General features: G+C 34.5%; 187 protein-coding genes and 1 riboswitch (2 of these 188 cut by a window edge). Of the genes, 60 read left to right on the plus strand and 127 right to left on the minus strand.

All coding sequences use genetic code 11. The features are described from left to right. The 17 genes from DMB68_RS08220 to DMB68_RS08300 all read right to left on the minus strand — a co-directional run. Positions 1 to 2,826, minus strand: partial view of a hybrid sensor histidine kinase/response regulator transcription factor gene (locus tag DMB68_RS08220; protein WP_110346120.1) — the 5' portion only. Its footprint begins 1,209 nt before the window's first position; the window shows 2,826 of its 4,035 coding nt (coding positions 1-2,826); the start codon lies at positions 2,824 to 2,826; its stop codon lies beyond the left edge, outside the window. Between the two features lie 208 nt (positions 2,827 to 3,034). Then, complete coding sequence (locus tag DMB68_RS08225) at positions 3,035 to 3,976, minus strand: DUF4465 domain-containing protein (RefSeq protein ID WP_110346121.1); 942 nt, start codon at positions 3,974 to 3,976, stop codon at positions 3,035 to 3,037. An 81-nt stretch (positions 3,977 to 4,057) separates the two neighbouring features. After that, positions 4,058 to 5,257 (minus strand): hypothetical protein, encoded by a 1,200-nt coding sequence (locus DMB68_RS08230; protein ID WP_110346122.1) that lies wholly within the window; start codon positions 5,255 to 5,257, stop codon positions 4,058 to 4,060. 7 nt (positions 5,258 to 5,264) lie between these two features. After that, positions 5,265 to 6,491 carry a PKD domain-containing protein gene (locus tag DMB68_RS08235; protein WP_110346123.1) on the minus strand — a complete coding sequence of 409 codons (1,227 nt, stop codon included), beginning with the start codon at positions 6,489 to 6,491 and terminating at the stop codon, positions 5,265 to 5,267. A gap of 38 nt (positions 6,492 to 6,529) precedes the next feature. Next, positions 6,530 to 7,813 carry a PKD domain-containing protein gene (locus DMB68_RS08240; protein ID WP_110346124.1) on the minus strand — a complete coding sequence of 428 codons (1,284 nt, stop codon included), beginning with the start codon at positions 7,811 to 7,813 and terminating at the stop codon, positions 6,530 to 6,532. 4 nt (positions 7,814 to 7,817) lie between these two features. Further along, the gene (locus tag DMB68_RS08245; RefSeq protein WP_110346125.1) at positions 7,818 to 8,963 is read right to left on the minus strand and encodes a DUF5074 domain-containing protein; all 1,146 of its coding nucleotides are present in this window, start codon (positions 8,961 to 8,963) and stop codon (positions 7,818 to 7,820) included. After that, positions 8,960 to 11,005 (minus strand): TonB-dependent receptor, encoded by a 2,046-nt coding sequence (locus DMB68_RS08250; protein WP_110346126.1) that lies wholly within the window; start codon positions 11,003 to 11,005, stop codon positions 8,960 to 8,962. The genes DMB68_RS08245 and DMB68_RS08250 overlap by 4 nt, the downstream gene beginning before the upstream one ends. A 115-nt stretch (positions 11,006 to 11,120) precedes the next feature. Beyond that, positions 11,121 to 11,324: riboswitch (cobalamin riboswitch) on the minus strand. 158 nt (positions 11,325 to 11,482) lie between these two features. After that, on the minus strand, positions 11,483 to 12,133 hold the full coding sequence (locus DMB68_RS08255; protein WP_110346127.1) for a response regulator: 651 nt from the start codon (positions 12,131 to 12,133) through the stop codon (positions 11,483 to 11,485). 218 nt (positions 12,134 to 12,351) lie between these two features. Further along, on the minus strand, positions 12,352 to 15,108 hold the full coding sequence (locus tag DMB68_RS08260; RefSeq protein WP_110346128.1) for a T9SS type A sorting domain-containing protein: 2,757 nt from the start codon (positions 15,106 to 15,108) through the stop codon (positions 12,352 to 12,354). A gap of 98 nt (positions 15,109 to 15,206) precedes the next feature. After that, positions 15,207 to 17,123 (minus strand): tetratricopeptide repeat-containing sensor histidine kinase, encoded by a 1,917-nt coding sequence (locus DMB68_RS08265; protein ID WP_110346129.1) that lies wholly within the window; start codon positions 17,121 to 17,123, stop codon positions 15,207 to 15,209. A gap of 6 nt (positions 17,124 to 17,129) precedes the next feature. Continuing rightward, positions 17,130 to 19,043 carry a tetratricopeptide repeat-containing sensor histidine kinase gene (locus DMB68_RS08270; RefSeq protein ID WP_110346130.1) on the minus strand — a complete coding sequence of 638 codons (1,914 nt, stop codon included), beginning with the start codon at positions 19,041 to 19,043 and terminating at the stop codon, positions 17,130 to 17,132. Between the two features lie 46 nt (positions 19,044 to 19,089). Next, on the minus strand, positions 19,090 to 19,371 hold the full coding sequence (locus DMB68_RS08275) for a hypothetical protein (RefSeq protein WP_110346131.1): 282 nt from the start codon (positions 19,369 to 19,371) through the stop codon (positions 19,090 to 19,092). Between the two features lie 13 nt (positions 19,372 to 19,384). Next, entirely contained in the window at positions 19,385 to 21,076 is a 1,692-nt protein-coding gene (locus tag DMB68_RS08280; RefSeq protein WP_124019407.1) for a T9SS type A sorting domain-containing protein, read from the minus strand. A gap of 103 nt (positions 21,077 to 21,179) precedes the next feature. Then, positions 21,180 to 22,109 carry an MORN repeat-containing protein gene (locus tag DMB68_RS08285; protein WP_110346133.1) on the minus strand — a complete coding sequence of 310 codons (930 nt, stop codon included), beginning with the start codon at positions 22,107 to 22,109 and terminating at the stop codon, positions 21,180 to 21,182. A gap of 7 nt (positions 22,110 to 22,116) precedes the next feature. Continuing rightward, complete coding sequence (locus DMB68_RS08290; RefSeq protein ID WP_110346134.1) at positions 22,117 to 23,994, minus strand: WG repeat-containing protein; 1,878 nt, start codon at positions 23,992 to 23,994, stop codon at positions 22,117 to 22,119. A 7-nt stretch (positions 23,995 to 24,001) separates the two neighbouring features. Then, complete coding sequence (locus DMB68_RS08295) at positions 24,002 to 24,481, minus strand: hypothetical protein (protein WP_124019408.1); 480 nt, start codon at positions 24,479 to 24,481, stop codon at positions 24,002 to 24,004. 16 nt (positions 24,482 to 24,497) lie between these two features. After that, positions 24,498 to 25,484, minus strand: coding sequence for a tetratricopeptide repeat protein (locus DMB68_RS08300; protein WP_110346136.1), 987 nt, complete (start codon positions 25,482 to 25,484; stop codon positions 24,498 to 24,500). Positions 25,485 to 25,657: 173 nt separating this feature from the next. On the opposite strand from DMB68_RS08300, the gene DMB68_RS08305 reads away from it, so the two are divergent. Continuing rightward, complete coding sequence (locus DMB68_RS08305) at positions 25,658 to 26,017, plus strand: hypothetical protein (RefSeq protein WP_110346137.1); 360 nt, start codon at positions 25,658 to 25,660, stop codon at positions 26,015 to 26,017. Between the two features lie 67 nt (positions 26,018 to 26,084). Here DMB68_RS08305 and DMB68_RS08310 read toward each other — a convergent pair whose 3' ends face one another. The 5 genes from DMB68_RS08310 to DMB68_RS08330 all read right to left on the minus strand — a co-directional run bounded on the left by DMB68_RS08310 (position 26,085) and on the right by DMB68_RS08330 (position 32,403). Continuing rightward, positions 26,085 to 27,521, minus strand: coding sequence for a TolC family protein (locus DMB68_RS08310; RefSeq protein ID WP_231131612.1), 1,437 nt, complete (start codon positions 27,519 to 27,521; stop codon positions 26,085 to 26,087). Beyond that, positions 27,484 to 28,839 carry an HlyD family secretion protein gene (locus tag DMB68_RS08315; protein ID WP_110346139.1) on the minus strand — a complete coding sequence of 452 codons (1,356 nt, stop codon included), beginning with the start codon at positions 28,837 to 28,839 and terminating at the stop codon, positions 27,484 to 27,486. Before DMB68_RS08315 ends, DMB68_RS08310 begins: the two co-directional genes overlap by 38 nt. A gap of 2 nt (positions 28,840 to 28,841) precedes the next feature. Further along, positions 28,842 to 30,497: a peptidase domain-containing ABC transporter gene (locus DMB68_RS08320; protein WP_110346140.1), complete on the minus strand. Its 1,656-nt coding sequence runs from the start codon at positions 30,495 to 30,497 to the stop codon at positions 28,842 to 28,844. 105 nt (positions 30,498 to 30,602) lie between these two features. Then, positions 30,603 to 31,007, minus strand: coding sequence for a hypothetical protein (locus DMB68_RS08325; protein WP_110346141.1), 405 nt, complete (start codon positions 31,005 to 31,007; stop codon positions 30,603 to 30,605). A gap of 169 nt (positions 31,008 to 31,176) precedes the next feature. Then, positions 31,177 to 32,403, minus strand: a complete 1,227-nt coding sequence (locus DMB68_RS08330) for a PQQ-dependent sugar dehydrogenase (RefSeq protein ID WP_110346142.1) — start codon at positions 32,401 to 32,403, stop codon at positions 31,177 to 31,179. Positions 32,404 to 32,752: 349 nt separating this feature from the next. Here DMB68_RS08330 and DMB68_RS08335 point away from each other — a divergent pair, with 349 nt between their 5' ends. From DMB68_RS08335 to DMB68_RS08350, 4 genes are read left to right on the plus strand one after another with little or no spacing between them, the layout of a single operon-like run. After that, positions 32,753 to 34,258: an ankyrin repeat domain-containing protein gene (locus tag DMB68_RS08335; RefSeq protein ID WP_110346143.1), complete on the plus strand. Its 1,506-nt coding sequence runs from the start codon at positions 32,753 to 32,755 to the stop codon at positions 34,256 to 34,258. Positions 34,259 to 34,315: 57 nt separating this feature from the next. Continuing rightward, positions 34,316 to 34,798 (plus strand): DUF2271 domain-containing protein, encoded by a 483-nt coding sequence (locus DMB68_RS08340; protein ID WP_110346144.1) that lies wholly within the window; start codon positions 34,316 to 34,318, stop codon positions 34,796 to 34,798. 27 nt (positions 34,799 to 34,825) lie between these two features. Beyond that, on the plus strand, positions 34,826 to 37,009 hold the full coding sequence (locus tag DMB68_RS08345) for a PepSY domain-containing protein (protein ID WP_110346145.1): 2,184 nt from the start codon (positions 34,826 to 34,828) through the stop codon (positions 37,007 to 37,009). A gap of 14 nt (positions 37,010 to 37,023) precedes the next feature. Beyond that, the gene (locus tag DMB68_RS08350; RefSeq protein ID WP_110346146.1) at positions 37,024 to 38,028 is read left to right on the plus strand and encodes an FAD:protein FMN transferase; all 1,005 of its coding nucleotides are present in this window, start codon (positions 37,024 to 37,026) and stop codon (positions 38,026 to 38,028) included. Positions 38,029 to 38,096: 68 nt separating this feature from the next. Here the strand turns inward: DMB68_RS08350 and DMB68_RS08355 are convergent, their stop codons facing one another. Next, positions 38,097 to 38,570, minus strand: a complete 474-nt coding sequence (locus DMB68_RS08355) for a hypothetical protein (RefSeq protein ID WP_110346147.1) — start codon at positions 38,568 to 38,570, stop codon at positions 38,097 to 38,099. 36 nt (positions 38,571 to 38,606) lie between these two features. Continuing rightward, positions 38,607 to 39,641 (minus strand): LacI family DNA-binding transcriptional regulator, encoded by a 1,035-nt coding sequence (locus DMB68_RS08360; protein ID WP_110346148.1) that lies wholly within the window; start codon positions 39,639 to 39,641, stop codon positions 38,607 to 38,609. Between the two features lie 159 nt (positions 39,642 to 39,800). Between DMB68_RS08360 and DMB68_RS08365 the strand changes: the two genes are divergently transcribed. Further along, the gene (locus DMB68_RS08365) at positions 39,801 to 40,628 is read left to right on the plus strand and encodes a polysaccharide deacetylase family protein (protein ID WP_110346149.1); all 828 of its coding nucleotides are present in this window, start codon (positions 39,801 to 39,803) and stop codon (positions 40,626 to 40,628) included. Here DMB68_RS08365 and DMB68_RS08370 read toward each other — a convergent pair whose 3' ends face one another. Then, positions 40,629 to 41,117: a TlpA family protein disulfide reductase gene (locus DMB68_RS08370; RefSeq protein WP_110346150.1), complete on the minus strand. Its 489-nt coding sequence runs from the start codon at positions 41,115 to 41,117 to the stop codon at positions 40,629 to 40,631. 265 nt (positions 41,118 to 41,382) lie between these two features. Here DMB68_RS08370 and DMB68_RS08375 point away from each other — a divergent pair, with 265 nt between their 5' ends. Further along, entirely contained in the window at positions 41,383 to 41,835 is a 453-nt protein-coding gene (locus tag DMB68_RS08375) for a hypothetical protein (RefSeq protein ID WP_110346396.1), read from the plus strand. Positions 41,836 to 41,934: 99 nt separating this feature from the next. On the opposite strand, the gene DMB68_RS08380 is transcribed toward DMB68_RS08375, so the two are convergent. From DMB68_RS08380 to dnaK, 18 genes are all read right to left on the minus strand, one after another. Beyond that, positions 41,935 to 42,978, minus strand: a complete 1,044-nt coding sequence (locus DMB68_RS08380; RefSeq protein ID WP_110346151.1) for a hypothetical protein — start codon at positions 42,976 to 42,978, stop codon at positions 41,935 to 41,937. A 139-nt stretch (positions 42,979 to 43,117) separates the two neighbouring features. After that, positions 43,118 to 43,600, minus strand: a complete 483-nt coding sequence (locus DMB68_RS08385; protein WP_124019409.1) for a hypothetical protein — start codon at positions 43,598 to 43,600, stop codon at positions 43,118 to 43,120. A 4-nt stretch (positions 43,601 to 43,604) separates the two neighbouring features. Next, positions 43,605 to 45,248, minus strand: a complete 1,644-nt coding sequence (locus DMB68_RS08390) for a hypothetical protein (protein WP_110346153.1) — start codon at positions 45,246 to 45,248, stop codon at positions 43,605 to 43,607. Positions 45,249 to 45,656: 408 nt separating this feature from the next. Continuing rightward, complete coding sequence (locus DMB68_RS08400) at positions 45,657 to 47,045, minus strand: M20/M25/M40 family metallo-hydrolase (RefSeq protein WP_110346155.1); 1,389 nt, start codon at positions 47,043 to 47,045, stop codon at positions 45,657 to 45,659. Positions 47,046 to 47,393: 348 nt separating this feature from the next. Then, positions 47,394 to 49,319, minus strand: a complete 1,926-nt coding sequence (locus DMB68_RS08410; RefSeq protein WP_110346157.1) for a family 43 glycosylhydrolase — start codon at positions 49,317 to 49,319, stop codon at positions 47,394 to 47,396. Positions 49,320 to 49,350: 31 nt separating this feature from the next. Continuing rightward, a complete protein-coding gene (locus tag DMB68_RS08415) occupies positions 49,351 to 50,136 on the minus strand; it encodes a glycerophosphodiester phosphodiesterase family protein (protein WP_110346158.1) in 786 nt (261 codons plus the stop codon). 188 nt (positions 50,137 to 50,324) lie between these two features. Beyond that, positions 50,325 to 52,625, minus strand: coding sequence for a beta-glucosidase BglX (gene bglX / locus DMB68_RS08420; protein WP_110346159.1), 2,301 nt, complete (start codon positions 52,623 to 52,625; stop codon positions 50,325 to 50,327). Between the two features lie 118 nt (positions 52,626 to 52,743). Continuing rightward, positions 52,744 to 54,132 (minus strand): glucoamylase family protein, encoded by a 1,389-nt coding sequence (locus DMB68_RS08425; RefSeq protein ID WP_110346160.1) that lies wholly within the window; start codon positions 54,130 to 54,132, stop codon positions 52,744 to 52,746. Positions 54,133 to 54,206: 74 nt separating this feature from the next. Next, the gene (locus DMB68_RS08430; protein WP_110346161.1) at positions 54,207 to 55,184 is read right to left on the minus strand and encodes a LamG-like jellyroll fold domain-containing protein; all 978 of its coding nucleotides are present in this window, start codon (positions 55,182 to 55,184) and stop codon (positions 54,207 to 54,209) included. A 19-nt stretch (positions 55,185 to 55,203) separates the two neighbouring features. After that, complete coding sequence (locus DMB68_RS08435) at positions 55,204 to 56,670, minus strand: RagB/SusD family nutrient uptake outer membrane protein (RefSeq protein WP_110346162.1); 1,467 nt, start codon at positions 56,668 to 56,670, stop codon at positions 55,204 to 55,206. Between the two features lie 4 nt (positions 56,671 to 56,674). Continuing rightward, the gene (locus DMB68_RS08440; protein ID WP_110346163.1) at positions 56,675 to 59,689 is read right to left on the minus strand and encodes a SusC/RagA family TonB-linked outer membrane protein; all 3,015 of its coding nucleotides are present in this window, start codon (positions 59,687 to 59,689) and stop codon (positions 56,675 to 56,677) included. A 243-nt stretch (positions 59,690 to 59,932) separates the two neighbouring features. After that, complete coding sequence (locus tag DMB68_RS08445; RefSeq protein ID WP_110346397.1) at positions 59,933 to 62,677, minus strand: helix-turn-helix and ligand-binding sensor domain-containing protein; 2,745 nt, start codon at positions 62,675 to 62,677, stop codon at positions 59,933 to 59,935. A gap of 99 nt (positions 62,678 to 62,776) precedes the next feature. Then, positions 62,777 to 63,202 (minus strand): DUF3995 domain-containing protein, encoded by a 426-nt coding sequence (locus DMB68_RS08450; protein ID WP_110346164.1) that lies wholly within the window; start codon positions 63,200 to 63,202, stop codon positions 62,777 to 62,779. Between the two features lie 32 nt (positions 63,203 to 63,234). Next, positions 63,235 to 64,419 carry an acetate/propionate family kinase gene (locus DMB68_RS08455; RefSeq protein ID WP_110346165.1) on the minus strand — a complete coding sequence of 395 codons (1,185 nt, stop codon included), beginning with the start codon at positions 64,417 to 64,419 and terminating at the stop codon, positions 63,235 to 63,237. Between the two features lie 86 nt (positions 64,420 to 64,505). Next, complete coding sequence (gene pta, locus DMB68_RS08460; protein ID WP_110346166.1) at positions 64,506 to 66,599, minus strand: phosphate acetyltransferase; 2,094 nt, start codon at positions 66,597 to 66,599, stop codon at positions 64,506 to 64,508. 50 nt (positions 66,600 to 66,649) lie between these two features. Beyond that, positions 66,650 to 67,720, minus strand: a complete 1,071-nt coding sequence (corA, locus tag DMB68_RS08465) for a magnesium/cobalt transporter CorA (protein WP_110346167.1) — start codon at positions 67,718 to 67,720, stop codon at positions 66,650 to 66,652. Between the two features lie 196 nt (positions 67,721 to 67,916). Further along, positions 67,917 to 68,465 (minus strand): DUF6252 family protein, encoded by a 549-nt coding sequence (locus DMB68_RS08470; protein ID WP_110346168.1) that lies wholly within the window; start codon positions 68,463 to 68,465, stop codon positions 67,917 to 67,919. A 224-nt stretch (positions 68,466 to 68,689) separates the two neighbouring features. Beyond that, positions 68,690 to 70,570, minus strand: a complete 1,881-nt coding sequence (gene dnaK, locus DMB68_RS08475; RefSeq protein ID WP_110346169.1) for a molecular chaperone DnaK — start codon at positions 70,568 to 70,570, stop codon at positions 68,690 to 68,692. 391 nt (positions 70,571 to 70,961) lie between these two features. Here dnaK and DMB68_RS08480 point away from each other — a divergent pair, with 391 nt between their 5' ends. From DMB68_RS08480 to DMB68_RS08510, 7 genes are all read left to right on the plus strand, one after another. Next, positions 70,962 to 72,455, plus strand: coding sequence for a TlpA family protein disulfide reductase (locus DMB68_RS08480; RefSeq protein ID WP_110346170.1), 1,494 nt, complete (start codon positions 70,962 to 70,964; stop codon positions 72,453 to 72,455). Continuing rightward, positions 72,455 to 72,733 carry a cation:proton antiporter domain-containing protein gene (locus DMB68_RS08485; protein ID WP_110346171.1) on the plus strand — a complete coding sequence of 93 codons (279 nt, stop codon included), beginning with the start codon at positions 72,455 to 72,457 and terminating at the stop codon, positions 72,731 to 72,733. Before DMB68_RS08480 ends, DMB68_RS08485 begins: the two co-directional genes overlap by 1 nt. 119 nt (positions 72,734 to 72,852) lie before the next feature. Continuing rightward, the gene (locus tag DMB68_RS08490; RefSeq protein ID WP_110346172.1) at positions 72,853 to 73,305 is read left to right on the plus strand and encodes a carboxymuconolactone decarboxylase family protein; all 453 of its coding nucleotides are present in this window, start codon (positions 72,853 to 72,855) and stop codon (positions 73,303 to 73,305) included. 31 nt (positions 73,306 to 73,336) lie between these two features. Further along, on the plus strand, positions 73,337 to 73,687 hold the full coding sequence (locus DMB68_RS08495; protein WP_110346173.1) for a YciI family protein: 351 nt from the start codon (positions 73,337 to 73,339) through the stop codon (positions 73,685 to 73,687). Positions 73,688 to 73,722: 35 nt separating this feature from the next. Then, positions 73,723 to 74,952: an RNA polymerase sigma factor gene (locus tag DMB68_RS08500; protein WP_110346174.1), complete on the plus strand. Its 1,230-nt coding sequence runs from the start codon at positions 73,723 to 73,725 to the stop codon at positions 74,950 to 74,952. 33 nt (positions 74,953 to 74,985) lie between these two features. Further along, positions 74,986 to 75,372 (plus strand): RDD family protein, encoded by a 387-nt coding sequence (locus DMB68_RS08505; RefSeq protein WP_110346175.1) that lies wholly within the window; start codon positions 74,986 to 74,988, stop codon positions 75,370 to 75,372. A 216-nt stretch (positions 75,373 to 75,588) separates the two neighbouring features. Continuing rightward, entirely contained in the window at positions 75,589 to 76,026 is a 438-nt protein-coding gene (locus tag DMB68_RS08510; protein ID WP_110346176.1) for an acyl-CoA thioesterase, read from the plus strand. A 79-nt stretch (positions 76,027 to 76,105) separates the two neighbouring features. On the opposite strand, the gene DMB68_RS08515 is transcribed toward DMB68_RS08510, so the two are convergent. After that, positions 76,106 to 79,111 (minus strand): LamG-like jellyroll fold domain-containing protein, encoded by a 3,006-nt coding sequence (locus DMB68_RS08515; protein ID WP_231131613.1) that lies wholly within the window; start codon positions 79,109 to 79,111, stop codon positions 76,106 to 76,108. A 231-nt stretch (positions 79,112 to 79,342) separates the two neighbouring features. Here DMB68_RS08515 and DMB68_RS08520 point away from each other — a divergent pair, with 231 nt between their 5' ends. Genes DMB68_RS08520 through DMB68_RS08535 form a run of 4 tightly spaced genes read left to right on the plus strand, consistent with a single transcriptional unit; the run spans position 79,343 to position 82,871 of the window. Further along, the gene (locus DMB68_RS08520) at positions 79,343 to 80,335 is read left to right on the plus strand and encodes an alpha/beta fold hydrolase (protein WP_110346399.1); all 993 of its coding nucleotides are present in this window, start codon (positions 79,343 to 79,345) and stop codon (positions 80,333 to 80,335) included. A 22-nt stretch (positions 80,336 to 80,357) separates the two neighbouring features. After that, positions 80,358 to 80,747 carry a DUF1398 domain-containing protein gene (locus DMB68_RS08525; protein ID WP_110346177.1) on the plus strand — a complete coding sequence of 130 codons (390 nt, stop codon included), beginning with the start codon at positions 80,358 to 80,360 and terminating at the stop codon, positions 80,745 to 80,747. An 18-nt stretch (positions 80,748 to 80,765) separates the two neighbouring features. Continuing rightward, complete coding sequence (locus tag DMB68_RS08530; RefSeq protein ID WP_110346178.1) at positions 80,766 to 81,617, plus strand: sulfurtransferase; 852 nt, start codon at positions 80,766 to 80,768, stop codon at positions 81,615 to 81,617. Positions 81,618 to 81,638: 21 nt separating this feature from the next. Continuing rightward, complete coding sequence (locus DMB68_RS08535; protein WP_110346179.1) at positions 81,639 to 82,871, plus strand: ATP-binding cassette domain-containing protein; 1,233 nt, start codon at positions 81,639 to 81,641, stop codon at positions 82,869 to 82,871. Positions 82,872 to 83,029: 158 nt separating this feature from the next. On the opposite strand, the gene DMB68_RS08540 is transcribed toward DMB68_RS08535, so the two are convergent. Continuing rightward, positions 83,030 to 83,671: a protein-L-isoaspartate(D-aspartate) O-methyltransferase gene (locus tag DMB68_RS08540; protein ID WP_110346180.1), complete on the minus strand. Its 642-nt coding sequence runs from the start codon at positions 83,669 to 83,671 to the stop codon at positions 83,030 to 83,032. A 197-nt stretch (positions 83,672 to 83,868) separates the two neighbouring features. Here DMB68_RS08540 and DMB68_RS08545 point away from each other — a divergent pair, with 197 nt between their 5' ends. The 9 genes from DMB68_RS08545 to DMB68_RS08585 all read left to right on the plus strand — a co-directional run bounded on the left by DMB68_RS08545 (position 83,869) and on the right by DMB68_RS08585 (position 91,731). Next, positions 83,869 to 84,834: a Gfo/Idh/MocA family protein gene (locus tag DMB68_RS08545; RefSeq protein WP_110346181.1), complete on the plus strand. Its 966-nt coding sequence runs from the start codon at positions 83,869 to 83,871 to the stop codon at positions 84,832 to 84,834. 86 nt (positions 84,835 to 84,920) lie between these two features. After that, a complete protein-coding gene (locus tag DMB68_RS08550) occupies positions 84,921 to 85,808 on the plus strand; it encodes a 3-hydroxyacyl-CoA dehydrogenase family protein (protein ID WP_110346182.1) in 888 nt (295 codons plus the stop codon). Between the two features lie 6 nt (positions 85,809 to 85,814). Then, positions 85,815 to 86,372, plus strand: a complete 558-nt coding sequence (locus tag DMB68_RS08555) for a hypothetical protein (protein ID WP_110346183.1) — start codon at positions 85,815 to 85,817, stop codon at positions 86,370 to 86,372. After that, positions 86,369 to 87,058 (plus strand): YggS family pyridoxal phosphate-dependent enzyme, encoded by a 690-nt coding sequence (locus DMB68_RS08560; protein WP_110346184.1) that lies wholly within the window; start codon positions 86,369 to 86,371, stop codon positions 87,056 to 87,058. The genes DMB68_RS08555 and DMB68_RS08560 overlap by 4 nt, the downstream gene beginning before the upstream one ends. A gap of 103 nt (positions 87,059 to 87,161) precedes the next feature. Beyond that, positions 87,162 to 87,368 carry a four helix bundle protein gene (locus DMB68_RS23635; protein ID WP_231131614.1) on the plus strand — a complete coding sequence of 69 codons (207 nt, stop codon included), beginning with the start codon at positions 87,162 to 87,164 and terminating at the stop codon, positions 87,366 to 87,368. Positions 87,369 to 87,597: 229 nt separating this feature from the next. Beyond that, on the plus strand, positions 87,598 to 88,959 hold the full coding sequence (locus DMB68_RS08570) for an exonuclease domain-containing protein (RefSeq protein WP_110346185.1): 1,362 nt from the start codon (positions 87,598 to 87,600) through the stop codon (positions 88,957 to 88,959). 30 nt (positions 88,960 to 88,989) lie between these two features. Continuing rightward, on the plus strand, positions 88,990 to 89,826 hold the full coding sequence (locus tag DMB68_RS08575) for an ion transporter (protein WP_110346186.1): 837 nt from the start codon (positions 88,990 to 88,992) through the stop codon (positions 89,824 to 89,826). A gap of 154 nt (positions 89,827 to 89,980) precedes the next feature. Continuing rightward, on the plus strand, positions 89,981 to 90,901 hold the full coding sequence (gene miaA / locus DMB68_RS08580; RefSeq protein ID WP_110346187.1) for a tRNA (adenosine(37)-N6)-dimethylallyltransferase MiaA: 921 nt from the start codon (positions 89,981 to 89,983) through the stop codon (positions 90,899 to 90,901). Positions 90,902 to 90,981: 80 nt separating this feature from the next. Further along, positions 90,982 to 91,731, plus strand: coding sequence for an acyl-[acyl-carrier-protein] thioesterase (locus DMB68_RS08585; RefSeq protein ID WP_110346188.1), 750 nt, complete (start codon positions 90,982 to 90,984; stop codon positions 91,729 to 91,731). A gap of 110 nt (positions 91,732 to 91,841) precedes the next feature. Here DMB68_RS08585 and DMB68_RS08590 read toward each other — a convergent pair whose 3' ends face one another. The 3 genes from DMB68_RS08590 to hutH are packed head-to-tail and all read right to left on the minus strand — an operon-like array spanning position 91,842 to position 95,411. Beyond that, positions 91,842 to 93,173 (minus strand): inorganic phosphate transporter, encoded by a 1,332-nt coding sequence (locus DMB68_RS08590; RefSeq protein WP_110346189.1) that lies wholly within the window; start codon positions 93,171 to 93,173, stop codon positions 91,842 to 91,844. 30 nt (positions 93,174 to 93,203) lie between these two features. Then, positions 93,204 to 93,848, minus strand: coding sequence for a DUF47 domain-containing protein (locus tag DMB68_RS08595; RefSeq protein ID WP_110346190.1), 645 nt, complete (start codon positions 93,846 to 93,848; stop codon positions 93,204 to 93,206). Positions 93,849 to 93,896: 48 nt separating this feature from the next. Further along, positions 93,897 to 95,411 (minus strand): histidine ammonia-lyase, encoded by a 1,515-nt coding sequence (hutH, locus tag DMB68_RS08600; RefSeq protein ID WP_110346191.1) that lies wholly within the window; start codon positions 95,409 to 95,411, stop codon positions 93,897 to 93,899. 548 nt (positions 95,412 to 95,959) lie between these two features. Between hutH and thrA the strand changes: the two genes are divergently transcribed. From thrA to DMB68_RS08620, 4 genes are all read left to right on the plus strand, one after another. Continuing rightward, positions 95,960 to 98,407, plus strand: a complete 2,448-nt coding sequence (thrA, locus tag DMB68_RS08605) for a bifunctional aspartate kinase/homoserine dehydrogenase I (RefSeq protein ID WP_110346192.1) — start codon at positions 95,960 to 95,962, stop codon at positions 98,405 to 98,407. 94 nt (positions 98,408 to 98,501) lie between these two features. Beyond that, positions 98,502 to 99,425, plus strand: a complete 924-nt coding sequence (locus DMB68_RS08610; protein WP_110346193.1) for a homoserine kinase — start codon at positions 98,502 to 98,504, stop codon at positions 99,423 to 99,425. 342 nt (positions 99,426 to 99,767) lie between these two features. Next, positions 99,768 to 101,057 (plus strand): threonine synthase, encoded by a 1,290-nt coding sequence (gene thrC / locus DMB68_RS08615; protein WP_110346194.1) that lies wholly within the window; start codon positions 99,768 to 99,770, stop codon positions 101,055 to 101,057. Between the two features lie 159 nt (positions 101,058 to 101,216). Then, the gene (locus tag DMB68_RS08620; protein ID WP_110346195.1) at positions 101,217 to 101,762 is read left to right on the plus strand and encodes a hypothetical protein; all 546 of its coding nucleotides are present in this window, start codon (positions 101,217 to 101,219) and stop codon (positions 101,760 to 101,762) included. Positions 101,763 to 101,811: 49 nt separating this feature from the next. On the opposite strand, the gene DMB68_RS08625 is transcribed toward DMB68_RS08620, so the two are convergent. Further along, complete coding sequence (locus DMB68_RS08625; RefSeq protein WP_110346196.1) at positions 101,812 to 102,582, minus strand: hypothetical protein; 771 nt, start codon at positions 102,580 to 102,582, stop codon at positions 101,812 to 101,814. A 166-nt stretch (positions 102,583 to 102,748) separates the two neighbouring features. On the opposite strand from DMB68_RS08625, the gene DMB68_RS08630 reads away from it, so the two are divergent. After that, the gene (locus tag DMB68_RS08630) at positions 102,749 to 103,255 is read left to right on the plus strand and encodes a GNAT family N-acetyltransferase (protein ID WP_110346197.1); all 507 of its coding nucleotides are present in this window, start codon (positions 102,749 to 102,751) and stop codon (positions 103,253 to 103,255) included. Between the two features lie 305 nt (positions 103,256 to 103,560). Here DMB68_RS08630 and DMB68_RS08635 read toward each other — a convergent pair whose 3' ends face one another. The 5 genes from DMB68_RS08635 to DMB68_RS08655 all read right to left on the minus strand — a co-directional run bounded on the left by DMB68_RS08635 (position 103,561) and on the right by DMB68_RS08655 (position 107,784). Then, on the minus strand, positions 103,561 to 104,394 hold the full coding sequence (locus DMB68_RS08635; RefSeq protein WP_110346198.1) for a phospholipase A: 834 nt from the start codon (positions 104,392 to 104,394) through the stop codon (positions 103,561 to 103,563). A gap of 371 nt (positions 104,395 to 104,765) precedes the next feature. Next, positions 104,766 to 105,149 carry a DUF3037 domain-containing protein gene (locus DMB68_RS08640; RefSeq protein ID WP_110346199.1) on the minus strand — a complete coding sequence of 128 codons (384 nt, stop codon included), beginning with the start codon at positions 105,147 to 105,149 and terminating at the stop codon, positions 104,766 to 104,768. Then, positions 105,139 to 105,921 (minus strand): HipA family kinase, encoded by a 783-nt coding sequence (locus DMB68_RS08645; RefSeq protein ID WP_110346200.1) that lies wholly within the window; start codon positions 105,919 to 105,921, stop codon positions 105,139 to 105,141. Before DMB68_RS08645 ends, DMB68_RS08640 begins: the two co-directional genes overlap by 11 nt. Before the next feature lie 203 nt (positions 105,922 to 106,124). Beyond that, complete coding sequence (locus DMB68_RS08650) at positions 106,125 to 107,171, minus strand: RluA family pseudouridine synthase (protein WP_110346201.1); 1,047 nt, start codon at positions 107,169 to 107,171, stop codon at positions 106,125 to 106,127. Then, positions 107,161 to 107,784, minus strand: a complete 624-nt coding sequence (locus tag DMB68_RS08655) for a PASTA domain-containing protein (RefSeq protein ID WP_110346202.1) — start codon at positions 107,782 to 107,784, stop codon at positions 107,161 to 107,163. The genes DMB68_RS08650 and DMB68_RS08655 overlap by 11 nt, the downstream gene beginning before the upstream one ends. A 292-nt stretch (positions 107,785 to 108,076) precedes the next feature. On the opposite strand from DMB68_RS08655, the gene DMB68_RS08660 reads away from it, so the two are divergent. From DMB68_RS08660 to DMB68_RS08680, 5 genes are all read left to right on the plus strand, one after another. Continuing rightward, a complete protein-coding gene (locus DMB68_RS08660) occupies positions 108,077 to 109,048 on the plus strand; it encodes a D-alanine--D-alanine ligase (RefSeq protein ID WP_110346203.1) in 972 nt (323 codons plus the stop codon). Between the two features lie 79 nt (positions 109,049 to 109,127). Continuing rightward, complete coding sequence (locus tag DMB68_RS08665; RefSeq protein ID WP_110346204.1) at positions 109,128 to 109,730, plus strand: zinc ribbon domain-containing protein; 603 nt, start codon at positions 109,128 to 109,130, stop codon at positions 109,728 to 109,730. A gap of 62 nt (positions 109,731 to 109,792) precedes the next feature. Next, a complete protein-coding gene (locus DMB68_RS08670; protein WP_110346205.1) occupies positions 109,793 to 110,485 on the plus strand; it encodes a DUF421 domain-containing protein in 693 nt (230 codons plus the stop codon). A 90-nt stretch (positions 110,486 to 110,575) separates the two neighbouring features. Next, positions 110,576 to 111,034, plus strand: a complete 459-nt coding sequence (gene coaD, locus DMB68_RS08675) for a pantetheine-phosphate adenylyltransferase (protein WP_110346206.1) — start codon at positions 110,576 to 110,578, stop codon at positions 111,032 to 111,034. A 246-nt stretch (positions 111,035 to 111,280) separates the two neighbouring features. Beyond that, positions 111,281 to 111,859 carry a PhnA domain-containing protein gene (locus DMB68_RS08680; RefSeq protein ID WP_110346207.1) on the plus strand — a complete coding sequence of 193 codons (579 nt, stop codon included), beginning with the start codon at positions 111,281 to 111,283 and terminating at the stop codon, positions 111,857 to 111,859. Between the two features lie 83 nt (positions 111,860 to 111,942). On the opposite strand, the gene DMB68_RS08685 is transcribed toward DMB68_RS08680, so the two are convergent. The 18 genes from DMB68_RS08685 to DMB68_RS08770 form a co-directional block, all read right to left on the minus strand. After that, positions 111,943 to 112,497 carry a fasciclin domain-containing protein gene (locus DMB68_RS08685; protein WP_110346208.1) on the minus strand — a complete coding sequence of 185 codons (555 nt, stop codon included), beginning with the start codon at positions 112,495 to 112,497 and terminating at the stop codon, positions 111,943 to 111,945. 206 nt (positions 112,498 to 112,703) lie between these two features. Further along, the gene (locus DMB68_RS08690) at positions 112,704 to 115,949 is read right to left on the minus strand and encodes a TIM-barrel domain-containing protein (protein WP_110346209.1); all 3,246 of its coding nucleotides are present in this window, start codon (positions 115,947 to 115,949) and stop codon (positions 112,704 to 112,706) included. 108 nt (positions 115,950 to 116,057) lie between these two features. Then, positions 116,058 to 118,610: a family 43 glycosylhydrolase gene (locus DMB68_RS08695; RefSeq protein WP_110346210.1), complete on the minus strand. Its 2,553-nt coding sequence runs from the start codon at positions 118,608 to 118,610 to the stop codon at positions 116,058 to 116,060. A 117-nt stretch (positions 118,611 to 118,727) separates the two neighbouring features. Then, positions 118,728 to 120,845, minus strand: coding sequence for an RICIN domain-containing protein (locus DMB68_RS08700; RefSeq protein ID WP_110346211.1), 2,118 nt, complete (start codon positions 120,843 to 120,845; stop codon positions 118,728 to 118,730). 18 nt (positions 120,846 to 120,863) lie between these two features. Further along, positions 120,864 to 123,185: an RICIN domain-containing protein gene (locus DMB68_RS08705; RefSeq protein WP_110346212.1), complete on the minus strand. Its 2,322-nt coding sequence runs from the start codon at positions 123,183 to 123,185 to the stop codon at positions 120,864 to 120,866. Between the two features lie 97 nt (positions 123,186 to 123,282). After that, entirely contained in the window at positions 123,283 to 127,407 is a 4,125-nt protein-coding gene (locus DMB68_RS08710; protein ID WP_110346213.1) for a TIM-barrel domain-containing protein, read from the minus strand. Between the two features lie 55 nt (positions 127,408 to 127,462). Then, positions 127,463 to 129,787: an RICIN domain-containing protein gene (locus DMB68_RS08715; protein ID WP_110346214.1), complete on the minus strand. Its 2,325-nt coding sequence runs from the start codon at positions 129,785 to 129,787 to the stop codon at positions 127,463 to 127,465. Between the two features lie 447 nt (positions 129,788 to 130,234). Beyond that, positions 130,235 to 131,434, minus strand: a complete 1,200-nt coding sequence (locus DMB68_RS08720; RefSeq protein WP_110346215.1) for a SusE domain-containing protein — start codon at positions 131,432 to 131,434, stop codon at positions 130,235 to 130,237. Positions 131,435 to 131,451: 17 nt separating this feature from the next. After that, entirely contained in the window at positions 131,452 to 133,347 is a 1,896-nt protein-coding gene (locus tag DMB68_RS08725; protein ID WP_196783692.1) for a RagB/SusD family nutrient uptake outer membrane protein, read from the minus strand. Between the two features lie 16 nt (positions 133,348 to 133,363). Further along, a complete protein-coding gene (locus DMB68_RS08730; protein WP_231131615.1) occupies positions 133,364 to 136,507 on the minus strand; it encodes a SusC/RagA family TonB-linked outer membrane protein in 3,144 nt (1,047 codons plus the stop codon). Between the two features lie 758 nt (positions 136,508 to 137,265). Beyond that, on the minus strand, positions 137,266 to 138,249 hold the full coding sequence (locus DMB68_RS08735) for a glycoside hydrolase family 43 protein (RefSeq protein WP_110346218.1): 984 nt from the start codon (positions 138,247 to 138,249) through the stop codon (positions 137,266 to 137,268). A gap of 346 nt (positions 138,250 to 138,595) precedes the next feature. Continuing rightward, positions 138,596 to 142,183, minus strand: a complete 3,588-nt coding sequence (locus DMB68_RS08740; RefSeq protein ID WP_110346219.1) for a GDSL-type esterase/lipase family protein — start codon at positions 142,181 to 142,183, stop codon at positions 138,596 to 138,598. Between the two features lie 101 nt (positions 142,184 to 142,284). Further along, positions 142,285 to 143,055, minus strand: coding sequence for a basic secretory protein-like protein (locus tag DMB68_RS08745; protein ID WP_110346220.1), 771 nt, complete (start codon positions 143,053 to 143,055; stop codon positions 142,285 to 142,287). A 70-nt stretch (positions 143,056 to 143,125) separates the two neighbouring features. Continuing rightward, positions 143,126 to 145,291, minus strand: a complete 2,166-nt coding sequence (locus DMB68_RS08750; protein WP_110346221.1) for a TIM-barrel domain-containing protein — start codon at positions 145,289 to 145,291, stop codon at positions 143,126 to 143,128. Positions 145,292 to 145,466: 175 nt separating this feature from the next. After that, on the minus strand, positions 145,467 to 146,651 hold the full coding sequence (locus tag DMB68_RS08755; protein ID WP_110346222.1) for an aldose epimerase family protein: 1,185 nt from the start codon (positions 146,649 to 146,651) through the stop codon (positions 145,467 to 145,469). A gap of 18 nt (positions 146,652 to 146,669) precedes the next feature. Continuing rightward, on the minus strand, positions 146,670 to 147,722 hold the full coding sequence (locus DMB68_RS08760) for a glycoside hydrolase family 43 protein (protein ID WP_110346223.1): 1,053 nt from the start codon (positions 147,720 to 147,722) through the stop codon (positions 146,670 to 146,672). Between the two features lie 166 nt (positions 147,723 to 147,888). Then, positions 147,889 to 149,055: a cellulase family glycosylhydrolase gene (locus tag DMB68_RS08765; RefSeq protein WP_110346400.1), complete on the minus strand. Its 1,167-nt coding sequence runs from the start codon at positions 149,053 to 149,055 to the stop codon at positions 147,889 to 147,891. A gap of 93 nt (positions 149,056 to 149,148) precedes the next feature. Further along, positions 149,149 to 149,952 (minus strand): hypothetical protein, encoded by an 804-nt coding sequence (locus DMB68_RS08770; RefSeq protein ID WP_124019410.1) that lies wholly within the window; start codon positions 149,950 to 149,952, stop codon positions 149,149 to 149,151. Between the two features lie 446 nt (positions 149,953 to 150,398). Here DMB68_RS08770 and DMB68_RS08775 point away from each other — a divergent pair, with 446 nt between their 5' ends. Further along, complete coding sequence (locus tag DMB68_RS08775; protein ID WP_110346225.1) at positions 150,399 to 154,349, plus strand: hybrid sensor histidine kinase/response regulator transcription factor; 3,951 nt, start codon at positions 150,399 to 150,401, stop codon at positions 154,347 to 154,349. Between the two features lie 70 nt (positions 154,350 to 154,419). Further along, entirely contained in the window at positions 154,420 to 154,947 is a 528-nt protein-coding gene (locus DMB68_RS08780) for an ExbD/TolR family protein (protein ID WP_110346401.1), read from the plus strand. A gap of 79 nt (positions 154,948 to 155,026) precedes the next feature. On the opposite strand, the gene DMB68_RS08785 is transcribed toward DMB68_RS08780, so the two are convergent. Next, the gene (locus DMB68_RS08785) at positions 155,027 to 157,351 is read right to left on the minus strand and encodes a DUF7619 domain-containing protein (protein WP_110346226.1); all 2,325 of its coding nucleotides are present in this window, start codon (positions 157,349 to 157,351) and stop codon (positions 155,027 to 155,029) included. A gap of 130 nt (positions 157,352 to 157,481) precedes the next feature. Then, entirely contained in the window at positions 157,482 to 159,260 is a 1,779-nt protein-coding gene (gene rpsA / locus DMB68_RS08790) for a 30S ribosomal protein S1 (RefSeq protein ID WP_110346227.1), read from the minus strand. A gap of 371 nt (positions 159,261 to 159,631) precedes the next feature. Between rpsA and DMB68_RS08795 the strand changes: the two genes are divergently transcribed. After that, on the plus strand, positions 159,632 to 160,132 hold the full coding sequence (locus DMB68_RS08795) for a hypothetical protein (RefSeq protein ID WP_124019411.1): 501 nt from the start codon (positions 159,632 to 159,634) through the stop codon (positions 160,130 to 160,132). Between the two features lie 69 nt (positions 160,133 to 160,201). On the opposite strand, the gene DMB68_RS08800 is transcribed toward DMB68_RS08795, so the two are convergent. Then, on the minus strand, positions 160,202 to 161,695 hold the full coding sequence (locus DMB68_RS08800) for an aminotransferase class V-fold PLP-dependent enzyme (protein WP_110346229.1): 1,494 nt from the start codon (positions 161,693 to 161,695) through the stop codon (positions 160,202 to 160,204). A gap of 182 nt (positions 161,696 to 161,877) precedes the next feature. On the opposite strand from DMB68_RS08800, the gene msrA reads away from it, so the two are divergent. Both msrA and DMB68_RS08810 read left to right on the plus strand, forming a co-directional pair. Beyond that, positions 161,878 to 162,411 carry a peptide-methionine (S)-S-oxide reductase MsrA gene (msrA, locus tag DMB68_RS08805; protein ID WP_110346230.1) on the plus strand — a complete coding sequence of 178 codons (534 nt, stop codon included), beginning with the start codon at positions 161,878 to 161,880 and terminating at the stop codon, positions 162,409 to 162,411. Positions 162,412 to 162,419: 8 nt separating this feature from the next. Continuing rightward, positions 162,420 to 163,988: a protein adenylyltransferase SelO gene (locus DMB68_RS08810; RefSeq protein WP_110346231.1), complete on the plus strand. Its 1,569-nt coding sequence runs from the start codon at positions 162,420 to 162,422 to the stop codon at positions 163,986 to 163,988. A 212-nt stretch (positions 163,989 to 164,200) separates the two neighbouring features. Here the strand turns inward: DMB68_RS08810 and DMB68_RS08815 are convergent, their stop codons facing one another. From DMB68_RS08815 to DMB68_RS08840, 6 genes are all read right to left on the minus strand, one after another. After that, the gene (locus DMB68_RS08815; RefSeq protein WP_110346232.1) at positions 164,201 to 165,169 is read right to left on the minus strand and encodes a YpdA family putative bacillithiol disulfide reductase; all 969 of its coding nucleotides are present in this window, start codon (positions 165,167 to 165,169) and stop codon (positions 164,201 to 164,203) included. A 7-nt stretch (positions 165,170 to 165,176) separates the two neighbouring features. Further along, positions 165,177 to 165,650 carry a CYTH domain-containing protein gene (locus tag DMB68_RS08820; protein WP_110346233.1) on the minus strand — a complete coding sequence of 158 codons (474 nt, stop codon included), beginning with the start codon at positions 165,648 to 165,650 and terminating at the stop codon, positions 165,177 to 165,179. 94 nt (positions 165,651 to 165,744) lie between these two features. Then, positions 165,745 to 166,791, minus strand: a complete 1,047-nt coding sequence (locus DMB68_RS08825) for an o-succinylbenzoate synthase (RefSeq protein WP_110346234.1) — start codon at positions 166,789 to 166,791, stop codon at positions 165,745 to 165,747. A gap of 105 nt (positions 166,792 to 166,896) precedes the next feature. Continuing rightward, complete coding sequence (locus tag DMB68_RS08830) at positions 166,897 to 168,099, minus strand: tetratricopeptide repeat protein (protein ID WP_110346235.1); 1,203 nt, start codon at positions 168,097 to 168,099, stop codon at positions 166,897 to 166,899. Positions 168,100 to 168,231: 132 nt separating this feature from the next. Next, positions 168,232 to 169,770, minus strand: a complete 1,539-nt coding sequence (locus tag DMB68_RS08835) for a DEAD/DEAH box helicase (RefSeq protein WP_110346236.1) — start codon at positions 169,768 to 169,770, stop codon at positions 168,232 to 168,234. A 108-nt stretch (positions 169,771 to 169,878) separates the two neighbouring features. Next, the gene (locus DMB68_RS08840) at positions 169,879 to 170,412 is read right to left on the minus strand and encodes a DUF6155 family protein (RefSeq protein ID WP_110346237.1); all 534 of its coding nucleotides are present in this window, start codon (positions 170,410 to 170,412) and stop codon (positions 169,879 to 169,881) included. 103 nt (positions 170,413 to 170,515) lie between these two features. Between DMB68_RS08840 and DMB68_RS08845 the strand changes: the two genes are divergently transcribed. Together DMB68_RS08845 and DMB68_RS08850 are read left to right on the plus strand one after the other, a co-directional pair. After that, positions 170,516 to 170,803 carry a DUF3817 domain-containing protein gene (locus tag DMB68_RS08845; protein WP_110346238.1) on the plus strand — a complete coding sequence of 96 codons (288 nt, stop codon included), beginning with the start codon at positions 170,516 to 170,518 and terminating at the stop codon, positions 170,801 to 170,803. Then, on the plus strand, positions 170,796 to 172,055 hold the full coding sequence (locus DMB68_RS08850) for a mechanosensitive ion channel family protein (protein WP_110346239.1): 1,260 nt from the start codon (positions 170,796 to 170,798) through the stop codon (positions 172,053 to 172,055). Before DMB68_RS08845 ends, DMB68_RS08850 begins: the two co-directional genes overlap by 8 nt. Positions 172,056 to 172,106: 51 nt before the next feature. Here DMB68_RS08850 and DMB68_RS08855 read toward each other — a convergent pair whose 3' ends face one another. The 3 genes from DMB68_RS08855 to DMB68_RS08865 are packed head-to-tail and all read right to left on the minus strand — an operon-like array spanning position 172,107 to position 173,838. Beyond that, entirely contained in the window at positions 172,107 to 172,541 is a 435-nt protein-coding gene (locus tag DMB68_RS08855) for a hypothetical protein (RefSeq protein WP_110346240.1), read from the minus strand. After that, positions 172,542 to 173,438, minus strand: coding sequence for a hypothetical protein (locus DMB68_RS08860; protein ID WP_110346241.1), 897 nt, complete (start codon positions 173,436 to 173,438; stop codon positions 172,542 to 172,544). 16 nt (positions 173,439 to 173,454) lie between these two features. Then, entirely contained in the window at positions 173,455 to 173,838 is a 384-nt protein-coding gene (locus DMB68_RS08865; RefSeq protein WP_110346242.1) for an acyl-CoA thioesterase, read from the minus strand. Positions 173,839 to 174,096: 258 nt separating this feature from the next. Between DMB68_RS08865 and DMB68_RS08870 the strand changes: the two genes are divergently transcribed. The 4 genes from DMB68_RS08870 (at position 174,097) to DMB68_RS08885 (ending at position 176,615) form a co-directional block, all read left to right on the plus strand. Next, positions 174,097 to 174,504, plus strand: a complete 408-nt coding sequence (locus tag DMB68_RS08870) for a glyoxalase (protein WP_110346243.1) — start codon at positions 174,097 to 174,099, stop codon at positions 174,502 to 174,504. Positions 174,505 to 174,510: 6 nt separating this feature from the next. Then, complete coding sequence (locus DMB68_RS08875; RefSeq protein ID WP_110346244.1) at positions 174,511 to 174,972, plus strand: hypothetical protein; 462 nt, start codon at positions 174,511 to 174,513, stop codon at positions 174,970 to 174,972. A gap of 20 nt (positions 174,973 to 174,992) precedes the next feature. Beyond that, positions 174,993 to 175,568, plus strand: coding sequence for a Crp/Fnr family transcriptional regulator (locus tag DMB68_RS08880; RefSeq protein WP_110346245.1), 576 nt, complete (start codon positions 174,993 to 174,995; stop codon positions 175,566 to 175,568). A 75-nt stretch (positions 175,569 to 175,643) separates the two neighbouring features. After that, on the plus strand, positions 175,644 to 176,615 hold the full coding sequence (locus DMB68_RS08885) for a quinone oxidoreductase family protein (RefSeq protein WP_110346246.1): 972 nt from the start codon (positions 175,644 to 175,646) through the stop codon (positions 176,613 to 176,615). A gap of 69 nt (positions 176,616 to 176,684) precedes the next feature. Here the strand turns inward: DMB68_RS08885 and DMB68_RS08890 are convergent, their stop codons facing one another. Then, positions 176,685 to 178,661, minus strand: a complete 1,977-nt coding sequence (locus DMB68_RS08890; protein ID WP_110346247.1) for an alpha-ketoacid dehydrogenase subunit alpha/beta — start codon at positions 178,659 to 178,661, stop codon at positions 176,685 to 176,687. Positions 178,662 to 178,808: 147 nt separating this feature from the next. Continuing rightward, positions 178,809 to 179,558 (minus strand): 4-hydroxy-tetrahydrodipicolinate reductase, encoded by a 750-nt coding sequence (locus tag DMB68_RS08895; protein WP_110346248.1) that lies wholly within the window; start codon positions 179,556 to 179,558, stop codon positions 178,809 to 178,811. 246 nt (positions 179,559 to 179,804) lie between these two features. Between DMB68_RS08895 and DMB68_RS08900 the strand changes: the two genes are divergently transcribed. The 7 genes from DMB68_RS08900 to DMB68_RS08930 all read left to right on the plus strand — a co-directional run bounded on the left by DMB68_RS08900 (position 179,805) and on the right by DMB68_RS08930 (position 184,955). Further along, complete coding sequence (locus DMB68_RS08900; RefSeq protein WP_110346249.1) at positions 179,805 to 180,755, plus strand: isopenicillin N synthase family dioxygenase; 951 nt, start codon at positions 179,805 to 179,807, stop codon at positions 180,753 to 180,755. A gap of 77 nt (positions 180,756 to 180,832) precedes the next feature. Then, a complete protein-coding gene (locus tag DMB68_RS08905) occupies positions 180,833 to 181,165 on the plus strand; it encodes a translation initiation factor (protein WP_110346402.1) in 333 nt (110 codons plus the stop codon). A gap of 95 nt (positions 181,166 to 181,260) precedes the next feature. After that, entirely contained in the window at positions 181,261 to 182,130 is an 870-nt protein-coding gene (locus DMB68_RS08910; RefSeq protein WP_110346250.1) for a nucleoside phosphorylase, read from the plus strand. Between the two features lie 51 nt (positions 182,131 to 182,181). Further along, on the plus strand, positions 182,182 to 182,562 hold the full coding sequence (locus DMB68_RS08915; RefSeq protein ID WP_110346251.1) for a VOC family protein: 381 nt from the start codon (positions 182,182 to 182,184) through the stop codon (positions 182,560 to 182,562). 9 nt (positions 182,563 to 182,571) lie between these two features. Next, positions 182,572 to 183,045, plus strand: coding sequence for a DUF4265 domain-containing protein (locus tag DMB68_RS08920; RefSeq protein ID WP_110346252.1), 474 nt, complete (start codon positions 182,572 to 182,574; stop codon positions 183,043 to 183,045). A gap of 106 nt (positions 183,046 to 183,151) precedes the next feature. After that, positions 183,152 to 184,003, plus strand: a complete 852-nt coding sequence (locus DMB68_RS08925) for a substrate-binding domain-containing protein (protein ID WP_110346253.1) — start codon at positions 183,152 to 183,154, stop codon at positions 184,001 to 184,003. Between the two features lie 19 nt (positions 184,004 to 184,022). Beyond that, complete coding sequence (locus tag DMB68_RS08930; RefSeq protein WP_110346254.1) at positions 184,023 to 184,955, plus strand: transglutaminase; 933 nt, start codon at positions 184,023 to 184,025, stop codon at positions 184,953 to 184,955. 62 nt (positions 184,956 to 185,017) lie between these two features. Here DMB68_RS08930 and hisIE read toward each other — a convergent pair whose 3' ends face one another. From hisIE to DMB68_RS08990, 12 genes are all read right to left on the minus strand, one after another. Beyond that, positions 185,018 to 185,614 (minus strand): bifunctional phosphoribosyl-AMP cyclohydrolase/phosphoribosyl-ATP diphosphatase HisIE, encoded by a 597-nt coding sequence (hisIE, locus tag DMB68_RS08935; protein WP_110346255.1) that lies wholly within the window; start codon positions 185,612 to 185,614, stop codon positions 185,018 to 185,020. A gap of 101 nt (positions 185,615 to 185,715) precedes the next feature. After that, entirely contained in the window at positions 185,716 to 186,471 is a 756-nt protein-coding gene (gene hisF / locus DMB68_RS08940; RefSeq protein WP_031455346.1) for an imidazole glycerol phosphate synthase subunit HisF, read from the minus strand. Positions 186,472 to 186,586: 115 nt separating this feature from the next. After that, positions 186,587 to 187,312, minus strand: coding sequence for a 1-(5-phosphoribosyl)-5-[(5-phosphoribosylamino)methylideneamino]imidazole-4-carboxamide isomerase (hisA, locus tag DMB68_RS08945; RefSeq protein WP_110346256.1), 726 nt, complete (start codon positions 187,310 to 187,312; stop codon positions 186,587 to 186,589). Between the two features lie 128 nt (positions 187,313 to 187,440). Continuing rightward, positions 187,441 to 188,022, minus strand: a complete 582-nt coding sequence (hisH, locus tag DMB68_RS08950; RefSeq protein ID WP_110346257.1) for an imidazole glycerol phosphate synthase subunit HisH — start codon at positions 188,020 to 188,022, stop codon at positions 187,441 to 187,443. 87 nt (positions 188,023 to 188,109) lie between these two features. Then, positions 188,110 to 188,460: a nuclear transport factor 2 family protein gene (locus DMB68_RS08955; RefSeq protein ID WP_110346258.1), complete on the minus strand. Its 351-nt coding sequence runs from the start codon at positions 188,458 to 188,460 to the stop codon at positions 188,110 to 188,112. Between the two features lie 80 nt (positions 188,461 to 188,540). Further along, positions 188,541 to 189,677: a bifunctional histidinol-phosphatase/imidazoleglycerol-phosphate dehydratase HisB gene (hisB, locus tag DMB68_RS08960; protein ID WP_110346259.1), complete on the minus strand. Its 1,137-nt coding sequence runs from the start codon at positions 189,675 to 189,677 to the stop codon at positions 188,541 to 188,543. A gap of 1 nt (position 189,678) precedes the next feature. Beyond that, a complete protein-coding gene (locus DMB68_RS08965) occupies positions 189,679 to 190,275 on the minus strand; it encodes a hypothetical protein (protein ID WP_110346260.1) in 597 nt (198 codons plus the stop codon). 135 nt (positions 190,276 to 190,410) lie between these two features. Further along, on the minus strand, positions 190,411 to 191,460 hold the full coding sequence (hisC, locus tag DMB68_RS08970) for a histidinol-phosphate transaminase (RefSeq protein WP_110346261.1): 1,050 nt from the start codon (positions 191,458 to 191,460) through the stop codon (positions 190,411 to 190,413). Positions 191,461 to 191,548: 88 nt separating this feature from the next. Continuing rightward, on the minus strand, positions 191,549 to 192,841 hold the full coding sequence (hisD, locus tag DMB68_RS08975; protein WP_110346262.1) for a histidinol dehydrogenase: 1,293 nt from the start codon (positions 192,839 to 192,841) through the stop codon (positions 191,549 to 191,551). Positions 192,842 to 192,942: 101 nt separating this feature from the next. After that, a complete protein-coding gene (gene hisG, locus DMB68_RS08980; RefSeq protein ID WP_110346263.1) occupies positions 192,943 to 193,800 on the minus strand; it encodes an ATP phosphoribosyltransferase in 858 nt (285 codons plus the stop codon). A gap of 296 nt (positions 193,801 to 194,096) precedes the next feature. After that, positions 194,097 to 195,500: a HAMP domain-containing sensor histidine kinase gene (locus DMB68_RS08985; RefSeq protein ID WP_110346264.1), complete on the minus strand. Its 1,404-nt coding sequence runs from the start codon at positions 195,498 to 195,500 to the stop codon at positions 194,097 to 194,099. Positions 195,501 to 195,502: 2 nt separating this feature from the next. Then, entirely contained in the window at positions 195,503 to 196,165 is a 663-nt protein-coding gene (locus DMB68_RS08990) for a response regulator transcription factor (RefSeq protein ID WP_110346265.1), read from the minus strand. Positions 196,166 to 196,250: 85 nt separating this feature from the next. Between DMB68_RS08990 and DMB68_RS08995 the strand changes: the two genes are divergently transcribed. Beyond that, positions 196,251 to 196,442, plus strand: a complete 192-nt coding sequence (locus DMB68_RS08995) for a hypothetical protein (protein WP_110346266.1) — start codon at positions 196,251 to 196,253, stop codon at positions 196,440 to 196,442. An 18-nt stretch (positions 196,443 to 196,460) separates the two neighbouring features. Further along, on the plus strand, positions 196,461 to 197,093 hold the full coding sequence (locus DMB68_RS09000; RefSeq protein ID WP_110346267.1) for an MCP four helix bundle domain-containing protein: 633 nt from the start codon (positions 196,461 to 196,463) through the stop codon (positions 197,091 to 197,093). Positions 197,094 to 197,151: 58 nt separating this feature from the next. Here the strand turns inward: DMB68_RS09000 and DMB68_RS09005 are convergent, their stop codons facing one another. Next, positions 197,152 to 198,153: a zinc dependent phospholipase C family protein gene (locus DMB68_RS09005; protein WP_110346268.1), complete on the minus strand. Its 1,002-nt coding sequence runs from the start codon at positions 198,151 to 198,153 to the stop codon at positions 197,152 to 197,154. Positions 198,154 to 198,335: 182 nt separating this feature from the next. On the opposite strand from DMB68_RS09005, the gene DMB68_RS09010 reads away from it, so the two are divergent. Beyond that, positions 198,336 to 199,292 carry a hypothetical protein gene (locus DMB68_RS09010; RefSeq protein ID WP_110346269.1) on the plus strand — a complete coding sequence of 319 codons (957 nt, stop codon included), beginning with the start codon at positions 198,336 to 198,338 and terminating at the stop codon, positions 199,290 to 199,292. Positions 199,293 to 199,295: 3 nt separating this feature from the next. Here DMB68_RS09010 and DMB68_RS09015 read toward each other — a convergent pair whose 3' ends face one another. The 21 genes from DMB68_RS09015 to DMB68_RS09115 all read right to left on the minus strand — a co-directional run bounded on the left by DMB68_RS09015 (position 199,296) and on the right by DMB68_RS09115 (position 223,374). Beyond that, positions 199,296 to 200,261, minus strand: coding sequence for a YeiH family protein (locus DMB68_RS09015; RefSeq protein WP_110346270.1), 966 nt, complete (start codon positions 200,259 to 200,261; stop codon positions 199,296 to 199,298). 74 nt (positions 200,262 to 200,335) lie between these two features. Further along, a complete protein-coding gene (locus DMB68_RS09020) occupies positions 200,336 to 201,232 on the minus strand; it encodes a LysR family transcriptional regulator (RefSeq protein ID WP_110346271.1) in 897 nt (298 codons plus the stop codon). Positions 201,233 to 201,356: 124 nt separating this feature from the next. After that, a complete protein-coding gene (locus DMB68_RS09025) occupies positions 201,357 to 203,384 on the minus strand; it encodes a hypothetical protein (RefSeq protein ID WP_110346272.1) in 2,028 nt (675 codons plus the stop codon). 78 nt (positions 203,385 to 203,462) lie between these two features. Beyond that, positions 203,463 to 204,209 (minus strand): 3-oxoacyl-[acyl-carrier-protein] reductase, encoded by a 747-nt coding sequence (fabG, locus tag DMB68_RS09030; protein WP_110346273.1) that lies wholly within the window; start codon positions 204,207 to 204,209, stop codon positions 203,463 to 203,465. 626 nt (positions 204,210 to 204,835) lie between these two features. After that, positions 204,836 to 206,194 (minus strand): DUF4302 domain-containing protein, encoded by a 1,359-nt coding sequence (locus tag DMB68_RS09040; protein WP_110346275.1) that lies wholly within the window; start codon positions 206,192 to 206,194, stop codon positions 204,836 to 204,838. Positions 206,195 to 206,226: 32 nt separating this feature from the next. Continuing rightward, positions 206,227 to 207,087, minus strand: a complete 861-nt coding sequence (locus DMB68_RS09045; RefSeq protein ID WP_110346276.1) for a zinc-binding metallopeptidase — start codon at positions 207,085 to 207,087, stop codon at positions 206,227 to 206,229. Between the two features lie 22 nt (positions 207,088 to 207,109). Next, positions 207,110 to 208,582, minus strand: coding sequence for a RagB/SusD family nutrient uptake outer membrane protein (locus DMB68_RS09050; protein WP_110346277.1), 1,473 nt, complete (start codon positions 208,580 to 208,582; stop codon positions 207,110 to 207,112). Positions 208,583 to 208,593: 11 nt separating this feature from the next. Beyond that, positions 208,594 to 212,322: a SusC/RagA family TonB-linked outer membrane protein gene (locus DMB68_RS09055; RefSeq protein WP_110346278.1), complete on the minus strand. Its 3,729-nt coding sequence runs from the start codon at positions 212,320 to 212,322 to the stop codon at positions 208,594 to 208,596. Positions 212,323 to 212,515: 193 nt separating this feature from the next. Continuing rightward, positions 212,516 to 213,637 (minus strand): FecR family protein, encoded by a 1,122-nt coding sequence (locus tag DMB68_RS09060; RefSeq protein ID WP_110346279.1) that lies wholly within the window; start codon positions 213,635 to 213,637, stop codon positions 212,516 to 212,518. Positions 213,638 to 213,726: 89 nt separating this feature from the next. Beyond that, positions 213,727 to 214,335 carry an RNA polymerase sigma factor gene (locus DMB68_RS09065; protein WP_110346280.1) on the minus strand — a complete coding sequence of 203 codons (609 nt, stop codon included), beginning with the start codon at positions 214,333 to 214,335 and terminating at the stop codon, positions 213,727 to 213,729. Between the two features lie 317 nt (positions 214,336 to 214,652). Further along, positions 214,653 to 214,835: a T9SS type A sorting domain-containing protein gene (locus DMB68_RS23760; protein ID WP_317047359.1), complete on the minus strand. Its 183-nt coding sequence runs from the start codon at positions 214,833 to 214,835 to the stop codon at positions 214,653 to 214,655. After that, positions 214,813 to 215,013: a DUF7619 domain-containing protein gene (locus DMB68_RS23645; RefSeq protein WP_231131616.1), complete on the minus strand. Its 201-nt coding sequence runs from the start codon at positions 215,011 to 215,013 to the stop codon at positions 214,813 to 214,815. The genes DMB68_RS23760 and DMB68_RS23645 overlap by 23 nt, the downstream gene beginning before the upstream one ends. A gap of 101 nt (positions 215,014 to 215,114) precedes the next feature. Further along, a complete protein-coding gene (locus DMB68_RS09075) occupies positions 215,115 to 215,543 on the minus strand; it encodes a hypothetical protein (protein WP_110346281.1) in 429 nt (142 codons plus the stop codon). 142 nt (positions 215,544 to 215,685) lie between these two features. Further along, positions 215,686 to 216,558: a succinate--CoA ligase subunit alpha gene (gene sucD, locus DMB68_RS09080; RefSeq protein WP_031455321.1), complete on the minus strand. Its 873-nt coding sequence runs from the start codon at positions 216,556 to 216,558 to the stop codon at positions 215,686 to 215,688. Between the two features lie 86 nt (positions 216,559 to 216,644). Continuing rightward, on the minus strand, positions 216,645 to 217,007 hold the full coding sequence (locus DMB68_RS09085) for a nuclear transport factor 2 family protein (RefSeq protein ID WP_110346282.1): 363 nt from the start codon (positions 217,005 to 217,007) through the stop codon (positions 216,645 to 216,647). A gap of 1 nt (position 217,008) precedes the next feature. After that, positions 217,009 to 217,938, minus strand: coding sequence for a UDP-3-O-(3-hydroxymyristoyl)glucosamine N-acyltransferase (locus DMB68_RS09090; RefSeq protein ID WP_110346283.1), 930 nt, complete (start codon positions 217,936 to 217,938; stop codon positions 217,009 to 217,011). A gap of 133 nt (positions 217,939 to 218,071) precedes the next feature. Beyond that, positions 218,072 to 218,638 (minus strand): elongation factor P, encoded by a 567-nt coding sequence (gene efp, locus DMB68_RS09095; protein WP_110346284.1) that lies wholly within the window; start codon positions 218,636 to 218,638, stop codon positions 218,072 to 218,074. Positions 218,639 to 218,733: 95 nt separating this feature from the next. Next, positions 218,734 to 219,519 (minus strand): acyl-ACP--UDP-N-acetylglucosamine O-acyltransferase, encoded by a 786-nt coding sequence (lpxA, locus tag DMB68_RS09100; protein WP_031455317.1) that lies wholly within the window; start codon positions 219,517 to 219,519, stop codon positions 218,734 to 218,736. Between the two features lie 70 nt (positions 219,520 to 219,589). Continuing rightward, positions 219,590 to 220,978: a bifunctional UDP-3-O-[3-hydroxymyristoyl] N-acetylglucosamine deacetylase/3-hydroxyacyl-ACP dehydratase gene (locus DMB68_RS09105; RefSeq protein WP_110346403.1), complete on the minus strand. Its 1,389-nt coding sequence runs from the start codon at positions 220,976 to 220,978 to the stop codon at positions 219,590 to 219,592. Further along, positions 220,971 to 222,014 carry a UDP-3-O-(3-hydroxymyristoyl)glucosamine N-acyltransferase gene (lpxD, locus tag DMB68_RS09110; RefSeq protein ID WP_110346285.1) on the minus strand — a complete coding sequence of 348 codons (1,044 nt, stop codon included), beginning with the start codon at positions 222,012 to 222,014 and terminating at the stop codon, positions 220,971 to 220,973. The genes DMB68_RS09105 and lpxD overlap by 8 nt, the downstream gene beginning before the upstream one ends. Before the next feature lie 130 nt (positions 222,015 to 222,144). Next, a complete protein-coding gene (locus tag DMB68_RS09115) occupies positions 222,145 to 223,374 on the minus strand; it encodes an HD domain-containing protein (protein WP_110346286.1) in 1,230 nt (409 codons plus the stop codon). Between the two features lie 272 nt (positions 223,375 to 223,646). Between DMB68_RS09115 and DMB68_RS09120 the strand changes: the two genes are divergently transcribed. Together DMB68_RS09120 and DMB68_RS09125 are read left to right on the plus strand one after the other, a co-directional pair. Next, positions 223,647 to 224,687, plus strand: coding sequence for a GMP reductase (locus DMB68_RS09120; protein ID WP_110346287.1), 1,041 nt, complete (start codon positions 223,647 to 223,649; stop codon positions 224,685 to 224,687). Positions 224,688 to 224,689: 2 nt separating this feature from the next. Beyond that, a complete protein-coding gene (locus DMB68_RS09125) occupies positions 224,690 to 225,187 on the plus strand; it encodes a GNAT family N-acetyltransferase (RefSeq protein ID WP_110346288.1) in 498 nt (165 codons plus the stop codon). On the opposite strand, the gene DMB68_RS09130 is transcribed toward DMB68_RS09125, so the two are convergent. The 7 genes from DMB68_RS09130 to DMB68_RS09160 form a co-directional block, all read right to left on the minus strand. Next, positions 225,188 to 225,760: a pentapeptide repeat-containing protein gene (locus DMB68_RS09130; protein ID WP_110346289.1), complete on the minus strand. Its 573-nt coding sequence runs from the start codon at positions 225,758 to 225,760 to the stop codon at positions 225,188 to 225,190. Between the two features lie 85 nt (positions 225,761 to 225,845). After that, positions 225,846 to 227,159: an MFS transporter gene (locus DMB68_RS09135; RefSeq protein WP_110346290.1), complete on the minus strand. Its 1,314-nt coding sequence runs from the start codon at positions 227,157 to 227,159 to the stop codon at positions 225,846 to 225,848. An 85-nt stretch (positions 227,160 to 227,244) separates the two neighbouring features. Continuing rightward, positions 227,245 to 227,718 (minus strand): 23S rRNA (pseudouridine(1915)-N(3))-methyltransferase RlmH, encoded by a 474-nt coding sequence (gene rlmH / locus DMB68_RS09140; RefSeq protein ID WP_078229761.1) that lies wholly within the window; start codon positions 227,716 to 227,718, stop codon positions 227,245 to 227,247. 45 nt (positions 227,719 to 227,763) lie between these two features. After that, positions 227,764 to 228,930 carry a chromate transporter gene (locus DMB68_RS09145; protein ID WP_110346291.1) on the minus strand — a complete coding sequence of 389 codons (1,167 nt, stop codon included), beginning with the start codon at positions 228,928 to 228,930 and terminating at the stop codon, positions 227,764 to 227,766. A gap of 11 nt (positions 228,931 to 228,941) precedes the next feature. Continuing rightward, positions 228,942 to 229,439 carry a hypothetical protein gene (locus DMB68_RS09150; protein ID WP_110346292.1) on the minus strand — a complete coding sequence of 166 codons (498 nt, stop codon included), beginning with the start codon at positions 229,437 to 229,439 and terminating at the stop codon, positions 228,942 to 228,944. A gap of 60 nt (positions 229,440 to 229,499) precedes the next feature. Further along, positions 229,500 to 230,369: a chromate resistance protein ChrB domain-containing protein gene (locus tag DMB68_RS09155; protein ID WP_110346293.1), complete on the minus strand. Its 870-nt coding sequence runs from the start codon at positions 230,367 to 230,369 to the stop codon at positions 229,500 to 229,502. Positions 230,370 to 230,372: 3 nt separating this feature from the next. Further along, positions 230,373 to 230,686, minus strand: the end of a protein-coding gene (locus DMB68_RS09160; protein ID WP_110346294.1) for an amidohydrolase family protein. It continues 1,105 nt past the right edge of the window; the window shows 314 of its 1,419 coding nt (coding positions 1,106-1,419); its start codon lies off the right edge, out of view; it ends in the stop codon at positions 230,373 to 230,375.

The raw sequence follows: 230,686 nt of genomic DNA on the forward strand, positions 1-230,686 counted from the left end.
GTATTTAAAAGCATTCGACATTAGATTAAACAATGAAATTTCAATTTTTTCATAATCCCCTATAATTACAATCTCATGATCCGGAATATTGAAGTTATACTGAATATTTTTGTCTTTTGCCTGATTGACAAAACACTGATACACTTCATTACAAAGATTGTTTACATTTATCGGAGATAGTCGAAGGGAATCCGCATCATTTTCGGCCTTTCTAAAAAGCAAAAGCTGATCAACAAGACTCAATAATCGCCTTGCATTTCGGTGTGCAATTGCCAGATCACTTCCGGAAGACCCGTTTTGAACACTTTCTTTCTGAACTGCTTTTTTAAGCGGATTTATAATCAGCGAAAGCGGGGTTCTGAATTCATGTGAAATATACGTAAACATCGATGACTGTTTCTCCGCAATTTCTTTTTCTTTTTTGCTTTCCAGTTCAGCAATTTTCACCTTATATTTTAGTTTTTCCTTGTTCTTCTGATAATCCAGATACACAAATAGAATTCCTGCTATAGCCAGAACATACAAGCTGTAAGCCCACCAGGTTCTGTACCACGGCGGCAAAACTTCAATTGACACAAGACTGATTTCCTTATTCCAGCCTCCTTCAAAATTGGTCGTTTTTACTTTAAAAGTATATTTCCCTTCCGGCAGTTTTGAGTAATTTGCTTTTCGGGCCTGACCCACATAATTCCATTGGTCATCCCAGCCTTCGAGTAAGTAAGCATAATTTATTTTGTCGGCATTGTTGTAATCCAATGCAACAAATTCTACCGATAAGGCGGTCTGATCGTAATCCAGACTTACTTCTTTCATTTTGCCGGAATCAAAAGTTGTCACTTCAACACCGCTTTCTTCAATGGGCTGATTGTTTACATAAAAATCGGTCAGCAGCAAGTTATTTTTTTGGCTGAAGCCTTTAATCGCTTCCGGAAAAAAGATGTTAAAACCATTTATGCCTCCAAAAAGAAATTCGCCGGTAGATAGTTGAAGCCCGGCATTAAAACTAAACTGATTGCTTTGAAGTCCGTCGTTTACAGAAAAATTACGGAATGTTTTTCGTTTCTTGTCAAATCTGCAAACGCCGCTATAAGTACTCATCCAGAGATTTCCTTCTTTATCTTCCAGCAATCTCAAAACTGTATTAGACGGAAGTCCGTCATCTGTGGTAAATCTTTTAATTTTATTGGTTTTTCTGTCAAATATAACCAACCCTCCTTCCTGGGTTCCCAGCCAGAGATTTTTGTCTTTGTCTTCATGAATACATCGAATCGGGTTACCTATTACCGTTTTTTTAACTTTTTTTGGTGATTTTTCTATAGAAAATAAAGTGCTGTAATTGGCCCCCCAAAGCTTACCATCTTTGGTTTCTATAAGGCATTGCAGGTTATTAATACTTCGGTCAAAAAGTTCGAAACTGTTTTTATCACGATCAAAAAGGTATAAAGAACCTTCGTTTGTAGCACTTGCCCAGATATTGTCTTTTGAATCTTTATAAACAAACCAGATGTTTTTTTCTATTTGTTTTGTATATGGGTTGTAACACGAAAACCGGGTTACGCTGTTGTCTTTTTTGTTAATTCGGTTTATACCTCCTGCCCAGGTAGAAATCCAGATATCATTATTGCTATCCCTGGTGATTCCTGTAATAAATTTGCTCGAAAGGGTATTGCCGTAATTTATATATGTATTGTTTTTTCGGTCCCAGTATTTTAAGCCGGCACCGTCTGTTCCTACCCAAATATTATTTTTCTCATCTTCGCAAAATGACAAAATAAAGTTTTCTGCAGGATCTTTCGCATTATAGCGAATGCTTTTAAAATACTTCGGAATATTGCTGAGCATACTAACACCACCACGCAGTGAACCAAACCACTTGTTTCCGGTTTTATCTTCATACAAACTCCAAACTGAATTACTTTTGGCTAGCAGGTTACCGTGAACTTCGTTTTGCGAGATTGCCTGTTTTCCCATGATTTTATAAATACCACAACCGTCTGTCGTGATCCAGATTTCTTTTTTTCTGTCCACAAGAATATCGGTAACACTGCATTTATTTGAAAAATAATTCTCAGAAAGTATCGCTGATTTTGTATTAAAAAGAAAAAGTCCTTCATCTGTTCCTAACCAGAGATTTCCATCAGTAGCCGGCTTCATTGCTTTTACCTCTTTCGAAAGCGGAAAAACTACTTTTAAACTTTCTGACTGATACTGATAACTGCAAATCCCAATATTACGGACATATATCCAGGAATGTTTCTTTTTTTTATCTTCCTGAATGGCTACTGCATCATAATCATCAATACTGGTTCTATTGCCCGAAAAATTAAGCGGAATTTGTTTTCCGATGAAAGAACCGTTTTCAAAACTGATAAGCCCTAAACTCTGGGAGGCAACCAGCACCAGGTTATCAGAAACTGCACGCATCTGATGGATGATATCCTTTAAAACTTCTGTTTTTTTATTGGAAGGAGTATATCGCACAGGATGAAATGTCGCTGTATTTTTATTGTAAACACAAACACCACTCGAACCTCCTACCCAGATGTTCTTTTTAGAATCTCCTTCGATATTATAAATAGTATTAAATGGCAGTGATTTTTTATCGTTGATCCGGTTTCGGAATACTTTAAAATTATAGCCGTCATATCGATTCAGTCCATCATAAGTTCCAAACCAAATATAACCATCACTATCCTGAAATATGGTTGTAATAGAATTATTAGATAATCCATCAGATATATCAAGAAATTTTACCGGATTCTCCTGCGCAGCAACAAGTGAGTAAAATCCCATGAATACAATTAGAGTTATAAAAAAATTCTTCAAGATTTATTTATTTTAAATTGAACAGCAGAATTGAGCACTAAAATTATCAATAATTTAAAAAATCACAACAAAAAAGAATAAAAATAATAATTCACAATAGTTAATAACTCCGGAAGTTTGATTCTTTTTAATTCTTTTGTAAACAAAAAAATGGAGAAAGAACTAAATTGTCTTTCTCCATTTTCAAGTGTAATTATCTTTAATCTGATTAATTTATTCGTTTTACCGAAAGTTTATCTAAACAAAAATAAGCAGCTGTATTCATTCCGTAATCCGGATGAGAGTCGGTTGAAGCCATTTGGAAAATTAAATATTTTACATTTCCTAAACCTGCCAAATTTGATGTATTTACATTGATCCAGCCTGTTGGCATAACCAAAGATGATCCGGTGTAATTTGCCAATGAATGCACTATAGGACTTGTAATAACACCAGAAGCATTAACTCCATAGATTAGTAATTCAAAATGATCTCCTGATGTAAAAGCGCTTGCAAATCCATCCCCGTACAAACAGCCGTAATAAGGCCACGGGTGTATGTTAATTTTTAAACCTTCTACTTTATACGATCCTGTATTTCCTATTTTGATCCAGTTTGAAAAATTAGCTTCACTAAAAGTACTGCCTTGTGGTGACTCAGGATCTAAATAACTGGACCAATACGCTACAATATAAGGATCTCCAGTTGTACCCGGAGTTCCCGGAGTAACAGTTGAAGAAGTACCAAAACCGCTTCCTGCCATTGCTCCCCATTGATTAGCAACCCAGTTATTTGATCCGCCTGAACCGGCTGATCCGTAATTGGTAATATCATTAACGTTAGAAACAATAAATCCGTCCCAGTAATTGTAACCTTCGGAAGTCGCACTATGCGAAAATTTAAATATATCAACAGTTAAGTTGGTATTTGCTACATAAGTATTCTCCCAATATTTTCCTCCTGTTGTTGATGTTCCACTGCTTAACAGGGAACTTGTCAGATTAAGCGTTGTAGTGGTTCCTATTGAAGGATCTGTTACAGCACTTTTAGATGTTAAACCGGAACTTTTTCGAGCTGTATCATTTTCATTACTTAAAACATCATCGTCACTGCTACAGGACGAAAAACCTAACATTAATCCTAATGTCAAAAAACAAAATACTTTTTTCATAATTTATAAAATTTAAAGGTTAAATACTCACTCTATTATTTTTGACTTGCTGTTTATAGAAGATAAATCTTCAAGAACTATTTATTGTTCAAAATTCAAATCCGAAACTTCTTGAAAAGAGCCAAACAGCAAACAGTTAGCACCCATTTCTACAAACGTTGGTACATATACTTTTACAAAATCAACACCCGGCAAATGAACTTTTTTTCCGTCATTATCGACTGCCCAGCTGATATCTATTGAAGGATCTTTGATACCGCCATACCCCCATTCAAAAGTTCCTATATTGAAAGCCGTCCCTAGCCCGTCGCTTACATCTTTTACAGGAATGTTTATTTTTGTACCTTTTACGGTATAAGAATTTCCCATCCAATTCGGATAGTAATCAGAGAATTTTCGTTTGTCTACTTTTGTAATGTTTCCTGATGTATTTTTATTAGTGGTCCATTTGATATATTCTTTATCAAACTCCCAATTCATAATCCCTTTTACTGCTGGCTTATTTGCATCCGGCTTAAAATAAGTCATCTCGTAATTTTTGACAGTAGTAGATTTATAATATTCACTTCCTGCAATTTCATACCATTCGTTTTCATCGGCCTTTCCATTTTTATTAGCATCGTAGGCAACGAAAACACTTGCCGGAGAATATTTTGCTGAATTGTTCATTTGAACAGTAAAATCGCGTTTTCCATATGCATTTACAACAGTATGATCAAATGCAATAGTGATATAACCACCAAAAGTGCCTAAACTAATGTCTTCTCCGTTTTCCAGATCCGCCTGAACTTTTTCCATCACTTGTGCTTTTGTTGGAAAATCATAATTATCAATATTATAAGCCGGTCCAGGTACGAAATCAATTAATGAAAGTGCTTTTGAATTATAGGTTTTGCCGGTCTCTGAAACCGTAACTTTAACAGAAGCTTTCTTTACAATTCCGCCTACTGTTACTGTAAAATCTAAAACATAATTTGTAGCTTCAGGAGATATGAACATTAAGTTTTTACTGTCGCCAACGATAGAATCTTTTATTATACCATCACTTCCGGTCACTTTAACTGACCATACATATGTGGCAACTTTATCTGCAGCATTTTCAATCGTTACGTCAGGATTTATTTCTATTACATTATATTGGTCTACTGCAAAATCTGACGCTAATTTTATCGCTACAGCTGGATCTAAAACAGGTTCTTCTGATTTTGAATCATCATTGCTGCAGGCAAAAAATGAAACAAACGCCATTAGACCTAAACAATATTTTAAATGATTTTTCATTTCTTACTTATTTTACTTTTTTTAAATTGTACTTTTTTAATATATGAAGATCTCCTGCTCCAGCAAATACAGTAGCCATTGAAGATTGCTGGGTACAGCGTCCCATTGGTTCGCTTACACAATTTACTACCTTAATAAAATCGATTCCGGGAAGATTGGCTTTATTTCCGTTATTATCGACTGCCCAGTCAATATCAATATCCGGATTTAATGCACTTACATATCCCCATTCAGGAGGTGTAGAATACCATAGTGTTGTTTGTCCGGTGCGTGCCGTTTTAAAATCTACATCAAGTTTTAAACCTTCGTAACTCACTGTAGTCTGCGATGCCCATAAAGGATAAAACTCTTTTTTAGCCCTTGGCCTTTGCAGATAATATTTTTCTCCCTTGCTATTTTCGCAATAAACATGTTCATAATCTGTCCAAAGAGCACTTGCAGTTACCAAAGGTTCTCCTGCCGCTTTTTTATTATAAGTAATTTTAAAATCTTTAATTGTAGTTTCTTTAGCGTGTTGACTTCCAACAATTTCAAACCATTCATCGTTATCCGGCTTTCCATTTTTATTTTTATCGTAAGCCACATAAATCAATCCCGGTGCCGGTGGATTTGGTTTCGATCCTGTCGGATTTGTTACATCTCCTCCATATACTCTAAAATCTTTTTCTCCTTCAACATTTACAACTGTATGGTCAAATCCTACTACAATAGAACCTCCAAAACCACCTAAATCTAACGGATATCCAACACTCGTTTCATTGATTCTTCCTAAAGCCGTTTTCATTACGTCTGCTTTAGAATTCCCATCTTTGAAAATATCATTTGCAAGCATTCCTGGTGCCGGATCAAAGTCAAAAATGCGCGTGATATACGGATTGTAATTGGCTCCTTCATTCGTTACATTTACAATTGTGTTCTTAGATCCTTTTTTATTATTTACAGTTACATTCAGTGTAAATTCATAAGAACCTGCATAAATAGCGGTAAATCGTAAATCTTTACTGTTTCCAACAATAGAATCTGTAACCTGATCCACAGGATTTTTAGTCATAACCCATTCGTATTTTGCAGTCGAACCAGCATCAGAGGCTGTAATATCTAAAACCGTAAAGGTTGCTGTTTCATACTTTTCCTGCAGCTCAACTTTTATCGACTGATCATCATCGTTATTGCTGCATCCTGTAAAAGCGAATGCGAATGCCAGCAATAAAAATCGGGTAACATTTTTTTTCATAATTTGGATATAATAATTTGATTTAATACTTTTTAAAATTATCTCGTAGGAATATTTTCTCCTAGAAGATGCAAATCTGTAGCACCCATTATTTCTGTAGAAGTTTCACCAAGCCAGCCTGCCTCCTGATTAAGACCGTTATAGACTTTCACAAAATCGATTCCGGGAAGATGAATCTTATTCCCATTTTTATCAATTGCCCATTCAATATCAATTCCCGAATCATCATCATTATTTGGAGCATTATCGGCGTATCCATATAAAAAAGCATACTGGACAAAATAGCTTCCTGTTCCGCTTTCGTCAACTGCATTGTCTGGTAAACAAGTTCCTTTAAAAGTAATTGATGCCTGATTTTTAAGCCATTTGGGCCAATAATCCAAAGAATGATTATAAGCATTGTTTTGAGTCAAATACCCGTCTTTTCCCTGATTGTCTTTCCAATAGATATATTCAATATCTGTAAAGAGGACTGTCCCTGTACCTCCACTCGGAACAGGTATTTTGTTTGGATCCGGTCTGTAATAGGTGATTTCATAATTATGAATGGTTTTCTCCATTTTGTGCCCACCGCCTTCAATTTCATACCATTCGTCATCCGGAAGTCCGTTTTTGTTTTTGTCATACGAAACCATAATCACTCCGGCTTCACTGCTTCCGCCACGCATAGTAGCATCCGGATTTGGATTGGCCTGTGCCCAAAAAGCATTTCCCAAAACTCTAAAATCACGTTTGCCTTTGATGTTTACAATACTGTGGTCAAAACCAAAAACCACATAACCGCCAAATGCACCAAGTGAAATAAGATCTCCTTCTTTCTTAGCCAGATATGAATTCGCCCTTGTCAGTATTCTCTCGGCGGAGTCACCATCATTAGCTACCGGAAGGTCATTTATAAATTGGCCCGGAGCCGGTTTAAATTCGAATACTTTGGCGATATAACTTTTTAACTCTTTAGTCTCCGTAGCTACAGTAATAGTTACTTTTTTGGTTTGAGTCGTTCCTTTATCGGTAATGACTACTTTAAATTCGTAAATTCCTTCTATCGTAGCGGCAAACAAAGCTTCTTTCGAAGTTGTATTGACTAAAGAATAATTTTCAGAAGAAACATTTTCAGCCGTCCAGTTGTAAGTTGCCTCAGAGCCTGCATTCGTTTTTGGACTTACAGCAAGAATTGTAAATCTTTGAATTTTAAATTCATTTGTTTCTGTTTCACCGCCTCCGGACTCCGAATCATCACCTCCTCCCGAACAATTTGTTAATGCAATTGCTAAGATGGCTAGCAATAACATTTGAAAATCTTTTAAAAATCTTTTATTCATATATTTAGTTTTTAGTTATAAAAGCAATGTGTGCGGGAATATTACCCGCTGTTGTTTTCCATTTTAATTTTCCATCGGGTGTAAAACAGTAGATGTAACCCGTTACCACATAATTCTGGGCATCGGTTATGTAGATTTCTTTGGTTTCCGGATTTACCTGAAGCCCATACGGAATCATGATCTGTTTGTCGGTTCCATCTGTAATAATTTTATCGCTGATTATCTTTTTGGTTTTAGTATCGAGTATTCCGTAGGTAACTTTATTCGAATTGGTCAGATAACTCCAGGAAACACTATAGAAATAAAGCTTATCATCATCCATACACATTCCTAAAGCCGGAATATCGAGCTGCATTTTTTTCTCGTCGGTTTTGGTATCAATTACAAAAAGATTGGACGGAGTGTTGTAATAATCACCGCGAGAACTTACATAAATATCGCCGCGACTGTCAATCCGCATGCCGTAAAGATTGATACCAACGTCTATTTTCTTGATTTCTGTAAAAGTTTCCAGATCAATTACAGAAACAGTCCTGTCGTAATCCGGAACCCTATAGCCACCTGAATTGGCGACATATAATTTTCCGTTATGTACTACCATTTGTTCCGGCTGATAACCCACAGTTACTTTTCGTGTAATTTCTAAAGAAGTCGTATCAATTTCTGCAACAAAACCAATTTCAGCATTGGGATCAATAGCCACGGGACCTGCATACGAGCTGACATAGGCTTTGTCTTTATAAAAAGTCACATACCGGCAATTTGGAATGTCGATTTTTTTGATGCGTTTTGCTGTCCATTTATCAATAACTTCGACCTTGTTCGAAACATTGATTACAGCATACACTTTGTTACCGTAGATTTGAATATCGTTTCCAACATCTCCCAGTTCTTTTACAACAGTCGGATTTCTTTCCGAATAAACATCTGTCGTGTAAGTTCCGGTTCTGTAATTGAATACGTCAATACTGGCGCGGTTCATTCCCATATTACCTTCGTTCAGCAGATAAAAACCTTCAATATTGCCATCGCTTCTCGGTGCTGCCACATTTTTATCCGATGAAAGAAATATCGTTTCGTCTTCACGGCATGAAACCAGAGAAACTGCTGCAGCTAAAACAAATACTATTTTTATAAATGTCTTTCTCATAATGCTATACTGATTATAAATTTGAATGTTCTGCCCGGCATTGGGTAATTGTAAATCACTTCGTATTGCTGATTGAATGCATTATTGACTTCTACGGTACCGTTGAGTTTGTAATTTTTGAATGTGAAAGACTTTTGTAATGCCAAATCATGCGTGTACCAGGGCTGTACCTCATTGACTTTGATATTATTGACATTGCCGTTGTAGCGTTTTCCAACGTAAATAAAACTGTAATTGAAGTTCCATGATTCGTAACCTGCATTTAGAATTCCGGATCCGCTGTGCCAGGGTGTGTACGGAATCTGATCACCGTAAGAGGACAATTCCAAACCGGCAAATTTCGTATAATCCTGACTTTGAGAATAAGTGTAAGTCAGATTTGCGGTTAAATTCAATTGGTTGATATTCTTTCCGAAATTCAAAACTGTTTCAATTCCTTTTCCTTTCACCTGTCCCATATTGGTCATCATCCAGCGAAATAAATTTCCTGTCGGTGCAGCCACAATTTTATCTTTGGTATTGGTGTAATAGACATCTGCCTGAATCGAAAGCTTGTCAAAAAAGTATTTTCCTGTTGGAATGTTATACGTAAAACCAATATCGTACTGATTCATATATTCAGGCTGTAAAGTGCTTGAACCTACCATCGTATAATACAAATCATTGAAAGTAGGCATCCTGAAAATTCGTTTTGCGAAAGCCCTAAGATTAAAATCGTATTTCTTGAAAGGAGTATAACCGAGGAATAATGCCGGAGTCATTTCGGTTTTATTGGGAGCTTTGGCATTGTATTCTACTTCTTCGATAACACGGGTTACGAGTACATTTCCCAACACTTTAAAACCTTCATAACGATATGAAGTGGCAAGAGAAACAAGGGCTGTATAACGCTGTGGAAAAGAAAATTGGGTTTTGATTCCTCTTCTGGTGGCGTTTAATCTATTGTATTGAAAATCGGTTGAGAGCGAAACATCCCATATTGATGAAATACTGTACATGTTAACTGCCGAAAAATAAGCTTCATGCTGAAAATAACTATCATCAGACTGTGCGCCTTCGGTTACGGTTTCTCCTAATACTTTTGTTGTGTCCCTGGCAATATAATGGGTGTAATCATAAGCATATTTGGCCTTTAGCTGAAATTTATACTTTTCAGAAACATCTTTTGATAAATAAGCCTGTGTAAAAAAGTTTTTGTCGTACTGCCGGAATCCGTCGGAAAATTTGTTTTCTACAATCGCTCCGGGCGCACCTCTTTTAGAGTCATAATAATACACTTTGGCATCCCAGGAGGCATTATTTAGTTTTCCGTAAAGACCGGATTCAAATCGTAAAGCCTCAATATCACTGTTCCATCTTGTCGCAGTAGTATCATAAGCAACTGAACCATCCTGATTTTTTCTTTTGTACCTGAATTTATACTGCCCGTTTGATTTTATGTATTCAGAACTGACACTTATACTGACCTTATCGCTCAGCTTTTGTTCCCATCGAAAAGAAGGATCATGATAATTGATTGACATGGTTTTATAACGAACGAGTAGATTTGATTTTTTATTTCCAACAAATACAGGACGCTTTGTTTTCATGTAAATGGCAGAAGCAGAAGCAAAATCTTTTGCCGACTGAAAAATTTCGCTTTTTTGACCATTGTACATTGTTAGCGATTCCATATCGTCAAGCGAATATTTTCCGAGATCTGTTACCCCGTTTTGAGCATTTCCGAGTTGAATTCCATCGTAAAAAACACCAACATGATGCGTTCCCATATTACGAACATCAACTGTTTTGAGTCCGCCAAATCCGCCATAATCTTTGATTTGGGTTCCGGCAAAATAACGAAGCGCATCGGCCACATTGTGACTAGCCAGATTTTCCAGTAAAACCCCGGAAAGACTTTGTACCGGAATCACTTCCTGATACGGTTTTGTATTTAATACAACTTCTTTTAAAACACGGGAACTATCAGTTACTACCTGTGAATGAAGCAAAAAAGGGAAAAGTAAAACAAAAGCTAAAAGTGTTTTTCTAAAATGATACATCACGATTTATTTAAAAAAACTTTCGGTGATGCAGTAATTACAAAAACATAGATATAGGCCTGCTATCCTGTAGCAGGTTACCATCTTGTGTCGTCAACTTCATACCACGAAAGTTTTAAACTATGTGATCGTGGCAGGTCTCCTGACTTGTTCCATCTTTAAACGGCCTTCTCATTCCGCAAAGCAGAACAATGGCATTAGTAATGTTTAAAGACTTGTAATAGAACTTACAGTAGCGGGTCTGTTCAGGATTTGCACCTGATTCCCTTTTAACTGTTTTTTTCTGATGAAAAAACAGACCAAAATCTGGCGCAAAGATATGATTATCTTTATAAGAAAAGAATTATTGTACAAAATAACAGGAATATTCTAATTCTGGAGCTCATTTTCAGGTAAACAAAAATTACATAAATTCCAATACAACAATTCATGAATACGTGAGGAGGTTCCTTAGCATATTTCAATCGAAATATAAAGCTAGATCAGATTATTATTTCGGGCTTTTTGAATCGCTTCAAGCTTGTTGTGCACTTGCAGTTTGCTGTAAATATTTTCAACGTGTTTGCGGATTGTTCCAACTGAAAGAAATAAATTTTCCGCTATGGCATTATACTTCAATCCCTTGCTCAACTGTTCCAGCACCTCAATTTCACGAGGAGTTAATTTGATATCTTCATGAAGAACAACCGAATCAAAATCGATTGGATTTCGAAATAATTTAAGGGTTTTCATGGCGATAGAAGGGGTCATCGTAGCACCTCCGTTCATAGTATCGACGATTCCCTGATGCAAATCTTTTGGATTGACTTCTTTCAGTAAATAACCATCTGCACCGGCTTTTATGGCATTAAAAATATTTTCATCATTATCAAAAACAGTAAGCATAATGATTTTTATCTGCGGATATTTTTGCTTAACAAAGCTTGTTGTATCAATCCCATTCATTTTTGGCATTTCAATATCCATTAAAATCAAATCAACATTGTGATTTTTTCCTAATTTTTCAATTAAATCTAATCCGTCACAGGCAGTAAATTTTACTAAAAAATCTTCAAAAAAAGACAGTTTTTCCTGAACTGCTTTCATCAAAAAAGAATTATCATCTACGATTGCTATTTTTATATCCATTATTTGGGTTTTGGGAGCATTAACTTTTATCTTTTTCCGGCTACAAATTACAATAAAATTGATTCTGCTGATTTTTCAATTCAAATAAATTGGCAGAAATACGTAATTACCTGAGAAATATTATATTCATACTGGAAAATTAAAACCCAAAGATTAGGATTTTTACTTCAAAAAAAAAATACGGCATTTGTCGTATTTTTTTTGAAATGAAATTTTAATTATTGCTTGATGAACTTCGAACTGCTTACCGAAATACCATCTGAAACCTGAATAATATAGATTCCGTTTGCCAAATTGGATACATTCAAACTTAAGTTATCTCCTGAAAGATTCGATTTCTGGTAAACTGTCTGCCCTGTTACAGCGATTATTTTCACATTTACATTATTCAAAATAGATGGAAACGAAAGGTTGATTTGCTCTGATGCAGGATTGGGAAAAATAGTATGCTGCTGTTTTTGAAATTCCGAATTTGATAAAGTGATATTGGCATTTCCTATTCCAATTGCAAAATCAGAAAAAGAAGTCAAACCATTATTTCTGGCAGTAACCATTCCGTTATTTACAGTAGCCAGCGTGTAATTACCGCTGACGTTCCAGGCCGAAGTGCTGTTGTCTCTTTTTATTACAACATAACTCCCCGCTGAAGCACTGGTATTAGTAGAATTTTGAATGTTTAAAATCGCATCATAATTCCCTGAGGTAGGTTGTTTATCCGGTGAAATGGTAAACCATCCGCCATTCAGTGCTTTCGTTATGGCAACTCCGTTGTATGAAATATTTGGCGTTGTACCTGTAAAAGCTTTAGTGAATTTAACTGCAATTTTATCTACACCGACTAAATTATTCGCATTAATAGTTGCGGATTGCAATCTTGCCGATTCTCCCACCGGAAATTCATAGATTCCCGTAGTATTTATTTTTCTTTCTAATGTACCTCCATAAATATAATTGGTTGCGCTCACACCTGAAAGCGCCGTTGGGCTACTATCAATAATACTTAATGTTTTACCGTTTAAGCTGATTTTTCCTGTATTTAGCGTTACCGTTGGCACTTTCAAATCAAAATAAGTTCCAAGATCTGTATTTAAAACTAAACTATTGCTGAAGAAACCCGAATAGAAAAAAGAGACAGCAGTTCCTGTAAAATTAACAGTACCGGAACCTCTCCATTCTTTTGCTCCCAAACCCTGAAAAAAACCACCATCTTTAATGGTTATCGTTCCATCATTTTTCAAACCAGAAGTCAAAACTAAAGTAGATGGCAAGGTCAAATTAACTCCGGTTTTCACTTCCAAAGAAGCCGCTTTTGGAGAAGAAGAAACTATTGGATAATTAGATGTTGGCTGATTAAAAAGAGCTTTCATAACATTTGTTGGAACACCATTTGACCAGTTAGAAGCATCATTCCAGTTTGTTGAGTTTCCTAACCATGTTGTAGAGGCAATTGTTGGAAAATTAGCCGATTTAGTCTGCACAATCGCAACATCTTTTCGCAGGTAAAATGTAGAATGTATTCCATAAGCTGTGTTAAAATCAGATGCTGCATTAAATCCGGTTAAATTGACAGTCCCATATGAGGTTGTTGGCACCAGATTATTTGGATTACCCGGAGTTTGAGCTAAATCCTGCGAAAAAAAACCGGCTGCCATGGCATAAGTATCATTATAAGCCGCCAAAACATTCTGATCTGTAAGCGGTGCTTTTCCTCCTGAAATAAATTTAGTAATATTCCAATTGGCATCTGTTTCTATAATCACACTGGCATTGTTAGGGTCTGAAGGATGAATATAATCTACTCCTGCTGCATACAATTTGTTTTTAGAAAATTGTTTGGCAATCACTAATTTACCATTTGGCAATGAAAGGAAAATGTCTTTATCATTATCAATGTTAAATGGGTTGTCGTAAGTAGTAAAAAAATCTTTGCATCTGATAAAATTAAAATTAGCATCAGTTTCAATCATACCGATGAAGGATCCGGTCGGGCCATAATTTTGTGCTGGTAATTTATCAAATGGCGACGGATTTGGATTGTCCTGTGACCAGAAAAAAGCCAGATTTCCTGTTATTCTGTTTACTTGAAAACTTTTAACCTCAGCATCAAAAGTTTGTGCTTTTAGAATATTTCCCGACGAATTCAAAGAAAGTATGGTAGTGTAAATTGTAGTTGAAGGACTGGTAGTGGTATTGGGATAATTTATTCCATCAAAAGTAAAACCTGCTGTTGAGCCTACTGACAAATGTACATTCTCATTATTGTCTATAAATTTATCACTTAGAGAATTTTCGTTTGTAAAAACACCTACAATTCCATGAGGGTTTAGTGCATCTTTGTACCAAAGTGTTTCTCCGTTGCTGTCCAGTTTATAAAGCGGATAATTTACTTTTCCGTTAGCATCTAAATTTGGATTGTATCCTACGAAAAAAACATTTCCTGAATTAGAAACTGCCAATCTCGGAATTGTTTTTTGGTAAGTCCCAACCACACCTAAATCGAAGGTTTTTGCCCAAACGGTATTTCCAGAAGCGTCAAATTTGGCTATTACCACTTTATTCTGTCCACTAACCGAAATACCATTTCCTAAATCAACAGGATTGATACCGCTAAGGCCTCCGCCGATATAAAAATTCCCGGCATCATCTGTTGTAATGCAATCAAAATTGATAAACAAATTACTAAAGGATTTAATGATTGTCGGTACACCGGTTGCTGAATTTATTTTTCCGAAATATTTAATATCTCCGGGATAATTCGGTTGTGCCGGAGCTGTCAGTGTTGTAGAACTGAAATAAGCTGCCGCCAATGCTGTTCCTCCAAATAAAATTTCTGAACCATCGCTGGTGTATTTTAGATGTTTGATCGCTTCGCCGCCAAGTGATCCTGTATTGAATGCCCAATCCCAGCCGCCGCCTATCTGGGCATTGCTGTTCATGATAAATAAAAGCAAAATTAGAGTAATTGTTTTTTTCATATTTTCTGGTTTATAGAATGTAAAGCAAATTTGCGGTATCTATAAACACAAAAAAATACGACAAATGCCGTATTTTAAGATTATGAAGTGATGTTTGTTTAATTATTCAGCCAAATCGTTATCAATGTTCCCAGATTGGAACTTTCCAAATTAAAACTTCCACCAATATCTTCCATTCTTTTTTGCATATTTTTTAAACCATTTCCTTTTTGAATTGCAGCTTCATCAAAACCAATTCCATTATCCTGAATCGTAATTTGATTTTGGTTTTCTATCCTTTTTACATCTATAGAAATGCTTGAAGCATTGGCATATTTTACAGCATTATTAACCGCTTCCTGAATGGTTCGGTACACATTCATCCCTTCTATTGAAGTTAGTTTTGTGGCTTTTAAATCACCATCAGTTTCAAATGAAAACTGAATTTCATCTTTAGCTTCTTTTGCTTTTTCGATAAAATTATTAATACGAGATTCCAGATCTTCAAAGCTAATTTCATTGCTGTTCATTGCCCAGATCGTATCGCGGAGTTCCACAATAGTTTCTTTTGCGAAAGAACTGATGTTGGTTAATTTATCATCGAGTTTTTTGTTGTCTATATCAAAAGCATATTTAACATTATCAACCGAAGAAATAATAAAAGTAAGCTGTGAACCAATATTATCGTGCAAATCTCGGGAAATATTCAATCGTTGTTCCTGCAGTTTGTTTTGATTTTCTATTTGGAAAATGGCAGTTTTTAATTCGAATTCCTGCTCTTGCTGCGTGTGTTTTAGCTTTTGTTGGCGGTAGATTAGTAATCCAATTATTGCAATAAACAAAGCAATCAAAGAAACAGTTATTAAGATTATATTTTGCTGTTTAGCTTCGGCTTCCTTTTCTAAGAGGAGTTTTTCTTTTTTAGCAGTTTGGTATTTGGTTTCTAATTCAAATATTGATTTTGTATTTTGAGTTTTAAAAACACTGTCTTTTCCTAAATTGTATAATTCAGAATATTGAAACGCTTTCTGATAATTTCCTAATTTGGAATTAGCAAGTGCAAGAACCTTAAAACTATTGATTTCTAATAAATTGGCTTTTGCAATTTTGGAATACTTTAGTGATTCCTGAGAATAAATTATGCTTTTGTTAAAAAGTTTTTGCTTGATCAAACAATTGGCAAAAGCCCCGGAAACTTCAGCAATTTCAAAATTATTTTGATGTTTTTTATGCAGCCTAAGACATTCCAGATATTTGTTATTTGCCATTTTAAAATTATGTAAACTATCAAAAACATACGCGATATTGGATAATGGATAACCCACAAAGCGTTCATAACCTAATTTTTCATAACCCTTTTTTGCGATTACAGAATATTTTAATGACTCCTCATATTGTTTTAAGTTAATCAATATGGAACCAAGATTTCCTGCAGATGTTGTCTTTCCAAAATCATCTGTTGTCTTAGAATATAACTCGTAAGATTTTCGATAGTAAATAATTGCTTTATCGTACTCTTTTTGGGCTTTAAACACAATCCCAATATTAGAACAAACCATTGCCTGCTTTGCAATATTTTGCTTTTTTTCATAAAAATACAATGCTTTGAAATAGTTCTTTACAGCATTTGAAAACTCTCCTTTGGTATCATAAAAAATTCCCAAGTTATTGTAAGTATCTGCTAAACCAATGGAATCCTTTATTTTAATTCTAATCTCTAAAGCCTTTTTATGGTATTTTAAGGCTGAATCTAATTCGGTTTTATACTGAAAATTGTTTGCAATCGCATTGTACGATAATCCAATTAACGAATCATTTTTTAACTTTTTTGCCTTAACTAAACTTTTATCCGCATATAAAATAGCTTTGTCTAAATCGAAATTACTATACTCATCGGAAATGTTAATCAATGTCAGGTTTTTTTGTTTATCGCTTCCCTTTTTCAACGATTGTAATAAACTATCTATAATTCTATTATTTTGAGATGAACAGATGTTTACTACTAACAATAAAACCAATAACATTCCTTTTTTCATAAATATCTATATTGAAACAACGATTTTAGTTCCTTCGTGAGAGGAAAACAAATGAAACTTTCCACCAATATCTTCAATACGCTTTTGCATGTTTTTCAACCCATTTCCTTTTTGGATGGTAGTTTCATCAAAACCAATTCCGTTATCCTCAATTGCTATTTGAATTTGGTTTTCTATTCTTTTTACAGCTATAGAAATGCTGGAAGCATTGGCGTATTTTATAGCATTGTTTACGGCTTCCTGAATGGTTCTGTAGAGATTCATCCCTTCAACGGATGTGAGTTTTGTGTCTTTTAATTCCGAATCGATTTGGAAAAAAAACTGAATTTCATCTTTAGCTTCTTTCGCTTTTTCGATAAAATTATGAATTCGGGATTCCAAATCTTCAAAGCTAATTTCGTTGCTGTTCATTGCCCAGATTGTATCGCGGAGTTCCACAATAGTTTCTTTTGCGAAAGAACTGATGTTGGTCAATTTATCATCCAGCTTTTTGTTATCAATATCAAAAGCATATTTAACATTATCTACCGAGGAAATAATAAAAGTCAGCTGTGAACCAATATTATCATGCAGATCCCGGGAAATATTCAATCGCTGTTCCTGCAGTTTATTTTGATTTTCTATTTGGGAAATAGCCGTTTTTAATTCAAATTCCTGTTCTTGCTGTTTCTGCTTTAGTTTCTGCTGACGATATATGAGAAATCCTATCATTGCAATAAATAAGGTGAGCAGTGAAACTATAATTAATATTATATTTTTCTTTTTAGCTTCAGCTTCTTTTTGCAGAAGCAGTTTTTCTTTTTTGGCAGTTTGATATTTGGTTTCTGTTTCTGTTGTTTGTTTATTAATTTGTTCTTTACTTAGTACATCTTTTAATTCATTATAAGATTTTAAATAAGAAGCTGCACTGTCAGGAGAATTCAAATACAAATAAGACTCTGTTAGTCTTTTATATATATCTAGTAAATAAGTCTTATTGTTTTGATTTTTAAAAAAAGAAATATTTTTATTAAGAATATTTTTTGCCTTTTTATAGTCTTTCATTTGAAGATAGGCACGGGAAATATTAATTTCATATACAGCAATATCAATATCTGTATTTAATGAATTCAAATATTTTTCTGATTTTTCATAAATAATAATTGCTTCCTTTGGTTTATTTTCATCCAGCTTAATTGATGCTAGATTTTCATATGCATTTACAATTGCTAAATTATCCTTTATTAAAAATCCTGCTTTCAAAGATTTATTAAAATAAAATTCTGCTTTTTTATTATCATTAAGATCAGAGTAAATACTACCTAATGTTAAATAAGCATCAGCTAAATTATATTGTAAATTATTTTTTTCTAAAAAATACAAAGCTTCCTTTTGGTATAATAAAGCTTTGTTATTGTTTTTCATTTCATGAAAAACAATAGCCAGATTAGATTTCGTAATATTTGCAATTGTATCATTCCTCCCTTCAAAATAATTAATTGCCTCAAGATATGATTTTACTGCTTCTTTATAATTTTGATTACTAGTAAGTACACTTGCTAAATTTATATTTATTTTTGCTACACCTTCAAAATCCTTATTTTTCTTTCTGATGCTGTATCCTTTTAAATAATTAGATTTAGACTTTTTAAAATCTCCATTTCTAAAATATGCTGCTCCTAAATCAGAATAAACTTGCGATAATAATTTTTCATCTTTGAGAATTCTGGCAGATTCTAATGCTTTTTTACCATAAAAAATGGACGAATCTATTGATATGTCAGTATAATACCACGTCAAATCAGAATAAATTGCTGCTTTTTTTTGAAGATCTGGTTTTGCTTTTAAGTCACTTTTTAAATCCTTTATTACATTTTGTACATCTTGAGAATAGAGATTAACCGAGAGAAGTAAAAAAAAACAGAATATTGCTTGTTTCATATAAATTCAAAAAGTAAATAGATTATTTCGTTAAAAGAATACTTTATTAATTCTTTTTTTTGTTAAACATAGCCAAAAATAATTGAAAATTAACATCATAAATAATTTTATTTAAGTGATGATTTGATTCTTTTAATTGCTCTGATAAAACATCAGATAACTTCAATTGATTAACTTGTTTTTCTTGCTGCTTACCAAGGACAGCAATACTATTCTCTAAAGAAGCGGTCCTTTTTCTGAAGGTTCTCTTTTGTTTATTATAACCAATATACAAAATGGTAATTGTAACAAAAAACGTAATAACAATAGCAATTAAAAGAATAATCATACTTCAATATTTTTTAATTCACAATCAGCTTTTTGGTTGTTATTGTTCCTTTTTTTTCTATTTGGATGAGGTAAAGCCCTTTGGTTAAAGTCTGGTTGGTTAATGTGGAATTTAAAATAAATGCCTTTATTTTTTGACCACGAAGATTATAAACAATTGCTTTTGCACCAATTAGATTTTCATCAATCTGAATATTAAAATTACTATTGGCAGGATTTGGAAAAACTGAAATTGACTCGGTTATGTCGTTTTTATCAATACCCAGAGAAGTACCATTTGTTAGTTGTGAAATGAATAAATCACCCGCCAATGAAGCAAAAGCCGGATATGTGGTTGCGAAAGTCAAATCGTTTTCGCAGGATGTTAATGTAGTTCCGTTAACATTTACAGTTGCATTATTCGTCAGACTGTATGAACCTGATACGGCTAATTTATTATTGTAGGCAGCTATAAAGGGATAGACAGCTGTACTGTATTCGTTCAATTCAGGATGTGCGACAAACTTTGACATAACGAAACTGTCAAAAAATTTCCAGGCTGGTGTATATTTTGTTGCGGTAAAGGTTTGTGTTCCTGCAGTTATAGAATTTCCAGGCATCATCAACTTCATTCCCACAAATTTCAAATTTCCTAAAGGAAAAATGGCATCAATATCTGCCTGATCCAGCACCGGATTTGTCGTACTGTTTAAATAATTCCTGTTAGCATCCAAAGCTACTATTCCCTGATAAACATTATTCGTGTGATTTACCGTATTGAACGGCGCAGGATTAGCATTGTATTGGGACCATTTTACCAATACATTTCCTGTCGCTTTTTCTACTGCCAAGTCCCCTATTCCTCCTCTGTGAGAACTAAATGTTCCGTTGGCACCGTTTCCGTCAATAGCTAAAATGTGTGCTGCTGCAGGATGTGTTCCGGCCGGAATCGTCAATGGTACACCATCGACAGTAATCACCTCTGAATTTAAATTGGAAATATAAAAATAAGCTTTACCGGTGTTATCAAAAAAACAATTATTTTTTGAAGTTGTGATTTTGATATAATTAGAAGATGGCAGAATCCATTCTTTATGCCAGATTTCAGTTCCGTTGCTATCAAGTCGAAGCAGCCAGAAAGGCTGGTTTCCGTTAGAGGAACGTGCAGCAAAATAGATGTCGTTATTCGGCAAAACCCCTAAAGCAATTGGTACGTTTGTAGATGAGATTGTTGCCACATTTAACGTAAATAATTTGGCCCACTGGCATTCTCCGTTTGAATTGTACTTGGCAACAAAATACCCTTTTCCTAAAAGAGTAACGCCATTGCCAAAATTGTAAGGAGTTGCAGCATTGAATACTGTTCCGGAAACAATAATATTATCATTGCTATCAAGGGCAAAATCATCAAAATTGGCCACATAAGAATTGCTTGAAAGTGCTTTTACCAAAACCGTTTTTACTCCGGCCTGTGTTCGCTTGCCAATAAAAGTAACATTACCCGGAAAAACACTGAATCCCTGCCCCTGCATTGAAGTTGATCCAAAAGTTGTTTTATTTCCGATATTCACCATGCAGAGTAAATCACCCTGCGAATTGTATTGTATTCTTTTGGTGGTATTATAACCTCCGCCGGTATTAAACGCCCAGTCAAAATCGGAGGCATTGTTTTGCGCGGTTAATATACTTCCCAGACATAATAATATAAATAGTAGAGTTTTTTTCATAATAATAGTTTTTAAATTATAATCCAAAGTTGTGCTTTTTCAAATCACAAAAAAATACGACAAATGCCGTATTTTTAAGTTTTATAAGCTAAGAAATATCCAGTCAATATCGCTTTGACATTATGATCTGGTCGCCTCCAAATACTTTTCCGGTTCCGTCACATTGTGTACATCGGGTTGGCGGCGGCTTGACCATCGTTGTCTTTCTGCCCACATTTCCATCACTCGAGCTGTAAAGACTGCCATTGCTTTTATAGGTGTTCACCGTATAATAACTCTCGGTAGTTTGCGCGTATGCTGCGCCCTGGCACATTCCTTTTCCGCCACATTTCGAACAAATTTTGCCTTCTTTTTCTTTTTCGGCTTTTTCCTCGGCTTCACGTGCTACAGGATTATCAATATTCGTTATTACACCATTTACGACGGTTACAGTTGCCCTGTTGGCAGGATATTTATAATCACCGCTGTTGGGAGTTCCATCATCATTAAACGTACCGTAAAAAGTAGTGTCTTCATTGAAATAGAAAAACGATCCCTGAAGTGGTTCATTGTCTTTAAATGTTGCTGTTAAAACATTGCCACTGGCGAATACAAATTTGCCCTGACCATTTCTAACTCCATAAACAAAATTACCTTCATACAAATTACCGCTTGGGAATTTTATTTTACCAAAACCATTGTAACAATCACCTTGTAAACAACCTTCAATGGCTGGTGCATTTGATCCAATGTTTGTTTGCACCACTCTTACTTTTACTTTTCCATTCACATACGTAACGGCTTGCGGTATATGCTTCTTAAACAATTGTCCATCACCATCTTCCTGTCCGTTTTTAAAGCTGCCTACGAATTTATCCCCGCCTCCGTAATCCATAGTACCCTGACCGTTGGGTTTACCGGCTTTAAAATTGCCTTCGTAAACGGCAAATCCGAAATCATATTTCCCAAATCCATCTTTACAATTGCCCGCAATGCACTGGGCAAAAACTTGTATTTGAATTAAAAACATTAGGATAAATATCTTTTTTCTCATTAGGGCTTTATTTATCTAAATCTACTTCACCTCTACAAATCACCGAAAACACGGCACGATATTTTGATTCCATTGTCATACAATTGATTCCAGGAGACCATTGGTATTTATAATCAGAATCAAATCCCAAAACTTTATTGGCCCTGGCAGCAACAATTCCTTCGTCCTGCATCGTCTTTCCTTTGATTTTTACCACATACATAACGCTTCCTCTTATGATTGCCATGCTTCCTAATTCACTAAAACGATCTAAAGCGTAAGTGGATACCGTTACATTTCCAATTTTATAAGATTCAGGAACAGTCAGATCACCGCGAACCTGATTGTCAGATGATGGACTTGGCGTTGTTGAAACCGAACTTGTTTTCATTACGATATAAAAACCATTATCAGAGGTGGGCTGCATTTCTATTGGCAAATTCTGATTGTCTACTTTTGGTACCCAAAGAACACTGTAGGCTGCATAGCTCGTAGTAAATTGTGCAACCCTGATGCATTTATAATTTCGGGCTAAATGCATGTTTTGTTCTCTCAACTTATAGTTTTTGATGGCTATCGGATACGTTTCTTCCGAAGCCATATCAGAGATTTTATTAAAATCGGTTTCATTGTACAATCCCGATTTCAGCATGGCAACAACGGATTCCTTTTCCTTGTTTAATTTTACAGTTGTCCACTGTCCTGAATTTTCAACAATATAAACCACTTCTCTACTTTTATGCTGAATATCGCCCTGATTTGTACCATCGGGATTTATTGATAAAAGAGTTGTAGTAGCATTAGATGTACTTTGTGCTGTATTGCGTTGCGAAACCATAGTATTTGAAGCTATAGCATTTGATACTGGAGCATAACCGTCTGTTTGAAAATAGGTCAATCCATTTTCAAATGTATGTCCTAAATTATAATACGCTGTAGGAATTATTGTTTTTCCATACTTATCTATAAATCCGCATTTATCATCTATTTCTATTTGTGCTATTCCGTTAGAGAAAACTCCATATCCTTTTGCATTCGGAATAGTAGCTAAAATTTTATTGTTCAGAATATCGTAAACCTGAAGTTTGCCGTTTGAAAATACTTTTGCCAAACCTTCGTTATTGCTACTTGTATGATCATAAATAGCTGGACAAAGGATTTTCCCTTTTGTATCTATAAAACCAAATTTATTTCCTGATTTGAAAGTTGTAATACCACTTTTTTCAAAAGCATAAATATCATTCACTCCTGCAATTTTGATAAAAGTGCCGTCATCCGAATTGTAAATCCGGCATTCTCCATTTTGTGTTTGTGCAGCAATATATTTTCCAAAACCCGTTTGTATAAACTTAAAAGTAAATGGCACTACAACTTTTCCACTGGCATTTACACATCCCATAAAACCATTTTTGTAACAAGTCGCCCAACCCGATCCATTAAAATCGTTAGCATCATCATAAATGGCCGGAATAACCATATTGCCTTTATTATTTTTATAACCGTACTTTCCATTTTCGGCTTGAACGGGTTTCAAACCATTAAAAAAAGCAGGTTCACCAACAATTCCAGCCTCCGGTACATCTTCACCTTTTTGATTGATGTAAGTGTATGTTCCTGTTTGCATAAGTCCTATTTCGGCAACGCTTACTCTCGCAATAGGTCCATCAAAATCAAGTACGGTACCATATTTGGGCTGGATAACCATTTCTCCTTTTGTATTGATAAACCCCCATAAATCATTGATTTTCACAGCTGCCAGTCCGTTTTTGAAATTTTTAGCTCCATCAAATTGGGCGGGAATGGCCACCTCATTTTTTAAATTAATAAACCCGTATTTTTTTTGTGAAATACAATGAAAACTTATTAAAAGCATCATTAACACAACTAAGAATGTATTTTTTTTCATCACCTTACTATATTAACTTACCGTAAACCATTATCAAATGTTCAGTAGCATTACTGATGTATTCCACCGCTAAATTGCCTTTGTTATCCTTGAGTTCTGTTATGTTTTCTCCATTTGCCTGATAATCCCTGCCTGTGTAGGCACCGGATTTTTCCATTTCGTTGAGTTCTTTAATGTATTGTTCTGAAATCGTAAGGAACATTTTCAGCATCATTCCGTCTAAATTAGCGACATCAAATCTGATTATGTACACCCCATTTTGACCTTCTGTCTGAGAAATAAAATTATTTGAAATAGCAGTATCCTCAATGGTGGAGTTGTAAAGTTTGTTGTGCTTTTCCGGATTATCACTCAATAAATCCTTTTGAAAATTAGTAAACTGATTCGGAGCGTCTTTTACCACTTCTCTGAATTGTTTGATAATGGGAGATTGTGCAAATGAAATGACAGCAATAAAGAATACGATTGTAGTTAGTAACTTTTTCATAGTGTTTTTGGTTAAATTAGTTTTGGTTTTGTTCGGCATCGAGTCGTTTTGCTTTGGCTTCATATTCAAGACCCAAAGTTTCGTTTCCGGTCCATTTCAGGCCAATCGCCATGTACATATTTGACAATGGATAATTGGGATCTAAATTGAGGGCACCTTCAGCCGTTTCTTTTACTTTTTGCCAGTCTTTCAAATCGATATAAACCGAAGCGAGATTACATCTGAAATTGATGTCACCCGGTTTTTTGGCAACGGCTTTTTTGAAATATTCAGCTGATTTCTGATAATCTTTAGTTTTATAAAAAATGATAGCAGCAGTTTGTAAATCATCGCCATCAAAGTTTTTTTCGTCTACCAAAGCCAATTCCATTACGGGTTTTGCCTCGTCGAATCGTCTGGCATTCATCAGATATTTAGCATACAAAAAATCAACTGAATATTTTTGTATTCCTTTGACCAAATAGGCTTCTTTAAAAAAGACATCCCCATTTGCATTCATCAAATTGGCAAGAGTTGCCGCTTCATAATAGGCGTTAAAATCAACTGGAGTCAATTGGATTATTTTTTTATAATCATTTACAGCTTCCTGATTTTGCTGGTTTTTGCTGTAATATTCTGCTCTCTTGTAATAGAATTCAATGTTTTTAGGTTCAAGTGTAAGAGCAGCTGTCATATCTGAAATGGCTTTGTCCAGCATTCCTTTTGTAGAGAATAATGTTGCTCTGGCGCCATAGGCAAATGCAAATTTCGGATTGCTTTTTATGGCATTGGAGATATTCATCATAGCACCATTTTGATCGCCGTCACGATATTGGTAAAAACCACGGAGAAAAATTACCTGAGCTTCTTTTGGATATTGTTTTTCTAATGCTTCTAAATTGGATAGTGCTTTTTGCTGGCTTGACCCGTACATCAATTCCATGGCATTATCAAAATCTGCTGGTTTGAATTGTGCCCATGAAGAGATGGAAACCAAAAGAATTAAGGAATAAAGTTTTTTCATATTTCATCGTTTTATCTGGTGTAAAATTGATGAAATACACAACGCCAGAAAATACGATAAATGCCGTATTTTTCATAAATGATACCTTTTGAAATTTTTCAACTAACATCATATAAATTACGTCTAAAGACTAATTTTAATATATTTACCACATTTTTTACCCATATATAATAATGACAATACAGGATTTAATTGGCACTTATTCCATTTCAGGAAGCAATCAGGACGGTTCAGATGAAATGACGTATAAAGGTACACTGACACTCTCTCTTGACGAAAACAACCGAATTAAAGCCAAATGGATTATCAATAATGTTCAGGAACAAAAAGGTACCGGATTTTTTAAAGATAATATTCTGGTAATCAATTTTAGTTATAAAGGAGAAGACAAAAAAACATACAAAGGTGTCGCTGTTTACCGATGCATCACCAAAGATCTACTGGAAGGATTTTGGTCTGAAAAACACGGAAACCCGCTTTATCTGGGAACCGAACATTGTCTTCGAACAGAAACTTCTGAACGGTTGAACTAATATCCTTTAAATAAAAAACCACTTATTTTACCTGAATAAATAAGTGGCTTGAAAAAGAAAAAAAATATCAATCAGGATTTGCAAGTATTTTGTACAATTCGGCGTTTGAAATGTAAAATTGGTTTTCTATGCTAATTTGAGAAAGTTTAGCACTTACCAGATTATTTTCCCGTGAATTAAGGAGAAATATGGAACTTTCACCAAATGAAAATAGTTTTTCTTCAGAATTCAGCATTGTCAGATAATCTTTTACCAAATTATCAATAACACCTTTTTGCCTTTTTAAAGAAGCAATTTCGGTTTGCTGTGCTTTGATTTTATTTTTAAGTTCCAGTCGCTGCTGATCTATGTCATACTTTAAATCCTGAATTTTAAGCTTTGCTAATTTTAAGCTTCCGCGTTCCTTTCTCAAAAAAATCGGAATACTGAAATCGACATTAAACTTATAATCGTCAGTATTGAAAGAATCAAAATAGGAAGGCTCGGAAATATAATTGTAGCCCACGTTTAATTTCGGAAGCAATGAATTCGCTTTTAATTGTCTTCCAACCTCCAATATTGACATTTTGGTTTCCAAAGCCTGAATTTTAGGATGAGAATCCAGTGTTTCAACATTTACCATCATAGCATCCGTTCTCAGCGTTTCTTCCAGCGTTTTAATTAAATTTTCTTCCGGTTTAACAGTATCATCAAGTTCTACAGGAACATTTTCGATCCATAAATAATTGGACAGATACAATTTAGCTTTAGCTAATTTCAGGTTTCCGTTTTCTACGTTTAATTCACGATTTCGAACGGTGATTCCGGCTTCGACACTATCAATAGCAGGTGAGTCACCCAATTCGATCAATTTTTTCACACCCTGAAAACGTGTGCTGGCAAAGCCCAGATATCGTTTGTAGAGTTCAGCTTCATTATAGCTTTTTCTCCATTCAAAATACGCTTCACTCGCTTTATACAAAACCTCAATTGCTTTCAATTTTCTCTGTGCATCGCTTAGTTTTACCTGCAGTTTTCCTTCCCTTACATCAGCCATTCTTTGGTTGATAAACATTCCCTGACCTAAAGCAACATTAATTCCCAAAGAAGTCAAACCCGCTTCAGGAGTACGATTCTGCGGATTGTAGTATTGCCCGTCTGTCTGGTCAAAACCGGCTTTAATTTCGATTCCGTACCAGGTCGGAATTTTAAAACTGCTGTTTAACAGCGAATAATATTCAGTTCCTTTAAACTCTTTTTTATTGTAATCCACTTCAATTTTAGGATCAAAACCTCCACGGGCAAGCATCAGAGCCGCCTGAGCAGTACTAATCTCAAGATTAGCCTGCTTTACCAGTGGATGGTACTTTTTTACGTATCCTAAAAACTCACTGTAACTCAATTCTTCTTTATTAAAATCCTGACTGTATAAATTAGAAAAGCCGAATAAAAACAAGAGAGAAAACAGCGTTACAGCATATTTCAATTTATTTTTTGTCCTTACCATCCTTCGTCTCTTTTTCATCTGCCTTATAATAATTTGGAGGGAAACCATTCAGGTTTCGCCATATCTCATACCATACCGAAACGGTTTCGAGCAAAGCAATACTCTGTGCCCCTGCTCCGATACTCAGTTCTTTTGGCCATTTATAATCAGGGCTGTCAGGAGAAATAAGTACTCTGTATTTTCCGTTGTCACTGATAAAATTCTCAATAGCCACGATTCTTCCGCCATACGTTCCGTAGGATAATCCAGGCCATCCTGAAAATACAATTCTAGGCCATCCGTCAAACCACACACGCACTTTTGCACCACGATGAACCAACGGAAGATCGATAGGGTCAACATAGGTTTCTACTGCAATATCATAACTCGATGGCATAATGCTTACAATTGGAGTTCCTTCCTTAATTGTCTCCCCTAAACCTGCCAGTAAAGCACGGTTTACATACCCGCTCTGTGGCGCTGTAATATAGTATAAGCCGTTTCTAAGACTGTAATTTACATACTGATTCTGCAATTTGTTTACCTGCGCTTCGGTATCGTATTGCGTACTCAAAGCGGTAAATTTATCACTTTTTGATTTTGAAATTTTCTCAGAATACTCAGCTGTAATTCTGTTAATTTCTACTCTTGCATTTATCAGTTCGTTTTTACTGCTCAAAAGCTTGTTTTGCTGTGTTACTATGTACGCTTCAGATTCCTGAAGTTTCAGTCTTTTCTGCTCCACATCGGTAAGTGGTTTCAATCCTTCTTTATTCAATGCTGTCGAACGGTCAAATTGAGTTCTGGCGATTCTTAACTGCGTTTTTATCGCTTCAAGATCCATACTGTCGCTCTTGATTTTCAGCTGGGCCTGTTTGATTTTATTTTGAGCCTGTTGTAATTTTAATTCTCTTTCGGTATTAAGCGATTGTGCCTGAACTTCAAGAGAATTTACTTTATCTCCGTAAGATTCAACCGCCATTTTCTTGGCATCGACCTGTTGTTTCGTATTCCCAACAAGGTTTGGATCCAGATAATCTTCTTTTACCTCTGAAATAAAAACAATCGTATCCCCTTTTTTTACATAATCACCTTCCTGCACATACCATTTTTCAATTCTTCCGGCAATAGCGTTATGTACTGTTTGTGGTCTCTGATCCGGTTTTAAGGTCGTTACTGAACCGCTTCCTGAGATATTTTGTGTCCATGGCAGAAAAAGACAGGCTACACAAAAAATCAAGAAACCGATTATAACCCTGTTTAAAATTTTGTAATGCGGTCTGCGGGCAACGCTGGTAATAGATTTGTATTTGCCCGGAGTTATAAGTACATTATTATCTTTAGATATATTGAGCATGATTAAAGCTTTATGTCGTTAATAATTTTTCCGTCATCGATTGTTATCATACGGTCACATTTGTTCTTCCAGATATCGTTTTTAGAAGTTACAATTACTGTCCAGTCATTTTCTTCGGAAAGTAAAAAATCTATAATTTTACCAGAAGTCAGTTCGTCCATTTTATCAACGGGGTCTTCCAGAAATAATATATTAGGTTTGTGAACAATGCTTCGTGCCAGAAGAATTTTCTGAATATCTGAAGCTGAAAGTTCATGCCCCCCCGGATGTACCTGATGCTCCAGTCCGTCAGGAAATGTTTTAATATCAGGCGTAAGTCCAACATTATCTAAAGCCCATTTAAGATCATCATTATTAAGTGTATCATTCCCGAAAAGAATATTTTCTCTAATCGTACCGGCAAAAAGAGTATCTCCCTGTAAAAAAGTTCCGGCCTGAGCTCTGTAAGTATCCTCATTTAAACGGTTCATATAATTATCCGTCACATACATAGCACCGCTTTCGGGCTCCAGTAAACCGGACAATAAACGCAATAAAGTACTTTTTCCTGCACCGTTTGTTCCTCTCAAAATGATCTTTTCGCCCTGATTTATTTTCAGGTTGATATTTTTTAGGGATTTTTTGTTATGATCGGGATAATTGTATCCCACACTTTCCGTTTCAATATTGATTCCGGTTTCAGATACTGCTGACGTTTCGGGAATACAGGAAATTTCCATATCCGTAACTTGTCCGATTTTCTCCAAAGAAGTTAGTACATCATAAAAAGATTCCAGTCCGAAGATGATTTTTTCAACCGAATTAATCAGTAAAACAATTACAATTTCAGCTGCCACAAACTGCCCAATGTTCATTTGATGGTGAATTACCAGGAAACCACCAATAGACAATAAGGCAGCTGTAACAATTACTTTAAAAATAGTAAGCTGAATGTATTGCTTTTTCATTACCTGAAAGTGTTTTTCGCGGTAATTGACATATTTGCTTACATAGCCGTCATTTCTTTCCAGAGCGTATTCAAAACCTCCTTTTTTGCGGAAGCTGTCACGATTACGCGCAATTTCCTGAAGCCAGGCTGCCACTTTATATTTAAATTTTGATTCATTAAGACTCGTTTCAAGTCCGTCTTTGTACGAAAATTTAAAAATGATGTATAAAATAACAATAAATAAAAGACCGATTACCGTGAAGAAAGAATGGTACAAGACCAATAATATAATCCCCAGACCCACCTGTAAAAAGGCGGTACAAAAGTCCAATAGCAATTTTGCTGTACCTTTTTGTACCGTAAGGGTGTCAAAAAATCGGTTGGCTTTTTCGGGAGCATATTCAGAATACATCTCCTTAAATTTGATTAAAGGCAATTTATAAGCAAATTCAAAAGAAGAGCGCACAAAGATTCGCTGCTGCAAATTTTCTACTATCCGCAATTGTAAAATGGTCAGGATTCCTCCAAAGCCAACTCCAATTGTAACCAGAATTACCAGTACAATCCAGGAAACACTTAGCTGTCCGCTCTGGATAAAATTAATAATTGCCTGAATCCCTAAAGGCAGTGAAAGGTTCACCAATCCGGCAAAAGCAGCATAAAAAATGATTTGATATACATCGCGTTTGTCAAGATGAAGTAAATTGTAAAAACGTTTTAATGGTGTCATGAATTTATATATAAATACAAGATTAACAGATAGATACTAATATACGACAAAAAGCGTATTTAAGGATGTAAGAATTTTTCTTACTCCACAAAAAAAGATAAGTATTTATACGATAAATTCAGGAGGCGGTAAATGAATTTTACCATGAAAACCAAATGAGAATATTTGATTATCAATATAGTTTTTTCTTTTTGCACTAATTTGAAAGTACAAAACAGGTAAGGAAGCATCTAAAGGTATGAGATAATCTAATGAAGGGACTCCTTTTGCGAGTTTGGTCGTTTTAGTTTCCTTTGTTTCGTAATCATCCAATTCTTCCGGAATCCCGTCACAATTGAAAATTTTCTTTAGAATGTTGCAGGTAATTCCGGTAATCGTATTTGTTTGGGCATTATCAGCTATAATGCGCCCAAAACTATTTGATATATTAATACTGCTGATTAGAAAGTACCCGATTAGCAACGCCTGAAGGCATTTACATAAGATACTATTTTTAATTCTGCTCAACATTTTCCTGTCCTTAAAGGGGCGCAAGTTAGGACGAAATTTTATGGCCAACATTAAAATAACATTAGAATTGGGTTCTGTTCTGTTATTTTTTTCTTAATAAGATTCAAAAAAAAGCCGGAAGAAAATCTTCCGGCTATCAATATGTTAGATAAGCGTTATTCGAAATTATCTATTTTTTATCAATTTTATAGAGTCTTCCCCCATCGGTTACAGCATACAGAGCTCCGTCATTTCCCTGAGTAATATCTCTAAATCGCTGACCTTCGCTAACTAAAAGCCTTTCTTCACCAATAACTCGATTATTTTGAATCGCAAGACGTATAATGTGCTGACCACTCAACGCCCCTATAAATAAGTTATTCTCCCATTCCGGTACACGATTACCTTTATAAAATGTCATTCCACTAGGTGATACAACGGGATCCCAGTAATAAACAGGCTGTTCCATACCTTCTTTTTTCTGAATTCCTTCACCAATAGCCTGCCCCTCGTATTCTATACCGTAAGTAATTACTGGCCAGCCATAATTTTTACCAGCTACCAGACGATTGATTTCATCTCCTCCGCGTGGTCCATGTTCACTTAACCAGATTTCGCCTGTAGAAGGATGAATTGCCAATCCTTGCGGATTTCTGTGTCCGTAAGTAAATAATTCAGGTAAAGCATTTGCCTGACTAAAAACAGGATTTCCAGTTGCCGCCACGCCGTCCTTGTTTATTTTAATAACTTTCCCCAGACTTCCCACAAGTGATTGTGCCAATGGTCTGGTTTGTAAAACAGAACGTTCTCCTGTACTAACTACAAGGTTTCCTTGCTTATCAAACAGAATACGTCCACCATAATGCTTCGCACTTGAATTCGCAGGGTTTGCACGATAAATTACCGTTGCTCCTTCAATTTTTGTTTCATCTGTTGATAATTTGCCTTTGGCAACTGCAGTAACATTTCCGCCTGTTATTGCTTCAGAAAAAACCCAGTAAATCATTCGGTTAGATGCAAAATCAGGATCCAGACATAATCCTAGTAAACCTCCCTGCTCTGCTGAATTAACAGTTGGTAAACCTGTGATTTTCGCACTTACTTCACCTGTAACTTTCACGATACGCATATTTCCAGCTTTTTCTGTAACTAAAAGTCGGCCATCGGGAAGAGTTTTAACTCCCCATGGACTTACAAGCGCGGAAGTTATCACCTTTGCTTCATAACTTGTGTTCGTTTGGACACCTGTGATACGGGTTTGTCCTTCGAATGCAGGAGCATAATTTGTATTTGCATCGTTATCTTCAACCGGATCAGTTGGCGTACCCGGATTATTCGTGTTTTTATCATCGTTCGAACAGCTAAATAATGTCAATACTGCTATTGAAAGACTTAGAATATAATTAATGCTTTTCATGGAATTTTGGAATTAAAAATTAATAATATTTTTTCTAAAATAATTTGTCTTCATACTTAACTTCAAAAATTCAAAATTTTAGTCAAAAAAAATTATATAATTAATTCTTTATTTTATATAATTTCTCAAAAATTATTTTTAATCTCAAAAATTGAGAACAGTTTATTATATAAGCCTCAAATTCGAAGCTTTTAAATATAAATAAATTGTTATTGTATTATTTATTTTTATATTTGCGTTATTTTTATTTATTCTAAATAATTAAAAAATTCAGCAAATTTTAAACCTTTTGGATCCTGAAGTATCTAATGACCATCCGATACTTTTGCCAAAACTTATTTACCATTTTATGAAAAATAATCTACTTGTTTCTTTTGCTTTAGCAGTCTCTTTATTTGTAAACGCCCAGCAAAAAAATACTTTATTAGACCAGTCTTTCTGGAAAACAGCTCCCAATGTCGAAACTGTGAAGGCAGAAATAGCAAAAGGCAACAGCCCTTCCGCCTCAACAGCCAATGCTTTTGATGTAGTGGTTATGGCAATTAATAATGATGCTCCCACAGAAACAATCAAATTCTTATTAGAGCAACCGGGCAATGAAGTAAACAAACCTACTCATGATAACCGAATTTATCTTCACTGGGCTTCTGGAAAAGGAAATGTAGAAATCGTAAAATACCTTATAGCCAAAGGATCTGATGTAAATTTAGAAGACAGCCACGGCTCGTTTCCTGTAACAGCAGCAGCCAGCAGTGGCCAAAGCAATCCTGAAATTTATAATGCTTTTTTTAAAGCCGGAATAGATCCTAAGAAAAAATACCAAAATGGTGCTAACTTATTATTATTATCCATCTCATCTGACAAAGAGTTAAAAGCAGCTGAATATTTTATTACGAAAGGAATGTCTTTAAAAGATGTGGACAGCGAGGGAAATACTGCTTTTACATATGCTGCAAGATCAGGAAATATACCATTACTGAAAAAACTTCTTGAAAAAGGAGTTAAACCAAATGATAATTCGCTTTTTACTGCCGCACAAGGAAGCCGCAGAGAAAGCAACACAATCGAAACCTACAAATATCTGGTTGAAGAAGTAAAAATTAAACCAACTGCATTAAATAATTCCGGGCAAAATGTTTTACATCTTTTGGCAGGAAAACCAAATCAGACAGAAATTATCAAATATTTCATAAGCAAAGGAGCTGATCCTAACAAAGCAGACAAGGAAGGAACTACTCCTTTAATGGCTGCAGCTTCTGCAAGGGAAACCTCTGCTTTGGAACTTTTCCTTTCTACTACAAAAAACGTAAATCTTCAAAATTTGAAAGGCGAATCTGCATTGACAAATGCAATAAAATACGGTAGTCCTGAAGTTGTAAGCTTACTTTTAGCTAAAGCCGATGTCAATGTAAAAGACAAAGACGGTAACAATTTAGGTGTTTATCTTGTTCAGTCGTATCGTCCGCAAATCATGGGACGCGGTCAGGAAGGAGCAAATGCAAAACAAGATCCTTTTGCTGCTAAAGTGAAATTGTTACAGGATAAAGGACTAAACTTAGCCACTCCTCAAAAAGACGGAAACACGTTATACCATGTAGCCATTATCAAAAATGATTTAAGCTTACTCAAAAAAATTGCTGATTTAAACATCGATATCAATGCCAAAAACAAAGACGGATTAACGGCTCTGCATAAAGCTGCAATGATCTCTAAAGATGATGCAATCCTGAAATACCTTTTATCAATCGGTGCTAAAAAAGAAATTATCACCGAATTTGACGAGAGTGCTTATGCTTTAGCAAAAGAAAATGAGTCACTTACAAAAAGTAATATTTCAGTTGAATTTTTAAAGTAAACACTCATTCAATTCCAATTTTTAAATTCCAATTCCAATAAAATAAATCAATTTCAAATGAAATCTATAATTAAAACTGCTCTTACGGGCGCCCTTATATGCCTTGTTTCTTTTAATATAAACGCACAGTCCTCAAAATACAAATGCATGCTTCAAATGTCAAACTATATGGGCGAAGGAGCATACATAGTAGTATCACTAATCAATGCTAAAGGAGAGTATGAAAAAACGCTTTATGTGATGGGAGATGATAAAAAATGGTACAGCAGCCTCAAAGAATGGAATAAATTTCATGCCAAAAAAGGAGATGATATTAGTGCCAAGACGGGAGCATCAGTTACTGGTGGTGACCGCAGCATCACTACCATAGAAATTGAAGATTCTAAAATTAATAAAGGTTACAAATTACGTTTTGAATCGGCTGTTGAAGATCAGAAATACTATGTAAACGATCTTGAAATTCCACTTACAGCAGCAGGAATTGCTGAAAAAACAGAAGGCAAAGGATACATTAGATACGTAAGACTGAACAAAATATAATACGATTACATTTTTAGAATACAAGCAATGACTCTTTCTTTCTGGCGCTACGCACATCTGGCTCTGGCCTTATTTTCTTCTGTTTTTTTAATTTTGGCTTCGGTAACCGGAATCATTCTGGCAGTCGATGCGGCACAGGAAAAAACTTTGCCGTACAAAACAGCCAATTTCGATCAGATAACTTTAGGAGAAACACTGCCAGTAATAAGAAAAGTGTACCCGGAAATTACGGAGCTTAGTATCGATTATAATCAGTTTGTTACTTTGCAGGCAATCGATGAGGACGGAAATGATATCAATGCCTATATTGATCCTAAAACCGGTAAAACTTTAGGAACACCGGTTAAAAAAAACGAATTTATTCAATGGATTACAGGTTTTCACCGCTCTTTGTTTCTTCATGAAGCAGGACGATTTTTTGTGGGCGTAATCTCTTTTTGCTTAGTATTAATATCAATTTCGGGTTTTGTGCTTGTCTTAAAAAGACAGCGCGGAATCCGAAATTTCTTTTCTAAAGTTATCAAGGAATATTTTGCCCAGTACTATCATGTCGTTTTAGGGCGACTGGCTTTAATTCCGATTTTGATTATTGCAGTAACAGGAACTTATTTGTCACTGGAAAGATTTAACTTTTTTATGGGTGATGAAAAAGCCAAACCTGTAAAAACAGCACTTTCGGCTGAAGCAAAAAAAACTTCCATCTTTGAAAACACACTCCTTTCTGACGTAAAAAAAATCGAATTCCCTTTTACGGATGATCCCGAAGAATATTACATTATCGAATTAAAAGACCGCGAGATTGAAGTCAATCAGGTTACCGGAGCCGTTATTTCACAAAAATATTCTCCTGTTACCGTTCAGTTATCAGCGTTGAGTCTTGATCTTCATACGGGAAGAATAAATGCGGTCTGGGCTATCATTTTGGCTTTAGCCTGTATCAATATCCTTTTCTTTATTTATTCCGGATTTGCAATTACTTTAAAACGAAGATCCAGCCGTATAAAAAACAAATACAAAGTCCACGAAAGCAGTATCATTCTTTTAGTTGGTTCTGAAAATGGAAGCACTTTCAGGTTTGCCAATGCAATTCTGAAGCAATTAACAGATCAGGGACACAAAGCTTTTATATCCGAATTAAACCGCTTTTCTGCTTATCCGAAAGCTGAGCATATTATTATCTTTTCTTCGACGCATGGTTTAGGAGATGCCCCTTCAAACGGAACTCAGTTTAAATCGCTTTTGCACAAGCAGCACCAACAACAGAAAATCAATTTTTCCGTAGTGGGCTTTGGTTCAGAATCCTATCCTGATTTTTGCCAATTTGGAATTGAAATCGATCACCTTTTAGAAAATCAAAACTGGACAGAACGTTTTCTTGAATTACAGACTGTCAATGATAAATCGGCTGTTGAGTTTGTAAACTGGGTTAAATTGTGGAGTAAAAAAACAGGAATCCAGCTGGCAACAACTCCATCTTTATACAACCATGTTCCAAAAGGACTACAAAAGCTAATGGTGTTAGACAAAACAGCAATTTCTGAAACTGAGCATACTTTTATTATCACCTTACGTGCCAATATGCGTGCGAAATTCAGTTCAGGAGATTTACTCGCTATTTATCCCGCGAACGATTCCCGTGAACGCCTCTATTCTATTGGAAATCATTCAGGAAACATACAATTGGTTGTTAAACTGCATCCTCACGGATTAGGTTCGGGATTTTTGAATAATCTTGAAGCCGGAAATACCATTAAAGCCCGAATCATAAACAATAAAGCTTTTCACTTTCCGACAAAAGCTCCAAAAGTGGCTCTGATTTCCAACGGAACCGGGATTGCTCCTTTTCTTGGAATGATCGAGCAAAACAAGAAAAAAACAGAAACCCATTTATACTGCGGTTTTAAAATGGAAACCGAAACCGTTTCAGGTTATAAAAAGTTTTCATCTGAAATGATTCAGAAACATAAACTTACGAGTTTTCATCTCGCACTTTCGCGTGAAGCGGAACATATCTATGTGATGGATTTGATAAAACGTGATGCCTCTTTTTTTGTTGGTTTATTACAGCAAGGCGGCGTTATCATGATTTGTGGTTCGCTTGCCATGCAAAAAGATGTGGAAGCAATTCTGCACGAATTATGTCTGGAAAGAAATATCAAAAATCTTTATGATTATAAGAAAAACGGACAGTTACTAACTGATTGTTATTAATATTTTTATACCAAATGAAATCATCGCATTATAAAATATTATTTCTTTTTATATTTATTTCAAGTCTTTCGGGGCATTCGCAAGTGTTGCGTAAAAGAACGACTTTGCTAATGGGTGGACGATTTGATATTAGCATTGTTGCAAATGATTCCTTGACTGCTGAGCAAAATATAAACGAGGTAATTGCAGAAATCAGTCGTATCGAAAGCCTGATTTCAGATTGGAAACCTGATTCACAGGTTTCTGAAGTAAATCAAAATGCTGGAATCAAACCCATAAAAGTGGATCGGGAAGTTTTTGAACTGACGCAAAGAGCTATTCGATTTTCTGAAATTACCAATGGTGGTTTTGATATTAGTTTTGCTGCCTTAGACCGTGTTTGGAAATTTGACGGATCGATGACCGAAATGCCTTCGGCGGAAGCCATAAAAAAATCGGTAGCCAAAGTTGGTTATAAAAATATCATTTTAGATAGTGTAAACTCAACCATTTTTCTGAAATTAAAAGGAATGAAAATTGGCTTTGGCGCTCTGGGAGAAGGATACGCAACGGATAAATGCCGAAGCATGATGCTCGCAAAAGGCATAAAAGCCGGAATCATAAACGGATCGGGCGATATGAGTACCTGGGGAAAACAGCCCAACGGACAAGACTGGAAAATCGGAATTACGAATCCCTTTAAACCTGAAAAATTGTTAGCAGTTGTTCCTTTGAATGAGGGTGCTGTAACCACATCAGGCAATTATGAAAAATATGTTGTTTTTAACGGCAAACGATATTCTCACATTATAAATCCTGCAACGGGCTATCCTGCAACTGGTTTATGCAGTGTTACTGTTTTTGGTCCCAATGCCGAAACTGCCAACGGATTAAGTACTTCGATAATGGTTTTAGGAAAGGATGATGGTTTGTTTTTACTTCAAAAATTCCCTGAATACAGCTGTTTAATGATTACGGATAATGGAAAAGTAATAAAATCTAAAAATTTTAAGATTTCTAAACTCAAAGCTAAATTGTAATGTTACTTTGGTTTAATATAGACCACCTTAAAATTTAAATCAATGGTCTAAATTTGCTTTGATTACTGCTAACTATAGTATTTTCCAATAACCTTATTGATCATATTTTCAGCAAGCAAAAATTGATCTTCCTTCCAAACCGTTTTATCATAATTCCTTAATTGATGAATCTTTTGATTTAATTTTCTAAGTAGATCAAGACTTGGTTGACGTATGTTTTCTACATACATTATATCTTGAATAATCCAATCAGCATCTTCCAATTCTAATAATAAATATTGACTAAAAAAGATGTCATAAATATCAACAATTTTTATAATCCTTTCATTGTCATAATTTAGAAGAGTACAACAAAATTGATAGCGTTCATAATCCTTAAAATCATTAAGTTCCTTGATAAAAATTTTCCATTCACTTTCGTTAAAAGTATCTAAAACTTTATGAATTAACTCATCTCCACAATGATACCAAAAGTCTCCGTCGATATGCTCATTTTCATTTATAATCTTTTTTATAGCTTTGATTTTATCTTCTAACTTCATTTTCTAACCCATTTTTTTTCTATAATAGTTTTATCGTTAATATCTTCTATTCGAAGACTCACGTGCCAGAACCTCCGTATTCAAAAAAGTAATTTCTTTAACCTCATCACTTTTAGAAGATTTCAGGTTTTTAATAATAATTTCGGCAGCAGCCTTACCCATTTTTTCTGCAGGATGTGTTATAGTTGATAAAGTTGGGTCAATAATTTGAGAAATTGGATCATTATTAAAACCAATAACTGCCACATCATCCGGAACTTTAATGCCTCTCTTTTTAGCGGTCTGAACGGCACTTACGGCAATAATATCTCCAGCTGCAAATATACCATCCGGAATTGGCTTCAAATCAAACAATTTATTGCTCGCCTTTACTCCGTCTTCATACGTAACTGATTTTAAATTGACGATCAGTTCTTCATCCACAGGCAAATTATGATCTTTTAAAGCTTCAACATAACCTCTTCTTCTTTCATTATATAAATTACCAAATTCAGATCCTGCAGTCAAATGCGCGATTCGGAGACACCCCTGCTCTATAAGATGTTTGGTAGCTTTATAACCTGCAGAATAATTATCGATAATGACCCTGAAAGTATTGAAATCCTTAGGAACCCTGTCGACAAAAACAAGCGGAATATTATTGTTTGAAAACTGAAGAAAATGCGAAGTATCCCTGGTTTCCATAGCCAATGAACAAATAACACCGCTTACCCTATTACTATACAAGGACTTAGCCATATTTATTTCTTCTTCCGAAGAGTCATGAGACTGCATAATGATTACTGTATAACCCGACTTTTGAGCGGCAATTTCGATACCGCTAATTAAAGATGATAAGAAAGGCTGGGTAACTGTCGGAATTAAAACACCTATGGTTTTTGTTTTGTTTCCACGTAAACCTGCTGCTAAAGTGTTTGGCACAAACCCCATTTCTTCAGCTGCTTTCTTTACTTTTTTTATGGTTTTATCGCTAATGGTGTGATGATCCTGTAAAGCCCTGGAAATTGTTGAAGTTGCTAAATTTAATTTTTCAGCAATATCGTATATCGTTACATATTTTTTTTCTTCCATGAAATAACTAATAATAGCTGTAAATATAGCTATTTTCTATCTAAAGTAATCTTTCAGAAAACCAAAGAAATAAAACAATAATATTGTCCTTTAGCCTGAAGTTTTTTTATATATTTCCGATTAAAACTATTGAAAACCACTAAATAAAAACATACTAACATGACCAGATTTCTTTATAAACTATCAAACAGAAACTTCAAAAACATAATAACTGCCGTATTTGTTTCTCTATTTTCTGCTGCCGTATTTGCGCAGACAGAAGACAGAGCGTGGAATGGTAAAAAATGTGCCGTCGTATTGACTTATGATGATGCCTTAAATATTCATCTTGACAAGGTTATTCCGATGCTTGATTCGTATCAGTTTAAAGGTACTTTTTATCTGATAGGCTCTTCGCCTGTTGTTTCTAATAGAATTCCAGAATGGAGAGCCGCTGCAAAAAAAGGACATGAACTTGGTAACCATACTTTGATCCATCCATGTGACGGAAATTTACCCGGAAGAGAATTTGTAACATCAGAAACTGATTTGTCCCACTATACGGTTGCCAGAGCAGTCAATGAAATTAGGATTACGAATACTTTGCTAAAAGCTATTGACGGAAAAAATGAACGTACTTTTGCTTACCCTTGCGGAGATTTCACCATTAAAGATACTTTGTATTACAATTCTTTAAAGAGTGATTTTGTTGCTGCAAGAGGAGTTACACCCGGTTATTTAAACAAAAAAGAAGTTGATTTTTCTAATGTAAATTCCTTTTTTGAAAACGGAAGTTCAGCAGAACAAATGATCGCTCAGGTGGAAGAAGCGGAAAAAAAAGGCTCTTTTATTGTTTTTCTGTTTCACGGTGTAGGCGGTGAACATCCTCTGAATGTCGATTTACAAGAACACCGAAAATTACTGGAATATCTAAAGAAAAGAAAAAAAGATATTTGGGTGGCACCAATGGTGGATGTGGCTAAATATATTAAGCAAAATTATAAGTAATTATTTCGTCAATAATTCTTTTACCAGTTCATTTAGCTTATTGCCATGGATATTTTTAGCCAGGATAATTCCGTTTTTATCTACTAAAACATTGAATGGCAATGCTTGTACCATATAATCTACGGCTGCTGCAGAGCTCCAGTATTTTAAGTCGCTTACCTGTGTCCACGGAAGTTTTTGTTTTGTTATCACTCCTGTCCAGGAAGGTTTTTTGGTATCTAGTGAAACTCCGTAAATATCTAATTTCCCCGGATATGTATTATATAATTTTAATAATTCAGGCTGTTCCTTAATGCATGGACCACACCATGAAGCCCAAAAGTCAACTAATACCAGTCCTCCTCTTAACGAAGAAAGTGCTACCTTTTCCCCTTTTGTATCCGGAAGATCAATTTCGGGAGCGATATCTCCCACTTCAAGACCTACAACCTGTGCTTTAACGGCAATCACAGAAAAAAACAACAATACGGCAACAAATAATTTCTTCATATTTAATACTCAATTTATAGAATTCTGATTTATTTTCTCAGACAAATATAAATAACAACGCTTAACTTTTTAAATAAAAATGAGCATTATTCTATTGTAAAAATAACCGTCACTTTATTTGGAAGTCATACATTTTATTAATTACTTTGCAACTCAAAGTACTTTAAAAAACATTTAAACATAACAAATATGATTAACACATACCGTTATGTTTTATATTTCAATAATTACTTTGAATTTCAAAGAACTTTTTAAAAATAAAAACATGAAAGATCAGATTATTGAAAAAATGTACGAATACACAAAAATACCGTATCAAAAATATTTTAAACGAAATAAACCCTGGGAAGTTGACAAGGCAACACTTTTGAATTATCCCGAAGGCACTTTAGGAAATGGTTTAGGAAACTTTCTTTCAAAAAATCATTTTGATATGCAGCCTAAATTAGAAGATCATGATATCATTCATGTTCTGACCAATACCGGAATTTCAGTTACTGACGAAATTGGGATGCAATATTACCTTTTGGGAAACGGAAAGAGAAGTTTGTATCTGTTTTTAGTAATCCTTTCAGGTACTCCCTTCTATCCTAAACAAATCAAGTATTTTATTGAGCAATACAGAAGAGGCAAAAAAGCACATCCCTTTTATTACCTGAATTTTTCGAACATGCTTTCAGTACCCGTTAAAAAGATTCAACACATTTTTAATATTTAAACTTATGGAAATTATTATTCCAAACTTTTTTTAATAATAAAGAAAAGTAAGAATACATTCATCTAAAATAGTTTTTGCAACAATTAATTTAATGCTGTTTTAATCATTATAATATTCAATTTTTCGCTCTATTATGTGATCTGTAACATTCTTTATAGAATATATTTTTTTTATCCAGTTGTTAAAATCATCATTTACAATATCAATATTTATTGTATAAATACTTTCCTTGTCATTTTGATAAGTTGTCCATTTTGTAACAATCCTTTTAGAATTTATAAATTTATTGTAGTAACTATCAATTTCATTTTTATTATTATATCTATAATGTAAGTTTGAAATGGAATCTTTTAAAATATTTATGATCCTTTTTTGTTTTAGCTTGTTATTCTCATATTTTTCAATAATTTCTACATTCGAAATTTTGTTTTTTATTTTTTTCATAACCTCTTTACGAGAGTATTTTTGTTGAATTTTTATTACAATGGTTGTATCTTTGTTGTTTTTATACTCATAAAAAGTTTTTCTTTCTGGATAGAAAGATAATTGATATGAGCCATTTGATTTGTCGGATACCATTGTTTCATCAGTATTATCTTCCGGATTAAAGTATAAATCTTCAATAATTTGATTGCGATTATTGTATTTATAAAGTCTATATTCTTGCAAAGTGTCATTTATATAGTGTTCATGTCTAACGACTAAATTCTTACTAAAAAAATTAATAAACTTAACTTTATATTTTTTATTTTGATTTATTATTGTAGAATCAGGAAATTCACTTTTTTTATTAAAATATTGATTAGTAACATTAGTCATTTCATGACCTTCTTTTTTGGAAATACTTTTTATTCTTTCTAAATTATCAAATTCAACGATTCGCCAGTTATCGTAAAGTAAATTATTATTGTCTTTTAGCAATTTTATTTTTCCTTCTTTAGAAAAATCAATTTCAGATATAGCTTTAACTGTATCTATAGTTTCATTTTTCTTATGTAAATAAAAGTTTTTTATTGTAATCTTTTTTACAGAACCTTTAAAATCAATTTCTTTTGGTATTATTTCTAGTTTATTGATTTCATTAATTTGAGAAAAAAGCAATTCAGCATATAATAGTAAAAAAACAAAGAGTAGTTTTTTCATAATATTTTAGTTTTTTAACCATGTCAAATATCTGCCTAGGCATTTGCGTCAAAAAGTATTTATTACAATGGTTTAGGTTTATTTTTTGTTCATGAGCGGGACGCTCGGGCCTGCTTAGGATAGTATATACTTAAATATATTATTCATACACGGGACAGCTATTAATACAAATCACTTCATATAATACAACATTTCCTTTTATTTTTTCAGTAAAATCTATTATATAAAAGACTTTCAAAGGTGAAAATAATTCACATACAATTTCATCATAATTATATTTCTCTAAATAGCAAATTTTAATAATTTCTCTTTTATGTTTTCTCAAGAATAGCTTATCTACTTTTCTTACTTCAGAAACAACATTAGCCTCTTTTTTTTCCCAGTTTATGAATTTCCAATGTTCAAAATTAAGTCTAATCAGAGTTTTTTTTAAGCTAAAAGAATATAACCTTTCATCAAAATTTTGAGGTGCATTACGAGTTTGTATCGAATGTTTTTTTTCATTCTTTTTTCCCTTAAATTCAATATAAATAGTATCTAATTTTTTTAGATATTCAAATTCTTGGCTGCGGGCAGTTATAGATACAAAAAGAATTGTAAGTGTATATAAAATAGTTTTCATAACTTTATTTTTTATCAAGCCATGTTTTACCTGCTTTTACATATCTATCCCAAAAGTCAAATTTGTCCGACGGATATGGATATTCTTTTATAAAACCATTAGTATCTTCCAATCCTTTTAAGCTAATACTTTTATAGTATTCATCCCAATCCCATGAAGTAGATGTTAAAGGAGTGATAGTAGGATGCATTGTTAAATTCTCTACTTCACTTCTTCCACTTTCAGTAGTCACTGAATCCCTAATTTCAGAAAGCACTTTTTGCATTGTAGGAATCATTTTATTTACCATAAAATCATGTTGTTGATCTGCAGAAGGGTATGCTTCATTTAATGTTTTTATAAAATCCATACCAACAGAGGGATTATTTTTTTTGATAAAGAGAAATGCATGAATACATTCGTGTAAAATGGTTTTGGCATTTTCTATTGTAATTTGGCTTTTTAGGGTTCCGGCAATAAATATCTGTTTACTGAGCTTGATCTTAATATCATTTGAACCAGGTACACCAATAGTTATTCCATTTACTTCTTCTTTGGTAGGATCATCATCCTTGTATACATGCTCTGCAATCTCAAATTTAACATTATGTTTTTCATTGTTCTCAAAAATAGCTAAGAAAAGATTTTTAAATTCAGGGGAATTCGATAAAGCTTTATATACCTCTATAAATTTCTTGGATTCTGTTAGTGTAGGTTTATCTAAAATAGTGCTTAAATCAACATTGAAAGGTGATTTTTGAGAATATTTAAAATTTTCAATCGAATTTCGGACCTGTTTTGTGGTTGTAAACTGTCCATTTTCCATACTTATAAGCATTTCTACCACAAAGGCTTTATTGACAGGGGTTGAAGTTTCTTCATTCAAAAAATCCAGTAACATTTTGCCGTAGGTTACATTCTGTTCTATAGTATACTTTAGCAAAGGACCGATAGTAAAGTCAGTTTTAAAATGTTTTTGTAAACCAAATATTACACCTGACCCAGATGGTGTATAAGAAGTTGCAGATCCTGATCCTCCACTCCATGTCGTTTTTGTACCTGTGCCATATGAACCGCCACCAGTAGGGCCTCCTGAACAATTGCATGACGTCACTACATCCGGATGGTCACATCCGCTGCTGGCATGTGTTGTATGGCAGGTACAATCGCTAACTGAGGTTACACAATAACATTCAATTTCTGTTGTTTTTGATGTTATATTCTTTTTTTGATACATGTTGAAGGGGTGTGCAGTATACTTTAAAGTACCGTCATCCTTTCCTTCTATGATTACTAATTTGACATCAACATGGGTTGGTGTTATTTCTAATGATAATCTATGTAAATAATTAAACTGATCCTCTGAAATTATGTACAAAGGAATAGTGTAAGCAGCTTCATTTTTATCATTTTTTACGGCATAGACGTTTTTAAGATCAAAATAATAATCAGTTTTTCCGCTTTTCGCTTTTAAATTAGAAACAGGATTACTTTCAATGAATAAAGCCAGTTCAGGATTTCTGTTTTTCAGTTGTGTGAGTACTTCATCAATTTCAACTTTTTGAGTATAAGTTGTACTTTTACTTTTTGATTCACCAGCGATTTCTTCATTTACTCCACAGGAGTTCAAAATAAAAACAAAAAATAACAGGCAATATAATTTTTTCATGTTTAAGAATTTATTAACAACAAAAATAGCACAAAACATTACATATTAAAATTTTAATTAAAGAAAAACTTTATTTTAATGTTATTATAAGCTAGTTGAAAAGTGTATGTCAATTATCGAAACAAATTCTTCTGGTGCAGCGTTTTGCGTGAGGGATAGCAACCGGAAAGCCCACAGCCCAACGAAGGAAGTGCGAGGACTTGCAGTGGATAGCCCGACCCTTGGGGCACGCCAAAAAAAACAGCTTAAAATAAAAGTAATGAACTTAAACCATAAGCTGTTTTAATTATATGTTTATAGAGCCAAAAACTTCTTTAAAATATACTTAATAGAAATAAGCGAAATCAGAATTTTAGAAAATGTCACTCATTGCTTTAAACTGCAAGCTTTTAGATATTTTAAAGAAAATCAATTACCCCCCGGCAAAACAATCCCACCCTGATCTATCAAATAAAGCAAAGTTGTCATAGTAGCCGCACCAAGTTCCAGTTCTCTTTTGTTGATGGCGTCAAACTTATCATTTGCAGCGTGATGGTAATCAAAATAGCGCTGCGAATCCGGTTTTAATCCTGCTTTTACAATCGCTTTAGAGGTTAAATGACCAATATCTGAACCCGCATGTCCAATTGTAAAACTATGTACCAGATAAGGCTCGAAAAAGTCTTTGAATCCCTGAATTTTCTTCAAATTAGCATCGTCTGCTTCTATTGAGAAACCTCTTGGTGTAAATCCGCCTGAGTCGCTTTCTAAAGCAAAAATATGGTTTTCATTCTTTTGCTTTGAAACTTCTTCGTATTTGGCTCCGCCTTTTCCGCCATTTTCTTCGTTCATAAATAAAACAACACGAATTGTATTTTTTGGTTTGTAATTGAAACTTTTAAGAATACGAACCACTTCCATGCTTTGTACCACACCTGCTCCATCATCGTGAGATCCGTCTGCCAAATCCCAGGAATCCAAATGACCACCCACAACCATAATATTTTCAGGAGTTACTGTTCCTGTCAATTCTCCAATAACGTTGTACGACAATACATCCGGCAATGTTTCACATGATTGTTTGAAATAAAATCGTAATGCAGGATTGCTTTTTAAAGTAGCACTCAAAAGTTCAGCTCCATTTGTGCTGATGGCTGCTGTTGGGATATATTGCTCTTTTGGCAAATCACCATAACTTTGAGCTCCTGTATGCGGAAAATCATCTAAACGCAAGTTCATTGAACGAACAATGGTCCCTACAGCTCCCAGTTTAGCAGCTTCTTTTGCTCCGGCAAATCGCTGATCAACACAGGCTCCGTATGATTTGAAGGTTTCAATATTTTCAGGATTCATTGGCCTGTTAAAAAACACAATTTTTCCTTTTACTTTATCTCCTAATGTTTTTAACTCTTCAATGCCCTGCACTTCTATCACTTCTGCGGTTAGTCCTCCTTTTGGGGTTGCAACAGAACCGCCCAAAGCACAAATTGGTACTGTGGTTTTTACTTTTCCGTCTAAGATAGAAGCAGTTTCTTTTTCGCCACGTACCCAATGCGGCACCATAACTTCTTGGAGATACACTTTATCAAGTCCTAAACTTTCTAATTGGGCTTTTGTATAATTAATGGCCAGCTGGGCATTTTGAGAACCTGATAAACGAGCTCCGATATCGTTGGACAAATACTCTAACCATGTATAACATTTAGAATCGGTCAGCGCTTTTTTATAGAATAATTTAATGTTTTTTTCATCATTTGACTGTGCGAATGAAGTCAGTCCGTTTAAAACTAACACTGCTAAAAAAAATGTTTTTTTCATTGGTTATAAAGTATTTGGGGTTCCTTTTTTGGTTTTACAAAAGAACAAAATTCTTTATAACTCTTACTGTTTTCGTATACCTTTTTCTACAAATAAGAAAAAATAATTGTTATTTACACCAGTTGAAACTGTTGATTATAGTTAAACCGTGTATTGTCTTTATTATTTTTATTTTTTTAATGTTCATAAAAAAGCAAAATATTATCCTTTAGCCCCGATTAAAGTGGAAATCCTTTTGCTTTTTTCTTTAAAAAGCAAAAGATTGCAACGGAAAGCGGGACGATGCTTACTGAAAAAAACTAATCATTCTGCTTCAAAAATTTCTAATCGAGTTCAGACTATAAATAATTATTTTACTTCGATAATCTTATTTTTTACGCTAATTCCGTTTTCGTTGAATGCTTCAATTGTAAAATAATATTTCGTGCTTTTATCCAAACCTCTAAAATCATACGAACTATCACCATAAACCATAATGCTGTTGTACAGCTTATCCGGAGTAATTCCGTAATAAATATGATAGCCGATTGCATCATTTTGTTTTTTCCATGAAATTATAGCATTCCGTGAATCGGCTTTATTTCTGTTTACTTTAAAAGAAGAAACTGCTTTTGGTTTTTCTAATAATCCATTACCAAAAACCCTGAAATCTGAAATTGCGAACAAACCTGAAGCATTGTGAATGTTTTCCATTTTTATATAACGCGCCTTAATTGATTTTGTGAGTTCAAGATAATCGTGAGGAGCATCTTTATCATTTTTAGATTTATCGACAACTAAAGTCCAGTTTACAGCATCATCCGACATGAAAATTTTATATTGGTAATAAATATCCATTGCTTTATTGAACTGCGTTGCTTTATGATCTGCATAATTAATCTGCAAAGCCTTTATTTCCATTGATCTTCCCAAATCCATTTGGATCCATTCGCCCGGATTATTGCTTTTAGCAGCCCAATACGTCTGGATATTTTCATCGGTTAAATTATCAGCGCCATAACAAAATTTCTCATACACTTTTTTACCTCCGTTATCCATTCGGTGTGTTTCAATTTCCATACATTCTTCCGAGGATGATACTGTAACCGGTTTTTTATAAGATAACAACATCCAGCCTGATGAAGCTCCTTTTTCATGATTGCGAAGTTTTGTTGGCAACATAATTGGAAAATCACCATAAGAAGTGTTTGAATACATTACATCGTCTTTATCAAATCCGGCAGGAAACATATCAATGCGACGCTCAAAACGGTCTTTTATGGAGATTTTGCACGTTCCGGTGTTCCAGTAATTTCCATAATTGTCTGCAAAAGTATTTCCGTGTCCGGCACCAATTACAAATCCGCCCGGTTTATACGACATTGGATTGTGTTTTTGATAGGTAAATGGGCCCAACGGATTATTACCTACGTGAACGCCATTTGCATAGCCTTTGAATTCGGTTGCAGGAGCTCCGTATTGCATATAATATTTTCCGTTGTGTTTGGTCATCCATGCTCCCTCGATAAAATTTCCCCAAGGCGCAGGCTCCATATCATTGTTTGGTCCAAAACGCTCCCAGCCATGAGCAGAAGGATTTAGAATCGCTACTTCTTTAATCTGACCATACGGTTTTTGAATATCTTCAACTTCGGTCGCTTTGTATAATGTTGCATAATCTGCCTGATTGCCTTTTGGAAGCCAGGTGTTGTAATCGACCTCAACACCCACAAGGGGCAGTTTTCCGCTTGAACCGTAATACATATAGACTTTTTTGTCATCGTCCTGAAAAATCGCAGGATCCCAGGTAGGAAGCATTGCTTTATCAACATGGCGTGTCCATCTGCCTGATTTTGGGTCTGCTGTTTTCCAGATGGGATGATCTCTTTTCCATGTTGAACCTACGTAAAATAAAGTGTCATTTACGACCCAGGCTGCCGGAGCACACTGATCATCATCGCCCGGCTGTCTTTGGAAACTTCCGTAAACAAAATTCCAGTCGGACATATCTTTACTCCAAAATAAACCCGCCTGATTTGTCGCAAATAAATAATATTCGCCTTTGTATGTAATAATTACCGGATCAGCACTGGAACGACGGGATTCGGGAATTCCGTTGTGATTGTATGTCGTATAGTTATAACCTATACTAATTGGATTACAATACGTTGTTGCAGGTGTGGCAGGATCAAACCATTCTGTTTTACCACCTGCATCTTGCGCCAAAATAATATTATTGAACATAATCAAAAACAATAAAATTAGCCGTCTCAGTTCTTTGTATCTATTTTTCATGATTTAATTTGCATTTGTAAAGTCTGCAGGATTATTTTTCCGCTTCTAATCTTTCTTTTAAAAGTTCGGGTTCATTTGTCGTGATGTAATTGAATTTATGTGCAATAATCCAATCCATATCTGCGGCTTCATTTACTGTCCAGGTGTTCAGAATGATTTTGCCGTCTTTTGCTTCCTGAATCCATTCCGGATGTTTTTTAAAGACCGAATAATGATAATCGATACCGTTGATGTTATCTGCTTTTACTTCTTTGGGAGGTTTATTTCCTTCCAGATATTGCAGAACAGTTTTTGTATCTACTGCTCTGATTTGCTTTAGAATGTCGTAATCAAAACTAATGTAGCAGGTTTTTTTATCCGCTTTTAGTTTCTTAATAGTTTCAACCGCTAATATGGCTGTCTTTTTTCCTCTTTCTTTGCTTATTTCCGAAGGTTTTATTTCGCAGACCAGAAGAGTCTTTTCATTCTTTTTCTTTCCTTCTAAAATATATTCCCGTAAAGTTGGCAGCTTTTCTCCATTTGAAAGTTTAAACTTTATCAAATCTGCATAATTGCTTTCTTCGATCAGCAGTTTGTTATAATGCGCATCGTGATTGATTATGAGCGAATCATCAGCAGTTCTCCAGACATCGAATTCTGAACCGGGCAGTTTCAGATCGATTGCGTGCCTTAAGGCTGCAATGGAATTTTCAGGAAGATTGTTTTTCTTCCAGGCTCCACGATGCGCTACAATGGCATTTTTTTTCGCATTGCAAGAAGATAAAACTACTATTATAAGCAGGAAAAGAAATCCTTTAAATATTTTGATAGCTTTCATTTTTATAAAAATTAGAATTACTAGTTTAGAGAATTAAAAACGGTTCTCGATACATTTTTTGTTCCGTTTTATTACTCAAAAAACACTCGAACTGACGTTTTTAATAATACCCGTTTAGAATTTATAATTGCTTATAAAAAAGCCCTTCGTATAACCAGTACGAAGGGCAATTACTAATAACAAACCAATTACTTAGTTAACTCAAAACTAACTTTCTTGTCGGCAGCTGAATTTCCTCCAACGAAAACATCAAACTGTCCGGGCTCTGCTACGAATTGTAAATCAGAGTTATAAAATTTTAAATCTTCAACCGTAATATCAAAATTTACGGTTTGTTTCTCTCCTTTTTTAAGTGCTATTTTTTGGAAACCTTTTAGTTCTTTAACAGGTCTTGTTACTGAGCCAACCAAATCCCTGATGTACAACTGAACTGTTTCCTTTCCATCAAAATTTCCTGTGTTAATTACATCTACCGTAACTTTTAATTTTCCATCAAAATTCATTTTATCAGCAGAAATTTTCAGGTTCGAATAATCGAAAGTCGTGTAACTTAATCCAAATCCGAAAGGAAATAATGGCTCGTTTCTTTCGTCAATATAATTTGATCTGAACTTTTCGAACTTTCCTTCTGAATTAGAAAGTGGTCTTCCTGTATTTTTGTGAGCATAATAAATTGGTACCTGACCCACGCTTCTTGGGAAAGTCGTTGTTAATTTTCCGGAAGGGTTTACATCTCCAAATAAAACATCTGCAATAGCGTGACCAGCTTCACTACCGGCAAACCACACATTTAAAATAGCGGGAACAGTTGCATTTTCATCATTTAAAACTAAAGGACGTCCGTCAAATAAAACCAGAACGACTGGTTTTCCTGTTTTTAGCAAAGCATTCAGCAGATCTTTTTGAGCCTGTGGAATTTCTAAATTGGTACGGCTGCTCGATTCTCCGCTCATCTCTGCAGATTCTCCTAAAGCTGCCACAATTACATCAGATTGTTCTGCTACTTTTAAAGCCTCGGCAATTAATTCTTCTTTTGGGCGAGAATCACGATTTAAGGTTTTGCCAAACATCGTGGCATTGGTTTCAAACGTTTCATTGTAATCTAAATTGCTTCCTTTTGCATAAAGCACTTTTACAGATTTTCCGCCTACATCCTGAATTCCCTGCAATAAAGAAATACATTTTTCACCAACAGTAGCAACACTCCAGGTTCCCGACATATTGTTTCTGGCATCTGCCAATGGTCCGATAAGGGCAATAGTTCCCGTTTTTTTAAGAGGCAGCAACTGATTTTGATTTTTTAATAAAACCAATGATTGGGCTGAAATATCACGGGCTTCTTTTCTGCTGGCTGTTGTAAAGATTTCTGTTTTGGCTCTTTTTGGATCGCAATATTTGTATGGATCGTGGAATAATCCTAAATCGTATTTGGCTTCTAAAATCAATTTAACGGCATTGTCAATAGTTTCGATAGTAACTTTTTTTTCGTCTAAAGATTTCTTCAAAGTTCCCAGAAATCCTTCTCCAACCATATCCATTTCAACTCCAGCATTTAAAGCCAAAGCCGAAACCTGCTGCAAATCGCCCATTCCGTGATCAATCATTTCAGGAATTCCGGTATAATCTGTTACTACAAATCCTTTAAAGCCCCATTGTTTTCTTAAAACATCAGTCATTAACCACTTACTTCCAGTTGCCGGAATTCCGTCTACTTCGTTAAAAGAAGCCATAACCGAACCTACTCCGGCATCAACTGCGGCTTTATAAGGCGGAAAATAATCATTAAACATTCGAATATGACTCATGTCTACGGTATTGTAATCACGACCTGCTTCCGGAGCACCGTATAATGCGAAATGCTTAACACAAGCCAAAATGGAATTATTTTTGGAAAGATCGTGCTGCTGGTATCCATTCACCATTGCTTTTGCAATCTGGCTACCTAAATACGGATCTTCTCCTGAACCTTCGGAAATCCTTCCCCAACGAGGATCCCGCGAAATATCTACCATAGGAGAAAATGTCCAGTTGATACCATCAGCACTTGCTTCCTGCGCAGCAATCTGCGCGCTTCTCTCGATTAGCTTCATATCCCAGGTACAGGATAATCCAAGCGGAATCGGGAATGTTGTTTCGTAACCGTGAATCACATCCATACCAAAAAGCAGCGGAATTTTTAAACGGCTTTTTTCGACCGCAATTTTCTGCACTTCTTTAATTTTTTGTACTGACTTTATGTTGAATAAACCACCTACTTTACCTTCAGCGATATTTTTTGCAACATTCGAGCTGTTAGCCTGACCTGTTGTGATATCTCCGGAAGTTGGCAAATTAAGCTGACCTAATTTCTCATCTAAAGTCATTTTTGACAGTAATTCAGTAACAAATTCTGATTTTGGTTTGATTTTTACAGCATTTTTAGCATCCTTCTTTTGGGCATGACCCAAGACAGCACATGCTAAAAAAAGCATGATTAAGTTCTTTTTCATTTTAAATATTTTTTGTTTTTATGTAAATCGCCATTGTTTTATCCCAATTTTGATTCGGATCAATGGCGATTTTTCATTCAGTGGTATTTAAACGTTCCTATTGTTTCTGGCTGAATGCCTAAATTCCGTATTTCGTTGATTTGAATCCAAGTTTTGTTAACCCCTGTTTGGTATCAGATGCGTTCATGAATAATTTCCACAACAAACCTGAACGATAATTCTCGATCATAGGTGCAATTGTTCCCTGATCGATGGCTAAATAACGTTTGGTCACCCAATTGTACTGTGGTGAAAAAGCATCATAAGGACCTGCAATTCCAACATATTGGGCTTTATTTTCATCATATAAATAATGTAAAAACTTCATTGCCTCAACAGGTGCAAAAGGAAAAGAAGATAAAGCTGCTGTTGGCGAAATCACTCCGGTATCATTGTTTGGCTGATGCGCTGTATAACCTGTTGTACCATCAGGATTTCGTGTGTAACTTGCCGTTAAACCCCAGCATTTATCTGAGTAGCCTTTCCATCCTTTTGGATTTACAACACTGTGCTGTACCATAATTTTAGCATGATTTTGCGTTAAAACACCATAATCTGCATATTTATCTTTTAGATTATTTGGATCTAAACCTAAATACGAATAATGTGACCAAAACATGGGGCCGACATTTCCTGTTGCTCCATTATAGTTTAGAACAACCGGGATTCCGTATTGGGAACCTCCGTTTACAATGGCTCCACTTCTTGCCCAGACTTTGTGATACGCTTCCGCAGAAATAGGATGTGTTGGTGATGCAGCGGCCATTATGTAGGTAATCAGACACTCATTATACCCTTCTAATTTGAAGTTCATGTCCCAGCCATAGTTGGGTGACCAGTGCCAGTATAATGCTTCTTCGCCTTTGGTGTACCAGTCCCATTCAACCCCTTTCCAAAGTTCATCGGCTTTGGCTGCTAATTCTTTTTCAGCAGTACTTCCGTTTTTAAAATACTCTCTTATAGTAATTAGAGCCTGACAAACAAAAGAAGTTTCTACTAAATCCCCTCCGTTGTCTTTTGTCCCGAACGGAATAACTTTGCCTGATGTATTATCCATCCAGTGCGGCCATGCTCCGTGAAAACGTTCTGCTTTTTCAAGAAAAGTTAAAGCAGTTGAAAGTCTGGAAACAGCTTCGGCTCTTGGCAAAAAACCTCTTTCCACACCTACAACAATGGTCATTAATCCAAAACCTGAACCGCCTGTTGTAATAATATTCGATTCGAAATTTGGATCTTCAGTAATATATCTTTCACGGGCTAATTTCGAATTAGGATCAGCATAGTCCCAAAAATATTTGATGGCATCTTTCTGAACCTGATCCATTGCTTCAGCATCTGTTAATGGCTTAGTGGGTATTACCGGATTTGTTGGCAGTGGTGTACCTCCGTTATTTTCTCCTTCGGGTGAAGAAGAAGAACACGCCATAAAAACACTCAAAAAAAGGACGATATATAAACTATTTTTCATTTTTACAATATTGTGGTATTACTTGAAAAACACACTTGGAATTTTCATCCCAAGTGTAGTGTATTTGAAGACTGCTATCTTTTATCTTTTTCTAATTTGTAAAGCGCTGTAACTTCGTTACTGGCAAGAGCTGCATCATAAATTCTGAATTCATCCATTAGGCCTGCATAACTTGTTGCCCATCCCTGATCAGATCCATTATTTAAAGGAGGAGTTGTTTCAAATTGATGATTTCCAAAAACAACTTTTCCATTTGTTCCTGTCATTTGAAATACACCATATTTTGGGGCATTTTTAGCATTTTCATATGTTCCGGGATCATCAGCATATAAAATCGCTGTCCCAACAACACCAGCTGCAGGAGCATAAGGAAAACCTCCAACGTTTGCGCTTGGTGCTCCGTTAGTATAACAATTCATAGTACTCGTTTTAGAATCATACGCCAAAACAACATGTACCCAGGTATTTAAACTATTATCGATATTTACTATAACACTTTGGCCTTTCCATGCAACTCCGGCTCTACCATTTTCTACTCCAAGTTTTAGTTTCAGTCTGTTTGGATTAGCAGTGTCCGGATTTTCTAAGAATAAATTAATTCCGCCCCAAAATTCAGTTGGTCTGACGATAGAAAAAATACCCTGAGCACCTTTTCCTTGTGCGGGACTTCCTCCGTCAGGAACTGTATTTGCTGTGTTCATCCAAAATGAAATAGAATAATCATTTAGGGAAGTAATTTTTGCAGTCGCATTTCCTACCGCATATCTTGCTACAGAACTAGATCCCTGATAAGCGTTTCCTTTAACACCTTCTGCATAAGCAACGTTCATTCCTTCAAGTCCGGTTATATTGCTTTTGCTGTCTGTCAAATCTCCATCAAAACTTAATTTTGAAACTAAGTGAGCTGCAGCAACATCATCAGAACTATCGTAACCTCCAATTGCCTCATAAGGAATTGGATTATTTTCCTTATCAATACTATCCTCGCAGCTTACAAAAACTGTAGAAGCCAAAACAAAAGAGAGGAAGAAAATAGATTTATTTTTTTTCATTTTAATTATTTTTTAAGGATTAATAACCACCAGGATTTTGAGATGACAACGTTCCTGCTTGTTTTAAAAATGCTGCTGGTATAGGAAACAATTCGTGCTTCCCTTCAACAAATACTTTTCCATCAGCAGCAAAAGCCGCTTTCGCCTGACCAGTACGTACCAAATCAAAAAATCTATCGTGTTCAAAAGCCATTTCTACCCTTCTTTCTTTCCAGATAGCAATTTTGACATCCGATTGGGATACTGCTGGCGTAGGTCCTAAATTGGCTCTTTTTCTAATTTGATTTAATAATGGAATAGCTAAATCTGTTTGTCCTAATTCATTCAAAGCTTCCGCTTTCATTAATAAAACTTCAGCATATCTTAGGTATTTAATATCCACATCGGTCTCCCAGTCTCTTGTATATGCTGATGAATATGCTTTATAGTTATATCTTTCATTGTCAACAGTGTTGGGTATCTCTCTTCCATCATATAAAGTCTGACCTCTAAAAATGATAGTTGCCGCTTTTCTAACATCACCAGGCTCATAAGCATTTACTAAACTTTGAGATGGAGTATTAAATCCCCAGCCCCAGCCTCCAGTACCACGTGGGTTCTGTGTATTAGAATAACCTTCTATTCCTTTAGCTACTTTCCCAGTACTCGGACCTTGCGCATAAATCTCGAAAATAGATTCCGAATCAAATTTTCCGGCTGGTCTAAACATAGATGCATAATCATCTACAATGGTGTAACCTGTAACTTTATTACAGTTGTCCACTACTTTTTGCCAGTTTTTTTGGTACAAACTTACTTTTGCCAATAAAGCATAGGCAGCACCTTTTGAAGCTCTGGATCTTTCATTTGCACCATAAGCTGATTTTTCCGGTAATGCTGCAATGGCGTCGTTTAAGTCACTTTCAATAAAAGTATAAACCTCGGCAGCCGTTTTACGGGTTAATTGCATGATTCTGTCAGCATCATTCCCAGGGACAGGCAGGTGATCTACAATTGGCACGCCTCCATAACATTTTACCAGGGTGAAATACATAAAAGCTCTTAAAAACTTAGCTTCGCCTATTAATCTTGCTGTTAAGTTAGGATCGGCCTTGTCTAATTTTGGAATAATATTTAAGGCCTGATTGCACCTGTTGATTCCGTCATAATTGGCATTAAAAGTGCTCTCTGCAGAAGGATTTGATGCATTATAAGTCAACGCGTCCAATACATCTTTATCAGTTCCTGTGTCACCCGGAGAAGATCCTTTGTCAGCATCATCAGAAGTAATACTTGATAAACCAATCCATCCAAATGAAGTCATATCCCAATTTAAAAATTTGTTATAAATTGAGGTCACAAACTGACTTGCTCCCGCATCATTATTGAACAACTCAATATCGTCCGTAGAAATAGATTCTGTTTGCTCTACATCTAAAAAATCGTCTGCACATCCCGTAAAAATGAATGCTGATACTACAAACGCTGCTATATATATTTTTTTCATAATATTAAAATTTTAAGTTGGCACCAATTACAAATGATCTTAAAGTTGGATAAGCATCTAACTCTACTCCTTGTGTTTTATAAGGATCACCATCACCGTTTAATTCTGGAGAGAATCCGGAGAATTTTTGTGTAATAAATGGATTAATTGCATTTACATAAATTCTGCAGGCACTAATAAAACCGGTACTTTGTAAGGGTAATTTGTATCCCAGCGTAATGTTATTGATTCTGAAGAAATCTCCCGATTCCAAATAATAAGTAGAAGCAACAGGAACCTGATTGAATGGTGCCGGATTTGAAGCTGTTAAATTATTTGGTGTCCAGAAATCTGTTGCCAAAGATTCTTCGATATTTTCACCTGCAATACGTTGTCCCTTTTTACCATTATACACTTTTGCTCCATTTGTTCCGTAACCATCTACAGAGAAATCAAAGTTTTTGTAGGCAAATCCTAAGGTTACCCCGTAATTAGATTTTGGTAAAATAGAGCCAACATATTTTTTATCGACAAGCGCGCTCAAGGCATCCTGAGTCACTTTTTCACCCAACACATTGTAATACAGCATTTTTCCGTTTGTGGCATCAAAACCTGCATATTCATAGATGTAAAAGCTTCCTAATGGCTGACCAATTGAGGTATTGTCCAACAACTTAGTATCCTGACCATTACCTAAATTTCCTCCAATAACAGGAGATAAAATAACATCTTTCACTCCTGTCAGTTCATTTTTATTATTCGAAAAGTTTCCTCCTACCCAATAGCTGAAGTTTTCACCAATTTTATCGTCCCAACGTAAAGAAATTTCATATCCTTTGTTTGAAACTTCCCCTACGTGTGCCGGAGATACATTGGTAATTCCCGATGTTGAATACGGTTTTGTATTTAAAATTACGTTAGATGTATTTTTATCATACACATCAAAAGTTCCCTTTAATCTGTTTTCTAAAATCTCAAAATCCAGACCTGCAGAAGTTTCTTCTGTAATTTCCCAGGACAACTTTGGATCAATTTGAGAGTTGATCGTTGTTCCTTCATTCAAAATAGAACCACCCAGATAGGCAGTCTGACCTGACGTATAACTAGCTCTATTAAGTGGTACGTTTTGATTTCCTAATTTACCCCAGCCTCCTCTTAATTTTAATAAATTAATTGTTTTTGAATCTGCTAAAAAGGCTTCTTTTGAAACCACCCAGCCTAAACCAAAAGCAGGAAATGTTCCCCATCTGTAATCCTTTCCAAAATTGGATGATCCATCACGTCTCACTGTTCCGGTTATCAAATATCTGTCCATCAATTTGTATTGGAAACGTCCTAAATAAGATGCCAGCTTTACTTCATTAAAAACTTCATCTTTATAACTTGTTACATTTGTAGCATATTCTCCATCTTTTAAAGACCAGTAGTTTTCATCTGCATTCACATTTTTTCTGGCAATAGTCAGTTTTTCTCTTGCTCCCTTAACATTGGTTTCTATACCAGCTGTTACTTCAATATTGTGAATTTCGGCAAATTCTTTATTATAAGTCAGATAGTTTGAAAAGTTCCAGTTGTAATATTCTTCTCTTCCCTTTGTCAATAAATTTATATTGGCATTTGGAAATTCTTTTTCATAATCACTGGACACTTTATTAGGATTTGCTGCTAACCAGATCTCTTTAGTGTCATCAAAATTATATTGTTTCCATGTATAGAATTCTCCATTAAATTGTGATGTAAATTTTAAGGATTCTATTATTTCGTAATCTAATTTTAAACCTCCCTGAAAAGTCTGGCTCCTTTGCTGCTCATTAAAAAAATCAAGTTGAGCTACAGGATTTCCAACATTATTGAAGGATGATCCTGTTTGACTGGCAAATCCATCAGCTCCTACTCTTGATACTCCATATTTACCATCTGCAAAACGAACCGGAACAATTGGTGATTGTTTGTAAGCATTTGTAAAAGCAGATAATGGCTTAGGTGTTGATTTGGTTGCGGTAAAACTGAAGTTTTGATTTAAAGTCAGTTTTCTGGAAATTTTATATTCATTATTATTTCTAAACGTTGTACGGCTATAGTCCAATCCGTTTAAGATTGCTTTTTCTTCATAATTTCCTAAACTGAAAAAGTATTTGATATTTTCAGAAGCACCCGAAACAGAAACATTATTTTGAGAATAAGTCCCAGTTCTTGTAATTTCGTCAAACCAATCTGTATTTACAGGCTGATCTTGTGAAAAAGTAGTAGCCTGCAAAGCTGAGTTTGTGTAATGTGCATACTTATTGCTGCCTGCCACTTTCACTTTTTTCAAAGGCTCTCTTATACCAGTGAAACTTTCAATTTCTACTGAAACTTTTTCACCTTTTCCTTTTTTAGTGGTAATAATAATAACCCCATTTGCAGCTCTTGTACCATAAATTGCTAATGCTGAAGCATCTTTTAAAACATCATATGAAGTTATATCATTTGCATTGATATTATTGATATTCTCTGTTGGCATACCATCGACTACATACAAAGGTGTTCTTCCTCCCAATGCAGTACCTAAACCTCTAATAATAACTGAGGGCGTACTTCCCGGCAAGTCAGAGGAAATCACTTGCACCCCTGCAGCTTTTCCTTGTATAGCCTGAGAAGCATTCAATACTTTGGTTCTCGTAATTTCTTCTGACGAAATAGATGAAATGGCGGTGGTATTGTCTACTCTTTTTCTTGTTCCGTATCCAATAACTACTACTTCTTTCAAAGCAGTATCACTTGATTCTTTTAGAGTAATGGTCATCAAACCAGAAGTTGCTGTTATGTTTACAGCATCAAACCCCAGCATTGATACCTTTAATATTTCACCCGCCTTAGCATTTATAGTAAAATTTCCATCGAAATCAGCATCGGCAGAAGTTTTGGATTCGGAAGCACTAATAATTGCTCCGGGAACTCCCATTCCATTACTATCTATTACTTTTCCTTTTATTGCCTGACCCGACATATAAGCCGGTAAAAGCAATAGGGCCAGAAAGCTAAAAATAAAATTTTTCATACAGTTTTAATCGTTTAAGTTAGTAGAGCCAAATTAAACAATTACAACGTTGTAGTACATCAATGAGCACTACTACACAGCTACATCATTATATGAAAAATTACATTTAAACTATTAAATATCAATAATTTATGTTTTAAATATTTTTAGTTAACACTACCTTATGATGTAGTAAAGATGTATTACAATTACACAAAAAACATGGTAAAAAAATAAAATATCAATAAAATTTAGTAAGACAAATTATATATTAAGCAAAAATCTGGAAAGATTCTCCTCTTGTAAAAGATTTAATTTTTTTCTTAGGCGATATCTGTGCAGTTCAACACCCCTGAATGAAATATTCATTAACGGTGCAATTTCCTTTGATGAAAGATTCATTTTAAGATAAACACACAGTTTAATATCTTTTGGGGTTAGTATTGGGAACTTCTTTGATAAATTAATGATAAACTCATTATGAATCTGATTCAGATTGGTTTCAAAGATTTCCCATTCGTGTTTATTGACTTCATTTATCTTAATTGCTTTCTTAATTTCACTTTTAAGTTTATTAAAATCTTTTTCTGAATCCAGAATACCCTGAATATTTTCAATCATTTCGCTTTGTTTAGCTATTGACAATGATTTACCGGCAACTTCTGATGATTTAGTTTGCAGTTCGAGTTCCAGAATGTGTTTTTCGTATTCCTGAATATTCAATTCGTTTTCGGCTTTTAATTCCATTTCCAGAATTTTCCTTTGATGTCTTTGTTCTTCTGCCTGCAATTCCAGTTTTTGCATGTAGCGAAATTTATTCCACTTATAATAAAAAAATAAAACTGCTCCCACTAATAAGAGATACAGTAAAATCATCCAAACTGAAAAATACCAGGGTTGAGCTACTTTAAATTCGAAATTGCAAACTTTATCATAATTAGCGCCATCGTGTTTATAAACGATAACAGAATGATTACCACTACTTAGATTGTTAAGTAAAATCAATCCATCAGAAATAGGTATAAAATCCTTGCTGTTATTGATTTTATAAAACAAATTAGGTTTACTGGCTCCATAAATTCCAGATATCACATTAATTTTTAATTCGGTATTATATTCAATCTTAGAATCCTTTGAAAGTAGAATCCCTTCATTAAATGCTTCTATTTTAACATCTTTATTTTGCTTGTTTTCGTATTTAAGCTGAAGAGAAATAAAACCGTCATCAAGATTCAGTAAATAATGATTGTTCGTTTTAAAAATTCTTAAATTATCATTGATCAGCTTTCCTTTATAATATTTCTCCTGAATGATATTCCATACAAATTTATTTCCTGAAGCATATATATGATATAAAATTCCATCCTGAAGTACCATAAAATGATTTTCATCAATTGCTATAACATCCGTGATATTTTTAAAATTTGTATTGAACAATTCATTTTCTTCCAATTTATTGGTGATTGAATTGTAGGTATACCATGAATTATCAATTAGAAACAGAATTTCGTTTCTAAACTCAAAAATTTTAACCCCAAAATCATTTTCTATATTACTCTGCTGGGTAATGTTTTCAACCTTTTTAGTCTGAAAATCATCATTATATATGACACGGTACAAACCGCGATAATTATCTGCAGCAAAAATTTCATTTTTTTTATTTTGGGCTACATATTTAATCGGTTTAGAAATGTCTTTGATTTTTTTATATTCGGTTAATTTTGAAATATCATCATATAATAAAATTCCACTGTAAGTTGACTGAAAACAGGTGTTATTAATACTGCTTTTCGATAAATTCCAGCCTCCGCTTACATTATTTGTTTTAACTAAAGAACCATTTTCGTAGCAAAAGGTTCCATCGTTATGCCCAATGATATATTTAGTATCCGTTTTGGTAATATTCCACGCCTGTCCCTGAGTATTGGGCATCATTTTGAATTTCCCAGAATCAAATTCAAAAACACCGTGATTAGAAGCAATTAAATATCCTTTGCTTGTTGTGGCCACGGAATATACGGAGCCTAAAATACCTGAATTATCATAAAATATAGATATTGGAGAATTCACTTCTACGTGAGCAATACCATTGTCCAATCCAAGCCATAAATCATTTTCTTTATCCAGACCAATACTTAAAATTGAATTATTCATTAACACATTGTCACGATCAATATTTTTGTGGGTATCGGTTTTAAAATCATAAATAAAAACACCTCTGTTTCCGGTACCTAATATAAGTTTATCGTTTTTTATAAACTTTGCTACGTTAATTGTAGCGGCTTTTAAAGTTTCATTTAATGAATTATTCCACGGTTTTAGTTTTCCGTTTTCAACAATAAAAATGCCTTTTTTTTGTGCAAAAATATATGTCTTATTATTATATGTTTCCATCGCATGAACAACACAATTTTTAAGGACATCCCAACCTTTCGGATTGGCAATTCGTGATCCGTTCATTTTAAAAACACCTTTTTCTACCGAAGCAACATACAAATTCTTATTAACTACAAAACAATAAGATATCAAAAATGGAAATCTGATTTTTTGAATGTGTTGTCCATTATAAATAAAAACATCATTAAATGACTGAAAATATATGGATCCGTTGAACTTGAAAATTTTCCAGATTTCTTCATTGTCTTTTTCGTCAAATAAGCGAAGATTTTTGGTAATGGAAACATAATGCATTTTACCCTCTTTTCTGTACCAATACCCAAATTCCTTATAAGAACCTGAGTAGATTTTATCACCTTCAATCATAATAGAACGAATGATTGTTTTGTTCGGCAACGTATATTTTTCCCATATCACACCATCGTATCTCAGCAAATAATGGTTATTAGCAAAATACATCGCATTATCTTTTCCCTGAACAACATTCCAGATCTGATTGTCACCCTGATAATTAGATTTGCTGTAATTTTCTACGAAGGGAAGTAATTCTTGAGATTGAATTTGAGAGGTAATGAAAAAGAATAAAAATGATTTTAGAAGTATCGATTTCAAAATATTCGGATTTAAACTCAAATATACTCACAAATATTTATTTGGGCATAAAAAAAAACTCCCGTTACAGGAGTTTACTATCATTCTAATCTGATTATTTTAAAGATCGAGTCCTAAAATCAGAGTCAGTACTCCAATTGCAAAACACAACGGCGAATAGTATTTTGAATCATTAATCGCAAATTTGGAGTTTTTTATTTTTTTGAAAAATCCCAAATATTTAAAATCTCCAATAGCTCTTACTATAAATATTCCAGTCAATATCCAAAGACCATTTTTATTGAGCCAGAAAGGAAGTTCAATTGAAACGAATTCTCCTTTTATCAAATAGAAAATGCCAAAGGATAACAATCCAATTGCTACTATCAAAGTGGCTGCAATGCCTGGTGGTCTCATCGGACTTCCATCCGGATTTGCAGGATACACACCCTGAGTTCCCCATTTGCCTCCAAAAGCCCAATACCAATGAATGGATGAAAGAAAAAGGAATACTAGAAACAAAATAATTGATATTAATTGTATCATTTTAAGTACTAAGTAATTATAATTTTCTCTAACTAGTTATGCAGCAAATGATACACCTGATTTGCAATTTCAAATTCTTCATCGGTTGGCACGACTAAAACTTTTGCTATAGAGTTTGCTGAATTTATTTCGCGGATTTCTTTAGAACGAATTTGATTTTTCTCCTGATCCAGTTCAATTCCGAAATAATTCATATCAGTACAAACCAATTTTCGCATATACGAAGAGTTTTCGCCAATTCCGGCTGTAAAAACAATGGCGTCTAAACCATTTAATGCTGCTGTGTAAGCTCCAATTGTTTTTTTAATTCGGTAAGCATTCATTAATAAAGCCAATTGGCAGTCTGTGTTTCCTTTTTCAGCTTCTGATTCAATATCACGCAAATCACTATAACCTGTCAGACCAAGCATTCCGCTTTGTTTTAGTAAAATAGCATTCACTTCATCGGCTGTGTATCCCAGATTTTTTATCAGATAAAAGATTACCGACTGATCGATATCTCCTGCTCTCGTTCCCATTATCAAACCATTGGCTGGTGAAAAACCCATTGTAGTATCAATACTTTTTCCATCTTTTACAGCACTCATGCTACACCCATTTCCTAAGTGAATGGTTATAATTTTGGAATTGCTTTCTAAGTAGTCAATTGCTTTTTCAGAAACATACTTATGACTTGTACCGTGAAAACCGTAAACGCGTACTTTATTTTCTGTCAAAAGATAATTCGGAATTGCATATTTATAGGCTTCAACCGGAATAGTCTGGTGGAAAGCGGTATCAAAAACAGCTACCTGACTGGCATCAGAGAAAATTTGCTCGGCAACATTTATTCCAACCAAATGTGCTGGATTATGCAAAGGAGCCAGTTCTGATAATTCTTTTATTTTAGCTTTAACCTCATCACTAATTATGGTCGTTTCCGAAAAATAACTACCGCCATGCACAACACGATGTCCGACTGCTGTAATTTCCGAAGTCGATTTTATAACTCCTTTTTCTGTATCCAATAGCATTTCAGCTACTTTCTGAAGACCGACTTTGTGTGTTGGAATTGATACTATTTCTTCTATTGAATTTTCAGTTGTTTTAAAGGTGATGTTTGAAGTTTCAAGTCCAATTCTGTCAATCATACCTGAACAAATTACTTCGTTTTCCGGCATAATCATTAATTGATATTTTATTGATGAACTACCTGAGTTTATTATTAATATTTTCATTTTTTTTAAAGTTGATAGTAACTAAATAGTTGAGTTTTTAAAGGTTTAAAGAAACAAAAACTCATAATTATTATTCATAATTAATTTTACAATCCCTGCGCCTGAATCGCTGTAATTACCACTGTATTTATAATATCATCAACCGTACAGCCACGGCTTAAATCGTTTACAGGTTTGTTTAATCCCTGAAGCATTGGACCAATAGCCAAAGCCCCGGTTTCTCTCTGAACCGCTTTATACGTATTATTTCCGGTATTTAAATCCGGGAAAATCAGGACGCTTGCCTGCCCTGCTACTTCGGAATCCGGCATTTTGCTTTTTCCTACGGTACGATCTACTGCAGCATCGTACTGAATTGGTCCTTCTATCTTTAAATCCGGGCGTTTTTGTTTTACGATTTCGGTCGCAGTACGAACTTTCTCTACTTCATCGCCTTTTCCTGACGAACCCGAAGAGTACGAAAGCATGGCAATTTTAGGTTCAATCCCGAAAGCTGAGCTTGATTCTGCAGATGAAATCGCAATTTCTGCCAATTGTTCAGCCGTTGGATTTGGATTTATGGCACAATCGCCAAAAACAGAAACCCTGTCTTCAAGACACATAAAAAATACGGATGAAACTACAGAAGAATTCGGTTTGGTTTTAATGAACTGCAATGCCGGTAAAATGGTATGCTGTGTTGTATGTGCAGCTCCGGAAACCATTCCGTCTGCGTGACCTTTATACACCATCATCGTTCCGAAATACGAAACATCTTCCATTAAATCCCGTGCCATTGTAATACTTACATTTTTCTCTTTTCGAAGCTCATAATAAGTATTGGCATACTCTTCATAAAACTCAGATTCTATTGGATTGATGATCTTTACTTTCGAAAAATCAAACGTTAAACTTAGTTCGGTTACTTTGTTTTCAATTTGTTTTTTATCTCCTATAATTGAAATATCGACTACATCCATATCCAATAATCTTGACGCAGCAATAATAATCCTGTCATCATTACCTTCCGGAAGCACGATGTGTTTTCGATGCTGCTTGGCTCTTTTAACCATATTGTACTGAAACATTTTTGGAGTCATTCCTTCCGGCACAAAAGTGATCAGGCGTTCTGATAAATCATCAATCTGTACATATTTCTCAAATGTATTGATTGAAGTTTCAATTTTATGTGTGTTATTAGCATAAATTTCAGAATTGATAGCACCAATTTTATTTGTAATATGATACGTTCCGCCATCAACAGCAATAATCGGAACAATAGCAGAAAGTCCTTCAATAAGTTTTAAAATACTGTTTTCCGGGAGGATATTTCCGGTAAGGATAATTCCTGAAATGGTTGGATAATTTGCTGATTCATTGGCCTGCAAAGCTCCCAGAATTATATCTGAGCGATCTCCCGGCGTAATTACCAAAGCATTATCATGCAGATGTACCAGGTAATTATGCAATTGCATGGCACCAACACTAAAATGACCAATTTCATTATTGAGATAATTTTCTCCAAACAAAACTTTAGCATCCAACTCATTGACAATTTCCTGCATCGTTGGATTGTTTAAAGTAGAAATCAACGGAATCGTATTAACCAAAACGTTCGAAGGCAACGTTTTCTGAAGACTTTTTGTAACCAACTCAATATTTTCAGGCTGAACTTTATTGGCAAAAACCGATAAAACTTCAACTTCTTTTACTTTAAAAGAATCGTAAACCAGATATAAACTGTCTAGTAGTTCCTCTAAAGTTTTACCAACGCCCGAACCGATAATGATGGTTGGAATTCCGAGGTTTTTGGCTATCAACACATTTAGATCCAATTCAATTGAAGTTCCTTCGCCCGTGAAACTCGTTCCTTCTACCAAAACAAAATCATAACGTTCTTCCAGTTTTTTATATTTTTCAATAATCAGATCTAAAACCTCCCCTATTTTGCCTTTGTTTTTTTTCTTGATCAATTTGCTTTTGGTGATGGCATAAGCATCTTCAAATTGGATATCAAGATTAAAATGTGAAAGAACAGTTTCGATATGATTGTCCTGTTCACCATCGACAAAATCTTCAATAATAGGCCTGAAATAACCCACTTTAGCCGTCTTACCAATTAAAATACTCATTAAACCGAGCGTAATAATTGATTTCCCGCTATTCTGGTCACTTGTGGCTATGTATATCGCTTTACTCATAATTTATATTTTGAAACTAATGTATTCGAATTATTTTTAATACTGACTCCTTAAAACCAGCGTCTTTTCTTAAAATAAATGATCAGGGCAATTACGAGTAAAAGCATAGTGCCCATGACAATAAAATAGCCATTCTCTGTTTTGAGTTCCGGCATGTTTTCGAAATTCATTCCGTAGACTCCAACAATAAAAGTTAGTGGAATAAAGATGGCTGAAATAATCGTCAACGTTTTCATAATTTCATTCATTTTTCGGCTTTGTTCCGAAAAATAGAAATTTGAAGCGCTTTCCAATGAACTCATATCCGACTCAATCTGCTCTAAAAGTTCTAAGCTTTTTTGATGCAGCCTGATAAAAAAATTAAAAGTTTCTTTTTGAATCAGTTCGTTTGTATCATCATCTTTAATGGTTTTCAAATAATACAATGAATCCCGAAGCGGTACGATGGCGCGCTTTAAAAAATTAAAATTATCGCGATGGTTTTCAATCTTTTCCAGAATAATCGGATCAGCCCCTTTTTTGGTTAAATCAATTAATTCCTCAATATTATTTTCTTCATCTTCTATGGTAATGTAAAAATTTTCGATTACAGCATCCAACAATAAATAAAGCAGATAATCTACTTTTTTAGTTCTTACGATTCCGGCATGCGTACGCAGGCGCTCGCGTATATGGGTGAAGAAATCGCTTCGTTTTTCCTGAAACGAAATCAAAATTCCGTCTTTTAAAATAAAACTGAGCTGTTCTACTTTTAGTCCATCTGAGTATTCTGAAGGCAATAACGATTTTATGTTAAAAAACAAAACATCTTTTTGCTCTTCAAGTTTTGTTCTTTTAGTAGTGTTTAAAATATCGGCAAGCAAAAAATCGTCCAGTTTAAAATATCCTCCGATGGTTTTAATTAATCCAATGTCATTTAATCCGTGAATATTGAGCCAGTTATTTTTAGTATAATCAAAACAGGAATTTAAGGCTAAAACCGTAAACTTTTCATATTCAACAACATCACTATCATCATATACAAAAAGCTGCATTTCTGTTTCATGATCTTTATGAGAGCCAGTATACTCTAAGCTAGCAGGCTGTAGTTTACGCCCTTCTTTGTATTTGATCTTTCTCATTCAAAAAATTTTACAATAGTAATATTACGAAAAAGAATCGGAATGGGAAATGACAATTATCAGTTTGTAGAAAACCTGTAAATAGACCTACAGTATAGACGCACTGGAGTGCGTCTATACAATATATGGATTTAGTCATAAAAAAAACCGGGTTAGAAACAGCCCGGTTTTTTAACTTATAAAAATATGAAATATTTTATGGTGTAGCAGTGAAAACTAAATATGATAAATTTTCAAATACACCATTTGTTACTTCAAAAACTTCCGGAGTAACTATTTTAGTTTGTAAGACGCCTTCTTTTTGCGCTCTAAAACTAAATGTTCCGGAAATCGTTTTTTTCACTGGATCTATAGCAGTAACTGTTATTTTTCCTGATACAGGAAAATGTTCTGTATAAGTATCTCCGTCTATTAAATAACTATTAAAAAATAATGCATTACTAATTTGACCTTCTTCCGGGTCTTCATAAAAGTTATATGTTCCCAAAGGCATTGCATTGTTGGTTGTCAATTCGCTTTCAAATGCTAATGAAAGTATTTCCGAATTGCTATGTATGCTAATATCAAAACGCTGACCTTGCCCGGGCATTTTAATTAAAGTTGCACCAACTTTTTTTGTTGGTTTCCATGCAGCACCATTAATCGTAGCCGAAACAGTACTATTCACATCATTACTGTCATCACTGCTGCAACCGGTAGTTAAAATTGTTAAGAAGATCAATCCAAGGCCAAAAAGTTTTTTCATAAATGTTTTATTTAGTTAATTTTTATCAAATATAGATCAAATCGTATCATATAAATCAAAGGAAAGCTCATTTTTACCTGAAATTATCTTACAAAAAAATAAGTGTCCTGAGAAGCAGTAGATTACACGAATATTTTTACAAATAAAAAACCGGGGCATTTCTGACCCGGTTTTTATTATTCAATCGTAGAGACGCACAGCAGTGTGTCTCCACAAAGTGTAAATTATTTTACTTCTTCGAATTCAACGTCTTCAACATTGTCTCCAGACTGCTCTTGTTGTGGAGCAGCTTGTTGACCTTCACCACCTTGAGCGTACATTGCTTCTGTAGCTGTTTTCCAGGCTGCATTTACATTGTCTAATCCTTTTTGGATTGCGTCAAGATCCTGAGACTGGTGAGCCATTCTCAATTCAGTTAAAGCATATTCGATAGCTGTTTTTTGCTCGTCTGTCAATTTATCTCCTAACTCTTTCAATTGAGATTCAGTTTGGAAAATAGTACTGTCAGCTTCGTTTAATTTCTCAGCTCTTTCTTTTGCAATTTTGTCAGCATCAGCATTAGCTTCAGCATCTTTTTTCATTTTTTCGATTTCTTCAGCTGTTAATCCAGAAGAAGCTTCGATACGAATATCGTGAGATTTTCCAGTTCCTTTATCAGTTGCAGAAACTTTGATGATACCATTAGCATCGATATCGAAAGTTACTTCGATTTGAGGAACTCCTCTTGGTGCTGGTGGAATACCATCTAAGTGGAAACGACCGATAGTTTTGTTATCAGCAGCCATAGCTCTTTCTCCTTGTAATACGTGGATTTCAACAGATGGTTGAGAATCAGCAGCAGTAGAGAATACCTGAGATTTTTTAGTTGGAATAGTTGTGTTAGACTCAATTAATTTAGTCAATACACCACCCATAGTTTCGATACCTAAAGAAAGAGGTGTTACGTCAAGTAACAATACATCTTTTACATCTCCAGATAAAACTCCACCTTGAATAGCTGCTCCAATAGCAACAACCTCATCAGGGTTAACACCTTTAGATGCTTTTTTACCGAAGAATTTCTCCACTTCGTCAGCGATTCTTGGCATACGAGTAGAACCTCCTACAAGGATAACTTCGTCGATATCAGATGTAGATAAACCTGCATCTTTTAATGCTTTAGCAACTGGCTCCATAGAACGTTTTACTAAAGTATCAGATAATTGCTCAAATTTAGCTCTGGATAATTTTTTCACTAAGTGTTTTGGTCCAGAAGCAGTAGCAGTTACGTATGGTAAGTTGATTTCTGTTTCAGCAGAAGATGATAATTCAATCTTAGCTTTCTCAGCAGCTTCTTTCAAACGTTGTAATGACATTGGGTCTAAACGTAAATCAATACCTTCTTCAGATTTGAATTCGTCAGCTAACCAGTCAATAATAACCTGGTCAAAATCATCACCACCTAAGTGAGTATCACCATTTGTAGATAATACTTCAAATACACCGTCTCCTAATTCAAGAACAGAGATATCAAAAGTACCTCCACCTAAATCGTAAACAGCAATTTTTTGATCAGTTCCTTTTTTATCTAATCCGTAAGCAAGTGCAGCAGCAGTTGGCTCATTGATGATACGCATAACTTTAAGACCAGCAATTTCACCAGCTTCTTTAGTAGCCTGACGTTGTGCATCGTTAAAGTAAGCAGGAACAGTAATAACCGCTTCAGTTACAGTTTGACCTAAATAGTCTTCAGCAGTTTTTTTCATTTTTTGAAGTGTCATTGCAGACAACTCCTGAGAAGTGTATAAACGACCGTCAATATCCACACGTGGCGTATTGTTGTCACCTTTTACAACACTGTAAGGAACTCTTTTTGCCTCTTCCTGAGTTTCAGCAAAAGTGTGTCCCATAAAACGTTTAATAGAAGCAATCGTTTTTGTAGGATTCGTTACTGCTTGTCTTTTTGCAGGATCACCTACTTTAATTTCTCCACCTTCAACAAAAGCGATGATAGATGGTGTAGTTCTTTTTCCTTCTGCGTTAGGGATAACAACTGCTTCGTTACCTTCCATTACAGAAACACAAGAGTTCGTCGTACCTAAGTCAATTCCGATTATTTTACCCATTTTTTATATATTTAATTTTTGATTTTATTTCAAACTCATGTGGCATAAGTCAATCTTTATGCCAAGATAAAAAACCAATATAATTTGTCAGTTTAGTATTGACACGTCAAAAAAAGTCTGCCAACATGACATTTTTAATACCTGACAACTATGGCACATCAGTATTTCATCTGTCATTTTAGAAGCCGATTCCTGCTATCCGCTATATCTTTTATGGCGAACCCCGCCATAAAAGGATGACGCTTCTATCAGGGCTAAAACACTCATTTTCAAAACAAAATCTGCAAATTAAAAACATTTTTTTTTCGTCACACTTTCTGAAAACCATATAAATACAATATATTTGAAATAATCAAACCTTATTATACTCTTCATTATCAAACCAAAAATCATGAGACTATCTCAATTCATTTTCGTCATACTCCTTCCCTTTTTTGCAGTCTGCCAAGGAAAAAAAACCGAAATAACTATCTCCGGAAAAATAACCGGGAAAATTCCGGAAACAATCGAATATACTTTGCCTATAAATGGAATTGATTATTTTGGTTTTACAAATTCTGCACAAACAGATGCTGCAGGAAACTTTCAAATAAAAATTCCTTCAGACAAAACCTGTTTCATTGAGTTATCAACCCACTATCAATCATACGGAGTCATAATTGCTGAACCGGGAATGACTTATAAAGTATCTATCCATACAGAAGTAAAAGATGGCAAATTCAAAGTAGAATCAAAAAACGAAAAAGCTCAGGCATTATACAATCAAATTCCGAATAGAAATATGATTGTAGGCGGTCATTTTGAATTAGAAACTAAATCCTTAATGAAAGACAGCATCATTTCTAGAATAAAACAAAAATTAGAACAGAAAAGAGAAACGGAAATTGCTGAATTTCAAAAATTACTAAAAGACAAAACCATTTCTAAAAACTTTTATAATCTGGTTCAGTCAGACCGTAATTTTTTTTACAAAGGCGCACAGGGAAGTCTTGCATTTATAAACTATTTACTATCAGCACAAAATAAAAACGCACTTTCGCCTGAACAATATAAGAAACTATGGAAAGAAATTTTCCTGTCCAATCCTGTTAATAGTCCTGAGTTATTAACTTCTCCATGGTTTTATTATTACACAGAAAACTATTTACGCTATCAGGAATTAATTGTGGAGGGGACGCCTTCGGCGGCAATTTCAGAGTACCATAAACAGGGACTCATTCATACTCATAACATCAATAATGCAAAAAAATATTTAACTGGTCAGCAATTAGAATATTACTTTGCAGCCTATATTTACTATGAATCCATCAATAAAAATTATGAAAAAGAATTGATTACCCTTTTCGAACAATTCAAAAAAGAATATCCAAATAGTCCGTACACTCATTTTCTGGAGCCAGTTATTATCCCGGTAATTGCTTTCCATAAAAAGAAGGAAGAGCCTTTAAACGAAAAAATTAAATTTATAGACAAAACTGACTCTGCCAATTTGGTAAAAGATGTTATTAAAGAATTAAACGGAAAACGATTTTATATTGATATCTGGGCAACCTGGTGTGGCCCCTGCAAAGAAGAATTTAAACACAATGCCAAGTTATATGAACTGTTAAAATCAAAAGGCATTACAATGGTCTATATTTCTATCGACAAAGACAACAGGGACAAACAATGGAAGGAAATGGCGCAGTTTTACAATTTAGAGGGCTATCATATCAGAGCTAACGAAAAACTGGATACCGATTTAAGAACTTTATATGGAAATCAGTCAATGGGTATTCCGTGGCATTTCCTGACTGACGAAAACGGAACTATTATTAAAAAAAGCCTGAGTGGCCCTTCTGAAATCGAAAATTTAGAAAAACAACTAAATGAAGTTAATCCATAATGGAAAATTATACTAGTATCATTTTTATTCTGGCAATTGTAATAGGACTCTCCACATTTGCTGACAAATCAAAAATCCCCTATCCTATTCTTTTGGTTGTTGTCGGAATCGGAATTGGTTTTATTCCAACAATGGCTGAAATTGAAATCAATCCGGAGATTATCTTTCTTATATTTTTGCCTCCTTTATTATATGATGCTTCGTTTAATATTTCTCCGAAACATTTCAAAACCAATCTAAGCACAATAAGTACACTTGCAATACCATTGGTTTTCTAACTACATTCTGGAAAGAAGAAAAAAAATAATTAAAAAAAAATAAAATAATTTGTCCAATTTCAAAACTTCGATTGTTATTCCATTATAACAAACATTTATAAATATAAAATTTAAACAAAATGGAAAATCGAATTAACATTCACGAAAAAGGACAAAACGCATTAAAAACCCTTTACCCAATTGGCGGATATCTAAAAAATTCTCCTCTTGAATTAGCACTTTTAGAACTGGTTGTTTTCAGGGTTTCTCAAATCAATCAATGTGCGTATTGTTTGGATATGCATTACAAAGATGCACGTGCCAAAGGCGAAACAGAACAAAGATTATACGGATTAAGTGCCTGGAGAGAAACTTCATATTACACTAATCGGGAAAGAGCAGCATTTGCCTGGGCAGAAGCTTTAACCAAATGTGATGTCCCAGATTCAGTTTATAACGAAGCTGCAAAAGAATTTTCAGAACAAGAATTAATTGATTTAACTTTAGCTATCACAAACATTAATACCTGGAATCGTATTAACCTTGCTTTTCCTAACGAGCCGGGAACTTACAAAGTGGGTCAATTTGGTTAATATAAACTGATTTATAACTAAAAAAAACATCATGAACGAATTTGTATTAATATTTCGCAGAGATTTCAGCACAAAAGAAACTCAGCCATCACCACAGGAATTACAAGATTCATTAAAATTATGGCAGGACTGGCTGGGCGGAATTGCAGCGCAGGATAAACTCGCAAAACCTTTGCAACGCTGGGATGGCGAAGGAAAAATTGTAACTGCAAATAAAAGTGTCCTCAATGGTCCTTACGTAGAAATAAAAGAGTCTATTGGCGGATTGATTATGATAAAAGCAGCAGATTACGATGAAGCTGTTAGAATTGCAAACGGGTGCCCAATATTAGATTTAGGAGGCAATGTCGAAATACGCATGGCCGTGACAGGAACCTATTAATTTTTAATTTTATTTCCTGATTGCATTTTAAAATTATGGAAGAAAGTCACCTTTTACCCAATTTATTCAGAACAGAGTATCGAAAAATAGTTTCGGTACTCTGTTATTTGTTTGGAATCGAAAATATCGAAATCGCCGAGGATATTACCAGCGACACCTTTCTGGCCGCAACCGAAACCTGGAGCATAAAAGGAATTCCTGAGAATCCAACAGCCTGGCTTTACACTGTGGCTAAAAACAAAACCAAAAATCTTTTAAAACGAGATGCTGTTTTCGAACAAAAACTTTCTGTCGAAATAAAACACACAGCAAATAAATCAGAAGAAATTGAAATTGATTTATCAAACAAGAACATCAATGACAGCCAATTGGCCATGATATTTACAGTCTGTAATCCTATAAATTCTGCTGAAGCACAAATTGCTCTGGCGCTAAATTTATTATGCGGATTCGGAATTCAGGAAATATCAGATGCTTTTTTAACCAATAAAGAAGTCATTTACAAAAGAATCAATCGCGCTAAAGAAAAACTCAAAGAAGCCAATATCAAAATTGAGCAGCCCACAATTACTGAAATCAATAATCGGTTAGAAACCGTTTTGACAACCTTGTATTTATTGTTTTCTGAAGGATATTATTCAACTTCCCAAAATGCCATTCTCCGAAAAGATCTTTGTGCCGAAGCCATGCGTTTAACTTTTTTATTAATCGAAAATCCAACAACTAATTTGCCTGCCGCAAATGCTTTACTTTCGTTAATGTGTTTTCATAGTTCAAGATTTGACGCCAGAACAAACGAAAATGGTGAAACTATTTTATATCAGGATCAGGATGAATCATTATGGAATCAGGAATTAATCGAAAAAGGCCAATATTATCTCGTTCAGGCTTCATCTGGAAATAAACTTTCAAAATACCATCTGGAAGCCAGTATTGCCTATTGGCATACACAAAAGGAAGATACTGCCAAAAAATGGCAAAATATCCTCCAGCTGTATAATCATCTCCTTTTTTTAGAATATTCACCAATTGCAGCTTTAAACCGCACATTTGCTTTAGCTAAAACAAATGGAAAATGGGAAGCAATTATTGAAGCTGAAAAACTAAATCTTACCGGAAATCCTTTTTATTACTCGTTGTTAGGCAATCTTTATACTGATATTGACAACAAAAAAGCGATTCAAAATTTTGAAAAAGCACTGCAGATTACCAATTCTCCTGCAGATAAGGCTATTATAATCAAAAACATTAATTTGATTCAATAGAGAATAAAATTTAAGTATATTCGGTAAAAAAACATGAACGAAAAATACCCTTTTGTACTCGAAAGAATTCAATCAATTTTAATTGACTCTGTTTTAATAATAGCCTGCATGATTATTTTTTCGGATATTTTATCTAATTTCAAAAATGTCCCGGATTGGTTAAGAGCGATTTTATTGATAGCATTGTTTTTATACGAACCTATTATGACCACTTTTGGCGGAACAATCGGTAATAATATAAAAAAAATCAGAGTCCGTAAAAACTCTAACGAGAACGAATCGATTAATATTTTTCAGGCTTTAGTTCGTTACACCTTTAAATTATTATTTGGCTGGCTTTCTTTTATAAGTATTTTTTCCAGCACAAAAAAAAGAGCTATTCACGATATTTTAAGTGGAACTGTAATGATAAAAGTCTAACGATAAAAAAGATAAGTAAATATATAAGTGTTCCGAAAATCAACAAGCTTTTAGATTTATTCCAAACACAATCAATAAAATTTAATATGCACGCATTGTTTTTATAACCGTCTTTCACATTTTTATTCGTAATTTCGATTTTTAAAATAGACTAATTATTTTAAAGGCAAAATCTCTAAAAAATAATCCTGTCAAAAAAATTAAAACACAATAAAAATGTCTTCATTTATAAAAGAAATATCTTTTCGCTGGTCAGATCTTGATCCAAATTTTCATGTTCGTCACAGTGCTTATTACGATTTTGGTGCTCAGCATCGTATTGAAATCCTAAATGAATTAGGTTTAACTTTAAGAGTAATGCAGGAACAAAGTTTTGGACCTGTTTTATTTAGGGAAGAATGTGTATTCAGAAAAGAATTAAAACTTTCGGATAAAATATTTATTCATACCAAAACATCCAAAATGAAAGCTGATGCTTCGCGCTGGTCTATCATTCACGAATTCCGCAGAGAAGACGATACACTTTGTGCCACAATAACTGTTGATGGTGCCTGGATGGATACAAAACTTAGAAAATTAGCTTCTCCAACTCCTGAGATTGCTGTTGAAGCGTTGAGCATTTTCCCAAAAAGCGATGATTTCATAGGACTTTAAAATAAATTGAATTCGCTGTAAATTATAAAAACCGTTACAAATCAATGTAACGGTTTTTTTTCGGTAAAGCTGGTTTGTATTATTCTGCTACAATTTTGTAATTGCTGTTTAAATTTTCTCCCGATACATTTAATATATAAAGTCCTGATACTTTTTTATTTGCAATGTTTAATTTAAAAACGCCATTTCCGTCAGATGAAATTTTTTCCTTAACAATAATTTTTCCAGTTACATCGCTTAATGTTGCTGTAACGTATGATTCTTTATAATTTGGAATACTGATAAAAATCTGTTCTTTTACCGGATTAGGATATACAGTACCACTAACTTTATTTTGGGTAAATTTATCATTATTTAATAATGCCTGATTGTACAACTGTGTTATCTCTGTTGCATTTAATGCATAATTAAATATTTTGAGTTCGTCAAATAAACCTTTGTAAGGTGCCGGAGTAGTATTGGCAAACAGCTCAAGAGCCCCGATATTTCCAATCACTAAATCTGTTGGCTCTCCAATACCCACAGCTGTTCCTGTTGCATCAGCCTTTTCATTGGTAAAAACCCCATTCGTATATATTCTTAATTTGGATGCCGTAACATCTCTCATAATAATCACATTTACCCAATTTCCGGTATAATAACTGGTTGCTGCTAATGATGATGCAAGTTCGGTTTTTGTTTTATCATCATCTATCGCAAAACGCAATTGATTACTCTTTATTTCTACATTGAATCTTCTTCCTGTTGCGCCTGTCGTCGTATTCTTTGTCATCGACCCTTTGCATAATATATATGAGCTCAATGTCGAACCTGCGGGTATTAAACTGGCATCAGCTTTCATCCAAAATGAAACAGTAAAAGAATTTTTATCAAATAAAATATTATCCTGATTAGGAACGCTTACCATGAGTTTATTAGGCGTTAATGTTGCAAAATCTATGGCCTTGTTCTCTTTTCCGGCTACTCTGACATTACTATTATCGAAAGCTGCATCTAATTGTCCATTGTTTGCATAGCCTGAAATATCTTCAATTTGCTGACCTTCTCCAGCTGTTTCCTTAAACGGCCAATGACCAACAAGTTCCGGTGTCAGTGCACGGAAATTCCATACATCGCCTATTATCGTTCCTTTAGCATTAGAAGCATCAATCCTCCAATAATAAGTTACTGCCGGGTTTAATCCTGTAAGTTGATAGGATGGGGCAGCTACATAAGCAACATCAGCCAGCTTAGCTAAATTTAAAGGATCAGTACCAAAATAAACAGCATAAGTTGTTGTATTTGTGCTTCCACTCCATTTCAGTGTTAAATTCCCACTTGTCAACTGAATGTTTGTAAGTCCTGTAGCCGGATTAGGTGCAGATGCTTTAACTGGAGCTGACGGAATTGGCGGTGTAGTTATCGATCCTGTTTCATATACTGATGATTCTGTGCTGTTTTTTGCTTTAACTCGATAATAATATTGCGTATTTGGAAGCAAACCTGAGTCATTATAACTTGTAATATTTGCCCCAAGGGTAGCGATTACATTAAAAACAGTACCGTTATCTGAACGTTCTACGATAAAATTATCCTCATTAGTTGCACCGTCAATCCAGTTAACAGTCAAAGAACTCGATGGCGGAACTTCAGTAGAAACCACATTAGTAAAATTCACGTTTGATGGCGGAATAACAAAATCGGTTGGAGTTGTATTGGTTAATCCGTTAATATAAACTTCAATATTCAGGTAAGGGGCATTTGTTGTGCTTACTGCCAAAGCATCTGCCGTATTTTTATCTAATCCGTTGGCGTCTTCCCATGCATCAGGCATACCATCGCTATCAGCATCCAAAGAAGCAGGAGCACCATAAACATGTCCTGCACCATTATTGATAAAACCAAATTGTTTTGCAAAACTGGCTCTGTCATACATATAAGTAGCTACTGTTCCTTTTGACATCAGGTCAGAAATCATCAAATTATCAACCTGATCACGTCTTGGATATGAAGCTCCCACGCTTGCCACGATTTTATCATAAGCATCCTGAGCTGTCAACGTTGGGGTTTTCATTGGATAATCATAAGGTGTTGGCAAAAGAGTTGCGACATCTCCGGTAGGATACCCTGTTAAGTCGTAAGGAACCAGTGTCCCATTTAACACACCATCTTTATTATTATCAAAATAATTGCCCGCACCATATAAAGAGAAATTATCGTTCCCGCGATTAAAAGGTGACGAAACTGTAGCACTTGTATTTGGTCCTCCTATAAAATAATTATTAATAATGTTAACATCTGAGCCTCCTGCAGAATCTCCACCCATAATGTAGGCATCTCCAGATTCAGTATGTCCGTAAGTATTTCCATAATTACCCCAATTGTAAACCACATTGTTTACAAACTCATTAATCCCTTTTATTTTATTGTTTCGTGTTTTATTACCGATGTATAAATTTCCAATTAAACTTATCTTACCTCCATTTGACGGCTGCATTAATCCTCCTGCTGAGTGATTGTGACGGTGCAGACCATGACCTATAATACAATTCTGAAGAGTTATATTATCAGGACTAATCCCTTTATTATCCCAGTTGATAGAAAATACTTCATCTGTTCCCCAGGTAAAAGTCATGTGATCCAAAATAATGTTTGCACCATTTGATATACCTGATGCATCTTGACCTTGAGTGTTATCCCCATAACGAACACGAAGATAGCGTCCTATCGTGTTACTGGATCCGGAAAAGGATACTTTACCAAGAATCACCACCCCTTCACCGGGAGCTGTATGTCCAGCAATTGTAGTGTTGGCTGCTACTGCAATGGCCGAGGATAGATTTATGATACCTCCTACTTTAAATATTACAAATCTTCCTTGCTGACTAACAGCATCACGAAATGAACCCGGGCCGCTGTCATTTAAATTGGTAACTAAATAGATTTGAGGATTTGCTGCACCTCTTGCACCAGTGGTAAATCTTCCAAAACCCGTAGCTTCCGGAAATGCCAGTGTCTGGGCTTTTAAATCACTGACAGTGGTGATTAATCCACAGACCATAAAAACTTTAAGCACACGCTTAAATGTTAAGGTAATTTTTTTCATAAATTGGTTAAATTGGTTAAATAGTTATACCTAATTTAGTTAGAAGCTATTGAGAGTCTGTCCTGTTCCATCCTGTATCCTCCTATCGGCCGATCAATTATTTAGTTTTTTCTCAAAAAAGAAGAATCTTTCCTACAGAATTAATTTTCTGATAACTTTAAGATTTTATGTTTTGCTTTTAAAACCGTAAGCTTTAATTTTATGAGTATTCCAAATCAATGCCATTCACAAATGAAAAAAATAAAACTTATACTACTCTTGCTTCCTTTTTTTTGTTTCTCCCAGCAGGAAAAAATAAAATCACTGGATATTAATCTTACCAATTATGAATATCCGTTTCCGGTAAAGTTTTTCGAAGTGAATAATCAGCGCCAGCTTTTTAAAATGGCCTATATGGATATAATTCCTGCTAATTACAACAACAGAAACATTGTACTCTTACACGGCAAAAATTTCAACGGAGCGTATTGGGAGACTACAATAAAATCCCTTATAAAAGAAGGATTCCGGGTTATTGTACCAGATCAGATTGGTTTTGGAAAATCATCAAAACCGGATAATTTTCAATATACTTTTCAGCAATTTGCCGAGAATACGAAAAAATTACTGGATCATTTAGGAATTCAAAAAACAGCCATTTTAGGACATTCTATGGGTGGAATGTTAGCCACAAGATTTACCCTAATGTATCCAGAAACTGCTGAAAAATTGGTTCTGGAAAATCCAATTGGCTTAGAAGACTGGAAACTAGTTGTTCCGTATCAACCAGTAGATTCATGGTACGAAAGTGAATTAAAACAAAACTACGAAGCCATTAAAAAATACCAAATGGCGAATTATTATGACGGAAAATGGAATGCAGATTTCCAAAAATGGGCTGAACTTGGAGCCGGATGGACAACTGCACCAAACTATAATATTGTGGCATGGAATTCGGCTTTGATGTACGATATGATTTTTACCCAACCGGTTTTATACGAATTTAAAAACATCAAAAGTCCGACTCTTTTAATCATCGGAACCAGAGATAAAACAGCTTTAGGAAAGCAATTAGTTCCTGAAGAAATTAAAAAAACATTAGGCAATTATGCTGAGTTGGGAAAGAAAACCCAAAAAACGATTCCGAATTCAAAATTAGTGGAAATTCCAAATACCGGACATTTACCACATATCGAATCTTTTGATCAATTTATAAAGCCATTAATTGTATTTTTGAAACAATAAAGTTAACCTTAAATCAAATTTTATGTTTACAATCGAACAAATAAAAGAAGCGCATGCCAAAGTAAAGAGCGGTGCTGATTTTCCAAATTATATACAGGATTTAATTATTTTAGGCGTGAAAGGTTACGATACCTTCGTAAATGACGGTCATGTGGAATATTATGGTGTAAATAATTATTCTGTGATTTCAGAAGAAAAATACCCTGAAATAAAAGTTGAAGATACAGCCAACAAAGAACGTTTTATAGAATTTCTGGTAGCACATCAGGATGGCCAGACCGATTATATTACATTTTGCAATCACTCCGGACAGTGCGGAATCGCAAAATGGCGCGTGGATATCATGGAAATGACCTGTACCTATTTTGACAAATCAGGTAATGAAATATTGATTGAAAAAATTCCGGGTTAATTTTTAGAACGAAATCAGATGTCGCAAAATTGGTCTCCCATAATAAATCCCGAAGAATTACTTCAGCTAAAAAATTCAACTGAAATCATATTCGTTGATGCCAGAGCTGGACTCAATACCAAAGAAAATTATAAAAATGGACATTTAAAAGATGCCCGCTATATCGATTTAAACCACGATTTAGCTACTCCGGACTGCAACCCTGCAAACGGTGGCAGACACCCATTGCCTTCATTAGAAAAATTTTCTGAAGTGCTGTCAAAACTAGGTATTACGACAAAAAATCATGTTATTATTTATGATGACAAAAACGGTTCGAACGCTGCATCAAGATTTTGGTGGATGCTAAAAGCAGTTGGTCATGAAAAAGTACAGGTTTTAAATGGCGGTTTTCAGGCGGCAATAAAAACTGGTTTCCCTGTAAGTTCAGGAACAGAAAGTTTTGACACAGCTGAAAAATATCCTGTTACAGACTGGCAGCTCCCTTTAGCAAATAGTAAAGAAGTAGATCAAGCCCGAAAAAATCCTGAAAATATCGTTATTGACGTAAGAGATAAAAACCGGTTTGACGGCCATACGGAACCACTTGATCTAATTGCTGGTCATATTCCGGGAGCTATTAATGTGCCGTTTAGCGAAAATTTAGACGAAAATGGTTTGTATCTTTCTTCTGAAAAATTGGCAGAAAAATATGCTGAAATTTTAGGCAACATAAAACCAGAAAATGTAATCGTTCATTGCGGCTCTGGTGTTACAGCCTGTCATACCTTATTAGCAATGGATTATGCAGGAATTCCGATTCCACAGCTTTATGTTGGTTCCTGGAGCGAATGGTCCCGAAATAATTTACCAATGAACACTAAAAAATAATATCCTTTCAAGAAATACATAATGCATCAAAAACAACATTGGGACATTCTTTTAACCAATCAGGTCAATAAAAAAAAGTTCATAGACACCTTACTTTCAGGTGAAGCCAAAGAAGAATTAGCAGTTTTTAATAATCAAAAAGGAATTCTATTCTCTGATATTTCAATCGAAAAATTCATCGAAAGAGAATATCAATACCAATCTGTTGAAGCCTCTCCGGAATCACACAGGCAATTGCGGACTTTTTCCTCCGGTGAACGCAAAAAAGAGTTCTTAAAATACTGTATCAGTCAAAATCCTGATTTTATCATTTTCGATAATCCTTTCGATCATTTAGATCAGGCTTCACGTTTGGCCTTAGCTCTTTCATTGGAAAAACTTACGGATACAATTTCTATTATTCAGCTTGTAAATCGTACGGTTGATCTAATGGATTTTGTATTGAATAAAGTCCAAATCAAAGACAATTCATTTACTTTATACCCTATTTCAAAAAACGAAAGCCATTTTAAAACCTTAAATACAGCTGCAATTCCAAAGGCTCATGAACCGGGTACTTTTCACGAAAGTGTATTAATAAAAATGGAGAATGTTTCGGTAAGTTATGAGGATCGAAAAATTCTGGACAACATTTCTTGGACAATCAAACAAGGCGAATTCTGGCAGTTAATTGGTCCTAACGGTTCCGGAAAAAGCACCATTCTATCCTTAATTACAGGCGATAATCCAAAAGGATATGGTCAGGATTTATTTTTATTTGGAAGAAAAAAAGGAAGCGGCGAAAGTGTCTGGGAAATTAAAAAGCAAATCGGGATTTACACGACTGCAATGATGGATTTATTTCAGAAAAGCCATACGCTGGAACAAATGATTCTGTCTGGTTTTTTCGATTCTATCGGCTTATATATTGAACCAACAACCTTACAAAAACAAATTGTTGCACAATGGCTGGAGGTAATTGAAATGAGTCATTTAAAAAAGAAACGTTTTATAGATCTTTCAATCGGACAGCAAAGAGTTGCACTTATTGTTCGTGCCGTTTTAAAACATCCGCCATTATTGATTTTAGACGAGCCCGTTGAAGGTTTGGATGATGAAAATGTCGATTTGGTAATTCAATTGATCAATACAATCAAACAGGAAACCAATGTTTCTATTTTGTATGTTTCGCACAGAATCGAAAACGGTCTTGCACCTACATCCGTTTTTGAACTTATTCCTTCAGAAACGGGATCGGTTGGGAGAATTAAATAAATAGATTTATCCTGCTTAGAAACGAAATGTCATTCTGAGCGGAGTCAAAAACAGGGCTTCGCCTCCGCTCAGCCTGACACCTGATTTCAGCTATATCTAACTAAGTTAAATCATAAAAAATGTCCCAAAATAAATTCAATACTTATGGGGCATTTTTTCTAATTTTTATCTTCTAATAAAGGAACAAATCGAAACTCTCCAAACTCATGTTTTTCAAATTGCGTTTCGTTTTTGCGAATTAACAAAGTCATAATCTGAACATCTTCACCAAGCGGAATAACCAGCCTCCCGCCTATTTTTAACTGTGCCATCAACGGTTGTGGAATAAACGGAGCGCCCGCCGTAACAATAATACTGTCAAACGGGGCATAACTTGGTAACCCTTTATAACCATCACCAAAAGACAGATGTTTAGGACGTATATTTAATTTTGGAAATAAATTAGAAGTAGTTTTAAACAGCTCTTTCTGTCTCTCAACACTATATACTTTAGCGCCCAACATACATAAAACAGCAGTCTGATAACCAGAACCTGTACCAATTTCTAAAATTTTGTGTTCCTTATTTACTTCTAACAACTGCGATTGAAAAGCAACTGTGTAAGGCTGCGAAATAGTTTGCCCGGCTCCTATAGGAAAAGCCTTATCCTGATAAGCATAATCTTCAAAACTTGAATTTAAAAAAAGGTGTCTCGGGATTTTTTTTATCGCATCTAGAACCGCCCTGTCAGTAATTCCTTTTTGTTCTAAAGTGCTTACTAATTGATTGCGAAGTCCTTGATGTTTGGCAGTATCTTTCAAAATAGGTAGGTTTTATTTTCGCAAAAATAAGAAACAAAACAGTAAATCAAATATTGATTTTTAATTATTAAATTAATACAGTTGAAAGTCAAAAGCCGAAAGTCAAAAACCACTACTGATTATTTACAATTCATAATTAGCTAAATTCATTTTCACTTTCAACAAATAAATTCTATTTTTGTTTAAAATACATTCTCATGTTAAAAGTAGGAGTTTTAGGTGCGGGTCACTTAGGTAAAATACATTTACGCTTATTGCAACAATCTGACAAATACGAATTAGTTGGATTTTACGACGAAAATCAGGAAAATGCCGAAAGAATTTCAAAAGAATTCGGCTATAAAAACTTCAACACAATTGCCAAATTAATCCACGCTGTGGATGTAATCGATATTGTAACCCCAACACTTTCGCACTACAAATGCGCCAAAGTAGCCATCAAATCAGGAAAACATATTTTTATAGAAAAACCAATTGCCAACACTGTTGAAGAAGCCGAAGAAATTATTGCTTTGGCAAACGAATACAATGTAAAAGGTCAGGTTGGGCATGTGGAACGTTTTAATCCTGCCTTTATCGCTACTAAAAACATGATTGAAAATCCAATGTTTATAGAAACGCATCGTCTGGCTGAGTTCAACCCAAGGGGTACAGATGTTCCTGTAGTTTTGGATTTGATGATTCATGATATTGATGCCATTTTAAGCGTGGTTAATTCTAAAGTAAAAAATATCAATGCAAGTGGAGTATCGGTAATTAGCGAAACTCCTGATATTGCCAATGCCCGAATTGAATTCGAAAATGGCTGTGTTGCCAATTTAACAGCAAGTCGAATTTCGATGAAGAATATGCGTAAAACACGTTTTTTTCAAAAAGACGCCTACATATCAGTTGATTTCCTTGAGAAAAAATGTGAAGTTGTCCGCATGAAAGATGCCCCTGAAGTTCCGGGAGATTTTGATATGATCCTGCAGAATGCTGAAGGTGTGAAAAAACAAATTTATTTCACCAATCCGGATGTTGAACAAAACAACGCTATTCTTGACGAATTAAATTCATTTGCAGATGCTATAAATAATGACACAACTCCGGTTGTAACACTGGAACAGGCAACTGATGCATTGCGTGTGGCTTACCAAATAATTGATTGTTTTAAAAAATAAGACAAAATATAAAATCGTAACTTTAAGGTTTAAAGCTTGCTGAAAAGTAACTTTAAACCTTAACTTTTAAAATATAAATACAAATAATGAAAACTATAGCTGTAATTGGTGCAGGAACAATGGGTAACGGAATTGCGCATACTTTTGCACAAAGCGGTTTTATTGTAAAACTGATTGATGTTTCTGAGAAATCATTAGACAAAGGAATGGCAACTATTGCTGCCAATCTGGAACGAATGCTGTCTAAAGGAACAATTACTCAGGAAGATGTTGCCAGAACTATTACCAATATCATTACGTATACAGATATTAAAGATGGAGTTGTCGGAGTTGATTTAGTAGTAGAAGCTGCAACTGAAAACGTTGAACTAAAACTGAATATCTTCAAACAATTAAACGAATCCTGCTCACACAATACGATCTTAGCCACGAACACTTCTTCGATTTCAATTACGCAAATTGGAGCAGTCGTAGCACATCCTGAGCGTGTTATCGGAATGCATTTTATGAATCCGGTACCGATTATGAAATTGGTAGAAATCATTCGCGGATACAATACCAGCGATGAAGTCACCAAAATCATCATGAATTTATCTGAGAAATTAGGTAAAACACCAGTTGAAGTAAACGATTATCCGGGTTTTGTAGCCAACCGAATTTTGATGCCTATGCTAAACGAGGCAATCGAAACGTTATATAACAAAGTAGCCGGAGTTTATGAAATTGACACCGTTATGAAATTAGGAATGGGGCATCCAATGGGTCCGCTTCAGTTAGCTGATTTTATTGGACTTGACGTTTGTCTTGCAATTCTGAACGTAATGTATGAAGGCTATAAAAACCCAAAATATGCTCCTTGTCCCTTATTGGTAAATATGGTAAGAGCAGGAAAATTAGGCGTAAAATCCGGAGAAGGCTTCTATGATTACAGCGAAAGTAAAAAAGCAGAGAAGATTTCGAAGCAGTTTATTTAAAAATTAATGAAGGATCTATTTTTAATTATTGTTTTTTTTATAACAACAATTTGTATTTCACAAAACGTAAAAGTCGATTCAGTTAAACAATTTACAACTAATGAAATTGATAGTATTTGTAAAATAAATGGTAAAGAATATATATCAGAAGGAAAAATAATCCCTAAAATGGGAAGTAAATCCAAAAAAAACAAAATAGTTAAAAATGGAAATGGAAGTTTTTCATATAGTTTTTACATTAATCATTTAAACAAAGAAAAATATAATTCATTATCAAATAAAAATTCAGAATTGATAAAAGTTTGTTATAAGGAAAAGATTAGCTACAAAAGTTCTCTCTGTGAAGTAATAGATGCACAATTTTACTATTCAAACGATTCTCTTAATTATATAAAATTAAAATTAATAAGAACTGAAAATAAAAAAGATACATCAGGAGAATTTAATATTAGTATTTCAGAATTAAATGAAACAAAAGCAATTAGAAATGACATGTTATTTGATTACAAACATTGGATAATCAAAAAAAACGAAGAAATAATTAAGATTTATAATAACAAATGAATTCGATAAAGCAAAACCTGCTCCAGATAAAAACTTCAATGCCTGAACACGTAACCCTTGTTGCTGTTTCAAAAACAAAACCTGTTTCAGATTTGATTCAGGCTTACGAAGCCGGCCAGCGTATTTTTGGAGAAAATAAAATTCAGGAAATGGTCGATAAATATGAACAAATGCCAAAAGACATTCAATGGCATATGATTGGTCATGTTCAGTCGAATAAAGTCAAATTTATGGCGCCGTTTGTAAATTTGATTCATGGGGTTGACAGCTTAAAATTATTACAGGAAATCAACAAACAAGCTTTAAAAAATAGCCGGATAATTGATTGCCTGCTTCAGATATACATTGCCGAAGAAGAAACTAAATTTGGCCTCGACGAAAAAGAACTTTTAGAATTATTGTCTTCTTCAGAATTTAAAGAGATGAAAAATATTCGTATCTTAGGATTAATGGGAATGGCGACTTTTACAGAAAACCAAAACCAGATTAAAAAAGAATTCCTGCATTTAAAATCCATTTTTGATTCGTTGCAAAACAAAGACGCCCAATGCCGGGACACACAGCAATGTATTTCAACAGCACATTTTTCTACGATTTCAATGGGAATGTCGGGCGATTACCAGCTTGCCATTGAATGCGGAAGCACAATGGTTAGGATTGGAAGCAGTATATTTGGAGGAAGATAGAATTTTCAATATCAATTGCAATATCAAAAGTCAATGGCAAAATCAATGGCCAATTGCAACGACAAAAACTAATTTCAATTGCAATGTTAATTTTAAATGTTAAATGGAAAAAATATTCAATTTTGAAGATCGGTTGGTTCGTTTTGCCGGAGAATGTATTTTCTTTACCAGACAGCTGGAAAAGATATTTGAAAATGAATATTATAAAAACCAGTTAATCAGATCATCCGGAAGTGCTTCTTTAAATTTTGGAGAAGCCCAGGGAACAATAAGTGACAAAGATTTTATTTTAAACTTTCTCTCGTTGTAAAGGAGTTGAAAGAATCGAGAAACTCATTAAAAATTTTAGATTACATTAAAGAAGGAAACGAAGAAAAAAGAAAATTACCCTTGAATGAAGTTGAAGAGTTAATCGCAATTTCATCAAAAATGATACTAAATAAAAAATAGTTCAATGACAATGACAATAGCAATAACAATTTTAAAAATTGATATTGATTTTTGAAATTGACATTGCCATTGAATTTTGACATTTGAAAATGTACGCAATACTAGACATAGAAACCACCGGAGGCCAGTTTAACGAAGAAGGAATTACCGAAATCGCTATCTATAAATTTGACGGTCATGAAGTAGTTGACCAGTTCATCAGCCTTGTAAATCCCGAAATTCCGATTCAGCCTTTTGTGGCTAAATTAACCGGAATCAACAATGCTATGCTGAGTTCTGCTCCTAAGTTTTTTGAAGTTGCCAAACGAATTATCGAAATCACTTCTGATTGTATTATTGTAGCCCATAACGCTTCATTTGACTATAGAATCCTACGTACCGAATTCAGACGTTTAGGCTATAATTTCGAATCAAAAACACTTTGTACTGTTGAATTAGCGCAAAAATTAATTCCCGAACAACCATCTTACAGCTTAGGAAAATTAGTCCGTTCACTCGGAATTCCTATAGCCGACAGACATCGTGCCAGCGGAGATGCTATCGCCACAACTAAGCTATTCAAAATATTATTAGAAAAAGACCTGGAAAAAACCATCGTCAAAGATTTTGTGAAATTCGAAATCGAAAAAGGAATTTCTCCAAAACTTCAGGACCTTGTAAACCAGATGCCTGCTAAAACCGGAGTTTATTATATTCATAATGAAGGTGGAAATTTAATTTACATCGGCAAAAGCCTGAATATTAAAAAAAGAGTCAACCAGCATTTTACCGGAATCACAACCAAAAGCAAAAGAATACAGGCTGAAGTTATCACCATAACGTATGAGGAAACAGGAAGCGAATTAATTGCTTTGCTGAAAGAAAGTGAAGAAGTAAAAATAAATCGTCCGAGACACAACCGCTCACAAAAAAAGTCCTTTTTTCCGTTCGCAATTTATGTCGAAAAAGATTCAAACGGCTATTTAAACGTAAAACTCGGAAAAGCTGACGGCCGCAAAAAGGAAATTACGTCATTCGTTTCATTGCAGGAAGGCAAAAATGCACTTTTCAAATTCACTGCAAAGTATCATCTATGCCAGAAATTAACCGGTTTATATCAGTCTAAAAAAGAATGTTTTCAATACAAAATCAAAGAATGTGATGGCGCCTGCATTGGCGAAATCACTCCGGAAATCTACAATCTAAGAGTGCAGCAGTTTATCTCTGAAAACAGTTTCGAAAACAAAAGCATGATTTTGCTCGACAGAGGCCGAAACGTAAACGAACGAAGTGCTATTTTAATCGAAAACGGAATCTACAAAGGTTACGCCTATTATGATCTGAATTACCAGATTACAAATATCGAGATCCTGAAAAAAATTCTAATTCCAATGCAGCACAATCGTGATGTAAAGAATATCATTCAGCAGTATATTCGAAAAAGCAAATCGTTGAAAATACATTATTTTTAACCTAAAAAAACTTTCATTATCTTTAAGGATATGAAAAACAAAAAATCACAATACGAAATCTTTAGGGAAAAAGTCAAAATCATTCTGTATGGCACCAATACCATTTTAGGAAGAATGTTCGATTTAGTTCTTTTAGGTTTAATATTATTGAGTGTTTTACTAATAATGCTCGATACTGTACAAGATATCAGTTCCAAATATCATTACCAATTATGGATCTGCGAATGGGTTATAACTGCTTTTTTTACGATTGAATATGTTTTGAGGATTATTTCCATTCAAAAACCGGTTAAGTATATTTTCAGTTTCTACGGAATCATCGATTTACTCGCCGTTTTACCCATGTACCTATCGATATTTTTTCCGGGAGCCAGTATCTTGTCTATCGTAAGGGCATTGCGTTTCTTCAGGTTATTCAAAATACTTCACATCCCGCAAATTTCGCATCAATCTTTCCAGCTTAAGGAAGCAATTGAGGCCAGTAAGGAAAAAATTCTGGTTTTTATTTATTTCGTTCTCATCAGCACCGTAATAATTGGTTCCATAATGTATCTGGTCGAGGGCAAAGAATCAGGTTTTACGAGTATCCCAATGGGAATTTACTGGACAATTGTAACGCTTACAACAGTAGGCTACGGAGACATTTCCCCACAAACTCCTTTAGGCCAGTTTATTGCGGCATTGGTAATGATTTTAGGTTACGGAATCATAGCAGTTCCAACCGGAATAGTTACAGCTGAATTTGCAAAGAAAAGTCTTAGAGATATTACTGTCAGCACAAAAAACTCCTGTCAGATATGCGGTTCACAACTTCATTTTGATAACGCTAAATTCTGTCACGAATGCGGAAGCGAATTACATCATTAATTTTTAGAAGCTATTCCGGCTGTACATTGCAACTCCTGCTTATCTTTGTTGTTTTTTAAGTCATAAAAGCAGCTTCTAAAGTCGCTTCTTTTACGCCACAAAAACTAACAAATATAAGTCCGGGGTTTTCATTTCCATCCGGGCTAAAAAACATATGAAATACCTAATTACCATTGTCGGACCAACAGCCATAGGCAAAACAGCCTTAAGCATTGCATTGGCAAAACATTTTAATTGCGAAATAATATCATGCGACAGCCGTCAGTTTTTTAAAGAAATGACCATCGGTACAGCCGTTCCAAATCAGGAAGAACTTGCAGCTGCAACACATCATTTCATTCAGAATAAATCTATTTTCGAAAATTATACCGTTGGGGATTACGAAAAAGAAGCTTTGGTAAAAATCGAAGAATTGTTTCAAAATAATGATTTTGTAATTCTGATTGGCGGTTCCGGATTGTATGTTGATGCCATATTGAAAGGTTTCGACGAATTCCCTGAAATCAATCCCGAAGTACGCTCAGAAGTCAATTCAAACTACGAAAAACTCGGAATCGAATATCTTCAGGAACAATTGAAAAATCTGGATCCTGATTATTTTCAAAAAATTACTTTAGAAAATCCACAGACACTTCAAAACCCACAAAGAATGATGCGCTTTACAGAAGTCTGCATCGGAACAGGAAAACCGTATTCTTCGTTTTTGAATCAAAAGAAAAACAACCGAAATTTCACTCCTGTCTTAATTGGTTTAGAAGCCGACAGAGGGGTTATTTATAACCGAATCAACCAGCGTGTCGATATTATGATGAACGAAGGTTTACTTGAAGAAGCCAGAGCATTATATCCCAATAAAGCGTTAAATGCACTCCAAACGGTCGGTTATAGAGAATTATTCAGTTATTTTGACGGAGAATTCACACTGCCATTTGCAGTTGAGGAAATCAAAAAAAATACCAGACGATTTTCTAAAAGACAATTAACGTGGTTCAAACGAAACGAAAACACCAAATGGTTTGATTACGCTACAGAGAGAGAAAAAATTATAGATTATATTAACGAAATTGTAAAATAAAATCTTTTTTCTTTACTCTTTATTCTATTTTCGAAAAATCTAAAATCTAAGAAGTCCAACAATCTAAGAAGTCTAAATTAATGCCAATATCACCAAACTTCACGTCCATTCTAAGCAAAGACTGGGAAATCAATTTCACACAATGTACCCCAAACGGCTCTTTAAAATATACAGATCTCTGCAATATTTTACAACTCACCGCTGCGGCACATTCTGAAGTTGGCGGTATCAGCTTTTCTGACATGCAGAAGTTTCATCAGGCCTGGGTTTTAAGCCGGATGCGCGTTGAGATTGCAGATTTGCCTAAATCAGGAGATACTGTGACGGTAATCACTTGGATTAATAGCCTGGAAAACTCACGTTCTGTACGTGCACTGGAAATGCATGTAAATGGAAAAAAGATTGTAGGCTGTGAAACGTATTGGGCGGTTTTTAACACACAACTACGTCGTCCGGAAGCTTTGGCATTACCCTATGAACATTTTGAATTATTTCCCGATAAAAGAGCCACAATAGAAGGCTTTTCAAAAATCAATATCAATCACGAAAAAGAAGCTGTATTTGAAAAAATAGTTTATTTATCGGATCTTGATATTGTAAACCACGTTAATAACGTAAAATATCTGGAATGGTGTATGGATCATGTTGAACCAAAACGAATTCTAAAACAACAAGTACAAAGTTTCGAAATGAATTTCATGAAAGAACTTTCGTTAAAAGACACCGTAATAATTCACGAAAGCGATACCGAAGATAATTCGGCTACTACTTTTAGTATTACAAAAGGAGAAAAAACCTGTTATGCCTTACAGCTAAACTGGAAGAAATAAAGCAACTAAATTCATAAAATCAAAAAAAGCTGGTTTCTAAGAAACCAGCTTTTTTATATGTATCAAAATGCGATTTTACATCTCACATTTCACAAAAATCATTTTACATTTTAGATAAAAACACTCAGAACAAAATAAACCAATCCTGCTAAAAGAGCAGAAATAGGAATCGTTAATACCCATGCCCAAATCAGACTTACGGTTACCCCCCATCTTACAGCAGATACACGTTTCGTTAATCCAACCCCGATGATCGATCCTGTAATCGTATGCGTAGTACTTACCGGAATTTTCAAGTGTTCTGTAAAGTAAAGCGTCAAAGCACCTGCAGTTTCAGCAGCAACCCCTTCAAACGAACTTACTTTTGTAATTTTAGAACCCATTGTTTTTACAATTTTCCAGCCTCCACTCAAAGTTCCCGCAGCAATTGCAGAATAACACGCTAACGGAATCCATCCTGGCATTACCCCTTTTATTCCCTTGTCATCATTTGGCAAAACAACATCTAACCATGAATCCATGTGAACTCCCGGATTTGTATTGATATAAACCGCAACAGCAGCTGCTATAATCCCCATTACTTTTTGCGAATCGTTTCCTCCGTGACCTAAACTGAATGCCGCTGAAGAAAGTAATTGCATTTTTTTCAAAGCCGCATCAGCCTGATGAAGATTTAAACTACTGAATATTAAGCAAAAAGCACTTACAGTTAAGATAATAAAAGCAACTAAAAACCATTTAATATTATGCGATTCAAAAGCAACACTCCAAAAATGCGATTCGAATCTTGGTTTTTCAATTTCTGAAAAAGGTACCATTTGAGTATAAACAAACCAAATTGTTGCAATCATTACTGCTACAGTAAATATTTTAGGACCAATATTTTTACGGGAAGCATTTAATAGCCAGATCGAAATTAAATAAGAAGCTAAAGCTCCTACTAATGGCGCTAATACAATAAATGCAATAATAATGATAACCCCTGAAGGCATTCCGCCATCTTTTCCTGCTTTGTACCAGCTTACAATTTCATACCAGTAATGAGTAGTCCCGTCTTCTCCTGCATAACCCGAAAAACCATGAACTGCAATAGCATGTGCAATAGCCGCACCAGCAAAACCTCCAATCAAAGTGTGTGATGAACTTGAAGGAATTCCTAACCACCAGGTCAGTAAATTCCAGCAGATTGCCGCAATAACACCGGCTAAAATCACTACGAGGTTAATCTCCATGGTATGCGCTGTTTTAGCAACAGTATCTGCAACACCAAATCCAAAAACCCAATAAGCCAGAAAGTTAAAAAATGCTGCCCAAAGTACGGCCTGAAAAGGCGTTAGTACCTTTGTAGCAACAACAGTAGCTATAGCATTTGCCGCATCATGAAAACCATTGATGTAATCAAAAATTAAAGCTAATACTATAATAATTATAAGTAGCGTCATAAAATTATAACTTCAGAATGAAAAATTGAATTAAGAATGTTTTACAGAAATAGATTCCAGTATGTTCGCAACACTCTTACACTTGTCTGTTGCTGATTCTAAAACAGATAACACTTCTTTATATTTAATAATATTTTTAGCGTCTGTTTCGTTTTCAAAAATTTCAAAAACTGCTTTGTTATAAACATTATCAGACTTGTTTTCCAGTTTATTAATTCTGGCACAAGCATCTTTAATGACTTTGAAATTCTTTAAATTTCTCAACTCTTTTACGGCACTGTCAATATTTTGACAAGCTTCAAGGTTGATTTCTGTCATTTTTCGGATCGATTTTGTAATCTTATCAACCTGATACAATTTCATTCTGCTTGATGCTCCGTGCAGGTAATCTGCAACGTTATCGATAGAAGTAATTAAGGTATGAATATCTTCTCTGTCAAATGGAGTGATGAAGTTTCTGCTCAGCTCTAAATTGGTTTGACGTGTAATGTCTTCTCCTCTTTGCTCTAATTCATCAATTTTTTGAAAAAGAACTTCTCTTTCTTTCAATGGAAGGTTTACAGCTTCGTGTAAGTTAGAAGCTAATTCAATTAAATTGCTTGAAGCTTCTTCAAAAAGTGGAAAGAATTTCTTGTCTTTCGGCACTAAAAATTGGAAAATACTGTTTATTGACATTTTTATATTTTTGATAGTGCAAAATTACTTCAATATTATTTTACAATGTTAAGCCATTGTTAACAAATCGTTTTCAATTTGAAAACTACTCAGGAACACAATTGTCTTCTCAATATCATAGTGCAAAATCCTGTCTTCCTTTACCAAAGGCACTATTTCTCTGTAACTGCTCAAAAACATTTCGATAAAATCACTTGATTTTAAAGGCTCCCTGTATGCAATCGCCTGTGAGGCATTTAATAATTCGATGGCCAGAATACGCTCTAAGTTATCCATAACCTTTAAAGCCTTTGTTGCTCCGTTTGCCCCCATACTTACGTGATCTTCCTGTCCGTTGCTCGAAACAATACTATCCACACTTGATGGTGTTGCCAGTTGTTTGTTCTGACTGGCAATGCTTGCGGCAGTATATTGCGGAATCATAAATCCTGAATTCAGTCCGGGATTATCTACCAAAAATGCAGGAAGATTTCGCAATCCTGAAATTAACTGATAGGTTCTCCTTTCAGAAATACTTCCTAACTCAGCGAGTGCAATTGCCATAAAATCCAAAGCCAAAGCCAACGGTTGTCCATGGAAATTCCCTCCTGAAATAATCTGATCGGATTCTATAAATATATTCGGATTATCCGTAACCGAGTTAATTTCTGTTTTGAATACTTTTCGAACATAATCAATCGCATCTTTTGAAGCTCCGTGAACCTGAGGCATACAACGGAAAGAATACGGATCCTGAACATGCTTTTTTTGCTGTGTGATAATTTCGCTTCCTTCCAGAAACTCATTAATTCTTTGTGCCGTTATAATCTGACCTTTGTGAGGACGTATAAAATGTATCAATTCGTTAAAAGGCTCAATTCTTCCATCAAAAGCTTCAAGCGAAATGGTTCCAATCAAATCTGCCAGATAGGAATACTTATATGCTTTTATCAATATATGAACACCATAAGCCCCCATAAATTGGGTTCCGTTCAATAAAGCCAAACCTTCTTTAGATTGCAGAATGATGGGTTCCCAGTTAAAATGTTTTAAAACTTCGGCTGAAGCCTTTTTTTTACCTTCAAAATAAACTTCCCCCTCTCCTAATAATGGTAAAGATAAATGTGCCAAAGGAGCCAAATCACCCGAAGCTCCAAGCGAACCCTGCGTAAAGATCACAGGTAAAATATCATTATTGTAGAAATCTATTAAGCGATTAACGGTCTGCATCTGTATCCCGGAATGTCCGTAGCTTAACGATTGGATTTTTAGAAACAGCATCAATTTTACAATTTCAGCAGGAACTTCTTCCCCTGTTCCGCAGGCATGCGATTTTACAAGGTTTTCCTGAAGTTTAGATAAATTTTCATTTGAGATTTTCACACTGTAAAGCGAGCCAAATCCTGTATTGATTCCATAAATAGGTTCGGAATGTGAGGCCATTTTTTTATCCAGATAATCACGGCATTTCTGCACATTTACTTTAGCCTCTTCAGATAATTCTAATGCTTTATCGTTGCTTAAAATCTCCTGTAATGTTTCTAAAGTTAAAGTTTCAGTACTTATATAATGGATTTCTCTCATGATGATTTCAAATTAAACGTCAAAATTCAACAAATCAACATTAAAAAGCAACATTTTATCACAATAATTAAAATTTACAATATCCTTATTTTTTAAAATTATTTATTTCATAATCCTGAATCGGGTACTATAATCAATGCTTTTAAACTAAATTCGCTAAAGAAAAAATCTTTTGATTAAGTCAATTTTAATCTGAAATATATCAATACATCAACTTAAAGTGTTTAATTTTAACAAATATTCAATATTGATTTTTTATCATTTGTTTTATTAAAATATTCGCAAAAAGGCATTTTAACTTTTTAACTTTTATAAAAAACTGTACTTTTGGGAAATCAAAAATGAAACGTAACAGCAACAAATATCCATCTTCAATGACAACTCAAACGGGAGTTGCAATTGCTGCTACTACAATTTCTACTACAACAACTACTACCCCGTAGGGGTATCATTTTCACATATAATCCTGATTATCTATTCCTTTTTTCCCGAAAGAAGAAAGACTTTGGATACATAAAAATATTTGCATAAAAGAAAAAAACATCAAAATGAAAGTATTAAAATTTGGCGGAACTTCGGTTGCCAATGCACAAAATATAAAACTCGTTCTCGATATTATCAACCAGAATTCCAAAGAAAATAAATTGGTAGTTGTGGTATCCGCTTTAAGCAAAGTAACCGATATGCTGCAATCAGCCGCAGCAAAAGCAGCTGAAAACGACGAAAGTTTCCGCGAAATCGTTGCTGAAATCGAGAAAAAACATCTTGACACTCTAAAAGAATTAATTCCGGTTAGCGAACAAAGTAGTTTGTTAAGCCATATCAAAAGAATTATCAACCATTTGGAAACATTATTGGATGGATGCTTTTTATTGGGGGAATTATCGCCAAGGACCGCTGATACTGTTTTGAGTTTTGGCGAATTGCTTTCTTCTTTTATCATTGCTCAGGCCTACCAGCAAATTGATAAAAATGCCGTTTATAAAGACAGCCGTGAGCTAATTAAAACAAATGCTGATTTTGGTAAAGCGGTTGTGAATTTTGAAATTTCAAATGTTTTGATTCAGGAATATTTTGCAGAAAATGATTCAAAAATCAATATTTTACCTGGATTCATTGCCCAGACCCTTGATGGAATCACTTCTACTTTAGGCCGTGGCGGTTCTGATTATACTGCTGCCATTATTGCAGGAGCAATAGACGCAGAACAACTGGAAATCTGGACTGACGTAAACGGAATGTTTACTGCCAATCCAAAAATCGTAAAACAGGCTCAGCCAATTGCAACTATATCGTATCAGGAAGCGATGGAATTATCGCATTTTGGTGCGAAAGTGCTTTATCCACCAACAATTCAGCCGGTTTTAAGAAAAAATATTCCAATCCTGATCAAAAATACTTTTGAACCGGAAGCAGAAGGTACTTTGATTTCGAACAAAATTTCAGAGCAAACTACTCCTGTAAAAGGAATCAGCCATATCGAACATATTTCGTTATTGACATTGGAAGGCCCGGGAATGATTGGGGTTTCAGGTTCATCCAAACGCTTGTTTGAAGTTTTGTCACACGAAAAGATCAATGTTATTTTTATCACTCAGGCCTCTTCTGAGCATTCAATTTGTATCGGAATCCTGAATTCGGATGCTGAAAATGCCGAGGAAGCGATCAACAAAGCTTTTGAAGTTGAGATTTTACAAAACAAAATCGATCCTTGCATTGTAGAAAAAGACCTTTGCATCATTGCTTTGGTGGGTGAAAACATGAAAAACCACCAGGGTCTGAGCGGAAGAATGTTCAGTACTTTAGGAAAAAATAACGTAAACATCCGTGCGATTGCTCAGGGTGCTTCTGAAAGAAATATTTCAGCCGTAATCAACGAAAGAGATGTTAAGAAGGCTTTAAATACTTTACACGAAAACTTCTTTGAAGAAAACACTAAACAGCTGAATTTATTCGTAATGGGTGTTGGAAATGTGGGTGAGAAATTCATCGAGCAAATTCACAGCCAGAAGAAATTCTTAAAAGAGGTTCTAAAAATCAATGTTCGCGTAATTGCTTTATCGAACTCCAGAAAAATGATTTTTGATGAAGACGGAATTTCTCTAAAAGACTGGCAGTCGACTTTGGATAAAGGAGAAGCTGCAATTCCAACTGAATTCATCGCACGTGCCAAAGAACTGAATTTAAGAAACAGTATTTTCGTAGATATTACAGCAAATGCAAGTGTTTCTGAAATGTACGAGAAATTCTTAAAAGAAAGTATTGCGGTTGTAACCTGTAACAAAATTGCATGTTCCTCTGCTTACGACAATTATAAAAAACTGAAAAGTTTATCTCGTCAATATAACGCTCCGTTTTTGTTTGAAACGAATGTGGGTGCGGGATTGCCGATTATCGATACAGTTAAAAATCTTATCGCATCCGGAGATAAAGTGCATAAAATCCAGGCGGTTTTGTCCGGAAGTCTGAACTTTATTTTCAACAATTTTGATGAGAATAATTCTTTCCACGATGTGGTAAAAGAAGCCGGAGTTCAGGGATTCACAGAACCGGATCCAAAAATCGACTTAAGCGGAATCGACGTAGCGCGTAAAATCCTGATTCTAATTCGAGAAAGCGGTTACGAAATGGATATTGACGCTATTGCAAATGAATCGTTTTTACCAGCTGAATGCTTAGCTACAACAAACAACGAAGATTTCTTTGCATCGTTAATCAAACATTCACAGCATTTCGAAAACATTTACAAAGAAGCTTTAGCTAAAGATTCAAGACTAAAATACGTAGCGCAGTTCGAAAACGGAAAAGCAAGCGTAGGTCTTCAGTTCATTCCAAAAGATCATCCTTTCTATAATTTGGAAGGAAAAGACAATATTGTGTTGTTCTACACCGATCGTTACGTAGACCAGCCTTTATTGATCAAAGGAGCAGGTGCCGGTGCAGCCGTAACCGCTTCAGGAATTTTTGCGGATGTTATTCGAATAGGAAATATATAATTTTTTGTTTCATGTTTCATGTTTCAAGTTGCGAACCTTGCGAACCTTGCGGTTAAACTTGAAACCTGAAACCTGAAACCTGAAACAACCAGAAATGAAAGAAATAAAACTATTTTGCCCGGCTACAATTGCAAACCTCTCATGCGGATTCGATGTGCTTGGACTTTGCTTAGACAATGCGGGTGACGAAATGATCGTTCGAAAATCAGATCAGAAAGGTGTTCGGATTACTAAAATTGTGGGCGCCGATTTGCCTCTTGAAACCGAGAAAAACGTTTCGGGTGTGGCGGCTTTGGCGATGTTAGCGACTTTGGATGAACTGGATTTCGGATTTGAAATTGAAATTTATAAAAATATCAAAGCCGGAAGCGGAATCGGAAGCAGTGCTGCCAGTTCTGCAGGAGCGGTTTTCGGAATCAATGAATTATTAGGAAGACCATATTCCAGAAAAGATTTGGTTCAGTTTGCGATGCAGGGTGAAAAATTAGCCAGCGGAAACGCACATGCAGATAACGTTGCTCCTGCCCTTTTAGGCGGATTTACGTTGGTAAGAAGTTATGCACCTCTTGACATCATAAGAATTGATAGTCCGGAAGAATTATACGCAACAGTGGTTCATCCGCAAATCGAATTGAAAACGTCTGACGCTCGTTCGGTTTTAAAACAAAACGTTTCCTTAAAAAGTGCCATCATGCAATGGGGAAATGTGGGCGGACTTGTAGCAGGTCTTTACACCAAAGATTACGAATTGATTGGAAGATCGCTTCATGACGAAATCGTAGAACCTTTAAGAAGTGTTTTAATCCCGGGATTTGACCAAATCAAACAAACGGCTTACGAAAACGGCGCTTTAGGTTCCGGAATTTCAGGTTCAGGCCCATCTATTTTCGCTTTAAGCCGAGGAAAAGAAACCGCAGACCAAATCGCAAAAGCCATGAGTGAGGTTTACGAGAAGATGAATTTACCATATGAAATTCACGTTTCGAAGATTAATCCGGATGGTGTACGCGTTTTGTAAAATGTGAGATGTGAATTGTAAAAAGTATTAAGTACGAAGAATTAAAGTATTAAGATTTATACGAAACGTTTGTCAGGCTGAGCGGAGTCGAAGCCCACGCAAAGTGAGACACATTTAATTTGTCATTTCGACTAAAAGGAGACCCGAGCGATAGCGAACAGGCGAAGCAAATCACACCATTATATCGACAAAGATTGGCGAATTTCTATACGGAGCTCCGAGTGTGATTTCTCGTCCCTCGAAATGACAAAAATGAACATAATTATTGGTATTTAGAATTTTAGTATTGGAATTTACTTTCTAAAAATCTAAAAATCTAAAGTCTAAAAATCTAAAATAAAAATGAAATACTACAGTTTAAACCATAATGCCCCAAAAGTTTCTTTTCAGGAAGCGGTGATACAAGGATTAGCGAGTGACAAAGGATTATATTTCCCGGAAAATATTACCGCTTTAGATCCGTCTTTTTTTGATAAAATCGAAAGTTTAAGCCACGAAGAAATTGCTTTTGAAGCGATTAAACAATTTGTGGGCGACGAAATACCTGCAGAAAAACTAAAAGAAATCATTGCAGACACTTTAGTTTTTGATTTTCCGGTAGTGAAAGTCGAAAACGGAATCTATTCGTTAGAATTATTCCACGGTCCGACAATGGCGTTTAAAGACGTAGGAGCGCGATTTATGTCACGTTGTCTGGGCTATTTCAACAAAGATAAAAAAGATGCTAAAAACACCGTTTTAGTGGCAACTTCCGGAGATACCGGAGGTGCTGTTGCCAGCGGATTTTTAGGCGTTGACGGCGTTGATGTTGTCATTTTATATCCGTCAGGAAAAGTGAGCGATATTCAGGAAAAGCAATTGACTACTTTAGGGCAAAACATTAAAGCGCTTGAAGTTGACGGTGTTTTTGATGACTGTCAGGATATGGTAAAAAAAGCGTTTTTAGATGAAACTTTAGCGCACAAAAACCTGACCTCAGCAAACTCTATCAATATTGCGCGCTGGTTACCACAAATGTTTTATTTCTTCTTTGCTTACAAAGCGTTGAAAAGCCAAAACAAACCTTTGGTTTTCTCTTGCCCAAGCGGAAACTTCGGAAATATCTGTGCCGGAATTATGGCTAAGAAATTAGGTTTGCCAATTGAGCATTTTGTAGCGTCTACAAACGTAAACGACACGGTACCAAGATTCTTAGAAAACGGAAAATACGATCCAAAACCTTCTAAAGCAACCATCTCTAACGCCATGGATGTTGGAAACCCAAGCAACTTTATCAGGATTCAGGAATTGTACAATAATGACCTGAAAGCTTTCGAAAAAGACTTCTCTTCTTATAGTTATACTGACGAAGAAACATTAGTTGCTCTAAAGAATATTTATAACACAGACGGTTACATTGCAGAACCGCACGGTGCTGTTGGTTATTTAGGTTTGAAAAAAGAGCTTGAAAAACATCCCAACACTATTGGTATTTTCTTAGAAACGGCTCACCCAATTAAATTCTTAGATGTTGTTGAACCTGCTTTAGGAATTACGCTTACTATTCCTGCTCAGATTGAGAGCGTTATTAATGAGGAAAAAGTTAGTGTGAAGATTGGGACCTATGAGGAGTTGAAGAGTTTTTTAGGTTAACGATCTCTTTTTAATAAAATTTCAGACTACAAATTTCCCGTGATAGTACGAGCCTCATGCTCGTACTTATTATTAGTTATTGATTTAGTTATAGTTATTAGCATGAATAAATTGATCACGTGAGCTAAGAAAGTTGTTGTTTTATAATAAATATTTTAAATGAAAAAAAATATTCCCTTTCTTATATTGTTCTTTATATTTTTCTTATCATCGTGCAGTCGTGGTATATATCAAAAAGAAATTACAACTCAAACAACTGGAATTGATTTTTCAAACGGAAAATGGCTTTTAGGAAATATAGATGCTGATTATAGTATTAAAGACAAACTGACACAAATAGTTATTAAAGACTTTTCAAAATATTTGAATAATAGATTAGTTAATTCTTTAAATGATAGTTCTCTTTTAATTGCAAATAAAATTCCCTTAAATCCAAGTAAATCTGTAATTTTAGATTTAAAAAAAGGAACAAATTATGATTATTTTATAAATATTAAATATCATAATGAGAATAAAAATTGGAATCATTATATTGTTCAATTAGAAGTTTATGATCTAAATCTCGGTCAGATTATATATTCTCAAAGAGTACGGGGGGCTTTGAGAGATAATAGCGGATTGACTACTTCAAAACCAATTAAAGGAATTGTAATTGGGTGTTATCAAGTTATTATGAAAGATATTGCTATGAAATCTAGAAATTAAATTTACATTCAGTCAACATCCACGAGCTCGCGTTAGCAATTTAAATTAATCACTTCCTCGTCCCCAACAAATACAAAATTTTAGTAGGTCCGGATTTCACCCTTCCAATTTCCCAATTAAAATTTTCTTTATTATTTAAATTAGAAACCAGTGCGTTCATTTCTTCAACAGAATAGGTTCTTAAAGAAGAGACAACCCCATCCCACAAAATTAAAACCGGTACAATCGGAATAAGATACGTAAAAATAATTCTGCCAATATGAAATGGCCTTATAAATGGAGCTGTAACCAACACGCTAAACGGTGAAAAAATCATAGCCATAATACTCTGAAAACTTCTCTCCTGCCCTTCAAAAATCGCAATGGAACTATTCGTATCAATTGCATTTTGCAAAATCTGCTGCGCATCTTTCGGTTTGAAATGATGGAAGGATAAAAATTGCGTTCGAAGTCCTTTTAGGTTTTCAGGAACGTTTCTGGCATCGACTGACGTTTTTACAAAATCGAAATTGTCGGCTTGTTTTTGCGTGTGTTCAAATGCCGGAATATTTGGAAAATAATCTGTTAGGAGAATTTTTAAATCGTGGTTGTGTTGTCGCAATTCGGTGTTGAGCCAGATGAGTCCGCCGCCTCCACCTGAAGCGAGATCAATAATCTGGTTGGTCCGGCTTTCTTTTAATCCTTTTTCGATTATGGGAACTATGCCTTTGTACATGGCAGTTTTATTAGAAAGAAACTGTAGAAAGTCGGTCATATAATTTCTAATAAACTCCGGAAGCCATTGCTGATCTTCAAATTCGAATAAGTGAATTCTGCTCATACTTTATTGATATTGTGTTTCATGCAAATTTGAAGAATTTTATTTACAAATCCACTTACATAAATTTAAAATAGCTGTTTTTCATTCCACATCAAATTGTAATTTTACTTTTGCAAAAAAATCAACCCGACATCTAACAGTTTACATTTCACATTTCACAAAAAAAATGATTACAAAAGCAACTTTAGAAGATATTCCTGCATTAGTAAAATTAATCAACTCGGCTTACAGAGGTGAAACCTCCAAAAAAGGCTGGACAACCGAAGCCCATTTACTCGAAGGAAAAAGAACTGACGAACCCGAAATGACCGAAATCTTTCTGGAACCAAAAAATACGATTCTGAAATTTACAGAAAATAATACCATTATCGGTTCGGTTTTATTGGTAGATAAAGGTCATCAATTGTATTTGGGAATGCTGACGGTTTCACCGGAACTGCAAAACAGTGGCATCGGCAAAAAGCTTTTGGCTGAAGCCGAAAATCAGGCGAAAGCCTTGGGATTGTCTAGTATAATTATGACGGTCATATCGGTTCGTGAGGAGCTTATTGCTTGGTACAAAAGACATGGTTATCTGGATACGGGCGAACGAGAGGTTTTTCCTGAGAGCGAAATTCATGTTACGATTTCTGATGAACCATTGGAGTTTGTATTTTTAGAGAAGAAACTTTAGAGTTTTACCGCAGAGATTCGCAAAGGGTTATACAGAGGTTCGCAAAGTTTTTTTTAATCTCGCAAAGGCGAAAAGTTTTTTCACGCAGATTTAAAAAAGATGTAAGCAGATTATCTTTTTTAAATCTGCTCAAATCTGCAGACCCAAGCGACAGCGAACAGGCGAAGCAATCTGCGTGAAAATAAAATTTATTTCGATCCTTTAGTTGGCTATTTTTATTTCGTTACTGGCTACACAGAGATGCGCTAAGTTTTTTTAATCTCGCAAAGGACAAAGGCGCAAAATTCATTTATAAAATCGGTAATTTAGAAAATTCCCATATTTTCCGGTTTAATCGTAAATCCTAAACGTATCATGCTTTTATGCTCCTGATAATCGATTAAACTTTCTGTATAGCCTACAAACCATTGAAGGGTGAGATAATAATTTTCGTTTTTGTACGGCCTCCAGTTTACCTGTGTCTGCAAAGAGCCATAATTGATAAGACCACTTCCTTTTCTGAAAAGAATGTCGGCACTCCAACGTCCCGGTTGTATCTGATAAGTGGCACTCGCTTCACCATAACCCACATATTTTGTAAGTCCCGGGTTATCATCTTTGTCAACAAGCGGAACCCATCCTCTCAAACCTACTGTCCAGCGTGGTGAAACCTGTGATTTTAAAGAGAAGGCAAGCATGTTCCATGTGCGTGAATATATGGAATCCCTGCCGTTTGATTCATGCTCTAATGATATCGTTCCATACGTCAGTCTTCCGCCTTTTAAATAAAATGGTCGAACAATGGCAACACCCGGATTAAAGTTAATTTCTGAAAATGGTTTTGAGCTTGCATAAATGTCCCAAAACGCTTTTTGGGTGTACATCAAATAGGGATAAAATCCACCCCATAAAGGCTTTGATTTCAATCTAAGCTTAAAACTTACCTGATATTTAACATCCGCATTATCACGGGTGATGGCTGTATTAATGGGCACTCCTGTCAAAAAATAATTGTCTTTATGAACCGAAAAACTGGGTTCTTTCAACAACGAATCTGCTGCCCGAAAATCTTTTTTAGTCTCTAAAATAGGTTCTAAAATTTGTGAATTTACATGGATTGAAAATAAAATGATAAAAATCAACAGGTATTTTGAGTGCATTCTGTAATTTAAATTTGAATTATTATTTGCTTTGACACAAGTTATACTATTTCAATAACAAATATTAACTCAATAAAATAAGAGTTGACTCAATAAATAAATTAATAAAAAACTTTAGGCATTTTACCGTAGAAATTCGCAAAGGAGTGCGCAGAGATTCGCTAAGTTTTTCTTTCTTTAATCTCGCAAAGTCGCGAAGGCGCTAAGTTTATTTCAATCTTTTAAATTCCATAAAAACCTCTTATGAAAAACAAGTGCCTTAGCCCTGATGGAAGCGGCATCTCCCGATTTAGAAAAACAAGGCTTTAGCCGTAGTTTTTGTTTATCGGGAATATAGCGTACAGCAGGAATAGCTCCTGAAAACCTTAGTATTAAAGAACTAAATCTTCAAACAAACGCTGAATCGTCTTCTCCAAATCTTCACACAAACCCGGATGCGGTCTCGAAGTCTGAATGGCAGAACTTCTAATAGCTGTCAGCCATCGAAAACGGGATGGTATATCCATTTCACCAATTGGGCCGCCCTCTTTGTCTCCGGCTGCTATTTTCTTCAGTGCGGTTATATTGCAGTGCAATTGCTCGATATCAAAATCATTTGAAAGGGCTTCTATTTTGACATCATCGATGTGTGACAATACTTTTATAAATTTGGCTTTTTTGCAAAACAAAATAATTCCGATATTCAGGAATTCTTCGCGCTCTACCCTTGGCACCACACGAATTACGGCATACTCATATAAGTGACTATCTTGCATTTTGAGCCTGATTTACAAAAATTTCGGAATGATTTAATCGGGTCTGCAAAAACTGTAAATATACATTTCGCAAGGCTTCAGGAGTTTCATCTGTATCTTCCCACTGCAGCCATTCAAGCGGAATCGTATTCACAATTTCTTCTAATATTTCAGAAGTCAAAATCGCTTTGAATTCGGCATCGACTTCTTTCAAAAGTGAAGCCTGCGGGAGTAATACATGATCTTTGATCAAAGCAAACGGACTTTTAGCATGCTGTTCCCAGTTGTTCCATGAATGATGAAAATACAGACACGCACCATGATCGATCAGCCATAGCTCTTTATGCCAGATCAGCATATTGGTATTTTTAAAAGTTCGGTCGACATTGGTAATATAAGCGTCCAGCCAGACAATTTGTGAGGCTTGTTTATCGTCAACAGTTGTTACCACCGGATCAAACGTAATGGCGCCTGACAAAAAATGAAGTGCCAGATTTAATCCCTGGCTTCCCTGCAGTAAATCCTGAATCTCTTCGTCAGCTTCGGTACGTCCAAAAGCTTCATCAAGATTGGCGAAAACTAATTCCGGTAACTGTAGTTTTAAGGCTTTTGCAATTTGTCCTCCAACCAGTTCGGCTATCAAAGCTTTTACACCGTGTCCGGCGCCTTTAAATTTAAGTACATATTTAAAATCGTCATCGGCTTCTGCCAAAGCAGGCAAAGAACCTCCTTCACGCAAAGGCGTAATGTAACGCGTGACATTTACCGTTCTGAGATCGAAATTGTTTTTCATATAAGTACAATATATTTCATAAGCAGTATTTCCTATTCTACAAACTTAGTCTTTTAGATCATTAGATTTTTTATACTTAATCAAATTTTCGATTGCAAAATTCCCACAAAACGAATGAAAAGCATTAAAAAACAAAAGCTCCATCAGGAGCTTTTAAAATATTAGAGTAAATTATCAAATTGACAAATTGGCACATTATCTAATCATTCCTCCTCATCCTCAACATGATGTGATTTCGAATAATTGCGCCATTTTTCAATACAATCTTGAAAGTCCTGAGGCAATTCGGTATCAAAACGCATCAGTTCTTTTGTATTCGGATGCACAAAACCAAGCGTTTTAGCATGCAAAGCCTGGCGAGGCAAAGCTTTAAAACAGTTTTCGATAAACTGCTTGTATTTCGTAAAAGTAGTCCCTTTTAAAATCAAATGACCTCCGTAACGTTCATCATTAAACAACGGATGCCCAATGTGCTTCATGTGCGCACGAATCTGATGTGTTCTTCCGGTTTCCAGTTTGCATGAAATCAAAGTCACATAACCAAAACGCTCCAGAACTTTATAATGTGTTATGGCAGGTTTTCCAATTTCAGGATCTGCAAAAACAGCCATTTGCATTCGGTCTTTTAAATGTCTGGCAAGGTTTCCTTCAATCGTTCCGCTTTCTTCAGCAACATTTCCCCAAACAAGAGCGACATACTCACGTTCCGTCGTTTTAGCTTCAAACTGTTTGGCCAAATGTGTCATGGCTGCTTCCGTTTTGGCTATAATCAAAAGTCCTGATGTATCCTTGTCAATTCTGTGAACCAGACCAGGGCGTTCACTGCTGTTCATTGGTAAATTTTCAAAATGAAACGCCAAAGCATTCACCAAAGTTCCTGTATAATTGCCATGTCCAGGATGCACTACCAATCCGGGTGGTTTATTGATAAGCAAAAGCGCCTCATCTTCATAAACGATATTCAACGGAATGTCCTCCGGATCTACTCTGTTTTCAAACGGAGGATGCGATAACATCACCGTAATGATATCAAAAGGTTTTACTTTATAATTTGATTTTACGGGAATCTCATTTACAAAAACACTTCCTTCGCTTGCCGCATTCTGAATCTTATTCCGTGTTGCATTCGGAATCATATTCATCAAATATTTGTCAATTCGCAAAAGCGCCTGACCTTTAGGCACATCAAATCTGAAATGTTCGAATAATTCGTCTTCCAGATCTAAATTTTCTTCACTATTATTGTTCATCTGTTGGGGTTTCTTCAATTGGCACAGCAGTACTGTCTGTAGCCTCACTTTCATCTACATAACTCGCTTTTCCGTCACCTAAAACCAAATCAATTTTAGACGCTTTTAGTACGCGGTCACCTGCTTTCAGGTTTCTTCCTTTGTAACGAAGCTCCAAAACCATATCTTTTCCTAAGTTCGGAATATAGGTAATCGTTCCTTCCTGAAGCCCTAAAGCTTTCAACGTTGGAACTGCTTCGCGATACGTTTTTTCAATTAAATCAGGAATTTTAACAGATGAAAATCCTGAAGCATTGATTTTAATATATATTTTTCTTCCAACTTTTACCTTTGTTCCCGGCAGCGGATCCTGCTCTACTACACTAAATTTAGGATATTCACTTCTGTAATCAACACTATCCAAAAGCACATAATCCAAATCCAGTTCATCCAGTTTTTCTTCCACCTGTTCTTCAGTCAGTTTTGCTAAATCCGGAACCGCAATTTCGTGTCCGTGATCCGTTGTAAACGTCAGCCAGTGCATAAACAAATAACCTAAAACTGCAATAATAGCAGCTGCACCCAACACTTGCAAAAAAAACACACGGCTCGTTAAATACTTACGTAAACTCATAAATTTATTTTTAGATGAACGCAAAGATAAAGCTATTTCGTTTCAAAAAAAATGATAATTTTGTTTTAAACAACAAAGCTTTTAATACACGTTATTAGAAGGAGCTGTTTCCTGCTGTCCGCTGTATCTTTTGCGCCGAACCCCGGCACAAAAGGATGCCGCTCCCATCAGGGCTAGGGCTCGTGGTTTCATAAGAGCATTTTCGTCACTATTATTGACAATCGTGTCAGCCTGAGCGGAATTGGCGTAGCAAACAAAGAAAATTAACGATTAAACACATAAACACCAAAAAATGAAAAACATAGCCATCATCATGGGCGGATATTCAAGCGAATATAAAATCTCTCTAATCAGCGGAAACGTGGTAAAACAATACCTTGACAAAAAAAAATACAACGGATTCCGAATTCATATTTTTAAGGAAAAATGGGTTTATGTAGATGAAAAGGATGCTGAATTTCCAATTGACAGAAACGATTTCTCTGTAACCGTAAACGGAGAGAAAATCAAATTTGACTGTGTTTTCAACGCTATTCACGGTTCTCCGGGCGAAGATGGACTTATGCAGGCGTATTTTGAACTGCTGGGAATCCCGCAAACTTCCTGCGATTATTACCAGGCAGCTGTGACCTTCAATAAACGTGATTTATTATCGGTTTTAAAACCATACGGCATCAAAACAGCTATTTCCTATTACCTTAATAAAGGTGATGTAATTAATACAGCCGAAATTGTAAAAAAAGTAGGTTTACCATGTTTCGTAAAGCCAAACAAAGCGGGGTCTAGTTTCGGAATCTCAAAAGTAAAAACCGAAGCCGAATTGCCAATCGCTATTGAAGTGGCGTACAAAGAAGACAACGAAATCATCATCGAAAGCTTCCTTGACGGAACTGAAGTTTCTGTTGGGGTTATCAATTACAAAGGCGAAATCATCGTCTTACCCATCACCGAAATCGTATCAGACAATGATTTCTTTGATTACGAAGCTAAATACGAAGGAAAATCACAGGAAATTACGCCAGCCAGAATTTCAGATGAACTGACACAAAAAATAGGCGAAACCGCCAAACGTGCTTACGAAGTATTGAAAATGAAAGGGTTCTCAAGAAGCGAATTCATTATCGTAAACAACGAACCGCACATGCTGGAAATGAACACCATTCCGGGATTAACAACCGAAAGCCTGATTCCGCAGCAGGCCAAAGCAGCCGGAATATCTCTTGAGGATTTATTTACGAATGCTATTGAGCTGGCTTTAGCGTAAGCTTGTTAAGATATTAGAGGTGCTGAGATTCTAAAATTTCAGCACCTCATTTTTTTAATAAAATGTCACACATTAATTTATGATGATTTTAGTTGGAACGCGGGATTCAAACATAAAAAACGGAATAATTTTAAACGAAAAATGTCCAAAATGTAACGAAGAAAACACATTGCATTTTAGTATTTACAGAAAATATATTTCTCTTACTTTAATTCCTTTGTTTCCGGTTGGTAAAACGGTTTTTATTAATTGTAATCATTGTGATGAAAATTTTGATTACGAAGATTTACCTGAAAGTATCCAGCTAAAACTGAGAAATGAAAAATTAGATGCTACACCCTGGATGTTTTTGGGTTCCATTATTTTAGTTGCATTCATTATTTTTTCAATCCGTAATTATTTTGATGAAAAGGACGAGACCAGTATTCTAATAAAAAATCCAATTGAGGGAGACGTTTATAATTTAAAGTTCTCTAACGGTTATTATTCGAACATGAGAATTGACAAAGTAACCAAAGACAGCGTTTATATGACCCATAATGATTTTGAGGCCTATATGCCATACGAAATCGATGATTTGGATAAACCAGAAAATTTTTCAGATCAAAAAGTGTATTATTCCAGAAAAGATATTTTAAAACTTTATCAGGAAGATGAAATAATAAAAATAAGGAGAAAATAATAGTTTAATTTTCCAATAAAAACTCAGTAACTTAGTTCCTCATAACCTTAGCACCTCAACAAATGAAAGAAATCTTCGAATGGAACAGAGTCTTATTTAACGAACTGCCGGGAGTTTTCCTTCTGGAAGTAATCTTTCGTTCAGCTGTAATGTTTACGGTTTTATTACTGACTTTAAAACTAGCCGGAAAACGAGGCGTCAAACAATTATCGATTTTCGAAACCGTAATTGTAATTGCTTTAGGCTCTGCAGCGGGCGATCCGATGTTTTATGAAGATGTCGGGATTGTACCGGCTATTATTGTTTTTGCCGTTATTATGATTTTGTACCGGACTGTAACCTGGCTGACCGGAAAAAGCAAAAAGTTTGAAGAATTTATCGAAGGAAAAACCGAATGCCTTATTCAGGACGGAAAATTTTCTCTATCGTCATTTAAAAAAGAAACTTTGGCTCAGGATGAATTTTTTTCTGAGTTGAGGGTAAAATCTATCGAACACTTAGGTCAGATTAAACATGCTTTTATTGAGCCAAGTGGCGAAGTAAGCGTTTTTTACTATGAAGACAAAGAAGTTGGATACGGATTGCCAATTTTACCTGCTTTGTTTACTAAAAAAAACAAAAATATCCCGACAGACGGAACTTATTCCTGTACTTTCTGTGGACATACCGAAAAGCAAAAAACAGGAACTGCAACATGCAAAATCTGTCAAAAGGATGAATGGGTGGCTTCAATAAATACTTTGCGAATAACTTAGATTCAATTTCAAAATTCAATTTCAATTTCAATTTCAAACTTCAAAAAAAATTAAAACTTGTGCTGAAACTGAAATCTCAAAAATAAAAAAATGAAAAAAGCTATATTTCCCGGATCATTTGATCCTATTACTCTTGGACATGAAGATATTATCAAAAGAGGAATCCCTTTGTTTGATGAAATTATAATAGCTATTGGTGTTAATGCCGAAAAAAAATACATGTTTTCACTTGAAGAAAGAAAACGTTTTATTGAAGAAACATTCAAAAATGAGCCAAAAGTCTCGGTTATCACTTACGAAGGTTTAACTATTGATCTGGCAAAAAAACTAAAAGCAAATTTTATTTTAAGAGGTTTACGCAACCCGGCCGATTTCGAATTCGAAAAAGCGATTGCACACACCAACAGAAAGCTTTCTAAAATTGAAACCGTCTTTTTATTAACGGCAGCAGGTACTTCATTTATCAGTTCCAGCATCGTACGTGATGTATTACGCCACGGAGGTGAATATGAAATGCTGGTTCCGGATGCGGTGAGAGTGACAAAGTAATCTTATAAGACCTTTTGAAAACAAAATTTTCTAATCTAGCCCCGATAAAAGCGGTATCCTTTTTCTGGCTGCTGCCAGACAGAAAAAGATACAAGCGGATAGCGGGACAAATGGTCCTGAAAAAACAAAACTTGTGCTTCAAAAAAACACAATCACCCGCAGTTTCAAGATTTTAAGACCTCAAATATAAATTTGTAAGCGAATCAAATTAAAACTAATTTCGCTCTCTCAAATAAAAATCAAACAATGAGCATTGAAAGAGAATTAAGCAAACGCAGCGAATCTAAATGTGAACTTTGCGGCACTGAAGAAAACCTGAAAGTATATACTGTTTTACCAACTCAAAAAGGCGGTATTGATGAAGCTGTTTTAGCCTGCACTACCTGCATTAATCAAATTGAAAATCCAGACAAAGTTGATTTAAATCACTGGAGATGCCTTAACGACAGTATGTGGAATGAAAACGTTGCCGTACAAGTTGTAGCCTGGAGAATGTTAAGCCGTATGCGTGCTGCCGGCTGGCCTCAGGAATTACTGGATATGATGTATTTAGACGAAGACACGCTTACATGGGCACAAGCTACCGGTGAAGGCGAAGATGACGAAAACAAACTGGTTCACCGTGACAGTAATGGTGTTATCTTAGAACACGGAGATTCTGTGGTTTTAATCAAAGACTTGAAAGTAAAAGGCTCGAGTATGGTTGCTAAACAGGGAACTGCTGTTCGTAACATTCGTTTAGACCACGAAAATGCTGAATATATTGAAGGAAAAGTAGATGGTCAGCAAATTGTAATTATTACACAATACGTTAAGAAGATATAATTTAAAAAGTCCCGGTTTTATTAATACAATAAAACCGGGACTTAAAAACACTTATAAAAAAATCAATTAACCTTATTTTGATTTTACATTTTTGGCAACAATACAGTATCAACTACATGTATTACACCATTTGACTGATTGACATCAGCAATTGTAACTTTTGATTTATTTCCGCTTTCGTCAGAAATATATAAATCTTTTCCATCCATCCAGGCAGTTAAAGTTCCACCGCTCACGGTTTTAAAAGTTGCTTTTCCTTTTCCCGCTTTTATTGCTTTTGCAATGTCAGAAGCATTCATTTTTCCGGCAACCACATGGTAAGTCAGGATAGTTTGTAATGTTTTGATATTTTCCGGTTTCAATAATGTTTGAACAGTTCCTTCAGGCAGTTTGTCAAAAGCTTTGTTTGTTGGAGCAAAAACGGTGAATGGTCCTTTGCCTTGTAATGTTTCTACTAATCCCGCCGCTTTTACTGCTGCAACCAATGTGGTATGATCTTTTGAGTTTACAGCATTTTCGACAATATTTTTACTTGGATACATCGCAGCTCCACCAACCATTACTGTTTTTTGTGCGTTTGATGTAAATGCAAATCCCAAAGCTAAAATGGCTACAGCTAAAAATTTTCTAGTTTTCATAATGAATGTTTTAAGTTATAGATTCATTTACGCTGTAATACATGATTTGGTTTCGTTATATCCAAAAAAAAAAATAGCATTGATACTAAATCATCATATAACACACTATAATTCAGCATTAAATTGAAAAAGCCACATTTTACAATGTGGCTTTACTTTGAATATTTAATACGTTAAATTATAAATCTACAAGTTATATAACACTATTAAATAGACGGAAAAAGGCTGGTTCTGGTAATTTTGTCTGATGAGAATTCAACTGAAAGCCCGTCTCCGTAACTTTCCTGAAAATATTCTAAACGAATTGGCAGAAGACCTTTCTTTAGCATTATTTCGGATTTCTTTTCGTCAAAACCATGTAAACCATCATTATCAATAATCAACTGGTTGTTGATGTATAATTTACTTCCATCATCAGAAGCCATATAGAAAGTATATTTTCCATCTTCCGGGATGTTGATGAATCCATTGTACACTAAACCATAATCATTGGAGTCATGCTTAATTTTATTCAGGTCAAAATCAGGGGCAAATCCTTTATCAACCGGCGTAAGTTTACTGAAATCCGGAATTTTACTCCATCTTCCTTTGTATAAACTATAGTTTAAACCTGTCTTTTTATTATAGAATATTTTTGAAATAACAGAGCTATTAGAACCTTGACCAGCAGGAACAGCAATCGCATTTACACGCGCCGGAACTGTAACTTCAAATGCTTTTGTATAGAGCTGTGAACTGCGTGTTGGAACAGAACCGTCTGTCGTGTAATATATTTTATCAGTTCCGTTTTGAACAAACTCTACTTTTGCTTTTGTATCAGAGTCCAACTCTGCTGAGTTTGAAAATTCCGGTCTTTCGGCAATACTTCCATAATTTTTAAGGAATTCGTAATACGGTTTGTAAACTTTATTGGTTTCACTAGCAGATTGAATAGTCAAAAGCGTACTATTCCAACGATCTCCAAATCCGTCAATTTCCTTTTTAATATCTGCAAGGTTATATTCCAGATTCTGGCCAAACTGTGACAACGACATTATTTCGAATGGGCTGTGTAATCCGTCATTCCAACTGTTTAACAAACGGAAAGTCTCGAAATTTTTCATGTATTTAATTTGTCCTTTTTTGCCAGAAAGAAGCTGTTGATCGTAATCAGGGAATTGCACCTGAACCGAAACTGTTTTATTTGTAGGAGATTCCGGTACATAAACATGTGTTTCAAAATCATTTCCTGCATACGACCAGCTGCCCACTTTTGCTTCTTCACTATATGGAATATTTTGTCCGTTTACTGATACAGTGGTTGGAGGAAATGAACATGGAAAACGCAGTTCGTAACCTCTTGAAGTCAGCATTCCCGGGAATGAACCTTCCACAGGCGAAATCACGATATTCATTTTGTTTCCTGTTTGCTCTGAAGTTACAGGCGTAAAAGTGAAAGCATTTTTCTTGAAATTGTTGTTGTTTCCTTCATCTTCATAAAGTCTCAAAGACCCTTTTTTACCCGGATAAAATGAAAGAATCAGTGGATTTAATGGTTTTTCATCTGTTCTTTCTACTTTTGACTGCATCGGAATAATAGCTCCTTCTTTTACAAAAACAGGAATATCTCCTAAAGTAAATGGCATCGTAATTTTTTTACCGCCTTTTATGATGCTTCCGGTACTTGTTTCATACCATTTACCTTCAGGAAGCCATGTTTCGTGTGATAAAAACACACTTCCTTTTTCGATAGGTTTTGTAATTGGATGCACAATCATATCACGGCCAAACATATATTGGTTTGGAATAGCGTATGAACTCTCTTCTTTTGGATAATCATAATACATCGGGTGAACGGTAGAAACTCCCGTTTCATAAGTATTACGAGCTTCATTGTATAAATAGGGAACCAGCGAGTATCTGATTTGATAAGCCTCTCTCATAATAAGGAAATTATCGATCGGATAAGCCCAAATACGTCTTTCGTGCTGTGGTGCAGCCGTAGCATGAGTTCTGAATATCGGACTAAAAACACCCCACTGAATCCATCTGGTGTAAAGTTCAGCAGTTCCTGCATCACCCTGATGTCCTCCAATATCATGACTCCAATAACCAAATCCTACATTTGCAGCAGTAGCCGTAAAATAAGGCTGATAGTTCAACGACTCCCAGGTTACATGCGTATCTCCTGAAAATCCGATTTGGTATCTGTGATTTCCTAATCCGCCCCAGCGATGAAAGATAAGCGGACGCACTTTATTTTGGCGCTCCATATCGCTGTAATGCACATAATTTAAGTAAATCGTCGGATTAACTCCGGGAATATTAGTGCTTCCCCATTGCTGCCAGTCTAACCACCAAAAATCTACTCCCGCTTTTTCTATAGGACGTAAAACAATATCCATATAATTGGTTGCAAACTTTTTATCGGTAATATCAAAAGGCACGTATTTTTTTGTAGCCGGATCGATTCCCATTGCTTTCGCCATTTCAGGATATGCTTCTTCGTAAGGCTGTATACCTGAAGCCGGGTGAAGATTCAAACACGTTTTTAGATGCTGTTCATTGGTCCATTTTAAAAACTTTTCCGGAGAAGGGAATAAATTTTTGTTCCATGTAAATCCTGTCCAGCCCGAATCTTCTCCGGCCTGGTCTCTTTGTCTTTGCCCGTTTTTGAAAAATTCAGGTAATGATTTGATATGCCAGTCCATATCAATTACAAAAACATCAAGCGGCACGTCATGCATTTTGAATTCCCCCACAAGGTCACGGAATTCAGTATCCGAATACTCCCTGTATCTTGACCACCAGGCACCAAAGGCAAATCGTGGAGGCATGGCTATTTTACCTGCAATATCAGTATAGTCTTTTAAAGCCGCTTTATAATTTGAATCATAGGCAAAAAGATATAAATCCTGTGGTTTATCTCCGGGACGTGCCATTACCCATGGCCACTCCGAATTATCAAAAAGAGGGCGCTCACTGTCGTCTATTAAATACCATCCGTCACGCGAAATTATACCTTTTTCCAGTTCTTTAGCCGGACCATCAACTCCATCCAGAGTACGGGTTGTTCCTAATAAGTTTTTACCATTGGCTAAACCCGGCTTCCATGTAGTTGGTTTGCCATTTACAATAAAGTCAACACTCAGATTTTTGTCGTCAAATTTACCTGCCCCCTTTTTATATTTAAGTTTTACTACATCAGTCGCAATTAGCAATTCACCTTTAGTCTCTTTTTTAGTAAAAGTTGGTACCGGAAGGTTTCGATTTACAAAAGTCAGTGAAGCATTGTCTGTAAACTTACCGTCGGCGCTCCATTCCATACGGATTACACGGGGTGAAAGCACTGTAAATCGGGCATTTCCTGAAACTACCACAGCTTGTGGACTGGCTTCCGGTTTGTATTCCTGAGCCGATAGAGCAGCCGACGCAAGACAAAAAATTGTAACTAAAAATTGTTTTGTTTTCATATTCTCATTTAAAATTAATCTTTGATAACACTTCAAATAATTTCATTAAAAATAACAGCCATTTATAAGTAATAACATTATTTGAAGTATATGCTTTTTATTCCAGGTTTATTTTTTAATAAATTTCTTCACATATCTTCCTGCGTTGGTTTGAATATGCAGTATATAAATACCTGATGTCAAATTCCCTACATACAAATCGTTGTAAAACTTTAAAGGGTTACTCACAAGTCTGCCCTGAATATCATATATTTTTATATCAGCTGCTGATAAATCAACTTCTGACGTAATATGTAATAGCTGATCAACAGGATTTATTATACTTATCTGATGGCTTAACTGCAGGTCATTAATACCTAAAGTTGTTTCATAAAACTGCGATTTAGTTATCACTTCCCTTCCCTGAAGAAAACTGGACCATTCGAGTTTGCAGGTAGCAGCACTGGTGCTTTCAAAATATTCCAGTTTGATGTTGTATTTTTTACCGGCTTCAAGGAAAATTTTACCTCTGTTTTCTCCTGTGTCATCCAGCCATTTATCAATAATTAATTGGTTGTTGATCCAAAGTCTTCTTCCGTTATTGCTGGTTACATAAAAAGTATATTCACCGCTGTATTTTGGCTGTACCTGACCTGTCCAGCGCACTGTGAAACGATCTGCATTTACTACACCTGAAGCAGGAGAAGTGAATCCCCAGTCAAAATTAATTGTCGCATCTACTCTGTTCAATACAGATGTTTCAAAATTCATTCCGTTGAAATAGTTTCCTGACAAACCAGTTCCCGTACCAATCACCGGATTTACATCCGGCATTAAATCCAGTTTCCAGCGTTGGGCATTGTTATTAAAATCTGACCACTGCTGAATATTGGTTCCCGGCTCAGCAAGGTCATCGGCAACATCAAGACATTTATTAGTGCCTTTGTGAGTTAATTTAAAATAACCGTCAGGCATTAAATCAATTTTCCAGCGCTGGGCATCATTATCAGTATCATCCCATTGGTGTACATTGGCACCGTCATTACTACTATTATTATCCACATCCAAAACCTGGTTTGTTCCCTTATGTTTCAACTGATAAAACCCGTCACTTTCGAGTGTAATATACCAGCGTTGAGCATTAACATTACCACTGTCTGTCCATTGATGCACATTGGCTCCGGGAGTTGTAAGATCCCTGTCTACACTTATAACCTGATTCGTTCCTTTGTGGGTTAATTTGTATAATCCTCCGGAAATTATTGGCACATCGATTAATTCCAGTTTCCAGCGCTGTCCATCACTTCCGTTGTCTGTGTTTTGTCTTACGTTAGCAAGCGGTGCACTGCTATTTTGATCTACTTCCAGAGATTGATTGGTTCCTTTATGTGTTAGTTTAAAATAACCGTCTGTCATCTTTTCAAAGTTCCAATACTGAGAATCATTTCCGGTTGCCGTAGTCCCCTGCTGCACATTTGCCTCAGGAAGATTACTGTTACTGTCTACTTCTAAACATTGATTAGTTCCTTTGTGGGTCAGTTTATAAAAGCCATTCGATTCCAGCGTAATCACCCAGCGCTGTGAATCGTTACCACTATCCGTATTCTGCTGCACATTCGCACCCGGCTGGCTACTATTATTCGCTACTTCCAAAACCTGGGTCGTTCCTTTGTGGATTAATTTATAAATAGCTCCCGAAACAATTGGTGCTACAGGCAATGATGAACATGTATTATCCGGCACTCTTGGTTTTACTCCATAATTGGTCATGTTTACCGGTTCAATTAAATCATTAGCATTAAAATACATATGGTCAATAGCCACTTTTCTGTCTCCGCTAGATGCATTTTCATAACGATGGTACACAATATAATATTCGTCGCAATCACCCATTTTTATAACAGAATGATGTCCTGGTCCCTTATCCTGTACATTAGAACTAAGTACAGTCCCTCTGTATGTCCATGGGCCCATAGGAGAATTGGACGTTGAATATTGTACATTATAAGAGTCATTACCCCAATATCCATTAGAGTACATCATATAATAAATACCTTTACGCTTAACCAGATAAGGTGCTTCCGTATAATTTTGAGGTGTTATATTAACAGACGCAGAAGACAGACTGATCATATCCGGATTTAATTTACGTACCGCCAGTTTGCTTTTGCCCGATCCTCCGTAATAAATGTATGCCTGACCGTCGTCGTCTGTAAATACCATTGCATCAATGATATCATCTGTAAATGGATCAGTACCGATAAGTGGTGCGCCCAAATCAGTAAAAGGACCTAATGGAGAATCCCCCACTGCAACTCCAATTTTAACCTCGGCAGTATAATAGAAATAATATTTATTATTTCTGAAAGCAACACCGGGAGCCCAGCCATTATTTTCAGCCCAGCTGCATTGGGGACCAATATCAAAAATAACCCCTTCATCTACCCAGTTTGTCAAATCTACCGATGAAAAAGCATGAAATTGTTTCCCTGCCGATGCTGTCGGATAGATGTAATATTTGTTGTTGAAATAATGAATTTCAGGATCTGCACCAGAAAACAATGGATTACCGCTCAATTGTGCGTGTACCGGAGCAGCGACACCCATAAACATGAAAAAGACGGCCATTCGTAATCCTGACAGGCTAACCAGATTATAACTTTTTTGTAGAATTCGTATCATAAATTTTAATTTTAAAACATCCCTAAAAAGCAATTTCTTTATAATTTGAACTTTTAAAGGGCATTTTTAGAGATGTTTACATTAACTTAATTGTTATTTTTAAAACATGTTTTCACATTATTTCTTAATAAATTGTTTCGTAATTTTTGTGCCCTCTTTTTCAAAAACAGCAAAATAAATTCCCTTTGCTAAACCCGAAACATCTAAACTGTTATCCTTTGCTTTTTGCTCCATAACAAGACTTCCTGTTTGAGAAAAAACACGAATCTGGATCCCTTTCATATCTATATTAAAGAAAAGTGTGTTTTTTACCGGATTTGGATATATGTTTATAGCTTCCGCTCCGGCTTCATCCTGGGATTCTAGTTGTGATTTCGCTATTTTTGAAGTATTTGTCGGTTTTATTAAATCCAGTTTCCAGCGCTGGGCATCGTTATTATTATCTGTATATTGATGTACATTTGTTCCCGGTTCAGCCAGATTGTTTACGACATCCAAACATTGATTGGTGTTTTTGTGGGTAAGTTTAAAATAGCCATCGGACATCAATTCTATTTTCCAGCGCTGTGCATTGGTACCAAGATCTGTCCATTGCTGCACATTTGCTCCAGCCACACTGCTATTGTTATCCACATCTAACACCTGATTTGTTCCTCTGTGCGTTAATTTGTAAAAGCCATCAGCTTCCTTTGTAATTACCCAGCGCTGTGCATCCGTTTCATTAGGATTATGCTGCTGTACATTTGCCCCTTGCTGTGTACTGCCTCCACTCACATCAAGTCTTTGATTAGTTCCTTTATGAGTTAGTCGGTACACCCCTCCAGAAACAATTGGAACTTCAATAAGATCAAATCTCCATCGCTGAGCATCATTATTTGTATTAGGATTATCATTCCATTGCTGTACATTGGCACCCGACTGACTGCTGTTATTATCCACATCTAAAACCTGAGTTGTTCCTTTGTGAGTGAGTTTTCCATAACCATCAGACATCATTTCAATTTTCCAGCGTTGTGCATCGGTACCAAGATCTGTCCATTGCTGCACATTGGCTCCGGCCACACTGCTATTATTATCAACATCCAAAACCTGAGTAGTTCCTTTATGCGTTAATTTATAATAACCATCTGCCTCAAGTGTAACAATCCAGCGCTGTGCATCGTTTCCATTGTCTGTACTTTGCTGAACATTTGCTCCAGACTGACTTCCATTATTTAAAACATCCAGGCATTGATTCGTTCCTTTGTGGGTTAATTTGTAAATACCTCCCGAAACGATACTTTGCGTAGGACATGACAAATCCGGTACTCTGGGGGCAACTCCATAATTGGTCATATTTACCGTTTCAATCAAATCGGCTGAGTTGAAATACATTCTGTCAATAGCAATTTTCCTGTCACCTGATGTACCGTTTTCATACCTGTGGTAAATGATATAATATTCATCACAATTACCCATTTTCAATACGCCATGATGTCCCGGACCTTTGTCTTCTATGTTAGAACTTAATATTTTACCTCTGTATGTCCACGGTCCCATAGGCGAATTAGAAGTTGAATATTGTACATTATAAGTATCATTAAACCAGGATCCATTGGAGTACGTCATATAATAAATTCCTTTTCTTTTTATCATATAAGGAGCTTCGGTATAATTTTGAGGCGTTATATTTGTAGGTCCGGTCGCCAAACTAATCATATCAGCATTTAACTTACGAACCACCATTTTGCTTTTACCTGATCCTCCATAATAAATGTAAGCTTGTCCGTCATCATCAATGAAAACATTGGCATCAATAATATCGTCTGTGTAAGGATCTGTTCCGATAAGCGGCGCACCTATATCTGTAAAGGGACCAATTGGGGTATTACCTACGGCGCAACCAATTTTGGTCTCGGCAGTATAATAGAAATAGTATTTATTATTGCGAAAAACCACTGCCGGAGCCCAGCCGTTATTTTGTGACCAGGGGCTATCCGGATAAAGATCGAAAATAAGACCTTCATCAACCCAATTGGTCAAATCATTTGAGGAATACGCATGAAACTGAGTACCGTAAATAGCAGTAGTATAGATATAGTATTTGTTGTTAAAGTAATGAATTTCCGGGTCAGCCCCGGTAAATAATGGGTTTCCGCTGAGCTGTGCCTGTACAGGAACTGCAAAACATATAAACATTAAAAATGCTGCGAAACGCAATCTGAATTTAGCAATCTGATTATATATTTGTATCATAATTTCTACTGTTTGATTTTATTTTTTAATAAATCGTTTTGTAATTTTTGCTCCATCTTTTTCAAAAACTATAAAATAAGTTCCTGCAGCCAAACCTGAGACATTTACATTATCGGACTGGATTTTTTGTTCAGAAACTGAGTTTCCTGTTAAAGAAAAAATACGTACCTGAGTTCCTGAGACTTCGCCGGTAAAAAACAATGTACTTTCAACCGGATTCGGATATACATTTATAGCTGTTGCTGCGGTTTCGGTTTCTGTTGTCAATTCTGTTTTTGCAAATTTTGCTGTACCTGCAGGAATCAATTTCCAGTGTCCGCTCGCCTGATTTGCATTTTCCCATTGTTGTACATTTCCACCGCTTACCGTACTAAAACCAGCTACTTCGACTAACTTTCCGCTATGTTTAGCTACCAGTTTGTAATAGCCATCACCTGTTGATACGGCTATAAATTGCTGGTTCGCTGCACCAACATAAGTCCATTGATGCACATTCGCTCCATTCTCTACACTTACTCCTGCAACATCTACTGCTTTGCCACTGTTAATCCCCTGGATTTGATAAGCTCCGTCGCCAGCATCAATTAATTTGAATTTTTGATTATTGGCTCCTGTATAATTTCCTTGTGCAATATTTCCCCCGTCTGCAGTACTTAGTCCCCAGACATCCATATATAAACCACTATGGCGATTTTGTAAATAGTAGGTTATATTTCCTAAATTAGGAGTTCCGTTTGGACGAATACGCAAAGAGGTTGTTCTGTCATTCCAATCACCGGCCCAATCAGTAGTGGCTGTAAAATCTTTTGAAGCTCCGGTAAAATTATCACCATCATAAACTGTTACTTTGTATCCTTCTGTGATTTTTAAAGAGGTAATGTCATTATCCAGGATTCCTTTTGCACGAAGTTGTGCGAGCGTATAATCTCCTACATTAAGACCTGCAGTGTATCCTGAATAGGTTATATCCTGATACACATTCACTAAAGAAGTGTTTGTATCTACTATTTTTAAGGACGAAATTCTGTCATTCCAGTCTGCAAGCCATGCTGAATTTGCAGTAAATACTTTGGAAGCACCACCAAAATTATCGTTTTCATAAACCGTTACCACATAACCGGCAGGAACTGTTAAAGATGTGATATCATTATCAGAAATACCTCTTGCCTGAAGTTGTGCCAAAGTATAATTTCCTGTCGAAAGCTGTGAATAAAAACCTCCGTAATTAATATTCTGATAAGCGTGAACCTTATTCAAACTCGCAACAGATTCAAACAAATGAAGACCTGCAGACTGAGTAGACAAATCAATCGTTCCGGTTGGTACTGAATCCCAATAGGAATTGATTAAATAATTGGTTTTATTCACAGCTTTAGCCCACACATAATTGCTGGTGTAATTGATAACACCCAAATACCTGTCTTTTTGAGCCTGTGTTAAATTTCCCATACGGACAAATTCTATAAACCACTTGGCAAAAATTCCTTTGAATAAACCTCCGTCTCCCTGTCCATTTTCATTCAGGAAAAATACACCTCCGTTATAATTTCTGTAATTCATCATAAACTCACATGCCTTGATGCCATCATCTATATAGGATTGTGTACCTGTAACAAGATTAAGTTCTAAACAAGCAGCGATGAACATACCTGAGTTATATGAGAACTGCCAGTCAGGATCCAAATTGGTTGGACTGTCCCATATTCCTCCCTGCGCATTAAAAACATTTGCTTTCATCCAGGTATGAATGTCTTTTGCCATTTGCAGGTTGCTGTTATCGCCTTCCAATTGATACAATTTCACAGCAATAACAATAGCAGGACCATTGGCAATTGAGTTTTTACAAGGAGTATTACACCCTTTTTTCCATGACATAGCACCATTTGTATATCCGGTTTTAATCTCTGTCCACATTTGATGTACGGCATCTAAAAACTCCGGATCTTTGGTTGCATTGTAGCAGTTGAAACTCGCCAGACAAAGCCATTCCAAATCATCATAGAAATCATTGTGATAGGTTCCCGCACCATACGAATTGTATTTTCTGATTCCTGCAATGATGCTTTTCATTCGGTCTTTATAAACAGAATTACGAGTTCTTTGATAAGCATCTGCTAATGTTTCCAGCGTATGTGCCTGTATCCAGTATCCGTAACCATAAGGATCATTGTCTGAAGCGCTGTTATGTTTATAATAACTTTTATCAGCAGACATAAAAATAGTGTTAGTTCCGTTCTGTAGATTTTCTGCCCGTTGATCAGCTGTTTGTGAAAATAAATTTGAAACGCATAACAAAAAGAACAGCATGCAAACGCCTCCGGCTTTAAATAGATTCTTCATAATTTACTTCTTTAAGATTAATAACTAAACAATAAATGATGTAAAATAAAAAGCCTTAACCAAATCAATTTCAGTAGATTCAGTCAGGCTTTTATGCTTATTTCTTTATGAATTTTCTGGAAATTTTAGTCCCATTTTTATTCGTAGTAATAAAATACAGCCCGGCATTTAGTTTAGAAACATCGATGCTGTTGTTACTCTCTACTTTTTGTTTTAAAACCAGACTGCCTGTTGGAGAAAGAATACTCACATTTACCCCAGCCATATCTGTACTAAAGAAAAGTGTATTCCCAACCGGATTCGGATAAATAAAACTTTCTTCCTTAGTAAAATCAGGCTGGCCAAGGTTTGCCGAAATGTTTTTAATACTTACTTTATTAGTTGTCAAATTAACCGTTACCTTATATGTTCCTGTTCCTCCTGCAGGTACTTTCCACATATTATCAGGTGCTGTACATCCGGCTGCTTTAGTAAATGCAGTTCCGGACAGCGTTTGGTCTGCCACAGTTGCGTACAACCATGTATCATCACAGCTGCCAGTGCCAGAATGAAATTTAAACTTTCCGTCAGTACTGCCATTTGCAGCAGCTAATGTTCCTGTCCATGTAAAAACATCTAAGTCATTTGCAGATTGCTCCATCAATAAGCCTTTCGTATCATTACCTGCAGAAGTTGCATCACCCACAATTGATAAGGACTCCAGTGCTATTTTTTGGATACTTATTTTTTTAGTTTCAACATCAACAGTTATTTTATAAGTCCCAGTTTCTCCAGTTTTTACCTGCCATTTATTATCTGCAGCACAGCCGTCTACTATTATTAGATTATTATCAGATATTGACTGATTATCTATAACTGAATTCAACCAGAGATCATCACAGAAATTATTTAAACCGGAATGAAACTTAAAATTTCCAGCTGATAATTTTCCTGTCCATGTAAAAACATTCAAATTATCATTGGATTGCTGCATTGCAAGTCCTTTTGGATCCCAGCCTATTGATGTAGCATCTCCAACAATCGCCATGGTAGTAATTGTTTTCTTTATATTAATTGTCTTAGCAACAACATCAATAATTATAGTATAAGTACCCGTCTGTCCATCACGGACTTTCCATTTTTTATCATTATTACAGCCGTTTTCTACTTTATATGTAGTTCCGGATAAAGCCTGATCTGCGTCTGTGGCCATCAGCCAAACATCATCGCAAAAATTATTAGGACCGGAATGAAACTTGAATGCTCCCTCTGTTGTACCATTGCTTGCCGTTAATTTTCCTGTCCATTTGAAAATATTTGGCTGTTCCAGATTATGCTCCATTGGAAGTCCTTTTGGATTCCATCCTATTGAAGTGGCATCTCCAACAATAGCTAAAGAGGCAAAATCATTCAATTTTTCGACTTTGACTACTCTTGTACTAACATTAACCGTTATTTTATAGGTGCCATTTTCGCCCGCTTTTACTTTCCATTTGTTATCCGGGTATGAACAGCCATTCGCAATAACCATTGATGTAGTAGACAAAGACTGATCTGCTGCGTTTGCGTAAATCCATACATCATCGCATTGTCCGCCGGTTCCGTAGTGGAATTTAAATTTCCCTTCCGTTTTACTATTATCCGCTCTGGTAATACTTGATGATAAATGACCTGTCCAAGTGAAAACATTCAAATCTTCAACCGATTGGTTCATTGGTAATCCCATCAAATCAAAATTCATAAGATCTGTAGCATCTCCTACAATTGCTAGTGAATTAATTGCCGGTGTTTTTTGAACCACATAGTTTAATGTCGCTTCGTCAAATGTTACGCTATAAATACCATCAGCATTTATAGTAAATGAAATAGTATTACTGCTGTCATTGGTTTGTATCGCTTTTCCGGATATTCCTGTTGCTCCTCCCCATTCTAATCCGTTTGGATTTTTACTCTGAATAAATTTTAAGGTATAGGTCTGACCCGATTTTAAGTTTAATGCATCCAACTTCCATTTCTTTTCTCCAACATTTATCATTGGAGTTAGATTTGTATTAAAGCTACCTTTAAGAAACATCGTATTTACCATGCTTAAATCAAGGTTCTGATTAGTATCCGGGATGATTGGTATATAACGAACCGTATTTGAAGACCAGGCTGAATATACAATTCCATTATCCGTTACATATCCTATTCTGCTGACACGATTTATGTTTTTACTTCCTCCTATCTGATTGATAACAACCTTTAATGAGTCGGCGTTGTGTTTTGTTACATTAATTCCGTGAACTGCGTAATCATTTGATTTATATCCAAATCCATCTCCATCATCATGATAGATTTCGCCGGCAGCAGTTCCGTCCTGTAATGGATTGATCAGGTACGTAATATTGTCGCTTTTGTAATCTGATGTACTTTGAACAACATCGGTAATTGGAATTACTGAGCCTGGCCTTACGTACAAATGAGCCTGGTATTTATCATCTTCCGTAGTTTCAAGTTTAACTTTATTCCAGTTTCCTTTAGGTAAACTCGGATTTACAGCCCATCTTGGAACTACCAGTAAATCTTTTCCTAACAGGAAAGCCTGCTGTTCAGTTCGTAAACTCAGATCCGTATTATCAGCAAAGAAAACAGGTCTCATCAAAGGCATTCCGGTTTCTGAAGCTTCTCTTAACAAGGTATACATATACGGAAGAAGACGGTATCTGCGATTAACAGCTGTACGCGAAACATTTTCAATCTGCGATCCAAAAACCCATGGCTCCTGATTAACAGAGTTGTTTGCAGCATGATTTCTTGAAAATGGATAATAAGCGCCTAAAGCCATCCAATGTCCTAATAAATCTGGCGTACAATCGTTGTTAAAGCCACCAATATCAGCACCTGAAATTGGCTGACCTGAAAGACCTAATGTGATTGACATTGGGACCGACAGTTTTAAATGCGCCCAAGAAGAAGAATTATCTCCCGTCCAGGTAGCTGCATATCTTTGGCCTCCCAAAAAGTTGGAACGAGACAAAACAAACGGACGCTTATCCGGATTGGCTGCAACTATTCCTTCTCGGCTTGCTTTCACCATCAAATAGCCATATACATTGTGATATCTTAAATGACTTCCTGCAGGCATAGTCCCTCCTCCACGATGCAGATTATCTTCTGGCATTGTTTTGTTTGGAGTCTCAAACACAGAAGGTTCATTCATGTCATTCCAGATTCCGTCAATTCCAGTTTTCATGAAATCTTTATACAATCCGGCCCACCAGGTACGGGTTTCCGGTCTTGTATAATCTGGAAAGGCAACATCACCGGGCCAGACCTGGCCGTTAAATTCTGTACCATCTGCCTTTTGTACCCAATGATTACCCGCTTTTCCCTGATCGTATACAAAATAACCCGTTTGTTTTTTTACACCGGGATCAATCATATAGACAGCTTTGAAATTTTTAGTATGTAAATAATCATTCAGGCCTTTAGGATTACTGAATGTGCTTTGATTAAAGGTAAATACCTTGTATTGATCCATATAATCAATGTCCATCCAAATTACATCGCATGGAATTTTTCGATTCCTGAATTCATCAGCAATACTTTTCACCTTTGAATCCGGAGTATACGTAAACCTGCTTTGCTGAAAACCTAGTGTCCATAAAGCAGGAAGTTCTATTTTCCCTGTTAATTCCCCAAGGGTTTTCACCAATTCCTGAGGACTGTTTCTTTCAATCACAATCACTCTGAATCCGGGACCTTCTGATGTTATCGTTACCGGATTTGTAATCACAAAAGATTGTTTCCAGGTATGATCGGCAATAATTCCGAAAGCTGTACCATCAGGACGAACTCCCATAATCCATGGATGTGACTGATAAAGACGAGTACCATTGTCAATCCAGTAATTAGGTGCCTCGCTATTCCATAATGTTACCTGAGTATCATTACGTTTTAATGGTCCTGATACTTCACCATTTCCATAAAAATCCACACTTCCTGTATAGGAAATTTTCACTGTGCTTTTACCATTTACTGTACTAAAAACAGGTTTAATTGACCAGGATGCAGGAACAGTTCCTTTATCGGTCAAATCATTTAGAAAAATTAGTGAAGGTAAAGTATGCGATGGATTGAAATTGTTTGGATAAAAAACAGCAATATTGTCCCCGGCCATATTTGAAGTCTGGCCCCGGGTCATGAATACGTTCAGTACCGTTATTGAAAACAGCATGAACAGTTTAAATCCTTTTTTCATAATTTTTTAGTTTTCATTTTTTCGAATTTTATAAAATCTCCAAGAGAATTTTTTACTATTTTTTCAGGAATTTTTTGGTGATTTCTTTTCCGTCTTTATGTATCGTGATGAAATATATTCCTATTTCGAGTTTCGAAACATCCACACTGTTGTCGCTATCTACGCTTTGTTTCAACACCAAACTTCCTAAAACAGAAAAAATGTTTATCTGAGAGCCTGTTATATCAGAATTGAAAAACAGTGTGTTTTGTGCCGGATTTGGATATAGATTTAAAGATGTTATTCCGTTATGTGTTTCCACACCCAATGATTCCACTTTTATTAATTTCCATTGGCCGCTAGCCTGTGAATTGACATCTTCCCATTGCTGAACATTTGCGCCATTTGCACTACTAAAGTTGGATACCTCAACCAGTTTACCGCTGATTCTGGGTATAATTTTGTAATATCCGTCTCCTGTTGCCACCAATACAAACTGCTGGTTTGCAGTTGCGTTATATGGTGATTGGTTCACATTCGTACCATTATCTGTGTTGTAGTCATCGATATTCAATGATTGTCCACTGTGTTTTGCAATGATTTTGTACAAACCATCTCCTAAATGTGTAAATGTAAATTTCTGGTTATCTCCAGCAGTTGCGGTACCTTGGGCTATATTACCACCGGTTGACATACTGGAACCGGATACTTCCATGTTCAGTGCGCTATTACGATTTTGTAATTGATAAATTATATCTCCTAAACTTGTATCTCCGTTGGCTTGAACACGTAATGATGTTGTTTTATCGTTCCAGTCTGATGATAAACCAGTATCAGAAGTAAAGTCTTTTGACTGCCCGGTAAAATTATCTCCTTCATACAGTGTAACTTTAAAACCTTTCGATATTTTGAACGAACTAATGTCATTGTCCGTAATCCCTTTTGACTGAAGTTGTGCCAAAGTATAATCTCCAATATCAAGAGCCACATTATAACCTGTAAAATTTACATTTTGAAAAACATTCATTACAGAACTATCAATAATTAAAGGATTTGTAACCGGAGGATTTGTATCTTCAATTTTTATTGACGAAATCCTGTCATTCCAATCGGCAAGCCAGGCGGTATTTGCCGTGAACGTTTTAGAAGCACCTGTGAAATTATCATTTTCATAAACGGTAACCACATAACCAGCGGGAACGGTTAAAGAAGTAATGAAGTTATCAGGAGCACCTCTGGAAAGCAGCTGTGCCGATGTATAATTGCCCGGTGCAAGCTGCGAATAAAATCCGGCATAATTAATATCCTGATAAACGTGTACTTTGTTTAAACTGGCAACAGATTCAAATAAATGAAGACCGCTTGTCTGAGTCGATAAATCAATCGATTCTGTTGGTAATTTCCGCCAATTGTAGTTCGTTAAATAATTAGATTTGCTTACTGCATTGTTCCAGGCATAATCAGCCGTATAATTAATGATTTGCAGATAATGTTCTTTTCTGGCCTGAGGAATATTTCCAATACGAACAAATTCTATAAACCATTTTGCGAAAATTCCTTTGAATAAACCACCGTCTCCCTGCCCTGTTTCATTTAAGTAAAAAGCACCACCGCTATATTTTCTGTAATTCATCATAAAATCAGCAGCTTTCATACCATCCTCGATATAGGATTGCTGACCGGTAACAAGGTTAAGTTCCAGACAGGCTGCAATAAACATTCCTGTGTTATATGAAAATTGCCAGTCAGGATCCTGATTTGTTGGAGAATCCCAAATTCCGCCCTGATCGTTAAGCACATTGGCTTTCATCCAGGCATGGATATCTTTTGCCATTTGCAAGTTTGAATTATCACCTTCTAATTGGTATAACTTCACAGCAATAACTATTGCGGGACCGTTGGCAATTGAGTTTTTACATGGAGTGCTGCATCCTTTTTTCCATGAAACAGCACCGTTTGAATATCCTGTTTTTATTTCATCCCATATTTGATGTACGGCATCAAGAAACTCAGAATCTTTAGTGGCGTTGTAGCAATTAAAAGCAGCTAAACACAGCCATTCCAGGTCATCATAGTAATCATTACGATACGTTCCTGCAGCATATCTGTTATATTTTCTGATTCCGGCAATGATACTTTTCATTCTGTCTTTGTAGACAACATTGCGGGTTCTTTGATAAGCATCTGCTAAAGTTTCCAGCGTATGTGCCTGTATCCAATAGCCATAGCCATAAGGGTCATTATCTGAAGCACTGTTCAGTTTATAATAACTTTTATCAGCAGACATGAAAATAGTATTGGTTGCATCCTGAATCTTATCTGCGCGCTGATCAGCTGTTTGTGCAGATAACTTTGCGCTCAATATCAAAAAGAACATCATCTTTATTACGTTTCTAATCATATATTATTAAATTATATGTTTAAGTATTCATTTCCTGTAAAAAACATGACTGCTTTTTACTTCTATATTTTGGTGAAGAATGTAGGTTCCGCAGCGGGCATAAAAAATTAATTAAACACTGCTACGTTATTAGAAATATCACAGGAGTGATGCGCAATAAACAGACATTATTTGCAGAGTAAAGTTCCTATCATAGTCTAAAAATTTATCGTTGTTTTTTTGTCATTTCATATTCATTTGAAAACATTAAAACGTTTTAGTGAATTATTCACAATTTCACATGTAATAACTTTACACGTTTTCATATTTAATAAATGATTTTTTCAATGCTAAAAAATTCAGCAAATGACTAAAAAATGAATCCAAAACTTTCCAATACACAGATTGAAAAGTTTTGTCTTCATTTTGTTGGGGCAATTTATTAACCTGAAAATTATTTATTACTAACTATAGTTTCTTTAACTGAATAGTCAGATTCACAGGGTTTACGATAAGTTCGTAATCACCAGTCTCCAGAATATCCCATTTGTCATCCTTACCAGAGCCTGCAGGTTTCAAAAACATTGGTGTAGGTGGAGCATCAGGTACAAGTACAGTATGATTTGTTGCAGGCTGAAAACCTCTACCTCCCCAGTCGCCTTGCTGTGTATAAAGTTTAAACCCTTCCTTTTCATCACCACCACCATTTGGTTTAACAGCTTCAAACCTTCCTTTGAATGTATATACTTCTGGATTTTTAGGATCCCAGTTCATTTGTTTTGCCTTTCCAATATCCCAGCGGATGCCTGATATCGAATGCCCTACCATATAAACACCTGGGTAAGGTACATATCCAAGAGCATAGATTCCCTTATCAATATCCATATATAAAGAATGACGGCCTGATTGAGTTACTTTAAAAACATTATCTGCTGTTCTTTGATCTGTTTGGTTATACACAAGAGTATTTCCTGCTGCCGGATCGTAAGATGGCAACTCGCTGCCCGGTTTTTCAATAACTTTGAATGAACCAACTGAAAAGTCTCCAAGATAAGTGTATATTGTTCTTTCTGTTATTTCAGGTAAACTTTTACCCGTATTATAATCCCAGCTGCCGCTTATAGCATCACCAACCATAAACAACGGCAATGGTCCCGGGCTATAACTTGTAGCAATAAAACTGGATGTAGATACTTCCGGCAGCTGAAACTGCTTACTATTATCTACTCTGGCTATTATTTGCACTTCAAGATTTGTAGCAACACCTCCCGGGCGTTTAAAATTTTTCAGTAATAAATCGTTTAACTGCCTTACCGTGTAAGATTTGGTAAAAACTCCTGCCGGAATTTCTTCTGTAATTACAGTATTTTTCGGATCATCTTCATCCAGGCCTTCGCTAAATTTATTTCCTTCGATATCTATACGGAAAAAGTAGGTTAAAGTAGTTCCGGCTCCTCTGTCATTTCCTTGTGTCCAGGTAAAAGTTATTGCGTTTTGTTCCTCATTTTCTTTAACCAATACAACTTCTTTCCCGGAAAGACTTAAAGTCAAAGGATTAGCAAAATCAGGCTCCTTAAGCCAGTCAGCATTCTCAAGTCCTTTATCTTCACAAGAGACAAGAACGATACTCATTATTATAAATGAGATAATATTTTTTATATTTTTCATTTTAGTTTCGTTTTTAGTTATTTGTCCCAGAAAGGTGCCTGTACCAGATTTGGATTCTTTTCGATTTCTGCTAAGTATACAGGGAACCAATAAAAAGATTTTTTATACACTCTGTTTTGATATACGGTTCTTTTATAAAAATCATTTGCATTAGTACCGTTATAGTTCATTCCGTAAAAAGGACCATTCAGTACTGTTTCTGCTAATTTCCATCTTCTTAAATCGCTATAACGTATTCCTTCTGTACAAAGTTCAACTCTTCGTTCCATTCTTATTATCTTTCTTATACTTTCCTGATCATTGTCAACATGTATATTTAAAGCGTCGGATGCTCCAATTGTATAGGTTCTTACACCTGCTCTTTCTCTAATTTTATTAAGATAGATAAGAATATCAGCATTCCCCGGATCTGATTCATTAAGTGCTTCTGCATAGTTCAAATACACCTCTCCTAATCTAAATAGAATTCCCTGACGTGCTGCAAAATAACCTGAACGCGGATTTCTTGTCGGATCAGTTCTTTTTCTTAATAAATAACCATTTTGTGGAGCATCATGTGTATGATTATTATCCTTCCCACCGTTAAAAAATTCGAGTCTTCTACCGTTATCTTTTCCGGCATTATCCCCTTCAGTATACCATGCTTTATCAAAATTAACTGCTAAATAAAATCTTGGTTCACGATTGCAATACATTCTGTAAGTACCTGCCAATGTAACCAGACCGGCATTTTTAATTGCATTATATTTTGTTGTTCCTCCGGTCCAGAATCCATCTTCTGAAGAGAAACCTGTTTCAACATATCCTGAAGACGGATCAGTAATTGGCAAGCCATTATCCATAAAAAAAGCATCTACCAGAGATTGTGTTACTCCTAATCCGCCTGCGCCTCCGTTTCCACTTGGTGCTGAATGTCTGTCGTATTCTCTGTAATCACCACTTGGACGGGCGAACAATACTTCTTTATTTCCATTATTAGCTTCTACAAGATGTAAATTTTGACAAGACATGAAGGGGTCAATTCCTCCTGCAGTATTCAATTCTGTATATAATTTATGACCTGCAGCTTCTGCATCCATAATTAATTTTTTACTCGCATCTGCAGCAATTCTCCATTTATTAGCATCATACGTAGGATTGAATAATGGTTTTCCATCTTTAGTATTATGACCAATATATTCAGGATTTCCATTAACAAGCGGACTTGCTGCAAAAAGTAACATTCTGGCTCTAACAGCTTCACACATAATAGATGTTGCACGACCAAATTTTCTACCCTCTGTATAAGATGTTGGTAAGACCAGGGCAGCCTCTCTCAATTCTTTATCAACCCAGGTCACTATTTCATCATAAGGAGTCTGACCTACCTGTAAATCCGGAAGATTATAATCTACTGGTGTAATTGCGTCCGGATTAAAAGGAATCGGACCATAAGTATCTAACAATAGTGTGTAATAATAGGCTTTTAAGAAATGACACTCAGCAATCATTAACTTAACTTCCTCTTGTGTCAAACCATCTTCCGGTAATGGCTTAACATTCTGGATAAATATGTTGCATTCTCTAATTCTTTGAGGAAGTCCGTTCCAATATCCCGGTGCCCATTGTGAACCTACTGACCAGTCACCCAGAATAAAAGGTATTACATCCCAGCCATATTGACGCCATCTCTCAGATGGAGTAATATCATCTGCTAAAATTTCCCATCCGGTCTGACGGACAGTTCCTCCCCAAATAGGATCAGGAATCCTGGAATAGCAGGATGCTAACCAGTTCTCTACTTTTGTTTTACTCTGAAAAACTGCATCAAGAGTAAGTTCGGTGTCGCTCTCTTTATCTAAATAATCTGAACATGATGACGATAAAAATAATCCTAAAAAAAGGAATATTGATCTAATATATATATGTTTCATTTTCATTGTTTTTAAATTATAAACTTACATCTAGTCCAAAAAGAATAGATTTTGTTGTTGGGTATTTTAAACCATTTGATGTACCTAACTCCGGATCCCAAAGTTTAAAATCTGAGATGTAGAACAAATTATTCGCACTGCAATAAACTCTTACTCCTTGTAACCAGATTTTTTCAGCTACACTTTTTTTCAATGAATAACCTAATTCCAAAGTTTTCAATCGGCCAAAACTCATATCTTTTTTCCACCATGTAGATGCTACAGAATTGTTAGCATTAGTACCATAACTTAATCTAGGCCAAAACACATCCTGACTTGGGTTTTCTTCAGTCCAACGGTCGTTGTAGTTACTATAAATATTTCCTAAAGTACCCTGGCCGCTTCCTGGTATAAAATTAGCTCCGCCAATAATTCTTTCTGATTTTGCTACACCCTGAAAGAAGAAACTAAAATCAAATTGTTTGTATTTTGTAGTATTTCCAAATCCATACACAATTTGAGGATCTGTTGTTCCGCCTATATAACCTTCATCTAAACCGCTGATAATTCCATCAGCATTTCTATCCTTATATTTAATATCCCCCGGACGTACAACACCAAATTGTGGAATAGGAATCCCTGAAGCTAAAACATTGTTCTGAGGATTATCACTGATAGTAGCAAAATCTTCATTTGTATATAAGCCTGTTGCAGTTAGTCCCCATAATGTATTATTTTGAATACCTGTTGCCGAGCGATAAGTCCCTTTTAAAGCCGCAGCTTCATCTCTTTCAGTCACTTTATTTTCAACATAAGTGAAATTACCACGCCAGCTCATAAAAAAATCAGGGGTTATTTGTTTGCTTATATTTAATGAAACCTCAAGCCCTTTATTTTCCATTTTTCCAAAATTGGCCCAAGGTGCATTAATAAATCCTGCCTGACTTGGAACTGTATTTCGTGAAATAAAGATGTCCTGTCTTTTTTCCTTGAATACATCTACAGTCAAATCAATCATATTCAGTATTCCTAATTCCAAACCAAGATCTGTTTTTGCTACATTTTCCCAGGTCAGACCCGGTACTCCAATTTCGCCTTCCTCAATTCCTTCAAATTTTACTCCTGTTCCTGTACCAAAAGTATAGTCAGAGTTATTATTATCACTAATTGTAGTTAAATAAGCAAACCTTCTGTTACCTCCAATCTGATCATTTCCTACAAGTCCATAAGCACCACGGAATTTAATTTTATTAAAAATATCTCTGTATGGCTCCATAAATTTTTCTTCACTTGCAATCCATCCTACAGCTACAGATGGGAAAAATCCATAACGGTCTTTCTTTTCGAAATTTTCTGAACCATTATATCCAAAATTAAATTCAGCAATATATTTGCGATCAAAAGTATAAGAAGCTCTTCCTGCCAATCCCTGATGTCTGAAAGCCTGAGGTCCTCTATCATCCTGATATTGATCCTGATTATATAACAATAAACCAGCTACATCATGTTTACCATTAAAAGTGCGGTTATAAGTTGTGTTTGCTTCCAGATAAATACGTTTATTTCCAAATTCTTGTGAAGTAGTATACCCAAGATATTCCTGCCCGCTGGTATCAAGCCTATTTTTAATCAAACTCCCATCAAGATCTCTTTCAGTGGCTACATCATAGTAAAAAGGCGATTTACCACGTGTTACCCTGTTTTGAGAAAAAGAGTCAAACGAATACGTAAACTTCGCTTTTAAACCAGGAGTAACAGCTTTAAAATCCTGCTCTAATGATACCAAACTTTCAATTTTGCTTCCTCCTTGTTTGTAATATCCTTGCTGAGTACTCACAGCCCATGGATTTGGACGCTGTGGAATCTTAGGAAGAGTTCCGTCTGAATATACCGCAGGATGTGCAAAAGGAGTCGTTTCAAAAGCAAAACCAAATAATTCATCAGTACTGCTGTTTCCTTTATTAAGATTTTGTAAAAACCCTCCAATATTTACTCTTAATAAAGTTGTTTTTGATAAGTTAACATCAACATTGGAACGAACATTCGTTCTGTTAAGTTTCGTTTCTGAATCATACGATTGTTTAGGATCTCTTGCAAGAATACCTTTTTCATTATAATGAGAAACAGTTAATGCGTATCTCAAAATTTCTGATCCCCCGGCAACATTAAAATTAGTTCTTGATGTAAAAGCATAATCTTTTGTTATGTCATCTATCCAATTTACATCAGGATATAAATCTGGATCATAATTATTAGCTGTTTTTGCAATACGGTCCTGAGAGTATAGCTCTGTGCCAGACAATTCATTTAGTAAACTCATATAAGGAGCTGCACCAATGAAAGTTGGCAATTTAGTAGGTTCCTGAACTGAATATTCTGTTCTTAATTGTATTCTTGGAGCTCCAACGAAACCTCTTTTTGTATTAATCAAAATAACACCGTTTGCTCCTCTAACACCGTAAACAGCACTGGCGGCAGCATCTTTCAAAACGGAGAAAGACTCAATTTCTGAAGGATCAAGATCATTTAGGTTTCTTTCAATTCCATCTACCAATACCAGCGGATTTGTGGCTCCTGCAAAAGTAGAGATTCCGCGAATCCTGATATCTGATTGGTCATAACCTGGTTCACCAGATCTTTGAACCGCCATTACTCCGGTAATTTGACCTGCCAGGTTGTTACTTAAGGTACGGGCAGTACCTACCTGCAATAGCGAAGGTTTTATAGTACTAATGGCTCCTACAACTGAAGCTTTTTTCTGTGTACCATAACCAACAACTACAACCGTCTGAAGATCACTAGTCTCTTCTGCCAGTGCTACCGTTATTTTTCTGGAATTATTTAAAGGTTTTTCGATCTCTTTCATCCCAATATATTTAAATACAAGGATAGCCTGAGGAGAAGATACGGTAATATTAAAAGTTCCATCAAAATCTGTCGATACTGCATTTTTTGTACCTTTTTCAAGTACTGTCGCACTCGGTAACGAAAGACCTTTAGAATCAGTTACCTTTCCCGTTATTTTTATGGGATCCTGTGAATTGCCCGTTTGTGCATAACCACTCCCTGCACAGAGCATTAGAAACAATAAGTAAATCAATCCATCCATGCTAAACTTTTTACTCAAGGCAAATAAGCTTAGTGGCGTGGATGACATTTTCCAAGTCGTTTTAATTTTCATTTGAGTTAATTTTTTGGTTTTTATTAGTTAGTTTCATTTCAATTAAAAGAGCTTTTTGAAGAATTGGATTTAATATCATTTTCAGAATTTTTCAAACAATACCCAAATACTAATAAGGCATTTAATTTTATTCTTTTTTATGGCATGTTAAAATATTACACCATTTTTTTATTGATACTATAATTTTATATCCTAAAAAATATCATTTTAATTTTTGACCAAATTAGGATATTGATAACATAATTTTAACCCCATTTTGTTTCATAATTATGTTGAAATGATGCATAGAGCCCCCGAAAACACTATAAAAATGCATGTGAATCAAAATAAATACTTAATATCTCACAAATGAAAAAATCATTCCCAATAAAAGCATAAAAAAGATGGATTTTTAAAATGAGATTATTAATTATTTTTCTTTATTTCTTCCTCTATTCCTGAGTAAGATATATGATTTTAAACACATTAGGGATATACGGAGATTATAAAACATCCAACTATGATATTCTATTAAATTAGAGATGAATTCCCGTACATTTTTATATCACAGGACTATTAATGATACACATAAATACTCATCAAATGATAATTGGGGCTTTTCAACAGACATATTCGAAGGGATATTGAAGATGACGAATTACCAAAAGCCACTTCTACCTGAAACACAATCGCTGATAATATAAATATCTCAAAACAGCAAAAAAAAAATAACGCATGAATACGTTATTTTTTTACGGTCTGCAGCTATCTCTTTTTAATTATTTAATCTTATGAGATTTTACTCCTTCATTAGTTATAATAACAGGCTTTATAAAGCCATTTTCATCAAAATACATTTCTTCTATACACGTTTCTCTGGAATTTCCAAGTGTTTCGGTGAGTGGCCTTCTATGATAAACAATAAAATATTTATCCGAATTAGGGTCTTTCATAATCGAGTTATGACCTGCTCCGTTAGCAATTTTAGAATCCTGTTCTAAGATTTTCCCAATTCTTTTGAATGGCCCCATTGGGGAATCTGCGATGGCATAGGCCACACAATAATCAGGTCCGGTCCAGCCTCCTTCAGACCACATGAAGTAATATTTGTTATTTCTGATAAACATAAAAGGACCTTCAACATAGTTTTCAGGAGTGATTTCTTTAAAAACAGTTTTATCTTCAAAAGGTACAAAACCAGTAAAATCAGATTTTAATTTCGCAATATTACAATGCCTCCATCCTCCGTAAATTAAATAACATTGTCCGTCTTTATCCCTAAACACAAACTGATCGATTGGCTGTGCACCATTATAAAATTTATCAACTAATGGTTTTCCAAGGTAATCTCTGTAAGGTCCTTCAGGTTTTGAAGCTACGGCAATACCAATTCCTCCTGTCTCGTTATCACTTTGAATATCATTAGCTCCAAAAAACAAGAAATATTTATTTTTATTTTTAATGATAGAAGGTGCCCACATTGCTTTTTTAGCCCATTTGACTGCTGTAGTATCCAAAATCCTGGAATGCTTTGTCCAGTTTACCAGATCTTTTGAAGAAAAAGCGTCCATAAAAATCTGATCTTCGTAACGTGCAGAAAATGTGGGGTAAACCCAATAGGTTTTATCAAAAATAATTCCTTCCGGATCAGCGTACCAGCCTTTGAATATGGGGTTGTTGTTTTTTGTATTATCCGAAATTATGGTTTGCGCAATTGCCTTAGAGAAAGAAATCAGGGATAGCAAAAATAAAACTTGTTTCATTGTTTTCTGGTATAGCTTTATATCTAAACAAATATACTAAATCGATTTAGCTAAAACAAGTTTTTTTTAAATAATAAATAATTATAAACTACAAAAATTAAAATTATACAACCATACTATTAAAAAATTACTGAATAATCATTAATACAAATAAATGACCGAGATATTTCATATTACTAAATACGCAATAATTGCAAAGATTTAAAACCTAATCAGAGCAATAATAAAAAAATCTGCCTCATTTAAAAAAATAAGGCAGATTATATAAAATCATAGAGAAAAGGCAGTTTTCACATTCCTGCTCCTTTTTCCAGAATGTAATATCGAATTATTTAATTTTACGACATTACTTTTTGATTATTTTATAAGAACCATTAGTTGAATCTGAATAAAAAATCTTAACTACATAAATTCCTGAGGTAAGTGAATTTACATTTACAGTATTAGAGTTAGCAACCGTTTTAACCAATCCTCCAAGCGCATTATAAACCTCTATATTCTTAATATCATTATCTCCAGAATCGATTGTAAGGATTTCATGCACCGGATTTGGATACAATTGTATTGTTTTATTACCGCTGTTAAAATCAATAGTTTTTAATGTTATTGCTGAGAAGTCAATTTTATTTGTGCTTTGGGCAAGATTTGCAAAAGTTGCTTCACCTGAAGCCGCTCCTCCATCAAGTGGTGCATACAACTCAAGACTTGATTTAAGCATTTTACCATTATTCATCGCTGTTATCTCTTCAATATTCATTCCTGATCTGTAGAAAAACCAGTTTTTATACTGAAGTGATGTTGGTGCATTTGCAGGATTTAGAGAAAATATTTTTGATTCTAATTTTTCATTAAGGCTTCCTAAAACTGCAGCATCTGAATAAAGGAATGTTGTTCCTCTGGCATAAAAATGAGTTAGCGTGATTTTGTGCCACTGGTTGTCATTTACAACAGTAGTTCCTGTGATTTTAGTTCCTGAAGGAGAAGTATAAACCAAATGTCCATTCGCATCGATAGCAATAGTACCAGCCGTTGTAGTTGTAGTAAAAGAGGCCAGATTACCTGTTGTATTTGTTTTAACATCAAACGATGTTGTAAAAGAATGTATCGTTTTTTCAGGTGTAAATTTTATTGCTCCGTTAGCAGCTGTATTATTTATATTTAAAGGAGTTCCGGCAACAATTTGTGGTAATGACTTTCCTTGTTCTAAAGCGTCAAATAAGGAAGGAACCATTGCATAAAAGAATTCTGCATGTCCAATATCATTTGGATGCAAGTCGTCAGATTTATATCCTGTTGCCCATCTGCCTGCCCCATTATCAATTGCTCCCAGAAGATTGATACTTGGCAAGTCCCATTCATGAATTAGTAAATTCATTTGCTTTATGAAATTATAATCAGCTGCATTATAGTCTTCACGAGTATAATTATTCATAATCACCGGAATCTTTCCGTTTTGTTTTGCCTTTGCAATCAGCAATTGCATATTAGTTTTAAACTGGTCAAACGCTGGCTGCCCATTTTCATGAATGCCTTCATTACCAAGAGAAAGACCGTAAATCACATACTTGCTGCAATCCCCTATAAGATCTTTTTCGTATCGGTTTAGGAGACTAACCGTATTATTTCCATTTATGGCAATATTTGAAGTAGTAAATTTAGAACTTGTGCCGCTTGCAAAACGTTCTCCAAGTAACTGACCATATTGATAAGCATACCCTTGATTGTTAGTAGCGCCAAATCCGTTTGCTACAGAAGATCCCATTACAGATATCTCCAAATCATCTATGTCATCACATTCAATTGAATAGCTATAGTTACTTAAATCAAGTGTAATTTTAAATTTACCGTATTTAAGTCCAATATCTTCTGTTGGAACATTATAAGCCTGATACTCCGATTTTAGCATCACCGTATTAGTGGTGTTTTTAACTTTATGAAAAGAATAAGGCCAGTCACCATTCCCTTTGAAGCTGAAACGGGTATCGGTTTCACCATTGGAAACAGTCATATCAATTGTTTTTGACCAGACTCCGTTGCCTTGATAATCCAGGGGTGCTCCCTCAGCAATATTCCAGCCGCCTGCAATCATATTGGATGCTACAGCCCATCTTATTGGAACAATTGTGTAGGTATTCGTATTTAAATTTACAGTAATAAGTACTGTTCCTGTTTCCGTCGGATCAATTCCTGCTCCGCTTAAAGAAAGTGCTCCCGCTCCTGAACCTGCACCATAAAAAGCACCACCCGATTTAGACGTATAAAAGTTAATTGTCCCGTTTGCTTTTAACGAAGTATATATTTCAAAAATGTTTGTTATGTTTTTAGTAAGTCCCCTAACCATTCTCATAGGCAGAGCATCAACAATATTATCTCCTTTTTCTGTAGCCGTTCCTGAGAAAAACAATTCTGATATCTGATTAGACACGTTAATCGTTTTGGTAGCCGAAACTGAAGGTGTCAGCAAACTGGTTGCTGTCACTACTACCGACCCATTACCTGTAGGAGTAAGTAAGCCTGAGCTGCTGATAGTGGCAATATTAGCATTATCAACTTTCCAGCTTACAGCAGATGAACTTGCGTTTGATGGCGTAACTGCAGCTGACATTTGTGATGTTTGTCCACTTGTTATGATGTCATTTCCTGTTATCTGAAGTGCAGTTACATGAATTACAGGAATATCGTATTCCTCTACTTTCATGGCGTTTATATAAGCAAAACCTCCGGTAACAATTGATAAGTCGATGATGATTTCTCCTGAAGCATTTGGAAATAATACACTTGTTTTAAGCACCTTATTTTTATTTCCGTCTGCACCGTCAGTTGTTACAAGCTGCCCTGTAAAAGAATTTGCTCCCGTAAAAACAAATTTAGATTCTCTTACAGCCTGACCAGATGCAACCCTTGATCCAAAAACATCAAATTTGTAGCCTTTTGAAGGAGATAAATTAGTTATTTTAAGTTGTCCTGTGGGATTACTGCCTTCTGTGTAAAAATAATCTGAGGTGGCAGTTTTGATTGCCAGATCATCTAAATTAGCTGTTGTTGGCGTTAATAGTCCATAGCTATCAGATGAATTTATTGAAAAATTATCCGTAACTGTAAGGGTATAACCTGTTGCCGTGTTGCTAGAGTTAACCAAAGTGGTCGTAGCTCCTACTGCTCCGTTTGTGGGGTTATTCCAATAGTGATTGTTTACATCAGGGCTTGGTGTTATTGCTCCATTATTACCACCTGTAGGTCCAAAATCTACATACATACTTTGATTAACCGGAATATTGTATTCTTCCATCTTCATAGCATTGATATAGCCAAAATTTCCTGTGATAATCGACAAGTCAATAGTTATTACCCCTGAAGCATCCGGGAATAAAAGTGTTGTTTTAAGCGTTTTATTATTATTTCCGGTTGCAGTACCATCCGTTGTTACAAGCTGACCTGTAAAAGAATTTCCGCCTGTAAAAACAAATTTAGATTCTCTTACCGCCTGACCAGATGCAACCCTCGAGCCAAAAACACTAAACTTATAGCCTTTTGAAGGGGATAAATTGCGTATTTTAAGCTGTCCTGTTGGATTAGAAGCCTCTACAAAAAAATAATCCTGAGTAGCTGTTCCGATTGCAAGGTCATCTAAATTAGCCGCCGTTGGTGATGCCGGTCCATAATTTATAGTAGAATTTAATGTAAAATTATCTGTAACTTCAAGTTTAAAACTTGTAGCCACATTACTGGCATTGGTCAAAGTGATATTGCTTCCTACACCTTCACTGGTTATATTATTCCAATAGTGACCGTTTGCATCAGGGTTTGGTGTTATTCCTCCCTGAGTTCCGCCTGTTGGGCCAAAATCGACATAAAAACTCTGATTAAGAGTTTGTCCATTCAGATGGATAAATCCAAATAAAAGGTAAAATAATAAGAGTAATTTTTTTTTCATTTTTTTGGTTTTTTAGTTAGTATTACTTCAAGAACGTGTTATCAAAAAGGTAAATTTGATTTTTACAGAATCTAAAATGGACAAAACAAAATCCTCAGAAATTAATTATTTGGGAACTTATTATAATTTTTAACATAATCATCCCAAAGTTCATCGATAGTTTTATTTGTCTCTTTTTTCCAAATTTCGGATGTATAAGTACCGGTCCTGCATTTGTCATCTAGTATCTCAACTATGCCTCTTTTGAAGTTTTTATCCACCCAAAGTAAAAAACGTGCAGTCGTTCTGTACGATGCCTGGTATTTATTTCCTTTATCATCTAATGTGCCCGGCAAAACCCAGCCACTTTCTGCATTACTCAATCCATATATTTCTCTTACATAGTCCGCAATCCCTTCTACAAGCCATCCGGGAGTATTTTTACTTTCCGGATAAGCCTGAATTAAATGGAAACCTTCATGGACAATAACATCTATATCTTTATCCCTGACTGGTTTTGTGAAAAATTTTGTGAATACGGTAATTTCATTATTAATAGCATGTGCCGGATGATCTGTATCTGCATCACTGAAGATTATAATAACACTTTTTGTTGCCTTTGGATTAAAATGCTCAAGCATTTTAGGATAGGCATCAAAGAAACGTTCCGCTATATTATTTTTAAATTCATTACTAAGTTTTGGATCACTATTTCTTACTGTCAGCTGATAACCGTTTTTAATTATAACACTGTCTTTTTCAATGAAGTTATTTGTAGCTAAGTTTGCTTTTATCCTATTATGATTACCATTCTTTTCTTCTTTAGAAATAGAGAATAATGGCACCAAAAGAATTGAAAAAAGAAAACTCTTTGTATTAATTTTAAAATTCATATTACAGACTTAATAGTTAAACAAAAAACACATAAAAACCTGATTTACAAACAAAAAATCAGACAATAAATTATTTTAAAGTAATCGTGATACCATCTTTAAGCGTACCCGAACCTGTATATATTTTACCGCTCAATATTAAACTTACATTTACTGCTTTTACATCTTCATTGCTATTTCTCTTGCCCTCAACATTAGAAACTCTCACAATAACAATATCATTTTTTTTCTCAGCCGAAAAAGTTATTAGAGCATAATCCCCTTTTTGAAATCCAAATCCATCTCCGGAATCTAAATACAATTCCCCACTTGCTTTGCCTTCTTTATCAAGACAAACAAAAAGGCTTAACGGATCGAATGAATTCTCTCCTGCATTCTGAATCACTTTACCGGCAGGAATAATACTTCCGCCTCTGATACTTAATTTTGCCTGATATTTATCTGTCTTTTCTCCTTCAATAAGATTTAGTTCTTCCCATATTCCTGATGGAAGTACTGGATTTTTTGCAAATGCCGGAACCACCAAAAGATTTTCTCCTAATAAAAATGCCTGTTCCTCGGCTCTTAAACGTGAATCTTTAACGTCTGCAAAAAATACTGGCGACATAACGGGCATTCCTGTTTTAGAAGATTCATAAAAAAGGGTGTATAGATAGGGCAACAAGCGATAGCGTCTTTCTAAAGCAATTCGCGATGTTTTTTCTATTTCGGGACCGTAAGCCCAAGGCTCTTTATCATTTGTTCCTGCACAGGCGTGACCTCGTGCAAAAGGCATAAATGCCCCAAACCCAAGCCAGTTTGCCCATAGATCTCCGTCTGTATTTCCTAGAAAACCACCTATATCCGGACCACTGAATGGCTGCCCTGATAATCCGAGTGTAAGAGACATCGGTACAGATAGTTTCAGGTGATCCCAACCGGCATAATTGTCTCCTGTCCAGGTTGCGGCAAAACGCTGTCCTCCTAATAAATTTGACCTCGTTAAAAGAAATGGGCGCTTTTCAGGATTTGTTTTTAGAATCCCATCATAAGAAGCTTCCACCATCAATCGGCCGTAAGCATTGTGATAAAGCAAGTGAGAACCCTGTGGTAAATTTCCGCCTCCTTTGTGCGGAGTGTCATAAGGCATTGTACCCAAGCGTTTATCTTCAGGAAAATCATTATCATTTACGGCAGGCTCATTCATATCATTCCAGACTCCGTCAATACCTGTATTTAAAAAGTCTTTGTACAATCCTGCCCACCATTTTCTTGTTTTAGGACTTGTAAAATCGGGAAATGCACAATCTCCCGGCCAAACTTTACCGTGATATTCTTCTCCGTTATTTTGCTGCACCCAAACATCATTTTTTGAGCCGGACTGATAAACTGTATACTCTTTATCAACTTTAACTCCCGGATCTATCATGTAAATTGCCTTAAAGCCTTTTGAATGCAGATTATCATTTAATCGTTTAGGATTTTCGAACCTGATACTGTCAAATGTAAAAACCCTGTATCCCTGCATATAATCAATATCCATCCAGATCACGTCACATGGAATTTTCTTTTCTCTGAAGTTATCAGCTATTTCCATAACACGTTTTTCACTGTCATAAGAGAATCGGCATTGGTGATATCCTAGTGCCCAACGCGGAGGCAATTTTATTGTTCCTGTTAATTCAGAAAGCCCTTTCATAACCTCCTGAGGCGATTTTCTGTCGATAATATATACTCTGAACAAAGCGCCCTCAGAATTATAAATAATCTGATTAGAATTTGTAATTAGCTCTGCTTTCCATGTACTGTCAAAAATAATTCCGAAAGCAGACCCGTCAGGACGTACGCCCATAACCCATGGATGAGTCTGGTATAATCTTTTACCACCTTCTACACTGTAAGCACCTGTATCTGTATTCCATAATTTTATAGACTGACCATTACGCAATAATGGACCGGTAACTTCTCCTCCACCATATAAACTTATATCTCCTTTCAAATTTAAAACCGCACTAGCCTTATTATTTGCAAATGAAAATTCAGGGATTAAAGACCAGTCAGTTGGCACTTTCCCCTTAGAAATTGGTTCAGATGCAAGAATCAAGGATGGTGTTTTGTTTTTATCAAATCCTTTAGGTACAAATTCTACTATGCGATTCCCTACTGCTGATTTTTTTTGCAAAGGAACCTGTTGTGCATAAATTGCCATACCTGTCGAAATAAAGAATATTGAAAATATTGTGGTTTTAAAATTCATATTATAAATTTTAATGTTATTATATTATTATAAGTTTAAAAACAATTTTACTAAAACGTTTTAGCAAATAAATACAAAGAAATTGATTCTACAAAATATTTTTATAAAAAATAAGTGTGGAATTTATTTTTTTACCGAACTATCTGGTATTTAAAGACTTCTGAAAATAAATAAATTAAGGTTTTTCTGAAAATTTATAAACAGATACTGTATGATAAACTGTTTTGGGCTCTAATGTTATGGATGGAAAATTTGGTTGATTTGGTGCATCAGGAAAATGTTGTGTCTCTAAAGCAAAAGCTGTTCTGTAATCATCTTTTGCGCCGGATTTAAATGTATTTTTGCCTTGCATGAAATTACCACTGTAAAACTGAAAACCTGGTTCCTCAGTATAAACATTCATAACAACGCCTGATAAATCTCCTGTTATTGAGCCTACATGTGCCATTCCGTTTCGCTTTTTGTTATTTAATACAAAATTATGATCGTATCCGCCTCCGTTTTCCAATTGAACATTTTTCGTTTTTATACGCTCTCCAATTGTATGAGGAGTAACAAAGTCGAATGGCGTGCCTGCTACAGCTTCAATTTTACCTGTTGGAATTAAGCCTTTATCAACCGGAGTATATTCTTTTGCATTAAATTGCACCAGATGATTTAAGATCGTACCGCTTCCTTCTCCGTTCAAATTAAAAAAAGCATGATTGGTTAAATTCACAATCGTTGTTTTGTCGGTTGTTGCTTCGTATTCCATTTTCACTTCGTTATCAGTGGTCACACTATAAGTAACTTTTACTTTTAAGTTTCCGGGAAAACCCATTTCCATATCCGGAGAAACATAAGTAAAAACCAAAGTCTGGTCATTAATTTTTTCTGCATTCCAAACTACATCTTCGTATCCTTTCGTCCCGCCGTGCAAGGCATTTTCACCATTGTTAACCGGAATACTATAATTTTTCCCGTTTAAACTGAATTTTCCCTTTGCAATTCGATTACCAACGCGTCCAATAGTAGCACCAAAATATTTCTCAGTTGAATTTTGATAGTCTTTAATGCTTTTAAAACCAACTACAACATCTATAAATTCGTTGTTCTTGTTTTTGACCAGTAAACTAACCAAACGGCCTCCGTAATTGGTAAAAGCAGCCTGGATATTTTTATTTTTTATCCAGTAAAGATTTACTTCCTTTCCGTCGATTTCTTTTTTGAAATCAATAGAATCAAGAGTTGCCGGTTTCAAATTCACATTTTCAGTTAGCGATTTGTTGGAGTTGTTGGAATTGTCACTTTGTTTCTTCTGACAAGAAAATTGAAAAAACACCCCTAAAAGAAGAACACTGACTAATTGATTTTTTTTCATCGTTGTATGTTTTATTACTTATTTCATTGCAGGAATAGCTATAGAAACTCCTTCTGACATTGGCTCACCAATAACAGGGTTTCCATTTTCATCCCATTTGATCTGCTGCATCCTTGGAGATCTTTGTACACCACATCCTTCACCCGGGTTAGAATTTGCATGGTATAAAATCCAGTCTTCTTTGCCATTTGGTGACTTAAAAAATGAGTTATGTCCCGGAGCATATACTTTTGTTTTATTTGATTGTTCCAAAATAGGCTTATCTGATTTTACCCATGCCAAAGGATCCAGCAAATTATTTTTTCCTGTAAAAGTTAGTAGTCCTAAACTGTAATTATCCGTCCAGCAACCACTTGCCGAAAAAACAATGAATGCTTTATTCTTATGTGTCAGGAACTGAGGTCCCTCATTTACATTTACCTGCGGAGGATTTACATCATCATGCAGCGCACCATGTAATTCCCAGGGATTTGTTGGACTTGAAATTAGAACTCTGTCGCCGTCAATTTGAGTAGGATTTTTCATTTTGGCGATATAAATATTTTGTTGTCCATTAGTATCTCCTTCCCAGCCGGACCAAATCATGTATAATTGTTTTTTGTATGTAAAAATATTCCCATCAATAGCCCATTTATCTGTTTGTGCAGCAATTTTCCCTTTAAAAACCCATTCCCCTTTCATTGGATCTTTTGAGTCGTTTTCTAAAACATACATTCTGTGTGTATTATTCGAACCATTATCTGCAGCAAAATATACATACCATTTGCTATTGATAAAATGAAACTCAGGTGCCCAAATTTCAGCAGAATAATCTGTGTTTGCCGGTGCAGTCCAAATGACTTTCTTTTCAGCATTTTGCAGATCGGCCAAATTTTTGGTTTTTAAAAGAACCAGATGATTTTGCATCGTATGAGTGTAGTAATAATAGCCATTATGATAGGTACTATACGGATCTGCTCCGTAATCTAAAAGAGGATTGGTAAATGTTTGCTGTGCAGAAACTGTTTTGCTTACTAAACAAAACAGAATCAGTATTAGTGTTTGTTTGAATATTGAATTATTTATTTTCATTATAATTATTTTTATGAGCAGTTTTGAGGCTTGTAATTATTGTGTTGTTTTATTGATTCTTTCAGATAGATTGTATTAAAAATCAAATTACCGGGATAAAATAATCCCGATAACTTGCATCACATAAACAACTAACCACAGTTTATCTTTAATTTTTTTATGCTTTTTATTTAGAATTTACTTCGGCTGTAATCTTTTTTATAAAATCTGTTTCTGTTTTTTTATATGGAGTTCCATCCGCATTAAATACCTCATGGAACCATACAGGCGGTGCTGAAGTATATTTTTTTGTCCAGCTGTCCCAGGGAAATTTAGTTTGTGTTTTCCCATCTACTAAGCCCCAGTTCATCATGGCAATTTTATTTTCTTTGGCGATTGGCAAAAATCCTTCAAAGGTGCTGCCGTTTGGTCTTGCCATGTATTCGGTACATAACAATGGTTTTCCGTAACGCTTCAGCTCATTGATTCTTTTTGTAAAGTCTGCTGGTTTGTCATAACAGTGAAAAGAAATAACATCTGATTGTTCCAGTTGTAATTTAAAAATAGGTTTCATCTCTTTTTCAGACCAGTCACCTGCCCAGACTCCTGATGTTAAAGGTTGTGAAGGATTGCTTGAACGTGCCCATTGAAAAGCCTTTTTCAAAAGATTATAAGTTAGTTCTTCTTTATTAGCAGTTTCTACTTTTACATAAGCAGGCCTGTTCATATTGTCCGGCTCATTCCAGACATCCCAGCCTAAAATTCGATTATCATCCTTAAAGTGCGCTATTGTTTCTTTAATGTACTTTTCTAAACGGGGAGTTTGTTTTTCATCTAAAAGTGCTTTTTGTCCCGGTGACTGCACCCAACCCGAATTGTGCAAAAATGGCTTAGGAGCTCTTTGTTTTCCTGATACCGGAAACGGGTCCCAACAAGAATCAAACAAAACGAATAATGTTTTGATATGATGTTTATCAGCGATAGTCAAATATTCATCCATTCTTTTATAAAATCCTTCGGCATCATCTTTATGAAGCAAATCATGAAGATAAACGCGCATCACATTCATTCCTATGCTTTCTGCCCAGCCTAATTCCTGATCTATTTTTTTAGGATCAAATGTATCTTTCTGCCACATTTCTAACTGGTTAATGGCATTACCGGGTGTGAAATTAGCCCCTACAAGCCACGGCTGTTTTGCATACCATGTATTAGCTTTCTCTTTTGTCCAGATTGTTCTTTCAGTAACAGAAGTTCCGGTAGGGCTTTGATCGGTTTTAACTTCATTTTTGCTTTTATTACAGCTAATTGTGAGTACCGAAAATAAAGCAATAGCTATTAATTTATTTTTCATTGTAAAAAGGTATTTTGATTTTAAGCTTTGGAAATCCATGATTAAATTCCAAAAGCTATAATGTTTAATATGAAAAAGGTATATTTTAAAAATTTATAAATCTTTAGCTGCCTTTTTGATTAAAACCGCCATATACGAATTTATTTCTCGTGTAGTTAAAGCTTCCTGCCATGCTTTTTGGTCTGCTTCGGAACGCAGGGTATTATAAGTATTAGGACTTCCGTACAGCTGATTAAAGTCTTTAAACTTATCCAGAGAAACATGCGAGATTCCACTATTTAAAGCATTTCCTTTGGGAGTTATCACTTTCAGTAAACTCCAGCTGCCAGTTCTCCCTGCATCTATTCTATTTTGCCATTCGGGTTTAAAGATTTTTGATTCTGCATTTTCATATTTTGTATAATTATTTGGACTTACTTTCATAAAATTTATTGCCATTACATTTCCTAAAGACATATTGAATTGTCCTTTTGTCTGGTCAATTTGCTCCATAAAAAATGTTTCAGTCAAATCCCTGCTTTGAAGAGATTCGGTTCTTTTTGATACTAAATCTGCTTCAGACATAGTGGGGAATGCTCTTTTGGCAATGGTTAAGAAACTCTCGCCTGGACCGTCCTGAAACATTTTGATTGGGTCATCAAAAACCTGAATCGTTACATATTGATTGTTTTGATTCTCACCTCCAGGCTGCAAACGCCAAAGCTGCCATCCTAATATCGCACCGCTTTTAATGCGTTGATCGTGTATTTTTTCCCAAAAACTCTCCGTTTCAAGATAGGCTGATTCTTGTGCCGGAGCCACTTTCATAAATTGAACTAATAAATATGTTTTTTTTTGAGCAATCGCATTACTCACACAAATAAGAGCTGTTAAAAACAGAAGTATTTTTTTCATCATTACATTTATAACTTTTAATAATTAGTAATTATAATTCGGCACATTATTATTTGAATTTCTTTAGCTTTAACAGTGCAACTAAAATCAAAAATGATCCCCATTCGTTTATTATAATTTAAAAGACAACTTTTAAGGATTTCATTTTGTATTCGTTAAAATATAATTAATATTGCAAGAGCTCTAAAGATGTTTATTTTGACACCTTTTAAAATATTTCAGCTATTTTTTATTAATACTTTAATTTATATGCTAAAAAAATATGATTTTTATTTTCGACCAAATTAGGATACGAACTAGATAATTTTAATCCCATTTTGTTTCACAATTGTGTTCAAATGGTGCAATTCATCAATAGTAAACCTTGTAAACCTGCATTACAAAACAAAATGAATGCTTATGACACAATTGGAGAAGTTATTTTTATAAAAAATTAATAAAACATTTACATGCAAAGATTTTTCAAAATAGGGACACTCGCTTGTCTTATGTTTTTGTCAATTACAGTTTTCAGTCAGGAATATTATTTTAAACATTATAAGGTCGAAAATGGTATGTCTAACAATTCTGTTTTAGCCTCGATTCAGGATAAAGATGGATTTTTATGGTTTGGCACCAAAGATGGTCTGAATCGTTTTGACGGATATCATTTTAAAACATTTCGAAGTGGAGCAAATCCTAAAACATCCTTAGGAATAAACTACATTCAGTCGCTGCATGAATTCAAAAATTATATTTGGGTTGGAACTGACAAAGGATTGTATTCTTATGATAAAAAGTTAGAGAAATTTACTTTTTTGAATGAGGCAATAAATAATCGTATTAACGATATTGACAATGATCTGAAAAATAACTTATGGTTTATTTCTATTGGAACGCTGGTCAAATATAATGTTGACACAAAAGAGACTACTCTTTTTGACAGAAATTCCTTTTATGCCACTTCTATTACCTGTGATAAAAATGGGGTAATCTGGGCATCATCTTATGATGATTTATATCGCTATTCTGAAGCGACTCAAAGTTTCGATAAAATTAATGTACAGTTGCCTAACAGTACTTTTTCGATTTCAGTCATTTATGCATTAGATGCCAATTCAATTTTGATTGGCACAAGAGATCACGGTATTTACAAATACGATGTGTCAAGTGGAAAAACATCTCCTTTTATTAACGGTTCCGAAAGACCAATTTTTGTCAGACAATTTAAAAAAAGCAATCAAAATGAAATATGGATTGCAAGCGAATCAGGTGTTTATATTTATAATTTAAAAAATAAAACGATCCGGAATTTACGTAAAAGTGCGAGTGATCCTTATGCCATTTCAGACAATGCAGCGTATTGCATTACGATTGACAAAGAGAATGGTGTCTGGATTGGAACTTATTTTGGCGGCGTAAATTACCACCAAAAACAATACGATCAGTTTAAAAAATATTTTCCGCGCAAAAGTGAAAATGCAATAGTTGGAAGTGCCGTTCGCGAAATTCACAAAGACAACCAGGGAAATCTTTGGATTGGTACCGAAGATGCCGGAATTAATAAATTCAACCTTAAGACGAAGAAATTTGTTAATTTCCAGCCTAACGGAACAAAATCAGGGCTTTCTTTCTATAATATACATGCTGTTTTACCACGAGGAAATAAAGTCTGGATAGGAACTTTTGAACATGGATTAGATATAATGGATGCCAATACCGGAAACGTTATAAAACATTATGACCTTAATTCAAGTAATTTAAGAAGTAACTTTATAATTACGTTTTATGAAACTCCTGAAAAGAAATTATACGTTGTAACCTCATTGGGTATCTATTTATATGATGAGCAAAATGATGATTTCAAAATTTGTGACGAGTTCTCCCAATCCACTCATTACACCTGTATGTTTAAGGACAGAGAAGGAAATTTATGGGCAGGATCCTATAGAGACGGGCTGTTCTTCTACAATTCAAAAACTAAAGAGAAAGCAGTTTACAGACATGATTTAAAAGATGATAAAAGCATTAGTAATGATTTTATCACATCAATCTTTCAGGATCAACAGCATAACCTTTGGATAGCAACCGAAAATGGCCTGAATTTATTTGATACCCGAAAAAAACAATTCAAAAAATTTACCACTAAAGAAGGATTTCCAAGCAATGTAATTTACTCTATTCTACAGGATGAAAAACAGAATTTATGTATTACCACTTCAAAAGGATTGGTCAAATTTAACTATAAAACAAAAGCAGTAAAAATCTTTACTACTGCAAACGGATTGTTGAGCGATCAGTTTAATTACAGCTCGGCTTTTAAGGATTCCAATGGAGATATGTATTTTGGTAACCTAAATGGTATGATTAGTTTTAATCCTAAAAATTTCAGTACTTATAAATACAATCCTCCCATATTTATTACCGGACTTCAGATAAATAATCAGGATGTTGTGGTAAATGATGACGATTCTCCGCTGGACGAATCTGTTTCTTTTATTAAAAATATTACTTTAAAAAATCATCAGTCAAATTTTAACATTGATTTTGCTTCGTTAAGCTATACAGCTCCTGAGCTTACAGAATATTGGTATAAACTGGACGGCATTAGTGATGATTGGGTGTATTTGAATAAAAATAATAAAGTGTTTTTTACAGAACTCCCTTCGGGCGATTACAAATTCAGGGTTAAATCTCTAAGTGCCGGTGGTATCTGGAGCAAAGAAGCTGTAGTTGGAATTACCATTTTACCGCCATTTTGGGCAAGTACCTATGCCTTTATTCTTTATTTTTTAATAATAGCAGGATGCCTTTACTGGCTTTTACGCAGGTATCACAACATGAATGTTAAGGAAAACAATCAAAAAATTGCAAATCTTAATAACGAAAAAGAAAAGGAAATCTATCATGCAAAAATTGAATTTTTTACCAATGTTGCCCATGAAATACGAACTCCTTTAACTTTAATTAAAAGTCCCTTAGAAAGCTTGTTAAAAAAATCCTACGAGTCTCCGGAAATTCTGCCCAATTTATCAATAATGGAGAAAAACACCTCCCGCCTACTCAATTTGGTTAACGAATTGCTTGATTTCAGGAAGACAGAAATGGAAGGAATGGGGCTTACTTTTGTGGAAACAAATATATCAGCATTAGTAAAACAATTACAATCGCAATTTACCCCTCTAATTGAAGAAAAAAGCATTCATTTTGAATTAGAACTGGGTGAAAAAAACATTTACGCTTTTGTTGATGAAGAAGCAATTCGAAAAATTCTGAGCAATTTAATCAGCAATGCTATAAAATATGCAAAAAGCGAAGTATTTATTACATTATTCAGGGATGAAGATTCTTTGGAATTTATCATCAAAAATGATGGGAATTTAATTCCAAAAAACCTTAAAAACAAAATATTTGAACCTTTCTTCAGGATATTAGGCTCTGAAATGCAGACAGGAACCGGAATCGGATTGTCACTTGCCCATTCGTTGACTGAATTGCATAACGGAACATTAAAATTGCAATTTTCTGACGACTCCATGAATACTTTTGTTTTAAAGTTGCCACTGCGTCAGGAAAGTGAGTTTCATCTTTATAAGGATACCTCCGAAACTGCTGTAAAAGAAAGCAATGAAGAATTTGAAAATGAGATTATAGCTAAAAATATTAAAACTCAAATACTTGTTGTCGAGGATAATGTGGAGCTGCTTAATTTTATGAGTAAAGAATTGGGTAAAGAATATAAAATTTTCAAAGCTGCGAACGGAGAAGAAGCTTTAAAAGTAATTCACAACGAAACGATACATATTGTGATTAGTGATATTACAATGCCAATAATGGACGGAATCGAGTTGTGCGACCGTATTAAATCTAACATTGAAACGAGTCACATCCCGGTTATTTTATTAACAGCTTTAAGCGCTGTACAATCCAGAATTAAAGGGCTGGAATCAGGTGCCGATGCTTATATTTCGAAACCATTTTCGATGGATTTTATATTGGCGCAAATTGATAATTTATTGTCCAACAGGCGCCACGTAATGGAATATTATGCAAGTTCTCCTCTATCCCATTTAAAAACAATAGCCCATAATAAAATCGACGAAGATTTTATTAAAAAACTGGACGAAATTATAGATCAGAATATGGCAGATACTAATTTAAGTGTTGAGTCATTGGCCGATATTCTCCACATGAGCCGCTCTACTTTATATCGCAAAATAAAAGACATCTCCAACCTGAGTCCAAACGAACTGATCAACAATGCCCGACTAAAAAAAGCAGCAGAATTATTGCTTTCCGGCAAATACAAAGTTTATGAAATTGCAGAAATTGTGGGTTATAATTCCCAATCGAGTTTCAGCAGGAATTTTCAAAAAAGTTTTGGTATGTCGCCTTCGGAGTTTATCAATAATGGCAATTAATAAATTATTTTTAAGTCTGACTCAATTTTGTTTCAATTTTATCATTAGATTTATTAAAAAATCATTCATTATGGAAAACCTGCCTAAAAAAGTCAGAAGCAGAAAACTAAATACAAGAGTCGATTTAACTGCAATGGTTAGCGTTTCATTTTTACTGATTGTGTTCTTTATGGTTACAACTGAATTGGCCAAACCGAAAATTATGGACTTTGGACATGGGGACAGAGGTTGCGGTCCTGAACCTGGTTGCAGCAAACCAGATGAAAATCGCATTTTAACTGTGTTACTCGATGATAATGACAAAATGATTACTTACATGGGATTGCTATACTCACCTGTTCAAAAACCTAAAGAAGTAGAATATGGAAAAGATGGAATACGCAAAGAATTATTAATTATTGATAAAAAAGTTCATCAATACTCTGCCGGAATGGGGAAACCTGAAATAGGTGTTACAGTAATCATCAAGCCGAGTAAAAAATCTAATTACGGAAATCTGGTTAATATTCTTGATGAAATGAATATTACAGGAATCAATTCTTATGCAATTGTAGATTATTATACTCCTGAAGAAACAAAATTATTAGCTTCTAAATAATAAAACTTCAAGAAGAACTCCTAATAACCAATCATAAAACAAAAGTCCCACAGTAATGCGGGACTTTTTGCTTAATAGTTTAGTTTTTAATAAACTTCATACCTGAACTTCCTTTATCTGATTTAACCTTTAGAAAGTAAGTTCCCGCTCTAAGCTTTGAAACATCAATACTTGAAACTGATTTTGCATTTGGAACCGCAATCACCAATTGCCCTAAAATGTCATAAATCGCTAATGATTGTATTTCAATAGCCTGTTTAGCGTTAATATTTAAAACATCACTTACCGGATTTGGATATAAGGCAAAATAATTAGAAAACTCAAAATCTGGATTACTTAAAGTCGTTTGAAATTTTGATGTCGCTTTATTAGTAAGTATCGGGAAATTATAATCAAAATAAATATTCGCCTCGTTTGTAAACGAATCCCCAACTTTTAATGTTGGAAGTGTCTTGATTTTAAAAGCAACATAACCGTCATTATTCGCATCATCAAAAGGAAGATTGATATTTTCGAAAATAAATTCCACTTTATTTCCTTCTGAAATTTTAGTTACAAATGAATGACTTGAACTAGTTGGAATTAAAGTCGAAATATCAAATTTTGATAAATCAATCATGTCTTTTACGACGATACTTTGTGCTTGATAAGTTCCTGTATTTTCAAAACGAATCATGTAATGTACATACTCCCCTATTAAACTTGGAGTGATAATAGAACCTTCCAAACACGTTTTATCATTTGGATCGTAAGAACCTACTACGGTTTGATTTAATGTGAATGTATTATCAATTAGAGTTTCGTCTGTGGCTTGTGATACTATAGTCGCTGTTAATTTTAATATATCACCGTTGTTTACTGCAGGAGTTTCCATTGGTGAATTTACATTCATTGTAAAAATTATCTCTTTACTTTCAAACGGCTGTAAATTTATAAAATTCCATTCTAAATTACCTGATGTCTGATTAGAGAATGCTGTACTTGAAGAAACATAATCCAATATAGTATCATCAAATTTGATGTTAATTGAACCTGTTTGTGTTTTATTCCCTTTATTTTTATAGACTATCTTATATTTTGCGTCAAAACCGGGTCTTGAAACATCAATTGGTAATAAAGATATTTCTAAATCTGGATGTACACCATTAGGCGTAACACAAAAATTTTGTACAAATGGAGTTCCTACACTTGGAAAACTAACTGCAACAGCACTAGGAAAAACCGAAAAGTAATCTGGATTTTCAATTACTGGCGTAAGAGTATGTGTTCCCGTTTGAACATATATAGAGTAAGCTCCCGAAGTGTTAGAAATTAAATTACTCGAAATTACTCCATTTGTAATAGAAAATTTCAAGTTTGGAAAAGTTTTATCACTGAAATCACATCCGTCTGAATTTGTATCAAATTTTGTATTTCCGTTAACTGCATAAAAAATTCCACCAGGAGTAAATGAGCAATAACTGCTTACTTGATAATAAGTGGAACCATACATTCTACTTATAGCTAAAGCTTGGGAATCATTTAAAATTAAAATATTTTTCAAGTTTTCCATCTCAAATTCATCACCACAAATATATTTCAGTTTAGGATTTGGCATCAATGACCTCCACGTTAAATCTTCAACAGATCCATTTTTAATAAACAAATTAGTCAGCTCAAAATTATAACCACAATATAACTTCTTAAGATTAGTCAAACTGCTTAAATCTAGTGTTGTAAATTTATTATTTTCACAGTCTAAATACTTTAGTTTACTTAACCCATTAAATTTTAATAATTGTAATTGATTACCAGAACAATTCAAATATTGAAGATTTGTTAATCCGTTTAGATCTAAGGCAGTAAATTTATTACCGGCACACCTCAAATCCAGAAGATTAATTAAGTTTAAATTTATTGAAGTAAAATGATTACTTCCAATGTCCAAAACTTGAAGATTTATTAAAAAATTTATATCTAACGAAGTAAATTGATTATAACTACATTCTAAACTTTGAAGTTTAGTTAAGCCTCTCAAATCTAATGAACTTAATTTATTAGAGATACAGTTTAACTTTTCAAGTTTAGTTAAACCACTTATATCTAATATTTCTAGCTTATTATAACTACAATTTAAAACTTTTAAATTAGTGAATTTTAAAATCCCCTCTAATGAGGAAATCTTCTCACTATCAGGAACTCCTTGCTGATACACATTTAATTCAACAACTTCTAATGCCTCTTTCTCCTGGATTTCACCATCTTCATTCTTATCAATTTTGGTATAATATCCCTGTGCGTCTTTTGCACAATCAAAATTCTTTAACAAAAAAGTTTTAAAATTAGCATCAGGAAAATTAATAATTTGTGCACTCAAACCATTAAAAAAGTAAAAAACAAAAAACAAAAAGTAAATTTTCTTCATATATATAAATTTTCACACAAAAATAACTTTTCAAAACAATAACACAACTTTATTTGTTAAAAAAGAGATTATAAAAACAAAAAAAGTCCCACAGTGATGTGGGACTTTCTATTTATAAAAAAGCTAAGAATTATTTTTTCTCAGTTTTTTCCATTTTAGCTTTCAATGCAGCTAATACATCATTGTTATCTCCTAAAGTTGCAGCTGGTGCATTAGTAGTAGAGTTAGATGAAGTATTTTCAGTTGCAGCTTTCACGTTTTTCTCTTCTTCTTCACGGAAGATAGCAGTGTGAGAAGCAACTACTCTTTTGAATTCTTTGTTGAATTCGATTACTTTGAAATCAGCAGTATCACCTTTTTTCAATTTCTTTCCGTCTTCTTTTTCAAGGTGACGAGTAGGAATGAAAGCAACGATATCATCTCCGAATTCTACAGTAGCTCCTTTGTCAACGATTTCAGAAATCTCACCGTTGTGGATAGTTCCTACAGCGAAAGAATCTTCGTATTGATCCCAAGGATTAGCTGTAGTTTGTTTGTGACCTAAAGATAATTTACGTCCTTCAACATCTAATTCTAATACAACTACATCAAGTTTCTCACCAACATTTACAAATTCAGATGGGTGTTTGATTTTCTTAGTCCAAGACAAGTCAGAGATGTAGATTAATCCATCAATTCCTTCTTCTAATTCTACGAAAATACCAAAGTTTGTAAAGTTTCTAACGATACCTGTATGTTTAGAACCTACTGGGTATTTAGAAGTAATGTCAGTCCATGGATCCTGAGTTAATTGTTTGATACCTAATGACATCTTACGATCATCTCTGTCAAGAGTTAAAATAACTGCCTCAACAACATCTCCAACTTTCACGAAGTCCTGAGCAGAACGTAAGTGAGTAGACCATGACATTTCAGAAACGTGGATTAAACCTTCAACACCTTCAGCAACTTCGATAAATGCACCGTAATCAGCGATTACAACTACTTTACCTTTTACTTTATCACCAATAGTTAAATTAGCATCTAAAGCATCCCATGGGTGAGCGTTTAATTGTTTCAATCCTAATTGAATTCTTGTTTTCTCATCATCGAAATCAAGGATTACAACGTTTAATTTTTGGTCTAATTCAAGAACTTCACTTGGGTGGTTGATTCTGCTCCAAGAAAGGTCAGTAATGTGAATTAATCCGTCAACACCACCTAAGTCAATGAACACACCATAAGAAGTAATGTTTTTAACAACACCTTCTAATACTTGTCCTTTTTGTAATTGACCGATGATTTCTTTTTTCTGTACTTCAATATCAGCCTCGATAAGCGCTTTGTGAGATACAACAACGTTTTTGAATTCGTGGTTGATTTTTACCACTTTGAATTCCATCATTTTGTTTACATATACATCGTAGTCTCTAATTGGCTTAACGTCAATTTGAGAACCTGGTAAGAACGCCTCGATACCGAATACGTCAACGATCATACCTCCTTTAGTTCTGCATTTAACAAAACCGTTAACGATTTCTCCAGTTTCATTAGCTGCAATAACTCTATCCCAAGATTTGATAGTACGTGCTTTTCTGTGAGATAATACTAACTGACCTGTTTTATCCTCACGGATGTCGATTAATACTTCAACTTTGTCACCTACTTTTAAGTTTGGGTTGTAACGGAATTCGTTTAAAGAAATAACACCTTCAGATTTAGCATTGATATCAACGATAACGTCTCTATCTGTAATTCTAACAACAACACCTTCAACTACTTCTTCCTGATCTGTAGCGATGAAAGTTTTTGATACTAGTTCTTCAAACTCTAATAAGTTTTTCTCATCTACTGCGTCGATTCCTTCTTGGAAGTTATGCCAGTTAAAATTTGCTAAAAACTCTTCTTGTGATTTTAATTGTTCAGACATGCTGATAAAAAAATTTGTATTCTGTTTTCCCTGAGTTTCATAAAGCAGTAAAAAAACAGAAGTTGTTTTACATAAATAGTTGATTCCTAATGGAAACTCTTCTCTGCCAAAAGGACTGCAAAATTAATACATTTATTTGTAACAGCCAACAAAAACAGGTATGATTATCAGTTAATTGGTCAGAAGCACATGATTTTGTGGTTTTTCAAGACCAAAAGTCCCGCTTTCGCTCTTATCTTTTATGGCAAACCCTGCCATAAAAGGATAACCGCTCTATCGGGGCTAAATTAGAAGTTTTATTCTCCATCAAGTATTGAATCTAAATTTCTAATATAACCTCCTATATTTACAGCTAAAAAATCGTATCAAATATGAAAAAAGAAAATACAAAGTCATGTATATTATCCTTATTATTAATAGGGTTACTACTTTTTTCAACTTTTATGACATTCCTTTTTATTTTCGAATTTACAGACAATTACAAAATCATTAAACATGAAAAACAGTTTAAAAAGATAAAAGTAAAAATTGATTCTACAAAAACATCAAGTTCCAGAAGTGGAAAAAGTTCTGCAACTTCAACATCTACAACTTTTTATTTCAACAAAGGAAGTATCTTAACCAATCAAGATAGAAAAGGGATCATTTTGAATCATCAATCGTATGAGCAAGAAATATACGAATACATGACCGACCACCAAGATTCATTATATATTTGGAACTTAGATCATAAAACTTCAAAATTTGCTTATGAAGATCAAAAAAATATTAATATTTCAGAAGAAATTGAAAACAATAATAGAATAAAAATTTATTTTGTTGTTTACATTTTCTTTTTGGTATTATTTCTAAAGGTTAGAAACAGAATTTAAAAAAGACTAATTAAAACAAACCCGACAGGTATTGAAAACCTGTCGGGTTTATATATTTTTTTTTCAGTCTTAAGAATTAAACCAACCAGCAACCAATTCATCTTCAAAAGAATTAGCATTTTTATGCACAAACTCATTCGTATTTTTATCATAAGTATAATCCAGTTTCCAGCTTTCGTGATTCTCAGCGAGCTCTTTAATACTTTCACAAACAAAAGCAATTTCTTCATTCGTTGTCGTTGGGTGAATTGACATTCTGATCCATCCCGGTTTTTTGATTAAATCGCCAATCGTAATTTCATCAACCAGCTTATTCGAAGTTTCCTGATCTACATGCAGTAAAAAATGCCCGTAAGTTCCCGCACAACTACAGCCTCCTCTGGTTTGAATTCCGAATCTGTCATTCAGTAATTTTACTCCTAAATTAAAATGCAAGTCCTCTATAAAAAACGAAATTACTCCTAACCTTTCCTGATGATGTCCCGCCAGAATTTTGATATTCGAAATCGGATTCAGCTCACTAAAAACAAAATCTACAATTTCATGCTCGCGCTGCAGGATGTTTTCAATACCCATTTCTTCCTTCAGTTCAATAGCAAGAGCGGTTTTAATCACTTGCAGAAACCCTGGAGTTCCGCCGTCTTCACGGTCTTCAATATTATCAATATATTTATGTTCTCCCCAAGGATTTGTCCAGCTAACAGTTCCTCCGCCCGGACAATCCGGAATCATATTATTGTATAATTTTTTATTAAAAATCAAAACTCCTGAAGTTCCGGGACCTCCTAAAAATTTATGCGGTGAAAAGAAAATCGCATCCAAATATGCCTGTGGGTCTTCAGGATGCATATCAATTTGAACATAAGGCCCTGAACAGGCAAAATCTACAAAACAAACACCATTATACTGATGCATCAATTTTGCTACATCATGAAAAGGAGTTCTTAATCCGGTTACGTTTGAACATGCCGTAATCGAAGCAATTTTTATCGTTCTGTCTTTGTATTTTTCTAATAATTCTCTTAAATTATCCAGACTAAAAAGCCCTTTTTCAGTTTCAGAACACGGAATAATTTCAACATCTGCAATCGTTTCCAGCCAGGAAGTCTGATTCGAATGATGCTCCATATGAGAAATAAAAACAATCGGTTTTTTCTCAGCCGGAATATTCGTAAAAGCCTTTAGGTTTTCAGGAACTTTCAAACCTAAAATTCGCTGAAACTTATTAATTACACCTGTCATTCCGGTACCATCTGTAATTAAAACATCATCAGTATTGGCGTTTGTATGACGCTTGATAATGTGACGCGCATGATGATATGCCTTTGTCATAGCAGTCCCTGAAACAGTGGTTTCGGTATGAGTATTCGCAACAAAAGGACCAAATTCATTTAAAAGCTTTTCTTCGATTGGGCGATAGAGTCTTCCGCTGGCAGTCCAATCGGTATAAATGATTTTCTTTTTACCATAAGGAGAATCAAAACACTGATCAATTCCAACAATATTCTGCCTAAAATCATTAAAATAAGCTTCTAAACCCGTGGTATTATTTTTGCTATTCATGGATGTACTTTTGTTTGACGGCAAATATATTGTTTTTAAATAAAATTGCAGAATTATCAATTAGAAACTTAAAATTTAAAATTACTTTTTACTATCTTTAATTAATTAGTCTTTTTACAAACAATTTATCATAATATCCTACATAACTAATAGGAGAAATCGGTAAACTAAAATAATATTAAATGAAAAATTTATCCGTAGCAACCTTTGGTGGCGGCTGTTTTTGGTGCATAGAAGCTGTAATTCAGCGTTTAAACGGAATCGAAACCGTGAAATCCGGATATTCTGACGGACAAATTAAAAATCCGGCTTACAGAGAGGTCTGCACCGGAAGAACCGGACATGCAGAAGTGATTCAGGTTGTTTTTAACCCTGACATAATTTCATACCATGACTTAATTACCATTTTCATGACAAGCCATGATCCTACAACCCTAAATCGCCAGGGAGCTGACAGCGGAACACAATACCGTTCGATTATTTTATATCACGATGAAACACAAAAATCAATTGCCGAACAGGTTTTCAGTGAACTAAAATCTGTTTTTCCGGATCCAATTGTAACACAGCTAAAACCTTTTCAGGTGTTTTATGAAGCCGAAGAAGATCATCAGAATTATTACAATGACAACCCCGAAGCAGGTTATTGCCGAATGGTGATTGATCCTAAAGTATATAAATTAAAAAAAATGTATGCTGACAAATTAAAAGATTGAAAATTAAAATGAAAAAATTAAAAATACATAATCGTTTTACAACTGAATTACCGGCTGACCCTAATGAAAACAACGAAATCCGCCAGGTTTCACAAGCCGTTTTTTCTTATGTAAGCCCAACAAAACCCTCGAATCCTAAACTGATTCATGCTTCAGAAGAAGTTGCGGAATTGGTTGGAATCTCAAAAGATGAAATTCAGTCAGAACAATTTGTAACTATTTTTTCCGGTAAAGAAATTCTGCCGGAAACGAAACCTTATGCTACGTGTTATGCGGGACATCAATTTGGAAACTGGGCAGGACAATTAGGCGATGGACGAGCTATAAATTTAACTGAAGTTGAACACAACAATCAATATTTTACTTTACAACTAAAAGGAGCAGGAAAAACACCGTATTCACGAACTGCAGACGGATTAGCGGTTTTACGCTCATCTATTCGGGAATATTTATGTGCCGAAGCGATGCATTATTTAGGCGTTCCCACTACCCGATCACTTTCTTTAATACTTTCAGGCGATCAGGTACTTCGGGATATTTTGTACAACGGAAATCCTGCTTACGAAAATGGTGCTATTGTATGCCGTGTAGCTCCATCATTCATACGTTTTGGAAGTTTTGAAATGCTTACTGCCCGAAATGAATTAAAGAATCTAAAGCAGTTTATTGAATACAATATCAAACATTATTTCCCTGAAATTACAGGCGAACCAAAAGAACAATATTTACAGTTTTTTAAAACTGTTGCTGATACAACCAGAGAAATGATCCTGCACTGGCAGCGCGTAGGTTTTGTTCATGGCGTAATGAATACCGATAATATGTCTATTCACGGAATAACGATTGATTACGGACCTTATGGCTGGCTGGAAAATTACGATCCAAACTGGACACCGAATACAACCGACAGTCAAAACAGAAGATACCGTTTTGGAAACCAGCCTCAGGTTGCACAATGGAATTTGTTTCAATTAGCTAATTCGCTTTATCCGTTAATCAATGAAGCTGAGCCTTTAGAGAAAATACTAGAATCGTTCATTACTGATTTCAATTCAGATTACACAAAAATGATTTTATCCAAACTGGGATTATTAACTCCATCAGAAAATGATGCTGAATTTATAGCCTATTTAGAATCAAATCTGCAATTATCAGAAACCGATATGACTATTTTTTATCGTAATCTGAACAAAATCAGAAAAGGCGATTCGGCAGAAAAAGCACTGCAGGCTATTGAAGATGCTTTTTACAAACCGGAAGAAATCAAAGACACGATTAAAAACAATTGGTCATTATGGTTTGCCGATTATATGCAGCGTCTTAATCACGAAAACACTTCAGATAACGAACGAATTGCACTTCAAAATTCCGTTAATCCTAAATATGTATTGCGAAATTATATGGCACAATTAGCGATTGATGCTGCTGATAAAGAAGATTATTCGCTAATTACGGAATTATATGAATTACTCAAAAAACCTTATGATGAGCAGCCTGAATACGAAAAATGGTTTGCAAAACGACCAGACTGGGCGAGGTCAAAGGTAGGATGCTCTATGCTTTCGTGCAGTTCTTAAAAATTTTAAACACAACATCGAGCTCAATATCATTAAGTTATAAATTCGTCAGTTCGAGTTGAGTTATAATTTGCGATAGAAAATTATAACGAAGTATCAAGAACCTTATTTCCTTAAGGCTTCTCGATACAATTTTAAACATTAAAGCTATTGCATTAATCTTTAAAATCACTCGAAGTGACGGCTAAAATCGCTTATCGTAATATTAAAATCTATTTCGAAGTAATATAATCCACAATCATACTGGCATGAATACGCGAATTTTCAATAAACCATTTGTGAGTCTGCATGCCTCCGCAGACTACACCTGCTAAAAACAATCCATCAACATTCGTTTCCATAGTTTCAGCGTTGTAAGTTGGTATTTTCAATTCATCGTCGGATAACTGAATACCCATCTTTTCAAGAAACAATAAATCAGGTTTGTAGCCCGTCAGTGCCAGGACAAAATCATTTTTGATAGTTACTTTGCCATTCGGAGTTTCTATTTCCACTTGATTATTCCGAATTTCAGTAATATTTGATTCAAAATACGCTTTTATACTGCCTTCAGCTATTCGGTTTTCAATATCCGGTTTTACCCAGTATTTTACCCGATTATTGATTTCGGTTTTACGAATTACCATAGTTACATTTGCCCCTTTACGCCAACATTCCAAAGCCGCATCAACTGAGGAGTTATTCGCACCAACAACCAGAACATCCCTAAAAGCGTATTCGTGAGCTTCTTTGTAGTAATGACGAACTTTAGACAGCTCCTCACCTTTTACGCTCATTTCAATCGGAATATCATAAAAACCGGTTGCGACAACTACATTTTTAGCTTCGTAAAGACTTTTATCTGTTGTGATTTTAAAAAGCTGATTTTCTAATTTCTGAACTTCTGTGACTTTTTCGAATAAATTAATATTGAAATTAAAATAACGGTGAATGTTTCTATAATATTCCAATGCTTCCTGACGTCCGGGTTTTGGAGCCAGACAATTAAACGGAATGTTGCCTATTTCAAGTCTTTCCGCCGTAGAAAAAAAAGTCATATACAAAGGATAATTGAAAATACTGTTTACAATTGCCCCTTTCTCGATAATCAGATAATTCAGGCTTTTCTTTTGAGCTTCAATTGCGCATGCAAGCCCGATTGGACCTCCTCCCACAATAATCAGATCGTATGGATGTGTCATAAAATTGTTATTTTTCCCAGTCTTTAAAAGGATTTTTGCTTAAATAAGCATTGTAGTAGCGCTCATCATTTGTTACCTCATCACCCAGCCAGTCTGGTTTTTCAAAAGATTCAGTTTCAGATTCCAGTTCAATTTCCGCCATAACCAAACCTTCATTTTCTCCGTAAAATTCATCCACTTCAAAAACATGTTTGCCTGATTGTATTTCATAACGCGTTTTTTCAATCTTACCCTTTTCACATAATTTAAGCAATTCCTGAGCTTCGTCCAGCGGAATTTCATTCTCCCACTCAAAACGGGTCATTCCGCCATGATGCCCAATACCTTTTATCGTGATAAATCCTTTTTTGCCTTTGATCCTGATACGGACTGTTCTTTCAGGAAGCGAACTTAAATAACCTTGCGCAATTTTATTTTCGGCAAAAGCCTGTACTTTGAATTCGTCAGATTTCACAAGAAATTTTCTTTCAATCTCTATCATTAGTTCTGCTGATTAAATTTTATGCAAGTTACTTAATTTGGTGCTAAACTAAATTCGTTTATTCGAATTTTAAGAAGACAAAAAAGTGATTTTATCAGACTTTTTCAAAAAAAGCAGAATCCCAGTTTTTAGTTTTACTGTACCACAATTGTCCATTCAAAACTTCCAACGGGCAATCAATATTATTGGTATAAAGTGCTCCGGTACCTAATCCCTGGGGCATATTAGAATTTAGCAGAAATGTCCATTGTGCAATTGCATTTAAACCAATGTTGCTTTCCAGTGCTGAGGTAATCCACCAGCCGATATTATATTTTTCAGCTAACGTAATCCACTCCCGGGTTCCTCTGAAGCCACCAACAAAACTTGGCTTCAAAATGATATATTGCGGTTTTATCTTTTGCAAAAGTGCTTCTTTTTCTTCGAATGAAAACACACCAATAAGTTCTTCATCCAAGGCAATAGGGAAAGGGGTATTTTTACATAGTTCTGCCATACTGTCAGTATTGCTCTTTTGAATAGGCTGCTCTATACTATGCAATTCAAAACCAGATAATTGATTTAATTTATCTAAAGCTTCATTTGAAGAAAAGGCTCCGTTTGCATCTACCCTGATTTCTATTTGATCTGGAGTGAAATGAGTTCTGATAAATCGTAATAACTCGAGTTCTTTTTGAAAATCTATAGCTCCAATCTTGAGTTTAATACAGGTAAATCCTTGTTTGAGTTTTTCTTCGATCTGCTCTTTCATGAAAGCTTCTTCACCCATCCAAACCAAGCCATTTATGACAATTGATTTGGAATTATTAGTAAAATCTGAAGGAAATAACAGATAAGGATTTTCACTTTTCAGGGATAAAAAAGCCATTTCTATTCCGAATTGAATAGAAGGAAATTTAAGTAATTTATTCCAAAGAACAGTTTCTCCTAAATGAATATTTTGACAAACCCATTTTAATTTTTCTTCATAATCTTCTCTGTCATCTGCGCTCAGTCCTCTTAAAATACCACACTCTCCTATTCCTTTTTTACCGTTTTCTTCGAGTACAATAAACCAGGTTTCTTTTTCGATCATAACACCTCTTGACGTTCCTGAAGGACGCTTAAATTCGAGCATGTATTTTTGATAAGTAGCTTTCATATGTGGTGGTGTATTTAAACCATATAAGTGATTATAAGAAAATTTAATTTCGCTTTTTCGGCAAATTTAAATAAACCTATAATCACTTATATGGTGAAAATATTTTTAATTATACAATTTCAGTACCCTCTCAAAGTCGGATGAAGGCAATCCTGCTTTTTGAAAAAGAGCAAAATCTTGTTTGGTTTTATCTATCCAACTTAAACTGTCTGTTACGTTTTGAGACTGGTATTTTTTATAAATCTGCCTTGCATCGCTGTAATTGTCATTAACCAGATAGGCATGGGCCAAATTTAATTTTACTAATAATTCCGTGTCATCTAACTTTTCGCCTTCTTTTAAAAACTTGATTGCTTTTGCGTATTGCTTGGTTAGAATATAACTATAGCCAATTGAGCTATAATCAAGAGCTGTTGCTTTACCGGCATTAATTATCGTATTTAATTTAGGGATTGCGTCATTGTATTTCTGCAATTTTATCAAAGCATTTGCCTGGGTCCGTAAATCATTATAAACGTTTTTAGAAATAGACGCATCATTATAACAAGCATTTCCAAAATCCTTGTAAACCTTTGTTTTTTCTATAGCAAGCAATTTTTGGTATTCACCATAACGGTACTGTTTCATGATTTTGTCTAAAATACAAACACAAAAATCATCTGAATTTGCCATTTTTTGTGCCATTGTAGAGGTTTTGCACAAACTGACAATTTCATTCTTATTATCCTGATTCCATCCACGGTTTAGCTTAGTGTCAACCCAAGGCACGACTTCCAAAACTATTTTTTGTTTCAACAGCCAGTTTTTGCTCTCGAAGCCAAACCAAATAGTAGTAGTATTTGCATTCAGGCAAGAAGATTTTTCGATTGACAAACGCTTAGCATCTTTACTAACAGACTCTGTCTGAGCATAACAGGCGTCATTAACTTTTCCGTTATCAATATATTTTTTTGCATTTGCATCAGAGCTAAAAAGTGCATACGTGCATTTGTCGTCACCTGAAATTTTTGACATCAAAAACACAGCTCCTGCAGAACCCTGACCAATTCCATATGGATCGGGAATAGATTTTAGCAATGAAACCAAACTATTGGCCATTTGCTGATTTTCATCTAAAAGTGTAACCCGATAAACGATTTCAGTTGTACCTACTGGTAAATCTTCTGTTTTGACTGTTATTCGGTCTCCTGCAGAAACGATTATTTCCTTTGTAGTGGCGCGTTCTTTATCCCAATAACCATCTTTTTGGGCGGTAACATTATAAAAAGAACCAATTAGAAACAAAACAAAAATTCTCTTCAAATTCATATTATTCAATATCAAAATTCAATATCAAAATTCAATAACAAAAAACAATTTCAATGCCAAACTTCAATACGTTCAACTTAGCTCGTCTTGATATTTTTTTAACCTGAAACTTTAAACCTGAAACTTTTTTCATCAGTCCGGTTCGTTCATGATTTTTTCTCGGTATTTTTTACCTATTAAAAGCGTCATGTTTTTCTTGTAATCATCAACCAGCCATTCGCGGTAGTTTTTACTGCACTGACTTAAGCATTTTGCATAACGTTTGATACGGCATTCGATATCATCATCCAGTTCCTTAGCTAGTGCTTTTGCTTCCTGAAGTGTTTCTGTATTATCAACACACATAGCCGAATGTTGTTCCAATGATTTGTCTAATACAATTTTGGAACGTAAATTTTGCTTAATTGCTAATTTGTGCTCTTCATCTACATCAAACGTAACATCGGCTGTTTTACTGAATTTTGCACGCAATTCAGGCGGCATACTGTATTTGAAAAACATTTCGATTTCAGTATCATCACGCAGATTTTCTAAGTAAAATTCGGGAGATTTAAAAATATGCTGCCAGTTTACAGGCTCGCTCCATAAACCAAAACGGGCTGCATTATTACCTAAATCGATAACTGTAAATTCATCTTTACCAGGCAACTTTCGCGATCCACGCCCAATCATCTGGTAATATAATGTCAATGATTTTGTAGCTCTGTTTAGAATAATAGTTTCAACTGTTGGCTCATCAAAACCGGTAGTTAAGATTCCGACAGAGGTTAAAATAGCATCAGGCGTTTTTTTGAACCAAGCCAAAATATCTTTACGCTCTTCTGCACTGCTTGTATTATCAAGGTGCCTAACGTCGTAACCCGCTTCTCTAAAGGTTTCATAAACGTATAGCGAAGTATGGATACCGTTATTGAAAATCAGTGTTTTTTTACCTAATGAACGCTCTGTGTACGCATGAAGCAATTTTTCCTGCATAAGCGTATTGGTATACAAATCATCAGAGGATTTTACTGTATAATCTCCGTTGATACCTACTTTTAGAGAAGTCAAACCAACATCATAACTGTAAGTTGTAGCCCTCGCAAGGAATCCTTTGTCGATTAATGAACTAATAGTATCCCCTACAATAAGTTCATTATAACTTTGGTGCATTGGTAACTTTATATTCGAACTCAAAGGTGTTGCTGTTACTCCAAGAATAAAGGCATTTTTGAATGAGTTTAATAATTTTCTGAATGAATTGTAATGTGCCTCATCAATAATTACCAAACCAATGTTATCAAGATGCAATTTCTCGTCATTAATACGGTTCTTTAAAGTTTCAACCATCGCCACAAAACATGAATAATCATTTTGATCAGGAAGTTCTTTTACTTTACTGTTGATGATTTTATTAGAAACGCCAAAACCTTTCAGCATTTTTGAAGTCTGCTTACAAAGTTCAATACGGTGCGTCAACACTACTACTTTTTTATCGTTATTAGCTAAATAACGACGCACTATTTCGGAAAAAATTACTGTTTTCCCACCACCCGTAGGCAGCTGATATAATAAATGATGTTGAGCAGGAGCATTATCTAAGCGTTCAAAAATGGCATCAATATCACCTTTTTGGTATGCATAAAGTTCTTTTCTGTCTTCTCTTTCTATTTCTAAAGTGTTTGGGAGCATTGTAATTTTTTGAATTTTTGCAAAAGTACACCTAAAAAACAGTTTTTCATCTTATTTTAACCTAAAATAAATGTTTTTTTTAAATAAGATTTTTTATGAGAAATACATTTATATATCTATTTTGTCTAAAATCGCTTCAAATTCATATTTATTTTTCCATTTTTGTTGAAGAGTTTCTTGTTGTATTGCAACAATTCTTAATTTAAATTCATTTAAAATCCCATTAGAAATCACAAAATTCACCGCCTGCTCAAAAGAATTAAGCATGCTTTTATAGAACAATTCCTGTTTTATGAAGTTTCCGGACGAATATGTTTGGGCAATTTCAATATTATAGAGCATAATATCTGCAATTACAAACGCGTCAACGCCCAATAAAATAAAATGCTTAATGATTTTTTGAGCCACAGAACGACGCATCTTTGCCTTCGGTCGCCATTTTGCACCAGGCTTTTTTACAGGAAAATATTCATGTGAGATTTTTGCTTTGCTTTCCTGTAAAAGTTTATCTTCTTTCGGATTAAAAACAAAGTCATAAAAGACCTTTACGGGACTAAATTTTTCGTACAACTCGATAATTTGTTCTTCGAGCTGCTCTTTGTTTAGTTCTCCTACATATTTTTTCAAATCACGTTTGCTCATACTCAAAGTTTAAGATTACAAAAGTAAATTACTTTTATTACACATACTTTAATAATCGGGTTTAATACTTAATTTTGCCAATATAAATTTAAAAAATAAATACATGCTTAAGATTTTTAAAGTTACCGCTATTTTAGAAGGAATTTCTTATTTAGTATTAATCGCCAATATGTTGTTTTTAAAATCCAGTAATCCGGAACTTTATCATACAATAGTCCGTCCGTTTGGAATGGGACACGGAGTCTTGTTTATAGGCTACATTATATTAGCTGCTTTATTGAAAAAATCCCAAAACTGGGACTTAAAAACATTTGGAATCATCCTTATTGCTTCTCTTATTCCGTTTGGAACTTTTTATATTGAGAGAAAATATTTAGAAAATAATGCATAAGCTTTTGGATAAAATATTCAATTTTTTATATCCGCTTTTCAGGGATTGGGGAATGAGCCGCAACTTTGCGTCATACATCAGCCTGATCTTTAATATTGCCATCATGCTGGCTCTGGCTTATGCTATTTATTACGTTGCCAAGTTTGTTCTGGTAACGTTGACAGCAATTTTTGCACAGCGAACCAAAACCAAGTTTGATGATTATTTGATTCACAATAAAACTACTAAATACACCGCTTATTTAATTCCGTTTTTCTTTATTTACAAAGCTGTTCCGGTTATCTTGGACAGATATGAATATTGGGAGCTGATGTTCGGAAAAATAGTGGGCGTTTATATCGTTCTGATCAGTTTATGGATTATAAGAACTATTTTTAATGCTTTACGCGATTATTTAAAAAGCAAACCTGAATACAGCGACAAACCTATAGACAGCTTTGTTCAGGTTATTATGATTGTTCTTTGGATTTTTGGAATTGCCATGATTATTTCGACTTTATTCGGAATCAAAAAAGGCGAATTATTGACTATTTTAGGGACACTTTCGGCCATTATTATCTTAATTTTCAGAGATACTATTTTAGGATTTGTTTCTAGTGTCCAGGTAGCAATCAATGATATGGTTCGTATTGGAGACTGGATTACCATGGATAAATTTGGGGCCGATGGCGATGTAATTGAAATCAATCTGACGACTGTAAAAGTCCGGAACTTTGACAATACCATTACCACTATTCCAACATATTCGTTGAGTTCTGATTCATTTCAAAACTGGCGCGGAATGCAAAAATCTGAAGGAAGACGCATTAAAAGACACATTTTGATCAAAAGCAGCAGTATTCGTTTTTTAAATAATGACGATCTGAACCAAATGAAAAAAGTGCAATTAATCAGCACTTACATCGAATCCAGACAGGCTGAAATTGAGAAATACAATCAAGTGCATGGAATTGATAAAACGCTTTCGCTAAATGGCCGAAATATGACTAATCTTGGATTATTTAGAAAATACATTATTCAATATCTGGTTAATCATCCGGGATTAAACAAAGACATGCATATGGTTTGCCGTCAGCTGCAACCAACAGAGTATGGAGTTCCTTTGGAGATTTATGCTTTTTCAGGTGATAAACGCTGGGCTAATTACGAATACATAATGGCAGATATTTTTGACCACATTATGGCCTCGGTAATTTATTTTGATTTGGAAATGTTCGAATTACCTTCTGCAATTGGCCATTTGGACAGGTAAACAAGTTTCAGGTTTCAGGCTGAACATCTTTATAAAATCTGAAACCTGAAACTATTTTTTTGCTTCTTTAAAAACATACTCCGGGTTTTTATAATTAAGAGTTCCCGGCAAAAAGCACGGAAGACTCATATAAGTTCCCATTACACCGTTTCCTAAAAATAGTTTACTTTCTTTTTTTAATAAAGCCAAAGGCTCCCTTTTCCAACCACCTCCATTTGATATATAATGAAAATCCCCTCTTAAAGTATCTCCTTTAACTTCTCCCCTTACATCTCCGGAATCTTTACCATTTCTGTAATATGATCGTTCATAACGCCCGTAAAAACGTTTTTCGTTTATTTGAATAGCCAAAATTGCGGTGTCTTTATTATTTACAGCCTGATAGACAATATAATTGTATTTGTATTTGTCTTTTTCTTCCTTAGAATTGCAGGACATTAAAAAACCAAATACAACAACAATAAATAATAAAGTTTCTTTTCGCATTTATTTCGGTGAATTTGTAAACTGAATTTTCAGATTAAATTTAAAATTTTGAAATATGGAATCATAACTATTGTCTTCATCTTCATCAGAGCAAACGGAATCGGAGAGATTGTCATTCCCTCCAGATGTTGGCACTTCATCAATTTCAATTTCATTTCTGAACATTTCACTTCGATTACTGATATACAATTTTGATGATGTGCCTTTCAAATACATAATTTTGTATTCAAAATAATCTTTTGACATGTTTGTATTAAACTGATTTGTTTTAATTATTCTAAAAACGAAATACAAATCTGGAGCAATTTCTATTAATTCAGAATTGAATTCTTTTAATTGACTTTCAATTTTCCTTTCTGCCGTTTTTTTTCTGTAAAAATACAAATTACTGATTTGCAAATTGAACTTAGAATTTGGAATTACCCCCACTATATCGGTTTCCTTTGCTAATCTTTGTTTTTCTTCATTGATGTTATTTATGGCAAGTTTAAGGTTCTTTTTATCTAAAGGTATAAAGAAAGTATAACCGCCTTCACCGTTACTTTTATTAAAAAAAATATCATTTAAAAAAAATGAGAATGAATTTTTAATAAATTCATCTAGTTCAAAAGGCACTTTGGTTATTACTTTATTTTCCACATTAAAATCTTCTTTTTTACAGGAATAATAGGTTGCCGATTGAATGAAATGATATTTATTAAAAATTAAATCAACATAAATCATTTCTTCTTTATTATTCTTTTTTATAAAATCGAAATTTTCCAAAACATATTGATATGTTTTAATTTGATTTTCCTGATTCCCTATTGCCATTCTTTGTCCAAAAGCAATGGAAGTAAAAAAGAAAAATAAAACAATTAATTTATTTATATTGAGATTTTTAATCGTAAGCAACATGTATCAAATTTGAATTTTACAAACGGTCCTTTACAAATTCAATTTGAGTTTTACCGTGTGGTTTTGGTTTTCCGTCTTCACCCAAATTAACCATTGTTGTATGATCAATTGTAATGATAATTTCGCGGGTCATCATGTTTCTTACGGCACATCTAAGTACTAAAGAAGTGGTTCCAAATTTCACTACATCAATCCCAATTTCTACAATATCTCCTTGTCTGGCAGAACTTTTAAAATTGATTTCGGACATGTGTTTAGTTACGACTCTCGGATTTTCTAATTGTACAATCGAATACAAAGCAAGCTCTTCATCAATCCAGGCTAAAAGCTGTCCGCCAAATAAAGTTCCGTTCGGATTTAAATCCTGGGGCTTAACCCATTTTCTGGTATGGAATCTCATATTTTTATTTTATACGGGTAAAAATAGTTTTTTACTCCCATAATCGAATTATGTTTTTTTATTAATCCATAAGATTTCAATAATTCGAAAATTTGCTGCTGAATTATTTTAAAAATCATTTTTAAAAGTCCAAAATATTAAAATTACAGTCAATGAAATATTTTAATTTATGAACTTATTTTTTGTAGATTTTGTCAGTAACTAAATCCGGGAAAGGTATTTTTATAAGAGATATTTTTATAATTTTAAAGAAAAACCATGACAGACAGAGACACTTTTTTAAAAGAATTCAGAGGCGAAACTTTAGGAACTATCAGCACTCAGTCATCTGCTGATGAGTTATTTCAAAATCAAACCATTAGACCCATTTTAAAACTTCAGAACGATTTGTTCATTGCTGTTTTCATTAATTATGTCAATAAAAACAAGGCAGATTTTTATTCTTACACTGTCGAAAAAAAACTGCAGACCATAGAAAATTCCATTCAAAAAGATATTAAATTCAGAAATTCTTTAAAAGGAATTATAATGGCCCTTTTTAGTGTTGAAGAATATGAAACTTATATTAAGAATTCTTCCGACTTAAATAAACGAATGATGAATTTACTTATTGACCGATTGAAAAGCCAGGTACAGTTGTTTGAATTGGAATCAGATTTTAAATAATTTTAGATGATTTTAGAAATAATACAAAAAGGGCGGCAAAGTCTTTTTGTTTATCAGGATGGAAACTTATTATTTTATTCAGTTGTAAAATTTAATTGGATCAATAGAATTATAAATATTTACAATCAAAATGATGATTTGCTTTTAGAATTAAAATGCAGGTCGTTTTTTATGAAATCCAATTATAAAATTTTATTTCAAAATCAATCTCTGAACCCATTCATAAATGAAATAAATAGCAGGTCCATAACTTTTAATACTGATAAGTATTTAACAGTTGATTCAAAATACTTTATTTCATTCAATTATAATTATTATTTCCGGGACACTAAAATAGCTGAACTAAAAAAGAAAATTTTTAGTATTTCTTCTAAAATGACACTTGAGCTAAACGATGAAAATTTAGAATTTTCAGATCAAATAATAATGCATATACTTTCAATTGAAACCGGGGTTTCCGTTGATTAAATACCTCAAAATAATCAATAATGTTCAACCAATTTCGAAATAAATTCCCTCTTGACGATTCAAAATGGAACGAATATACAAGCTATTTCAAACGCCTTGAAGTTTCTGCAAAAACAATACTTTTAGAAGAAGGAGAAATTTCAAAAAGACTTTTTATAATTGAGAAAGGTTGTATACGGGTCTGGTTCAACAATAACGGTAAGGATCTTACTACTCAGTTTTTTTTCGAAAACCAAAGCGTTGCTTCTATCGAAAGTTTTATTAAAAAACTTCCAAGCCCCGTATTTGTTGAAACCATTGAACCTTCTGTTTTATGGTGGATCCATAAAAGTGATGTAGATATCATCCTCGAAGAAATTAAGGAAATTCCGGAATTAAGAGATCATCTTATTAACAGGCTTTTTCAGCGTACATTTGATTATATACACCATTTTGTTTCTTTTATAAAAGATTCTCCTGCTCAGCGATATCTAAATTTAAGTGAGGAAAATCCTCAAATTATTCAGCGTGTTCCACAGCATTATATTGCTTCTTATCTTGGTGTAAGTACAGTTCATTTAAGCCGGATAAAAAGCAAATTACTTCAGAAAAAATAATCGGATCATTTGATAACAAATGTTATCGTCTGTCTTTAAACTGCTATTTAGCTTTGTATCATAAAATTTAAACTTATGAAAGCAGCGGTAATTTATAAAAAAGGCGAAATGCCAAAATATGCAGAATGTGCAGAACCCATTCCACAAAATGAAAACGAAATTTTACTTTCAGTAAAAGCGGTTGCCATTACCAATCTGGACAAAGCAAAAGCGAGTGGAAAACATTATTCATCTGAAAATCAAAATCAAAACGAAACCGTAATAGGAAGTGACGGTGTTGGTTTATTAGAAGATGGCACAAGGGTTTACGCAAGAGGAATTACGGGAACAATTGCTGAGAAGGCAATTATTGAAAAAAACAGAATGGTTCCCTTACCTGAAGGAATTAGTAATGCCACAGCAGCGGCAATGCCAAATGCGGTTGCCGGCTCAGCGATGGCATTGCGATTTAGGGCCGGAATAAAACCCGGAGAAACGGTTTTAATAAATGGAGCTACCGGATTTACCGGACAAATGGCAGTGCAGATTGCTAAATATTGCGGTGCAAAAAAAATAATCGTGACGGGAAGAAACAAAAAAACACTTGAAAACCTTTTAGAGTTAGGGGCTAGCAAAACCATTTCTCTTAAACAGGATGATGAAACTATCCTCAGTCAACTTAAAGAAATTCATCAAAGTACTCCAATAGATATTATTCTGGATTATTTATGGGGTCACTCTGCAGAATTAATTTTTTCAGCGTTAAAAGGAAACGGGGCATTTACAAATAAAGTTCGATTTGTTTCAATTGGTTCCATGTCAGGCGACAATATTCAATTATCATCAGGGATTTTAAGAAGTGTCGACCTTCAATTATCAGGTTCGGGTTTAGGAAGCTGGACTAAGGAAGAAATAAAACTGCTTTTTTCAGAAATACTTCCGGAAATGTTTCTATTGGCAGCTCAAAATAAATTGATCGTAAATATTGAGGAGGTGAGTTTAATCGATATTGAAAAAATGTGGAATAAAGAAATTTCAGACGGTAAGCGGCTTTTAGTCGTAATCTAAATAAAGAAAGGTTTGACAAACTGGGATTTTTGCATCTCAATCTTGTCAAACCTTTAATTTTAAGCTGAATTAATATGCTAACAATTCTTTTAAAACCCCTTCAAATCGATTTTTAGGCAAAAACTGATCTTCCAAAGCTTTTGTAAACGGAATCGGAGAATCTAAACTCGCTACTCTTTTTACAGGACCATCCAGATATTCAAAACATTGTTCCATTATTAAAGCTGAAATATCGCTGGCAATTCCGCCAAATAAAGTATCTTCCTGATAAATGATTACTTTACCCGTTTTTTTAACCGATGCAAAAATAGTTTCGGTATCCAAAGGCTGCAAAGTTCTTAAATCAATTAAATCTGCTTCTATTTCCGGATTCTTCTCCAACGTTTCCAATGCCCAGTGAACGGTGGCTCCAAAAGCAATAATAGTAATACTTTTACCTTCTTTTATCAATGCTGCTTTTCCTAACGGAATAGTATAATAATCATTTGGAACATCCTGATAAATACTTCTATACAAAAGTTTATGCTCAAAAAACAAAACCGGATTCGGATCGTTTATTGAGGTATTTAATAAACCTTTGGCATCATAAGGAAAGGCCGGGTAAACTATTTTTAATCCCGGTGTTTTGGTAAACCAGGCTTCATTTGTCTGCGAATGAAAAGGTCCTGCCTGCGTTCCGCCACCGCAAGGCATACGTACTACAACATCGGCTTTTTCTCCCCAGCGGTAATGTGATTTAGCTAATAAATTTACAATTGGATTAAAGCCGGTTGAAACAAAATCTGCAAACTGCATTTCAACAATTGCTTTATAGCCGTTAATTGACAATCCCATTCCGGTGGAAACAACTGCGCTTTCACAAATTGGGGTATTCCTAACCCGAGCTTTTCCGAAAAACTCAACAAAACCATCTGTTATTTTAAAGGCTCCTCCATACTCTGCTATATCCTGCCCCATAATAACAAGGTTATCATGCTGTTTCATAGATTGTTCCAAACTTTTTCTAATGGCATCTATAAAACGAATGTTTTGAGATTCTGATGAATGGCTAACTTCTTCATGTTGATAAGGCTTATAAACATCCTCTAATTCATTTTCATAAGTTGGCACAATTTCAGGCTCTGCATTTGCTATAGCTAAATTTTCATCTATTTCCTGCTTAATTTCATTGTGAAGCTGCTCGTCAAATTCTGCAGTCAAAACCCCTGTTTCTGTCAAAAATTTCCGATAATTTGTAACCGGATCTTTTTCACTCCATTCATCTCTTAGTTCCTGTGGAACATATTTTATCCCGCTCGCCTCTTCATGGCCTCGCATTCTAAAAGTTTTAAATTCCAGTAAAACAGGATGCGGATTTTCCTGCATTTGTTTTTTCAGCTTCGAGAGTTTATTATAAACTTCGAGAATATTATTTCCATCAATGATATGACTTTCCATACCATAACCAATACCTTTGTCTGCTAAATTTTCACAGCAGTATTGTTCGTTTGTTGGTGTCGAAAGTCCGTAACCGTTATTTTCAATGATAAACATTACAGGCAGCTTCCATACTGCAGCTATATTCAAAGCTTCATGAAAATCCCCTTCGCTGGTTGCACCTTCTCCGGTAAAAACAGCAGTGATTTTTTTATTATTTTGAAGTTTATTCGCTAAGGCTATTCCGTCTGCAATTCCGAGTTGAGGTCCCAAATGCGAAATCATTCCTATAATTTTATATTCCTGAGTTCCAAAATGAAAACTACGATCTCTTCCTTTTGTAAAACCATTTGCTTTTCCCTGCCATTGCGAAAACAATCGATGCAGCGGAATATTTCTTGAAGTAAAAACACCGAGATTTCGATGCATTGGCAATACATATTCAGATTCATCTAAAACAGCTGTAACACCAACCGCAATTGCTTCCTGCCCAATTCCGGAGAACCATTTTGATACTTTTCCCTGCCGAATCAGGATGAGCATCTTTTCTTCGATTAAACGGGGTTTTAGTAGTTTTTTATATAAATCTAATAGTTGAGCATCGGTTAAGTCTTGTCTGTAAAAGATCATTTGGTTCTGTTTTTAGTATTCCAAATATATTAAAATTTAACAATTCAAAACCAAAAGTTAAATAAATCATTTTCAAACAATTTTGGTTAGTTCTGCTAAAAATAGAAATGCAGACTATGACAGGTAATTTTTAGTATAAAATTTATTTTAAGCCACAAAATAAGGAGACAATATGTCTTCAAAATTATACAATCCTTCTTCTTTATCTTTTAAATTTTCGGCTACAAATACAACCCCACTGCCAAAAGCTTCACGTGAAATACTTTCATGAATTAATCGGACTGTTTGAAAAGGAAACCCGAAAACAACTTCATGTTTACCTACAATTCCACCGGCTCTAACCGAATTTATATCATTTTCTTCCAAATCCAGTGTTTCTGCAATTTTAAGTGCAGTTCCAGAAACACCGTCTTTTCCCTTAAAATGTTCTTCAATAATTTCGATATCAACCCATGGAGCAATTTTCTTCAAAAATTTAGAGGCAAATAATAAATAATTGACACCAAGTGTAATGTTTGGACTCCAAAATACAGTTGTAAGTTTTGAAAGCGATTTTAAAAACTCTTTTTCTTTATTTGAATAATGAGAAATTGCTGAGATGATTTTTATCTTTCGAATACTGGCTTCTTCCCCATAACTATAAATTCCGGAGGCTGAAGAAAAGTCAATTATTACATCGACAGGCTGTTTGTCTAAAAGTTCTGCAATGGGAGTTGTTTCACTGGAATATATTTTTCCTGTTTCATTAGAATCAATTCCCAGATATTCTGCAGTAGTGCGATTCTCCAAAGTAGAACTTCTTTTCATCACCCATTTAAGAGTAATTTTTTTGTTCTGCAATAAAACTGAAGCCACAGCTTTTCCTGTTTTTCCAAATCCGATTAGTCCTATTTCCATAATGCTCTTTTTTATAAAAATAGAATTTTCTATTTAAAAATCTGTGTTTTTCAGAATTATTAACATGTTTTTAAAGCAAAATGACCTTGAAATTAAAGTTTACTCAAATTGTGATTTTGCTTTTTAATGTTAAATTATTACATGAAAAACTCAATTTTATAATAAATTTTAAAATTCAAAACTAAAATATTCTCTACCTTTGTTATAGAAGGTTTGAAACCTTTTTCTTAAATAAAAATGTAAAGTATGCAAAACATTCCTAGTGTAGACTTACGTGATTTCCTTTCGGACGACCCGAAACGTAAACAAAAATTTGTAAATGAAATCGGCAGTGCATTTGAAAACATTGGCTTCGTAGCCCTAAAAGGTCATTTCTTAGATGACAAATTGGTAAACGAACTTTATGGCGAAATCCGAAAATTTTTCGCCTTGCCAGTAGAAACCAAGCATAGTTATGAAATTCCCGGGATAGGCGGCCAAAGAGGGTATGTTTCTTTTGGAAAAGAGCATGCTAAAGGACGTAAAGAGGGAGATTTGAAAGAATTCTGGCATTTCGGCCAGTACGTTGACAAGGATTCGAAATGGGCCTCAGAATATCCGGACAATGTTGAAGTTAAAGAATTACCGCGTTTTAACGAAGTGGGTAAAGAAGCCTATCAAATGCTTGAAAAAACAGGCGTTTATGTTTTAAGAGCTTTGGCATTGCATCTTGGTCTTGATGAATTTTATTTTGATGAATATGCAAAAGAAGGAAACTCTATTTTAAGACCTATTCATTATCCCCCAATTACTTCTGAACCTGAAAATGCAATTCGTGCAGCTGCACACGGGGACATTAATTTAATTACTTTATTAATGGGTGCACAGGGTAAAGGGCTTCAGGTTCAAAATCATGATGGAGAATGGATTGACGCTATTGCTGAGGATGATGAATTAGTAATTAATGTGGGCGATATGTTGTCAAGACATACCAACAATAAACTAAAATCAACTATTCATCAGGTAGTTAATCCACCTAGAGAATTATGGGGAACTTCACGTTATTCCATTCCTTTTTTCATGCATCCTGTTAGTGATATGCGACTGGATTGCTTAGAAAACTGTATTGATGCTGAAAATCCTAAAAAATTCGAAGATACTACGGCTGGGGATTATCTATACGAACGCTTAGTAGATTTAGGTTTAATAAAAAAATAATCTTTAAATTTACAAGAATAATAAAAGACATTGAGCGTATGCTTGATGTCTTTTTAATTTCAAAAAAAAATTACACAATGGACTTTAAAGACCAACTTAAAAATTTATTTCCCGATCATATTGAATCAAATGAACCTGAAGAAGTTCCGCAGGAAGATCACGTACTTTATATTCAGAAAGAACCTATGATTTGTAAATTTGAAAAACGAAAAGGAAAAGCAACCACGATCATAGAAGGTTATGAAGGATCTGATGAAGATTTTAAAATTCTGGCTAAAGAAATTAAAACCAAACTAAGCGTAGGCGGAACTTTTAAAGATGACTCAATCATTATTCAGGGAGATTATCGTGATAAAATCATGGCAATTTTAAAAGAAAAAGGCTTTAAAACAAAACGTGTTGGCGGATAAATAATTTAAAATTTGTTTCAGGTTTAAAGTTTCAGTTCTACAACTTGAAACATTAAACCTGAAACAAAAACTCAAAACCTTAGCAACTCAAAAAAATGATCCAGGCATCAGAATTAATACTCAATCCCGATGGAAGCGTTTATCACTTAAACCTTCGTCCGGAACATATAGCACACGATATAATTTTTGTGGGCGATCAAAACAGAGTCGAGAAAATTACTCAGTTTTTTGATTCTATTGAATTTTCAACACAAAAAAGAGAATTTAAGACCCAAACCGGAATTTACAAAGGCAAAAGAATTACAGTGATGTCAACCGGAATTGGTCCTGACAATATTGACATTGTATTAAATGAATTGGACGCTTTGGTCAACATCGATTTAAAAACCCGTGAACCAAAAAAAAATCTGACTTCATTAAATATTATCCGAATTGGAACTTCGGGTTCTTTGCAGGCAGATATTCCCGTAGGCAGCTTTGTAATGTCTAAATTCGGATTAGGACTAGACAATATGCTGCGCTCCTATCTGATTGATGAAGTTTCCCACAATGCTATTGAAGATGCTTTTATCATGCATACTAATTGGGATATCCGAAAAGGAAGGCCTTATGCAATTGCTTGTTCTGAAACATTAGAAAAAATTATCGAATCTAATAAAATATTCAAAGGAATTACCGCTACAGCCGGGGGGTTTTACGGGCCTCAGGGACGTGTTTTGCGTTTGAACATTCAGGATGAAGAATTAAACAACAAAATGGATAATTTCAATTTCAACGGTAACCGAATTACCAATTTAGAAATGGAAACAGCTGCCATTTATGGCCTTTCGGCTTTATTAGGTCACAATGCATTGTCATTAAATGCAATTATTGCGAATCGTGCCTCGGGAACTTTTAGTGAAGATCCGTATAAAGCAGTTGATGAACTTATTGTTTATACGTTGAATAAATTAACTGGAAAATAATTGGATAATTAATCAATTTGAAAATTAGATAATTGGTTTAAAATTAAAACTATGATTTTAAGAGTTGCCCGGCATACTAACGATCTAAAGAAAATTGAAGATTTTTATATAAATATATTGGCTTTCGAGCGTTTGGGAGGTTTTCAAAATCATAATAATTATGATGGTGTTTTTATCGGAAAACCTGATTCAGACTGGCATTTTGAATTCACCCAATCTGAAACAGAAGCGAATCATAAATTTGACGAAGATGATATAATTGTACTTTACCCGGATACAATTAAAAAATATAATACAGTGCTTGAAAGTCTTTTAGAGAATAATATTCCAGAGATAACTGCAAAAAATCCATATTGGAATGAAAATGGACAAATGTTCCTGGATCCGGATGGTTATCACATTGTAATATCAGATCTAAAAGCAACAAATTAAATTTAAAAAATGGCAGAAACACATACAAAAATCCTATTTAGATATTATAGTGATTTATTAGAAGATACAGTTGTAGAAACTATGTGGGCAGAAATTATTGATTTAGAAAAAGGAATCTTCAAATTGGATAATATACCATTTTTTGGTCCTTTAATTGCCACAGATGACATTTTCTATGCCGAATTTGACGCAGATGAAGAAACTCTGGTCTACAGAAAAACTATAGAAAGCTTTGGAAATTCAATACTTCAGGTTGTAATTCTGGAAAAAGGTTTTGATAAGGAAATAATAAGAGAAGAATTAAAATCTATTAATTGTGCTTCAGAAGGATTAAACGAAACCTTATTTGCAGTAGAAGTTTTAAAGGTTACAGATTATTCGATTGTAAAAAACCTTTTAAATCAATACGAGTTGCAGGAAATTATAGAATTTGCCGAGCCGTGCCTTTCAGAAAAACACAGAACAGATTTATTGAAGAATTAGAGAATGTGTCAATTTGATAATGAGATAATTTTTAAAATTTAATAATTAAAAAATCTAAAAAGTAAAAAAAACATACCCAAACAACTTAACTTAAACTTAAAACCAAATGAAAACTGTAAAAATTGTAGGTGTTCCTGAACACTTCAATTTGCCATGGCAACTCTGCATTGAAAATGGTGAATTTGAAGCTGAAAATATTGATTTACAATGGAAAAATATTCCGGAAGGCACAGGCAAAATGTGCCAGATGCTGCGTGATGGCGAGGCTGATATTGCTGTAATTTTAACCGAAGGAATTATAAAAGATATCGTTGCCGGAAATCCGAGTAAAATTGTACAGATTTATGTGCAGTCTCCCTTAATCTGGGGAATTCATGTAGCTGCAAAATCTGATTTTCATACAATAAAGGATCTCAAAAATAAAAAAGTTGCAATTTCAAGGTTAGGATCCGGATCTCAATTAATGGCTTATGTAAATGCACATGAACAGGGTTGGGAAACTGATAATTTAGATTTCGAAATTATCAATACTATAGATGGAGCTGTTGAAGCGCTGACAAACGGAACCGCTGATTATTTTATGTGGGAGCGTTTTATGACCAAGCCTCTTGTGGATCAGGGAATTTTCAGACGTGTAGATGATTGTCCAACTCCATGGCCTTCGTTTGTAATTACGGTCCGTGATGAATTTTTGAAAAAAAATCCAAAAATCGTCGAGAAAATCCTTGATATTATCAACAGTACAACACGTGATTTTACACAAATTCCGGATATTGACAAGACATTAGCTGATATTTTCAATCAAAAACTGGAAGATATACAGGAATGGCTAAAACTGACACAATGGTCACAAAAAAATTTAACCGAAAAAGCATTTATTAAGATTCAAAATCAGTTATTTGATCTGGGTATTATTGATAAAAAAAGTACTTTTGTTGAAACCGTAAAAGTGATGTAAAACACCGCTTTTAATAGCTATGATAAAAATTCCAAAAATTGACTTTCCGCAATTAAAATCCAAACTACAGGTAAAATCTCCCTGGGATAGGATTATTATTATGGTACTTAGTCTTTTGATTACGATTCCGGTTTTTATCATACTGCATCAAAACCTGATTGACCTGAAATGGCCTTTTAATTTAGATCGTGTTTTTATTTTTATAATCGTTTTTACTGTTCTTTTTTTTCTGTTGATGTTGTTGCGTACCATCATCATCATTTGTATTGTCCTTTACTTATTGGTTTTATTTTACGGAAGCGTGATTGGAAACTATGGCTTTACTGAAATCTCCGAAGACTATAATTCGATGATTTACACCATGTCTGATAATCCGTTTCCACAAGATATAATTGTGGCAAAACTGCTTCCATTTCCTAATAAAACAAAAATTATCAATGCAATAGAGTATCAGGATCCAAAAGTTCGAAATTTTGCTATCATGTCTACTACGAAGCATTTTAAAGGTATAAAAGGATATTCTGATTACAGAACCATCATTCAGTGTTTTGCTGTTTTTAAGGAAATCAATGATCGATGGAATTACGTTAATGACCCAAAAGAAGGCGATTATATTGCTACAGCGAGTGAATCATTAGAATATTTTTCGGGAGATTGTGACGATCATTCTATTTTGATGGCTGCAGCTGTAAGATCCATTGGCGGAACACCAAGGTTAATTCATACGAAAGGCCATATTTATCCTGAAATTTTGATTGGCTCTTTAATCGATCTTGAAAAAGTCAATTACCTGATTAAAAATGTGCTTTTTGTAAAAGAAAGTAAGGGAAAGATAATTCATTATCATATCGACGAACGCGGTCAGGTCTGGATGAATCTGGATTACACTGCCAAATACCCCGGAGGTCCTTTTATGTACGAAGAAATTTTAGGGGCTTTAACGCTTAATTAAAAAATAAAAAGCCTGTCAGGGATTAAGTTTCTGACAGGCTTTTTTTAATCGATTTACTGAAACTACTTCTGACGTTTCTTCAAAACTTCAATTACATCATTTAACTGGTATCCTTTTGCCTGTAATAAAATCAGGTAATGAAAAAGCAAATCAGCACTTTCACTCAGGAATAAATCATCGTTATCGTCTTTGGCTTCAATAACTACTTCTACCGCTTCTTCTCCTACTTTTTGAGCAATTTTATTGATTCCTTTTTCGAATAGTGAAGCTACATAACTTTTCTCAGAATCAGCATTCTCTCTGCGGGTTTTGATTGTATTTTCTAATTCGGAAATAAAACCATAATTAGCATCATTTGGTTCCTGCCAGCATGTATCTGCTCCTGTGTGACATGTTGGTCCGACAGGTTTCGCCTGAATTAAAAGCGTATCACCGTCGCAGTCGTTTTTTATACTTACCAGATTTAAAAAGTTGCCGCTTTCTTCCCCTTTTGTCCAAAGCCTTTGTTTGGATCGGCTGAAAAAAGTCACTTTTTGGGTTTCGATTGTTTTTTGAATTGATTCTTCATTCATGTAACCCATCATTAGGACATTTTTCGTTTCTGAATCCTGAATAATCGCCGGAATCAATCCGTGAGAGCTTTTAATATCTATTTCCATATTAGTCTAAAGTTGTAAAGCCCAAAGTCTTAAAGTTAAAACTACATTCGAACTTCTATATTGTTGTTTTTATTGTTTAAATCTTTCTTCTTGACTCTATTCTAAAGTCTAACTTCAATATCATTTTTCCTAAGTTCCTGTTTCAACGCTTTTATTTCGATTTCTTTAAAGTGAAAAACACTCGCAGCCAAAGCTGCATCTGCTTTTCCTACCTTAAAAGAATCAACAAAGTGCTGAATATTTCCGGCACCTCCCGAAGCAATAATCGGAATATTAATTAATCCTGACAATTTTGCCAAAGCCTCGTTTGCAAAACCATTTTTAGTCCCGTCATTATCCATTGAAGTGAATAATATTTCTCCTGCACCTCGTTCAGCCACTTCTACAGCCCAATCGAATAAATTTAATTCTGTTGGAACTTTTCCACCCACCAAATGTACGATCCACTGTCCGTCAATTTGTTTAGCATCAATCGCTACTACAACGCACTGGCTTCCAAATTTCTGAGCCAGGTCATTAATCAATTGCGGATTTTTAACTGCGGATGAATTAATCGAAACTTTATCAGCACCATTATTCAAAAGGATTTCAACATCTTCAACAGACGAAATTCCGCCACCAACCGTAAACGGAATATTGATTTTCTCCGCCACACTTCGTACCATATTGACTAACGTTTTTCTACGCTCTTCCGTTGCCGAAATATCCAGAAAAACCAATTCATCCGCACCTTCAGCCGAGTAAATTTCAGCCAGTTCAACCGGATCACCCGCATCACGCAAATCTACAAAATTTACGCCTTTTACGGTTCTTCCGTTTTTTATATCTAAACAGGGTATAATTCTTTTTGCTAACATTCTTTAATGTGTCAATTTATACAATTAGATAATTTGAAAATGAGATAATTAGATAATTTTAACTATACGCTAAATAATTGACTAATTTTCTAATTGACACATTATCTCAATTGTTTTATTTTCTAATTATAAAATCCTCCAATTGCTTTAAGGAAATTCTCCCCTCGTAAATCGCTTTCCCGATTATAGTTCCTTCACAACCTAATTCTGCTAATTTTGGGAGTTCATCGAAAGTTGAAATCCCACCGGAAGCGATTAATTTTATTCCTTGAGCTTCAGCCAAAATTTTAGCATATAAATCAAAACTTGGACCTTCCAACATTCCGTCTTTTGCAATATCCGTACAAATTACATACTCAATTCCTTTTGTTTGATAATCCTGAATAAACGGAACCAAATCTTCATCAGAATCTTCCAGCCATCCTGAAACCGCTACTTTTTCATCTTTTGCATCAGCTCCTAAAATGATTTTATCCGAACCGTATTCTGCAATCCATTTTTCGAAAATTGTTCTGTTTTTTACGGCAATACTTCCACCAGTAATTTGGTTGGCACCGCTTTCAAACGCAATTCTCAAATCATCATCCGATTTTAAACCTCCTCCAAAATCAATTTTCAAACCGGTTTGTGTTGCAATTTGCTCTAAAATTTTATAATTGACAATTTTGCTTGATTTTGCACCATCAAGATCTACTAAATGCAGGTATTCTATTCCGTGTGCTTCAAATGATTTCGCTACTTCAAGCGGGTTTTCATTGTAAATTATTTTGGTATCATAATCACCTTTGGACAAGCGAACGCATTTTCCTTCAATGATATCTATGGCTGGTATTATTCTCATTTTATTAGTCTTAAAGTTTGAAAGTCAAAAGTCGTAAAGTTTTGATTTCAGATTAACGATTTTTGATTTCAGATTTTTAAAATTGATATTTTAATTGATATTTGAAACTGCTATTGAAATTTAAACCTTTATATTTTCAGGAAGTTTTCCAATATCTTCTCTCCAACATCACCACTTTTTTCAGGGTGAAATTGTGTTCCGTAAAAATTATTTTTATGCAAAGCCGAAGCGTATTCCAATTCATAATTTGTTGTAGCAATAGATTCAGCACAATTGGGAGCGTAAAAGCTATGTACCAGATACATGAATTCATTTTCAGCAATATCTTTAAACAAATCTGATTTTAGATTATAGATTTGGTTCCATCCCATCTGTGGCACTTTTACTTTTGAAGTAAATTTAATCACATCCACATCAAAAATTCCCAAACCTTTTGTGTTACCTTCTTCCGTTGAATTGCACATTAATTGCATTCCAAGACAGATTCCGAATACAGGCTGTTTCAATTTTGGAATCAAACTATCCAAACCGCTTTCCTGCAGTTTTTTCATAGCGTAACTCGCTTCGCCCACACCTGGGAAAATCACTTTATCTGCCGACTGAATTTCTTCAGGATTATTACTCAAAACAGCCTTAAAACCAAGTCTTTCAATAGCAAACATGATGCTTTGAATATTACCTGCGCCGTAATTTATGATAACTATTTTCATTTAATTTTTGTTTCAGGTTTCAAGTTTAAAGTTTCAAGTTGCTCAACAAAACGTGAAACCTGAAACTTTAAACCTGAAACAATTTTTCTAAAGATCTGTATAATGAGCAATCATTTTATTTACCAATCCGTTTTCATTAAAAAACATAACTTCAACTGCCATTTTATTCATAACCGATTTATAATAAAGTGCAACCGAATCAATACCTGATGTAACTTCTATCAATTCAAAATGCAAATCAGGAATTTTGGTTAACGCTTTTTCCCAGTATGCCCTTACCTCTTCTTTTCCCTGAATTGAGCCACTTTCTATTCCTGCAGCCAGTTTTAACATTGGCGTTGTAATTTCAATTTCTTCCGAATAATGCTTCATGATATCGTCTAAATCATGAGAATTCCAGGAATCAATCCATTCTTTGGCAAATTTTTTAGCGTCCATTTCATTTTTGTTTGATTTGTTTCAGACCCCACGTTTCAAGTTACTCAACAGAACGTGAAACCTAAACTTGAAACATTTTTTTACAACATTCCCTTCGTCGAAGGCAAAATCATTTTCTCAGTATCTCTTTTTACGGCAACTTTTATAGCTTTAGCGAAAGCTTTAAAAATCGCTTCAATTTTATGGTGTTCGTTATCCCCTTCTGCTTTGATGTTGATATTTGCTTTTGCACCGTCTGAGAACGATTTAAAGAAATGAAAAAACATCTCAGTTGGCATTTTACCTACCATTTCGCGTTTAAATTCGGTTTCCCAAATCAGCCAGTTTCTTCCTCCAAAGTCAATGGCAACCTGGGCTAAACAATCATCCATTGGCAAACAGAAACCATAACGCTCAATACCTAATTTATTTCCTAATGCTTTTGCAAAAACTTCTCCAAGCGCAATTGCTGTATCTTCAATTGTATGGTGTTCATCAACTTCTAAATCACCTTTTACCAGAATTTCTAAATCCATTTGACCATGACGGGAGATTTGATCTAACATGTGATCAAAGAAAGCAATTCCCGTATCGATTTTACTTTTTCCTGTTCCGTCAAGATTTAGATTGATAAAAATATCTGTTTCATGTGTTTTACGGGTAATCGAAGCCGAACGTGCTTCTAATTTCAAAAACTCATAAATTGTTTTCCAGTCGGTTGTCTGCAAAATAATCGTTTCATCTAATTCTTCACGTTTTGATGAAATTTCAGTACTTCCTGCGCCATCAGTCAAGTTCATGAAAATGGCTTTTGCACCAAGGTTTTTAGCCAGTTCAACATCTGTTAGACGATCTCCTAATACAAAAGAATTTGCCAGATCATAGTTTGGATTATCGATATATTTCGTCAGCATTCCGGTTCTTGGTTTGCGTGTTGGCGCATTATCCTCAGGAAATGATCGGTCAACAAAAATATCATCAAACAAAACACCTTCGTTTTCAAAAGCTCTTAAAATAAAATTTTGTGTTGGCCAAAACGTATCTTCCGGAAAACTATCCGTTCCCAATCCGTCCTGATTGGTTACCATTGCCAGTTCGTAATCCAGTTCATTGGCAATTTTAGCCAGATACTGAAACGCTTTTGGGTAAAATTCCAGTTTTTCTAAACTGTCTAATTGATATCCTTCCGGTTCTAAAACAATCGTTCCGTCACGATCGATAAAAAGTACTTTTTTCATTTTATTTATTTTTTTTAGGAGTTTTACATTCTTTACAGAAATCTGACAACTCCTCTATTTCTTTTAAAACTTGTTCGTGTAATTTTTCTAATTTATCTTTTTCACTACCTAAATTAGTCTCATTAGAAGTTTTAGAAATCAATTCGTTAAGTTCTTTTTGATTCTCATAATAAAGTGGTTTTAAAAAAGATATATCTGAAAGTGTGCGTTTCTCTTCAAATATTTTTTTACGTAATTTTCTTGCATACAATTCAGACAAATCAAAACCATATTGTCCCAAATATACCATTGCTTGTGCATTTTTATCATCAACTGCAATTATTGATGAGGATTCTCTTTTGAATGTATTATTTATCTTCGAATTAAAATTTTTGGTGAACATGAACTCAATATTTGACATTGCAAAATTAAGGTCTGCACCAATAACCATCATAAAATTATTAACCTTTACATCCCCAACTTTTGTTGAAGGTGATTGAAAATCGGATATTTTCAATTGATATTTTCCATCCCAATTAATTTCATTTTGCGAATAGCTATTTATGCAAAATAAGATGCTAACTATAAAAAGTAATTTCTTCGTGTTATTTTTTGCCACAGATTTAGATGTTTATTTTATTCTGCTATATGTTTTAAGGACAAATTAAATTAATTAAACGATTTTTAAGTCGTGGTAATGTTTTTATGTGTTATTAATTTTGTGATGTTTGCGTCCTTTGCGGTTAAATAAACCTTAACTCAACAACTTCAATTCCTTAATTAAAACAGCATTTTCCTCAGGAATGCCAATCGTAAAACGAAGGCAGTTTTCACATAACGGCTGAGTAGTTCTGTTGCGGATTACAATTCCTTTTTCAATTAACTGATCGTATCTTTTATTGGCATCATCAACTTTTGCCAACACAAAATTAGCTTCTGTAGGATATACTTTTTCAACAAAAGCAACGTCTCCCAAAACTTTAAGCAGTTCTTCTCTCTGTTCGATGATAGCAGCAATTTCCTGTTTTATTTTTTCTCCATCTTTCAAACGTTCAATCGCTCTTTGCTGCGTTAGTTCGTTTACATTATAAGGAGGTTTAATTTTATTTAAAACTGAAATTACAGCTTCGGAGGCATAACAAATTCCTAAACGAATTCCGGCTAATCCATAGGCTTTTGAAAGTGTCTGAGTGATTACCAGATTTGGGTATTGATCCATTTCTTGCAACCAGCTTTCTTTTTCCGAAAAGTCAATATATGCTTCATCGATTACGACCAAACCTTTAAAGTTCTGCAGCAGTTTCACCACACTTTCATCTGAAAAAGAATTTCCTGTTGGATTGTTTGGCGAACATAGAAAGATAATTTTGGTATTATCATCAACAGCATCAAGGATTTTCTCAACCTGTGGCTGAAAATCTGTTGACAACAAAACTTCCCTGTTTTCAATTGCATTAATGTTAGCCAAAACACTGTACATTCCGTAAGTTGGAGGCAGTGAAATAATATTATCTGCCTTTGGTTCACAAAAAGCCCTGAAAAGCAAATCCAAAACCTCATCGCTTCCATTTCCTAATAAAACCTGGCTTTGTTTTACATTATTATTTTTGGCTAAAATTGCTTTAACCGAATTCTGCTGTGGATCCGGATAACGGTTCACACCATTCTGAAACGGATTTTCATTCGCGTCCAGAAAAATCATTTCGGCAGTATCAAAATCTTCAAACTCATCACGAGCTGAAGAATAGGGTTTTAATATTTTTACGTTTTCACGTATTATGGTGTTTATATCGAAGGTACTCATTGTTTTATTTTTAGGGAGAAGAAAGAATTAAGAAGAAAGAATAAAGATTCAAATCTATCCTTATACTCATTCATCTTGCTTCTTGTTTCTATTTTCTTTGTTGTAAACTCTTTAATCTCAAGGTAACAGCATTCTTATGCGCCTGCAATCCTTCGGCTTCTGCCATAACTTCAATCGCTTTACCAATATTCTGAATTCCTTTTTCTGAAATTTTCTGAAACGTCATTGATTTCATAAAACTATCCAGATTTACTCCACTGTAATTTTTGGCATAACCGTTTGTCGGCAAAGTATGATTGGTTCCTGAAGCATAATCCCCGGCACTTTCAGGAGTATAATTTCCAACAAAAACAGAACCTGCATTAACAATTCCGTTACAATAAAAATCATCATATTCTGAGCAGATGATAAAGTGTTCCGGACCGTATTCATTGATTAGTTCCAAAGCAATTTTATCGTTTTCAACAAAAATTAATTTAGAATTCGCAATTGCTTTTTTTGCAATTTCTTTTCTTGGCAGCTCTTCCAGCTGAATCTCAATTTCTTTTTCAACTGCTGCAATAAGCTTTTTCGAAGTTGAAACTAAAATTACCTGGCTATCAGCCCCATGTTCAGCCTGAGATAACAAATCTGAGGCAACAAAAGCCGGAACAGCTGTATCATCAGCCACAACCAATAATTCTGAAGGTCCTGCAGGCATATCAATTGCAACTCCAAACTGGGTTGCCAATTGTTTCGCCACCGTTACAAACTGGTTTCCGGGACCGAAAATTTTATATACTTTCGGGATTGACTGCGTTCCGAAAGTCATTCCGGCAATAGCCTGGATTCCTCCTACTTTTAATATTTTGGTTACTCCGCATAAATTGGCAGCATACAAAATTGCAGGATTAATTTTTCCGGTTTTATCCGGAGGTGAGCATAACACAATTTCTTTCGAACCGGCAATTTCTGCAGGAACAGCCAGCATTAAAACCGTTGAAAATAAAGGAGCGGTTCCACCCGGGATATACAAACCAATTTTTTGAATTGGTCTTTTTTCCTGCCAGCAGTTTACACCTTCAATCGTTTCAATTGAGATTCTTTCTGTTTTTTGTGCTGAGTGGAATTTATAAATATTGTTTTTAGCCAGCTGAATCGCTTCTTTCAATTCGGCCGAAACTAAAGTAATTGCTTCTTCAATTTCTGCCGGAGAAACTTCATAATTGTCTAAAGCAATTCCGTCGAAGATAGAAGTGTATTTTGCAACGGCCTCATCCCCTTTTTTCTGTACTTCTTTAAATATTTCTTTAACCGTAACTTCGATATCATCGATTGTTTTCGTAGGTCTTTTTAAAATTTCTGACCAGGTATCCGGTTTTGGGTTATTTATTTTATTCATTTTTTTATGCTTTAAGCTTCAGGCTGTACGCAATAAGCTTTATTAACTTTATGTTTTTTTGGCTTAAAGCGTATTGCCTAAAGCCTATAGCGGACTAAGTCCTAAAGAACCATTTTCTCAATTGGGCAAACCAAAATTCCTTCTGCTCCAGCTTCTTTCAACTGATCGATTACGTCCCAAAAAGTATCTTTATCGATTACAGAGTGAACACTGCTCCATCCTTCCTGAGCCAATGGCAAAACGGTAAGACTACGTAAAACAGGCAAAATTCTGCCAATTTCATCAATTTTTTCGTTTGGCACATTCATTAAAATGTATTTTGAATTACGTGCTCTTAAAACCGACTGGATTCTGAATTTTAAGGTATCGATGTGTTTTTGAATTTCCGGAGAAACTTTTGGGGAAACAGCTAAAACTGCTTCACTTTTCAAAATTACCTCAACTTCTTTCAAATTATTTTTAAATAAAGTACTTCCGCTTGAAACAATATCAACAATTGCATCGGCAAGGCCAATATTAGGTGCAATTTCTACTGAACCTGAAATCTGGTGAATATCTACTGTTAATCCGAATGAACCGAAATATTCATTAACTGTATTTGGATAAGAAGTCGCAACTCGCAAACCAGCTAAATCCTGAATCGAATTATATTCAAAAGTTTTAGGAACCGCTACAGAAACTTTACATTTTGAAAATCCTAATTTCTGAACTACTTCAATACCTTTTCCTTTTTCTACCAAAAGATTATCGCCAACAATTGCTAAATCTACCACTCCATCAATTAAATATTGCGGAATATCAGAATTTCTTAAATATAAAACTTCAAGAGGAAAATTTGAAGCTTCGGCTTTTAACTGATCGATTCCGTTGTTGATTGAAATGCCGCAGTCTTTAAGGATCTGAATGCTGTCTTCATTTAAACGACCTGATTTTTGAATTGCAATTTTTAAAGTACTCATTTTTCTTTTTTTTGTTTAATTAATAGTTTGAGTACAAAGAATAGGTAATAAAAAACCCGTTTGAAGTACTCAAACGGGTTTTAAAATATGATGATTTACATTCATACCATTAACACATCGCCTGAGAGCAATTATGAAAATGATGATGATGTAATTGGTTTATAAACATTGTTGGTTGTTATTCTTTGATTCGGTTGCAAATATACAGGTTAATTTCATAAAAAAGCAATTTTTAATTTAACTTAACTATAGTTTATTGTTAAAAAAAAGATCACAAACCTTATTTCAGTACATTTTTACAATTGCAATGTGTTTGTTTCTTCGTTAAATTCTAAAATTACTGTGGTTCCTATATTTATTTTGCTTTCTATATGAAATTGAATATTCAGCAGTTTCGTAAAACGTTTTACGATAGACAATCCTAATCCCGTTCCTTTAATCTCAGGATGTCCTGATGAGTTTGATCTGAAAAAAGGATTAAAAACAGCTTCTAAATCGCTTTTTTTAATTCCGATTCCATTGTCCGAAATTTTACAGTTTATTTTATTGTTTTCTTTAGAAAGAAAAACAGAAACTTCGCCACCATGATTGGAATATTTGACAGCATTCGAAATAATATTCCTAAAAATCGTTACCACAAGATAATTATCCGAGTTGATGTAATAATCTTCTTCAGCCTCAAATTTCATATTGAGATTTTTACTGTTTATTCTTCCTGAATTTAAATTGATGACATCTAAAACTACAGCATTTAGATAAACCGATTCCGGCAGGATATTTTGTCTCTGATTCTCAAACCGGGCCAGCATTAAAAGCTGATCAACCAACATATTTAAATGATCTACTTCGTTGATGCAGTAATTTATTTTTTCTTCGTATTCTTTATTATCCCGTGGCTTTCTAATCAGTACTTCAAGCGTTCCCTTAATCACCGTTAGAGGTGTTCTTAGTTCATGAGAAGCATCGGATGTGAATTGTTTTTCACGTTCTACCGCATCTTCTATACGGTTTAATAAGCTGTTAATGGTTTCAGAAAGGGTGTGCAATTCATCACGTTGTTTAGGCAAAGGAATTCTCATTTTCAGATTGTCCTTTGTAATCATTCCCGATATATCAGTAATTGCATTTATGGGTTTTATGCTTCGTCCGGCAAAAAATCTTGCAATTAAAAACAGTACTACTAAAATTATAGGAAATGCTATTAACAGAGTTTCAAAAAGGTTATTTAAAACTTTTGCCGAATCTGTCAATGGCATTGCAATTATCAGATAGCCGATTTTTTTTGATTTAATATGCAGCGGTACCTGAATCTGCCTGACAGTACTGCCTAATAAATCTGCATCGAACATTTTAAAATGCTCTGCACTATCATGAAACACAAGAACTTCATTCTTTAAATTAGGGGATTTTTCAATCACTTTTTTATTTAAATCCAAAAACTGGACAAAAACCGGATTTACATCTACAGAATTGTGTTCCCGTTCTTCCCACTCTTCAGCATCCATTAAAATAACGACATTGTTCTCGACTTTAATTTCCTTTAAATGATCCTCAATTTCAATCATTAAATTTTCATCAAGATGCTTGTAAACAGTAAATTTTACTGTGGAATAAATTGCTGAAAATACCACCAGAATCAGCAAACCTGTTGTGATGATATAGTTTAAGGCTATTCTGTTTTTAAAGGAAAGCTGTTTCATTTTTAATCGTTAGCAATGTAACCTACTCCGCGTATCGTTTTTATATAATCTTCTTCAATTTTTAAATTCAGTTTTTTTCTGATGGCATTAATAAAAACATCAATAACACCGGTATCATATTCAAAACTGATATTCCAGACGTCTTTTAAAATCTCATTACGGGTACACACTTTTCCTTTATTTCTAATTAAATAAACCAACAATTCAAATTCTCTTTGTGTGAGTGCAATTTCTTCATCATTTTTTAAAACGATATATTTCGACAAATCAATTGTAATAGTTCCTAACGACAATGTTTCTGAACCTTTTTGATACCTAAAATGAACTTTGATCCGTTCTACTAATTCTTCAAAACTAAATGGCTTTTTGATATAATCGTTAGCCCCGGCTTTTAAACCTTCTATGGTTTCTTTTACGGTATCTTTTGCAGTCAAAAAAATAATGGGAGTTGTATGATTTTTAATTCTGATGGCTTTACAAAGATCTATACCGCTGATTTTAGGCAGCATCCAATCCAGTAAAATCAAATCAAATTGCTGGCTTTGGGTTAATTCAAAACCTTTTAAACCGTCATTTGCAGTGGTTATCTGATATCCTTCTTCCTGAAGTCCCTGCTGCAAAAACTGAACAATTCCTAACTCATCTTCTACTATTAAAATATGCATTGCTACTGTTTGTAATTAAGATTAATTTTTAGGCTTTTATAGTTATTATTTTTTTCAAAGATAATTTTTTTTCATTAATCATCTTATGAAACCTACAGCCCTAGCCCTGATGGAAGCGGCATCTCCCGATTTAGAAAAACAAGGCTTTTTAGCCGTAGTTTTTATTTGTCGGGAATACAGCGGACAGCAGGAAACAGCTCCTAAAAAAATCTATTCAACGACTATAATTTACTATTCTACAATTCTTTATATTTCTAAGGCAAATTCTTATCTTTGAGAGAAAGAGCTTTTTATAATGAGGAACACTTTAAAAAAATACAGCAACAAGGCCAAAGCCGCTTTTGTTTTACTGATTGTGATGCTGATCATCGTACTGAGCAATTTTAATACGCTGCGGAATTCTGAAAATGTCAATGAAAATATCAATACAATTTATAACGACAGACTGGTTGTGGGGTATTATATTTTTCAATATGCGAATGAACTTCATTACATAAAGACAGAAGCACAAAAAGAGAATTTAAATGATTTTACAAAAAATGAAGAAATAAAAAGTTCTCTGAAAATAATTCACACTATTGATGCCTTGTATTTTAAAACTGTGCTGACGCCAAAAGAGAAAATTCATTTTGACAGTTTTCTGGCTTCCTGTTCAGCAATCAATAAAGATGTTCAGAATAAAAACTGGAATCATATTGTACCATTGTGTGATAAAGCCTTAAATACACTGAATCAGCTTTCTGAAATTCAGGTAAAAGAAGGCAAAGCAAAACTGGCCAGCGCCAATGCGATGCACAGTGGTAATAACACACTCGGACAGCTTGAGATAGCTTTGTTATTTGTTTTGGGCGGCATTACTTTTTATTTATTGCTTATAAAAAAGCCAAGAAGAAACATCAAAATTCCGGGATCGCCGAGTCTTAATTAAAAAACGAAAGCCTGTGAAATAGTACTTCACAGGCTTTTGAATATTGTAGTTGAAAAAATTAATCGTTTTGATTCTGCATTCCGAAGAGATTTCCTTTCTGAAATAATTTCAAATCTTCTTTTAAAGCTTTACTGTTGCGCTTGGTAAGTTCTTTCGAATCTAAATCACTTAAATCGGGTTTTCCGGCATTTACCCAGGCTGTGTACCAAAAGCTGGCAGTTGCTGTGATGGCTTTTTTCATTTGATTTTCGACCATTCCGTTTAATTCGGCATGCAACTTTACAGCATACTCATCTGAGAATTTAGCCGAATTGTATTTGCTCTTCACGATTTTTCCCTCAGCATCTACAACAAAAACCTGATTTTCCGGAGTTGTTGATCTTAATTTTTTATCAACCGCTAATAGAGGCTGAACCAGACTGTGTGTATCTTTGATCATGTCCCAGGTTGCTTTATGAATATCTTCATAATAGTGCGCTTCGGGTACATTTAATTTATAATTTTTAACGAATAACTCAGGCAATCTGCTTTCCCAAAGTGAATGAATCCCTTTTTGATCCGTCAATTGTCCGTCGTGATTGGCAGAAGTATGCAAAGGCATGTGTGCATCGCCGATATAATGTCCTAAATCTGCGGCAAGGAATAAAATTTCAGCTCTGTTTTTTTCTTTGAAGGCTTTAGTTAACTTAGCCATTATGTCTTCGATGAACCAAGGTAAAATTCCGTTATCATTCAGGAATTTAGCATCGTATTTTTTAGTTGCTTCTTCTAATGTTTTAGGCAGACTATCAACAGAAGTTTTGAAATTTTCCAAATCAATATAATGTCTTGGGTTTTCGTCTTTATATTTTAAAGCATATTTACGAATATCCGGAACAGAAGCTTCCTGTGTAATAAAATCGATATGATTGTAAAAAAAGACTTGTAACTGTTGTGGTAAAGCCATTACTGCTGCTTTATTGATACGTTCGTGTCCTACGATTCCCCATGATAAGGTCAAAAAACCAATAATAACTGCGAAAAAAGCTATTAGTTTTGGTTTCATTTTAAAGTTTTTCATTTGAATTTTATTTGAACTACAAATTTATTTCATTTAAAGATAATTCAAAAGAATACCAATTAATATTATGTTAATTTAATTTTACTCAGCTTTATCTCTAATTTACCAACAAGTTTGCATTAAACCTGCTTTGAGATTTTTTTTCAAAAGTTTGTACTATTTTTACTTTAAAAATTAAATATATGCGCCTGATTTATTCGAGTATTGTCTTTCTTTTCATTTCTATCTGTTCAGCACAAGATGACATTGTACAATTAAAAAATGTTAGCGACACCATTTTAAATTCCAAACGAGTATTGACCGTACCAGATCCTCTGAATGGAGTAAAAACAATGCAGCAATTATTTCCCGGAAGACTATACAAGAAATCATCCTACAACACTTTTATAAGCTGGAAATGCAACACTTGTAAACCCTCAGTCTACACAGATGTTAATGGCGTTGAAGAAGATCCATTATTTCCTTATTCGGAAGGTGTTGCAACACGACTTGATACCACAATCAGTTATTCGGATTCAAAAGGAAATCAATTCAAAATGTTGGTTTTTAATCATTCTGTTTATGATGCCGACGGATCGCAGACAGGGCGTTTTAGCGGAGGGCTTTTAGGATTAGCCAAATTTTCTAAAAATGGAAATATCTGGGAAATGAAGTCGTATCAACCTGCAATTGCTGCGTTTGGTGCTTTCTCTCATATACCTGCTTTGAAATTGGTAGAAATTGGCGAAGATCAATACGCTTTTTCGCTGATACATGCCAATGGTGGTGCAGGTGGTCCGTATAACGCATACCTTTATCTCATTGTAGGTTTTAACGGAAAATACCAGACTTTGATGGAACTGGGAGATTACAGACTTTCTAATAATGCTGAAGGAAGTACCGAATGGTCAAGTACATACAAAGTTGTGAATGATGGCAAGAAAAAGTTTTTCAGGGACTTTGCTATTACAACCAGAGGTTTCTATAAAAAAGCCAAAGGAACTGAGGATGACTTTGAAGTGGATATGCCAAAGGAGTTAAGCGAAATGGTGAAAACAAAAAAGCAATTTAATTTTACAATTGAAAAACGTCTTTCATTTGATGGCAAATGGTATACTGTCGTTGGTAAACCTGTTGTGAAATTTTCTAATATTAAATAAAAATTATTTCAAATAAAGAATTGACACCAAAGCTAAACCCGCAATAAATACCCAAAGGAAAACGCCCTGCAATAAAGGCCTTACTCCTACTGATTTTAAAGCATTACTATTTAGAGTTGCTCCGATCAAAAACAACGTTATTGTTAAACCGATTTTGGCAATTCCCACAATATTTGGGGTAAAAATGGCTATTTGAGGCACGTAAGAATTCAATAGCATTGCTAAAACAAACAATCCAATAAAGTACGGAATCTTGATTTTTGAGTTTTTATTTTTAAAAATAATTGCGGTTACAATCGAAATCGGAATAATCCATAACGCTCTTGCGAGTTTTACAGTTGTAGCAATCTGCAAGGCTTCGGCACCATATTTATTGGCTGCTCCTACTACCGAACTTGTGTCATGAATCGCAATGGCACACCATAATCCAAAATCCTTTTGAGATAAATCAAGCTGATGACCAATGAACGGAAATACAAATAAGGCAACTGAGTTTAGAATAAAAATCACACCCAAAGCTATCGAAGTCTGATTTTCGCTTGATTTAATTGTTGGCGAAATAGCAGCAATGGCACTTCCGCCACAGATTGCAGTTCCACATGAAATTAAGTGTGATGTTTTTTTATCGGTTTTAAGCCATTTCCCTAAAAGTGTACCGAAAATTAATGTACTGAAAATAGACAGGACAGTTAGTAAAAAGCCTTCTTTTCCTGCTGAAATTGCTGATGAAGCATTCATTCCAAAACCTAGACCAACTACAGAAAACTGCAATAAAAAGGTAATCGCTTTATGATTGAATGCTATAAATGGATTCCCAAAAACATTTACAATCAAAACTCCCAATAACAAAGCAATTGGCGGCGAAATTATTGAAAACAGACACAAAATGATTACTGCTCCAAAAATAAGCTGCTGAAGAAAAAGATTAACTTCAAATAAATGGGACGCTGTATGTTGTTGTGTTTTCAAAATAGGGTACTTAATATTTACCCTGCAAAGTTCTGCCCTTTATATGGAATTAGCCAATCGTAAAATACAATGGTCTATAACTTCAGGTTATAATAAGAAGCAATATTTTGAATAAATAATTCAGATAAAGCATCGGATTTTCCTAGTAATGTAATAATGTAAAAGTATCTTTCGATCGTTAAATTTTCAACATCCAAAACTATCAATTCATTATTTTTAAGCTCCTTGCCTACTGCATGTATTGACATGAAAGCAAAACAATCTGAATTAAGCAGATACGATTTGATGCTTTCCGTGCTACCCAACTGCATTTCGATTTGCAGATCGGATAATTTTACACCTACCTGTTTCAAAGCATATTCAATAACTTCTAGTGTTCCGGAACCACGTTCTCGTGTGATGAATTTCATGGTTTTTAAATCTTCCAGTGAAATTTCGTTTTGCTTTACTAAAGGATTTTGAGTATTGCAGACCAAAACCAGTTCGTCTTTTATAAACGGAACATATTTAATGGACTGATTTTTAGATTGTCCTTCTACAATTCCGATTTCGATTTCTTTGTTAATTAAGGCATTTTCAATCTGTTCAGTATTTCCATTCAGCAAATTGACTTTGATATCCTGCTGTTTTTGATGAAACCTTGCTAAAACAGGCGAAATAATATATTGTGAAATGGTCGTACTTGAACCTAATCGCAGTAATCCCTGACGTTCGTTACGAAACGAACTCATATCAAAGTCGATTTCGCGATAAATTTCGAAGATATTTTTGGTATGCTCTAAAAGAATTTTTCCTGCCGGAGTTAAAGCAATTTTAGAACCGTTACGTTCAAAAAGCTTGGTTTTATACGTTTCTTCGAGTTCCTGAATATGCTTGGAAACAGCTGGCTGGGTAATGTACAATTCTGTTGCCGCTTTAGTAAAATTAAGGCGGAGTGCAACGGTGTAAAATACTTTTAGCCTGAAGTCCATGATTAATTATTTTTAAATTCTTTGCGAATCTCTGTGAAATCTTTGAGAAACTTTGTGGTATAATTATTTTACAGAGATTCACTGAGCTTTCGCAAAGTTTTCCCTGAGATAAAATAAATATAAACTACAACATCCCATTATACTTCCTAACAAACCATTCCGTAGTCAATAAAGCAGCGATAAAAACCAATAACCAAATCCAGTCAATTAAAGGTGTTTTAATTGAAATGTTTTTCTCTATTGATTTGTATTCTTTGTTTTCTAAAAGTGTCTGAATCAAATCATCTGCCTGATTTTCGAAAAATGCTTTTCCATTAGTTTGTAAAGCCAATTGTTTTAGTTTTTGAACATCCGGATTTACAAATTGTTTTTCGATATCAAAATCCAAAATCTCAAAATGACTTGAATACGACGTATTGCTATTTAATTCTTTTACTGTAAAACTATATTTTCCGGCACCAAGACCATCTAAATTGGCAGAGAAAGAATTGTTTCCTTTTAGCAAATCGTAGTTTTTGCTTTGCTTCGTTTCGGCATTTGTAACCGTGATCGTTAATCTGGCTTTTTCGTCAAACTCATAGTTTTTATTGAAATATTGCGCATTGATTACAATGGCTTCTCCTGAATTATAAAAACTTTCATTAGTTACGACCAATGATTTTTTTGAAGCCGATGTTGCTAAAAACTGAATGATCTTATCTACAAAAACATCATATTTTTCGAATGACTGATTGTCGATATGACTTTGCAGACGCCATTTCCAGCTATTTTCTCCTAACAGAAAAGCGGTACGTTTGTTTTGATTTTCAGCGAAAGCTAATAAAGGTGCGTTTGTAGAAACGTTTCTGATTTTTGATGAAAGTAAAACCGATACATTTCCGTTAACTGTGATATTTCCGAAGAGATTTTGAAGCGGAGGAAAATTTTCAAAACCAATATTTTCTAACGCAAACAAATTAAACTGCGACTGAAATTCGGTTAAATAATCTTCTCTCTGATTACTCATTTTAAAAACCAGATTATTCTGTTTTTGGTTTAAGTAATTGAAATCGGTATTGGTTCCCGTAATAATAAAAGTATTGGTTCCGGCTAATTTGTTGTTGTCAAAAATAGGTTTAAAAGCACTATTGGGCTGATACAAAACCAAAACTGATACATCATTTAACTTATCGAGTTCATTTGGCTTTGCTAAAATCACTTTTCGCTGTGCGTTTGTTTCAATAGAACGTTTCAGCGCTCCAATATCAGGATGATTTATAGAGGAAACTATCGCAATCGTTGATTTTTGATCGATTACTTCAACTGCAAAGTTCTTGATGTTGTTGTAACTGTTTTTCTCTTTTACATTAGAAGAAATAGTAGCCCTGAAAATCTGCAGCCCAACTTTATCAGCTGGCAACAATATGTTTAGAGAAGCTGTTTTTTTAGAAGTGGAAAAAGAAACTTTTTCTCTGGCTAAGACTGAATTTCCCTGCGAGATTGTAAAATCTGCGTTAACCGCTTTAGTACCTGCATATTGCAGAAAAACTTCAACCGGGAATTTATTTTTATGAAAAGCGTATTTGTTTACGTTTAACTGATTGATTTTTAAATCAAAAAAAGTGGTTATATCTCCCACAACCAAAGGATACACTTTATTGACAGGATCAAAACGATATACATAATCGTTTCCTGTAGTCTGATTTCCGTCGGTAATGATAACAGTTGGAAAAATCAGGTTTTTGTTGATGCTTTTTAAATTCTTTGCAACCTCATCCAGATTGGTTTGTTTTCCTTTGAAATCAAACTTGTCCGAAGGTTTGAAATCGGCATCAAATTGATACGACTGGATTTCAAACTTATCCTGAAGGGCGGGGTTTGAAATTAACTTCTGATATAATTCAACTGTCTTTTTATCGGATTTTAAAGCCGTAATAGAACTCGAATTATCAACCGCAATTGCCAAAGGCGTTTTAGTAATTTCCAACGAATTCTTAGTCATTACAGGATTAATCAGTAAAACCAATAATCCGAAGATGACCAAAAAACGCAAAAAAGCCAAAAACACATTCACATTCGAATGGTTTTTGGCTTTATAAAAATATTGAAAATACGACAATCCACCAGCTATTACTAAAGAAAGTAGTAATAATAGAATCGTGTTTGTAGTCATATATTTATTTAGTTTATAGTTGTTAGTTTATAGTTTTTGGTTCTGAACAATAACAACAAACCATCAACAATCAACTTATTAAGTAAGCATTCCTCCGCAAACATTAAGTACCTGTCCGGTAACATAAGCGCTCAAATCTGAAGCCAGGTAAAGACATGCATTGGCAACATCTTCAGTAGTTCCACCACGTTTCAACGGAATTCCGTCTCTCCATCCTTTTACTACATCTTCCGGTAATTTTGCCGTCATCTCTGTTTCAATGAATCCCGGAGCGATTGCGTTGCAACGTATATTACGTGAACCTAACTCTAAAGCTACTGATTTTGTAAAACCAATTGCACCTGCTTTTGAAGCAGCGTAATTCGTTTGTCCCGCATTTCCTGAAACTCCAACCACAGAACTAATATTCACAATAGAACCTGCACGTTGTTTTAAGAAAGTCTTCTGAATTGCTTTTGTCATATTAAAAACCGATTTCAGATTGACATCAATAACCTGATCAAAATCAGCTTCAGACATACGCATCAACAGGTTATCTTTTGTAATACCGGCATTGTTAATCAAAATATCAACTGTTCCAAAATCTGCTAAAACAGCATCCACAAAAGTCTGCGCTTCATTAAAATCTGCTGCATTCGACTGGTAACCTTTTGCTTTTACTCCCAAACCGTTCAATTCTGCTTCCAAAGCCTGAGCTGATGCTACAGATGAACTGTATGTAAAGGCCACATTGGCACCATGTTTAGCAAAAACTTCGGCAATTCCTTTACCAATTCCACGGCTCGCGCCTGTAATGATGGCTACTTTTCCTTCTAGTAATTTCATATTCAAAATTAATTTTAATAATTATTTGTAGCTAATCCTGCTATCCGTTGCAATCTTTTCTGTTTTAAAGAAAAACACAAAAGGATTTCCACTTCTATCAGGGCTAAAAACGACTTGTCAAATATAGAACAATTCCTTTTTTAAAAAAATAACAATTGTAATAACCTTTTAATATTATAAAAAAAATCATCCTAAACCCGGGGAAAAACAAAAAGCAGTTCAAAGTGAACTGCTTTTCTTCTAAATAAAATAAAAACTTATATATAATTCATCTTAGTAATGAAAAAGAAAACTCCAAGTATTACTACCAAAAACAGCATTCTATAAATTGATGATTGAAACTCTTTTGTACCATTAAGCTTATCTTCCTTTCTTTGTTTTATAAGGCTAATAATTGCTGTCGGAATAATTACAATTATGGAGAGATACAAATAATATCTTGTGTATTCAGGATATAATAACGATATCGTTACGAGAATCAAGCCCCACAAAAAGAGAGCGATATTCATTGGTGTGATATATTTTTTATCATTATTTTAAAATTTAAAATTATTCATACTTATTAAAAAAGCAGCTCAGTCTGAGCTGCTCTTTCTTCAAAATAAAAAATTAAAACTAAACGTTTATTATTGGAATGAGTACGCAACCATTCTAAAAGGAGTTGTTGTACTTGTAAAAGTATAAGCCTTATAACCTAAACCAGATATTTCTGCAAAATACAAACCTTGAGGGTTCATAAACTGATCATCAAGATTTTTTAAGAAAGATGGTGTTGCTATTGCTGGAGCCCCTACAGCAGTACTTGATTTCCAAACACCTGGAGTAAATGTAACTGTTTTATTAGTAGCATTTGCAGTCAAGGTAAAGTAATGATATCTTCTCGCTATCGTTGCTCCTGTTGCATCTCCAAATCTGTATTCGATATAATTAGTTCCATCAGCATTATTAAACCACAGCTGCACTCTTGTCAGCATGGCACCTGCAGCCTGTTCTGAATTCCCTAATAAAGACAAAAATAATGCAGAATTTGCTCCTTCAAATTTTGTTAAATTATAAATGTACCCGTATACATTATTTCCGCTTCCTGGCAATAACAGTTTATAATCATCTGTTAATACTAATGGCGCATTACTATATTTAATCGATGCTGAAACTCCTGCAGTTCCTGTTGCTGTGAAACTCCCATCAGCATCATTATACAAGAAGTTAGTCAGTTTCTGACCTTTAACTTCTATAGCAGGACTAACCACAATTCCGGTTGGTGTATATCCAATTCCCATACTGATCACTTCTCCCGAATTATCTATAGCTTCTGAATTTGAGAACCTTGTAACTGATGAAAAAGAAAAATCATATTTTTTAGCTGTGGTTCCATCATTGGTTTCTAAAAATCTAAAAAGTGGTCGTGTGTCTTCGCCAATAACCTTTTCTTCCATCTCTAAATTCTTTTCCAAATCCACCCAATCCTGGGCTGTGGCTTTAACAAAACGAACTTCTCGTACCAACCTGTTGCTTTTAAAAATGATATCACCGTTTTCCTGACCATAATACAGGAACTGAAAATCACCTAAATACCCTTTTCCTCTTAAAGCGGCAGTAGGGTAATTGTCTGAGTCTGATAAAAGATGTATTCTGTTAAACGTATTAAATAACACACTTACAGTACTGCCTAAAACTACATCATAATCACTGGTATATTTTTCTGTATCATCATCAAAATCTGATGCCATTTCCACTTTTTTACCCGGTAAAAATTTAAATAAGTGTGTAAAACCGCCTAATTGGGTATCATCTGTAAAATACACTGCTTTCCATCCCTGCTCTGATGACAGCAGCAAGTCATTCAGTTCTTTTTTCTGAGCATTTAATCGCTCGGTTGGGGTTACATCAAATTTTTGCTCGGCATCTGTATCGCTGTTACAAGCACTTAAATGCACCACAAGCAAGGCCATCATTAAATACCTGAATATATTTTTTAGTTTCATAATATCTATATTAAATTATATGTTGATGACAATTAATTATTTATAACCTTATTCGTGTTTATCTCGGCAGCATCCCTTAAAGCATAAAAATCTATATTGAAGGCGTCTTTGTAGTACTGCACCACTATAGCTTCTTTTTGTTTAAGTTTTGCTTTTCCGATAGGATCAGTAATACTTGCAAGAAGAGCTGCATATTCAGCTTTTGAACTTGTTAATATTATAGAAGCTGTTTCTGCAAAATCTTCAGTAATATTATTTCGGGCATAATTTGTTACAAAGCCCAGATTTCTTGAAACGGTAAGGTTTTCTAAATGCCAGGTTCCTGTGTAATCTCCTGGAGATATCTTTTGCCATGTCTGCTTATCAAATGATTTATTTTGGTTTAAAATATGAACATATTCATGTTGAATGGTATGAATAAATTCTGTTACATTAGCGCGGTTTTTTGTGTTTAAATAATCGACTTCAAACAGCGTTATCCTTTGTCCGGAATCTGCAATTCCTAACGTTCTGGTTCCGTTCGAATTTGAATTCACTCCCCCTACCAGAACTATTTCTCTCGGAGCAATTATTTTTACAAAATCACTACCACCAACTGCACTATAGCTATCTAACCATATTTGCTTAACGACATCTAAAGCTGGCTGAACTTTATCAACCATTGGCGGAAACAAAAATCTGGTATTGTCTACAGTATTTTGATTCCATTTATATTGTGCATTAATATTATAAGGATCTAAATAATTTGCTTCTATCCAATTATCTAATGCAGTTTTTTCCGGAACTGTGTAATCTAACTGACTGTCTGTCAATGATTCTTCCTGTGCACATGCCCCAAAAAACAAAACACCTGCAAGCAAAACTATTATTCTGTATTTTTCTACTATTTTCATAATACTTTAATTTTGATTAAACTTATCTTGGATTTTTCTCAATACCGTAATTTGATGCGCTGATAGGTATTTGTAAAGCCCTGCGTTTATCATCTTTTACCAAGATATTGGTTGGTTTTCCGAAAGTTTCATGTTCCACAACAATATTAAAACGTTTTACATCAAACCATCGTAAGCCCTCGTGCACAAAATCCCTTCTTCTTGCTTCCAGAATAGCTATAATATAAGAAGTTTGTTCTGAAGTCATATCATAGAATGGTGTTAGTTCTCCTTCAATTTCAGGATAAAGAAACATAAAGTCTTCTGTAGTTAATATATCTGTGGCTTCATTATATCCTGCTGTTCTTGTCCCTAAAAAGAAAACTAATTCTGTATTGGCCTCTGCAATCCTGCCTTTCATTACAAGTGCTTCAATACGATTTAAATAAAACTCATCGTTAGAAAGCAGCACAATTCCGCAATAAGGCTCACCAATTCCGGCACTTATGTTAGTGTATTTAAAATATTCTTCGAACTTAGGAGTAAAAAGTGTTCTACTGCTGTTGTATGAATAAAAATCAAAGTACCATGCTTTTCCAAAGGGATTACTTGAGTCAAAAATTTCATTTTGTTTATCATTATTAAGATAAAAATTATTTGAATTAGCAGATCTTCCAATAAGACTATTGGGAGAAGCAATTAACAAATTCGAAGTGTAAGCCGACTTACCATACTCTACAAACTGTATATCCGGAGCCAGACTAGAGAGTGTAGCATAGTCTTTTAACTTCTTGTCTGGTTTAGAACCTATCCCTGCAGTAACTTCGAGTACTTTATCCCAGTCACCTTTTATTAAATAAAACCGGCTTGCAAATGCTTTAGCTGCCTCCTTATTAAAATGAAACTTAGGTTCTGCATAATTATTTGTTACTAAGGGAAGCCCATCTTCAATATCCTTTTCAATAAAATCAAAAACCTCTTTTACACTATTTCTTTTATAGGATTTCAACAATTTTGTCTCTGGTTCAGTTACATAAGGAACACCTAAATCAGTTGCAGCAGTTGCAGGATTATAACGATTAGACCAAAGAGAAACCAACATAAAATGAGAATAAGCTCTTGCCAATAATGCTTCTCCTTTTTGAGGATTTAAATTTGCAGGACTTCCTAATTCTTCAATTGATTTTAATGCCTGATTGGCGTGAGCTATCGCTTTATAACAGGCATCCCAATAGCTTGCCTCTGTATCAATATCCGTTTGATCATGCATTTCCCAATTATAACTTTGCTCGTTTTTGCGTGCTATATTACTTAACTCACCATCTCCTACATTATCAGACATAGTTTCTGCTATATCCATATAAGATGCTTCCGGAATAGAATAGACTAATAATTCTGAAATTTTTTCAGGCGTATCTATTTGTGTTCGATTATCCGGCACTTCAGAAAGAAAATCATCACAACTACTAATACTTATAAGAACTAATAGTAATATGGCTATTTTTATATTTTTCATAATCAATTATATTAAAATGAAAGATTTATTGTAAAACTGTATTGTGTTGTAACCGGAAAAGCTACTCCACCTGTGTTTCGGAATTCCGGATCCTGGCCGTTTAATGCCTTATCTGAATAGATTAACCAAGGATTTACCGTAGAGCCTTTAAGCGTAAATGTGCTGAGACCTAATTTTCTTTTAAAATCTTTAGGAAACTCCCAACTTAATGATACATTTTTAAGTCTAACAAAATCACCATCAGCAACTCTTACATCTGAATAATTATAGGTATTGTAAGCTATTGATAACTGATCCTGAGTTCCGTAGTTTTGTACCAATCTCTTATCAGCAATAACAGGTACGTTTGTAAATTGTTCATCTCCTGGATTAATCCATCGATTTGTAAAATCTTTTGTAAATACTGTTAAATCATCATACTGACTATCAAAAGCAGGGTTCAAACGAACTTTATTTCCTCCTGAACCTACAACAAATACATATAAAGACCAGTTTTTATAGGTAAATGTATTAGCTAATCCTATTGATTTATTTGGCTCAATAGAACCTTCATATTTTAAATAATCAGTAACATTTTCATTATCCTGAAAGTTAGCACCTGCAACATTATCTTCTTCTCCATCCTGCAAGATAAAAGTTGGAAGTCCCTGATTATTTAATCCGGTAAACTGATAGGAATACAATGAATTTCTAGGATGTCCTATAGTATTTCCACCGTTTCCATCTATAAGATCAAAGGCGGTAGGCTGATTTTCTAACTTCGTAATTTTCTGATCAAATACAGAAAAATTCAATGTTGTTGACCATTTGAAATTATCATTCACTATATTTTGAGTAGTAAATCCAACCTCAATACCTTTTGTTTCCATATTAGCATTGTTGCCTTGTTTTATTCTTTGGCCGCCAATACCTGATGTTACTACATAATCCACTAAATCAAATGCTTTACGACTGTAAACATCTGTTACAAATTGTATGCGATTGTTAAACATTCCCAGATCTAATCCAATATTAGTTTCAAACTGTTTTTCCCAAGTCAAATCAGCGTTTTGTAATTCATCAATACTGATACCTGTTTCTCTATCAGAAATTCCTAAACGATCGGTAATATAACTTTTATAAATAGCCAATGAATTTGTTGCCGGACCAGCTGTTGCGGTAAGCCCATAAGAAGCTCTTAAAGCTAAATTATTTATTGATTTTACATTTTGCATGAATTTTTCTTCGGTTGCATTCCACTTCCCACTAAATGTGTAGGTTGGCAACCATCTGGAAGAGCCACTGTTTCCTTGTCTGTTAGAACCATCATAACGCCCCGTTACAGATGCAGTATAACGACGATCGTATGTGTATCCTACTTTTCCGAAAAAACCAACAGTTCTTTCTCTCTCTTGATTAAAACCATAATAAGAGTTTCCTTCATTTATAATTTTTTCAATTATTCTCGGATCTGTAAAGGCTGTAAGACCTCTATCGTATTGAAGTCCTGCAGCAGTAAAATTGTCACTATTTCTGTCTAACGAACGTAATTCAGTTCCGAAGAAGCCTTCAACTTCATGTTTATCTCTAAATGTGTTTCTATAATTTACACTGTTTCTGACATTGTAAGATGTAAGTTCGTTTGTAAATTTTCTTAAGAAACCACCATTAGGCAATACCGAAATTGGCAATGCTGTTAAATCTTCAGGATCCTTGTACAAAAATACATTTGCCTCTCTAACAATATCATTTTCACCATCTATGCCGTATTCTGTTCCTGCTTTATATGCTTCTGCAACGTTAGAATTCTCAAAGATTTTATGTTCCCGTGTAGTATTAGCATAACGTGCAGAACCTGTCAAATTATAAGTCAGATTTTTATTTATTTTATATTCTAAATCCATTTGAAAACGAATGTCTTTTACATCAATTTCCAAAACATTATTTTCCAATTCATTTATAATGTTAAAAGGAGCCCAATTGTTTCTGCTATATTCTAAATTACCTTCATCATCATAGGGTCTCAGAGTCCTGCTTGTACTTAAAACATAATTAAAAGGGTTAATGTCAAAATCTCTTGTAACTTTACCAAAAACTTCATCTTTCTTACTATCATAACTACCCGGCGCTCCTTGATTACGAATAGAGGCCAATGTTGATAAAGTAATATTTAATCTGTCATTTATAAAAAAAGTTCCTTTTAAATTTGATGATAATTGTTTTACATCATCTGCAATTGTCCATCCTGGATCTGTGTAGTATCCCAAAGAAGCATAAAATGTATTGTTTTTTCCGCCTCCCGAAAAACTCAAAGAATGATTTTGCGTAATAGATGGTCTGAATAAAACACTAAACCAATCTGTATTTGCTAACTCATATTTTCTTAAAAAATTATTTATATTAGGCTGGCTATTCTTAACTCCATATTGTCCCCCCGAAGTGTCGTAAAGATTAATCTGTTTTGCAAGAATATTGTATACTCCGCCAGATCTGCCCTGAAAGGATGAAGGCATATCAAGAAAACCTTTTTCTCTCATTTCCTGAAAAATACTCATAGATTCCTGAGAGTTTAGAATATCATATTGTGTGTAGCTTGGAACTGTTCTTACAGTATTTTCTACTGAATATGTTACTTTTAAAGGAGCATCTCTACGGCCTTGTTTTGTTGTAACAACCACAACGCCATTTAAAGATCTTGATCCGTAAATAGATGTTGCTGATGCATCTTTAAGAATTTCAATACTCTGAATATCATTTGAATTTAATCCCGCAACAGAAGAACTCAACAATGTTTCTGAATTTCCTGAAGCCAGATCTGCAAAAGATATGTTAATTATATCTTCCTGTACAACACCATCAATAACCCATAATGGCTTTGTGTCTCCAAAAATTGATGATGATCCACGCACCGTAATTTTTGGCGCTGTTCCAAAAGTCCCCGTAATATTCTGAACGGTAACTCCGGCTGCTTTCCCTTCTATCATTCTACTGATATCCACTACACCATCAACTTTTAATTCGGAACCAGAAATTTTACTAATGGCACCTGTAAAAGTTCTTTTTGAAGTTTTTTCATATCCGGTAGTAATGACAACTTCTTTTAAATTCTGACCAACTTCACTTAACACAACCGTTGGAGAAGTATTTTCAATACCGATTTCTTTAGTTTCAAAACCTACATAAGAAATCACTAACTGACTGCTGTTAGCTGGCATTTCGATAGAAAAATTTCCATCAAAATCAGTCAGTACAGCTACTTTAGTTCCCTTTGCAAGTACTGTGGCACCAGGAAGCGGACTACCGCTTAAATCTGTAACCTTACCTCTGATTATAGGGCCTACCGATAAAATTTCGAATAATGGATTATGAGATTCATCGCTACTAAAACCGTCTAATTTTGTTTTTTTTTGCAAAATGATCTGATTACTTATTTCTGCATAAGTAATATTGAATGGTTTTAAAATTCGGTTCAGTATACTCTCCAAAGTTTCCTGATTTGCCTCAATACTTACTTTTTGATTTAGCTGTGGCAGTCTTGAATTGTATGAAAATTTTACATGCGCAGATTTTTCAAGCTTAGATAATGTATTATCCAAACTTAGGTTTTCAACTGCAATACTGACTTTTGTATCTAATTTTCTCTGTCCATTCACACTGTTTGCCATTGTAACGCTTGAAAACACAAGCGCTAAGACAAACTGAAATAGCGTTATTTTCATGATTCGATGGAGTAATCGTTGTTTAACAACTGGTTTTTTCATAATTTTGGTTTGGTTTTAATTATACTATTCGAGTGTATTTAGAAACGTAATAAATGACTCTTTACAGAGAGTTATTTAATTGTATTAAGTGTCGGATATGTTACAGCATTCCGGCACTTTTTTGTATTTTTTCACATAGGCAACTAATTGATTTTAAGATTCATTATTATAAAATTTGATTGTAAACTTTAATCTAATTACAGCCTTCAGAAGTAATTATAATCTGATTGCCATTCATTTCAAAACTGGTATCATCCCCAATACTTTTGCAAATAATTTTAAGCTTTTCTGATAGTGGCTGATCACTTAATGAAGTTGTTAAATGACAATCCTTTAATTTAGCTTTAGGAAAATCAATATCAACTAAATAAGCCTGTTCAATTGTTTTAAAAATCTGTTCTACCGGGATATCTGTAAATTCAAAACTTAATTGTTCAATATTTCCTACAGTACTTACTAAAGTCTTGTCTTCTGTAATGTTGGTTATTTTGTTAAAACTTGAATTACTTCTAAAAAAACGCAAGGCTTCATTAGGTAGCAGGATAACTTCTTTAACTTTTTTTGAATCTACAATCAATTCATTTGAGCTTACCCTTACTTTACCGGTTCGGACAAGCACTTCTACATTAGGTTGATCTGAGTAAGCTTTTACCCGAAAACTGGTACCAACAACTTTTGTAATGATTTCGTTTGCATAAACTATAAAAGGCTTTTCAGGATTTTTACTAATTTCAAAAAAGCCTTCACCTGACAAATAAACCTTTCTCTCGTTTCCGTTAAAGATTTTAGGATAACTTAATTTACTATTGGGTTGCAATAGAACCGAACTACCATCAGATAATGTAATGATTTGCGGTTTATTGGAATTATTTGTTTGTTCAACAAGACCTTCATTTGTATCTTCGATAAGTTCTTCGTAAGTCACTACAGCATTCTTTGTCATAAATTGGTTATGATAAAACCAAACAGACACAGAAGCAAAAAATAAAATGGCTGCAGCTGCTGAAAGCCAAAATTTATTTAAATATTTAGCACTAAGATTATTAGCAGAAGACTTATTCAGATTTGACTTTTCTTCAATTTTAATCCATGTAGACTGTAATGCTGCATTTAAATCTGTAGAAGAAATTGTGGTATTTGGGACTTTCATTGCCAACAACAAAAATCTGGCATTTTCAACCATTTTCGCTCTTTGTTGGTTTTCTAAAGTCCATTCCTCCCAGCCATGTTCATCAACTTTGGTAAGCACCCATGTACGGAATGATTCATCAGACAGGAAGTCTTCAATTTCGATATAATAATTACGTTTTTGCATCTATAAATAAGGTTACAAAAACATAGAGGACAGTTTTCTTATTATATACTCACCAATTTTTGATTTTTTTTTATTTTTTTGAAATAAAATTAAAAAACACCTGAAGATAGTAATACTATAACAGAAAAACTCCCCTTCCATTCCCTGCGAAGAGTAAGCAATCCGCGATGCAAAAGATTACTTGCCGATTGATAATTAACCTCTAACATCTCTGCTATTTGATCAACGCTGAGTCCTTGATTGTATCTCAAAAACAAAGCTTCCTTTTGCCGCGCAGGCAAATCATTCAATAATTTATTGAGATACAAAACACTTTCTGCGGTTGCTTCATCATCAATTAGTTCATATTCTACCGAAAAATCAAAAAGAAATTCAATTGAATCTGTAGTGGTAATTTTTCTAAAAACATGATCCCTTTCATATAGACGTGCTATTCTCTTTCGCACACTTGACAATAAATAAGCTTTAACAACATTAGGTTCTTGCAATGATTCCCTGTATAACCAAATATCAGCAAATACATCCTGAACACAATCCTGAACTTTCTCTGCAAAGGGTGAGAATGAATTTCCATAATTTATTAAATCGCCATAATACTTTTCAAAAAGTAAGGAAAATGACTTTTCATCACCAGCCTTCAGTTTATTCCAAAGTTTATGATCATCGTAGGTTTTAAATGACAAGATTTGGGTTTTCATAAATATTTGAGTCTTAAATATTACAAATATTCATCCTATGCGTTTTTTAAAGATTTATCATTTTTTTGTTCAATAATTATAAAATCATTATTTAATGTAAACAAAATCTAACAACACACAGGAATGAAAGTAAATTTTCACAAAAATATAACCGTTATTTAACAATATATTTAATTTTTGTTTTATAAATATATGGAGCTAAAAATTCAAAACCAATTTTTTTACAAAAAAAGGCAATTTTCTATCGTAGAAAATTGCATTTTTAATTAAAATATGCCTTTACGCTATATTATAAATCTTAAATTATATATTATTTTTTAATCAGCTTCATACTGGAATTCCCCTCCATCAGATTTAACACTAAGCACATAGGTTCCTGAATTTAATCTTGAAATATCAATCGATGAAGTATCTTTTGTATTCGGTACTGCAATAACTAATTGTCCTAAGAGATTATAAATTGATATTAATTTAATTTCAATAGCTTTTGGTAGAAATATTTAAAATGTCTTTCATCGGGTTGGGATATACATTAAAATATTTTGAAAATTCAAAATCAGGAGTTTCTAAAGTAGCCGTAAAAGTTGAAGCTGCTTTATTAGTTAAAATTGGGAAGTTATAATCAAAATAAATATTCGCTTTATTTGTAAAAGCGTCTCCAACGTTTAGAGTTGGCAATGTTATAAAGCCAAAGATTTAAAACCTAATTTTTCATTAAAAAAAAAGCCTTACTAATTATAGCAAGGCTTCTTCATGAAAATTTATTTAGAAATAACTTTTTAGAAAGCTACATTCCATCTAGGTAATTTTGCGTTTTCATCTAAGAAGTTCTGCAAAACCTGCCCTTCAACTGCAGTTGGGATAGCTTTTACATCTGCATTAAAAGTTTCATACCAAACCACTTCAAGAGCTTCAATATTTTCTAACTTCATTTGTGCAGGCCATGAGTATTTTCTTCCTGTTTTGGCAAATTGGTGTCCATTTACGATTTTATCATACAATCCGCCATTTTTACTTTTTAAAGTACCATCATTCTGAACAGTTCCTGTAGAACCAACCATGATTAATTCTTTTTCCTCACCTTCAACTGCATACACAACAAAAATTCCTGCACTTCCTTCCGGAGCGTTGCAAACTTGTTCTAAACTATCATCAATTGTAAAAGTAAAACTGCTGCTTACTTTAAACTTTTTTAATTCTTTACTCATATTTCTTCTTTTAGCTTCTAAGATACTGAGGCACTAAGATGCTAAGTTTTTTCTATTTTATACCTCAGTACTTTTAAATGTAAAAAAGTCTCAACAAAATATTGAGACTTTTTTGGAATTTATTATTTTAAATATTTGGAGATTATCCTAATACTTCTTTTACTTTTTTACCAATTTCTGCTGGTGAATCAACAACGTGGATTCCGTTGTCTCTCATGATTTGTTTTTTAGCAGCAGCTGTATCATCAGAACCACCAACAATAGCACCTGCGTGCCCCATTGTTCTACCAGCAGGAGCAGTTTCTCCAGCGATAAAACCAACAACTGGTTTACGGTTACCGTCAGCTTTAACCCATTTAGCAGCATCAGCCTCTAATTGACCTCCAATTTCACCAATCATGATGATGATTTCAGTTTCCGGATCGTTCATTAATAATTCTACAGCTTCTTTTGTTGTAGTTCCAATAATTGGATCTCCACCAATACCAATTGCTGTAGTAATTCCTAAACCTTGTTTTACAACCTGGTCAGCAGCTTCGTAAGTTAAAGTTCCAGATTTAGAAACGATACCAACAGTTCCTTTTTTGAAAACGAAACCAGGCATGATACCAACTTTAGCTTCTCCAGGAGTAATAATACCAGGACAGTTTGGTCCGATTAATCTTGAATTTCTTTCTTTAACATAATTATTAGCCTTAATCATATCTGCTACAGGAATACCTTCTGTAATTGCAATAATTACTTTTATTCCGGCATCAGCAGCTTCCATAATTGCATCAGCAGCAAAAGCTGGCGGAACAAAAATGATAGAAGTATCAGCACCAGCTTGATCAACAGCATCTTTTACTGTATTAAAAACCGGACGATCTAAATGGCTAGTCCCTCCTTTTCCAGGAGTAACACCACCAACAACATTAGTACCGTACTCAATCATTTGAGAAGCATGGAAAGTTCCTTCGCTTCCTGTAAATCCTTGAACAATTATTTTGGAATCTTTATTAACTAAAACACTCATGATATATATTTTATGTAGTTTTTAAAATTGTGATGCAAAAGTAAGGTTTTGTAACTTATTTTCACCTTTTTTATGGGCAAAAAATATCACGAAAATTGACTCATTTGATAACCACGATACAATTTTCCATCTTTTATCTGCCAAATGGTAAAAAAATGAGCCAGCAACATTTCTTCACGAGGATTTTCAATCGTTTTTACATAATGAGAATAACGTACTGAAACTAAATCTTCTTCGGCTATTATATGGCTAATTCTTACTTTTGAACGAACATAGGCACGGTTTAATTCATTTGCCATGTTTATTATCGAATCGTAATCCATATGGATTAAACCTTTACTGCTATTCCACTCTATTGTGACATCGGGATGCAGATAGGTTTTAAAAATTTCACTATCAATCAGGGCATCCGATTTATAAAATTTTTGAACAAATTCTTTAATAGACATATTACTTCAATTTATTTAGAATTTCAGGAATCTTTTTGATATTAGCTAACTGTTTCAACTTTTCTCTTGATTCTTCGATTGGAGTTCCGAAATAAGATTTTCCGCCTTCAACTGATTTGGTCACACCCGTTTGCCCCATAACAACTGCTTTTGAACCAATTGTAATACCACTTGTAGTTCCCACTTGCCCCCAAAGGGTTACTTCGTCTTCGATAATAACACAACCCGCAATTCCAGTCTGAGAAGCTATTAAACATTTTTTACCAATTATAGTATCGTGTCCAACATGCACCTGATTATCTAATTTTGTACCTTCTCCAATTGTAGTATCACCAGTTACTCCTTTGTCAATTGTACAAAGTGCTCCAATACCTACATTATCTTCAATGACCACTCTTCCTCCAGAAATTAACTGATCAAATCCATCCGGACGTTTTTTGTAATAAAAAGCATCTGCTCCTAAAATAGTTCCTGCATGAATAATCACATTATCACCAATTATAGTATGGTCATATATTGAAACATTAGAATGAATCAGGCAGTTTTTACCAATTGTAACATGATTTCCAATAAACGAATTTGGCTGAATAACAGTTCCTTCACCTATTTGTGCAGAAGATGAAATAGCTACGTTTGCAAACTGAAAAGGCTTAAAGTGTTTGGTTAACATATTGAAATCCCGGAAAGGATCATCAGAAATTAAAAGAGCTTTACCTTCAGGACAATCTACTTTTTTGTTAATTAAAACAATAGTAGCAGCTGATTGCAAAGCTTTGTCATAATATTTTGGATGGTCAACAAAAACAATATCTCCAGATTCAACGACATGTATTTCGTTCATACCTAAAACTTCAAAGTCTTTGTTACCGATAAATTCGCAGTTAAGCAAACTTGCAATTTCTTCTAAAGAGTGAACTTTTGGAAATTTCATATTTTTAAATTAGAAAATTTATCAATTAGAAAATGTGTCAATTAAGAAAATGAGTCAGTTGGAAAATAAATGCTAAAATTGCTTTAATTCAAATTATCCAATTGACTCATTGACAAATTATCTTAATTAAAAATTACTCTTTTACACGCTCCATATAAGAACCTGAAGCGGTATCAATTTTAATTTTATCACCTTCGTTTATGAACAAAGGAACGTTTACAGTTGCACCAGTCTCTACCGTAGCAGATTTAGTTGCATTTGTAGCTGTATTTCCTTTTACACCCGGCTCAGCATATGTTACTTCAAGAATTACAGAAGATGGCATATCTACTGATAAAGGCAAATCTGTTTCAGTATTTACCTGAACCATTACACTTGTTCCTTCTTTTAATAAATCCGGAGCATCCAGAATATTTTTATTCAAAGAAATTTGCTCATAAGATTCTGTATTCATAAAATGAAATTCATCTCCTTCGGCATATAAAAACTGATAATTATGCGTTTCTACACGCACATCTTCAATTTTGTGTCCGGCAGAAAATGTATTATCTAATATTCTTCCTGTAGTTAAACTTCTCAATTTTGTTCTTACGAAAGCAGGACCTTTTCCAGGTTTTACGTGAAGAAATTCAACGATTTTATAAATATCGTGATTAAATTTAATACACAATCCGTTTCTAATATCTGATGTAGATGCCATTTGTTTTTGTTTTATTTATTTTTTGTTAAATCGTTAAATCGTTTAACTGTTTTTTCGATTTGAACGATTAAACAATAAAACAATTAAACTTTATTTTAATAATTCCCTGAATAACCTTTCATTACACCTCTTGATGAATTTCTAATAAAATCTAAAATTTCATCTCTTTCCGGTGTAGCTTCCATTTCTCCTTCGATAATACTCAAAGCCTGTGTAGTATTATAGTTTTTTTGATAAAGAATTCTGTAAATATCCTGTATTTCTCTTATTTTTTCAGTACTAAAACCTCTTCTTCTTAATCCTACCGAATTTATACCTACATAAGATAATGGTTCTTTTGCAGCTTTGGTATATGGTGGTACATCTTTTCTTAATAATGATCCTCCTGAAATCATAGCATGATCTCCAACACTTATAAATTGGTGAACTGCTGATAATCCTCCAATAATAGCATAATTCCCAATCGTAACGTGACCTCCTAAAAGAACTCCGTTAACAATAATAGCATTATTGCCAACATGACAATCATGAGCAATATGTGCGGTAGCCATTATTAGACAATTATTACCTATAACTGTCTGACCTGAAGCAATTGTCCCTCTATTAATAGTTACACATTCTCTTATCGTACAATTATCACCAATGATAGCTAGAGAATCTTCTCCTCCAAATTTTAAATCCTGAGGAACTGCTGAAATTACTGCACCCGGAAAAATATTACAATTTTTACCAATGCGGGCACCTTCCATGATAGTTACATTTGAACCTATCCAGGTACCATCACCAATAACAACATTATTGTGAATTGTTGTAAAAGGTTCAATTACAACATTTTTAGCGATTTTAGCGCCAGGATGAACATATGCTAATGGTTGATTCATCTGTATTTTTATATTTTAATTTTAAAATAGTCTAATTTGGGCAACAAACGTAAACAATAATTTTGATTAATTATTGTTTTCTTGCAATTTGAGCCATCAATTCTGCTTCGGCTACTAATTTTCCGTTAGCGTAAGCATTTGCCTGCATGTGACAAATTCCTCTTCTGATAGGAGAAATTAAATCACATTTAAATATTAAAGTGTCACCCGGCAATACTTTATGTTTAAATTTAACATTATCTATTTTCATAAAATAAGTCAAATAATTTTCAGGATCCGGAACTGTACTCAGAACCAGAATTCCACCCGTTTGTGCCATTGCCTCCACGATTAATACACCTGGCATTACCGGAGCATCAGGAAAATGCCCAACGAAGAAATTTTCGTTCATGGTAACATTTTTCAATCCAACCACATGGCTTGATGACATTTCGATAATTCTGTCTATCAACAAAAACGGAGGTCTGTGAGGCAAAACAGCCATGATTTTATGGATGTCCATCAAAGGCTCCTGATTCAAATCGTAAACCGGAATATGGTTTCTTTGTTCTATCTTTATAATTTTTGCTAATTTTTTGGCAAACTGTGTATTCACATAATGACCTGGTTTATTAGCAATAATTTTTCCCTGGATTCTAACTCCAATTAGAGATAAATCCCCTATGACATCCAAAAGTTTATGTCTGGCCGCCTCATTTGGATAATGTAAGGTTAAATTATCAAGAACACCATTTGGCTTAACCGAAATTTCTTCCTTTCCAAAAGCTTTCTTAAGGCTTTCCATTGTAGAGTCAGAAATCTCTTTATCTACATAAACAATAGCATTATTTAAATCACCGCCTTTTATTAAACCATTTTCTAATAAAGACTCTAATTCATGCAAAAAACTAAAAGTTCTCGAATTTGAGATTTCTTCTTTAAAATCAGCAATGCTTTTCAAAGTAGCATTTTGGGTACCCAAAACTTTAGTACCAAAATCAACCATAGTTGTTACCTGATAATCATCACTTGGCATAACTAAAATTTCGCTTCCGGTAGTTTCATCTGTAAATGAAATAACTTCTTTTACAACATATACGTTACGTTTTGCGTCTTGTTCTTCGATTCCTGCATTTTCTATTGCCTCAACAAAATATTTTGAAGAACCATCCATAATTGGAAGTTCTGAAGCATTTAATTCTATAATAATGTTATCCAGATCACAACCAACTAATGCCGCTAAAACGTGTTCCGGGGTTTGAATTTTTACACCTAATTTTTCTAAATTGGTACCTCTTTGTGTGTTAACTACATAATTAGCATCAGCCTCAATTACTGGCTGACCTTGCAAATCAACTCTAACAAAAGTGAAACCATTATTAATAGGAGCAGGTTTAAAAGTCATTGTAACTTCTTTTCCAGTATGTAATCCAACTCCTGTTAGTGAAATTTCATTCTTGATGGTTTTCTGTTTAACCATTATTTCCATTTTTTGGGTTTATTATTTGTTTCTTTAATTCTTCTAACTCGGTAACAATCTTAGGTAAGTTCTTAAAATGAACGTACGATTTACTAAAATCGCTGTAACCAAATGTTGGACTTCCCTGTAAAATCTCATCGTCTTTAATGTTTCTTGCTACACCCGATTGTGCCTGAAGTCTCACATTGTTTCCGATAGTTAAATGACCTGCGATCCCAACCTGACCGCCAATCATACAGTTTTCTCCAATTTTAGTAGATCCTGCAACTCCAGTCTGAGCAGCAATTACAGTATTTTTACCAATTTCCACATTATGGGCAATCTGAATTTGATTGTCTAGTTTTACTCCTTTTCTAATAATGGTAGAACCCAGAGTTGCCCTGTCAATGGTAGTATTAGCACCAATATCTACATTATCTTCTATAATAACATTCCCTATTTGCGGTACTTTACTATATTCTCCGTCTTCATTTGGAGCAAAACCAAAACCATCTGCACCAATAATAGTTCCGGAATGAATGGTACAATTATTACCAATTATAGTTTCAGAATAAATTTTAGCGCCTGCAAAAATATGTACATTATCGCCAATTACGACATTATCACCAACAAAACTGTTTGGATATATTTTTACGTTGTCTCCTAAAACCACATTTTGACCAATGTAACTAAAGCTTCCCAAATATAAATTTTCACCATATTTAACTCCTTCAGATATAAAAGTCTGTGGTTCGATTCCGTTTTTATTTAATTTTACCTGATTATAAAATTCTAAAAGTTTAGAGAAAGATACATATGCATCTTCAACTTTTATCAAAGTAGTTGCAATATCAGATTCAGGCACAAAAGAATCATTAACAATTGTTACAGAAGCTTTTGTGGTATAAATGTGATTGATATATTTAGGATTTGCCAGAAAAGTAAGGGATCCCTCCTCTCCTTCTTCAATTTTAGACAGTCGAAAAACCTCTGCATTGGGATTCCCAACAACTTCTCCTTCTAAAATTCCTGCTATTTGTTCTGCTGTAAATTTCATCTTATTAGATTCTATTTTTTATACGAATAAGATGGAACTTTATACATAACGTTCTGTTTTTATTCAAAAAAAATGTATTAGTTCGTTTCATTCCGACAAAAATATAAAAAATAGGTTTTAAATGTTAATTTTAAATTAGTTGTTTTGGGAAACAGATGTAATATTTTGTCACCAATTTAGATAACGATTTCAAATTCAACTGGTCAGAAGCTTCGACAACATCTTCAATTGTTTTATCTTTTTTCAAAATTCGTATAGGTTCAGCCTCTTTACTATATGCCTGATTTTTTATTTTCCCCCTAAAAATAAAATAACCTGCATCCAGAGCTGATATATGATACTGTTCTGCAAATTCTTCTTTCATAGACTGAGAATCTTCCATCGGAATTTTATCAGCACTCATTTTAATCTTCAATAAATCCCTGTTAATGATCATTTTACTCAAAGTAGACAATATAAAATCATTATATTTTTGCCATGCTTTAAGAGCACTAATGATATCGAAATCATCTAATTGAGAAAACAAATCTAATTTTTCAGCATCAAAATTTTCAAGTGAAATTTTATTTTGCATGAAATATAAAAGCGGTTCACTACAAGGTAATTTAGCTCCTTTCAACGTTAATTCTTTTGCCCGTTTGAGTACTTTCATCAAAATTAATTCAGCTACCAGACTTGTTTTATGCAAATAAGCCTGCCAGTACATTAATCTTCTTGACAACAGAAACTTTTCTACTGAATAAATCCCTTTTTCTTCTATAACTAAAATGTCGCTTTCAACATTCATCATCTGAATCAATCGTTCAGAATTCACATTTCCTTCTGCAACTCCTGTGTAAAAACTATCGCGCTTTAGATAATCCATTCGATCCATATCCAACTGACTCGAAATCAATTGAAGCATAAACTTTCTGTGGTATTCTCCTTTAAAAACCTGAATTGCTAAACTCAATTTTCCATCAAATTCATTATTTAACTGATTCATAAACAATAACGAAATGGATTCATGATTAACATCTTCTACAATACTTTTTTCCATTGCATGTGAAAAAGGTCCATGTCCGATATCATGCAGTAAAATGGCAATATACAATGCATTTTCTTCTTCGGATGAAATGGCAACACCTTTAAAACGAAGTGTTTCAATTGCTTTTTGCATCAAATGCATACATCCCAAAGCGTGATGAAAACGTGTGTGGTTAGCTCCAGGATAAACCAAATATGACAATCCCATCTGTGAAATTCGGCGCAAACGCTGAAAATAAGGATGCTGAATTAAATCATAAATAAGCTCATTCGGAATAGAAATAAAGCCATAAATGGGGTCATTGAATATTTTTAACTTATTAATATGATTCACTATTCTGGTAATTTTTTAGGTCAACAAAGATAAGTAATTAACTATAAACCGTTTTCTGTTTTTATCTTAAAAAACAAAAAGAAATTCAGTTGTCAAAAAAACAAAAAAATACTTACTATAAACAATTTACAACAAAACACAATCATAACTTCAAATTGCTGAAATTTTCTTTTTTGTAAGATGTTGATAACTAAAGATTAGTTTTTGTGTTGTTGTAAACCCTGTCGCTTTCAAAATTAATATATTTGAAAGTAACAAAAATTTCAAAAATCATGAGAATAGAAACCGATCTTAAATTAGGCTTTAAAGATGTAATGATCAGACCAAAAAGATCCACTTTAAAAAGCAGAGCTGAAGTATCTTTAGAAAGGAATTTTAAGTTTTTGCATAGTACAAGCACATGGACAGGAATTCCAATTATGGCAGCCAATATGGATACTGTAGGTACTTTTGATATAGCTGTTGTTTTAGCCAAAGAAAAGCTTTTTACTGCTATTCATAAACATTATTCGCCTCAGGAATGGAATGATTTTCTAAAAAACGTATCTCCTGATTTCTATAATTATATTGCCATTAGCACCGGAATAGGAAAAGAAGACGCTGCAAAAATTGCAGAAATTATTCAAGAAAATCCGTTACTGAAGTTTATTTGTATTGATGTCGCCAATGGATACTCAGAATATTTTGTTGAGTTTTTAAAACAAATCCGTAAACAATATCCTGACAAAGTTATAATTGCAGGAAATGTAGTAACCGGCGAAATGACCGAAGAATTATTATTAGCAGGAGCTGATATTGTCAAAGTCGGAATTGGCCCCGGATCAGTTTGTACAACCCGTGTAAAAACCGGTGTAGGTTATCCGCAGCTTTCGGCTATCATTGAATGCGCTGATGCTGCTCATGGTTTGGGCGGACATATTATTAGTGACGGAGGCTGCGCAACTCCGGGCGATGTAGCAAAAGCTTTTGGGGCAGGTTCAGATTTCGTAATGCTTGGCGGAATGTTAGCCGGACACACTGAAAGCGGTGGCGAATTGATTGAAATTAATGGCGAAAAATTCAAACAATTTTACGGGATGAGCTCTGCAACTGCAATGGACAAACATGCCGGTGGAGTTGCTGAATACAGAGCCAGTGAAGGAAAAACAGTTCAGATTCCGTTTAAGGGCAACGTAATCAAAACGGTTTTCGATATTTTAGGCGGTTTACGCAGTACATGTACATATGTGGGTGCTTCCCGACTAAAAGAATTGACAAAACGTACCACTTTTATCCGAGTAAGTGAGCAGGAAAATCAAGTTTTTACAAAATAAGTATGATCAAAATTAACGAAGCTTCAATTGAGGATATTATTAAAATTCAACAAATTGCGCATCTAACCTGGCCAATTACATATGGTCAAATTTTGACGGATGAACAATTAGATTACATGCTCGATTTAATTTATTCTGATGAAGCTTTAATCAGTCAAATCGAGAAAAAAGAGCAATTATTTTACTTGATTTCAGAAAACGAATCAATTTTAGGTTTTATCGGAATTGAGCATGATTATAAAAATGAACCAGTAACCCGAATTCATAAAATCTATCTTTTGCCTGAAACACAGGGGAAAGGTATTGGCAAAAAAGTAATTGAAGAGATTCAAAAACTGGCTTTAGAAAATAATTCAACAAGCTTATCTTTAAATGTAAACCGTTTTAACTCTGCATTAAGTTTTTATAAAAAAATAGGATTTGAAATCATTGATGAAGTCAATATTGACATTGGAAATGGCTACCTAATGGAGGATTATGTGATGGAAAAAAAGTTGTAATCAGCTCACAATTACATCATGCTTAAACAATAAACCTTTTACTTCATTCAAAGCAAAAACAGCTTTTTTAAGTTTCGTTTTGGATGGATCAATGGTGTAATTATAACTCGTTTTGAAATCAGCTTTGTTGGCAATCGCTTTATTAAACTCAGAACGATACAAATCACAATTATCAAAAAGAACACTAGTAAGATCGGCAGCCATAAAATCGACGGCAACTAAACTGCAATTTGTAAAAGTTGTTCCTTTTATTTTTAAGGTATAAAACTTTGAAAAATCTAAAATACAATCGTTAAAATGAATTTCGAAAATGAGTTTGTCGCACATGGCAAAATTTACATCTTTGATTTCACAGCGATTAAAAGTTGCTGTTCTAAAAGCCACATAATTGATTTTTGCTTCAGAAAAAGTGCAGTCATTAAAAACACAATCAATAAATGTAACGACTAAAAAAGTGCAGGCAGAAAAATTACAATTATTAAAAACACAAGATTCAAATTCCTTAAAATTAGCACCATCCTTATCATAAATGACATTATTATATTCTTTATCAAGGAAATACTTGCTCGTCATTAAAGATTTATTGTTTAATTTAAAATAAAAACGCAAAAATCAAATGTATGATAATTGCGTTTAGACTGAAATATTATTTTACTAATTATTTTTTATGCACTCTTTTTAAAAGAAAAATTGCAGTCACAAAAAACAATCCTAAGAATACAATTGCCAAACGAGGACTTCCTGTAATTTGATCGATAATTCCGTAAAGACACATCCCTATTACGATTCCTATTTTTTCAGCAACATCATAAAAGCTGAAAAATGATGCTGTATCTTCTGTTTCAGGCAATAATTTTGAATATGTTGAGCGTGACAAAGCCTGAATTCCTCCCATTACAAATCCTGCTACTGTAGCCATAACATAAAAATGTATTGGCAAGGTAATAAAAAAAGCAAGTGCACAAAAAACTGCCCAAATAGTATTGATAACAATTAAAGTTGGGATGTTACCAAATTTCTCTGAAGCTCTAGAAGTTAAAATAGCTCCGATTACAGCAACCAATTGTATAATTAAAATACAAATAATCAAACCGATGGTACTTTCTTCTTTAGATGCCCACTGAATTTCCTGTGCTCCAAAATAAGTCGCTACCAACATTACAGTCTGAACCGCCATACTTGACACGAAAAATCCGCCTAAGTATCTTTTTAAAGGAATATTATTCTGTAATATTGCCCAAACTTTCTTTAATTCTTTAAAGCCATTAAACACAACATCTTTCGATAACTTTTGATTGGTTTCTTTGCTTCCCTTAGGTAAAAAATAATAGCTGTACTGGCTAAACAAAATCCACCACACTCCTACCATAATAAAAGAATATCTCATGGCTTTCATAGCTGCTTCACCATCTGTTCCAGTGATTCCAAATATTTTTGGTTTCATAATCATTGCCAGATTGATAATCAGTAAAATTACACTTCCAATATACCCTAAAGAATACCCTTTGGCACTAATTTTATCCTGCTGTTCAGGAAACGCAATATCCGGCAAATAGGAATTATAGAAAACCAAACTTCCCCAATAACCAATAAGCCCCAGAAAATAAAACAATAATCCGATGTAAATGTTTTCAAGGTTAAACCAATACAGTCCCATGCAGGATAAAGCCCCAACATAGCAGAAAAATTTCATGAATGATTTTTTATTCCCAACATAATCTGCAATACCGGATAATAATGGTGAAAAGACGGCTACAAATACAAAGGCAAATGCGGTTACAAAACTAATCAGGGCTGAATTTTTCAATTCCAATCCAAAAACTTCTATATAATGTCCTCGTTCAGAAAATAAGGCTTCGTAAAAAATAGGAAATACAGCTGATGCGATTGTAAGAGTGTAAACTGAATTTGCCCAATCATAAAAGGCCCAGGCATTCAATAATTTTTTACTCCCTTTTGGTAAGTTCGTCATGGTTATGGTTTTGAAGGAGCTAATTTATTTATTTTTTCTTATAAACATCACTGAATCTTCATTAATAAATAATCAATAATTAGTTTTATTGATGATGATAAGGTTCATTTCTTAAAATTGTAAAACCTCTGTACAATTGTTCTATAAAAAACAAACGCACCATCTGATGTGAAAAAGTCATCAGTGAAAGTGAAATTTTGCCTTGTGCCTTACTATAAACTGTTTCTGAAAAGCCATAAGGCCCCCCAATTACAAAAACCAGCGTTTTGATTCCGGAATTCATCTTTTTTTGCAACTCTTCAGAAAAACCAACACTTGAGAAGTTTTTTCCGTTTTCATCCAATAAAATCAACTGATCTGTAGGTGTCAATTTAGATAAAATCAACTCTCCTTCCTTCTCTTTTTGCTGGCTTTCAGATAAATTCTTTACATTCTTAATATCGGGAATGATTTCTAAATCAAATTTGATATAAAACGACAACCGTTTAGTATAATCATCGATTAATGTTTGTAATGATTTGTTATCCGTTTTGCCAATGGCGATAAGTTTGATATTCATTTTTAAATTGATTTATGAACAGCAAAGATAAAAATGATTTGAAGTCTATAGCATTAATTTTATTAGTATACCTGAAAATGCCGCTATTAAAATAATAATTGGCTCAGATATTTTTTTTATAAATATTAAAGCAAAAATAGTAAGAATTGCAATTAATGCGGTCGATACATCAACAATACTTCTTGATGCAATTATAACTACAGCCCCTACTAATGCCCCAATAACTGCTGCTGTGATACCTGTAACAAAGTTTTTTATAGATTCATTTTTTGCAATTTTATGAAAGTAAGGAGCCGGAATAACCGTGAATAAATAACACGGCAAAAATGTCGCTAATGAAGATACACATGCGCCTGAAAATCCGGCAACAATATATCCTATAAAAGCAACTGTAATTACTACCGGGCCTGGAGTAATCATTGCTATAGCAACAGCATCAAGGAATTGCTGTTCACTTAACCAGTGATTTTCTGTCACTACACCTGCATATAAAAAAGGGATTATCGCTAAACCGCTTCCAAAAACAAAGGCTCCAGCTTTGATAAAGAAAATTGCTATTTTTTGTAAAATTGTCAGCTCATCATTAAAAAATAAAATTTGCAGCATAAACAAGGAGTATGTTTTTTTCGTTCTCCAAAATTTTTGAGGAGATTTATAAAACATATACATAAGACCTGCACAAATAAATAATAAAATATGCTCTCGTTTTGTTACCAATGTTATAGCCAAAGACACTCCAAATATTAACCATAAAAGCCAATTATTTTTTAGTGATTCTAATGTAAACTTTCCAATAGCTTTTTGTGTAAGTTTATATGAGCTCATTACGATAATTCCAATTACTGCCGCGCCAACACCATAAAAAATAGCCTGCAGCCATGACAGTCCTCCGTAGATCGTATAAGTAATACTTAATAAGACAACAATAATAAAGGAAGGAATTATAAAAGCTAATCCAGCCAGTGTCGCACCTAAAATTCTATAATGCAAAAAACCTAAATAAATACCAAGTTGTGCCGCTAAAGGTCCCGGAGCCAGTTGTGCTAATGCCAGACCTTCTCTATAGTTCTCCTCTGAAATCCATTTACGCTTTTCTACCAGATCTTCATGCATGTAACCTACTAAAGCAACAGGACCTCCAAATCCGGTTGTTCCCAGTTTCAAAAAATAGTAAACAAGCTGTCGTAAAGTATAAGTTGGTTTTTCTATCATGACAATTTTCTTTAAAATAAAACTCCGAATTGAAATCCAATAGTAAACGTTGCCGGTTTATCATTGCCAAATCGGGCAGGCAAAGGCAAAGCAGCATAGTAACTGCAATTTTCACTTTTAATAAGTGTCTTATTGAAAACCGGAGTAAAACCATACCTGCCGGAAGTTTCAAAAGCGACTCTTCCTGCAAAAGAAAATCCACTTCCCAGAGGTAACAGCACTCCCGGATGAAAGGTTAAATTACTTGATTTACTTACTCCATCTTCGTCTTTGATAGTTGGAACAATTTCGAAAGAAAAACCTACTTTGGATGTTTTCCATAAATTAATCCCTATTGGAAAAGAAACAACATAATGTCCGTCAAAATTAGTTGTTGTTTCCTCATTGCTGAAAGTAACAATTGGATGCATAATACCAACGTATCCGTTTATTTTTGGATAAGAAGTTTGTGAATAAGCAGTAGTAATAAATAGTAAAAAAAGAAAAAGAAAATTTGTAACCCGTATCATTTTAGTTTGTTTAATTAATTTAAACAAAGCTACGGAGCTTAAAAACCAACAAATAGGATACTATTTACCTTTTGTATCTGAATTACTTTTTGTTATTTTTTTTCTAAATGAAGAAGGATTTTCACCTGTGTGAAGCTTGAAAATTCTCGTAAAATGACTTTGATCTGAAAACCCTGTTAAATAGGAGATTTCGGTTAATGTATAATTTGAATTCTGAATAAGATTGATGGCTTTTTCTATTCGGATTTTCCTAATGTAATCACCAAAATTAAGGTCTTCAAAATATTTAGAAAACTCCCTTGATAAATAAGAAGGATTCAATTCTAAATCGGTTGATATTTTTTTGAGGTCAAATGTAAACTGAGCATCAATCTGGTCCTGAATCATTTCTTTTAATTCATTTACCCAACCCGGAACTTTCTTTTTCTCTGTTTTATTCGTTTTTAAAAACTTAATGTAAACTTCATGTAGTAAATTTTCAAAAGGACTATTTTGAAGGTGTTTTTGATGATATAAATGAGAAGCCCAGCTATATAAAGCATCATAAATCACCATTCCCATTTCTAAAAGTTTAGAATCATCAGTAATATTATGCGCCAATCCTGCAGAAATTGCCCAAAGCCCAGCCGATTCATTAGCAATATCATGTCTGTCTGTATCAGCTCCCCGAACTATTTTTGAAATTACAGCAATAGCAGGATCATTAATTTTGTGTTTTTTAACTATATAGTCAAATGTACACTGATCTTCATAATGCGTGTATTCGACTCCGGGAATATCAAACGGAATTGCATTTAGCTTTTTTGCTTCTTCAATAACATTATCAAAAGGAACATAAATAAATTCAGCTTCAGCATCAACAAATTTCTGAATTAGCCATGGACAAGCTAAACGGTCTATTTTAGGTCGTTCCCGAGTAATCCATTTCATTTGTTACTTTTTAGAAAATTGGTTTTCAAAGGTTATAAATCTGGCATCCAAATCTTTTAATAATTGCTTTTTTACTGATGCATCCTGAATAAAACTGTAATTGATACTGTTGTAAACATATTGTTTTATTGTTGCATACGAAACATCTGGGTATCTTTTTGCCAATAAAACGTATTGTTCTGTCATATTGGTTCGCAAAATTCCTGCATCATCTGTACTAATTACAATTGGTACATTAAACTCTTTATAAAGTGCAAAAGGATGTCTTCCCTCTTTTACTTTTAAAATAAATTCGTTACTGGCCAAATTAATTTCAA

Source organism: Flavobacterium hydrophilum (assembly GCF_003202405.1).
Taxonomy (GTDB): Bacteria; Bacteroidota; Bacteroidia; order Flavobacteriales; family Flavobacteriaceae; genus Flavobacterium; species Flavobacterium hydrophilum.

Excerpts from the sequence above, each read along its gene's own strand:
- DMB68_RS08225 (WP_110346121.1), bottom strand. The coding sequence starts at position 3,976 with ATGAAAAAAGTATTTTGTTTTTTGACATTAGGATTAATGTTAGGTTTT.
- DMB68_RS08230 (WP_110346122.1), bottom strand. The coding sequence starts at position 5,257 with ATGAAAAATCATTTAAAATATTGTTTAGGTCTAATGGCGTTTGTTTCA.
- DMB68_RS08235 (WP_110346123.1), bottom strand. The coding sequence starts at position 6,491 with ATGAAAAAAAATGTTACCCGATTTTTATTGCTGGCATTCGCATTCGCT.
- DMB68_RS08240 (WP_110346124.1), bottom strand. The coding sequence starts at position 7,813 with ATGAATAAAAGATTTTTAAAAGATTTTCAAATGTTATTGCTAGCCATC.
- DMB68_RS08245 (WP_110346125.1), bottom strand. The coding sequence starts at position 8,963 with ATGAGAAAGACATTTATAAAAATAGTATTTGTTTTAGCTGCAGCAGTT.
- DMB68_RS08250 (WP_110346126.1), bottom strand. The coding sequence starts at position 11,005 with ATGTATCATTTTAGAAAAACACTTTTAGCTTTTGTTTTACTTTTCCCT.
- DMB68_RS08255 (WP_110346127.1), bottom strand. The coding sequence starts at position 12,133 with ATGGATATAAAAATAGCAATCGTAGATGATAATTCTTTTTTGATGAAA.
- DMB68_RS08260 (WP_110346128.1), bottom strand. The coding sequence starts at position 15,108 with ATGAAAAAAACAATTACTCTAATTTTGCTTTTATTTATCATGAACAGC.
- DMB68_RS08265 (WP_110346129.1), bottom strand. The coding sequence starts at position 17,123 with ATGAAAAAAGGAATGTTATTGGTTTTATTGTTAGTAGTAAACATCTGT.
- DMB68_RS08270 (WP_110346130.1), bottom strand. The coding sequence starts at position 19,043 with ATGAAACAAGCAATATTCTGTTTTTTTTTACTTCTCTCGGTTAATCTC.
- DMB68_RS08275 (WP_110346131.1), bottom strand. The coding sequence starts at position 19,371 with ATGATTATTCTTTTAATTGCTATTGTTATTACGTTTTTTGTTACAATT.
- DMB68_RS08280 (WP_124019407.1), bottom strand. The coding sequence starts at position 21,076 with ATGAAAAAAACTCTACTATTTATATTATTATGTCTGGGAAGTATATTA.
- DMB68_RS08285 (WP_110346133.1), bottom strand. The coding sequence starts at position 22,109 with ATGAGAAAAAAGATATTTATCCTAATGTTTTTAATTCAAATACAAGTT.
- DMB68_RS08290 (WP_110346134.1), bottom strand. The coding sequence starts at position 23,994 with ATGAAAAAAAATACATTCTTAGTTGTGTTAATGATGCTTTTAATAAGT.
- DMB68_RS08295 (WP_124019408.1), bottom strand. The coding sequence starts at position 24,481 with ATGAAAAAGTTACTAACTACAATCGTATTCTTTATTGCTGTCATTTCA.
- DMB68_RS08300 (WP_110346136.1), bottom strand. The coding sequence starts at position 25,484 with ATGAAAAAACTTTATTCCTTAATTCTTTTGGTTTCCATCTCTTCATGG.
- DMB68_RS08305 (WP_110346137.1), top strand. The coding sequence starts at position 25,658 with ATGACAATACAGGATTTAATTGGCACTTATTCCATTTCAGGAAGCAAT.
- DMB68_RS08310 (WP_231131612.1), bottom strand. The coding sequence starts at position 27,521 with ATGAAAAAGAGACGAAGGATGGTAAGGACAAAAAATAAATTGAAATAT.
- DMB68_RS08315 (WP_110346139.1), bottom strand. The coding sequence starts at position 28,839 with ATGCTCAATATATCTAAAGATAATAATGTACTTATAACTCCGGGCAAA.
- DMB68_RS08320 (WP_110346140.1), bottom strand. The coding sequence starts at position 30,497 with ATGACACCATTAAAACGTTTTTACAATTTACTTCATCTTGACAAACGC.
- DMB68_RS08325 (WP_110346141.1), bottom strand. The coding sequence starts at position 31,007 with ATGTTGAGCAGAATTAAAAATAGTATCTTATGTAAATGCCTTCAGGCG.
- DMB68_RS08330 (WP_110346142.1), bottom strand. The coding sequence starts at position 32,403 with ATGAAAAGCATTAATTATATTCTAAGTCTTTCAATAGCAGTATTGACA.
- DMB68_RS08335 (WP_110346143.1), top strand. The coding sequence starts at position 32,753 with ATGAAAAATAATCTACTTGTTTCTTTTGCTTTAGCAGTCTCTTTATTT.
- DMB68_RS08340 (WP_110346144.1), top strand. The coding sequence starts at position 34,316 with ATGAAATCTATAATTAAAACTGCTCTTACGGGCGCCCTTATATGCCTT.
- DMB68_RS08345 (WP_110346145.1), top strand. The coding sequence starts at position 34,826 with ATGACTCTTTCTTTCTGGCGCTACGCACATCTGGCTCTGGCCTTATTT.
- DMB68_RS08350 (WP_110346146.1), top strand. The coding sequence starts at position 37,024 with ATGAAATCATCGCATTATAAAATATTATTTCTTTTTATATTTATTTCA.
- DMB68_RS08355 (WP_110346147.1), bottom strand. The coding sequence starts at position 38,570 with ATGAAGTTAGAAGATAAAATCAAAGCTATAAAAAAGATTATAAATGAA.
- DMB68_RS08360 (WP_110346148.1), bottom strand. The coding sequence starts at position 39,641 with ATGGAAGAAAAAAAATATGTAACGATATACGATATTGCTGAAAAATTA.
- DMB68_RS08365 (WP_110346149.1), top strand. The coding sequence starts at position 39,801 with ATGACCAGATTTCTTTATAAACTATCAAACAGAAACTTCAAAAACATA.
- DMB68_RS08370 (WP_110346150.1), bottom strand. The coding sequence starts at position 41,117 with ATGAAGAAATTATTTGTTGCCGTATTGTTGTTTTTTTCTGTGATTGCC.
- DMB68_RS08375 (WP_110346396.1), top strand. The coding sequence starts at position 41,383 with ATGAAAGATCAGATTATTGAAAAAATGTACGAATACACAAAAATACCG.
- DMB68_RS08380 (WP_110346151.1), bottom strand. The coding sequence starts at position 42,978 with ATGAAAAAACTACTCTTTGTTTTTTTACTATTATATGCTGAATTGCTT.
- DMB68_RS08385 (WP_124019409.1), bottom strand. The coding sequence starts at position 43,600 with ATGAAAACTATTTTATATACACTTACAATTCTTTTTGTATCTATAACT.
- DMB68_RS08390 (WP_110346153.1), bottom strand. The coding sequence starts at position 45,248 with ATGAAAAAATTATATTGCCTGTTATTTTTTGTTTTTATTTTGAACTCC.
- DMB68_RS08400 (WP_110346155.1), bottom strand. The coding sequence starts at position 47,045 with ATGAAAAAAACATTTTTTTTAGCAGTGTTAGTTTTAAACGGACTGACT.
- DMB68_RS08410 (WP_110346157.1), bottom strand. The coding sequence starts at position 49,319 with ATGAAAAATAGATACAAAGAACTGAGACGGCTAATTTTATTGTTTTTG.
- DMB68_RS08415 (WP_110346158.1), bottom strand. The coding sequence starts at position 50,136 with ATGAAAGCTATCAAAATATTTAAAGGATTTCTTTTCCTGCTTATAATA.
- bglX (WP_110346159.1), bottom strand. The coding sequence starts at position 52,625 with ATGAAAAAGAACTTAATCATGCTTTTTTTAGCATGTGCTGTCTTGGGT.
- DMB68_RS08425 (WP_110346160.1), bottom strand. The coding sequence starts at position 54,132 with ATGAAAAATAGTTTATATATCGTCCTTTTTTTGAGTGTTTTTATGGCG.
- DMB68_RS08430 (WP_110346161.1), bottom strand. The coding sequence starts at position 55,184 with ATGAAAAAAAATAAATCTATTTTCTTCCTCTCTTTTGTTTTGGCTTCT.
- DMB68_RS08435 (WP_110346162.1), bottom strand. The coding sequence starts at position 56,670 with ATGAAAAAAATATATATAGCAGCGTTTGTAGTATCAGCATTCATTTTT.
- DMB68_RS08440 (WP_110346163.1), bottom strand. The coding sequence starts at position 59,689 with ATGAAAAATTTTATTTTTAGCTTTCTGGCCCTATTGCTTTTACCGGCT.
- DMB68_RS08450 (WP_110346164.1), bottom strand. The coding sequence starts at position 63,202 with ATGATACAATTAATATCAATTATTTTGTTTCTAGTATTCCTTTTTCTT.
- DMB68_RS08455 (WP_110346165.1), bottom strand. The coding sequence starts at position 64,419 with ATGAAAATATTAATAATAAACTCAGGTAGTTCATCAATAAAATATCAA.
- pta (WP_110346166.1), bottom strand. The coding sequence starts at position 66,599 with ATGAGTAAAGCGATATACATAGCCACAAGTGACCAGAATAGCGGGAAA.
- corA (WP_110346167.1), bottom strand. The coding sequence starts at position 67,720 with ATGAGAAAGATCAAATACAAAGAAGGGCGTAAACTACAGCCTGCTAGC.
- DMB68_RS08470 (WP_110346168.1), bottom strand. The coding sequence starts at position 68,465 with ATGAAAAAACTTTTTGGCCTTGGATTGATCTTCTTAACAATTTTAACT.
- dnaK (WP_110346169.1), bottom strand. The coding sequence starts at position 70,570 with ATGGGTAAAATAATCGGAATTGACTTAGGTACGACGAACTCTTGTGTT.
- DMB68_RS08480 (WP_110346170.1), top strand. The coding sequence starts at position 70,962 with ATGAGACTATCTCAATTCATTTTCGTCATACTCCTTCCCTTTTTTGCA.
- DMB68_RS08485 (WP_110346171.1), top strand. The coding sequence starts at position 72,455 with ATGGAAAATTATACTAGTATCATTTTTATTCTGGCAATTGTAATAGGA.
- DMB68_RS08490 (WP_110346172.1), top strand. The coding sequence starts at position 72,853 with ATGGAAAATCGAATTAACATTCACGAAAAAGGACAAAACGCATTAAAA.
- DMB68_RS08495 (WP_110346173.1), top strand. The coding sequence starts at position 73,337 with ATGAACGAATTTGTATTAATATTTCGCAGAGATTTCAGCACAAAAGAA.
- DMB68_RS08500 (WP_110346174.1), top strand. The coding sequence starts at position 73,723 with ATGGAAGAAAGTCACCTTTTACCCAATTTATTCAGAACAGAGTATCGA.
- DMB68_RS08505 (WP_110346175.1), top strand. The coding sequence starts at position 74,986 with ATGAACGAAAAATACCCTTTTGTACTCGAAAGAATTCAATCAATTTTA.
- DMB68_RS08510 (WP_110346176.1), top strand. The coding sequence starts at position 75,589 with ATGTCTTCATTTATAAAAGAAATATCTTTTCGCTGGTCAGATCTTGAT.
- DMB68_RS08515 (WP_231131613.1), bottom strand. The coding sequence starts at position 79,111 with ATGAAAAAAATTACCTTAACATTTAAGCGTGTGCTTAAAGTTTTTATG.
- DMB68_RS08520 (WP_110346399.1), top strand. The coding sequence starts at position 79,343 with ATGAAAAAAATAAAACTTATACTACTCTTGCTTCCTTTTTTTTGTTTC.
- DMB68_RS08525 (WP_110346177.1), top strand. The coding sequence starts at position 80,358 with ATGTTTACAATCGAACAAATAAAAGAAGCGCATGCCAAAGTAAAGAGC.
- DMB68_RS08530 (WP_110346178.1), top strand. The coding sequence starts at position 80,766 with ATGTCGCAAAATTGGTCTCCCATAATAAATCCCGAAGAATTACTTCAG.
- DMB68_RS08535 (WP_110346179.1), top strand. The coding sequence starts at position 81,639 with ATGCATCAAAAACAACATTGGGACATTCTTTTAACCAATCAGGTCAAT.
- DMB68_RS08545 (WP_110346181.1), top strand. The coding sequence starts at position 83,869 with ATGTTAAAAGTAGGAGTTTTAGGTGCGGGTCACTTAGGTAAAATACAT.
- DMB68_RS08550 (WP_110346182.1), top strand. The coding sequence starts at position 84,921 with ATGAAAACTATAGCTGTAATTGGTGCAGGAACAATGGGTAACGGAATT.
- DMB68_RS08555 (WP_110346183.1), top strand. The coding sequence starts at position 85,815 with ATGAAGGATCTATTTTTAATTATTGTTTTTTTTATAACAACAATTTGT.
- DMB68_RS08560 (WP_110346184.1), top strand. The coding sequence starts at position 86,369 with ATGAATTCGATAAAGCAAAACCTGCTCCAGATAAAAACTTCAATGCCT.
- DMB68_RS23635 (WP_231131614.1), top strand. The coding sequence starts at position 87,162 with ATGGAAAAAATATTCAATTTTGAAGATCGGTTGGTTCGTTTTGCCGGA.
- DMB68_RS08570 (WP_110346185.1), top strand. The coding sequence starts at position 87,598 with ATGTACGCAATACTAGACATAGAAACCACCGGAGGCCAGTTTAACGAA.
- DMB68_RS08575 (WP_110346186.1), top strand. The coding sequence starts at position 88,990 with ATGAAAAACAAAAAATCACAATACGAAATCTTTAGGGAAAAAGTCAAA.
- miaA (WP_110346187.1), top strand. The coding sequence starts at position 89,981 with ATGAAATACCTAATTACCATTGTCGGACCAACAGCCATAGGCAAAACA.
- DMB68_RS08585 (WP_110346188.1), top strand. The coding sequence starts at position 90,982 with ATGCCAATATCACCAAACTTCACGTCCATTCTAAGCAAAGACTGGGAA.
- DMB68_RS08590 (WP_110346189.1), bottom strand. The coding sequence starts at position 93,173 with ATGACGCTACTTATAATTATTATAGTATTAGCTTTAATTTTTGATTAC.
- DMB68_RS08595 (WP_110346190.1), bottom strand. The coding sequence starts at position 93,848 with ATGTCAATAAACAGTATTTTCCAATTTTTAGTGCCGAAAGACAAGAAA.
- hutH (WP_110346191.1), bottom strand. The coding sequence starts at position 95,411 with ATGAGAGAAATCCATTATATAAGTACTGAAACTTTAACTTTAGAAACA.
- thrA (WP_110346192.1), top strand. The coding sequence starts at position 95,960 with ATGAAAGTATTAAAATTTGGCGGAACTTCGGTTGCCAATGCACAAAAT.
- DMB68_RS08610 (WP_110346193.1), top strand. The coding sequence starts at position 98,502 with ATGAAAGAAATAAAACTATTTTGCCCGGCTACAATTGCAAACCTCTCA.
- thrC (WP_110346194.1), top strand. The coding sequence starts at position 99,768 with ATGAAATACTACAGTTTAAACCATAATGCCCCAAAAGTTTCTTTTCAG.
- DMB68_RS08620 (WP_110346195.1), top strand. The coding sequence starts at position 101,217 with ATGAAAAAAAATATTCCCTTTCTTATATTGTTCTTTATATTTTTCTTA.
- DMB68_RS08625 (WP_110346196.1), bottom strand. The coding sequence starts at position 102,582 with ATGAGCAGAATTCACTTATTCGAATTTGAAGATCAGCAATGGCTTCCG.
- DMB68_RS08630 (WP_110346197.1), top strand. The coding sequence starts at position 102,749 with ATGATTACAAAAGCAACTTTAGAAGATATTCCTGCATTAGTAAAATTA.
- DMB68_RS08635 (WP_110346198.1), bottom strand. The coding sequence starts at position 104,394 with ATGCACTCAAAATACCTGTTGATTTTTATCATTTTATTTTCAATCCAT.
- DMB68_RS08640 (WP_110346199.1), bottom strand. The coding sequence starts at position 105,149 with ATGCAAGATAGTCACTTATATGAGTATGCCGTAATTCGTGTGGTGCCA.
- DMB68_RS08645 (WP_110346200.1), bottom strand. The coding sequence starts at position 105,921 with ATGAAAAACAATTTCGATCTCAGAACGGTAAATGTCACGCGTTACATT.
- DMB68_RS08650 (WP_110346201.1), bottom strand. The coding sequence starts at position 107,171 with ATGAACAATAATAGTGAAGAAAATTTAGATCTGGAAGACGAATTATTC.
- DMB68_RS08655 (WP_110346202.1), bottom strand. The coding sequence starts at position 107,784 with ATGAGTTTACGTAAGTATTTAACGAGCCGTGTGTTTTTTTTGCAAGTG.
- DMB68_RS08660 (WP_110346203.1), top strand. The coding sequence starts at position 108,077 with ATGAAAAACATAGCCATCATCATGGGCGGATATTCAAGCGAATATAAA.
- DMB68_RS08665 (WP_110346204.1), top strand. The coding sequence starts at position 109,128 with ATGATGATTTTAGTTGGAACGCGGGATTCAAACATAAAAAACGGAATA.
- DMB68_RS08670 (WP_110346205.1), top strand. The coding sequence starts at position 109,793 with ATGAAAGAAATCTTCGAATGGAACAGAGTCTTATTTAACGAACTGCCG.
- coaD (WP_110346206.1), top strand. The coding sequence starts at position 110,576 with ATGAAAAAAGCTATATTTCCCGGATCATTTGATCCTATTACTCTTGGA.
- DMB68_RS08680 (WP_110346207.1), top strand. The coding sequence starts at position 111,281 with ATGAGCATTGAAAGAGAATTAAGCAAACGCAGCGAATCTAAATGTGAA.
- DMB68_RS08685 (WP_110346208.1), bottom strand. The coding sequence starts at position 112,497 with ATGAAAACTAGAAAATTTTTAGCTGTAGCCATTTTAGCTTTGGGATTT.
- DMB68_RS08690 (WP_110346209.1), bottom strand. The coding sequence starts at position 115,949 with ATGAAAACAAAACAATTTTTAGTTACAATTTTTTGTCTTGCGTCGGCT.
- DMB68_RS08695 (WP_110346210.1), bottom strand. The coding sequence starts at position 118,610 with ATGATACGAATTCTACAAAAAAGTTATAATCTGGTTAGCCTGTCAGGA.
- DMB68_RS08700 (WP_110346211.1), bottom strand. The coding sequence starts at position 120,845 with ATGATACAAATATATAATCAGATTGCTAAATTCAGATTGCGTTTCGCA.
- DMB68_RS08705 (WP_110346212.1), bottom strand. The coding sequence starts at position 123,185 with ATGAAGAATCTATTTAAAGCCGGAGGCGTTTGCATGCTGTTCTTTTTG.
- DMB68_RS08710 (WP_110346213.1), bottom strand. The coding sequence starts at position 127,407 with ATGAAAAAAGGATTTAAACTGTTCATGCTGTTTTCAATAACGGTACTG.
- DMB68_RS08715 (WP_110346214.1), bottom strand. The coding sequence starts at position 129,787 with ATGATTAGAAACGTAATAAAGATGATGTTCTTTTTGATATTGAGCGCA.
- DMB68_RS08720 (WP_110346215.1), bottom strand. The coding sequence starts at position 131,434 with ATGAAAAATATAAAAAATATTATCTCATTTATAATAATGAGTATCGTT.
- DMB68_RS08725 (WP_196783692.1), bottom strand. The coding sequence starts at position 133,347 with ATGAAACATATATATATTAGATCAATATTCCTTTTTTTAGGATTATTT.
- DMB68_RS08730 (WP_231131615.1), bottom strand. The coding sequence starts at position 136,507 with ATGAAAATTAAAACGACTTGGAAAATGTCATCCACGCCACTAAGCTTA.
- DMB68_RS08735 (WP_110346218.1), bottom strand. The coding sequence starts at position 138,249 with ATGAAACAAGTTTTATTTTTGCTATCCCTGATTTCTTTCTCTAAGGCA.
- DMB68_RS08740 (WP_110346219.1), bottom strand. The coding sequence starts at position 142,183 with ATGAAAAAAAAATTACTCTTATTATTTTACCTTTTATTTGGATTTATC.
- DMB68_RS08745 (WP_110346220.1), bottom strand. The coding sequence starts at position 143,055 with ATGAATTTTAAAATTAATACAAAGAGTTTTCTTTTTTCAATTCTTTTG.
- DMB68_RS08750 (WP_110346221.1), bottom strand. The coding sequence starts at position 145,291 with ATGAATTTTAAAACCACAATATTTTCAATATTCTTTATTTCGACAGGT.
- DMB68_RS08755 (WP_110346222.1), bottom strand. The coding sequence starts at position 146,651 with ATGAAAAAAAATCAATTAGTCAGTGTTCTTCTTTTAGGGGTGTTTTTT.
- DMB68_RS08760 (WP_110346223.1), bottom strand. The coding sequence starts at position 147,722 with ATGAAAATAAATAATTCAATATTCAAACAAACACTAATACTGATTCTG.
- DMB68_RS08765 (WP_110346400.1), bottom strand. The coding sequence starts at position 149,055 with ATGAAAAATAAATTAATAGCTATTGCTTTATTTTCGGTACTCACAATT.
- DMB68_RS08770 (WP_124019410.1), bottom strand. The coding sequence starts at position 149,952 with ATGATGAAAAAAATACTTCTGTTTTTAACAGCTCTTATTTGTGTGAGT.
- DMB68_RS08775 (WP_110346225.1), top strand. The coding sequence starts at position 150,399 with ATGCAAAGATTTTTCAAAATAGGGACACTCGCTTGTCTTATGTTTTTG.
- DMB68_RS08780 (WP_110346401.1), top strand. The coding sequence starts at position 154,420 with ATGGAAAACCTGCCTAAAAAAGTCAGAAGCAGAAAACTAAATACAAGA.
- DMB68_RS08785 (WP_110346226.1), bottom strand. The coding sequence starts at position 157,351 with ATGAAGAAAATTTACTTTTTGTTTTTTGTTTTTTACTTTTTTAATGGT.
- rpsA (WP_110346227.1), bottom strand. The coding sequence starts at position 159,260 with ATGTCTGAACAATTAAAATCACAAGAAGAGTTTTTAGCAAATTTTAAC.
- DMB68_RS08795 (WP_124019411.1), top strand. The coding sequence starts at position 159,632 with ATGAAAAAAGAAAATACAAAGTCATGTATATTATCCTTATTATTAATA.
- DMB68_RS08800 (WP_110346229.1), bottom strand. The coding sequence starts at position 161,695 with ATGAATAGCAAAAATAATACCACGGGTTTAGAAGCTTATTTTAATGAT.
- msrA (WP_110346230.1), top strand. The coding sequence starts at position 161,878 with ATGAAAAATTTATCCGTAGCAACCTTTGGTGGCGGCTGTTTTTGGTGC.
- DMB68_RS08810 (WP_110346231.1), top strand. The coding sequence starts at position 162,420 with ATGAAAAAATTAAAAATACATAATCGTTTTACAACTGAATTACCGGCT.
- DMB68_RS08815 (WP_110346232.1), bottom strand. The coding sequence starts at position 165,169 with ATGACACATCCATACGATCTGATTATTGTGGGAGGAGGTCCAATCGGG.
- DMB68_RS08820 (WP_110346233.1), bottom strand. The coding sequence starts at position 165,650 with ATGATAGAGATTGAAAGAAAATTTCTTGTGAAATCTGACGAATTCAAA.
- DMB68_RS08825 (WP_110346234.1), bottom strand. The coding sequence starts at position 166,791 with ATGAAAGCTACTTATCAAAAATACATGCTCGAATTTAAGCGTCCTTCA.
- DMB68_RS08830 (WP_110346235.1), bottom strand. The coding sequence starts at position 168,099 with ATGAATTTGAAGAGAATTTTTGTTTTGTTTCTAATTGGTTCTTTTTAT.
- DMB68_RS08835 (WP_110346236.1), bottom strand. The coding sequence starts at position 169,770 with ATGCTCCCAAACACTTTAGAAATAGAAAGAGAAGACAGAAAAGAACTT.
- DMB68_RS08840 (WP_110346237.1), bottom strand. The coding sequence starts at position 170,412 with ATGAGCAAACGTGATTTGAAAAAATATGTAGGAGAACTAAACAAAGAG.
- DMB68_RS08845 (WP_110346238.1), top strand. The coding sequence starts at position 170,516 with ATGCTTAAGATTTTTAAAGTTACCGCTATTTTAGAAGGAATTTCTTAT.
- DMB68_RS08850 (WP_110346239.1), top strand. The coding sequence starts at position 170,796 with ATGCATAAGCTTTTGGATAAAATATTCAATTTTTTATATCCGCTTTTC.
- DMB68_RS08855 (WP_110346240.1), bottom strand. The coding sequence starts at position 172,541 with ATGCGAAAAGAAACTTTATTATTTATTGTTGTTGTATTTGGTTTTTTA.
- DMB68_RS08860 (WP_110346241.1), bottom strand. The coding sequence starts at position 173,438 with ATGTTGCTTACGATTAAAAATCTCAATATAAATAAATTAATTGTTTTA.
- DMB68_RS08865 (WP_110346242.1), bottom strand. The coding sequence starts at position 173,838 with ATGAGATTCCATACCAGAAAATGGGTTAAGCCCCAGGATTTAAATCCG.
- DMB68_RS08870 (WP_110346243.1), top strand. The coding sequence starts at position 174,097 with ATGACAGACAGAGACACTTTTTTAAAAGAATTCAGAGGCGAAACTTTA.
- DMB68_RS08875 (WP_110346244.1), top strand. The coding sequence starts at position 174,511 with ATGATTTTAGAAATAATACAAAAAGGGCGGCAAAGTCTTTTTGTTTAT.
- DMB68_RS08880 (WP_110346245.1), top strand. The coding sequence starts at position 174,993 with ATGTTCAACCAATTTCGAAATAAATTCCCTCTTGACGATTCAAAATGG.
- DMB68_RS08885 (WP_110346246.1), top strand. The coding sequence starts at position 175,644 with ATGAAAGCAGCGGTAATTTATAAAAAAGGCGAAATGCCAAAATATGCA.
- DMB68_RS08890 (WP_110346247.1), bottom strand. The coding sequence starts at position 178,661 with ATGATCTTTTACAGACAAGACTTAACCGATGCTCAACTATTAGATTTA.
- DMB68_RS08895 (WP_110346248.1), bottom strand. The coding sequence starts at position 179,558 with ATGGAAATAGGACTAATCGGATTTGGAAAAACAGGAAAAGCTGTGGCT.
- DMB68_RS08900 (WP_110346249.1), top strand. The coding sequence starts at position 179,805 with ATGCAAAACATTCCTAGTGTAGACTTACGTGATTTCCTTTCGGACGAC.
- DMB68_RS08905 (WP_110346402.1), top strand. The coding sequence starts at position 180,833 with ATGGACTTTAAAGACCAACTTAAAAATTTATTTCCCGATCATATTGAA.
- DMB68_RS08910 (WP_110346250.1), top strand. The coding sequence starts at position 181,261 with ATGATCCAGGCATCAGAATTAATACTCAATCCCGATGGAAGCGTTTAT.
- DMB68_RS08915 (WP_110346251.1), top strand. The coding sequence starts at position 182,182 with ATGATTTTAAGAGTTGCCCGGCATACTAACGATCTAAAGAAAATTGAA.
- DMB68_RS08920 (WP_110346252.1), top strand. The coding sequence starts at position 182,572 with ATGGCAGAAACACATACAAAAATCCTATTTAGATATTATAGTGATTTA.
- DMB68_RS08925 (WP_110346253.1), top strand. The coding sequence starts at position 183,152 with ATGAAAACTGTAAAAATTGTAGGTGTTCCTGAACACTTCAATTTGCCA.
- DMB68_RS08930 (WP_110346254.1), top strand. The coding sequence starts at position 184,023 with ATGATAAAAATTCCAAAAATTGACTTTCCGCAATTAAAATCCAAACTA.
- hisIE (WP_110346255.1), bottom strand. The coding sequence starts at position 185,614 with ATGGAAATAGATATTAAAAGCTCTCACGGATTGATTCCGGCGATTATT.
- hisF (WP_031455346.1), bottom strand. The coding sequence starts at position 186,471 with ATGTTAGCAAAAAGAATTATACCCTGTTTAGATATAAAAAACGGAAGA.
- hisA (WP_110346256.1), bottom strand. The coding sequence starts at position 187,312 with ATGAGAATAATACCAGCCATAGATATCATTGAAGGAAAATGCGTTCGC.
- hisH (WP_110346257.1), bottom strand. The coding sequence starts at position 188,022 with ATGAAAATAGTTATCATAAATTACGGCGCAGGTAATATTCAAAGCATC.
- DMB68_RS08955 (WP_110346258.1), bottom strand. The coding sequence starts at position 188,460 with ATGGACGCTAAAAAATTTGCCAAAGAATGGATTGATTCCTGGAATTCT.
- hisB (WP_110346259.1), bottom strand. The coding sequence starts at position 189,677 with ATGAAAAAAGTACTTTTTATCGATCGTGACGGAACGATTGTTTTAGAA.
- hisC (WP_110346261.1), bottom strand. The coding sequence starts at position 191,460 with ATGAGTACCTTCGATATAAACACCATAATACGTGAAAACGTAAAAATA.
- hisD (WP_110346262.1), bottom strand. The coding sequence starts at position 192,841 with ATGAATAAAATAAATAACCCAAAACCGGATACCTGGTCAGAAATTTTA.
- hisG (WP_110346263.1), bottom strand. The coding sequence starts at position 193,800 with ATGAGTACTTTAAAAATTGCAATTCAAAAATCAGGTCGTTTAAATGAA.
- DMB68_RS08985 (WP_110346264.1), bottom strand. The coding sequence starts at position 195,500 with ATGAAACAGCTTTCCTTTAAAAACAGAATAGCCTTAAACTATATCATC.
- DMB68_RS08990 (WP_110346265.1), bottom strand. The coding sequence starts at position 196,165 with ATGCATATTTTAATAGTAGAAGATGAGTTAGGAATTGTTCAGTTTTTG.
- DMB68_RS08995 (WP_110346266.1), top strand. The coding sequence starts at position 196,251 with ATGAAACCTACAGCCCTAGCCCTGATGGAAGCGGCATCTCCCGATTTA.
- DMB68_RS09000 (WP_110346267.1), top strand. The coding sequence starts at position 196,461 with ATGAGGAACACTTTAAAAAAATACAGCAACAAGGCCAAAGCCGCTTTT.
- DMB68_RS09005 (WP_110346268.1), bottom strand. The coding sequence starts at position 198,153 with ATGAAAAACTTTAAAATGAAACCAAAACTAATAGCTTTTTTCGCAGTT.
- DMB68_RS09010 (WP_110346269.1), top strand. The coding sequence starts at position 198,336 with ATGCGCCTGATTTATTCGAGTATTGTCTTTCTTTTCATTTCTATCTGT.
- DMB68_RS09020 (WP_110346271.1), bottom strand. The coding sequence starts at position 201,232 with ATGGACTTCAGGCTAAAAGTATTTTACACCGTTGCACTCCGCCTTAAT.
- DMB68_RS09025 (WP_110346272.1), bottom strand. The coding sequence starts at position 203,384 with ATGACTACAAACACGATTCTATTATTACTACTTTCTTTAGTAATAGCT.
- fabG (WP_110346273.1), bottom strand. The coding sequence starts at position 204,209 with ATGAAATTACTAGAAGGAAAAGTAGCCATCATTACAGGCGCGAGCCGT.
- DMB68_RS09040 (WP_110346275.1), bottom strand. The coding sequence starts at position 206,194 with ATGAAACTAAAAAATATATTCAGGTATTTAATGATGGCCTTGCTTGTG.
- DMB68_RS09045 (WP_110346276.1), bottom strand. The coding sequence starts at position 207,087 with ATGAAAATAGTAGAAAAATACAGAATAATAGTTTTGCTTGCAGGTGTT.
- DMB68_RS09050 (WP_110346277.1), bottom strand. The coding sequence starts at position 208,582 with ATGAAAAATATAAAAATAGCCATATTACTATTAGTTCTTATAAGTATT.
- DMB68_RS09055 (WP_110346278.1), bottom strand. The coding sequence starts at position 212,322 with ATGAAAAAACCAGTTGTTAAACAACGATTACTCCATCGAATCATGAAA.
- DMB68_RS09060 (WP_110346279.1), bottom strand. The coding sequence starts at position 213,637 with ATGCAAAAACGTAATTATTATATCGAAATTGAAGACTTCCTGTCTGAT.
- DMB68_RS09065 (WP_110346280.1), bottom strand. The coding sequence starts at position 214,335 with ATGAAAACCCAAATCTTGTCATTTAAAACCTACGATGATCATAAACTT.
- DMB68_RS09075 (WP_110346281.1), bottom strand. The coding sequence starts at position 215,543 with ATGAGTAAAGAATTAAAAAAGTTTAAAGTAAGCAGCAGTTTTACTTTT.
- sucD (WP_031455321.1), bottom strand. The coding sequence starts at position 216,558 with ATGAGTGTTTTAGTTAATAAAGATTCCAAAATAATTGTTCAAGGATTT.
- DMB68_RS09085 (WP_110346282.1), bottom strand. The coding sequence starts at position 217,007 with ATGTCTATTAAAGAATTTGTTCAAAAATTTTATAAATCGGATGCCCTG.
- DMB68_RS09090 (WP_110346283.1), bottom strand. The coding sequence starts at position 217,938 with ATGAAATTTCCAAAAGTTCACTCTTTAGAAGAAATTGCAAGTTTGCTT.
- efp (WP_110346284.1), bottom strand. The coding sequence starts at position 218,638 with ATGGCATCTACATCAGATATTAGAAACGGATTGTGTATTAAATTTAAT.
- lpxA (WP_031455317.1), bottom strand. The coding sequence starts at position 219,519 with ATGAATCAACCATTAGCATATGTTCATCCTGGCGCTAAAATCGCTAAA.
- DMB68_RS09105 (WP_110346403.1), bottom strand. The coding sequence starts at position 220,978 with ATGGTTAAACAGAAAACCATCAAGAATGAAATTTCACTAACAGGAGTT.
- lpxD (WP_110346285.1), bottom strand. The coding sequence starts at position 222,014 with ATGAAATTTACAGCAGAACAAATAGCAGGAATTTTAGAAGGAGAAGTT.
- DMB68_RS09120 (WP_110346287.1), top strand. The coding sequence starts at position 223,647 with ATGAGAATAGAAACCGATCTTAAATTAGGCTTTAAAGATGTAATGATC.
- DMB68_RS09125 (WP_110346288.1), top strand. The coding sequence starts at position 224,690 with ATGATCAAAATTAACGAAGCTTCAATTGAGGATATTATTAAAATTCAA.
- DMB68_RS09130 (WP_110346289.1), bottom strand. The coding sequence starts at position 225,760 with ATGACGAGCAAGTATTTCCTTGATAAAGAATATAATAATGTCATTTAT.
- DMB68_RS09135 (WP_110346290.1), bottom strand. The coding sequence starts at position 227,159 with ATGACGAACTTACCAAAAGGGAGTAAAAAATTATTGAATGCCTGGGCC.
- rlmH (WP_078229761.1), bottom strand. The coding sequence starts at position 227,718 with ATGAATATCAAACTTATCGCCATTGGCAAAACGGATAACAAATCATTA.
- DMB68_RS09145 (WP_110346291.1), bottom strand. The coding sequence starts at position 228,930 with ATGATAGAAAAACCAACTTATACTTTACGACAGCTTGTTTACTATTTT.
- DMB68_RS09150 (WP_110346292.1), bottom strand. The coding sequence starts at position 229,439 with ATGATACGGGTTACAAATTTTCTTTTTCTTTTTTTACTATTTATTACT.
- DMB68_RS09155 (WP_110346293.1), bottom strand. The coding sequence starts at position 230,369 with ATGAAATGGATTACTCGGGAACGACCTAAAATAGACCGTTTAGCTTGT.